We start from the raw sequence: 230,686 nt of genomic DNA, 5'->3' as shown, positions 1-230,686 counted from the left end.
GCGCAGAGCAACCCGTCGGTCAAGAGGGCGTCCTCCATCTGCAGGTGGCCCATGCGCCCGCCCCAGCGCGCCTGGCGCACCAGGTAGGGCGCCTGGCTCATGCTCTCCATGCCGCCGGCCACCACCACCGTCGCGTCGCCCGCCCGGATCAGGGCGTCGCCCAGGTTCACCGCCCGCAGGGCGGAGGCGCAGACCTTGTTGATGGTGTCCGCGGGCACGGTGACCGGCAGCCCGGCCTTGACCGCCGCCTGCCGCGCGGGGATCTGGCCCGCCCCCGCCTGCAGGACCATGCCCATCAGCACGTAGTCCACCTGCTCGGCGGCCACGCCCGCCCGCTCAAGGGCCGCCCGGATGGCCACGGCCCCCAGCTCGACGGCGGGCACGTCCTTGAGGGCGCCCCCGAACTTGCCGAAGGGGGTCCGCGCCCCGTCGACGATCACCGTCTCGCGCACACACCTCACCCCCGCACGGGCCGCCCCACCGAGGCCGGGCTGGACGAACCGGCCCCGCGCGCCGCCGGCGGGGCCGCGCCCTCCCCCGCAGGCCGCGGCCCTGCACACCCCGCGCCTGCGCGGGACGGACGCCGGCGCCGGCCGCAGGACTCGGGCCCCGGCGCCGCCCGTCCCGGTCACGCCGGCGCGCCGCCTGGGCCGGGCCACCGGACGAAGCGGGCGGCCTCCACCCCACTTCGCCGCCGCCGCGCGCCTTCCCTGTGCAGGGGGTGGCTCAGGCGCCGGGGGTTCCTGCGGGCGCCAGCACGTGGGCCCGCACGGCGCCCACCAGGTACAGGCTGCCGGTCACCAGCACCGGCTGCCCGGGCTCCGCCTCGCGCAACGCGCGGGCCAGGGCGCCCACCGGCTCCCTCTCCACCACCACCGGTACGCCCTGGGTCGCCAAGGCCCTCGCCAGTCGCTCCGCCGGCGCGGCCCGCGGGCTCGGCGGCTCGCTCACCACGGCCCGTCCCGTCACCGGGGCGATGGCACCCGCCGCCTGCTCGACGTCCTTGTCGTCCAGCATGCCGATCACCAGCAGCACCCGGCGGCCGGGCCAGAGGGTGGCCACCGTCCGGGCCAGGGCGGCCATGCCGGCGGGATTGTGGGCGCCGTCCAGCCAGACGTCCCGGCCCTGCCAGCGCAGGCGCTCCATGCGCCCGGGCCAGCGGGCGGCGGCCAGGCCGCGCTCCACCGCCGCGCGGCCCACCTGCAGGCCGCGGCCGGTGGCGGCCGCGGCCTGCAGCGCGGCCACGGCCACCGCCGCATTGGCGACCTGGTGGGGGCCGACGAGGGCCAGCGGCAGGTGGTCCCAGCGCACCGCTGCGCCGCGCGGCGACCCGGCCGGCCCCCGGTAGTCCCAGCGCGACCCCTCCGGACCGGTGGTCCGCAAGCGGTAGGTGGCCACCGCCACCGGCCCGGGTGGCTCGCCGGCCGGTTCGTCCCGCCCCGGCCCCACCGCGGGAGGGGGTGCGTCCGTCAGCGGACGCACCTCCCAGAGCGGCGCGCCCACCCGCGCCGTCTCCCGGCGCAGCACCCGCAGGGCCGCGGGGTCCAGGGCGCCCGTCACCAGGGGCACGCCGGGTCGCGCGATGCCCACCTTGTCGTAGGCGATCTCCTCCACCGTCCGGCCCAGCCGGTCGGTGTGATCCAGGGCGACGTTGGTGACCACCGAGACCGCCGGCCGGGGCACCACGTTGGTGGCGTCGTAGCGCCCGCCCAGGCCGACCTCCAGCACGACGGCGTCGGGCCGTCGCGCCTGCACCAGCAGGAAGAACACGGCGGTCGCCACCTCGAACTCGGTGGGTGCCTCGCCCGTCGCCGCCACGGCGTCGGCTGCGCTCCGCACCCGCTCGATGGCGGCCGCCAGCTCAAGGCCGGAGACGGGCCGGCCGTCGAAGGCGAACCGCTCCTCGTAGCGGACCAGGTGCGGGGAGGTGAAGAGGGCCGTCCGGCAGCCCGCCGCCCGGAGCACGGCCTCCAGGATGCACGCCGTAGAGCCCTTGCCGTTGGTCCCCGTCACGTGGTAGACGGGCGGCAGGTCCTCCTCCGGGTGGCCCAGCGCCGCCAGCAGGCGCCGGATCCGCTGGAGTCCCAGCCGCATGCCGAATCGACCGAGGCCCTGCAGGTAGGCGACGGCCGCCTGCGGGGCGGCGGGGCTGCCCGCACCCCCACCCCCCTCCCCGCCGCGACCGTCCCCCGGTGGCGCGGCGGGGGGCGATGCGCCGCGGACCGCCGCCCCCCAAAGGGCGTCGACCGCCCCTCCCGCCGCGGACGGCGACGCCCCTGGACCCGCCCCGGTCCCGTCGGGCCCGTGGGTCCTGGGGATCCCGTGGGTACGATCGCTGGCGGCCGGGGCGGGCCGGTCGCTCCCGTCCCCTCGCGCCCCCTGGATCCGCTCCTCGCGCTGGCGCAATGCGTCCCTCGGCACCTCCCCGGGCCGGCATGGGGCCCGGGCCGGGATGCGGCGAAGCCGTCCGGGCGCCCCGCCCGGCCGCCCGCAGCACGCCCCGCCCGGGCGCACGGACCGCGCCTCGTTCGGGCGGCCGCTCCGCGCCCCGCCCGGGCGCACGCACCGCGCCTCGTTGGGGCGGCCGCTCCGCGCCCGGTCGGGCGCACACGCACCGCGCCCCGTTGGGGAAGCCGCTCCGCGCCCGGTCGGGACCCCCGCCGCCGGCCCCGCCCTCACGCCCGGCCGAGCCAGTAGTTGGGCGGCTCCTTGGTCACCGTGACGTCGTGGGGATGGCTCTCCGCCAGGCTGGCGGCGGTGATGCGGACGAACCGCGCCGTCCGGCGCAGGGTCTCGATGTCCGGCGCGCCGGCGTAGCCCATGCCCGCCCGCAGGCCGCCCACCAGCTGGAAGACCGTCTCCGACAGCGGGCCGCGGTAGGGCACCCGCCCCTCGACCCCCTCCGGCACGAACTTGGCCTCGCCGTCCTGGAAGTATCGGTCGGCACCGCCCTGCTTCATGGCGCCCAGGGAGCCCATGCCGCGGTAGACTTTGAAGCTCCGGCCCTGATAGATCTCCAGCTCGCCCGGCGCCTCCTCGGTCCCGGCGAAGAGGCTGCCGATCATCACCGCGCTGGCGCCGGCGGCCAGGGCCTTGACGATGTCCCCGGAGTACTTGATGCCGCCGTCGGCGATGACGGGGACGTCGTACCGGTCCGCTTCCCGGCTACAGGCCAGGATGGCGCTCAGCTGCGGGAAGCCGGCCCCCGTCACCACCCGCGTGGTGCAGATGGAGCCGGGCCCCACGCCCACCTTGACGGCGTCGGCGCCCGCCTCGATCAGCGCCCGGGTACCCTCGGCGGTCACCACGTTGCCCGCGATCACCGGCACCTGCGGATGCCGCCGCTTCAGGGCCCGCACCGCCTCCAGGACGTTCCGCGAGTGGCCGTGGGCGCTGTCGACCACCAGCACGTCGACCCCGGCCTCGACCAGGGCGTCGGCCCGCTCCAGGCCCGCCGGCCCCACGCCCACCGCCGCCCCCACCAGCAACCGCCCCCGCTCGTCCTTGGCGGCGTTGGGGTAGCGGATCGCCTTCTCGATGTCCTTGATGGTGATCAGCCCGCGCAGGCGGCCGGCGGCGTCGACCAGCGGCAGCTTCTCGATCTTGTGCTGCCGCATGATCTCCTTGGCCCGGGCGAGGGTGGTGCCCTCGGGCGCCGTCACCAGGCCCTCGCGGGTCATCACCTCGGCGATGGGACGATCCAGGTTCTCCTCGAAGCGGACGTCACGGTTGGTGATGATCCCCACCAGGATGCCGCCCTGGTCCACGATGGGGACGCCGGAGATATGGTAGCGCGCCATCAGCTCCAGCGCATCGCGCACCCGGTGCTGCGGCGAGAGGTAGAACGGGTCGACGATCACCCCATGCTCGGAGCGCTTGACCTTGTCGACCTCCGCCGCCTGCTGTTCCGGGGGCATGTTCCTGTGGATGATGCCGATGCCGCCCTCCCGCGCCAGGGCGATGGCCAGGCGGGCCTCGGTGACCGTGTCCATGGCGGCGGAGACCAGGGGGATGCGGATGCGCAGCTGGCGCGTCAGGCGGGTGGAGACGTCGACGTCCCGGGGCAGGACGTCGGAAGCGGCGGGGACGATCAACACGTCATCGAAGGTCAGGGCCTCGCCCACGACCTTGCCGTCGCCGCGGGCCGCGGGATCGCCGGCCCAGGGGACGTGGGCGGCGCCGGGGTCGCCGGACACCCCGTCCGCGAGCCCGCCCCCATGGTCGGTACGGGACGCCCACGCCGGCTCCCGCGTCCAAGCCTCCGGGTGGACACGGCGCCCGCCGCTGCCCGGGCGCGCCGCCCACCCGTCGCCGCCTTCCTCCGCGGCGACCGGGACCGCCCGCCGGCCATTCCCGGCGCCGGGTGCCGTCGGCGCCCGGCCGGTTCGTCCGGCGGAACCGTCGCCGGCGCCGGCGGGTGCCTCGCGATCGGACCTCACGGTTCGCCCCTCCCACCGGACCCGGCCCGAGGCGCGGACCGACCACCCCGGGCCGGACCGGAGCGCCTCGGGCCACCCGGGTTATTGGTTCCATTGGTACCACGGCGGGATGGGACGTGCAACGGCTCCGGCGGCCGGGCCACGGCCCTGCTCAGGCGGGCGTCACCGCCTGGAGGCGCTGGGCCAGGTCGCGGGCCACGGTCCAGATGTCGCCGGCGCCCATGGTCAGCACCAGGTCGCCGGGCCGCACCGTGTGCAGCAGGTGCTCCACCAGCTCCTCCCGGCTGCGGATCAGCTCCACCGGCCGGCCTTCGCGCTCGGCGATGCGCTCGGCCAGCACGGCGCTGGAGACGCCCGGGATCGGCCGGTCGCCAGGCGGGGCGTAGATCTCCGTCAGGATCACCCGGTCGGCGTCGCCGAAGGCGCGGGCGAACTCGTCCATCAGGAGGTGGGTCCGCGTGTAGCGCTGGGGTTGGAAGACGGCGATCACCCGCCCGCCGGGTCCGCACCGCTGCCGGGCGGCGCGCAGGGTGGCGCGGATCTCCGTCGGGTGGTGGGCGTAGTCGTCGACGATCAGGATGCCGTCGCGGTCATAGAGCACCTGGAAGCGCCGCTTGGCGCCGTGGAAGCCGGCCAGCGCCGCGGCGGCGACGGGGAAGGGCACGCCGAGCTCCAGGCCCACCCCGAGCGCCGCCAGCGCGTTGAGCACGTTGTGCTGGCCCGGGATCGCCAGGCGGACCTCGCCCAGCGGCCGATCGCCCCGCCACACCGTGAACCGCGAGCCCTCGGGCCCCGCCTGCACGTCGCGGGCGCGCAGGTCGCCGTCGTCCGCCTCGATGCCGTAGCGCACCACCCGTACCGGGCCCCGCGGGTCGAGGCCGGCCAGCAGCTCCCGCACCACGGGATGGTCGGCGCAGGCCACCACCCGCCCACCCGGCCGGACGTTGCGGAGGAACCGGCCGAAGGCCGCCTGGAGCCGCCCGAAGTCGCCCCCGTAGTGGTCCAGGTGCTCGGGCTCGACGTTGGTGACCACGGCGATCTCCGGCCGGTAGCGGAGGAAGGTGCCGTCGCTCTCGCAGGCCTCGGCCACGACCCAGGGGCCGTTCCCCAGCCGGGCGGTGGCAGTGCCGAACTCCGGCACCTCCCCGCCGACCAGCACCGTGGGGTCGAACCCGCCGGCCACCAGCACGAGGCCCGTCATCGCCGTGGTGGTGGTCTTGCCATGGGTCCCGGTGACGGCCACGCCGCGCCGGTGGTTGAGGAGGTCGGCCAGCACCTGCGACCGGTGCCAGACGGGGATCTGCGCCTTGCGCGCCGCCACCAGCTCCACGTTGTCGGGGGGGACGTCGGTGTTGTAGACCACCAGGTCGGCACCGGCCACGTGCGCGGGATCGTGCCCGATGTGGACGCGGGCACCCTGCTCCGTCAGCCAGCGGGTGCGGTCGGAGGGACGGACGTCGGAGCCGCTGACCCGCGCCCCGCGGGCCAGGAGGACCCGCGCCAGGCCGCTCATGCCGTAGCCGCCGATGCCGATGAAGTGCACGCGCTTGCCCGCCCAGTCCACCGGGGGCGTGTTCGCCGGTTCCTCCATCGCCCGTTCCACCTTCCCTGCCATCCATGCCCCCAAGATTCGCAACGCACGGCCCGTTCCCTTGTCCCCGCCGGTGGCGGCGGGGCGGAGGCGCCAACCCGTCCGCGGCCCGCGGGCGCACTTCAGGATGTATGCGGCATCGGGGCCCGGTGCTACGGCGCCCCGGCGGCCGCCCGGCCCGCCCCCGTCGGGACCGCGGAAGCGACGCGAGTCCCCGGCGCGTCCGCACCCCATCCGTCCCGATGCCGCCCACCTGCATACCCGTAGGTTGGGGCCGGGCGCTGGAAAACATTCGCACCCATCGCCCCGACGCACCCTGCGCGTTCGGGCACCCCGGGGAGGGCCATTGCACCCCGACGGCGCGGGCGACGCCGTCCGGCGCCGGCGTCGCAGCGGATCCCGGAGCGGCCCGCCGGCACCCATCAGCCGCCGGGGCGGCGCAGGGGTCGGGCGGGGACGCCGCCCACCACGGCGCCCGGCGGCACGTCCCGGTTGACCAGGGAGTGGGCGGCGACCACCGCGCCGTCACCGATGACCACGCCGGGCAGGATCGTGCAGTTGGCCCCGATCATCACGTTGCGCCCGATGACCACGGGGCCCGTGCGGTACTCGTCGATCAGGAACTCGTGGGCCAGCAGCACCGTGTTGTAGCCGATGATGCTGTTGTCGCCCACCTCGATCAGCTCGGGCCAGAAGACGTCGACCATCGCCATGAGGCCGAAGGCCACGTCCCGCCCGACCTTCATGCCGAGCCGCCGATAGAGGAAGTTCTTGACCCCGAACCAGGGCAAGACGCGGCACAGCGAGATGACGAGGAAGTTCCACGCCACCCGGGGCAGGCTCTTGGCCTCCCGCCAGTAGTGGAGGGCATTGCGCCCGGGCGCCACCCGGCGCCGGGTCAGCCGCTGCTGGCGCGGGACCGCGGCCATGACCACCCCTCCCGCGCTACAGCCATTCGTCCAGCGGCGGATCGGGATCGACGTCCAGGTCGAGGCCGTCCCGGCGGCCGCGCCGCCACGCGGCGTGGCCGGCTGCGGCGATCATGGCGCCGTTGTCGGTGCACAGCACCGGGGGCGGGTAGGCGAGGTCGAGCCCCGCCGCGGCGGCGGCCGCCGCCAGGTCCCGCCGCAGCCGCCGGTTGGCCGCCACCCCGCCGGCCAGGTAGATCTGCCTTGCCCCCACCTGCCGGGCCGCCCGCACCGTCTTGGCCACCAGCACGTCCACCACCGCCTGCTGGAAGCCCGCCGCCAGGTCGGGCAGGTGCGCCTCCAGCTCCGCCCGGCGGTCCGGGTCCCGCCAGCCGCGTCGCTCCAGCTCGTAGATCACGGCGGTCTTCAAGCCGCTGAAGCTGAAGTCCAGCGAGTCGTCGTCCAGCATGGCGCGGGGGAACGGGAAGGCCTGGGGGTCGCCCCGGGCCGCCAGCCGGTCGATCACCGGCCCGCCGGGATAGCCCAACCCCAGCTCCCGGGCCACCTTGTCGAAGGCCTCGCCCGCGGCGTCGTCGCGGGTGCCGCCCAGCCACTCCAGGCCGCCGTCCGCCTGGAGGTGGAACAGGTCGGTGTGGCCGCCCGAGACCACTAGCGCCACGGCGGGCAGCCGGGGCGCGGGGGCCGGTTCCTCCCCCGGACCGGCCAGGAAGTTGGCGTGGATGTGTCCCGCCAGGTGGTGGACCCCGACCAGCGGCTTGTCCAGGGCCCACGCCAGCGCCTTGGCGAGGGCGACGCCCACCAGCAGGGCGCCCACCAGGCCGGGGCCGCGGGTGACGGCGATCAGGTCCAGGTCGTCGAGGCCGATGCCGGCCTCGGCCAGGGCTTCGTGGAGCAGCGGCACGGCATTGGTCAGGTGGCGCCGCGAGGCCAGTTCGGGCACCACCCCCCCGTAGCGCCGGTGCTCCCGGGTCTGACTGAGGATCACGTTGGCCAGGATGCGACGACCGTCGGCGACCACCGCGAAGCTGGTCTCGTCGCAGCTGGTCTCGATGCCCAGGGTGAGGTGGGGCCGCGTCACGGCGCCTCGCTCCCACCCGCCGCGCCGCCGGCGCCGGCCGCGGAGGCGGACGCGGCGTCGACGCCGCGCGGCGCCACCCCGTCGGTCGCCTCGAGGCCGTCCGCAGCCGCCGCACCGCGGGCGCCTTCGGCGCCCGGTTCCTCCGTCGCCACGGGGCCCGGCGGGTCCAGGCGGTCGCGCCACATGACGATGGCGTCCTCGCCGTTGTCGACGTAGTAGCCCCGCCGGATCCCGCAGGGGCGGAAGCCGTGGCGCCGGTAGAGGCGCTGGGCCACGTGGTTGCTGACCCGGACCTCCAGGGTCATGCGGCGGCATCCGTAGCGCAGCGCCCGCTGCTCCAGGGCGGTGAGCAGCCGGTCGCCCACGCCGCGGCCGCGGAACTCCGGGTCGACGGCGATGGTGGTCACGTGGGCCTCGTCGAGGATGCACCACATGCCGGCATAGCCCACCACGCGGTCGCCGTGGCGGGCGACGATGTAGTCGGCGTAGAGGTTGTCCCGCAGTTCGCTGACGAAGGCCCGCTCCGACCACGGCGTCGGGAAGGAGCGGCGCTCGATGGCCAGGACCCCGGGCAGATCGCCCGGCGTCATCGGCTCGATGCGGATCTCGGCGGGCTGGCTTCGCGCGTCGTCGGACGGCGCCACCCCGCTCACCTCCCGCGGCGGCAGATCCATCATACCATCTCCGTCGGCGGGGGCGGCCGCGGCCGGGGCGGCGCGGCCGGGGCGCCCGGACCGCGCGCTGGCGGCACCACGGGGCGGCGCCGGCCGGCGCGGTCCAGGGGCCGCCGCGCCCGTCGCCCCGTCGGGCGGGCGGCGACGCGGGACCGGCCGGCGCAGGCGCCCCGCCCTCCGCGCCGGGAGGTGGCCGCCGGGGAGGAGGCCCGGGCGGGGCGTCCGGGGACGGGCGATCCCTACCCCCGACCCGGCGCGGGCGATCCCTGAGCGGCACCCGGGTAGGGGCGGAAGGTGGAACCGGCGGGCAGGTACAGGGGGACCAGGGTGGCGGGATCGTCGCCGCCGGCCTCCAGGCGGCGCCGGGCCAGCCGCGCCACGGCGACGGGGACGGCGCCGGGGTCGGGCACCACCATGACGTCGGCGCGGCCGGCGCCGGTGGCGTCGACGGTGCCCCCCGTCGGCGCGGTCGGAGCGACGGCGGCCGCCAGGCCGAGGGCCGCCCCATCGGCCGGGTCGACCACCACGACCCAACCCGTGCCGGCGGCGCCGCGATCCAGCGCCCCGGGCGATGGGGGCTCCCCCACCCCCGCCGGCGGGACGCCGGACGATCGCCCCTCCGGGAGGTCGGCGGGTCGTCCCCCCGGGACGCCGGCTCCGACGGGGCCCGGCGGGCTCGCGGGATGGCCGCCCCGCGGCCCCAGGAACGCCGCCAGGGCGTCCGCCGCCACCACGTCGGGGCCCCAGAGGCGCCGGCCGGACGGGTCGAAGGCCGCCGCATAGAATTCGTCGCGCCGGGCCCGGCGGACCACCAGGCGGTGGCGCATCGCCCCGGTCCCGCCGTCGCCCCCTGCGGCGGCGGAGGCGACGGCCTCCAACGTCCCCACCCCGGCCAGGGGTCGACCCAGGGCCACCGCCAGGCCCTTGGCCGTCGCCAGGCCGATGCGCAGCCCCGTGAAGGATCCCGGCCCCAGGGCGACGGCGATGCCGTCCAGCCGGCGGGGGCCGATGCCCGCCCGGCGGCAGAGGCGGTCGATGGCGGGCATCAGGGCGCGGTTGGTGCCCGGGGCGGCCAGCTCCTCCACCCCCGCCACGCGCTCGCCCTGCAGGAGGGCCACGCCGCACCGCGGGCCCGAGGTGTCGATGCCGAGGATCCATGGGGTCATCGTCCGGCCTCGTCCCCTTCCCGTACGCCCCGGCGTGCCCGCATCCCCCGGCGTGGCCGGCGGCCGCCCGCCCGGAGGCCGCCCCGGGCGACGTCCCCCACGCCGCGGGACGGGTCCCGAGCCCCCGGGGATGGCGGCCCGGGCGGTGCCCACCCCCGTCCCGTCCGCGGAGACCGGCGGGACCTACCGGCCGCCCGGGCCATCCGCCGTCCCCCCTTCGGGGCCGCCCCGCGCCGCGTCGTCGCCGCCCCAGCCGCGCGCCAGGTGGTCCAGCAGCCGTCGGCCGCGGGGGCCGGCGGCGCGGGCCGCCACGCGCCGGTGGGGGCCGGGCGGCTGCAGGGCCAGCTCCAGCCACAGGGCGTCCGCCGGAACCCAACCCGGCGCGCGGTCGGCCCACTCCACCACCACGGCGCCCGTCGCCTCCATCTCGGCCGGGTCCACCACGTCCTGCAGCGCCGGCTCCCCCTCGAGGCGGTAGAGGTCCAGGTGGTGGAGGGGGATGCGGCCGCGATAGACGTGGACCAGGGTGAAGGTGGGACTCGCCACGCGACCGCGGAATCCGAGGCCGCGGGCCAGCCCCCGCACCAGGGTGGTCTTCCCCGCCCCCAGGGCGCCCGTCAGGGCGACCCAGTCCCCCACCTCCAGGGCACGGGCCAGGTGGGCGCCCAGCCGCTCCATGGCCTCGGCGGAGGGGATGACCGCCGACCAGCGGCCGGTCACGATGCGGCGCCCTCCCCGCCCGCCGGCCCGGGCGCCGGGCGGTCCCGGCCTCCTCGGCCCGCCGCGCGGGTCCCGGCGCCCCCTGCCGCCGCCGCGGCGTCCCCCGCCGCAGCCGTGCCCGCGCCGCCGGGGACCGGATCGAACAGGGTGAGCTGGGTGCCGGGTCCGGCGGCGCTGGCCCCCTCGGCCCCGTCGTCGCGGGCCGCCGACCCGGCGGCCCGCGACGACGCGGGCGGCTCCGCCGCGGCGGCCGCCTGCCGCAGCCCGCCGAACCCCTCCGGGCGGGCCGCCCCGCCCGGTGATCCCGGGCGGCCGGCCGGCGCGGCGTGCGCCCCCGGGCCCCCGGGCCGGGCGGGAGCCGGCGGGGCGCCACCCGCCGGCTCCCGCCCGGCGGCCGGTTCGTCCGCCGCCTCCGGCGGGTGGTGCGGCGCCACGTGGGCCGGATCCACCAGCTCCCGGTACTTGTCGATGACCTTTTTGAAGTCGTGCCAGCAGTCCCGCTTCAGGGCGGGGTTGCGCAGCAGCGCGGCGGGGTGGTAGGTCGGCATGTACCAGATGCCGTCGCGGTGGATCCACTGCCCGCGCCAGCGGGTGATGCGCGCCGCCGGGTCGATCAGCGCCTGCAGGGCGGTGGAGCCCAGCAGCACGACGATCGCCGGGTTCACCAGGCGCATCTGGGCGCGCAGGTTGGGCAGGCAGGCCGCCCGCTCGTCGGGCGTGGGGGTGCGGTTGCCGGGCGGCCGGCACTTGACCACGTTGGCGATGTAGACGTGGCGCCGGCGGTCGAACCCGCACGCGGCCAGGATGCGGTCCAGCAGCTGCCCCGCGCGGCCCACGAAGGGCCGGCCCAGCCGGTCCTCGTCGGCCCCCGGCCCCTCGCCGATCAGCATGATCCGTGCCGCCGGGTTGCCGTCGCCGAAGACGACGCCGCGGCAGCCTGCCCGCAGGCGGCAGGCGGTGCAGCCCTTCACCACCCGCTCCAGCGTGGCCATGTCGGCGATCCGCATCAGCTCGGCTTCCGGTCGCGCCACGAATCCCTCGCCTCCTCCCCGCCGCGGGGCCGGCGCCGGCGCCCCGTCCCCGGCGGGCTCGGCCCCGATCCCGACCGGGGTCACGGGACGACGCCCAGGCGCCCTGCCGGTCGGATCTCCCCCACCACCTCGCCGCGGGTGTTGGTCACCGGCACGCGATGCCACCGCGCCCTCACGGCCTCCGCCCCCGGGGGCAACAGGCCAAGGCGTTCCAGCAGCGCCACGACCGCCACGGGCCGCGCCCGCTCCTGCCCGTCGGCGACCTTCAGCGCCAGAGCGTGACCCGTGGACAGGGCCGCGGCGTAGACGCCCTCGGCCCCGACCTTGCCGATCCAGGCGCCGCCGGTGGCGCGGATCACCTCGGTGTCGAACTGGCCGTCCCCGCGGATCATCGCGGGATGCGCCACCAGCGCGCACCGGATGCGCTCCACCGCGGGCGCCACGTGGGTCAGCGCGGGCGGCAACCGGTCGGGCCGGCCGAGGAAGCGGAACATGCGGGCGACCTCCACCAGCGGCAGGGCGAAGGTGACCACCCCGCAGCCGTCCACCGCCTCGCGCCAGGCCGGTCCCCCCGGCCGCAGCCCCGTCAGGTCCGCCACCAGCTGGCGCACGGCCTGCTGGACGGGGTGGTCCGGCCGGTGGTACCCCTCCACGGGCCAGCCCCGGTGGCGCGCCAGGGCCAGCATGCCGGCGTGCTTGCCGGAGCAGTTGTTGTGCAGGCGGGAAGGCGCGGCGCCCGCCTGCACCAGGGCCGCCCGGGCAGCCGGGCTGGCCGGCGGCTGGGGCCCGCAGGCCAGCTGGTCCGGTCCCAACCCCAGCTTGGCCAACATCGAGGCGGCGCGGGCCACGTGGTGCGGCTCGCCGGCGTGGGAGCCGCACATCAGGGCCACCTCGGCGTCGTCGAAGCCGAAGGCGTCCGCGGCCCCAGAGGCCACCACCGCCAGGGCCTGGATCGGCTTGAGGGTCGAGCGCAGGAAGGTGACGTGGTCCGGATCGCCGAGGGCCGCCACCACGCGCCCCTGCTCGTCCACCACCACGGCGTGACCGCAATGGCGGCTCTCCACCCAGCCGCCGCGGGTCACCTCGACCAAGAGCTCGGGTTCCATGCCACGGTCTCCCATCGTCGGCCGCGCACCGTCGCGCCCCGCCCTCGCCCCTCGTCCCTGCGCGGCGTCCTCCGCCGGATCAGACCTCCCGCAGCCCCAGGCTGATGGCCAGCGCCACGTCGACCCGCCGCATCGCCCCGGCGTCCAGCCGCGCCACCCGCTCCAGGAGCCGCCGCTTGTCGATGGTCCGGATCTGCTCCAGCAGCACCACCGAGTCCTTCTCCAGGCCGTAGTGCCGGGCGGGCAGCTCCACGTGGGTCGGCAGCTTGGCCTTGTTGATCTGCGAGGTGATGGCCGCCACGATGGTCGTCGGGCTGTAGCGGTTCCCCACGTCGTTCTGGATCACCAGGACGGGACGGATGCCGCCCTGCTCGGACCCGATCACGGGGCTGAGGTCGGCGAAGAAGATGTCGCCGCGGCGGATCTCCACGTCAACCGCCCTCCCCACCCCATTCCCAGCGCCGGGGCTCCAGCTCCCCGGGGATCCACTCCTCGGCCAGGCGCTGGTTGAGGGGGCCCATCTCCTGATAGCCGCGGCGCAAGATCTCTTCCGTCGCCGGCCGGCCTGCGGCGCCCGCCTCCGGCCCCCCCGTCGGCGTGGCGGCGGCCGCGATCTGCGAAGGGAAGGATCCGTCCGGCACCGTCACCACCCCTCGTGCCCTCGTCCTCCCGCGGACGAACCGGCGTCGCCTCCGCGGGACGAACCGGCCCGCGGCCCACGCGTCCCGGGCCGGCCCGCCGCCGGAGTCGCCCCCCGTCCCGGGCTGGCTGGCGCCGGAGTCGCCCCCTCGCTGGCCGACCGCCGGCGTCGGCACCGCCGCCGCCCCGGTCGTCCACCCCCGCCACCGCCCGGGGGACGCAGGCGTCACAGCAGGTGGGACAGCGGCGCCTGCGCCACGGGACGGCCCCCCCGCAAGTAGATGCGGGGCACCCGCCGCCCGATGCCGGTGACCACCTCGTACCCGATGGTATCCATCCAGCCCGCCATCTCGTCGGCGGTGATCGCCTCGTCCTCCTGCCGCCCGATGAGCACGGCCTCGTCGCCCACCGCCACCGGCCCCGCGTCGGTCACGTCGACCATCACCTGATCCATGCACACCCGGCCGACGATGGGCACCCGTCGGCCGCCGACCAGCACCTGCCCGCGGTTGGAGAGGGCTCGCCTGAGCCCGTCGGCGTAGCCCACGGGCAGGACGGCGATGCGCGAGGGGCGGCGGGTGACGAAGGTCGCCCCGTAGCTGATGGGGGTGCCGGCGGGCACCTCCTTGACCAGGGCCACCCGCGTCTTCCAAGCCAGCGCCGGCCGGAGGTCGAAGGCGGCGACGGCGCCGCGGAACGGCTCCAGGCCGTAGAGGGCGATGCCCGGCCGGACCAGGTCGTAGCGGGCCCCCGGCAGCCGCAGTAGCGCCGCGCTGTTGGCGGCGTGCCGCAGGAGCGGGCGCAGGCCGCGTTCGTCCAGGGTCGCGACGATCCGGCCGAAGCGGGCCAACTGCTCCTCGGTGAGGGGGGCATCGGGGTCGTCCGCCGTCGCCAGGTGGGTGAAGACGCCCACCAGCTCCAGCCCGCCCAGCCCCGCGATCCGGGCCGCCACCTCCGCCAGCCGGGGGTGGTCCCAGCGCAGCCCGAGCCGCCCCATGCCGGTGTCCACCTTGAGGTGGACCCGCACCCTGCGGCCCTCCCGGCGGGCGGCCTCGGCCAGGGCCCGGGCCTCCTCCTCGCTGCTCACCGTCAGCTCGAGGTCGTAGCGGAGGGCGAGGCCGTACTGCCATGGCGGCGTCCAGCCCATCACCAGGATGGGGCACGCGATGGCCGACTGGCGCAGGTGGACGCCCTCCTCCACGACGGCCACGGCCAGGCGCCGGGCCCCGTGGGCCAGGGCGGTGCGGGCGACCATCACCGCCCCGTGGCCGTAGCCGTCGGCCTTGACCACCGCCATCAGCTGGGCGGGGGCGGCAAGCCGCTGCAGGGTCTCCACGTTGTGGGCGATGGCGTCCAGGTCCACCTCCACCCAGGTGGGGCGCATCGGGCGCACCCGGCCCGGCCCTTCCACGACGGACTCCTCCTCCGGTGGGTCCTCCTATCGGGTCGTCGGGTCGGTCTGCCAGGGCCACGACGCCGCCCACGGCCGGCGGCCGCCGTGGCACGGCGCCGCTCCCACCCCGGCCGCCGCGGGGGATTCAGCCCGGCGGGGGCCGCTGGTGTCGGGATGCTCCCCCGGATGCGGGGCCCGTGCCGCGGATGGCGGGACCTCGTCCCGCGCCGGGGCGCGGCGGCCACGGGCCCGGGACCGCGAGGCGCGAAGCGGCGCGAATCCCTAAGATGGCTTCGCTGGCAGGATCCCGGACCCTGTCGCGGGCTGCAGCGGGCTACGGCGGGTGGGATCCGGCCGGGCCTGGACCCTGTCCCCGGGCGGCGGCCGACGGCGCTGGGCGGGACCCGCCCCAGACGCCTTCACCGGCGGTCGCCCGCGGGGGCCGAGCAGGAGTCGGGGGGCCGTCCGGGCCGAGGCCCTGTCGCCTGGTGATCGCCCGCGGGAGTCGGGTAGGGGCCGGGGGAACCGCCGGTCGCAGGCCCCGCGCCCTGCAACGGCCGGCGGCCGCCGGTGGGATCCGGTCAGGCCCAGGCCTCCTGGGCCGGCGGTCGCTGGCGGGCGCCGACCGGCGCCGACGGGATGCAACGGCCAGGGCCGTCCACGGTCCGCCGCTGCGGCACGCACGCCGTGATCCGGGTGGCTCCCGGCCAGGGTGGTCGGCGTCCCGCCGGCGTGTGTCCCGCCGGGGTGTGCCGTGGGCCGACCCGTCCTGCGTCCCCCGCTAGCGTCCTGCGTCCCCCGCTAGCCGACGGGCGCGCCATCACCCTCGAGGGGCGGCCGCAACCATGCGACGCCGGGGATGCCGAGCGCCGCCGCGGATCCCGGCGACCCCCGGCGGATGCGGTCGAGGGCCTCCGGCAACCGCGTGATGAGCTGCGTCGCCTGCACGGGGATGCCCTCCGCGGGCGCCGCCAGCTCGCCCGCCAGAGCGTGGACGAACACGGCCACCAGGGCGGCCGCCAGCGGCTCGAGCCCCTGGGCCAGGAAGGCGCCCACGATGCCGGCCAGGGCATCGCCCATGCCGGCGCTGGCCATGCCGGGATGACCCCGCGTGCAGATGTAGAGCTCGCCGCCCGGGCCGGCGATCAGGGTCCCGGCCCCCTTGAGCACGGCGACGGCCCCCGCCCGGCGGGCCAGTTCCACGGCGGCCCGCGGCCGCTCGGCCTGGACCCGGGCCGTGGTCCAGCCCAGCAGCCGAGCGGCCTCCCCCGGGTGGGGCGTCAGCACGAGAGGGAAGGAACCCGGCCGCTCCCGCAGCCGATCGATGCCCAGGAGGGCCGCCAGGTTCAGCCCGTCGGCGTCGAGGACGGTAGGCCGGCAAACCGGCCCGGCCGCGGCCGAGCCGGCCGCCGCGGCGCCCTCGGGCGCGCGGGCGCCCGGCTCCCCGTCGGTCCCTGGGGCTCCATCGGCCGGGCGACCGTGGGGCGCATCGGCCGGGCGGTCGTCGTCCGACGCCCCCTCCGCCGGATCCCTCGCAGCCGGCCTGTCGAGGCCGAGCCATGCGACCAGGCAGGCGGCGGCGCCGGGGCTCTGCCCGAGGCCCGGCCCGATCACCCGCACCACCCGGCCCCGCCGCTCCCGTTCCCGCTGCGCCAGCGCGGTGACGGCCGCCGCGTCCCACTCGCCGCCGGCTGTGGCGGGCAGGGCCCAGGTCATGATCTCCGGGCGGTGGACCGCGGCCTCGGTCCGCACCGGCGCGGGCACGGCCAGGGTCACGGTGCCCGCCCCGGCCTGCAGGGCGGCCGTGCCCGCCAGCACCGCCGCTCCCACCTGCCCCGGCCGTCCGCCGGCTACGACGACGTGACCCGCCCAGCCCTTGTGGGCATCCCAGGGCCGCCGGGGAAGGAGGGCCGCCACGCCGGCCGCATCGAGGACGCGGGCGGAGGGGAAACCTCCGGTGCCGCCGCCGGGCGCGCCGGCTTCCGCCTCACCGCCCGTCCCGCCGACGCCGGTGCCGGTCTCCTGCGGCCAGCCGATGTCGACCACGAAGACCTGCCCGGCCCGTTCCGGGCCCTGGCCGAGCACGAGACCCCACTTGGCCGCGGCGAAGGTGGCGGTCCAGGTGGCGCGCGGCACCACCGGCGCCGCCTCCCCGGTGTCGGCGTCGAGGCCGGAGGGCAAATCCAGGGCGAAGACCGGCACCCCCGCGGCTCCCACCACCTGAAGGGCCCGGGCGGCCAGGGGACGCGGGGCGCCCCGCACCCCCACGCCCAGCAGGGCATCGACCACCACCCGGGCGCGGGCGACGGCAGCTTCCAAGTGATCGAGAAACGGGTCCACCGCCAGCCCCACCCCGGATCCCGCACCGGCCGCGGCCGGCGGACCGGCCGCGGCCGGCCGGTCCGCCGCGGGTTGCGGCCCGACCTCGGTGTGCGGACCCGCCGCGCCGGCCGAGCCCGCCGCGGGTTGGCGGGCCGCCCCGGGCTCCGGGAACTCGGCCGCCACCGGAGCCGCCCCGGCCCCCGTCCCGGGGTTCTGGCGAGATCCCTGCTGGGCGCCCGGGGCCGGTTCACCCGCCAGCGCGAACGCCGGTACGCCCGAACGGGCCAGCAGCGACCATTGCACCGCCGCCTCGCCCCGCAACCGGCCGGGCTCCGCCAGCAGGAAGACCTTCACCGCGGTAGGCCCCGCCCAGCGGGCCACCCAGCGGGCCAGCACCATCCCGTCGCCGCCGTTGTTCCCGCCGCCGGCCAGGACCACCACGGGCTCCCGGGCCGAGAAGGGGCCCGCCACCTTCCAGAGCAGGGTGGCCGCCGTGCGCCCCGCCGTCTCCATGAGCACCGGACCGCCCAGCCCGGCGTCCGCGGCCAGGCGGTCGCCCCGCCGCACCGCTGCCGCGGAGAGCACCCACACCCCTCTAGGCCCCGGATCCCCTTCCAGGGCGGCGCCGCTGGCTGGCGCGGTGCCGGTGGCGGGGGTCCCTGCCGGCCTCGCCGGCTCTCCAGAGGTCGCGGGTCCCCCTCGCGGGGCCCCGGATGCCCCGCCCGGCGTCGCGGGCACCCCGGCTCGAGGACCTGCAACCCCTCTCCCTGCGATGCCGGCCGGTTCTTCCGCCGTCAAGGCCGTCCCTCCCCGGGGCCGGTCCCTTCCAGGATGACCTGGGCCACCGCCCACTGGCCGTCGTGGGACAGACTGAGGTGGATGCGCTGGACGCCCGCCGCCCGGGCCAGCGCGGACGCCCGGCCCGCGACCTCCAGCCACGGCCGGCCCCCCTCGTCCTGGCGGACCCGGATGTCCCGCCAGCGCAGCCCCCGCAGGCCCGTGCCCAAGGCCTTGGCGAAGGCCTCCTTGGCCGCCCAGCGGGCCGCCAGGCGCCGGGCCCGGTGGGGCCCGGCGCCGGCGGCGGCCAGTTCGTCCGGAGAGAAGACCCGCTCCGCCCAGCGCCACCCCCGGCGGCGCAAGATGGCTTCGATGCGCTCCACCTGCACGATGTCGATCCCGGTCCCGACGATCACGCCCGTCGCTCTCCTCTCTCCTCTTTCTACCGCAGCGGGGGGCCCGGCAAAAGGTACCGGGAAGGGAAGGTCGAGGGGTTCGCGGTGAAGCGGCTCCGCCAGGGGGCGCCCTACCCCATCCGGCGAGCCGGCATCGTTGCAGGGTGGCTCCCGGGCAATGGACCGAGCGGCTCCGACAGTCGGTGCTCCTGTCATACGCCGAGCGCCCTCCCCGGCCGCTGCGGGAAGGGCGCTCGGCACCCGTGGTGATGAATGGCCCGGCTCACCCGTCGCGATCACCAGGCCCTCAGGCCGGGGGCGCTGAACGGCGACTGCAGCAGTCCCCACACCACGGGACCCCAGGCCAACAGGGTGAGGACCACGGTACCGACGACCCACGGGGTCAGCCGGTTGAGCCACACCGGCACCGGCATGCCGCCGTCCAGGGGCTCGGCAACGGGTACCGCCTGCCGCGCTGGAGCTTCCGCACCGCGCATCGTCACCACGACGACGCCCACGAACAGCAGCATGCTGACGAAAAGGAGCGCGCCGCCCGCGGCCGTCATCACGCCGCCGGCCTGGGCCTCGGCGATCTGGTACGCGGCCTGGGACCACCAGGTGCGACGGGGCACCCCCTCCAGCCCCATCGCCGCCATCCCACGGCCCATGATGGCCACGCCGAGGAACCACAGCCACACCTGGGCCAGCGCGACCCGCCGGCCGCGCAGCGCACGGCCGGTCAACTCGGGAATCAGCCAGTAGCTGATGCCCATGAAGGTGAGGGTGACGGCGCTGCCTACGGTCAGGTGGAAGTGCCCCACCACGAACAGCGTGTTGTGGACCAGCAGGTTCAGGACATAGGAGGCGTTGATCAGGCCCGACGCCCCGCCCACGGTGAAGAGCACCATGGCCAGCAACTGGGCCGCCACCGAGGGTTCCCGCCACGGCAGGGCGCGGATCCACCCCAGCCATCCCCGGCCCCCGCGCTGGCGTCCCGCGATCTCCAGGGAGGCCACCACCGTGAAGGCCGTGATCAAGCTCGGCAGGAAGACCACAAAGGTCAGAAAGCCGTGCAGCATCTTGCTGTGGGTGGCGACCCCGGGGTCGGTGTACATGTGGTGGACGCCGACGGGCAGGGAGAAGGGGATGAACAGCAGCAGGGCCAGCCGCGCCATGGATTCGCTGAACAGCTTGCCGCCCGCCTGGCGCGGCAGCATGAAGTACCACGACAGGTAGGCCGGGAGCAGCCACCAGTACACGATGGGATGGCCCGTCAGCCAGAACAGGCTGCGCGTCAGCAGCGGGTCGATGCCCTCCCGCAAGCCCAGCGACCACGGGATGAGGTAGATCACGAACTCCGTCGCCACGCCGCTGGTGGCGAGGGTCCACATGGTCAGCGTCACCAGGGTACCGAAGGCCAGTAGGGGCGTCTTCCGGCCCGGGTTGTCGCGCTTCCACGCTCGGTACGTCAAGAAGACGTTGGCCGCCAGCAACCACGTGCCGACGACGGCGAACAGGGCCACTCCGGTGTAGAAGGTCCAGTGCCCCTTCAGGGGCGCGTAGGCGGTGAACAGGACGGTGGCCCGGTTGGTCAGAATGGCGAACAGCGCCAGGGCAAGGCCGGCCCACATGATCCACAGGGTGGCCCGGCTCAGACGCCGGCTCTGCAAGGGGCGGCCGAAGCCCCGCACCGCGGTGAACGTCAGGAAGCCCACGTTGAAAAAGCTGGTCCAGATCAGGGCCAGCGCGACGCCGTGGAGGGTGAGCCCCTGATAGTAACTCTTGATCAAGGGTAGGTTCTGGTACAAATCGATGCGTGCCTTGTCGAGGGCCTGCAGCGGGCCCATCAACACGCCCAGCACCAGGCCGAAAAAGATGGCGGTGAGCAGGTGCTTGCGGGCGTCGGCATAATCCCCACGGAACTCCAGCGGAATGCCGCGAGATTCCATGGTCGTCACGTCCCCCTCGATGCCGCCGGCCTCATTCGACGACGATCCGGCCCGACATCACGTGATGCCCGATCCCGCAGTACTCGTGACAGAAGAACGTGTACTCGCCCGGCTCGTCGAAGGTATATTGCACGTGGGTCACCTGGCCCGGGATGATCATCGTGTTCACCGTGGTTCCTGGAATCATGAAACCGTGAATCACGTCCTTGCTCGTCACCACGAAGTCGACCGTCGCACCCCGGGGAATGCGGATCTCGTTGGGCTCGTATCCGAAGGCCTGCGCCGTCATGACGACCTCATACCGGTTGGGCCCTACGGCACGAACTCCCGGTGAGGTGAAGGGCGGATCATTCGCCGTCACGCGTGCCGGCGCCGCCGTCCGGTGGTCGACGCCGGCCGCGTGGGCGTCACCCGAACCGGGCAGGCGAATGCCCATGCCGAAGGTGGTGTACGCCAGCACCAGAACAAGCGCGAGCTGGAAGGCTGCGCTGACCCAGATCCACATCTTTTCGTAGCGGTCGACGTGCACGACCATCGCCTCCCGAAGCTGCTCCCAGAGGGGTCGTGCGAGGCAGCGGGGTCACGCACTGCGGAGCAACCTGAAGTACATGTAGCTCCACATGGCGGCGATGCCGAGCAAGTAGAGGAACACGACCAGCAGGGTCCCCTTGGGAGCCTGTTTCACGGACACTGACTTGATCGGGACGGGCTGGAAGGTACTGAGCCTATACAGCAACATCGCATGGGTTGGCGGTCAGCATCGCGTCGGTGAGGGGGCCCCGGTCGCTGCCCTTCTACGCCGGCGCCGCAGCAGTGCAACGAAAGGGTAAGGACGCGGATCTCTCCGTCACCCTTCGCCAGAGCTTCAGCAAGTTGTGGGTCAAGCAGAGCAGCTTCCACTCGCTGTCACACGCCGCCAGACCGCGACGCAGGAACCGGTCGGCGCCTCGCACGGCCTTGATCTGCCCAAACACCGGCTCCACGGTCTGGCTGCGCTTGGCGTAGATCGCCTGCCCTCGCCGGGTCCGCAGCTTGCGTTCCATCCGCTCCCGCAGGCTCAGCCCCTTGGGGATCCGGCCCCGCGGAGGGGGTGCATCCTTCACCGCCTGACGATGCTTCCACTCCTTGCTCGTCGCCAGGAACAGCTCCGGCCCTTCGGCCGGCGCCTGCTTCACGTTCGCCTCGCTCCAGTACCCCGCATCGGCCACCACGGCCCGGATGGGCTCGTCCACGCCCGCGGCCCGGAGGTTGGCTTGCGCCTGCTGGAGCATCGGGTGCAGTTGGCCCACGTCGTTGGCGTCCTGCGTCACCGCCGCGGCCACGATGAGTTGGTCTTCGCTCACCACCGCCTGGGCGTTGTACCCTTGCACAAAGCCCTGCCGGGTCTTCAGGATCCGGCTGTCCGGATCCGTGATGTTGGCCTTGGCTGCCGGATCCACCGAGGGATCCGGCGCCTTCGGCTTCCGCCCCCGCCGCTTCTTGCCGGTCGCCTGCTCCTGGGCCTTCCGTTCGTCGATGCGGGCCTGCTGCCGGGCGGCTTCCCGGGCCGCCTCTTCCTCCAGCCGCCGCTTGCATGCCTTTAGCCGCTCCAGCCGGCTCGCACGGTGGCGCAGCTCCTCCGGCAACTCGTCCCCACGACGCCCGGGGCCGTACCGCTCATCTTCTTCTCGGTCCGTGGCCTCCGCTTCCCGGAGCATCTTCTCCACTTCCTGGCGAATCGCATCGTAGGTTCGGTTGGCCGCCAGCGAGGCGTTGGCCTTCATCTTCGTCCCGTCAAGGGCGACCACGCCCACCTTCCCGAGCCCCGCCTCGCGGCACAGCCGCAGCACCTGCGTGAACAGCTCGGCCAGTTCCCGCGCATGGCGCTGGCGGAAGCGGGCGATGGTCACGTGATCCGGCTTCTGGTTGGCGGTGATCACCCGGAAGGCCACGTCCTCGAGGCACAACCGCTCGATCCGCCGGCTCGACCGCTCGCCGACGCAGTAGGCGTACAGCAGCAGCGTCACCATCATGGTCGGGTCGTAACTCTCTCCACCCCAGCCGTCGGCGCGGTACTTCTCGTAAAAGGCCCGCAGGTCCATCTGCTCCACCGCATCGATCAGGAACCAGGCCAGATGGTCCTCAGGCAGCCAGTCGCGAAGGCTCGGTGGAAGCAGGTACAGTTGGTCACGGTTCACCGGGCGGAAGTTGTAGGCCATAGGGACACCTCGGGCGACGGAGAATTCCAATCCATGGCCTCACTTAAACCCACGTGGGTGCAATCCTGCGGAAATACCTGGGTTCGTGAAACAGGCTCTTGGGTGCCTCTATATCCCGAACGCCCTTTTCCACGGGGGCGACCTGTTGCAACCCCTCCCGTTCCGCAACCCGCCGCCGGCTGGTGGCCATGGCCTGTCACCTCCCGGGTCTCTCGTTATGGAGGGCGACGCCGGCGGCGAAGTCCGATGCCGTCGGCCTTCGCCGCCGGTGGCCGGCCCGCGGTCGGCCGCGGGCTCGGCATCACCTTCACCGTCGGGCACCAACCTGAGGCCGACATGAGTGGAACCTGAGTAGAAGCTGAAGACTTGGGCTCCCGCATGGACCGGCCGGTCAGGCCGACGACAAAAAAGGGGAGGGAGGGCGCGCACGCGCGCCCTCCCTCCCCCTGAGGTGCGTTTCCGCGGTGACGCCGTCAGGCCGCACCCCGTCGGCCGTCCCCCGGCTCCCGGCTGAGCATCCTGCGGCAGCCCTCAATCATTGCTTGGCCGCAAGACCCTGTCTAAGGCATCGCGGGATCGTCGTCACACTCCTTGGCCGGGTCCAACGGCTCTTCGATCTGGAGTTCGGTCTTGATGTCGAGGCTGCGGTGCTGGTCGCTCTTGAGATACTCGGCTATGATCTTGGCCTCCCGGTCGTCGATGGGAGCCCCGTTGCCCCGCATCTTCTCCACAATGGCGTCCCACTGGTCACCCCGGGCGTTGTTGCGGATGATACGGCCCACGTCATGGCAGATCGTGCACTTCTGGAAGAACAACGCCTCGGCCTCCGAGCGGGGCTCCGGCATCACCAGCCTGGCGGCCTTGGCGATGACCTCCTTGGCCTGGTCCTTGTTCGCCTGCCACCGGGCGATGACGTCCGGGGGGACGTTGGACTTCAGCGCCATGCAGCCATGCCGTTGGGGTTGAGACCCACCGCCACGTCCTTGATGCGTTCCATCTTCTCCACATCGATGATGGAGATCGAGTTGGCGCCCCAGTTGGTGACGTAGGCGGTCTTCCCGTCCGGCGAGAAGTAGATCCAGTGCGGGTTCTGGACGACCGGGATCTCCTTGATGACCTCGAAGGTCGCGAAGTCCAGCACGCTGATGTGCTGGGCGCCGTTGTGGTTCACCCACACGTTGCCGTCGGGACCGTAGTAGGCGATGTTGGCCCCGCCGCCCGTCTTGACGGTCTTGATCAGCTGGCCCTTGTCCGCGTCGATGAAAGAGAAGGAGCCGTCGGCACGATTGCCGGTGGCGATGACGTGGGTCTTGCCAAGGAACTCCACGTTCACCGGCTTGGGCACGTTCCCGACCCGGTGGACAATCTGGTCCGTCGCCGTGTCGATGATGATCACTTCATCATCCAGGGTATTGGCGACGGCCACGTACTTGCCGTCGGCCGACATCCCCAGGCGCCACCCAGTCGCCGTAACGGATGGTCACCAGCACCCAGCGCTGGTCCTTGGTGATGTACGGGTGGTGCGGCACGCCGCCCTCGGTGCGGATGAACTGCACCGGCTCGCCCGTGGCCAGGTCGACCACGGTGACACCCTGGCTCACCTCGTCGGCGACGTAGGGCCAGCCGTTACCGTCCCACCGGGGATCGAGTTCGGGCCCGGCAGCGTTCTGGGACTCGTACCAGCGCACCTCGTAGTCGGGATCGAAGGTCGCCGCCGGGGTCATCACCCCGCCGCACGCAGCGAGGAAGAGCGATGCGGCCACCAGCCCGGCCACGCCGAGGCGGGTGGTCCCATGCAGCCCGGGACGTCCGCGAGCACGGAATGGCTCTGCGCCCGCGTGATGGTGCTCTCCCATGATGGACGGACCTCCTTCAAGGCACGACGCTGCCGCGGAGGACTCGCGCCTTGGACGAACAGGCCGTCGACGGTATCCTCGGCCCGCAGGCGACCGGCCACCGCGGCATCGGATGTCCACATCGATCAGATCCCCATGGGCCGACACGTCCTTCTTACCCGCCGAGGGCCTGGCGCCACATTTGCACGACGGATCCCCAGACCACCATGGCGACCATCCAGCGCAGCGCACCGGCCCGGACCCGTTTCGATAGGTACCCCCCCACCTGGGCGCCGGGGACCGAACCCAGCACCAGCGCCAGCGCCAGCGGCCAGTCGACCTGCCCCGTCGCCACCTTGCCCGCCATGCCGAAGGCGGCGGTGAAGAGGACGATGGCCAGGGTCGAGCCCAGGGTGACCCGCGTCGGGATCTTGAGCACGTACATCATGAGAGGCACGTAGATGAAGGCGCCCGGCGCCCCGACGAGCCCGCCCACCAACCCCACCGCCAGGGCGATGGCCACGGCCAGCGGCCGATGGAAGCGGACTTGGTCCGCCGTCGCGTCCGGATCTCCCTCCCGGCGGGGCAGGAACATCAGCACGCCCGCCAGCGTGGCGATGCTGGCGAAGAGAAGGAGCAACGCGCGGGCGTTCACCAGGTCGGACAGCAGGCCGCCCGCCAGGGCGCCAAGGGCGCTGGCTCCTCCCATGGTCAGGACCAGGTCCTTGTGGACGAACCGGTTGCGCCAGTGGACCACCATGCCGGACAGCGCCGCGAAGAACACCTGCACGATGGTGATGGCGGCCACCTGCTTCATGTCCAGGGCCGGGAAGCCGAACAGCGGCGGGACGAACAGGAGCAGCGGAACCATGAGGATCGCCCCGCCGAGTCCCAGCAATCCCGAGAAGAACCCGCCGGCCAGGCCGATCAGGAAGAGCAGGGCGCTCATCTGGGCCTTCCTCCCCCATGTCTTGTCTCACGTCCGCGGATGCCTCAAGCGCCCCGTTCCCGCACATGGCCGCGGGGTGCACCGGGCGCCCGGGTTCGGACCCGGGCGCCCGCTCCCAGCGCTCAAAAGGTGACGTTGACGTCGGCCTCGGCCGCGAAGGCCAGGAAGGTGGCCGCGCCACCAGGCTCGACCCCGTCCACCAGCTGGTCGAGGCCGATGCCCATGACATCCATGGTCATCTGGCAGCCGATCAGCTTGACGCCCGATTCCTTGGCAATCTCCAGCAGCTCAGGCACCGAAGGCACGTTGTGCTTCTTGAAGCCCTCCAGCGCCGGCTGCAGGTGCTCGGGCACCGGCAACTGCCGATTCGCTTCCTTATGGATGATCTTCAAGCCGTCGAAGGTGAAGAAAACCTGGACCTCCGCCCCCATGGCGGCGGCTGCCGTGGCGATGTTCAGCACCTTGTACGCGTCGTCGATGTTGCCGTGGCTGGCGATGATGGCGACGCGACGAGCGGACATGGAAGGCCCCTCCTTTGCGCTTTCGTCAAACCGTGCAGCCTTGCGGTGCTTGGGCTACCCGAGGTGCGGGGCGCTTTGCCAACCCAGACGTCAGGACGCTGTCGATGACGGGGCGTCCTCGGCGCGGCCGCGCTCGACCGGCCCCGACCAGGCGGACATGCCCGGCACCACGTTGACCACCTTCTCGAAGCCGGCCTGTTCCAGAATGCGGCAGGCGTAGGCGCTGCGGCGGCCGCTGCGGCAGACCACGGCGATCTCGGCAGTCCGGTCGAGCCGGTCGGTGAAGTCGACCAGCGACTCGATGGGTACGGAGAGGGCACCGGGGATGTGGCCGGCCTCGTACTCCTCGGGCTCCCGCACGTCCAGCACGATCGGCGCCTCGCCAGCCTCCAGGCGCCGGGCCAGTTCCTCGTTGCGGATCTCCCGGGGAAAGAGGGGACCCTTCTCCTTGGTCTCGGGCACCAGCTTCTTGACGTACAAGCGGAAGAAGCCCTCGTCCTCGACCACACCGAGGAACTTGTGCTCCGTCTGCTCGCACCAGCCGCGGAAATCGGCCGGCGCGCCCCGGTCGGTGGCCAGCACCTCGAGGACCTCCCCGACCTGCAGGGCGTCCATGGCCTTGCGCGCCCGGACGATGGGCAACGGACAGGACAGACCGCGCGCATCGATGGTGGCATTGGGCTTGAACGTGGTGCTCATCGGCGACCCCCCTGCTGTCTTCAGGCGGCTTGTTCGGCCAGGGCACACACGTTGCGCCCCAGCTCCAGCTCGGATGCCTCATCCTCGCTCGGACGCAGCAAACCGAGGTTGACCCGGGTGACGTCCTAAACTGTCTGTAAACGCGAAGCGGTCTGGGCTACCATCGGTGGCGTCGGAAAACTCGCCCCAGCTGGGGCACACCGAGGAGGACCCAGACCTATGTCCAGGATACCACCCAGCCAGCAGTTGGCGGAGCTGGCCCGGCAGCTGGCCGCGCAGGCCCGGGAGGGTACTGAGGTCGAGGACCTGACCCATGCCCTCGTCCGCCTGGGCGCCCGCAAGCTCATCCAGGAGCTGCTGGAGGCAGAGGTCACGGAGCTTTTGGGGCGCGGACGCTACGAGCGGCGCGAGCCTGGCCAGGAAGGCGCCCGCAACGGCTACAAGCCGCGGACGCTGCGTTGCGCCGAGGGGCGGCTCGAGATCGACGTCCCCCAGGTGCGGGGCATGGAGGGACTGTGCCAGCCCACGCTGTGGAGGGCCCTCAAGCGGCGGACGGACGTGCTGGAGCGCCTGGTGGTGGAGATGTACGCCCGGGGCCTCTCTAGCCGGGACATCGAGGATGCGCTGGCGGAGCTGGCGGGCAGCGAAGCGCCGCTTTTGAGCCGGTCCACCGTGAGCCGGATCACCGAGGCGCTCCACGAGGAGTTCGAGGCCTTTGCCCAGCGGGACCTGTCAGGCCTCGACGTGGTGTACCTGTTCGCCGACGCCATCTACGAGTCGCTGCGCCGGCAGGCGGGCTGCCGTGAGGGCATCCTGGTCACCTGGGCCATCTTGAGCGACGGCAGCAAGGTGCTGGTGCACCTGAGCCTGGGCAACAAGGAGCGCTACGAGGACTGGCTGGAGCACTTCCGGGATCTGGTGCGCCGGGGGCTGAAGACGCCGCTGACGGTGACGACGGACGGGGCGCCGGGGCTGATCCAGGCGGTGGAAGCCATGTGGCCGGAGGCGGAGCGCATCCGCTGCTGGGTGCACAAGATGCGGAACGTGCTGGACAAGGTGCCGGAGGAGGCGCGGCCCGTGCTCAAGCCCTACCTGGAGGCGATCCGGGACGCACCGGATATCGAGCAGGGCCGGCGGCTGGTGGCCGAGGTGGTGGAGCGGTTCGGGCGGGAGTATCCCTCGGCCATGCGGAGCCTGCAGGAGGACCTGGAAGCGAGCCTGGCGCACCTGCGGCTACCCGCCGCCCACCGCAAGCATGTCCGGACCACCAACCTGGTGGAGCGCAGCTTCGAGGAGGAGCGGCGGCGCGCCAAGGTGATCCCGCGGTTTCGGAGCGAGCGGGAGTGCCTGAAGCTAGTCTTCGCCGTGCTGTGGCGGGCGAGTGAGCGCTGGCGGCGGGTGCAGTTCAGCGAGCACGAACGAAAGCAGCTGGAGCGCTACATCGAGGAGCGGCAACGGCAAAGAGCGGCGCAGAAAGAGGTTTCACCCGCTGCCACCGTGGCATGACCCAGACCGCTTTTACAGACAGTTCGGGACTTGACCGTTGACCCGCTTGATGTCCACGTATTGCTGCGGGAATTCCGGCAAACGGGCCATGATGAAGTCGACGAAGGCGCGTTCGCCGGCCACCAGGGCCTGCAGTCCCTCGTTGGACCGCTTGAGGTCCCCGAGCCGAGCGGCGACGCGGCCGCGGGCGTCGGCCTCCTGCGGCCGGCTGAAGTGTCCGGGAAGAACCAGCGTGGAGTCGGGCAGTTCCATCAGCCGCAGGAGGGACCGGTAATACAGGGGCGTCCAGGTCTCGGCCCGGCCACCCAGGTCCGGGCGGGCGATGGACTCGACGAAGATGGTGTCACCGCTGAACAGGTAGCGACCGTCCAGCAGGTAGACCACCTGTCCCAGGGTGTGCCCGGGCACGTGGATTGCACGCAAGGTGGCACGGCCCACACGGAACTCCTGCCCGTCGTACACCGGCTGGTAGCGGAAGGTCGCGGGCAACACGTCCATGGGGTGAATGGCGTCGTAGGGGTGCAGGTGATAGGGCACGCCCAGTCGTTCTGCCAGTTCGGCGCCGCTGCTGATGTGGTCGGCGTGGGCGTGGGTGTCCAGGACCCGGGTGATGGTCATGCCGTGCCGGCGCACGAACTCCAGGTAGCGCTCGGCGTGGCGCAGCGGGTCGATGATCACCGCCTCCCCCTCCGAGGCCACCAGATAGCTCAGGCAGCCGCGGGCAGGGCGGTTGACCTGATAAACGGCAAGGCCCTCTTCCTCCACCACGGGGACGAATTCGCAATGGTCGCCCCAGGCGACCATGCCGCCGCGCAAGCTGACGGCATCATAGCCCAGCTCGCGGAGCCCCTGGGCCACATACCCGGAGGTGCCGCCGTGGGCGCACACGACCACGATCCGCCCTTCCCGGGGCAGGTCGTCCACCCAGTGCCGGCGCGCGTAGGCCTTGGCGGATGCGGTGAGATCGTCTTCCTCGGCCTCGGCCAGGATCTCGTAGTACGGCACGTGGATCACCTGCAGGGGCTGGCGGCCTTCGATCCGCCAGCGGCGAAACTCCTCGTCATTGCGGAGATCGATCACGAACGGGGTCTCGCCCCGGTCCAGCATCCGCTTGAGCTCACCGGCGTCGATCTCCCCAGGCGTCCGCGTCCTCGCGTCCACCGCTTGTCCCTCCCCTCACCGTCCCTGGCCGGAGCCGTATTCCACCGGACCCTTCCACCGTTGCATGCCGCCCGCCAGGTTGCGGACGTTGCGGAAGCCCTTCGCCTTCAGCCATTCCTGGGCGAGTCCGGAACGGTTGCCACTGCGGCAGACGAGGATGATCTCCTGGTCGGTCGGCAAGTCGCGGGACCGCGCGAGCACCTCGCCCAAGGGCAGGAGCCGTGCCCCTGGGATGTGCCCGCGGGCGTACTCGTCGGGCTCGCGGACGTCGATGATCAACGGGGCGTCACCGGCTTCAAGTCGCCGGCGTAGCTCGTCAGGGGTGACGACATCTGGAAACCCACTCCCCATCGGGATGGCGCCCCTCCTCGGCCGCGATCTGCCGCCGAGCCGGCGTCGCCCATCGATCCCGGACGGCACCGGCTCGGCAAGGACTGGCCGGAACAGTATTTAAGCAACTACTGAAAATCTGAGGGTAAGTATAGCGGGCGTCCTCTCATCGCGCAACCCCTGGGACGAAGCGCCAGGTGCCGGCGGAACCGCACGTGGTCCGGGCAGGCACCGGGGACCGACCCCGCAGGCGTGCACCGCCAAGCCGATTCACAGGATCCATGGGCTTGACACCGCTCCCCGGGGAGGACGATAGTTGAAGTGATTAAGAAAATAATTAGCGATGCTGGCTCGGGGAATGGGGAAGTGGTCGCCGATGACATCCGAATGGACGGACACGGAGAGGCAATTGCTGGAACTCCAGGCGCGCCTTTGCCACGTGCTGGCCAGCCCCAAACGGCTGGAGATCCTGTACACCCTGGCCCGTGGAGAGATGACCGCCGGTGAGCTGGCCCGCGCCGTGGACACCACCACGGCCAACCTGTCGCAGCACCTGGCCCTCATGCGCCAGTACGGCCTGGTCGCGTCCCGCAAGGAAGGGCTCAACGTGTATTACCGACTCGCGTCGCGCGAAATCCTGGAGGCGTGTCAGGCGGTGCGCCAAGTGCTGTTGGACCACCTCCGGCGCAACGCGAGGTTGGCCGCCGAGAGCGACGCCAATCCACCGCACGAGCGGCCGTGACGAGGCGAATCCTACGCAGACGGGGACGCGGGGGAGGGATCCTCGATGGCAGAGCTTGACTACACGGTGGCTACGGACAAGCCGGTGGACGAGGCCATCCAAGCGCTGCAATCCGCGCTGGCCGAGCGCAAGTTCAGCGCCCTCTGGCACCTGCACGTCAACGAGAAGCTGCGGGAGAAGGGCTTCCACCTGGAACCCGACTTCCACATCTTCGAGGTCTGCAACCCTGCCAAGGCCAAGCAGGCCCTGGAGACCGATCAGAAGGTCGGTTACCTGCTGCCTTGCAAGATCGTGGTGTACGCCGACCGCAACGACGGCAACCGCACGAAGATCGGCCTGCTGCGCCCGCAGACGTTGATCGGGCTGCTGGACGACGAGCGGCTTCGGGACCTGGCCAACGAGGTGGAACAGGAGCTGCGCGCGGCGGTGGATGCGGCGGCTCGCTGAGGCCGCCGCATCCTTTTCCGGGGCGGCCAGGCCGCGCCGGTGGGGACCGATGCGGGGCGAGCGGCCCAGCGTATCCGCCGCCCCGAGCCCACAGGAGATGGTGGACCATGTCCCGGAGAAAGCGCCTGGTGGTGGTCGGGGGCGTCGCGGCCGGCATGAGCGCCGCCTCCCGGGCGCGTCGCCTCGATCCTGACCTGGAGATCGAGGTGTTCGAGCGCAGCGGCTTCGTCTCGTACGGGTCTTGCGGCTTGCCCTACTTCGTCGGCGGCCTGATCCGCGAACCCGGCGAGCTGGTGGTCTACACGCCGGAGTTCTTCCGCCAGAAACGCAACATCGCCGTTCACGTCCAGCACGAGGTCACGGCCATTCATCCGGACGAACACTACCTGGAGGTACGCGACCTCGTGACCGGGCGCCAGCGGCAGGTGGAGTTCGACAGCTTGATCTTGGCCACGGGCGCCCGGCCCGTCGAGCCGCCCATCCCCGGCCTCGACCTGAAGGGTGTCCATTCCCTCCGGCTGGTCGAGGACGGCATCGCCGTCCGCGAGCACGCCCGGACCCTGGTGGCCCAGGGGCGACGCAAGGCGGTCGTCATCGGCGGCGGCTACATCGGGCTTGAAATGGCCGAGGCCCTGGTCACCGTCGGGATGGAGGTCGCCATCGTCGAGCGCCTCCCCCAGGTCATGCCCAACCTGGACCCGGAGATGGCCGAGCTGGTCCACGATGAATTGCGCCGCCACGGTGTGGCGCTGTATCTGGGCGAGGGGGCACGGGCCGTGCTGGGCGACGGTGACCGCGTGCGGGCGCTCGACACCGACGCCCGCACCCTGCCGGCCGATCTGGTCCTGGTGGCCGTGGGCGTGCGGCCCAATTCCGAGCTGGCCGAGGCGGCCGGCATCGAGCTGGGTGCCGGGCGGGCGATCAAGGTGGACGAGTTCATGCGCACGTCGCACCCGGCGGTCTATGCCGCCGGCGACTGCGCCGACACCATCCACCGCGTCAGCGGCCGGCGCGCCTACATTCCCCTCGGCACCACCGCCAACAAGCAGGGGCGCGTGGCCGGCGAGAACGCCGCCGGCGGCCACGCCCGCTTCCCCGGGGTACTGGGTACGGCCATCGTCAAGGTATTCGACCTGGGCGTCGCCCGGACGGGCCTGACCGCCCGCGAGGCCGCACTGGCGGGCCTGGACGCCGCGGCCACCACGATCCGCCACGGCTCCCGCGCCCACTACTACCCCGGTGCCGGCAAGCTGCACGTACGGCTGGTCCACGGGCCTGACGGCCGCCTGCTGGGCGCCCAGATGGCGGGACCGGTCGATGCCGTCTTGCGCATCGACACGCTGGTGGCGGCCCTACATGCAGGCATGACGGTGGACCAGCTCTACGAACTGGACCTGGCCTACGCGCCCCCCTTCGCGCCCGTGTGGGATCCGGTGCTGGTGGCCGCTCGCCAGGCCATGAACGCCATCCGGGGCGTGTCGGACTAGATGCGTCTCCGACGGCGCATGCAGCCGGTCGCCCCGGCAGGCGGGAACACTGTTCCCGAGAGAGCGCTGGTTTCACTGGTTTTGAAGGTTTCCGGTCGGGCGGTGGGTGTTCGGCGGCAACCGGCGGCCAGCGCGCCGCCCGGCCGGGGCTCCCGGGATCCGCAAAGAGAGGGATCCCTGAGAGGAGGTGACGAAAGGGATGAAGATCTCCGATCAGGACCGGCGGGAGATCCAGCGGCGCTTTGAGGCGATGGAATCACCGGTGGTCCTCAAGCTGTTCGTCCGCGCAGACAAAGACGAGTGCCCCTACTGCGAGGACACCCGCCAGCTGCTGGAAGCGGTGGCGGAGCTCGACGACCGCATCACCCTCGAGGTCCACGATGTCGACCTGGAACCCGAGCTGGCCGAGCGCCACGGCGTCGACATGGTCCCGGCCATCCTGTTCGCCCGGGCGGACGGCAGCGACACCGGGATGCGGTTTTACGGCATTCCGGCCGGTTACGAGTTCGGGACGCTGATCGACGACATCGTCGACGTCTCCCGCGGTGTCGCGGGGCTGTCCCCGGAAACCGAGGCATACCTGCGGTCGCTGGACACCGACGTCCACCTGCAGGTGTTCGTCACGCCGACGTGACCGTACTGTCCCCGGGCGGTCCGCCTGGCTCACAAGATGGCCCTCGCCAGCGACCGGGTGCGGGCTGACGCCATCGAGGCCATGGAGTTCCCCGATCTGGCCAACCGCTTCGCAGTCTTCGGCGTTCCCAAGACCGTGGTGAACGGGTCGGCCGCCATCGAAGGCGCGGCGCCAGAACCACACCTGCTGGCGTTGATCAAGGAGGCCCTTTCCTGACAGGGTTCCTCGGACGTGGCGACCCGCCGGTCTCCGGCGGAGGCCGGCGGGTCGTCGTATCCCCTGTTGGAGCCACCCCACCACCAGGCCGGCGGGCAAGGCACGGTCGGCACGAGCCGAGATCCCACGCCGCTCGAGCCGGCGCGGATCCCCGCCGGTCAAGCCGGCTCGACCAGGAGACTGCATCAAGCTTCGGTAGGTGGATCCCCCCGACCCATGTTCCGGTCACGCCACAGAAAGGCCGGCCAGATGCCGCAGCGCCTTCACCCACTCGCGGTCCGCATGGGGTCCGTAGAGCGCCGGGATCCGCACCCGCAGCCACTGGGCGACATCCTCCACGTCGCTCCGGCTCAGGCGCTGCCCGAACAGCCGGCCTTGCGGGGTCGGGGCCACCGGTGGCGCCTGGCGGCGCTGCCAGACCGGACGCGCGTAGCGATCGAGCTCCCCGTTCGCTCGAGCCGCCAACAGCCGGGCCAGGTGCCGAGCCCCTCGCTCGCTCCACGCGGCCCCGCGCCGCTTCATTCGCCGGGCCAGCACGTGGTAGTTCTCCGCCTCGATCGCACCGAGCCGCCGCGCGTTCGCGTCGGCCACGATGCCGTCCCAGTGGTTCTTCAAGTACTGCTTCAGTTCTTGGACGCGGTCGCGCGCTTCACCCCGCGCCCGCCGGCGAGCCGCATCCAGGATCGTCTCCACCTCGCGCCACGGCTTCCCCTCGGCCAGGGCCGCCGCCAGCTGCCGGTGGGCTTCCGCGTCGTGCTGCAGTCCCCGCCGCATGGCCCGTTTCAGGTGGAACGGATCGAGGCGATACGAAGCCTGTGGGAGGTACTCAAGGGCCTTGCGGATCCACGGCGCCCCGTCCCCACCCACCGTGCACTGTTCCACCCGGGCCCAGTCCCACTCCGCCGCAAAGGCCGCCAGCGCCTCCTCGATGGACGCCGTCCCTTCGCCCACGGCCACGTGCACCCGCCGGTTCTTCAGCACCGTCCGCCCCCGCGCGTCCGTCGCCTTGCCCTCATACGCCAGCGCATGCATCAGCGCAATCCGCTCTTTCTGCCCATCCGGCCCGCGCCGCCGGCCCCGCACCAACAGCTCGTCAAACTCCAAGTCGACGGCGGCCGCCGGCCGGCTCCCGGGCGGGATCTCGCCCCGCTCAAACACCGCCTCCCGCTGCGCCTTCGCCGCTTCGTCCGCTCGGGCCCCGGCCGCCTGCACATCCGCCCACAAGGCCATGGCGCTCAGCCGCACGGCCCCGCAGCTCACCCGCTCCAGCCAGTCCGCTGCCGCCGCAAACGGCACTTGGGTGCACAGCTGAATCCCGAACTCCTGCACCAGCGGCGAGTATCGCTGCCGCGGCGCCAGCCCGAGCACTTCATCCAGCAAGAACCGCCGTGCGCCGCTCGGCCGCTCCTGGTAATACCGTCGTTCCCACTGGATCTCACCCACCCACGTGATCAGGCTCCGCGGTTGCTGATTGACGCACTTCAGTTGCCGCCGGTCCCGCTGCTCCATCAGCTGCCGGTCCAGCGCCTCCAAAGCCGTGACCAACAGTTGCCGCGCGGCCTCCTGCGCCCCTCGGACCACGGCCACCTCCAGCGCTCGAAAGTCCGGAGCCTCCCACAGGGCCTTTTCCACAACCCGAGCAAGCTGCAGGGTGATCTCCCCGATGCGGCGAATCACGTCCTTCATGGAGAGGCCTCACCTCCATCCTTGGCCAGAAGGATCGGCTGTCCCGTTTGGGACAACCTGGTGAGGTCTCTCCTTCGCTTTTCCCCCACCAGCACCTACCGAAACTTTAGACAGTCGACCAGGATGGCGTACTGCTCCTGCTCCGGATAGTGCCTTCGGCCCAGGATCTTGAAACCCTCACCGGTCAACCATCCGGCCAGGTCCGCCTCGGCAATGCGCTCCGCCCGGGGTGGACCCACCTCACCGGCCCCCTCCGGATCGAACTCCGCCACCATGCGGGCGCCCGGCAACAGCCAGCGGTGAAGGCGACCCAGGACCGCCCGGGGATCCGGAATGTGATGGAGCACATGGGCCAGGACCACCTTGCGGGCGTGCTGGGGCGGGATGACCCCGGCCAGGTCGTCCTGGGCGATGTCCGCCTGGAAGGCGCGCACGTTGTCGAGGCTCTCCCCCTCCACCTGCCGGCGCAGAAAGCGCAGGGCCTCGGGCCAGTGGTCCACGGCGTACACGCGGCCGTGGGGCTGCACCCGGCGGGCGGCCAGCAGGCTGGTGAGCCCCGGCCCCGCACCCAGGTCCACCAGGTGATCTCCGGGCCGGAGGTCCAGCCACTCCAACCACTCCTCCACCAGGGCTTGACGCCGTTTCTGGTGCTCGAAGATCTCCGCCCAGGAGACCTGAGCCTCCCACGGCCCGTGGTGCGCAGCACCATGGCTCCTCCTCCCATGGTGCGCAGCCTGCGGCGCAGGCTGGTTCGCCGCGCCAGCGTGGTCTGCCGAGAACGGCGGGCATGCCATGCCCCCACCTCCTCCTCCATCCTGACCCGATTTTCTCATCGGCCAGCACAGGCCTGCACAACACCACGTCCCACCGGGAGGAACCAGCGCCTCCACGCCGCAATCCTTAGACCGGAAAGGAGCGACGACGGTGATCGATCCCCGCGTCCGCAAGATGGCCCAGGTGCTGGTCCGCTACTCCCTGGGGCTGGAGGCCGGCGACCACATCCTCATCCAGACGTCGGACCTGGCCACGCCGCTGGTCCAGGCGATCTACAGGGAAGCCCTGCGGGTGGGTGCCTTCCCCCAGGTGCTGGCCCAGCTGGAGGGGCTCAGCGAGATCTACCTCAAGGAGGCCTCCGAGGAGCAGCTGCGCGTCCTCACACCCTTGGACCGCCTGGCGTACGAGCAGTACCAGCATTCCCTCGTGATCCACGCGCCCCACAACGTGAAGGCGCTCAGCGGGGTGGACCCGCGGCGGCTGGCCATCGCCCAGGAGGCCCGGCGCCCGCTGACGGAGAGGCTGATGGCCCGCGTCGGCCAGGGCGGCAAGTACTGCGTCACCCTCTTCCCCACCCAGGCGCTGGCCCAGGAGGCCGGCATGTCCCTCGCCGACTACCAGGAGTTCGTCTTCGCGGCATGCCGCCTGGACGACGACGACCCCGTCGCCAGCTGGCAGGCGGTCAGCCGCCGGCAGCAGCGGCTGGTGGAGTTCCTGAACGGCGTTCGGGAGATCCGCGTGGTGGGCGACGGCACCGACCTGACCCTCTCGGTGACCGGCCGGACCTGGATCAACGCCGACGGGCACATCAACTTCCCCGACGGCGAGGTGTTCACCGGCCCGGTCGAAGACAGCGTCCGCGGCACCATTCGCTTCAGCTTCCCGGGGATCTTCCAGGGGCAGGAGATCGAGGACATCCGGTTGCGCTTCGAGGACGGCCGGGTGGTGCAGGCCGAAGCCGCCCGCGGCCAGGCGCTGCTGGACGCCCTGCTGGCGACCGACCCGGGCGCCCGCTACGTCGGCGAGTTCGCCATCGGCACCAACGAGCGGATCACGCGCTTCAGCCGCAACCTGCTCTTCGACGAGAAGATCGGCGGCACCGTGCACCTGGCCCTGGGGGCGAGCTACCCCATCACCGGCGGGCGGAACCGGTCCGCCATCCACTGGGACATGATCTGCGATCTGCGCCAAGGCGGCGAGATCTACGCCGACGGTCAGCCGATCTTCCGCGACGGCCGGTTCCTCCTCGAGGTGTAGGCCGGCCCGCGACGAGGTGGAGCCGGCCCTCCGTCCCGTGCGGCGGCCATCCGCTTCGCCGCGGCGGCATCGGCATCGCCGGTGGCTGAAGCCGGACCGGGTGCGCCTGGCCTTCGTCCCCGCCAAGCCCACGGGGCGACCCCGCTCTGGGACGAACCCGGCGTCGCGGTGGGGCCGCCTCCTGCGAGGCGCCCCCACGGCGCCTCCCTGCGGCGCCGCGGGCGCGTTCCTCCCGAGTCCGGGCGTGACGCGGCCGTTCCCCGCATCGAACGACACCACGACCCGCCGCACCTTGCCGCCGGCCTCCTCCCGGCGTGCCGCTTCTGCAGTCGGCCCAAGCCCTGGAACGAAGCGGTCCAGGGCCCCACGTCCTTACCGGCCTGCCACCTCCGATGCCGCCGCCCACCACCACCGCCCGTCCCGCACCTCCGCCCGCACGGCGCCCTCCCGCTCCAGGGTCGCCAGCACGCCCAAGAGGGCCGTGCGGTTCAGCACGTAGGCCACGGGCTCGCCCATGGCGGCCCCTCGCTGGGCTGCCAGCTCGGCCAGCAGGTCCTCGGTCCCCGCCGGTCCCCGCCGCAGCCGGTCCGCCGCCCAGTGCAGCAGACGCCGGACGGCGGCGGCGTTGGCATCCAGCACCGCAACCAGCTCGGGCCCCGCCTCCACCGCCGGCCCGTGGCCGGGGACGAACCAAGCCGCCTCCACGTGCCGCAACCGCTCCAGGGACTCCAGCGTCCGGCCGGCGTCCACCAGGTAGGGGATGGGATGCTTGGCCAGGGGCTCGAAGCCCATGAAGCTGTCGGCGGCAAACAGGACCCCGTCCACCAGATACCCCACCTGGCCCAGGCTGTGACCCGCCAGGTCGACCACCCGGATGCTCACCCCGCCCAGCTCCAGCACCTGGCCCGGTTGGACCTCGTGGTCCACCGGGGACGGCTCCGCCAGGAGGAACCGGTGACGCAGGGCCGCGATGGGCGCGGCCCCGCCGAAGAGATACACCGGCTCGTAGACGGGTTGACGGATCACCGCCGCCTCTACCGCCGGCGCGTAGACGGGGACGGTGCTCTTGCGCAGGATCTGCGCGTTTCCGCCGAAGTGGTCGGCGTGGGCGTGGGTGTTGAGGACCGCCCGCACCGGCGCCCCCAAGGCCGCGGCGGCGCGCAGGATCCTGTTGGCGGCCGTCCGGTCGAGGCCGGTGTCGATGACGAGCACGCCCTCGTCGGTGCGTACGAGCCCGCTGTTCACCGCCCCGGGGAGCAGCGTCACCCGGTCCGTCAGTCGGATGGTCTCCACGGTCCCGCCCCCGATCGACCGACGCAGACTTCCATCCGTCGCCGGTGCGCTCCTGCCTCGGCGCGGGGCGGCCCCAGGCCGCATCGGTCCTCGTCCCCGTGCGTCGGTCCCGCCCACGCGGGTGTGACCTCGGGGCTCGCCGCCCGGATCCAGGATCTCGGGCCCCCACGGTGAAAGGTCTCCACGCGCACGGTCCAGACGGCGGGGCGGCGATCGCCGCCCACGGCCGGCTGGGAGGGAGGACCGCTTCGTATGACGACCCAGGTCATCAAAGCCGATGACGTCTTCTTGCTGACCGACGAACGCGGCGACATCCCGGCCGGCGCTCCCGGCGGCCTCGGCCTCTTCACCCGTGACACGCGCTTCCTCAGCCGCTTCGAGCTGCGGCTCAACGGGTCGCCGCTCCTGGCCCTCACGGCGGAGGCGGAGCGCGGTGATACCGGCCGGGTGTTGTTGGTCAATGCGCCGGCCGCGACAGGAGGGCCCCAGGGTCTGGCCCGGGACTCGGTGGTCCTCGAGCGGTTGCGCATCGTCGCGGACGGGGTCCTCTACGAGCGACTGACCGTGACCAACCACCATCGCGCTCCCCAGGAGGTCGAGGTCGCGTACGAGGTCGACGCGGACTTCGCCGACGTCTTCCTCGTGCGCGGATACCCGGCCCGTCGCAGGGGCCTCATCACCGCCCGCCGGATCGACGCCAGGGGGCTGCGGGTACGCTACGACGGCGCCGACGGCATCCGGCGCGAGACGCGGATCCGGTTCAGCGAACCCGCCGCGACCTGGGACCAGCCGGGTCGCTTCCGGTTCCGCATGGCCCTCCAACCCGGAGAGCACCGGACGCTGACCCTGACCGTCGAGCCCGTGATCGGAGCCGACCGCGGCGACGTCGCAGGCGGGGGGAAGGCGAAGGGGCACCGCAACCGGTGCGGACCGGACGCCCCGGCCGCCGCAAGGCGGGAGCCGGTGCGCTCCCTCGAGCAGGCCTTGGCGGCTGCCGAGGACGCGTACCGGCGATGGCAGGAGGCGCTGCCCCGCGTCGAGTCGTCCCACCCCCTCTTCGACCGCCTCGTCCGGCGGGGCCTCGACGATCTCCGGATGCTCACCATCGACCTGGGCGACGGCCCGCTCCCGGTGGCCGGCATCCCATGGTTCGCGGCCCCCTTCGGTCGCGACAGCTTGATCGCCGCGCTCCAGGCGCTCCCCTTCCTGCCCGAGCTGGCCCGCGGCACGCTGCGCTCCCTGGCCCGCCTGCAGGGCCAGCGCGTCGATGTCGCTCGGTCGGAGGAACCCGGCAAGATCCCCCACGAGATCCGCTTCGGCGAGCTGGCCAACACCGGCCAGGTGCCCTTCGGCCGGTACTACGGCTCGGTGGACGCCACCCCGCTGTTCCTCATCGTGGCCGCCGAGTTCTACCGCTGGACGGGGGACCGCACCCTCGTGGAGGGCCTGTGGCCCCACGTCGATGCCGCGTTGCGGTGGATCGAGCATCATGGCGACGTCGACGGGGACGGCTTCGTGGAGTACCGGGGCGACGGCACCGGCCTGATCAACCAGGGATGGAAGGATTCCGGCGACGCCGTGGTCCACCGCGACGGCACCCTGGCGCGCGGTCCCATCGCCCTCTGCGAGGTCCAGGGCTACGTCTACGAAGCCCTACGCCAGTGGGGCCGGATCCTCCGGGAATGGGGCGAGGCGGAGCGGGCGGCGCAGCTCCAGACGGCGGCGCAGCGACTGAGGGAACGCTTCAACCAGGCCTTCTGGATGGACGACGAGGAGTTCGTCGCCCTGGCCCTGGACGGCGACAAACGGCAGGTGGCCGTGATCACGTCCAATGCAGGCCATCTGTTGATCACCGACCTCTTGGGGCACGAGCGGGCCGCTCGCGTGGCGCGCCGCCTCCTGGAACCGGACCTCTTCTCCGGCTACGGCATCCGCACCATGAGCAGCCGCGAGCGGGCCTACAACCCGGCCAGCTATCACAACGGCTCCGTCTGGCCCCACGACAACAGCCTGATCGCCTGGGGGATGGCGCGGCAGGGCTACGGGGAGGGCGTGCACAGGATCCTGGCCGGCCTCCTCGCCGTGGCCGAGCAAGCGACGTCGCACCGTCTGCCCGAGCTCTGGTGCGGGTTTTCGGCCGCTGCGGGCCCGTTCGTCCCCTACCCGGCGGCCTGTGCGCCCCAGGCCTGGGCAGCGGGAGCCCCCTTGCTGCTCGTGCGGGCGCTCCTGGGATTGGAACCGGACGCACCAGCCGGCGTCATCCGGCTGCAGCCGGTGCTCCCCCCGTGGCTGGCCGGCGTCCGGTTGCGCGGTCTGCGCGTCGGTGGCGGCCGGCTGTCGCTGGAGGTCCGGCGGAGGACGGCCGAGGATGGGAAAGCCGGGTCCGCGTCGGCCGAGCGAAGGGGCGTGGGTCCGGGACGGTCCGACGAGGAGCCCCTCGTTGCGATCCTGGAGAACGACACCGGACTCCGCGTCGTCGTCGATCGATGAGGGGGATGGGCAGCGGCAGGCGAGGCCGCCCGGCTGGCGAAGCCTCCGCACATGCGACCGGAATCCCCCGCGCCGCTGCTGGAAGTGGACGACCTCTGGAAGCGCTACCCGGGCGGCCCGCAGGCCTTGGCGGGCGTGGGTCTTCGCGTCTTGCCCGGGGAGCGGGTGATCCTCCTCGGCCGCAACGGCGCCGGCAAGACCACGCTGATCCGCTGCGTGCTGGGTCTGGTCGTGCCCGATGCCGGCCGGGTGCGGGTGGCCGGCGTGGACGTGGGACGGCACCCGGAGGCGGCCCGCCGGCTGGTGGGCGTGGTGTTCGAGGAAGCGGACAACAGCTATGCCTACCTGACCGTCCTGGAGAATGTATGCTACTTCGGCCTGCTCAACGGCTGGGCGGCGGCGCGCGCTCGCGGCGAGGCCCTGCGGCGGCTCGCCCAGGTGGGCTTGACGGACCGCGCCGCCGACCTGGCCCAGGCGCTCTCCCGGGGCCTCCGCCAGAAGCTCGCCCTGGCCGTGGCGCTGACCAAGGACGCACCCCTGCTGCTCCTCGACGAACCCACGCTGGGCCTGGACATCGAAGCCCAGCACGCCCTGCGCCGGTTCCTCAGGGACGACATGCCGGCCGACCGCGGGCTGCTCATCGCCACCCACGACGCGGCCTTCGCCTACGCCGTGGGCACGCGGTTCGTGATCCTGCACGGCGGGCGGATCGTCTGGGAGGGGACGCGGGACACCGTCCAGGGTCCGGCGGCATTGGAGTCGCGATTCCTCGACGCGGTCCGGCGGGCCGTCCCGGCGCCGCGCGACGTCGGCCGAACCCCCGTGCCCACCCGCGTACCCCGGGGAGCCCCCCCGTCCAGCCCACCGCACGGCGGCGGGCGACCCGGCCTGGCGGAGCCGCCGTGCCCGGCCGCGCCGCCCCCGCCGGCCCGGCCCACGACGCTCGCGACGGCGTCGCCGACCCCCGGTCTCGGCCACGTCCTGCGAGCGGCGCTCCTCAAGAAGACCGCCGAGTACCGTCGCTACTGGTTGGACTTCGCGGTCGGCCTGGCGATCAAGTGCATCTTCTTCCTGGGGGCGCTGTTCGCGGTCCCGGATGCGCCGCCCCGCGAGACGGCGCTCCGGGTCGTGGGCTTCGGCCTCTGGTACCTGTGGGCCCACGTCCTGGCCAAGCTGGGCAACCTGGTCCTGGAAGAGGCCTACCAGGGAACCGCCGAGCAGGTGCTGGTGACGCGCTCCCGACCCGTGCTCCTCCTGGCGGGGACGATCGCGGCCGAGGGCCTCTTCTCGGCGATCTGGGTGGCGTCGTTCCTGGTGGTGGCCGCCGCGTTGATCGGTCCAACCGACCTTGCCCGGGGCATGCAGGGCCTCCTCGGGCCGGCCCTCCTCCTGGTGCCGGCGGGCATGGCCGGCATGGTCGGCATGGGGTTGGCGGCGCTGGGGCTGTCCCTGCGCTTCAAACAGGTGGGGTCCCTCACCGAGGTGCTGCTGTACTACCTGCTGGTCTTCTCGGGCTTCTTCCTGCCCCCGGGCGCGATGCCGGCGGTGCTGGAGGGGCTCAACGGGCTCTCGCCCTTGGCCCGGGTGGTCGACGGCATCCGGGCCAGCTGGCATGGTGCCTCCCCCTGGCTCGCGGGAGCGGGGGCGTGGGCCGTGGCGGTGGCCTGGATCGTCGTCGGTGCCTGGGTGCTGCGGACCCAGTGGGCGTGGGCGCGCCGGGCGGGACGGGTGGGCAGCCCGGTCTGAGGTCTTCATTCGCGCCGCCTCCTCCCTTCGTCCGGCGTGGCCCGGTCGATTCCGACGCGCACGCTTGCACGGCGGTTCGATGCGTTGCCGGGTGCGCCGCACGAGGTGCACGAGGACGGAGGGACGGCGCAACGCCCTGCAGCGCGGAGCGTCACGCCATCCGTCACGCCATCATGCCATACAGGAGTCGACGCAGGGGGCACGGTAACCTTCCAGGTAGCAGGCAGCTGGCATGGGGGATCCCCCGTGTCAGCGATGGAGGCGATGCCGTTGTCCCGTCCCTTGGAGCGTCCTCCCGTCGGCGAGGTCGTCGCGGTGTTCCTGCGGCTCGGCGTCCTCGCCTTCGGCGGGCCTGCCGCCCACATCGCCATGATGCAGGACGAGCTGGTGCGCCGCCGGCGGTGGCTCGACGAGCGGCGCTTCCTGGACCTCTTGAGCATCACCCACCTGATCCCAGGGCCCAACTCCACCGAGCTCGCCATGCACCTGGGCATGGAGCGGGCCGGGTGGCGGGGGTGGCTGGCGGCGGGGGCGTGCTTCATCCTGCCCGCTGCCGCGATGGTCGGGGTGCTGGCACACCTCTACGTGGTCTACGGCAGGACGCCGGTGGCGACGCGCTTCCTGGAAGGCGTGCTGCCGGTGATCCTGGCCATCGTGGTCCACGCCCTCTGGGGGCTGGGACGGACGGTGTTCCGGTGGCCGGCACCAGGCACCACCCGCCGCCCCGGCATCGGCAGCCTCGCCGCCCGCGGCGCACTGGCGGCGATGGCCCTCGCCGGGTACCTGGCGGGGGTGCACGAACTCGTGCTGCTCCTGGCCGCCGCGGTGGTCTGGGGCGGCGGGGCTGCCCTCAGCCGCCGACCGCGCGGGCGGGGCCGCCCGCTGGGGCGCGGTCCCCTGGGCATGATGGCCGGCGCCGCAGGACTGGGCCCCGCCACCGGAAGCGGGGACCTCGCGGTGCTCGATCCCCACGGCCCGGCCCTCGGAGCTGCAGGGGGTGCCGCGGCCGCCGCCAGCGCCCAGGGCGGAGGCGGGCTGCCGGGCGGGACGGCCATGATCGGCGGGGCCGGGCAGGCAGGCGGGGCCGGCCCCGGGGGGAGGGCCGGCGCAGCGGGCGTGGCGGCCGCCGCCGCGCTGGCGGCCGCCACGCCCGCCGTGCCCTTCAGCCTGACGACCCTCTTCCTGACCTTCCTCAAGATCGGCTCCGTGCTCTACGGCAGCGGCTACGTGCTCCTCGCCTTCCTGCGGCGGGACTTCGTCGAGCGCCTGGGCTGGCTCACCGACCGCCAGCTGCTGGACGCCGTCGCCGCCGGCCAGTTCACGCCGGGGCCGGTGTTCACCACCGCCACGTTCGTGGGCTACCTCACCGGTGGGCTGGCTGGGGCCGCCGTCGCCACGGCCGGCATCTTCCTGCCGTCCTTCCTCTTCGTCGCCGCCATCCGGCCGCTGGCCGAGCGGCTGCGCCGCTCGCCGGTGCTCTCCGCCGCCCTCGACGGGCTCAACGTGGTCTCCCTGGCCCTGATGGCGGGCGTCACCTGGCAGCTGGCGCGCCAGGCGATGTCGGAACTGTGGACGGCGGGGCTCTTCGGCGTGGCGCTGATCACCCTCGGACGAACCCGGCTGAACTCGGCCTGGCTCATCGTCGCCGGCGCCGCCGTCGGCCTGCTGTTGCCCCGGTAGCCGACGGTCGCCGCATGTCCCCTCCCCTCCCCAGCGGCCCTGGTGGCGACCATCGCCGGGGCGGCGCCGCAGGCCAAGGGGCGACGGCGGTCTTTTGGTGGTGGGGCCGGGCGGCAGCTGGCCGCCCGGCCCCACCATCTGGACCCCACCACCGCGCGTCGTCGGCGACGAACAGGGGCGGCGCCCCGCAGGCCGCCGCCCCGGGCCCGGGCCGCTGGCCCCGTCGCCGGCCTTCGCGAACCGGCTACTCCACCGTGACGCTCTTCGCCAGGTTGCGCGGCTTGTCGACGTCGGTCCCCTTGGCCACGGCGGCGTAGTAGGCCAGCAACTGCAGCGGCACCGCCGCCACCACCGGCATCAGCATCGGGTGCACCACCGGCAGCTTGATGGTCTGGCGCGCATACCGGTCCACGCCCAGCAGGTCCTGGCGTACCACCGCGTAGACCGCGGCGCCCCGCGCCCGGACCTCTTCGATGTTGCTGATCATCTTCTCGCGCAGGGCGGGTTGGGTGACCAGGGCGACCACCGGCGTGTCCTGTTCGATCAGCGCCAGGGTGCCGTGCTTCAGCTCGCCGGCGGCGTACGCCTCGGCGTGGATGTACGAGATCTCCTTGAGCTTGAGCTGGCCTTCGAGGGCGGTGAAGTAGTCCAGGCCCCGGCCGATGAAGAAGGCGTCGCGCCAGCCGCCGGCCTGCTCCCCGATGCGCCGGACCGCCGCCTCCGTCTCCAGGGCGGCCTCCACCGCGCTCGGCAGCTGCCGCAGGCTCTCCAGCAGGTTCTTCCGTCCCAGGGGCCCGGTGAACCCGGTCAGCTCGGCCAGGTGGACGGCCAGCAGGGTCAGGGCCACCAGCTGGGTGGTGTACGCCTTGGTCGACGCCACCGCGATCTCCGGTCCCGCCCAGGTGTAGACCACGTCGTCCGCCTCGCGGGCCACCGAGCTGCCCACCACGTTGGTGATGGCCAAGACGCGGGCCCCACGCCGGCGAGCCTCCCGCAGGGCGGCCAGCGTGTCGGCCGTCTCCCCGGACTGGCTGATGGCGACGAACAGGGTCCGCTCGTCGACCAGCGGCTCCCGATACCGGAACTCCGACGCGATCTCCGTCCAAGCCGGGATGCCGGCCAGCCGCTCGATCAGCCGCCCGCCGACCAGGCCGGCATGGTAGGCGGTGCCGCAGGCCACCAGGTAGACGGCCCGCAGCTGGCGCACCCACTCCGGGTCGAACCGGACGGCGTCGAGCACCACACCCTCCCCCGAGCGGTGGATGCGCCCGGCCAGGGTGTCGCGAACGGCCCGCGGCTGCTCGTGGATCTCCTTCAGCATGAAGTGCGGGTAGCCGCCGCGCTCCGCCTGGCCGGGATCCCAGGTGACGGTCATCGGCTGGCGCGCCACCGGCGTGCCGTCGAGCCGCATCAGCTGCACCCCGTTGCGGGTCAGGACGGCCATCTCGCCCTCCTCGAGGGGGATCACGCGGCGGGTGTGGGGCAGGAGGGCGGGGATGTCCGACGCCAGGAAGTTCCCCCCCTCACCCAGGCCGACGATGAGCGGCGAGGCCTGCTTGACGGCGACGATCTTCCCCGGCTCGCGCCGGCTCATCACCGCCAGGGCATAGGCGCCCTCGAGCCGCGCCGCCGCCCGCTGGACCGTGCGCACCAGGTCGCCGTCGTACAGCTCCTCCAGCAGGTGCGCAACCACCTCGGTGTCCGTCTCCGAGGCGAACCGGTGGCCGCGGGCGGCCAGCTCGTCCCGGAGCTCCGCGTAGTTCTCGATGATCCCGTTGTGGACCACCACGAAGGCGCCGGTGCAGTCGGCATGGGGATGGGCGTTGGCATCGGACGGCCGCCCGTGGGTCGCCCAGCGGGTGTGGCCGATGCCGGTGGTGCCCCGCAGCGGCCGCTGGCTGACCAGCTCCTCCAGGCCGTCGATGCGGCCCACCCGCTTGCGCACGTCGACGGTTCCGTCGTACCCCACGGCGATGCCCGCCGAGTCGTAGCCGCGGTACTCCAGGGCGCGCAGGCCGCCGATCAAGATGGGCACGGCCTGCTTGGATCCGACGTAGCCGACGATCCCGCACACGGTTCCTTCCCCTCCCGAAAGTCCATGGGATCCCCAAGGTCCAAGGGAGCTCCCTCGGGCCCATGGAGGCTTGCCGCAGCCCACGGGCCCATCCGCGCCCCTGGCGAGCTGGCCCTGGCGGACCCGCGCCCGGCCGAGCCCCGCCGGCCGCGGGGGCCGGGCTCCGCCCCCGCAGCCGCGGGCCCGCCCCACGGGACGGCCAAGGGGGCCCGCACAATGGGGCGACCGAGCGGCCCGCCCCCCGGGGCAGCCCGGGGAGCAGCCAGGGGCGCGGGGCGCGACGCCCCACCTCGCCGTCCCCCGTGGCGCTCACCGACGCCCCGGTCGGGTCGCGGGCACGCCGATGCCCCCCGGCGCGCAGCGTCCTCTCGCGGGCGCCGGCCGCATCCAACCGTCGCCCGGCGCAGCGCATCGACCGCAAAGCGCCGTGCCGCCTGGCTCGCCGGCGCCCAGCCAGCCCTCCGGCGAGGGCCGCCAGCCACCGGCCGGGGCGACGGACGGGGTGCCCGGAGCGCCCATGGGTCGCGAACGCCCCCCGGGCGCCCATGGGTTGCGAACCCAATGGTTGGTGGAACGGATGCGTGTGGAACGGCTGCGAAACGGATGTCGGGGTCCACGGGTGGTGGGGCCGACGGGCCCCCTTGATGACGGGGGCGACGGACCCCTCGACGACCCCTGGAGGCACCGAGGTCGCGGCGGGACGCGTGGACGCGTGGCCCGCGGTCCCATCGGGGGATGCCGCGCGGGAGGTACCTTCCGCGGGAGGCTCACTCCCCGGAGCCCCTGGAGCTCGTCGCGTCGTCCCCAGGAGACCCGTGGCCCACCGCGGGAAGGGGAGGGGTTCAGGCCACCTGGCCCGTGTTGTCCCCGGGATCGCTCCCGGGATTTGCCGGGCCGCTCTCGGTCGTGGCCGACCGCCGGGCGATCCGCCGAACCCTCGATGCGCCCGGTCCTCGTCAACTCGCCGGCAGGGGCCGACGAGCCCTGGCGCTAGCAAGCCACTCGGCCGCTTTCCGTACCCTCGCTGAACCCGCTCCGTCCCGGCCACGAAGCCGCTCCTCGCGCAAGGCGCGGCTCGGGACCGCCTCCCTTCCCCGCTCGGTCGGCGGCGATGGATCGGCACCGCGCGCCGACCACCGTTCCCGCCGTCCCGCGTGCCCCGCTGCTCACCCCCTCCCGCCGGCTGGGGACGCCCAGAGCAACCCGTCCGGCACCGATCCGGCCCCGCTCGCGAGGCCACCGGTCCAGCCCCGCCCGGCTTCGCCGACCGGGGGTCGTGGCACCGGCCCCGCGGGGTCGCAGGCACCCCATTCTATGCCCCGGGGCCGGTCTCATGTCAATCGGTTCCGGATCCCAAGGCCCGGCGGATGGCACCGGCGACGGATTCTGCCAGCTCGCGCACCAGCGCCTCGTCGTCCCCCTCCACCATGACGCGGATCAGCGGCTCGGTGCCCGACGCCCGCACCAGGACGCGGCCGGCCTCGCCCAGTCGCTGCCGGGCGGCCGCGATGGCCGCCTGGATGGCGGGTTCGTCCTCCCAGCCCTCGCGGCGCTTCACGGGAACGTTGAGCAACACCTGGGGCACCGGCTGGACCACCGACGCCAGTTGCGAGAGGGGTTGGCCGGTGCGCACCATGACCGACGCCAGGACGAGGCCCGTCAGGATGCCGTCGCCCGTCACCGCATGGCGCCGCAGGATGATGTGACCCGACTGCTCGCCGCCCAGGGCGTAGCCGCCCTGCTCCATGGCCTCGAACACGTGGCGATCGCCCACCCGGGTGCGCACCAGGCGCAGCCCCGCCGCCTTGAGCGCCCGCTCGAGGCCCAGGTTGCTCATCACGGTCGCCACCACCGTGCGATCGGGCAGCTCGCCGCGGCGCGCCATGTCCAGGGCGAGCACCGCCAGGATGGCGTCGCCATCGACGACGCGGCCGCGTTCGTCCACAGCGATCACCCGGTCCGCGTCGCCGTCGAAGGCCAGCCCCAGGTCGGCGCCCTCCCGGCGCACCGCCTCGGCCAGGGCCTGGGGCGCCGTGGATCCGCAGCCGACGTTGATGTTGGTGCCGTCGGGGGCGGCGTGGATCACCGTCACCCGCGCGCCCACCGCCCGCCAGACGGCCGGGGCCCAGGGCGTCGCCGCCCCGTGGGCGCAGTCCAGCACCACGTGCAGGCCCTCGAGGCCCGGCCCGGCGGCGCGGCGCAGGTGCTCGAGGTAGCGCCGACCGGCATCGGGGGCCTCTTCCCGGCGCCCCACGGCTCCGCCCACCGGAGGGACGAACGCGGCCGCCCCGGCCTCGGCACCCGTGGCGCCGGCGGCATCGGCACCGCCGGCGGCCGGGCTGCCGAGCGCCCCCGACGGGCCGCCCTGGCCGCCCCGGAGCACCGCGGCCTCCACGGCCTCTTCCAGCTCGTCGGGGAGCTTCCGCCCCTGGGGGTCGAAGAACTTGATGCCGTTGTACTCCGGCGGGTTGTGGCTGGCCGAGATCACCGCCCCCCCGGTGGCCCCCAGCGCCGTCGTCAGGTACGAGACGCCGGGCGTGGTCATCACCCCCAGGGGGACGACGGTGGCGCCGGCGGACATCAAGCCGGCCGCCAGGGCGGCCTCCAGCATCTCGCCCGACGCGCGGGTGTCCCGGCCGACGACCACCCGCGGCCGCACCCCCCACCGACCGGCCAGGACCTGCCCAGCCGCCCGCCCCAGGGCGAGGGCCAGTTCTGCCGTCAGGTCCGCGTTGGCGACGCCCCGAACGCCGTCCGTACCGAACAGCCGTGTCATGCCGCCCCTCCCATCCGCGTGGTCTCGACACCCGCTGGCCCCGGGGCCGGGCCCCGGGTCACCGCCCTCGCCGCACGGCCGGTTCGTCCGGTGGGCTAGCCGGCCCCGCCACCTTCGCCCGCGCCCTCCATCGCACCGTCCCCGCCGTCGGGCCCGCCGGCCGCGCCGCCGACGTCCCGCACGGGCCGGATCTCGATGGTCACCCGCACCGTTCTCGGCCCGTCGTCCAGCACCACCCCCTCGGGCGGTGCCAGGGCCACCTCCCGGGTCACGGTGCGGCTCAGGCCGCCGATGTCGATGGCCTCGGTCTGCAGGAACTCCAGCCCCTCCAGGACCCGCCGGTCGCGAGCCCGCACCGCCAGCTCCGCGGGTTCGATGGTGATGTTGCCGATCTCGTACCCCGGGGCGGGCTCCCCCTCCAGCCGCGCCTGGACCGGCACCGTCTTGCGCGGCATGTACACCACCGGCACCGTCACCTGCACCGTGAGCGGCTCCAGCACCAGGGCCTGGGGGTAGGCGGGCTCGATGGGCTGGCCGGCGGCATCGACCGGCACCAGGGTGACGGAGTGGGCGATGGTGCTCTGGATGCCGCTCACCGGCACCGTCGCCACCACCCGCGCCACCCGGCGGACCAGGCTCCGGGCGCCGGCGACCGTCACCTGGTCGACGGAAAGCGCCGGGTTGTCGATCACATAGTCCGGCGCGGGCTCGCCGTTCAGCTGGAGCTCGACGGGCACCGTCTTCTCCATGCGCGGCTCGATGCGCACCGTGACCTGCTGGGGGCTCACCCGCACCACCCGCAGGCGCCCCCGCGACGGGATCACGGTCACCGGGCGCGTCGCCTCGCCCGGGCCGAGGCCGCCGAGGTCCACCGTCACCCGCGCATCCCGGGGGCCGAGATCCTCGAGGAACTCCGGCGGGCCGCTGAAGGTGACGTCGACCACGTGGGGCTCCAGGGAGAGGACCGCCAGCCCCGGGTCCAACCCCTCGGGGATCACCTCCACGTCGTACACCGTACGGGCCTGCTCCGGGTTCTGGCTGCTCATCACCCCGAACCAGAGGATCACCGCCAGGACCACCGACAGGATCTTCAACCGCGTCTCGCTCTCGAACAGCCGCTCCATCAGGACGACCCCCGCATCCACGGCAGCAGCGCCGGGGCCTCGTCGGCCGCCAGCAGCGACGTCAAGAGCTCCTTGAGGGTGGCGTCGTCCAGGTTGCGGATGAGCTTGCCGCCGTGGGCCAGCGAGACCCGTCCCGTCTCCTCGGACACCACCACGGCGACGGCATCGGAGTGCTCGCTGATCCCCAGCGCCGCCCGATGCCGGCTCCCCAGTTCCGGACCGGGCCCGGCCTCCTCGGTGAGGGGGAGGAAGGCGCCGGCGGCCATGACGCGATTGCCGCGGATGATGACGGCCCCGTCGTGCAGGGGCGTGTTGGGGATGAACACGTTGACCAGGAAGGGGGCCGAGACGATGCCGTCGATGATGATCCCCGTCTCGATGATCTCGTTGAGCCCCGTCTCCCGCTCGATGACGATGATCGCCCCGACCTTGTTGCGCGACAGCTGCTCGACGGCCCGGACGACCTCCTCGATCATGCGGGCCACGTCCTGCTGGGGCAGGGCGAAGAGCGGGCGGGCGAAGAAGCGGCCGCGACCCAGCTGTTCCAGGGCCCGGCGGAGCTCCGGCTGGAACACGATGGGCAGCGCCACGATCAGCGCCAGCTGGGCCTGGCGCAACAGCCAGTGGATGGTGTCCAGCCGCAGCCAGCCGCTCACGCTGGTGAAGACCACCAGCACCAGGATGCCGCTGAGGATGGGAACGGCCCGCGTGCCGCGGATCAAAAGGAAGAACCGGTAGAACAGGTACGCGACGAGGGCGATGTCCACCAGGGAGATCAGCCAGTCGACCCAGGTCATGGTGAAGAGGAACGCGGGCAGCGGCACCTCGGGCCTCCCTCCCGGGACTGCCGCCTGGGCGGCAGCAGGCTCGCACCCCGGCCGGATCCGCCGGCACCGGCTCGACGCCGTCCCGGCGTGGCTGGATCCGGCCGCCCCACGATCTGGCGCCCCCTGGCCCGGGCCGGGTCGCCGGCCGCCCGGCCGGGGCCCCTCAGCCGGTGGCCGGCTCCGGCCGGATGTAGTACGCCAGGCTCTGCAGCTCCAGCGTCAGGTCCACGTTCTGCACCACCACGCCGGGCGGCACCTGGAGGCTGACCGGGGCGAAGTTGAGGATCGCGGTCACCCCCGCCTCCACCAGCCGGCGCGCCACCTCCTGCGCCGCCGCGGCGGGCACCGCGATGACGGCCAGCTTGATCCCGGCCTCGCGGATCACCGCCTCCATGGCCTCGGCGGGCTGGATCACCAGCCCTTCGATCTCCTGGCCGATGCGACCCGGATCGCTGTCGAAGACGGCGACGATGCGCACGTCCCGGTGCCGCGTGCGGTTGTAGCGGACCAGGGCCGTGCCCAGGTGGCCCGCCCCCACCAGGGCGATGGGCACCTCGCGGTCCAGGCCCAGGATGTGCCGCAACCGGTCCACCAGGACGTCGCAGCGGTAGCCGACGCCCCGGGTGCCGAAGGCGCCGAAGTAGGCCAGATCCTTGCGGATCTGCTCGGACGAGTATCCCGTGCGGGCGGCCAGGTCGGCGGAGGAGACGATCTCGTGATCCTCGGCGCGCAGCTCTTCCAGGGCCCGGAGATAGACGGGTAACCGGCGGATGGCGACGTCGGGCACCCGTGCCGGCGCCGGTGCCGCGGCCACCCGGCTGTCGTCGTTCGCTTCGGAGGGGACCGCGGAGCCCGGCGCCCCATCCGGCTCGCCGTAGGGCCCCGGCTCGCCGCCGGGCCCGGGCGACCCGCCGGTCCGCTGCGGGTCCCCTGGATCCGGCACCCTCGCCGCCATGCTCGCCTCCCGTCGACCCCCATGGCCACCGGCCCGGGCGCCGACCCGGTCCCCGGCCTCCGGGCGCGGCGCCGGCCGCGGCCGCGACGGCGCGCCGTCCGTTGCCGTCAGCTGCTGCGCTCCAACACGAAGCGGCCCAGGGCCCGCAGGTAGGGCTCCATGGGGGCGCCGGCCAGTTCGTCCAGGGCCTCCAGCGCGCCGTGGACGAACTCCGCGGCCCGCCGGCGGGCGTAGGCGATGCCCCCGGTCGCCTCCACCCACTCCCGCACCCGCTCCACCGTGGCGTCATCCACCCGGCGGGCGGCCAGCCGTTCCAGCAGCCAGGGCTGCGGGTCCCGATCCAGGGCGAAGAGCACGGGCAGCGTCAACACGCCGCTGCGCAGGTCGGTTCCCCGCGGCTTGCCCAGCTGCTCGGGGTTGCCCGTCAGGTCCAGGATGTCGTCGATCACCTGGAACCCCATGCCGATCCCGTAGCCGTAGCGCCGCAGGGCCTCCACCTGGCGGTCGGTGGCACCGCCCATCAGCGCGCCCATCAGGCAGCAGTGGCTGATGAAGTGGGCCGTCTTCTTGTAGATCCGGCGGTAGTAGCCCTCTTCCCCGCTGGTGGGGTCGAACAGCTGCGCCTGCTGCTCGATCTCCCCGGTGGACATCTCGTAGACCGCCTCGGCCATCACCCGGACCACGCGGTTGTCGCCGTCGGCGGCGAGCAGGGAGAAGGCGCGCGCGAACAGGAAGTCGCCCGTCAGCACCGCGGTCCCCGTGCCCCAGCGCACGTTGACCGTCGGCAAGCCCCGGCGCTCGGTGGCCCCGTCGACGATGTCGTCGTGGACCAGGGTCGCCATGTGGATGAGCTCCACGGCCGCCGCCACGGGGAGCAGCCGCTCCCGGTCGTAGTGGAAGTTGCGCGCCGCCAGGAGCAAGAGGGCGGGCCGCAGCCGCTTGCCGCCGCCGCGTTGCAGGTAGGTGGCCAGCTCGACGATGTGGGGATCAGGACCGTCCAGGGCTCGCCGGATCGCCGCCTCGACCCCGGCCAGCTCGTCGCGGATGGGTTCGAAGACCGCCCCCGTCGAGACGGTCACCGACGTCTGTCCTTCGCCAGCCATGCACCTTCCCCCGGCGCACCCGCGGCGCCTGCGGCGCTCCCCGGGGCAACAGGATTCCGTGGACACGCGGGACATCCATCATTTTACCGCTCCGCGTACCGGGCCGCCAGCGCCTGCAGGCGCCGGATCCGGTGGCCCACGGCGGACTTGCTGAGGGGCGGCTCCAGCATCTGGCCGAGGTCGCGCAGGCTGGCCGCCGGGTGCTCGAGCCGGGCCCGCGCCACCGGCCGCAAGGAGGCCGGGAGGCCCTCCCACCCCACGGCGTCGACGAGCCGCCGGATCGCCTCCACCTGGCGGAGGCCGGCGTCCACCGCCTTGCGCAGATTGGCGGTCTCCGCGTTGACCAGGCGGTTCACCCGGTTGCGCACGCCCTTGACCACGCGGTGGTTCTCCAGGGCGAGCACCGCCTGATGGGCACCGAGCCGTCCCAACAGCTCCGCGATCTGCTCCGCCTCCTTGAGATAGAGCCCGACGCGCCCGCGCCGGCGGGCCCGGCCGGGGCGCAGGCCCCACCGCCGCAGCTCGGCGGCCACCCGGGACGCGACCGCCGCAGGGACGACCACCTCCGCGTGGTAGCCGTGTCCCGGACCCGTCAGGCTGCCCGCCCCGAGGAACAGGCCCCGCAGGAAGGCCTCGCGATCCTGACGCCGCCGGGGGCGCTGGCCGGCGCCGGGATCGGGCAGTCCGGGCAGCACCACGCCGCCCGCGGCTCCTGCCGCCCCCTGGCCGCGGCGGGCTGCCCGGCCGCCACGGCCCCCGGACGGCGCCGCCTCCGCCGCGCGGTCATCGGCTCCCTCCGCGGTCGGGAGGACGTCGAGCCACAGCTCGTACACGTTCCCCCGGCCCAGGCGCCCGCGCCGATCCACCACGAGCCGCGGCGCCACGCCGTACCGCGCCCGGACCAGCCGCACCAGGAGCCGCGCGGTGGCCGCGCTCTCCGTCCGCCACCGCCAGCCGCCGCCGGGCAGCGGGCTGCCGCACCCCAGGCAGAGGCCCGTCAGCTCCCACCCCAGCGCCCCCTGGTCGGCGGGCCACCGTCGCGCCAGCTCGTCCTTGACCCGACCGGAGAAGGTGTCCCGGATCAACGGCGACCCCCCAGCCCCCGCGGCCAGCCCCGGCCGCTCCCCCCAGCGCGCGGACGCCGCCCGCCCCGCCGCCCCCCGAGCGGGCGCGGCCCGGTCCATCGACCCCTCATCCCCCCGGTGCCACGTCGCGCGCCGCCTGGGCCGGTTCGTCCGACGCCGTCTCCTCGCGCCAGAGGCGCTCGCTCAGCAGGAAGAAGTCCAGCCGCCGGCGGGGATTGACCCTGGGCCGGGCGGCCAGCAGCACCCGCAGGAGCGCGCGGGCCAGGCGCTGGGGATCGTGGCGGATCAGGTCGTCCGCCGCCAGGAGCTGGGCCGTGTGCACCTGCAGCCCCAGCTGGCGCAGCCGCTCCCGGTCCAGGCGGACGGGCTCCTGGCCCTGCTCGCGGTAGCGCTGCAGCAGGGCCGGAGCGGGCTGCTGGACGTTGACCAGCACGTGGTGGAACAGCCCCGGCCCGACGGCCTCGATCAGCGCCCGCGCATGGTCGGCGGCGGTGAAGCCCGTGGTCTCCCCCGGCTGGGTCATGGCGTTGACCACCAGCACCTTGACCGCCCGCGACCGGCGCACCGCGTCGCGGATGCCCGGGATCAGCAGGTTGGGCAGGATGCTGGTGTACAGGCTGCCCGGCCCGAGGACGATCAGGTCCGCCGCCTCGATGGCCTCGACGGCCGCCGGCGGCGGCTCCACGCCGGGCGGGTCCAGCCAGATCCGGTCGATGGCCGCCGGGTCGCTGGCGATGGCGGTCTCGCCGCGCACCACCCGCCCGTCGGCCATGCGGGCCACCAGGGTGACCGGCGTCAAGGTCGACGGCAGCACCCGCCCCCGCACCGCCAGCACCTTGCTGGACTCGTAGACCGCCTGCTCGAAGTCGCCCAGCAGCTCCGCCAGGGCCCCGATGAACAGGTTGCCCAGGCTGTGGCCGGCCAGGGTCCCCTGGGTGAAGCGGTGCTGGAAGAGCCGGGCCATCAGCGGCTCGGCGTCGGCCAGGGCGACCAGGCAGTTGCGGATGTCCCCGGGGGGCAGGATGCCCAGCTCGCCCCGCAGCCGGCCGGAGCTGCCGCCGTCATCGGTCACGGTGACGATGGCGGTCACGTTGCCGGTGTACTCCTTGAGCCCGCGCAGCAACACCGACAGGCCCGTGCCCCCGCCGATGGCCACCACCCGCGGGCCGCGCTCCAGGCGCCGCCGCAGGACCAGCCGGTCCGTCGCGCCGCCGTTGGCACCGCCCGGCGGGGTCAGCAGCTCCGCCACCACCCGCAGCAGTCGATAGATGGCCGCCAGCGCCAGCCCGCCCCCCACCGTCATGACCGCCAACCCCGGCCACGGCTCGGGGACGAACCGGCCCGTCGCCGCCACCAGCTGGCGGCGCAACCACCCCTCGGCCGCCGCCCAGAGGTCGGCCCCCGCGGCCATGGCGCCCCCAAGGGCGACCAGGTACAGCCCGGCGGCGAAGACCAGTAGCCATCGCTTGATGCGCAGGCCCGGCAGGAGCCAGTACGCCAGCTTCATCCGTCATCCTCGTTTCCCGCGTCCCCGGTCCGCCAGGGAGCGCTCGACGTCGCGGTGCTCCACCAGCACCCGGTGGCCCTGGTTGCGCAGGTGCGCCGCCAGGGCCTCGGTGATCACCACCGACCGGTGCTGGCCGCCGGTGCAGCCCACCGCCACGGTCAGCTGGGTCTTCCCCTCGTTGATGTACTGGGGCAGCAGGAAGTCCAGAAGCTCCTGCAATTGCTGCAGCAGGCGCCGGGCGCTGGGCCAGCGCAGGACGTACTCCCGCACCCGGTCGTCGAGCCCGGTCAGCGGCTGCAGGTCCGGCACGTAGTGGGGATTGGGCAGGAACCGCACGTCGAAGACCAGGTCGGCATCGGCCGGCAGCCCGTACCGGAACCCGAAGCTCACCAGGTGGGCGATCAGGCGCGGCGTCTCGGGCCCGCTCCACAGCTGGGCGATGCGCTCCCGCAGCTGCTTGGGGGAGAGCTCGCTGGTGTCCAGGATCACGTGGGCGCGGCCGCGCAGGGCCCCGAGGCGCTGGCGCTCGGCGCGGATGCCCTCAAGGAGCCGGCCCTGCGGGGCCAGGGGGTGGCGCCGGCGCGTCTCCTTGAACCGCTTGACCAGCGTCTCGTCCGACGCCTCCAGGAAGACGATGCGGTAGAACACGCCCGCGCGGTCCAGCTCCTGCAGCGCCTCCACCGCCTGGTCGAACCAGTCGCCGCCGCGCACGTCCATGACCACGGCCACGCGGCGCACGGGGCTGTCCGCCTGGCGGCACAGCGCCGCGAAGGGGGCCAGCAGCGCGGGCGGCAGGTTGTCGACGCAGAAGAAGCCCAGGTCTTCGAGGGCATGGATCGCCTGGGTCTTGCCCGCTCCGGAGAGGCCCGTCACCACCACCAGCTCCAGGTCCCGATCCCCGGCGGGCCGCCCATCGCCGTCCGCTGAACCGCCCGGGTGGAGGGCGTCGGCCGGGCCACCCTGCTGGGCCGCGTCGGCCGGGCCGCCCGCCTGGACCGCGTCGGCCGGGCCGCCCGGCTGGCTCGCGCCGCAGGATGCCCCGGACGGGATCACGCCTTCCGTCCGCTCCATGCCCTCACCTCCCGCCCACGGAGCCGGCCGTCGCCGGCGCCCCCACGAGATCCGGCCCCGGCGCGCCGCCCGTCTCCGACCCCAATGTATCGCCCAGCCGTGCCGCCGGGAAAAGGTACGTTCCTCCTGCGCCGGCCGGCGCCCCGTCCCTCGACGCCGGGCGGGGCGGCCCCCCGACCCGACCGGACGGCGGCCCGGCGCGACCCGGCCGGCCGAAGGGCGACGGTTCGTCCGGGAACCGGGTCAACCGCCGGGGCTGGGGCCGCCGCCCTCCTGCCGCTGCCGGCCGGCTCGGTGCCAGCCGCGTTCCATCAGGACGCCGGCCATGTAGGAGAGCAGGATCGTCGGGATCAGCAACCCGGCTAGGTTCGTCCACACGATGCTGAGCGCCAGCAGCACGGCACACACCGCCAGCGCCGTGCGCATCTGGCCGCGCACGCCCCACGAGATGCCCAGGGCGATGGCGGCGATGCTGATCAGGACCCGGCCGATGAGAATCAGGACGTCGAGCACGCCGCCCATCGAAGGCCTCCTCCCCGCCGGACCCCCCGACCGTCGTCGCCTCCGTTGACCGTCGTGGCCTCTCTGCACTCTCTCTTCAACTATACAGGTCGTTCCCCTGGGCGCCGGGTCGTTCTCCCCGGGCGCCGCGCTCCGCTGCCACCGCCGGGCGGCCTCATCGCATCTCCGGCACCGGGTGGGGCGGGCGGCGCCCCTGGAGCACCGCGGCGCAGTTCTCCGCCGCCAGGCGCGCCATGCGCCACCGCGTCCGTTCCGTGGCACTCCCGATGTGGGGCAGGGCGACGACGTTGGGCGCCTGGAGAAGGGGGTGGTCGGGAGGGATCGGCTCCCGGCTGTACACGTCCAGTCCGGCCGCCCCCAGGTGCCCGCTGTGCAGCGCCTCCACCAGGGCCTGTTCGTCCACCACGTCGCCGCGGGCCGTGTTGATCAGGATGGCGCCGCGCTTCATGCGCGCCAGGCGATGGCGGTCCAGCAGGTGCCGGGTCTGGGCGGTCAGGGGGACGTGCAGGCTGACCACGTCCGCCTCGGCCAGCAGCTGGTCCAGCTCCCGGAAGGCCGCGCCCAGCTCCGCCTCGGCCGCGGGATCCCGCCGCCGGCTGAAGTAGACGATCCGCATGCCGAAGGCCCGGGCCCGGCGGGCCACGGCCCGGCCGATGCGGCCCAGGCCGACGATGCCCAGGGTGGCGCCGTCCAGCTCGAGGCCCAGCCACTGCAGCGGGTGCCACGTGGTCCAGCGGCCGGCCCGCAGGTCCGCCTCGGCCTGGGTCAGACGGCGGGCGCAGGCCAGGATCAGGGCCAAGGTCAGGTCGGCCGTCGCCGCGGTGAGGACGCCGGGCGTGTGGGTAACCACGATGCCGCGACGCCGGGCGGCGGCCACGTCCACGTTGTCGTAGCCGACGGCGCAGTTGCTCACCACCCGGAGCCGCGGCGCCGCCGCCAGCAGCCGATCGTCGATGCGGTCGGTGACCATGGTGATCACCCCGTCCACCGCGGCCAGGCGGCGGGCCAGTTCCTCCCGCGGCGGGGGGAGGAACTCCGGCCAGACCTCGACCTCCGCCCATCCCTCCAGCGGCGCCAGCGCACCCTCCGGAACCTGGCGGGTGACGAACACGCGCGGACGATCACCGGTCACGGGCATCCCTCCCCCATCGAACGGGGTGCACACCTCCGGCATCGAACGGGATGGGGCCTCCCCGGCCCACCCCGGTGCCCACCCCGCCTTCCACCCCCCGCGGGCCGCGGCTATAATGGGCAAGGCGTCGAGCCGGATGCCGATCCGACCACCGCCGCGCTGGCCCATCGGGACGAACGCGGCAACCCCGTCACCGCACCGCAGCGAGGGGGGATCCAGCCGTGCAGGCCGCCGAGCAGGCCCGCGACATCGCGACCATCCTCCAGGGCGAGGGCGAACGGGCGGCCCTCCAACGGCTGGTCCGGCTGCAGCCCTTCGACCGGGCGGAGGTGCTGGCGCGCCTCGAACCCGCGGAGCGCCTGCGCCTGGTCCGCGCCATGCCGACCCCCCTCGCCGCCGAGACCCTGGAGTACCTCGAGCCCGAGCTGCAATATCGCATTCTCGACCACCTGGACGAGCCCCTGGCGGCGGCGCTCCTCCAGGCGATGTCCAGCGACACGGTGGTCGACCTGCTGCTGGCCCTGCACCCCCTGCAGGCGGCGCGCCTCAAGGCGTGGCTGCCGCCGGCGTACCGGGAGCGGATCGACACGCTGATGACGTTCCCGGAGGACACCGCCGGCAGCCTGGCCACCATCGAGTACATCGCCGCCCGGGAGGGGTGGATGGTCCAGCAGGCCCTGGACCACGTGCGCAAGGTCGGCCACGACGCCGAGGTGGTCTCCTACGTGTACGTGGTCGACGCCCGGGGCCGGCTGGTGCGCGTGGCGTCCTTGCGCGAGCTGATCCTGGCCGACCCGCGGGCACCGCTGGCCGACGTGGGCCGGGCGGACGTCATCGCCGTGCGCGCCACCGCGGCGCGCGAGGAGGCGGCACGGCTGCTCACCCGGTACGACTTCGTCGCCCTGCCCGTGGTGGACGACCAGAACCGGCTCCTGGGCATCATCACCGTCGACGACATCATCGACGTGATCCACCGCGAGGCGACGGAGGACATCCAGCGCCTGGGCGGCAGCGTGCCCCTGGCGGAGTCGTACTTCAAGACGCCGGTGCCGGTGCTCTTCCGCAAGCGCGTGGGCTGGCTGCTGACGCTGTTCGTGGCCGGCGCCTACACCAGCACGGTGCTCCGTCACTTCGAGGACCTGCTGTCCCGGGTGGTGGGCCTGACCTTCTTCATCCCGCTGCTGATCGGCACGGGGGGCAACACGGGCAGCCAGACCGTCTCGACCCTGGTCCGCGCCCTGGCGGTGGGCGAGGTCGCCTTCCGCGATCTCGGGCGCGTGCTCGCTCGCGAGGTGGCGACGGGCGCCCTGCTGGGGGCCGCCATGGCCGTGGCCGCCTACATCCGCGCCCTCACCCTGGGGGTCGGCCCCCAGCTGGGCCCGGTGGTGGCGGTCACGGCCCTGTTCATCGTCGTCTGGGCGTCCATGGTCGCGGCCATCCTGCCCCTGCTCCTGCACCGCTTGCGGGTCGACCCGGCGGTGGTGTCCGGTCCCTTCATCAGCACCCTGGTGGACGGCACGGGCCTGTTCCTGTACTTCACCGTGGCGCGGGTGATGTTGCACCTGCCCTGAGCCGGGCTGCAACCGCCCCTTCTGAGCCGATCCGCCACCGCCGCCGCGGCGCCCGATGCGCAGGACCCCCCGGCAGGCGGGCCCCGGCGGCGGAGCGACCCCGACGGGGTGGGAACCTTGGCACCGGTCGCCGACGGCGGGACGAACCAGCCCGAAGGCCGCCGGGACCCCGCAGGGTGGGCCCTGGAGGCGAGGGTGCCCAGCGCCATCCTGCTGGGCGGGTACGTGGCGGGCGCCCTGCCCCTCTGGATGGCCCGGCAGGCCAACCGGCCGACGGAGGCGACGGTCAGCCCGCGTCCCGGCCCAGGGGTCGCCGGCGCGGTCGCGTCGCGGGAGAGGGGGGGCGGGCCGTCGCCTTCGACGCCGGTGGGCGGTACCGCCGGGGCGCCCCTGGGGATGGCCCTGGCCGTGGCCCTCCGCCCGCTGGGGCGAGGGCGATGGGCGACCCCGCCCCGCGATCCCTTGCGGCTCCACATCGCCCGCTCCCTGGAGGCCGCCGCGGCCACGGGGCGGCCCATCCCCCCGCTGGCCGCCGCCCAAGCCGCCGCCCTGGCGTGGGGCGCCTGGCCGCGGGCGGTGGCCATGGCCCTCGGCGGCCTGCGCTGGGCTGGTCCTCCCCTGGCGGACGCCCCCGCCGCGGCGCCCCGCGGGTCGCCCGTGGATGGGGGGGAGGGCATGCCCGGTGACGCCGCGCTGCGCGAAGGCGGATGGCCGACGCCCCAGAGCGCCTGGCGGGCCGCGGCCCTGGCCGCCGTGCCGTGGGATCGGGTGCGGCCGCTGGGGCGGCGGCTGCTCTTGGTCTGGCCCATCGCCGACGGGGGCCCGGCGGGCCCGGGGACGGGGGACGGGGTACCGGTGGCGGAGTGGCGCTGGGCCGCGCTCTGGATGGAATCCCGCAGCGGGGTGGTGCCCACCGCCGCGACGAGGCCCGAAGCCGGTGAGGCCGAAGCCTCCGGGACCTTGGCCGCGGTCCTCGCCCGGGAGTCGCAGTGGCTCGCCGGGTGGCGGCGACGGTTGCCGGCGGCCCTCCCCGTCGATCCTCGCCGGCCGCAGACTGCAGCCGGCGCGCCGGGGGACGAGGGGTCGACGTCGACGGCGTGGGTACGCCTCCTCGGCGAATCGGCCGCCCTGGCCCGGTCCCTCCGCGACTCGCCGCTGGTGCCCCCCGCGGTGGCACAGCACGGCCACCAATTGGAGGCGATCTTGGGCCGCCTGGGTTGGGAGCCGGGCCGTCCAGGGGGACCCCTGGTCTGGCCGGCGTGGCACTTGGCCGCGGCGGTGTGGGCCCTGGGGCTGCCGGAGGCCCCGGCGGCGAGCAGTCCCCGTCTCGAGGCGCTCGTCGCCGGGCTGACCCGCGCGGGGTGGGGCGTGTGCCGCCTCGTCCCGGTCCGCACCGGGGCGCGGCTGCGGCTCTCGCCGGTGGTGCCGGGGGACGACGGCGGGGGCGAGGGAGGCGACCGGGCGACGGATCCACGGCACGGAAAGGCGGGGAGGACGTGACCCACGATACGGAGGCACCCAACCTGGCGGTGGCCCGGGCTGCCCTGCGCCTGGCGACCTCGGCCAGCCGGGGGGACGAGGCCCGGATCAAGGAGGACCTCTTGCGCAAGGGGATCCGCGGCGTGGCCGTGGACTTCGGCGGTCCCTACACCGAGTCCATCGGCAGCATGGTGCAGCGGGCCATCGTGGCCGCACGACGGGAAGGGGTGATCGCCCCCATCCACCCCCACGAAGGGGCGGTAGCGGGAGCGGCCCGGGAGGCCCTGGCCCAGCTGGCCGGGCGGGCGCTGGGCTTCAACGTGGGGGGCAAGGTGGCCATCGCCCGGTTCGGAGAGCATCTCGCCTGCGCCGTCTTCGTCGGCGTCGGCCTGGTCCACCTGGACGACGTGGCCGTCGGGCTCGCCCACCGGGCGGTGCCCGACGTGGACGGGGCGGGCGGCGACTCCGCGCCGGCCCGCGGCTGAGCGCCGCGCGGGCCCGATGGGCGCCGCGGGTCCCCGCGGGTCCGCGCCCATCGCCCCGCGGAAGGGCGCGCAGCGGCTGACCGACGCCCATATCTTGCGGAATGGTCTTGCGGAATGTTTCAGGAACGGCTTGCCGCTGCGCCGGTCGCATTGTATATTCGCGAATAACAACCCGCACGTGGCCAGGCCGGGTCGGCCCTCCGGCGGGCCGGGGGCCGGTGCCCAGCCGGGCGGCACGCCGCCGGACGGACGGCAGGACGGTAGGTGGCGGCGGCCGGACGGGACGAGGGGACCGGCGTGGCGGTCCGCGTCACGGGGCCTGCCTGGAAGCCACGCGAAAACCATCGGCATCCGCTGCGTAGAACGGTAGGACGGTAGGGGCGGATTCCTCCCGCCACCGGCCGGTGGCGTTTTCCTTTCTACGCAGGGGGCCGGCAAGGAGGGAACCGAGGTGCGCGGGATCCGGGGTGCCGTCGTCGCCGAGGACAACAGTCCGGAGGCGATCCGCCGGGCGACCCGGGAGCTGTTGCAGGCCATGGTTGAACTGAATGAAGCGTCAGTCGATGATATTGTTGCCGTGTTCTTCACGGTGACCAGCGACCTGGATCGGGCCTTCCCGGCGTCGGCCGTGCGCGAGCTGGGCTGGACCCACGTCCCGCTGCTGGATGCCATGGCGCCGCCGGTGGCGGATGACCTGCCTCGGTGCATCCGCGCCCTGGTGCTGGTCAACACCGACCGGTCGCCGGCGGAGATCCGGCACGTGTACCTGGGAGCGGCCCGCTGCCTGCGTCCCGACCTGGCGGGCCGGGAGCCCGCGGGCACCGCGGCGGGCATGGCCGTCGCCCAGGCGCTGGCGGGAGGGAGCCGAGGGTGATCGTGATCATGCATCCCCACGCCACACCGGACGACATCGACCGCGTGCAGGAGCGCCTCCGCCAGGCCGGGCTGCGCCCCTACGTGGCGCGGGGCGACGAGCGGGTGGTGATCCACGGCCACGGCGACCCCCGGTCCCTGGATGGCCAGCAGGTGCAGACGCTGCGCGGCGTGGAACGGGTGGTCACCGTCAGCCGGCCGTACAAGCTGGCCAGCCGCGAGTTCCGCCCCGAGCCTACGGTGGTCTCCGCCGGCGGCGTGCCCTTCGGCGGCACCGCGGTGCCGATCATCGCTGGCCCGTGCTCCGTGGAGTCCGCGCCGGGGCTGCGGGAGATCGCCGGGTTCCTCCGGCGGGCGGGGGGCGCGGCCCTGCGGGGCGGTGCCTTCAAGCCCCGGACGTCCCCCTACAGCTTCCAGGGGCTCGGCGAAGAGGGGCTGCGGCTGCTGGCCCAGGCGCGCCAGGAGACCGGGCTGCCGGTGGTCACCGAGGTGATGGCGCCGGACCAGGTGGACCTGGTCGCCGCCTACGCCGACGTGCTGCAGATCGGCGCCCGCAACATGCAGAACTTCCCGCTACTCAAGGCCGTGGGGCGGACGCGCAAGCCGGTCCTGCTGAAGCGGGGGTTCATGGCCACGGTGGAGGAGTGGCTCCTGGCAGCGGAGTACATCCTGGCCGAGGGCAACCCCAACGTGATCCTGTGCGAGCGGGGCATCCGGACGTTCGAGACGTCGACGCGCAACACCCTCGACCTCAACGCCGTGGCCGTCGCCAAGGCGCTGACCCACCTGCCGGTGATCGTCGACCCGAGCCACGGCACCGGCCATCGGCGATACGTGATCCCCCTGGCCCGCGCCGCCATCGCCGCCGGGGCCGACGGCTTGATCGTCGAGGTCCACCCGCGACCGGAGCAGGCCGTGTCCGACGGCGCTCAGAGCCTCGACTTCGCCGAGTTCGAGCAGCTGGTGCGCGAGGTGGAGGCCGTCGCCCGGGCCGTCGGCCGCCGCCTGTACCGTCCGGCGGAGGAACGCGGCCACCGCGGCCCGGACGGCGCCGGGGAGGAACCCGCACCCGGCCGGCCGGACCCTCGTGCGACGGCCGCCGCCGGGGTGCGCACCGGCGCCGATGGACGGCGGGTCGCGGCCGGCGGAGGTCGCTGAGGCGGTGGCGGCCGGCGACCCCGCGGCGGCGACGGACCCCGCCGGTGGCAGCCCGCCGGTCCACGCCGCGCCCGGGGGACCGGGTGCGCGGGGCGCAGGCGGCGACGGGGAGCCCGGCGGTCTCGCCGCCTGGCGCCGGCGGACCCTGGCGGTGGTCGGCCTGGGGCAGATCGGCGGCTCGCTGGTGGCGGCCGTGCGGTCGCGGGTGCGGCGGGTGATCGGCATCGACCGGGACCCGGCGGCCGTGGAGCACGCCCTGCGGGCCGGCCACATCGACGCCGGTTCGTCCGGCGACCTCGGGCCGGTGGCCGAGGCCGACGCCGTGGTGATCGCCGTCCCCGTCGGCGCCATCCCGGACGTCCTGGCCGCCGCCCGGCCGCACCTGCGGCCGGGCGTGCTGCTGACCGACACCGGCAGCGTCAAGGCGCCGGTGATGCGCGCGGCGCAGCGCCTGGTGCCGCCCGACGTCCCCTTCGTCGGCGGGCACCCCATGGCGGGGACGGAGCGGTGGGGCCCCGCCGCCACCGACGCCGACCTCTTCCGCGGCCACACCTGGGTGCTGACGCCGGCGCCCCCCTGGGGTCCGGCGGCCGCCGCGGCGTGGGTGCCGCTGCTGGAGGCGGCGGGGGCCCGGGTGCTCTGCATGGATCCCCGCGAGCACGACCGGCACGTGGCCCTGACCAGCCACCTGCCGCTGGTGGTGGCCGCCGCCCTGGCCGCCACGGCCCGCCGCGGCGCCGGCGACCTCCCCCACCTCCGCCGGCTGGTGGCCGGCGGCTTCCGGGACACCACCCGGGTCGCCGCCGGCAACCCGGAGGTGGGGCGCGACATGCTCCGCGCCAACTGGGATCAGGTGGCGCCGTGGCTGGCCGCCCTGCGGGACGAGCTGGACCGCCTGGCCGATGCCGCCGCCCGCGGGGACGACGCGGCCCTCTACCGCTACCTGGACGACGCCCGCCGCTTCCGGGCGGCGGTGCTCGCCGATCCATCCCGGACCGGTTCCAGCGGTCGGTGAGATCGATGTCGGAGCCCATCTCGTCGTCCCTGCCCACCAGGGCGAGCGGCCCCGGCGGCGTCGCCGGCCCCGGCGGCGTCGCCCGGGTGCGGCCGGCCCGCGACCTGGCGGGCACCGTGCGGGTGCCGGGCGACAAGTCCATCTCCCATCGGGCGGCCATGCTGGCGGCGGCCGCGGGGGGCCGGGTGACCCTGGAGGGCTACGCGCCGGGGCGGGATGCCGCGTCCACCCTGGCGTGCCTGGCCGCCCTGGGCGTCGCCGTCACGCGGCCCGCGGCGGACCGGGTGGTGGTCGAGGGACCCGGCATCGACGGCTGGCAGGCCCCGGCGGCACCCCTGGACGCCGGCAACTCCGGCACCACCATGCGCCTCCTCCTGGGGCTGCTCGCCACCCGCCCCTTCGCCGCCACCCTGACGGGCGACGCGTCCCTCTGCCGTCGCCCCATGGGCCGGGTGGTGGAGCCCTTGCGCCGCATGGGGGCGCAGATCGAAGGGCGCGACGGCGGCCGGCGGGCGCCGCTGCGCGTCCGGGGCGGCGCCCTGCGCGGGATCCACCACGACAGCCCGGTGGCCAGCGCCCAGGTCAAGAGCGCCCTGCTGCTGGCCGGGCTGTTCGCCGAGGGACGAACCAGCGTGCGGGAGCCCGCCCTGTCCCGCGACCACACCGAGCGCATGCTGCCCCTGTTCGGCGTGCCCGTCCGGCGCGACGACCTGACGGTCGCGGTGGAGGGCGGCCGCCCGCTCCGTGCCCCGGCCCGGGTGTCGATCCCCGGCGACCCCTCGGCGGCGGCCTTCTACCTGGCGGCGGCGGTCCTCTGCCCGGGCAGCCGGGTGGTGGTGCCGGGGGTCGGCGTCAATCCCACGCGGATCGGATTCCTGGAGGTCCTCGAGGCCATGGGCGCCCGGATCCGGATGCGCATCCGCGATGAAGCGGCGTCGCCCGCGGGCGACGGCCCCACCGGACCGGTGGGCGAGCCGGTGGCCGACCTGATCGCCGAGGCGTCGGACCTGCGGGCCGTGGCCGTGGGCGGCGAGCTGATCCCGCGCCTGATCGACGAGATCCCCATCCTGGCCGTCCTGGCCACCCAGGCCCGCGGCACCACCCGCATCCGCGACGCCGCCGAGCTGCGGGTCAAGGAGACCGACCGCCTGCGGGCCCTGGCGGAGGAGCTGCGCCGCCTGGGGGCGCGGGTGGACGAGCACCCGGACGGCTTGGACGTCCACGGCCCCACCCCCCTGCGGGGCGCCGCCTGCGACGCCCGCGGCGACCATCGCATGGCCATGGCGCTGGCCGTGGCGGGGCTGGCGGCGGACGGGGAGACGGCGATCGTCGGCGCGGCGTGCGCCGCCGTCTCCGACCCGGACTTCTTCGTCAACCTGCGCCGCCTCGGCGCCGCGGTGGACGGGCCCGACGACGCCGCGGCGGACGCCGTCCGGGCCACGGGGACCGCGGCCGACGGCGCCATCCAGCCGGAGGGGAGCGCATCGCCATGACCGCCGACCGCAAGCCGACCGTCGCCCTCCCCGCTGCGGAGGCAGACGGCGGACCCGCCCCGGCCGCCCCGGCCGGCACCCTTCGCCGCCGGGTGGCCGTGATCGGCCATCCCGTGGGTCACAGCCTGTCGCCGGTGATGCACGCCGCGGCCTTCCGGGCGGTGGGCCTGCCCTGGTCCTACGAGCCGTGGGACGTGCCACCGGGCGGGCTGCCGGCCGCCCTGGACGCGCTGCGGGCCGACCCCCGCTGGGTCGGGGTCAACCTCACCATCCCCCACAAGGAGGCGGCCCTCCCGCTGCTGGACCGGGTCGACCCGGCGGCCCGGCGGGTGGGGGCCGTCAACACCGTGGTGCGGGAGGACGGCGGCGTGCTGGTCGGGTACAACACCGACGGCATCGGCTTCCTGCGCGATCTGGAGGAACACGGCCTGCCGGCCGACCGCCTGGCGGGCCGCCGCGCCCTGGTGCTGGGCGCCGGCGGCGCCGCCCGCGCGGTGGCCTCCGCCCTGCTCACGGCGGGCATGGCGGTGATCGTCGCCAACCGGACCCTGGGCCGGGCGCTGCAGCTGGTCGAAGACCTCGCCGCCGGCGACGGCGCGGGCGAACCCACCGCGGCCCCGGGCGACGACGCCGGGCACCGGCCGGACGGCTCCGGCGCGGCGGCGTCGGGCACCGGGGCGAGGGCCGGGGCCGGGGATGGGGACCGCGGCCCGAGCCCCGCCCTCCGGGCCGTGGCCCTGGACGACCCGAGCCTGCCGGACCTGGCGGCCGGGTGCCTGCTGGTGGTGAATGCCACCAGCGCGGGGATGCCTCCCCAGGCGGACGTCGATCCCCTGCCCCCCGCCTGCGCGCCCCGGCCCGGTCAGGTGTTCTACGACCTGGTGTACCGGCCCGCGGTGACGCCCTTCCTGGCCCGGGCAGCCGCCGCCGGCGCCCGGGCCATCGGCGGCATCGGCATGTTGCTCCACCAGGGAGCCGCCGCCTTCGAGCGGTGGACGAACCGGCCCGCGCCCCTGGAAGCCATGCGCGCCGCGCTGCGGGCGGCCCTGGCGGAGCCGGCCGGGCCGGCCCCGGCCGGCTCCGCCAGCGCCTGAACCCCGTCGGCGCCCCGTCGCCGCGGGGCCCGTGCCACGGAGGCACCGACCCGCGAGGAGCGTGAACGCCCTTGGCCCTGCGGTTGCTCACCGCCGGCGAGTCCCACGGCCCCGGTCTGGTGGCGGTGCTGGAGGGCATCCCCTACGGCCTGCCCCTGACCGCGGCCGACATCGACCGCGACCTGGCCCGACGCCAGCGCGGCTACGGCCGCGGCGGCCGGATGAAGATCGAGCGCGACCGGGTGCGGATCCTCGGCGGGGTGCGCCACGGTCGGACGCTGGGTAGCCCCATCGCCCTGTGGATCCCCAACCGGGACTGGGAGAACTGGCGCCTGGCGATGGCCGTCGACCCGCCGCAGGCGGCCCTCGTCGACCTCGCCGCGGCGGACCTCCCCCCGCTGCCGCCCGAGCCCGGCGCAGCCACCGGCGCCCCCCTGCCCGAGGCCGGCGACCCCCGCGACCGGCCGGAAGGCCCGCCCGGCGGCCCGTGGCCACCCACCGGCGCCGGCGCCCCGACCGGCGCCGCGCCGGATCCCTCGGCGGCGGACGGCGGGTCCCTGGAGCCCGGCCGTGCGGGGGGCCAACCTGGCCGCCCTCGTCCGCCCGCGGACGGGCGACTCGAGCCCGTCACCCGGCCCCGTCCCGGCCACGCCGACCTGGCCGGAGCCCTCAAGTACGGGGCGCGGGACATCCGCGACATCCTCGAGCGGGCCAGCGCCCGGGAGACGGCGGCGCGGGTGGCGGCCGGCGCGGTGGCCCGCAAGTTCCTCGGCCTCTTCGGCGTGCGGATCCAGAGTTACGTCCTGCGCATCGGCGAGGTGGCGATCCCCTCGCCCGTCCTGACCTACGGCGAGGGGGGCCGGCCGCCCGTGGACCCCGACCGGCTGGCGGCGGCCACCGAGGCCTCGCCCGTGCGCTGCCCCGACCCCGACGCCTCCCGGCGCATGGTGGAGGCCATCCGCGCCGCCGGCCAGGCGGGCGACACCCTGGGTGGCGTCTTCGAGGTGCTGGTCACCGGCGTCCCGGTGGGGCTCGGCAGCCACGTCACCGGCGACCGGCGGCTCGAAGGCCGCCTGGCCGGCGCCCTGATGGCCCTGAACGCCATCAAGGGCGTCGAGGTCGGTCTGGGCTTCGCCGCCGCCGCCCTACCCGGATCCCAGGTGCACGACCCCATCGGCTATCGCCCGCCGGACGCGGCCCCGCCGCCTCCGGGCATCCCCGCCGAGGCCGCGCAGGCGGGGGCCGATGGATGGCGCGGCCCGACGGCCGGGTTCTTCCGCCATCGCAACGGGGCAGGCGGGATCGAGGGCGGCATCAGCAACGGCGAGCCCCTGGTGCTGCGGGCGGCGATGAAGCCCATCGCCACCCTGCGCCGCCGCCTGCCCTCGGCCGACCTCCTGACGGGCGCGCCCTTCGCGGCCCACCACGAGCGCTCCGACGTCTGCGCGGTCCCCGCGGCCGCGGTGGTGGCGGAGGCGCTGGTGGCCCTGGAGCTGGCCGCCGCTTGGCTGGAGAAGTTCGGCGGCGACAGCATCGAGGACGTCCAGCGCAACTACGCCGCCTACTGCCGGCGCCTGGCCAACTGGGCGCGCCCCCGGGACGGGGTCCCCACCCCGGATGCGCCAGGACACGGCGGCCCAGGGAGGGGGTCCGCGTGACCGCCCCCCCTGCCCTGCGCGTCGTCCTGGTCGGCATGATGGGCGCCGGGAAGACCACGGTCGGCCGCGCCCTGGCGGCCCGGATGGGTTGGGCCTTCCTGGACCTGGACGACCTGATCGAACAGGAGACCGGGGAGACGGTGGCGGCGCTCTTCGCCCGGGAGGGCGAGCCGGGCTTCCGCGCCCGGGAGGAACGGGCCCTGGCCACGGCCCTCTCCCTGGAGCGGGTGGTGATCGCCGCCGGCGGCGGCGTGGTCCTGTCGCCACGGAACCGGGATCGCCTGGCCCGCGAACCCTGGGTGTTCTGGCTCGAGGCGCCGCCGGAGGAGCTCGCCCGGCGGCTGCGGGGTGCAGGCGCGGCGCGGCGGCCGCTCCTGGCCGCCGCGCCGCGGGAGGGCGGTGCCGTGCGGGGCGAGCGCGGCGCCGTGGGCCCGGCGGACGGTGCCGCGCGGGGTGAGAGCGCCGACGCGGGGCCGGCGGGCGGCGACGCGGGGTCGGCGGGCGCCGCGCGGGCCGAGGGCGGCGACCCGATGCCGGCGGGCGCCGCCGCAAGCCCGGCCCCGGCGGCCTCGTCCCCCCGCGGGCCGCGGGGGTCGCCGACCGACGACCTGGCCGCCCGGCTGGCCGCCCTCCTCGGCCAGCGGGCACCGCTGTACGCCGCCGTGGCCCGCCATCGCGTGCCGACCGCCGGCTGGGCGCCGGAGGCGGTGGCCTGCGCGATCCACCGGCGGTTGCCCGCCGTCCCCCGGTCGCCCGGCGCCCCTCGGCACCGCCCGACGCCGTCGGTGACCCCCGCGGCACCGGACCTGGTGGTCGAGGCCGGTGCGGCCCGCTACCCCGTCTGGGTGCGGCCCGGGACCGTGGGACCGGGAGGTGCCGCCGACCTGGTGCCGCTGGTGGCCGCCGTCGCCGGGACGGGGTCCGACGGGAGCCGGGATGCGTCGCCGGGATTGGCCGGTTCGTCCGATCCGCCGGTCGCCGCCGTCCCCGGTGCGGCTGCCCGCCCGGGGCGGGCCGGAAGCCGCCCACCGCAGGACGCGGCGCCCCTAGTCGCCTGCCGCGCGGACCCGGAGCCGCGACCCGGGTCGGCGGAGCGCCCGCCCGTCGCCCTGCTGGTCAGCGACCCCGTGGTGGCATCCCTGTACGGCCACGGCGTCGCCGCCGCCCTCGAGGCGGTGGGCTTCCGCGTGGCCCGGGCGGTGGTGCCCGCCGGCGAGGAGGCCAAGTCGCTGGCCTGGGCTTCCGCCCTCTACGACCGGCTGGTGGAGGCCGGCGCTGGGCGCGACGCATGGGTCTTCGCCCTGGGCGGCGGCGTGGTGGGCGACCTGGCCGGGTTCGTCGCGGCCACCTACATGCGCGGGATCGCCTTCGCCCAACTGCCCACCACGCTGCTGGCCCAGGTGGACGCCAGCGCCGGCGGCAAGGTGGCGGTCAACCACCCGCGCGCCAAGAACCTGATCGGCGCCTTCCACCAGCCGCGCCTGGTGGTGGCGGACCCGGCCACCCTGGCGACCCAGCCGTGGCCCGCCTACCGGGGCGGGCTGGCCGAGATGGTCAAGCACGCGCTGCTGGACGGCGACCCGCACCTGGCCGCGCTGGAGGCGGCGGTGCCGCAGCTGCTGGACCGGGATCCCCAGCAGCTGGCGCCGCTGATCGCGCGCTCCGTCGCCGTGAAGGCGCGGGTCGTCGCCCGCGACCCGGAGGAACGCGGCCCCCGCGCCGTCCTCAATCTGGGCCACACCGTGGCCCACGCCCTGGAGGCGGCGGCGGGCTATCGGGTCCCCCACGGCGACGCCGTGGCCGCCGGCCTCGCCGTGGAACTGGAGCTGGCCAGCCGGCTGGGCATGGCGCCGCCCGCCCTGGCCGACCGGGTGCGGAGCCTGCTGGGCCGGCTGGACCTGCCCCTCACCCTGGCCGAGGCCTGCCGGGCCTGGGAGGTGCCGCCGCCCGACCCCGAGGCCGTCCTGGCCCGCCTGCGGTACGACAAGAAGAACCGGCGCGGACGCGTACGGTTCGCCCTGCTGGCCGGCCCGGGCGAGGTGACGCTGCGCGACGACGTGCCCGCCGCCCTGGTTGAGGAGCTGGTGCGGCGTTCCCTGGCCGGCGCATCGCGGGTCTGATCGCGCCCGCGCCCCGGGTGCGGCCCGCCGCCCACGCCCGGGGCGCGGCGCCGGGTGGCGGGGCGGCGGCGGGCGACGCCGGCGCCGACGGCCAGCAGGGCGCGCAGGCCACCGGGCCACGACGTCAGGGTCCGGCTGACGCCCGGGACCCGGCAGCAAGGAGGAGGGTGCCATGGCATCGGCAGCATCTGGGGCATCGGGGGCCTCGGCCGGCGCGGGCCCCCGCCCGCCCCGCATCCTGGTCCTTCACGGTCCGAACCTGAACCTCCTGGGCCGGCGCGAACCCGAGGTGTACGGCACCACCTCGCTGGCGGCCATCGACGCCGCCCTGCGCCGGCGGGCCGCGACGTCCGGCGTAGAGGTCGACACCTTCCAGAGCAACCACGAGGGCGCGCTGATCGACCGGCTGCACGAGGCCCCGGGCCGCTACCGCGGCGTGATCCTCAACCCCGGCGGCTACGCCCACACCAGCGTCGCCCTGCGGGACGCCGTGGCGGCCGTGGTCGGGCTCGGCGTCCCCGTCATCGAGGTCCACCTGAGCAACGTCCACGCCCGCGAGCCCTTCCGTCACCGCCTGTTGACGGCGGGCGCCTGCCGCGGCGTGATCAGCGGCCTGGGGGTCTGGAGCTACCTGCTGGCGCTGGAGGCCCTGCTCGCAGCCGACGGGCCCGGCGGCCTCCCCGCGGAGGCCGCGGCGCCGGCGTCGTGACGGCGCAGGACCGAGGTGGCCGGCAGAACCGCGGCGCGCCTCCGGCGGTCCCGTCGCCGCGACCCCGTCCCGCGAGGCGCCTCCGGCGATCCCGCCGCCAACCCGTCCCCGGGGCCGCCCCGGCGTCCGTCGCCGTGGCGGCCGCTTCGCCATCCCCCGCCCCCGCGCCGCCTCGCGCCGCGGCGGGGCCGGACTCCCTCAGCGCTCCCCCCGGTCGACCCAAAGGCGCGAGGCCACCGTGCTGACCGCGCTGACCAGCAGCGAGCCCAGCAGGGCGGACACGAATCCGTCGACGTCGAATCCCGGCACCACCGCCGCCGCCAGCCAGAACATCAGGGCGTTGACCACGAAGGTGAAGAGCCCCAGGGTGAGGCACCCCAGGGGCATGGTCAGGAACAGCACCACGGGGCGGATCACGGCGTTGACGAGCCCCAGGGCCAGCGCGGCCACCAGGGCCGTCCCCGGCCCGCGGACGTCGATGCCCTCCAGGAGCCATGCCACCAGCAGGATCGCCCCGGCGTTGATCAACCAGCGGATCAGCAGGCTCATCCATCGCCCTCCCTCATGCGCCCCCTGGCTCCCGCCGCCGGGACCCGCGGCATCGTCACTCCCCCGTCCGCGGTGGGACCGCCCCGGGCAGGGGGTCGTCGCCCTCCAGGTGCAAGAGGGCGTCCACGGGCGCGTAGGCGTCCCGCAAGACCGGCACGTCGTCCACCCGCACGGGCCGGTCGTAGATCCAGGCGGCCGCCGCCCGCAGGGCCTCCAGCTCCGGGTGCCGTCCCGTCCATGTCGTGATGGCGCGGGCCAGCTCCGCCGCCGACAGGGGACCCGGGGCGTCCCGGTCGTCGCGGGCGACCAGGATCACGTTCTGCAGGGCCTCCGGTCCTTCGGGGAGGACCGGCAGCAGGTAGACCTCGCCGAACACCTCCCGGTAGGTGCGGTAGAACGCCCGCAGCAGCGCGCTGCGCGGCCCCTCCAGGGCGCCGATGACGTTGGCGACCACCACGCCGCCGGGTTCCAGGCGAGCCCGGACCTCCTCGAGGAATTCCCGGGTCGTCAGGTGGAAGGGGATCTCGTCGGCGTAGTAGGCATCGAGCAGCACCAGGTCGTAGCGGCCGGGTGCCCGCCGGACGAACCGGCGCCCGTCCTCGACGTATACCCGCAGCCGCGGGTCGGAGGGCAGGGCGAAGTAGCGGCGGGCCACGTCGACCACCACGGGGTCGAGCTCCACCACGTCCACCGTCACGTCCGGATAGGAGGCGAGGATGCGCTTCGGGATGGACCCGCCGCCCAGCCCCACCAGCAGCACCCGCCGCGCCCCGGGGTTCAGCGCCCAGCCCACGTGCATGACGTCGGTGTACGCGAAGCGGGCCCGGACGGGGTCGTCCAGGTACATCCCGCTCTGCCAGGAGTCGTCGAAGCGGAGGAACCGGCTGTCGCCGCGGTCTTCCACCCGCAGGTGGTGGTAGAGGGTGTTGCGCTGGAAGACGACCCGCGCCCCGTCGGGCGTCACCGCGGCGGGCGCGGGCGGCGGCACCACGGCCAGCCCCAGCAGCGCCGCCGCCGGCAGGGCGACCGCCAGGTGGCGCCGGCCGGCCAACAGCAGCCCCGTCGCGGCCAGGACGGCGGCCAGCGCCTTGAGGATGGTGCCCGTGGCCAGCCAGGGGATGAGCCAGAAGGCGGTGGCCAGGGTGCCGACGATGCTGCCGGCGGTGGAGACGGCGTAGAGGCGGCCGGCCACCCGCCCCACGCGCTGGGCGGAGGGCGCCGAAAGCCGCACCAGCCAGGGCGAGATGCCGCCCAACAGCAGCCCGGGCAGCAGGAACAAGGCCGCGGCCGCCGCCAGGGGGGCGAGCCGGGGTCCCGGGACCCGCTCCGCCAGGGCCGCCACCCACGCCTCGCCCCGGGCCGCCAGCACCAGGATCCACGCCGCCGCCCCGACCAGCACCAGCGCCGGCCCCGCCCGGGACGGCCAGCGGTCGGCCGCCGCGCCGCCCAGGGCGTAGCCGGCGCTCAGGGCGGCGAGGACCACGCCGATCAAGCTCCCCCACACGAAGATCGAGCTGCCCAGGGTGGGCGCCAGGATGCGACTGCCCAGCAGCTCCAGGGCCATCAGCACGGCACCGGCGAAGAAGGCGGTCAGGGCCACCATGGTCGGTCCGTCCTCCGTCCCGCCGTCCCGCCGGCGGGGTCCCGGGATACGGGAGTCTTCGCCACGGGGGTGGGCGACCCCCCCTTGGGGGAGGCTCCCCGACGCCGGGACGGCCGGGGGAGGTCAGCGCGGCACCGCGACGGGGCGCAGGCGGGCCGCCGGCACCCCGCCGCCCCAGCCCGGCTCGTCCCACTGGAGCCGCAGGGCCGGCGCCGCACGCCGGAAGAACTCGGCCACGTCGGCCGCGGGAGCGGCGCCGAGGGCACCGTTCCCGGGCCCCGCCGATGCCCCGTCGCGGTCGAGGCGGACCAGGATCTCCAGGTCGAGCCCCAGGGGCGCGATCCAGGGCAGGACGGCACCGGCACCCCACAGGCCCGCGGGCGTGGTCACCGCCCGGGCGGGCCGACCCGTCGCCCGCGCCGCCCCCCATGCCGCCGGGATCGCATAGCCGGCGATCCCCAGCCGCACCGGCAACAGCAGCGAGCGAGCGCCGGCGACGGGCAGGGCGGCGGCCTCGGCGACGCTCAGCGCCTCGGGCTCGGCGGCGGTCAGCCGCGGCTCCAGGGCGGACAGCCACCGGTGCCCCTCCGCCGCCGGTCCGTCCATCGCCTCGGCGCCGGCCCGCTCCTCGGCCAGCTCCTCCTGGAGGCGGGCCACCGCCTTGCGCCGCTGCTCGGGGCCGGTGGCCCCCAGGTAGACCTCGGGCCCCGCCGGCCGGGCCATCTCCGCCTCGACGCGGCGGACCAGGGCCGCCAGGGCCGGCGCCGCGTCCGCGGGCAGCGCCATCCAGACGGGGACGTTGCGGCCGAGGCGCTCCACATCCCGGTCCACCTGGATCACCCGGCCCTTGAGGTCCAGGTCGCCGTGCTCGGCGGGCGAGAGGGTGGTGCCGACCACCAGGACCACGTCGGCCTCCTCCAGCCAGCGGCGGGCCGGAGCGGCCGCCAGGCCGTTGATGGCCAGGGGGTGGTCGGCGGGCAAGAGCCCACGGCCGGCCAGGGTCAGGAACACCGGGGCGCCCAGGTCCTCGGCCAGCCGGCGCAGGCTCTCGCCGGCGCCCGCCGCGCCGCCGCCGGCGACGATGGCGGGCTGGCGGCAACGCACCAGGGCCGCGGCCACCTGGTCCAGCCAGCGGCGGTCGATGGCAGCCTCCTCGGACCGGCCGGCGTCGACCGTCGAGCCGGGGAAGGGGATCACCCGGCCGTTGGCCGTGGCACGTCCCGGCACGGCCGGCAGGGCCTCGTCGGCCAGCTCGATCAGCAGCGGCCGCGGCCGCCGCCGCGCCAGGTCGGTGAAGGCCGCCTCCAGCACGAGCTCGACGTCCTCGGGGCGATCGACGCGGGTGTTCCAGCCGGTGAAGGGCTCGGTCAGGCGCAGGGCGTCGGGCAGGGACCCGGCGCGCTCGCGCCCGGCCTCCAGGTCCGCGGCGGTCCCGCCCCGGACCAGCACGACGATGGGTACCGAATCGGCGTCCGCCATCACCAGCACGGGCAGCATCGCGTTGAGTTCGGCCCCGGAGCCCGCCACCAGCACCGCGGGGCGCCCCGTCGCCCGCGCCGCCCCGTCGGCCGCGGCCGCGGCCTGGGCCGCGGGCAGGGGCGCACCGGCGGCCAACACCACCGCGGGGCGGTAGCGGCTCACCAGCGACGCCGTCGCGCGCTGCCAGGAACGTTCCATGGCCATCGCCTTCCCGATGCTTCCCTCCTTGACCTCGACCTCGGCACCTCGGCACCGCGCGCCGTCATCCGCGCCGTCCTCCCGGCGGGCTCCCGCCCCGCCGGACCCCCGCCGTGGCCCGCCGGAACCGGCACCGGCGCCCGTGCCGGCCGCCGCTCCGGCCGCGGCCCGCCTCCCTGCCGTGGGCGGCGGGCCGTCCCGCCGGCCGCAGCAGGGGGCCGGGGTGGCGGCGAGCCCCGACGGCGCCCCGACGGCGCCTTGCCGTTCCCACCGGGCTGCCGTCGGCGCCGGAGGTCAGTCGTCGCGCCCCTCCGTCGCCGGCAGCCGGTGGAACGCCCGGTAGACGGCCTGCGCCGCGGCGCGGTTCATCCCCGGCACCGCGGCCAGCTCGTCCTCGCTGGCCCGGGCGATGGCCTCCAGCGAGCCGAAGGCCTCCAGCAGCGCCTTGCGCCGGCGCGGACCGATGCCCGGGATCTCCTCCAGCACCGAGTGCAGGCCGGCGCGCTGCCGCAGCTGGCGGTGGTAGGCCAGCGCGAAGCGATGCGCCTCGTCCCGGATGCGCTGGAGGAGGTGCAGGGCCGGGGAGTCCCGGGGGATGACGATGGGGTCCGGCCGGTCGGGGGCGAAGACCAGCTCGAACCGCTTGGCCAGGGCGAACACCGGGATGTCCACCAGCCCCAGTCGGTCCAGCACCTCCTGGGCCGCCGAGAGCTGACCCTTGCCGCCGTCGATCAGGATCAGATCCGGCAGGTCGCCGAAGCCGCGCAGGGCTTCGCGCCCCCCCTCCCCGTCGCCTTCCGGCACCACCCCGCCGCCGTCGTCGGCGGAGCCGGCCCCATCCGCCGCCTCAGCCGGGGACGCACCGCCTCCCAGGGCCACCTGGGGCGCGGGGGCGGCCGCCGGCCGCGTCCCGCCCAGCGGCTCGCCGAGTTGGGCCGCCCCGGTACCGGCGGCCCGGGCACGCGGACCCTCCTCCACCGGGATCCCCTGCGCCTCGAGGCCCCGGCGCAGCCGCCGGTAGAGGACCTCCTGCATGCTGGCGAAGTCGTTGGGCGCCTCCACCGTGCGGATGCGGAAGCGGCGGTACTCCGCCTTGGCGGGTTCGCCGTCGATCATCACCACCATCGAGCCGACGGGCTGGGCGCCCTGGAGGTTGGAGATGTCGTAGCACTCGATGCGCCGGGGCGGCTCGTCCAGCTCCAGGTAGCGGGCCAGTTCCTCCAAGGCCCGGCGGGCCCGGTCCTGGCGCACCCGCTGGTCGGTGGTGGCCTGGGCCAGCAGCAGCCGGGCGTTGTGCTGGGCCAGTTCGACCCAACGGCGCTTGGTGCCCCGCTGGGGCCGGTGGAGCCGCACCTGGACGCCCCGCCGCTGGCTGAGCCAGCGGGCGATCACCTCGGCCTCGCCGGGCGGAAGCTCCACGGGGAGCAGGATCTCCCGGGGCACGAAGGTCGCCCGCCCGTAGTACTGCGTGAGGAACGCGGCCAGCAGCTCGCCGTCCTCCAGGCCCTCGACGCCCGTCATGGCCAGCTGCTCGCGGCCGATGACGCGGCCCTCGCGGACGAAGAACACCTGGGCGTGGGCCCGGTCGCCCTCCCGGGCGATGCCGATGGCGTCCTCCTCGCCGCGCCGCGGGCTGGCCACCTGTTGCTGCTCGAGGACCTGGTGGAGCGCCCGCAGCTGGTCCCGCAACTCCGCGGCCCGTTCGAACTCCCACCGCTCCGCCGCCGCCTGCATCTCCGCCTCCACGCGCTCCAGCACCGCCCGCGACCGGCCCTCGAGGAACGCGATCAGGTCGCGGATCATGGCGTCGTACTGCTCGCGATCGCAGAGGCCGGCGCAGGGCGCCAGGCAGCGCCCGATGTAGTGATGCAGGCACGGCCGCCCGCCCCGACGCAGACGGTGGTCGGAGCAGCTGCGGTACGGGAAGACCCGCCGGATCAGGCGCAACGCCTCCTGCAGGGAGGCGGAGAAGGTGTACGGCCCGAAGTAGCGGGCGCCGTCGTCCTGGACCTGGCGCACGATGCTGACCCGCGGCCAGTCCTCGTGGACGTGCACCTTGAGGTACGGGTAGGTCTTGTCGTCCCGCAGCCGCACGTTGTACCGCGGCCGGTAGCGCTTGATCAGCGTGTTCTCGAGGACCAGGGCCTCCACCTCGTTGCGGGTGACGATGAACTCCAGGTCCGCCGCCCGCTGGACCATGCGCTGGATCCGGGCGGGCAGGTGGCGGGCCGCCTGGAAGTAGGACCGCACCCGCTGCCGCAAGGACCGCGCCTTGCCGACGTAGAGCACCTGGCCCTCGCGATCCTTGAACAGGTAGACGCCGGGTTGCTCGGGCAACTCCGCCGCCTTCTGCCGGAGGCCGGCGGCGGCCGGTTCGGCCGGTTCGTCCGTAGGCCCGGCCGCTGCCGTCGCCTCCTGCGCCGGGGAGCCGGCGTCAGGCGTCTCGGCCTCGGCGCCCGGGGCCCCGGGTGTGCCAGCGTGCACCCGCACGGCGGTCCGCTCCGCGTCACCGGCCCGGCCGGGACGGGGCGGGGCAGCGGCCACCGCCGCGGCGCCGGGGACGTCCGCGGAGGCCGGGCCGGGACGGCGGTCCGGAAGGGAGGGCGCCCTCCGGGACCGCCCGGCGACGGCCTCCACCGGGGAGCCGCTGTCGGGGTGGCGATCCGCCTGCCGGCCGCTGGCGCGCGGGCGCGTGCTGTCCCCCGGTCCAGGGGCGGCGCCCCGCCCCTGGCGGGCAGGGACGGCACGGTCCCCGCCGGACGTCGCCCGGTCCTGGCCCGGGCGGGACGTCTGGATGGCTTCGCCCGCGCCCTGGGATCGCTCGCCGGTGGTCACCGCCGTCGCCTCCCTCCGTCCCGTCCCTCCGGGACCGCCGCACGCGAGTGCCAGGGACCGGGGTCGGGGGCCGCGGCCCGCGGCCCCCGACCCCGTGCGGTCCCGCAACCCGCATCGATCATAGCACGCCGGCCAACGGCTTGACCGAACGGCCATTCCCCCCTACAATCCCGGTAGGGAACACGTGTTCGATACCGGGGGGTGAGCCCGTGCGTCCCCGCGCCCGGCGCATCCAGTACCGCTGGTTGCCCTGCAAGTCCCTGATCAATCGGGTTCCGGAGGGCATGCCCTTCCGCTGGAGCATCAACCCCTACCGCGGTTGCACCCACGGCTGCGTCTACTGCTATGCCCGGGCCACCCACCCGTACCTGGGCCTGGATGGCGGCGTCGACTTCGAGTCGGTGATCTTCGTCAAGGCCGGCGCCGTCGAGGCGCTGCGCCGCGATCTAGCGCGGCGCAGCTGGGCGCGGGAGCTGGTCGCCATCGGCACCGCCACCGATCCGTATCAGCCCATCGAGGGCAAGTACCGGTTGATGCGGGGCATTCTGCGCGCCTTGATCGACGCCGACACCCCCTTCTCCATCACCACCAAGAGCACCCTGGTCCTGCGGGACCTGGACCTGCTGATCGAGGCGACGCGGCGCGCCGGGTGCACGGTCAACCTCTCCATCCCCACCGTCGACCCGATCCTGTGGCGACGGCTCGAGCCCGGCACCCCCCATCCCCGCCAGCGGCTGCGGGCCCTGCGGCGGCTGCGCGAGGCCGGGATCCGGGCCGGCGTGTTCCTGGCCCCGATCCTCCCGGGCATCACGGACGATCGCGACCACCTCGAGGCCGTGGTGCGCGAGGCGGCCCGGCACGGCGCGGCGTTCCTCTGGCCCGGCGTGCTCCACCTGGGTCCCGGCGTCCGCGAGTGGGTGTTCCCCGCCCTGGCCCGCATCCGCCCCGATCTCATGCCGATGTACCGCGCCCTCTACCGCGGCCGGGACGCCGCCCCGTTCTACCGCGAGAGCGTCCTCCGCCGCGTCGAGGCGTTGAAGGTCCAGTGGGGATTGCCGCGCCAGGCTCCGGATCGGCCCCAGCCCGCCCGCCCGGCCGCGGCGGCGCGTGGCGGCGCGGGCCCGTCGACGGCTGCGGCGAGCATGGGCCCCACGGCGCCCGCCCCTTCCCAGGTCGACCGGTGGACGAACCGGCCCGCCGCCGGGCCGCCGGCCCCGGAGGGCGGACGGACCGCCGGCCTCCCGGTGGGCGATGCCCCGGGCCGCGATGGGGCGGCCCCCCAGCGGCGGGGCCGTCGCCGGGGAGCGGTGCCGGACAGCCAGCAGCTGGCGCTGCCCCTCCCCGGCGCATAGCGCCGGGGGACCGGGGCCCCGGGACCCCGGTCCCCCGGCCGCGGCCCGGGGCCGCGCACCGCGGTTGGGGGCCGTTAACAGCTTGCCGAAATATAGTCAGACATAGGCAAACATCTGTGCTACATTTCCAAGATGAAGCTCTCCGAGTGGGCCAAGCGTGAAGGAATCAGTTCCATCACCGCCTGGCGTTGGTGGAAGGCGGGGCGGTTGCCCGTTCCCGCCCGGCAGGCCCCATCCGGGACCATTCTCGTGGACCTTCCGGCTCCGGCGAAAGGGGAGACGGTGGTCTGCGCTTGCGTTTCCTCGCACGACCAGAAGAACGATCTCGACCGCCAAGTTGCCCGGGTCACGGCATGGGCAACGGAACACGGGTTTCCTGTGGACCAAGTGGTGACGGAAATCGGGTCCGGGCTGAATGGGAAACGGGCGAAGTTTCGCCGGCTTCTGGCCGACGCATCGGTTGCCACCATTGTGGTGGAACACCGCGATCGGTTGGCCCGCTTTGGGGTGGAGTACCTGGAAGCCGCTCTCGCGGCCCAGGGGCGGCGCATCGTCGTCGTGGATCCGAGCGAATCAACAGAGGACCTTGTGCGCGACATGATTGAAGTGCTGACCTCCTTCTGCGCTCGGCTGGATGGCCGACGGGGAGCGCGGAATCGGGCCCTGCGGGCCCTGGCTGCAGCCCGCCGGGGCGATGCCGAATGAAGGTTCTTCAAGCGTACCGCTTCGCCCTGGACCCCACACCCCGCCAGGAACGGGCGCTGGCCTCCCACGTGGGCGCCCGCCGCTTCGCCTTCAACTGGGGCTTGGCGCTGGTGAAGGAGCGCCTGGAAGCCCGTGCCCGGGGCGAGGACGTGGAGGTGCCATGGACCCTTCCCGCCCTGCGGCGGGAGTGGAACCGGCAAAAGCACCGCGTCGCCCCCTGGTGGCGGGAGAACTCGAAGGACGCCTACGCCTCCGGGCTGGACGGGCTGGCCCGGGCCCTACAGAACTGGTCCAAAAGCCGCAAAGGTGAACGTAAGGGACGCCGGGTGGGGTTCCCCCGGTTCCGGAAGAAGGGCCGCGGGCGGGAGTCGGTGCGGTTCACCACCGGCGCGATCCGGGTGGACGACAAGAGCCACGTCGTCCTGCCCCGGATCGGGCGGGTGAAGACCCACGAGCCGACCACGGCCCTGCTCCGACGCATCGAAGCGGGGACAGCCCGCATCCTGTCCGCCACGGTGTCACGGGAAGGGGGCCGGTGGTTCGTCAGCTTCACCTGCGAGGTGGAGCGGCAGACGGGCCAGCCCCGGTTCCCCGGGCGGGTGGTGGGCGTGGACGCGGGGGTGAAGCACCTGGCGGTCCTTTCGACGGGTGAGAAGTGGCCGAACCCCCGGTCCCTTGAAAAAGTGCTCCGGAAGATCGCCCGGTCCAGCCGCGCCCTGGCCCGGCGCCAGAGGGGCAGCCGGGGGTGGCACAAGGCCCGCCGCCGGCTGGCCCGGCTCCATGCGCGGGTCCGGAACCTCCGCCAGGATGCCCTTCACAAGCTCACACACCACCTCGCGAGCACCTACGGTGTGGTGGTGGTTGAGCAGCTGCACGTGGCGGGCATGATGAAGAACCGGCGGCTGGCCCGGGTGCTGGCCGATGCGGCCCTGGCGGAGATCCGCCGCCAGCTCCGCTACAAGTGTCCCTGGCACGGCGCGGTCCTGGTCGAAGCGCCGCCCTTCTATCCCAGCAGTAAGCGCTGCTCACGGTGCGGCGCGGTCAAGCCGTCGCTGCCGCTTTCGCAGCGCGTTTTCCGCTGTGAGGAATGCGGGCTCGTGCTTGACCGGGACGAAAACGCGGCCCGGAATCTCGCGGCCCTTGTGGCCGCCGTCGCCGGGAGTGGCCCGGAGACGGAAAACGCCCGTGGACGGGATGGAAGACCTGCCGCAAGGCAGGCGGTCCCGGAGGAAGCGGGAAGCCGGCACCGGCGCATCGCCGGGTAAGACCGGCACCGCTGATCCGCAAGGATCAGCTGCCTGAAACAGATGACGATGTTTCAGGTAACGGTTCCGGCCCGTTCCCCGTCATGTCCCGTCGGCCGTCATATCGGCAGCGTGCGGCGACCATACCGTCTTAGGGGTCGAGACCGGGTCGGGCCGGGGGCCGGGTCGAGCCGGTCTCCGTCGATCCGGACCGCAAGGATCGGTCGCCGCCGACCGCGGGTCCCGTCGGACCCGCCGGACTGGGCCCCGGAGCCGTCGGGGCCCCACCGGGGAGCCCGCGGCGCTCGGCCGACCGCAGGCGGCGCCCCGGGCCAGGCATGACGGCGGTCGCCTGGCCCCTGGCCCCGCGGCACGGCCCTGGAGGCAGGGGCGGCTCGCCAGGAGGGAACGGACCGGCCCGCCGTCGAAGATGGCCCGATGGCCTGGAGGCCCGGCCTGCCGGCCGATGCGGCCCGATGCCGCCCGCCGTGCCTGGGGACCGGCGTCCCCCCTGGAGGGATCGATGTGACCACCGATCCGTCGCCGCCATCGACGCAGCCGCCGAGCGAGGCGCGGGGTGGCCCCGGTGGCCCGGCGCCCCCGCCCGCCCCGGCCCCGACCTGGTCGGCCCTGGTGTCGCTGGCGACCGTGCTGGCCGCCGCCGGGGTGGCATGGCTCGTCTGGTGGGTCCTCTCCCACTTCGCCCGCACCTTGACCCTCCTGGGCCTGGCGGGGATCCTGGCCTTCCTCCTGGAACCGGCGGTCAGCTTCCTGGAGCGGGGCATGCGGAGCCGCGCCCTGGCGGCCCTGGTCCTGTACCTGGCCTTCGTCGCCCTGGTGGCCCTGGGCGTGGTCTACCTGGCGGGTCCCATCAAGGAACAGGCCCAGGAGCTCTTCTGGGCGGTGCCGCGGTATCGCGAGCAGGTCGAACAGGCGGTGCCGCTGCTGCAGTCCTACCTGGCCGCGTTGCGGGAGTACCTGGCCCGCTACGGTGTCAGCCTGGAACCCCACGAGCTGGCCGGCCAGTTCCTGGAGCGGGTGGCAGGCAACACGAACCGGATCCTCGCCGGCGTCACCGCGCTGATCACCGGGGTCGGCACCACGCTGGCCAACGCGCTGCTGGTCCTGGTGATCTCGATCTACCTGGTGGTCGACGGGTCGGGCCTCAACCGCCAGATGCTGGGCTACCTGCCCCGGCGCTACCGCGCCCCGGTGCGCCGGGCACAGGCCGTCGCCCTGCGGGTCTTCGGCGGGTACGTGCGGGGCCAGTTGCTGCTCGGCCTGATCATCGGCCTCGCCGTGGGCATCGGCATGAGCGTCCTGGGCATGCCGTACCCGGCCCTGCTGGGCGTCATCGCCGGCGTCATGGAGCTGCTGCCCATCATCGGCGCGGTGCTGGGCGCGATCCCGGCCATCCTGGTCGCCCTGTTCCAGCCCTGGCCCACGGTGCTCTACGTCACCCTGTTCTTCGTCGTGGTCCAGCAGCTGGAAGGCAACCTCCTGGTGCCGCGCATCACCGGCCAGGCGGTGGGCATGCACCCCCTGGCGACCCTGCTGGCGCTGATGGCGGGCTATGAGGTGGCGGGCATCGTGGGCGCGATCCTGGCCGTCCCCGTGGCGGCGGTAGCCCAGGCGCTGCTGCGCGAGTTCAGCCCGCCGGACCCCGACGCCCCCGGCGCCGGCGGCCCACCGGGCCGCCGGCGCCGGCCGGGGCCCGACCAGCCCTCCACGGGGGGCGACGGCTCCCGGCCCGGGCCTTCGGCCCGGCCCGCGCCTTCGGCCGGCCAGGCGCAGCCCACCGCGCAGCCGGAGTCGCCGCCGGCGGCTCCGGCTGCGCCCGCCGCCCCGCCGCAGGCTCGCCCTGGCGGCGATCCCCCCGCCGGACCGCCGGCCCGCACCACCGGCCTCGACCCCGCGGGCGGCACCGGCCCCGCCGGGGGCACCGCCTCCGCCGACAGCCAGACCTCCGCCGGCGCCAACCCCGCGCAGGGCGGGGCCGCTGCCTGTGGCGTCGCCGCCGGCGATGCCGGCGACCCTGCCGGCGGCCGCGGCCCCGCCGCCCACGGCGACGGCGCGGCCCGCGGTGCGGGCGGCGGCGGTCGCCCGCACCGCGGGCCGCGGATCACCATCACACGGCGGCCGGCTTGAGGTGGGAGCGGACCCGCGAGCGCTGGCGCTCCAGGTGCTGGCGCAGGAACCGGCCGGTGTAGGAGGCCGGTTCCTCCATGATGGCCTCCGGCGGGCCCTCGGCCACCACCCGCCCGCCCTCGTCGCCGCCCTCCGGACCCAGGTCGATGACCCAGTCCGCCACCTTGACCACGTCCAGGTTGTGCTCGATGACGATCACCGTGTCGCCGGCGTCCACCAGCCGCTGCAGCACGTCCACCAGGCGGTGGATGTCGGCGAAGTGCAGGCCGGTGGTGGGCTCGTCCAGGATGTACACCGTGCCGCCGTCGGACCGGCGCGAGAGCTCGGTGGCCAGCTTCACCCGCTGGGCCTCGCCGCCCGAGAGCTCGGTGGCAGGCTGCCCCAGGCGGATGTACCCCAACCCGACGTCATAGAGGGTCTGGAGCTTGCGCTGGATGCGCGGCACCGCCGCGAAGAACTCCAGGGCCTCTTCCACCGTCATGTCCAGCACGTCGGCGATGGACTTGCCCTTGTACTTGATCTCCAGCGTCTCCCGGTTGTACCGCTTGCCCTTGCACACCTCGCAGGGCACGTACACGTCGGGCAGGAAGTGCATCTCGATCTTGATGATCCCGTCGCCCTTGCAGGCCTCGCAGCGCCCGCCGCGCACGTTGAAGCTGAACCGGCCCTTGGTGTAGCCGCGCATCCGCGCCTCGGGCGTCGCGGCGAAGAGCTCGCGGATGAAGTCGAACACGCCGGTGTAGGTGGCCGGGTTGGAGCGCGGCGTACGGCCGATGGGCGACTGGTCGACGTTGACCACCTTGCGCACGTACTCCAGGCCCTCGATGCCGTCGTGCGCCCCCGGCCGCGTCTTCGTGCCGTAGACGTGCTGGGCCAGCCGCCGGTAGAGGATGTCGTTGACCAGGGTCGACTTGCCGCTGCCCGACACGCCGGTCACGCACACCAGGAGGTTGAGGGGGAAGCGCACGTCGATGTCCTTGAGGTTGTGCTCCCGCGCCCCTCGCACCACCAGCCAGCGGCCGTTGGGCTGCCGCCGCCGCTCGGGCACCGGGATCTCCCGCCGGCCGGAGAGGTACTGGCCGGTGACAGACTCCGGGCAGTTCACCACGTCGTCCAGCGTCCCGGCCACCACGACCCGGCCGCCGTGCTCGCCCGCCCCGGGCCCGATGTCGACGATGAAGTCGGCCGCCTCGATCATGTCCTGGTCGTGCTCGACCACCACCAGCGTGTTGCCCAGGTCGCGCAGTCGCTGCAGGGTGGCGATCAGCCGCGCGTTGTCCCGCTGGTGGAGGCCGATGCTGGGTTCGTCCAGGATGTAGAGCACGCCCACCAGGCCCGAGCCGATCTGGGTGGCGAGCCGGATCCGCTGCGCCTCGCCCCCCGAGAGCGTCCCCGCCGGCCGGTCCAGCGTCAGGTAGTCGAGGCCCACGTCCGCCAGGAAGCGCAGCCGCGCGCGGATCTCCTTGATCACCTCGCGGGCGATGGTGGCCTCGCGCTCCGTCAGCTCCAGATCGTCCAGGAAGCCCAGGAGCTGACGCACGGACATGGCGGTGATCTCGGCGATGTTCTTGCCACCCACGGTGACCGCCAGGGACTCCGGCCGCAGCCGGGCGCCCCGGCAGGCGGGGCAGGGGTGGGCGCTCATGTACTGCTCGATCTCTTCCCGCTGGGCGTCGGTGGTCGCCTCCCGGTAGCGGCGCTGCAGGTTGGCCACCACGCCCTCGAAGGTCACGTACCGCTCCCGGACCCGCCCGTACCGGTTCTCGTAGCGGAAGCGGATGGGCTCCGGCGTGCCGTAGAGCAACACCCGGATGAACTCCTCCCCCGCCTCCTCCAGGGGCGCCTCCCAGTCGACCCCGAAGTGGCGCGCCACCGCCATCAGGAGCTGCGGGTAGTAGTTCGAGGAGCCGCGGCTCCACGGCACCACCGCCCCGTCCGCCAGGGACTTGCGCCGGTCCGGGATCACCAGCTCGGGGTCGATCTCCAGTCGGCTGCCCAGACCCGAACAGACGGGGCAGGCCCCGTAGGGGCTGTTGAAGGAGAACATGCGCGGGCTCAGCTCTTCCAGGCTGGTCCCGCACTCGGGGCAGGCGAAGCGCTGGCTGAAGAGCATCGGCTCCCCGTCCAGCACGTCGATCAGCACCAGGCCGTCCGCCAGGCCCAGGGCCGTCTCGATGGAGTCGGCCAGCCGACCCCGGGCGCTGGGGCGCACCACGATGCGGTCGACCACCACCTCGATGGTGTGCTTCTTGTTCTTCTCCAGCTTGAAGCCCGGTGGCAGCTCCGCCAGCTCGCGCACCTGGCCGTCGATCCGGATCCGGACGAACCCGGCCCGCCGGGCCTCCTCGATGACCTTCTCGTGCTCGCCCTTGCGGCCCCGCACCAGCGGCGCCAGCACCTGCACCCGCGTCCCCTCGGGCAGCTCCAGCACCCGGTCGACCATCTGCTCCACCGTCTGCTGGCTGATGGGCCGGCCGCAGTCGGGGCAGTGGGGATGGCCGACGCGGGCGAAGAGCAGGCGCAGGTAGTCGTAGATCTCCGTCACCGTGCCCACGGTCGACCGCGGGTTGCGGGTCGTGGTCTTCTGGTCGATGGAGATGGCCGGCGACAGCCCCTCGATCAGGTCGACGTCCGGCTTGTCCATCTGCCCCAGGAACTGGCGGGCGTACGCCGACAGCGACTCCACGTAGCGCCGCTGGCCCTCGGCGTACAGCGTGTCGAAGGCCAGCGAGCTCTTGCCGCTGCCGCTGAGGCCCGTGATCACGATCAGCTTGTCCCGGGGCAGCTCCAGGTCGATGTTCTTCAGGTTGTGCTGCCGCGCCCCGCGGATGACGATCCGATCCTGTCCCATCGCGTCACCTGCCGGCCCGGCGGGACCGCTCCCGGCGCCGGGTGCCGGCTCCGTCGCGGGCTGCCGTCGCCGCGGCCCGCAGCTCCTCGCGGCCGACGGGCTGGCCCAGGCGCCGGGCCTCGAGCTCCAGGATCATGTCCCGGAGCAGCGCCGCCCGCTCGAACTCCAGATCCCGGGCCGCCTGCTCCATCTCCTTGCGGAGCCGCTTGACGATGTCCGGGATCTGGTGCCGCGGCAGATCCGAGAGCCGCTTCCCGGCCAGGTACTCGGGCGGCCGCTCGGCGGCATGGGTCGCCTCGATCACGTCCCGCACCGCCTTGCGCACCGTCTGCGGGGTGATGCCGTGGCGCCGGTTGTATTCTTCCTGGATCTTGCGCCGGCGGTACGTCTCCTCGATGGCCTGGCGCATGGAGTCGGTGATGGTGTCGGCGTACATGATCACCTTGCCTTCCGCGTTGCGGGCCGCCCGGCCGATGGTCTGGATCAGCGCCGTGGACGACCGCAGGTAGCCCTCCTTGTCCGCATCCAGGATGGCCACCAGCGAGACCTCGGGGATGTCCAGGCCCTCGCGCAACAGGTTGATCCCGACCAGCACGTCGAAGACGCCGAGCCGCAGGTCGCGGACGATCTCCATGCGCTCCAGCGTGTCGATCTCGGAGTGCAGGTAGCGGACCTTGATGCCCATCTCCCGCAGGTAGTCCGTCAGGTCCTCGGCCATGCGCTTGGTCAGCGTGGTGACCAGCACGCGGTGGCCGCGTGCGACCCGCTGGCGGATCTCCCCCAGCAGGTCCTCGATCTGCCCGCGGGTGGGCCGCACCTCGATCTCCGGATCCAGGAGCCCCGTGGGCCGGACGATCTGCTCGACGATGACGTCGGAGACCTCCCGCTCGAAGGGACCCGGCGTCGCGGAGACGAACAGCACCTGCCCGACCCTCTCCCAGAACTCCTCGAACTTCAGCGGCCGGTTGTCCCGGGCCGACGGCAGGCGGAAGCCGTACTCGATCAGCGAGTCCTTGCGCGACATCTCCCCCTCGTACATCGCCCGGAGCTGGGGGATCGTCACGTGGGACTCGTCGATGATGCAGAGGAACGGCCGCGGGAAGTAGTCCAGCAGCGTGTAGGGCGGCTCGCCCGGCGCCCGCCCCGTCAGATGCCGCGAGTAGTTCTCGATGCCGCTGCAGTACCCGACCTCCCGCAGCATCTCCAGGTCGTACCGCGTCCGCTGCTCCAGCCGCTGCGCCTCCAGGAGCTTGCCCTGGGCCCGCAGCTCGGCCAGCCGCTCCTCCAGCTCGCGCTCGATGGACTCGATGGCCCGCTTCAGCTTCCACTCGTGGGTGACGTAGTGGCTGGCCGGGTAGATGGCCACGTGATCGCGATACGCCAGCACCTCGCCGGTCAGCGCGTCGATCTCCGTCAGCCGGTCGATCTCGTCGCCGAACAGCTCCACCCGGATGGCCCGCTCGGCCATGGAGGCGGGGAAGATCTCGATCACGTCGCCCCGGACCCGGAAGCAGCCGCGCTGGAAGTCCACGTCGTTGCGGGTGTACTGGATGTCCACCAGCTTGCGCAGGATCTGCTCCCGCGGCATCTCGTTGCCCACCCGCAGCGACAGCACCAGGTCGCGGTAGTCCTCGGGCGCGCCCAGGCCGTAGATGCAGGACACGCTGGCGACGACGATGACGTCCTTGCGCTCGAAGAGGCTGCTGGTCGCCGAGTGGCGCAGCTTGTCGATCTCGTCGTTGATCAGCGCGTCCTTCTCGATGTAGGTGTCGGTCTGCGGCACGTAGGCCTCCGGCTGGTAGTAGTCGTAGTAGCTGACGAAGTACTCCACCGCGTTGTGGGGGAAGAACTCCTTGAACTCCGCGGCCAGCTGGCCTGCCAGGGTCTTGTTGTGGGCGATGACCAGGGTGGGCAGCTGCAGCTGTTCGATGACCCACGCCATGGTGGCCGTCTTCCCCGTGCCCGTGGCGCCCAACAAGGTCACCACCCGGGCGCCCTCGCGGAAGGCCCGGGTGATCTCCGCGATGGCCTTCGGTTGGTCGCCCTTGGGCTCGAACTCCGAGACCACCTTGAACGCAGGCACGCGCCCCACCTCCCGGTCCCGCGCGCCTCCAGTGTACTGCGGGCGTCAAGTCCCAAACAAGCGTTTGCCGCCCAGGTCGATCACCGGCTGGGCCGGTTCGTCCGGCGGGGGCACCAGCAGCAGGCCCAGCGGCGCCGCGGGGTCGAACCGGTTGGTCTCCAGGGTCAGGGACCGCGAACCTCTGCGCACCTCCAAGCGGAGGTAGTGGGCATACGGACCGCTGGCGTCGCGCAGGTCAGCCGGCCGCCGCACCGGCTGCCCGTTGACCGTGAGGATCACGTCGCCGGGCTCCAGGCCCAGCCGGGCGGCCTGGGAGCGGGGCCCGACCCAGAGCACCCGCAGGCCGTCGGCGGCCGGCCCGAAGGCGGGACGTCCCCACCGCTCCCGGGCCAGACCGGCGAAGATCATCGCCTCGTGGAGCAGGGGAGAGGCCAGGACGGCGGGCCAAGCCCAGAGGGCGTGCCGCTCCGCCAGCACCGCCATGGCCATCAGGGCCGCCCCGTAGCCCACCAGCCCCAGGGCCATGCGGCGGGAGCGGACGCCGGGGGGCGCCGTCAGGGCGACGTCGGTGTACCCGAGGGCGGCCAGCAGGGGCAGGGCCGCCACCGCCACCGCCGCGGGGTCCGCCGCCTGCAGCGGCGCCGGCCGCACCAGGGGCCACCAGTCGGGCATCGCGATGCCCTGACCGGGTGCCGGCATGTGGAGCAGCACCAGGATGGCGGCGGGAACCGGCCAGAAGCGCTGCATCAGGTAGCCCCCGACCACCTCGCCCCGCCCGTTCCGGGCCAGCACCGGCGTCGCGCCCTCGGCGCCGTCGATGTACACCAGGATCGCCTCGGCCAGGTGCAGCGCGCCGACCAACGCCACCAGCCCGGGCACGTGGACGTCGGGCCATCCCACGAGGAGCGCGCTGACGCCGATCACCCCGGTGGCGTACGCGAAGCACATGAAGCGGGGGCGGATGAAGGCCAGGGCCAGGGCCACCGGCCACAGCGGGAGCGCATCGCGGGGCTCCAGCACCACCCCGGTCGCCATCATCACCATCGCGCCGACGAACCCGCCCACCAGCCCCGCGGCCAGCGCCGTCAGCACCCGGTGCCAGGTGGGCACCAGCGGCTGCCCGTAGAGCCCGGCCTCCATTCGCGCGATGCGGGCGTACTGCAGCGCCACCAACCCGAGCACCAGGAGGAACAGGGGCGTGTAGGACGGGTAGATCACGGCCGCCGGCAGCGTGTCCTGGAGCCACTGGCGCGCCAGCTCGAGCAAGGGAAGCCCCCACGGTCCGCTCATGTCCGTCCCGCCACCATCTGCCGCACGCGCTCGTAGCCCGCCTGGAGCTGGGGATCGCGGCCCAGGTCCCCCATCGCGCTGAGATCCTCGAGCTCGAAGGGTACCTTGACGTCGGGTTCGATGCCCTTGCCCATGACGATGGGGCGCTCCTTCGGCGTCAAGTAGCGGGCGACGGTGAGCTTCACGCCGGCCCCCGCCGCTTCGCCGCCCAGGCTCCTCCAGCTCCGGCCCTCCAGGGGCCAGACAGTCTGCACCGTGCCCTTGCCGAAGGTGTGCTCGCCCACCAGCACGCCGACGCCGTAGTCCTGGATCGCGCCGGCCAGGATCTCCGAGGCGCTGGCACTGCCCTGGTTGATCAGCACCACCAGGGGCAACCCCAGCGCCTGGGCGTCGGACGAGTGGGTCTCCCGGCCCCGGTTGCGGTATTCGATGTGGACGATGGGTCCCCGCGGCAGCAAGCGGTCGGCCACCTGGACCACCGCCTGCAGCTCGCCGCCGGGGTTGTTGCGCAGGTCCAGGATCAGGCCGCGCATCCCCTGGGACCGCAGCTCCTCCAGCGCCGCCTCGAAGTCGCGGGGCGTGTCGGGGAGGAACTGGGTCAGGTGGATGTAGCCGATGCCGCCCTCCAGCATGTGGGCCTGCACCGAGGGCACGTCGATCTGACGCCGGGTCAACACGAACCGCAGCGGCCGGTCGTGCCCGCGGCGCATGACCTCCACCGTCACCTGGGTGCCCTCGGGGCCGCGGATCATGCGCGCCACCGCCTCCACCGACTCGCCCGTCACGTCCTTGCCGTCGACGGCGACGATCACGTCCCCGGGCCGCAGGCCCACGGGATCGCCGGGCTTGGCCCCCTCGAAGGGCGTGGTGGCACCGGGCGAGCCCTCGAACAGCGACTGGACCACCACGCCCCCGTCCTCCGCCTGGGACACGGTGACGCCGATGCCCGTGTAGTGGCCGGAGACGTCCATGCGGAACTCGCGGAACTCCTCGGGGTCGAAGTAGGCCGAGAACGGGTCTCCGGTCGCCGCCACCACGCCCCGGGCCGCCCCTTCGAGCAGCTGATCCAGGGGCAGCGGATCCACGTACTGGGTGCGCACCAGCTGGATCACGCGGAGGAACCGGTCGAACTCGGGGGATCGCACCAGCTCGTCCAGCAATTGCTGCTTCTCGGCGTCGCTCAGCGCCACGCTGCGGGGAAACAGGCGCAGCCAGAGGCCTTCCACCCGGTCGGCGACGGCCAGGGTCGCGACGGCCGTCAGCAGGATCAGCACCAGTGCCCCGGCGACGGCCTGGCGCAATGTCAAGACCGGGCGGTCACCCTCCCGCCCGGCTGGCCCCGAGGGGAACGAGGGTCCGAAGGTCGTCATGGTGATCTCGATCCTCCCAGCCGGAGCGAGGCCGAAGCCCCCACCAGCCTATGCCCCCGGTCCCGGGAGCCGAACCGAGGGACGGCGCGGGCGGGGCGGGCGCGGCGCGGGCGGCGGCGGACAGGGTGCGCGCCGCCGCCGGGTCCTCCAGCGCCGCCGACGGGTCCCTCCCGATGGGACGACCACCACGGGCGACGGCGGCGTAGACTTGCGACCGCGCGGGTCCGCCGCCGCGCGGGCCGATGACCGCGCGTCGTGGGATCTCCATTCAGGATAGCACAACGTCCCGAGCGCCCCGGTGCGCCCCGGGCGCCCGGTGCGCTCCGGGTGTGCTCCGGGTGCACCCGGTGCGCTTCGGGCACGCCCGGTCCGCTCCGGGTGCGCTTCGGGCGTGCCGGGTGCCCTTCGGACACGCCCGATACGCTCCGGGTGCCCTTCGGGCGCGCCGGGTGCGCCGGGTGCGCCGGGTGCGCCGGGCGCGCCGGCTGTGCCACTGAACGCGGGCCGGGCCCTGGGCAGGGCCCGGCCCGCGTTCAGTGGGGCGAGGCGGAGGCGACGCGGCGCCCGGCCCGTCGAGACGGGCCGGGCGCCGCGAGGCCGACCAGCGAGGCCTACCGCAGATACGGCATCGGGTCCACCGGCTGACCGTTGACCCGTACCTCAAAGTGTAAATGGGTTCCGGTCGACGCACCCGTCGACCCCACGAGGCCAATGACCTGCCCGCGCCGCACCACGTCACCCTCATTGACGTAGCGGCGGCTCAAGTGGCCGTACAAGGTTGACAATGTGTCGTCATGGGCGATGACGATGGCGTTGCCGTATCCTGCCATGCACCGGGACGCGATGACGATGCCATCAGCAACGGCCACCACATTGTCCCACGTCGATGGCGGATCATCCCTGCCCGCCGACGAGCCGCATGGCCACTGCGGATCTTCGAACGGCCCCTCGGCGTCGATGTCCACCCCGGTGTGCATCCGCACGGAGCCGTAGATCGGGTGATTGCGATAGCCGAATCCCGAGGAGATGTAGTACTCACCAGGCACCGGCCAGGCGAAGCGGCCACCCCCTCCGCCGCCACCGCCGCCGCCTCCGGCCACGGGGCCGCCCCCGCCCTGCCGCGGCCCGCGGCTGCGGTTGCGCTGCAGCGCCTCGAGGCGCCGCTTCAAGTCCGCCTGCAGGTTCTTGAGCATGCGCTCGACCGCCTGGGAGTCCGCCTCGAGCGCCGCCAGGTGCCGCTGGATCTGGCGGCGCTGCTCGGCCAGCTTCGCCAGCTCGTCGCGGTGGCTGGCCACGGTGGCGTTCAGGCGCTGATGCTGGCGCTCCACCTCGGCCTTGAGGGCCGCGAGACGGCGCCGTTCGGCCTCGAGCTGGCGCTTCTCGGCCAGCAGGCGCTCCCGCTCGGCCTTGACCTCGGCCATGACCTCCACGTCATGGCGCAGGATCCGGCTGAGAAGGTCCAATCGCGTCAGGAAGTCGGCGAAGCTGTTCGCCTCGAACAGGACCTCCAACACCCCGACGGTCCCGTTCTCGTGGATGGCACGCAGCCGGCGGGCCACGTAGTCTTCGCGTTGCTCCAGCCGGCGCGTCGCCTCGTCGATCTCCCTCTGCTTGGCCTCGACGCGGGCCTCGGCCTCCCGCACCTGTTCCGTCAGCTCGGCCAGGCGGACCCGCGTGGCGCGGATCTGCTCCTCCCGGATGCGGACCCGCTCGGCGATGGCCGCCTCGTCCTGCTTGAGCGCCTGCAGCCGCCGCTGCGCCTCGGCCTGCTCCTGCTCCAGCTGGCGCAAGGTCGCGTTGGCATCGTCGATCTGCTGACGCAACTCACCGATCGAGCTGGCCGCCCGCGCGGGCGCCGGCAACGGCCCCACCGCGCCCGCCACCAGGCCGGCGACCAGGACGAACCCGGCCGCCGCGGCCGCCGCCCGCCGATACCCGCGCCACCGGGGCCGGCTGCCGGCGCCCGGCGAAGGCCCGGCGCCGCCTGCGTCCCGTGGCACACGCCCGCCGACGCCGTCGTCCGACCCATCACCTCGGCCATCCGCGGTCGAAGGGGTCTGCGCCGCCTGATCGGAACCCTCCCCGGCGGACCGGGGCTCGTCCCACCCCGGCCCCCCCGCATCACGCCATGCCATACCAAGACGCCCTCCCCGGCATCGTCCTTCCGTCCTGTGGCATGTCGCGCTCCCATAGACGGCCATGCCGCCGGCCTGGGATGCCTCCCGACCGCCGCGGAACCCCGCGCGCCGGCCCGGGTGCCCACCCCGCCCCGGCGCGCGCGACGGCCGGTTCGTCCCTTGGCAACCGCCTTCAACCCTTCACACCCGCAGGTGACGACGCACCGACATGGAGCTGCCCAAGGCGCCCAGCAGGGTCCCCCCCACCAGCAGCGCCTGGGCGACCTCGCCCAGCAGCGGCTCCTTGGGCACCAGCGGCACGAAGGGGATGGCCTCGGTGACCTCCAGCATCAGCCGGTCATACCCCCACCAGGCCAGGGCCGCCGCGGCGCCCGCCCCCACCAGGCCGAGCAGGATGCCCTCGATGATCAGCGGCCAGCGGATGAACCAGTCGGTGGCGCCCACCAGCTTCATGATCTGGATCTCGCGCCGCCGCGCGTACACTGTCAGCCGGATCGTGTTCGAGATGAGGAACAGGGTGGCCACCGCCAGCAGGCCGACCAACACCGCCGAACCGAGCCGGATCGCATCCCCGATGCGGCGGATCCGGTCCGCCAGATCCCGCCGGAACTTGACGTCTTCGACGCCCGGCCCCTGGCGCAGGGCGGTCACCACCTGCTCGCCGTAGCGCGGATCCGCCAGCCGGACCTCGATGGCGTCGCGCAGGGGGTTCTCCTTCTCGACCCCCTCGAGCAGATCGGCCCGATCGCCGAGCAACGCCTTGAGGTCACGCAGGGCCTCTTCCTTGGTGACGAACCGGGTCTCGGCCACGCCGTCCATGGCGGCGATCCGCCGTTCCAACGCCCGGCCCTCCTCGCGGGAGGCGTCCGGCGACAGGAAGGCCACCACCGCCACCTGCGACTCCACATAGCCCGCCAGGTGCCGGATGTTGGCCGCCACCACCAGCAGCAGACTGAGCACCACCAGGGACACGAACACGGTGGACGCCGAGGCGAAGCTCATGAACCCGTTGCGCCGGATCCCCGTGATCGCCTCGCGCAGGAAGTAGCCGAGCGTATCAAATCGCACGCTCGTACACCCCCTGGGCGTGGTCGGCGGCGATCCGGCCCCCTTCGAGCCGGACCACGCGGCGCTTGAGGGCGTTCACGATGGTCTGGGCATGGGTCGCCACCAGCACGGTGGTCCCCCGGCGGTTGATCTCCACCAGCAGCTCCATGATGCCCCAGGCCGTCTCGGGATCCAGGTTGCCGGTGGGCTCGTCGGCCAGCAGGATCTTCGGGTGGTTGACCACGGCCCGGGCCACCGCCACCCGCTGCTGCTCCCCCCCGGAGAGCTCCGAGGGCAGCGCGCCGGCCTTGTCCCGGAGGCCCACCAGCTCCAGCACCTCGGGCACGCGCCGGCGGATCTGGCGCGGCGTGTGCCCGGTGACGAACATGGCGAAGGCGACGTTCTCGTACGCCGTGCGGTTGGGCAGCAGCTTGAAGTCCTGGAACACGACGCCCATCTGGCGGCGCAGGAAGGGCACGTCCCGTCGCCGCAGGCGCCCGACGTTGAGCCCGTCCACCATGACGACGCCCTGTGTGGGCGTCTCCTCGCGGTAGATCAGCCGCACCAGCGTGGACTTGCCCGCCCCGGACGGCCCCACCAGGAAGACGAACTCGCCGCGCTCCACGTGCAGACTGACGTCTTCCAGCGCCGTAACCCCGTTGGGGTAGACCTTGCTCACGTTGATGAACTCGATCACGGGGGGTGCCACCTCTCGACAATTCCCGCGCCCGGCGTACTTCGACGGCCCGGGGACAAACCCTGCCCCCGTGCGGTGGAAATGGCTCCAGGCGGGGGCACGGCGAGGGGAGGCCGGACGGCACCTCCCGTACAGTGATCGATGGGACGGTTCGGGAGTTGACCGGCAAGCCCTTCCGACGCCGGACCCCGTCGGCAGGCGCCGCACCAGGCGGCCGCGGGGGAGCGGGCCCGGCCGGCCCTCAGCGCCCGCTCCGGCCCGCTCCCTCGGACGAACCGGCCCGCGCCTTGCCTGCGACGCCGGCCCGCCCGTCGCGCCCGCCGTCGGCGGCGCCGTCCCCGGCAGCGCCCGCCCCTGGGGACGGCGGGATCGCCCCGGCGGCCTGGTCACCCGCGGCGACCCCCTTGTCGCGGCCGTCGCCGGCGCTGCCGCCGCGGCCCAGCTTGCCCGTGCGGGCGGCCTCCCAGCGGAGGTAGGCGTTGATGAAGGGGTCCAGGTGGCCGTCCATGACGGCCTGCACGTTGCCCACCTCGACCCCGGTCCGGTGGTCCTTGACCAGGGTGTAGGGTTGGAAGACGTAGGAGCGGATCTGGTTGCCCCAGGCGATCTCGCCCACCTCGCCGCGCAGGGCGGCGATCTCCTTCAGCCGCTGCTCCTCGTAGTAGCGGGCCAGGCGCGCCTTCAAGATCTTCATCGCCGTCTCCCGATTGGCGTGCTGGGACCGCTCGTTCTGGCAGGTGGCGACGATGCCCGTGGGCAGGTGCACGATCCGCACCGCCGACTCCGTCTTGTTGACGTGCTGGCCGCCGTGGCCACCGGCCCGGAAGACGTCGATGCGCAGGTCCTCCGGCCGGATCTCGATCTCCGGGCTGTCGCCCAGGTCCGGCAGCACGTCCACCGAGGCGAAGGACGTGTGGCGCCGGCCGGCGGCGTCGAAGGGCGAGATGCGGACCAGCCGGTGGACGCCGTGCTCGCTGCGCAGGTAGCCGTAGGCGTTGGGCCCACGGACGGCGAAGGTGACGCTCTTGATGCCCGCCTCCTCGCCCTCCAGCAGGTCCAGCACCTCGACCTGGTAGCCGTGGTCCTCCGCCCAGCGGGTGTACATGCGCCAGAGCATCTGGGCCCAGTCCTGGGACTCCGTCCCCCCGGCGCCAGGGTGGAGGGAGACGATGGCGTCGTAGCCGTCATAGGGCCCGGTGAGCAACAGGTCCAGCTCCAGCTGGCGGAGCCCCGCTTCGGCCTTGGCGATGCCCTCCTCGATCTCCGGGACGACCGACATGTCCGCCTCCTCGGCGGCGAGCTCGGCCAGCACCTGCAGGTCGTCCAGCTGGCGCTCCAGCTCCTCGTAGCGCTCCACCGGCCCCTTGAGCAGCTTCAGCTGGCGCACCTGCTGCTGGGCACGGGCCGGATCGTCCCAGAACGAGGGATCCGTCATCGCGGTCTCGATGCGCTGGATCTCCCGCCGCTTGCCGGCGAGGTCAAAGATCATCCCTCAATTCTTCCAGCCGCGGACGCAGGGCGCGAATGCGGCGCAGCAGTTCGTCCCACATGCCGATGCGTCCCTCCTCCCGCTTCCTGCCAGGGCCGGCGGCCCCGCGGGCCCTGGACGGGCCGCGGCCCTCCGGGCGCTCACGCCGTGCGACCACAGCATTTCTTATACTTCTTCCCGCTGCCGCATGGGCAAGGGTCGTTACGCCCCACCTTGTGGACGCGGACGGGCTCGCGCCGCGCGGCGGCTGGGGCCGCTCCCGCCCCGGCCCCGACGGCGCGCCCACGGCCCGCGACGGCGGCGGCAGGCCCGGCGGCCCCACCGGCCGCTTCGCCGGCGTCCGCGCCCTCCGCGCCGCCGCCCGTCGCGGCCAGCGCGAAGACGGGCACCCGGCCGGCCTCCTCCCGGGCCCCCACGGCGACGCGCCGCCGCTGGGGCTCGGCCTGCCCCGGCCGCACCTCCAGGTGCATGAGAATCCGCACCACGTCCTCCTTGATGCTCTGGATCATCTGCTGGAACATCTCGTAGGCCTCGAACTTGTACTCCAGCAGCGGGTCGCGCTGACCGTAGGCGCGCAGCCCGATGCCGTCGCGCAGATCGTCCATCGCCGCCAGGTGGTCGACCCACTTCTGGTCCACCACCCGCAGCAGCACGACCCGCTCCAGCTCGCGCATCGTCGCGCTGCCGACGGCCTTCTCCTTCTCCTCGTAGAGGCGGAGGAACGCGGCCTTGATCTGCTCGGCCAGGGCGTCGCGGCCCATGTCGGTCAGTTCGTCCGCGCGGAGGGTGCCGGCGGGGAGGAAGTTGCCCTCGAGATACTCCACCAGCCCCTCCAGGTTCCACTCCTCCGGGTGGGCGTGTTCGTTGCAGTAGTTGTCCAGGGCCGCCCGGATGATGTCGTCGATCATGCCGAGGATGTGTTCGTGCACGTCCTCGCCGTTGAGCACCCGCCGCCGCTCGGCGTAGATCACCTCGCGCTGCTTGTTCATCACGTCGTCGTACTCGAGGACCTGCTTCCGCAGGGTGAAGTTGCGGTGCTCCACCTTGCGCTGGGCGTTCTCGATGGCGCGCGTGATCAGCGGGTGCTCGATGGGCTCATCCTCTTCCACGCCGAGCCGGTCCATGATGCCGCGGATGCTGTCGGAGCCGAACAGGCGCAGCAGATCGTCCTCCAGCGACAGGTAGAACCGGGACGAACCGGGATCCCCCTGGCGGCCGGCGCGGCCGCGCAGCTGGTTGTCGATGCGCCGCGACTCGTGGCGCTCGGTGCCGATGATGTGCAGACCGCCGAGTTCGACCACCCGACGGTGCTCGGCCTCGGTCTCCCGCTTGGCCTCTTCCAGGAGGCGCAGGTAGTCGCGGCGCGCCTGGGCCAGCTCGGGGTCATCGGGGTCGAGCTGACCCGAGACGGCGCTGATGACCTCGGGCGGGTATCCCAGCTTGCGCATGCGCTGCCGCGCCAGGAACTCCGGGTTGCCGCCCAGCAGGATGTCCGTGCCGCGGCCCGCCATGTTGGTGGCGATGGTCACCGCGCCGACGCGGCCGGCCTGGGCGATGATCTCGGCCTCCCGCTCGTGGTACTTCGCATTCAGCACCTGGTGCGGGATCCCCCGCCGCTTGAGCATCTCGCTCAGCCGCTCGGACTTCTCGATGGAGACCGTGCCCACCAGCACGGGCTGGCCGCGCCGGTGGCACTCCACGATCTCCTCCACCACGGCACGGAACTTGGCGGCCTCGGTCTTGTAGATGACATCGGGGTAGTCGCGCCGGATCATCGGCTTGTTCGTCGGGATCACCACGACGTCGAGGCCGTAGATCTTGGAGAACTCTTCCTCCTCGGTGGCGGCCGTGCCGGTCATGCCCGCCAGCTTCTCGTACATGCGGAAGTAGTTCTGGAACGTGATGGTGGCGAGCGTCTGGGTCTCGCGCTCGATCTTCAGGCCTTCCTTGGCCTCGATCGCCTGGTGGAGGCCGTCGGAGTAGCGCCGGCCGAACATCAGGCGGCCGGTGAACTCGTCGACGATGATCACCTGGCCGTCCTTGACGACGTAGTCGACGTCGCGCTTCATCAGCTCCTTGGCCTTGAGCGCGTTGATCAGGTAATGGGCGTAGTCCACCGGGTTGTCGGGGGCGTAGAGGTTCTCGACCCCCAGCATCTGCTCCACCCGGTGGACGCCCCCCTCGGTCGGCGCCACCGTGCGCGCCTTCTCGTCCACCGTGTAGTCCCGGTCGCGTTCGAGCTTGCGCGCGATCTCGGCGAACCTGTAGTAGAGCTCGGTGGGCTTGTCGGCCATGCCGCTGATGATCAGCGGCGTCCGCGCCTCGTCGATCAGGATGCTGTCGACCTCGTCGACGATGGCGTAGTGCAGCTCGCGCTGGACCACCTGCTCGGGATACAGCGCCATGTTGTCGCGCAGGTAGTCGAACCCGAACTCGTTGTTCGTCCCGTAGGTGATGTCCGCGGCATAGGCGCGCCGCCGCTCTTCGAAGGTCAGGCCGTGGACGATCACGCCCACGCTCAGGCCGAGGAACCGGTAGACCCGGCCCATCCACTCGGCGTCGCGCTTGGCCAGGTAGTCGTTGACGGTGACGATGTGGACGCCGCGCCCCGTCAGGGCGTTCAGGTAGGCGGGCAGCGTGGCGACCAGGGTCTTGCCCTCGCCGGTCTTCATCTCGGCGACCTTGCCCTCGTGGAGCACGATGCCGCCCATCAGCTGGACGTCGAAGGGCCGCATGCCGAGCACGCGCCTGGCGGCCTCCCGCACGACGGCGAAGGCCTCATGGAGGAGGTTGTCCAGGGTCTCTCCGTCGGCCAGGCGCCGGCGAAACTCGTCGGTCTTGGCGCGCAACTCGGCGTCGGTCAAGCGCACCATCTCGGGTTCGAGGGCGTTGATCCGCTCGACCTCCCGGGACAGCCGGCGGATCTCCCGCTCGTTGTAGTTGAAGAGGTTGCGGAGCAACCCGAGCATCGCTCTCATCTCCTGAAGAAAAAACCGGCGTCGCGCTCGCGCCGGGGAATGCTCGGCACCTGGGCCCGCCACCGGGGCGCCGGGAGACGCCCCGGGTCGACCGCGTCCGGGCATGGGAACACGGGCACGGCCGATCGGCCAGCGACCGACCGGCCGCGCGTCCTCCTTATTCTAGCATGGTCATGGGGGGCATTCCACGCGGGCAGGGGGGCATTCCACGCAGGCGGCGACATCGGCCCACCCGGGCGGCGACGTCGGCGCGTCGCGTCGGACACCCATCACCCCAGACGCCGCGGGCATCCATCACCCCGTCCGCCGCGGGCCGCCCGGGCCCCTTCCCGCCGCACGACCCGGTCGGACCGCTGGACCGCTTCCCGCTTCCCGCCGCTCGCTCCTCGCTGTCCCCGTCCATCCGGCGCGCGCTCCGCCGCCCTGCGGCCCCTTCCGCCCGCGCAGCCGGACGGGGGCGGGCTCCCTGCGCAGCGGCTGCCTGCGCGACGGAACGGGGATGGACGGCATCCCTGGCATCACCGCCTGCCCCTGCCGGTCCCGCCGACAGGCGCCACGGGTTGCCCCGCCGGGTGCCTCGTCCCCATCGCCGCGATCACGAGCCACATCAGTCCCACGGCGATGAGCACGTCCCCGACACTGGCCACCGAGGGGAAGGGAAACGGCCGGGGCAGGGGGATGATGTCCGCGAGCCACGGCAGCCGCGTCTCCGGCCCCAGCAGTTCATGGGTCAGGCTGTCGCCCCCGGCCAGCCTGGCGACGGCGGCGGCCCGCTCGAGGTCGTGGGCCGCCACGTGGATCGCCCATTCGCTGACCGGCATGCGCCCGCCGTTGGCGGTGATGACCAGCGCGTTGGCGAGGCTGCCGCCGATGAGATAGCCGGAGCCCGGTAGGTGGCGGTTCACCATCGCCAACACGACGAGCAAGGCATAGGCGACGAACTGGAGGATCTCGGCCCCTTGCACCACCCACGGGAGGTGAACGGACGATGGGTGTTGCAACATCGAACGCAGGACGAGCGGGACCGGCAGGAGGCCCACCCACCGCAGGGGCAGCCGCCCGATCCGCTTCACCGAACCGCCCCGGATCCACCCGATGGCCACGGCCAGCAAGAGACTCGCCAGGAACACCCTCCAACGCCTCCGCCCGACGCCCTCGCTCCGGGACGCCGCCCATCGAGGGGGCTCCCCAACTAGACTACCCCGGCGGATCCACCGGTTCCTCCGCGCCCGCAACCTCCTCGACCACCAGCGGCCGCTCCCGCCAGCCCGGGACGGGGGGCCTCAGTCCGTAGAGCGACGCGAGCCGCTCCACGAACCGGACTTCTGGAGGCCGCGTCAGCTCCGCCACCCGCTGGGGACTGGACATCAGGTCCAGGACCACCCGGACGATCCGCGGATCGAAATGGGTCCCCGAACACCGCTTGAGCTCTTCGATCACCTCGGGCAGCGGCCGCCCGGCCTTGTACGGCCGGTCGTAGAGCATCGCGTCGAAGGCGTCGGCCACGGCGAGGATCCTCGAACCCAGGGGGATGTCCTCTCCCCGCAGTCCGTCGGGATAGCCCGTGCCATCGAAGCGCTCGTGATGGTGCCGGATCCAGAGCGAGACCACGTCCAGCGACTCGATGCCGCTGACGATGCGCGCCCCGATGACGGGGTGCCGCTTCATCTCCTCGTATTCATCCGGCGTATACCGCCCCGGTTTGTTGAGGATCTCGTCCCGGACGCCGATCTTCCCGATGTCGTGCAGGATCCCCGCGTACTCCAGCTGCTCCAGCTCGTCGTCACTGAGGTTCAGGGCCTTGCCGATCTCGACCGAAAGCCTCGCCACCCGATCGGCGTGACCATACGTGTAGCGATCCCGAGCCTCCAGGGCCAGGGCCAGGGCGCGGATCGTCCCCAGGAACATGTGACGCACGTCGAGATACCGCTTGAAGGAGAAGCGAGCCACGACAAGGGGGAGCAGGAAGAGGACCATCCCGATGGGGCCGACCCAGCGATGGATCGCCGAGATGAGGTAGGCCAAGGGCATGAGGGCTACATAGTTGACCATACCCATGGTCTTCAAATGATGGACGACGCCGGCGAGACGAACCCCTTTGAATCGACATACATATGAGCCTGTTTCACGAACCCAGGTATTTCCGCAGGATTGCACCCACGTGGGTTTAAGTGAGGCCATGGATTGGAATTCTCCGTCGCCCGAGGTGTCCCTATGGCCTACAACTTCCGCCCGGTGAACCGTGACCAACTGTACCTGCTTCCACCGAGCCTTCGCGACTGGCTGCCTGAGGACCATCTGGCCTGGTTCCTGATCGATGCGGTGGAGCAGATGGACCTGCGGGCCTTTTACGAGAAGTACCGCGCCGACGGCTGGGGTGGAGAGAGTTACGACCCGACCATGATGGTGACGCTGCTGCTGTACGCCTACTGCGTCGGCGAGCGGTCGAGCCGGCGGATCGAGCGGTTGTGCCTCGAGGACGTGGCCTTCCGGGTGATCACCGCCAACCAGAAGCCGGATCACGTGACCATCGCCCGCTTCCGCCAGCGCCATGCGCGGGAACTGGCCGAGCTGTTCACGCAGGTGCTGCGGCTGTGCCGCGAGGCGGGGCTCGGGAAGGTGGGCGTGGTCGCCCTTGACGGGACGAAGATGAAGGCCAACGCCTCGCTGGCGGCCAACCGAACCTACGATGCGATTCGCCAGGAAGTGGAGAAGATGCTCCGGGAAGCGGAGGCCACGGACCGAGAAGAAGATGAGCGGTACGGCCCCGGGCGTCGTGGGGACGAGTTGCCGGAGGAGCTGCGCCACCGTGCGAGCCGGCTGGAGCGGCTAAAGGCATGCAAGCGGCGGCTGGAGGACGAGGCGGCCCGGGAAGCCGCCCGGCAGCAGGCCCGCATCGACGAACGGAAGGCCCAGGAGCAGGCGACCGGCAAGAAGCGGCGGGGGCGGAAGCCGAAGGCGCCGGATCCCTCGGTGGATCCGGCAGCCAAGGCCAACATCACGGATCCGGACAGCCGGATCCTGAAGACCCGGCAGGGCTTTGTGCAAGGGTACAACGCCCAGGCGGTGGTGAGCGAAGACCAACTCATCGTGGCCGCGGCGGTGACGCAGGACGCCAACGACGTGGGCCAACTGCACCCGATGCTCCAGCAGGCGCAAGCCAACCTCCGGGCCGCGGGCGTGGACGAGCCCATCCGGGCCGTGGTGGCCGATGCGGGGTACTGGAGCGAGGCGAACGTGAAGCAGGCGCCGGCCGAAGGGCCGGAGCTGTTCCTGGCGACGAGCAAGGAGTGGAAGCATCGTCAGGCGGTGAAGGATGCACCCCCTCCGCGGGGCCGGATCCCCAAGGGGCTGAGCCTGCGGGAGCGGATGGAACGCAAGCTGCGGACCCGGCGAGGGCAGGCGATCTACGCCAAGCGCAGCCAGACCGTGGAGCCGGTGTTTGGGCAGATCAAGGCCGTGCGAGGCGCCGACCGGTTCCTGCGTCGCGGTCTGGCGGCGTGTGACAGCGAGTGGAAGCTGCTCTGCTTGACCCACAACTTGCTGAAGCTCTGGCGAAGGGTGACGGAGAGATCCGCGTCCTTACCCTTTCGTTGCACTGCTGCGGCGCCGGCGTAGAAGGGCAGCGACCGGGGCCCCCTCACCGACGCGATGCTGACCGCCAACCCATGCGATGTTGCTGTATAGGCTCAGTACCTTCCAGCCCGTCCCGATCAAGTCAGTGTCCGTGAAACAGGCTCATATGCGCTAAACATTCCGACGTTTACAATGAAGTAGACCAGAGCCGCCAGAAGGAAACCAGCAATGGATTGCCGGCTTGTTATGTCGGCTCCATTTGCAAGCGCATGGTACACGTGACCAGCAATGAAAGCGGATAGGCCCAACTGGAATCGGTTATATAGGATGCCACGGAGTGGAATGCGGCCATCAAAATCGATTGGGCGGATGGTGCCCAATGCTGCGATCAGCGTTCCCCATAACGGCCCTTCGGACAAGATCGCAGCAAATATGGCGACGAAACCGAGCGATATGGATCCCTTGAGCGGCGGAACCGGAATGGGGAATGCTTCGGCGGCTACCGCAAAGAAGTAAAAGGACAATACATCAGACAGGTCCGCAGGCGCGATCGCCCGTTCCAGAGCCACCACAATGGCGGCCGTGATGACGATGTATGCGAAATAGCCCGGACGCCACCGCAGCTGCGGAACGACCATCGTCTGACCTCGCTTCACCGAGCAAAGAAAGGAGGTTACTGTGACCGGTGAGGCGGTCAGAAGCTGACCTGGTAGTTCGACCCAGCCGCCAGAACCAGGGTCGCCAACAGCAGCAGAACCTTGATCGCACGGGCCATGATCAGATCGCTCCACCGAATCTGCCCCGCGGCGATCGCTCGATCGCCCGGTGGCAGCCTCCGCTCATGGCCACGCTGCTTGGATCCCGGTCACAGTAACCGAAACCTTTGAGAACCCTTTTGTTGGCCGTCACCACCGTCCGCGGAGGGGTCGCGGCTGGGGTCGGAGCCCGAAGCCCGAACGGACCGTGCCTCGACGCCCATCCCTTTGTGAAGGGTTCACCGACCCGGCAATCCATGCCAATTGCGTGCTTTCTAGACATTCGTGCTCTGTCCGCCAGTTCCTTCTGGTGCCATCTGGCCTGCCAGGGCGAAGAACCGGTTGACCCCATCCAGCACCGCCCGGCAGGTGGCCTCCGTCTCATCGAGCTTGATCAGCACCGCGCCTACGTACTCCTGCGGCGACAGGATGCCCCCGCCGGCGGTGATGCCGACCAGCGCGACGCTCCGGTGCCCCAGACGCACCCGCTGCACCGAGAAGACCTCGACCTCCACCATGCGGTAGAGGGCGGCCACCACCGCCCGGGCGGTCGCCACCGCCGCCATCCGCAGCAAGGCCGTGGGCGACCGGTTCCCGCGGGCCTCCCCCCGGAAGACCTGGTCCCCGTTGCCGAGTTCGACCACCACGCCGACCTGCGTCCCCTCGGACTCCAGCCGGTGACGCAGCAGCCGCAGGCGCGATTGCCCGTATTCGTCGCCGCCGCCCACCCGCGTGACCTGGACGATCCCGCGCTCCACCTCCTGGCCAAAGCTGATGGCCATGAGCGACTGGACGTCGCGAAGCAGCTGGTGCTCGGCGCGACCCGGTCCCGCCAACAGGTGGATCGCTTGCACGCGGCCCTCGGCGTCGACCTCCACGTGGGACGAGAGGACGCCGGGTAGCCCCAGCAGCGCCGACTCCATGGCCTTGGCGGTGTTGTCGAACCACGACGAGGGCTGCGACACCTGCAACATCCTCCCGTTGGCCGCAAGGACGGCCCGCATGTCAGGAAAAGTCGGTTCTTCCTTTCCTCACCTTAACCTGCTCCTGCGCCAACGGCCCAGTCCCATTTTCCATGGCCGAGTGGCGTCGCCCTCGTCCGTTCGCGGCCTTGCGGCCCGACACCGTTCGACACGGGATGGCGGGGGTCGGCTGGGCAAGGGATCCCAGGGTCGCTGGAGGGGGCTTGTCCCGACGGCGGGCCGGTCCTCGGACCGGCCCGCCGACCGCAGGGCGATGACGCCGCCAGGGCCCCGCTAGGCTTCCGGCTCGATCAGGCCGTACTGCCCGTCGCGACGCCGGTAGACCACGTTGACATCGCCCGTGGCCGCATTCGCGAACACGAAGAAGTCGTGTCCCAGCAGATCCATCTGCAGGATCGCCTCGTCGACGGTCATGGGCTTGAGGGGGAACCGCTTGGTCCGGACGACCCGTCCCTCCTCCTCGGCGTCGGCCGGGGCCGGTTCGTCCAGCGAGGTCTCGGATTCGGGCAGGGCTTGGCCCGTGGTCGCGTCCAGCCGACGGGCCTTGCGATTGAGGCGGGTCTTCAACTTGCGGATCTGGCGTTCCAGTTTGTCCACCACCAGGTCGATGGAGGCGTACATGTCCTCGGAGTCTTCCTCCGCGCGGATGAGGAGGCCGTTGTTGGGGAGAGGGATGGTCACTTCGACGATGTGGCGGTCGCGCTCGATGCTCAGGGTGACCTGCGCCTGCAGGGGGGTATCGTTGAAGTACCGGGCCACCTTGCCGACCTTCCTGCGGGCGTACTCCTTGAGGGCGTCGGTGACGTCGAGGTTCTTGCCATAGATGGCAATGTTCAACGGCCCTCACTCCTTCCCCTGAACGTATAGAAGAGTTCCGCGTGGGATCGGTCTCTTCCTACCGTTGCCTGCCCGTGGGTCGCCGCCGCCTCCCGGCCCGCCGGCCGGGCGCCGGCTCGCCGCGCAGGGCCCGTTGCACCACGACGGCTGCGACGACGTCGTCCAGGGGATGGAAGCGATCGCAGGAAGGGACCTGCGCCGGTGTGGATAGTGTACCCGTCACGGCATGTGGACAATGTGGATGACCTGTTGATAACCGCGCCTTCTCCTGCGCCATGACGGCCCGTGGTGGACTCTCGCAGTGTTCATAGGGTTGGGGATAACCAATCATCCTGCCCCTTCCATCCCGTCGCCGCTCCCATCCAACCTTCGCGATCGCCAGGGCGCCGGGCGCCATGGGTGCCGAGAACATTCGAGCACCACGAGACGGCGAGGGGGTCCCGCGTGACCGGGCCCCCTCGAATCGAACCTGTCGAATCGAACCTGGTCGGACGAACCGGCTCCCCGCCCCGCGCCGGCTGTCGATGGAGGGGTGTGCCGCCGGCACCGTGCCTCCGTGCCCCCGCCGCCTGCCTGCCGCCGCGGCCGGACGCCGTCCGGCACGGGGCTCGAGGCCGCAGGCTCCCCGCGGTGCCGCGGGGCCGCGGAGGCCCGACGCGGGGGCTCCACCCCGCAGGTCCGACGCGGTGGGCGCGGCGCCGGTGGCCAGGTCGGCTCACGCCCCCGCGACGGCGTCGACGAAGCGAAGGCCGTCGGCCAGCAGGGCTTCCACGGCCTCCGGCGACTCCGCCTCGGCGTAGACCCGCACCACCGGCTCGGTGCCCGATGCGCGGAAGAGGATCCAGCGGCTGGGTCCGAAGATCAACTTGTAGCCGTCCAACGGGTCCACCCGCTCCACCGGCCACCCTGCCAGGCGAGACGGCGGGTCTTCCGCGAGGCGCCGGAGCAGCCGGTCCTTCCCCTCCGCCGACAGGCGCAGGTCCCTGCGCTGGAAGTGGTGCGGTCCGATCTCGGCCATCAGGGCGCGCACCTGTTCGGCCAGGGTCCGGCCGCGGGTGGCCATGATCTCCGCCAACAGCAGGTTGCAGAGCAACCCATCCCGCTCCGGCATGTGGTTCTTGATGCCGATGCCGCCGCTCTCCTCGCCGCCGATGAGCACGTCTTCCTTGAGGGCGTGCTCGCAGACGTGCTTGAAGCCGATGGGCGTCTCGCGGAAGGGGAGGCCGTAGCGAGCAGCCAGCTTGTCGACCATGCGGGTGCCGGCGAAGGTCTTGATCACCGCCCCGCGCCAGCCTCGCACCTCCACCAGGTGCTGGAGCAGCAGGGCGAAGATCCGCTGGGCGTCGACGACCTCGCCCGTGGCATCCACCGCCCCCACGCGGTCCCCGTCGCCGTCGGTGACCAGCACGGCCTGGGCTTGAAGGCGTTGCACCGCCTCGATGGCCGGTCCCAGGTTGCGGGCGATGGGCTCGGGCGCCAGCCCCCCGAAGCCCGGGTTCCACTCGCCGCGGATCTCGGTGACCTCGAGGCCGGCCTCCCGCAACAGCTGCGCCAGGATGCCGCGGGCGGCCCCGTGCATCGGGTCCACCACCACCCGCAGGCGGGCGGAGCGCAACCGCTCCCAGTCCACCAAGCGGCGCAGCTGTTCCACATAGGGTCCGATCAGGTCGGCCTCTTCGACGCGGCCGAGGCGGCGGGCCTCGTCGAGGTCCATCCCCCGCGGGGGCTCCTGACCCGGTCGGCGGGCCGCCTCCTGGCGGGCGAGAATGCTCTCCAGCTGCTGCGTCTCCTCCGGCAGGGCGGGGCCGCCGAACCATCCCTTGAGCTTGAAGCCGTTGTATTCCGGGGGATTGTGGCTGGCGGTGATCATCACGCCCGCCCCCAGGCGCCGCGAGACCACCGCCCAGCTCAGCGCCGGGGTCGGGCAGGCCGTGGGAGAGAGGATCACGGGGATGTCCGCCGCGGCTAGCACCGAGGCCACGGCGGCGGCGAACCGGTCGGAGAGGAACCGGCAGTCGTAGCCGACGGCGACGCCCTGTCGGGCCCGGCCGCTGGCCTGGAGGTGCTCGGCCAGCGCCCAGGCCACCCGACGCACGTTGGCAAAGGTGAAGTCCTCCGCGATGACGGCTCGCCAGCCGTCGGTCCCGAAGCGGATCGACACGTCGCTCACCCGGCGCTCACCTCGGTGGAACCTTCGCAACCGGCGCGGGGGTTCCTCCCCGGCCGAGGCGGCGAGCCGCCGGGCCCTGAGCCGGCCGCGCGTCGGACCGGGGCCGGGGCACGGAGCGGGCGGCCGCCCTCCGCAGCGAGCCGCCGCGCCGTAGGCCGGCCGTCCGTTGGCCGGCTGTCAGCGGAGGAAGTCCATCAGGGTGGGCTGGACGATGCGGGCGCCGGCCATCAGGGCGGCCCGGTAGGCGGCCTCCGACACCGCCAGGCGCATGGCGGTCTCGGCGATGTCCGCGTCCTCCACGTCGCTCAGGAGCCGCTCGGTGTCGATGCGCACCTCGTCGAGCCGGTTCAACCCCAGCTCGATGCGGTTCGCCTTGGCCCCCACCGCGGCCCGCCAGCGCAGCAGGCCGTCGAGGGCATCGTCGAGGGCAGCGACGGCCGCGCCCCCCACCGTGTCCAGGTCGCGGGCCGCCAGGGCCGTCGCCAGCTGGGCAAGGGCCGCGAAGGCCGGGTCGAAGGCCGCATCGCCGGGGACGTTGACCGCCAACGTCACCCCCGGGGCGATCTCCCGCTCGATGGCGCCGCCATCGCCGTTGTAGGCCACCCCGGTCGGGCTTGCGGGGTCCACGGCATAGGGGGGCTGGTTCGTCCGGTAGCCGCCGAAGAGATAGACGCCGCCCAGGGTGCTGTTCGCCACCTCCAGCAAGTGGTCGCGCAGCTGCTGGACCTCGGCGGCGATGGCGTCGAGGGAGCTGTCGGGCAGCGTGCCCGATGCCGCCCGGATCGCCAGCTCCCGCGCCCGCTGCACGATCTGGCCCGCCCGGTCCAGGGCGCCGTCCGTCATCTCCAGCCAGTCCCGGGCGTCCTGGGCGTTGGCCCGCAGCCGCTCCACCTCCGCCAGGCGAGCGCGAAGCCGCAGGCTGTCCACCGTGGCGACGGGGTCGTCGGAGGGACGCTGCACCCGCTTGCCCGAGGCCAGCCGGTTCTGGTACGTGCTCAGCCGCTGCTGGGCCCGGCGCAGGTCGGCCAGCAGGGTGGTGATCATCATGCCGCCGGTGATGCGCACCGGGTTCGCCTCCCCGTCCCTCGCTCGTTGTCGCTCGTTGGCGGGATCCCCTAGCGGCCGACCACGCCCGTGCGCTCGATCAGGATGCCGAGCATGGCGTCGACCGCCGTGACCAGACGGGCCGCGGCCGCGTAGGCGTGCTGGTACCGGATGAGCTGCGTCATCTCCTCGTCCAGGGAGACGCCGCGGACGCTCTCCCGCTGCACCGTCACCTGGTCGAGCAGCAGCTCGGTGGTGCGCTGGCCCTCCTGCGCCTGCCGACCGGCGATGCCCAGCTCGGCCACCACGCTCTCCAGGTAGTCCTGGGCCGTGGCGTTGCCCAGCTGCGCGAGGGGCTGGTTCCGCAGCTGGGCGAGCTGCAGCGCGATCCGCCCGTCGCCGGGGGCGCCCGGCTCGGCCGCCGCCGCGAAGTTGGCCGGATCGTCCAGCGCGGGGTTCACCACCACCGCGTGCAGGTCGTCGCCGGCCCCGAGGAGGAACACGTCCCGGCCCGCTCCGCCACCGGCTCCCGCCGAGTCGTTCAGCCCGTAGCCCTGCCGGTGGATGGCGTTGACGGCCTCGGCCAGGCCGAAGAACAGGGCCTTGAGATCCTCCCGCAGGCCGGCCACCAGCCCGTCCCGCGCCTCCAGCAGCCCGTCGATCTCGCCGCCCTCCAGCAGGGTCGCGTCGAGGGGCTGGCGCGTCGTGGGATCCTGCGCCCCACCGCCCGAGCCGCCGCTCCCGGGCGCCGGCTCCCAGTACAGGCGCACCGCCGTGCCGTTGCCGGCCGGTTCTTCCTCCGCGACCAGCCGGTGGGCCACCGGGCCGTCCACCAGGACGAGCCCCGCGACGTCGACCCGCACGCTGCCGTCCGCCCGCTCGGTGACGGCCACCGGGAGCAGGCCGGCCAGTTCCTCCACCAGCCGGTCGCGCTCGTCCAGCAGGTCGTTGGGCTGCTGCCCCGCGCCCGTGGCTACCCGGATCCCGTGGTTCAGGTCGGCCAGCTGGGCGAGGATCTGGTTGACCCGGTCGGTTCGGGCCACAAGGCTCGCATCCAGGTTGGCCTGCAAGTCGGCCAGCTGCCGATCCGCGGTCTGGAAGCGCTCCAGCAGCGTGTGCGCCTGCTGGACGGCCGCCGTGCGGGCCGGCAGGCTGTCGGGCCGGTTGGCCACGACGGCCAGCGCCTCCCAGAAGTCGCCCAGGCCCCGGGCCAGCCCCGCGTCCGAGGGCTCGCCGACGATGGTCTCCAGCTCGGCCAGCGTCCGCGACCGCACCGACCACCGCCCCAACTGCCCCTGGAGGTCGCGCACCTGCCGGTCCAGGAAGAGGTCGCGCACCCGCACGATCGCCTCCACCTGCACGCCGGTCCCCACCTGCCCGGTTTCCACCGGCAGGGTCCGCGACGGCGGCGGGTAGGGCGGGGTGGGCGTCAGGCGGGCCACCTGTCGCGAGTACCCCGGCGTGTTGGCGTTGGCGATGTTGTGCCCGGTGACATCCAGGGCCCGCTGCTGCGCCCACATGCCCAGCCGGGCGAGTTCGAGGCCGAAGAACGTGCTCCGCATGATCGCCATCCCTCGCTGGATCGCGGCGGGCCGCGGCCCGGGCCCGGCCCCGGGAGCCCGCGGCGTGCCGGTTCATCGCCTGCTTTCTTCGACGGGGCGGCTTGCGCGATGGATCGCGCGGGGGCCGGAGCCGGCCGGCAGCGTCAGTAGGCGCGGTCGATCAGCGCCGGCGGGCGCCACGGGCGCTGTCCGTCCCGGCCGTAGGCCGGGGCGGTGTGGGCCGACGCCCCGGCCACGCCTTGCAGGACGAACCGGCTCCACGCCAAGCCCTGCTGGGCCAGGGCGCGGTTCCGGCGGTTCTCCGCCTCGACCCCTTCGATTCGCGCCCGCAGGGCATCCCGCACCCGCCGAAGCTCCGCCCCGAGTTCCGGACGGCGCCGGGCCAGCGCCTCCCACGTCAGGGCGGAGGGGGCCAGGCCCCAGGCCGAGGCCAGTTCCTCCTGGAGCCGGTAGCGCCGTCGCTCCAGCCGGTCGATCACCCCCAGCCAACGCTCCTGCTCGACCACGGCCGCCTCGATGGCCGCCGGGTCGCCGGCCACCAGCGCCTCGCCCAGGGACCGGGCCGCCTCCAGGAGGCGTGACCAGGGCTCCAGCTGTGCCGCCGTCCGGGCGACCAGCTCCCGGCACAGCGCGTCCGCCCGCGACAGCATCGGCTCGCGCCCGTCCATGGCCTCCGCCCCGGTGGTCCCCGACGCCTCCCCCGCCGAAGGCGATCGGGGTCCCCCCGCCATGACGGGCCGCGACACGGCGGCTGGATCCCGCGAAGACCCGGTCGTCGACCCACCGGGCTCCGCCGGGGACGACGCGGGGCTGGCCCCGCGGGCCGCGGGCAAGGCGCTGCGCCCCTCGGCGGCCACGACTACCGCCCCTCCTGGGCGCGGTCCACCAGCAGCCGGCGCAACATGCGCTCGGCCACCTGCTCCGGCGGCACCTGGTACGCACCCCGGGCGATCCGCTGGCGCAACGCCTCGACCCGCTCCTGGCGCACGTCGGGCAACGCCCGGGCCTCGGCCACCAGCCGCTGGACCGTGGCGGCGGCGGGCGAGAGATCGACGCGATCCCGTGGCGGCCGACCCGGCCCCTGGGAGCCGCCGACGGCCGCCGCGCCGGACGACCCGGCGGGGCCGTGGACGGAAGGCGTCGGCGCCCCCGCGGACGCGTCCCTGCGGCGGAGCGACGAAACCGACGACTCGTCCTTCCCGCCGCCTTCGCTGCCGCCAACGCCCCGCACCGGCGCCTCGGCGTTCGGCCCGCCCGCCGCCGGGGGTCGGACGCTGCCGTTGGGCGCCACGGGAGCAGGGCCACCCGCCCCGGGCGTGGCCGGTGGCTGCATCGCGTACGCCTTCAGCGCGCTCAGCACCTGTTGCCGCGAGATGATCATCGCCCCGCCCTCCTCCACCTCAGGCCCGCCGCAGGCCATCCACGGCGCAGCGTCGTCCGGTCGGTCCGCACCCCGAGCCGCACCGTCTGGCGGGCTGCGCCCTCCTCGCACCCGGGAGCCGGGTACCCGCGCTCCCGAAGCCGGGCGGGCCTGCGTCGCGAGGGGTACACCCGTGTTTTCGGGCAAACCCCCGATGCCATTCATAGCGGATGACGCGCATCAGGAGTGGTGCCGGCCCGGCGCGAGGGGCGTCACCGCCGCCGTCAACCCGTATACGGGCCCGGCCCCCGCCGCCCGCAGGGCGGCGCAGACCGCAGCCAGGGTTCGGCCGGTGGTCAGCACGTCGTCGACCACGAGCACGGGGCGGCCCGCCAGCCCCCGGCGGCGGGCGCCGCGGGCCGGGGCGAAGGCGCCGGCCACGTTGGCCCGCCGGCCGGCGGCGCCCAGGGCCGCCTGGGCGCCGCCGGCCTCGGCCCGCACCAGCAGCCCCTCTGCCAGCGGCCGGCTGCTCGCCCGCGCCACCGCGCGGGCGAGCAGCGCGGCCTGGTTGTACCCCCTCTGCCGCAGCCGCTCCGGGTGCATGGGCACGGGCACGACCACCAGGTCCCGGGGCCAATCGTCCGCCCGCGCCGCCATCCTCCGGCCCAGCAGCTCGGCGACGTAGGGCTCGTCCCCGTACTTCATGCGCAGGATCAATCGCCGCATCAGACCCTCGTAGGTCGCCACCGCCCGGACCGCCACCCACGGCGGCCCCAGGTTGCGACACTGGCTGCACGGCCCCTCGGCATCGGCCAGCCAGGCGGGACGGTCGCAGGTCGGGCACCGGCCTCCGGGTCCGTGGGCGAGCCGGACGCCGCAGGCGTCGCAGAGGGCCGGTTCGTCCCGCAGCCCATGGGGCAGGGCGACGCCACAGCCTAGGCAGTAGGGCGGCCAAGGGAAGAGCCAGGTCAGGAGCTCCTCGCGAAGGAACGCCCAGAGCCGGTGAGCCCCTCGCCACCCCGCGGCAGCGGCCGGTTGCCAGAGCCCGCCCCCCACCGGTCTCGCCTCCTCCACCCGTCGGCGGGTGCGGACACGTCCCGCCGCACCCGCGGCCGTCCACCTCCCTCAGCCGTCGACGCGAACCGGAACGCTCCAACCACCGGCAACGGCGCTGCCCGTCGCCGTCACCTGTTTCCAACATTATACACTCGCCGGCGCTCGAAATCCAGATATTGGATCATAAGTACGGCCAGCAGCCGCCGGGAGTTCCCCGCCCAGCAGCCGGTGTGGTCAACGACGAAGGGGACCGCAGGCCCGCCCCGAGCGGCCCGCCCCCGCCCAGCAGCGGTCACCGGAACGTCGAAGGGCAGCCCACCCCACCTGCGGACAGCCGCGGGGAGCCCACGCCCGGCAACGGGCGCCGCAAAACCGCAGGGCGCTAGACGCCCCCGCGGCCGGCCACCCCCCGCCCCCGCCCGCCAGCCGTCACCGGACGCCGAAGGGCAGCCCACGCCCTCGCGGGCAGCCGCCCCCGCCCACAACCGGCCCGGCAACGACGAAGGGGACCGCGAGTCCGCCCCGAGCGGCCGGCCCCCGTCCAGCAGCCGTCACCGGGCCCACGGGCCCCCGCGGGCAACCGCACGCCCGCCGCCCCCTCGTCAGGCGTGCTCCCGACGGTCCCGCTCCCGGTGGTGCCGCTTCTCGCGGTACATGTTGCGATCCGCGGCGGCGATCAGGTCGTGCTCCGAGGGGCCGTCGAAGGGGTAGACCGCCAAGCCCAGGCTGAAGCGCAGGGTGAAGACGATCTGGCCGGTGACACCGGTGAAGGGGTGCCGCAGGACGGCCTCGCGGATGCGGGCCGCCACCGCCTCGGCCTCCTCCCGCCCGGCGCCGGGGAGGATGGCGACGAACTCGTCGCCGGCGTACCGCGCCACCAGATCCTGCTGCCGAACGGCGCTGCGCAGCACCGCGGCGAACTGGCGCAGGACCTCGTCGCCGGTCGGGTGGCCGAACTGGTTGTTGATCTCCGAGAAGTTGTCCAGGTCGATGAGCAACAGCGACAGCGGCTGGCCGGCGGCGCCGGCCCGGCGCAGCGCCTCCCGCAGGCGCATGCTGAAGTAGCGGTAGTTGTAGAGGCCGGTCATCGGATCGGTGTGGGCCAGGGTCTGGGTGCGGCCGTAGACCAGGCCGTTCTGGATGGCCAGCGCCATGGGCGAGGCCAGGATCGACAGCAGGCGCCGCTCGCGGTCGCCGAAGGCGCGATCCCGCCGGGCCAGGCAAAGGCACCCCATCAGCCGTTCGTCCGTGGCCAGGGGCACGGCCAGGACGCGGGTGGGTCGAAACCCGGCGGTGTGCAGGGTGGGCTCGCCCTCTTCTTCGACCACCTGGCGGGTGGCGGCCGCCCGGCGCACCGCGCCATCGCCGGCCACCCGGCCCAGGATGGCGGCCGCGTCGGGGTGGCTGGCGTGCTGGAGGCGCAGGACCTCGTCGTCCTCCGCCAGGTACACCGCGAAGGCATCGGAGGGCGCCAGCTGCCCGACCGCCCGGGCGATCCAGCAGTAGGCATCGTCCAGCTCCAGCACCCCCGCCAGCCCCTTGGTGATCTCGTACAGGGACTGCAGGTCGTGGTGGGCCTCGACCAGGCGCATGTGCAACCGCAGCAGGTAGTTGACCATCAGGAACAGGGTCAGCCCGACGGCCATGCCCATCACGCCGTAGACCTGATAGGCGATCATCACCACCGTGTGGGCGGCCACCGCGATGGCCGTGCTCAGCGCGTCGACGGGAAGCCAGCGCAAGAAGAGCCGCAGGAACTCCCGCGGCGGATGGGCCTGGTGGTAGTAGAGGGCCATCCCCACCAGGGCGTTGTTGATCACCCAGTAGACCGCCACGAAGACGAACACCAGGTGGAGCGGCGGGACGGTGATGCCGGTGGGTGCGGGCCAGGGATGGAGGCCCAGCGCCGTGGCCACGGCGCCGGCCGTCAGGATCGCCAGGGCGAACTGGCCGGCGTTGAACAGGGTGCGCTCCCACGGCCGCCGGTTGAGCAGGCCGTAGCCGATGAGGTTGCCGAGGACGTTGACGACGACGGCGGGTAGCGTCCCGTAGAGGAGCTGGGCGGTCAGGGTCACGCCGAAGGTCAGGGACATGGCACCGCCGCCGGGCATGGGGAGGGGGAAGGCGTCCATGAGGATCGCGGCCCCGAGCATCATCAAGAGCGGAAGGGCGGGAACCGGCTCCCACCGTCGCAGCGCCAGGACCAGCGCCACCATCCCGCTCACGCCGACGAGGAGGATGTACAGGCGCTGCGGGTTACACCACGACCTCACGGGCCATCGCGCCCCCCACCCCGTATCGCGTCGCTGTATGATTCTCAGCCTGTCATGCTTTTCCTGCCGGATGCCGCCGCGTCCAGCAGCCGGAGGAGGGGGGATCGCAAATCCTGCCACCGGAAGAGGCCGGGATTCGTCAGGTCCAGGGTCACGGCCAGCGGCGCGCCCGTCACGAACAGCGCCGCCTCCAGCGGGCTGGGCCCCCCGCCGCGGTCGGCGGGCCAGCACAGCACCTGCAGCGTCGGCACGCGCTGGCGCATGCGCTGCACGATGCACGGCGTCTCGTCGGTGGAGCCGCAGTCGACCACCACGATGGGCGAACCCGGCGCCAGGGCCGCCAGCTCGTCGACGATCCCCTCGATGAAGGCAGCGGCGTCGCGCACGAGGACCACCAGCGGCCAGGGCTCGCCCTCCCCGTCGCCCGACGGGCGCTGCGGGCGCCGGCTCCAGGGTGCACGCCCGGGCCGGACCCCGCCGACGACCCCGGCGAGCCCCGCCGCCAGCCCCAGCGCCAGCAACCACCAGACCGCCCCGTCCCCCATGGGCCTCGACACCCCCGCGGAGGCGGGAGCCGAACCCCGCGCAACCCGCGCTTCCTACGCCCCACCCGCGCTTTCCATCGGTATGCGGCATCCGCGCCCGCGGTCACCGGTCGTCGCCCGCCGCCACCGGTCGTCACCCGCGGCCGCCGGTCGTCGCCCGCCGCCACCAGCGCGGCCACGAGCCGTCGCCCGCGGTCCCCGTCGGTGCGCCGCCCCCGGCCGCCCCGCAGGGCTTCGAACCCCCACGAAAGCGAGCGCCCGGGCGGGTTCGTCCCACCCGGGCCGTGGTCGATCTCCCAGACGGTCCCGCCGGGCTAGAGCGTCACCGCCACCTCCGCCAGCGGGGCGGCGGGCATCGGGCCAAGCCCCGCCGCCTCCCGCAACTCGGCGGCGCGGTCGATCCGCTCCCACGGCAGGTCCAGCTCGGGCCGCCCGAAGTGGCCGTAGGCCGCCACCTGCCGGTAGATGGGCCGGCGCAGGTCCAGCGTGTGGATGATGGCCCCCGGTCGGAGGTCGAAGTGCCGCCGCACCAGCTCCTCGATCTCCTCGTCGGGGATCACGCCGGTGCCGAAGGTGTCCACGCGGATCGACACCGGCTGGGCCACGCCGATGGCGTAGGCGACCTGGATCTCGCATCGCTCCGCCAGGCCCGCCGCGACGATGTTCTTCGCCACCCAGCGGGCGGCGTAGGCGCCCGAGCGGTCGACCTTGGTGGGGTCCTTCCCGGAGAAGGCGCCGCCGCCGTGCCGGGCGTAGCCCCCGTAGGTGTCGACGATGACCTTCCGCCCGGTCAGCCCCGCGTCGCCCTGCGGCCCGCCGATCACGAACCGCCCCGTCGGGTTGATGAAGATCCGCGTCCGCTCGTCCAGCATGGGGGAGGGGACGACGGCTTCGATGACGTGGCGCCGGATGTCCTCTTCCAGCTGGGCGCGGCTGACGTCCTCCCGGTGCTGGGTCGAGACGACCAGGGCGTCGACCCGAACCGGCCGCGTCCCCTCGTATTCGATGGTCACCTGGGCCTTGCCGTCGGGGCGCAGGTAGGGCAGCAGACCCGACTTGCGCACCTCCGCCAGCCGCCGCGTCAACCGGTGGGCCAGGGTGATGGGCAGCGGCATCAGCTCCCGGGTCTCCCGGCAGGCGAAGCCGAACATCATGCCCTGGTCGCCCGCCCCGATGCGGCTGAACTCGTCGGACGGCGCCTGTCCGTGGCGGACCTCCCAGGCGTCCAGCACGCCCTGGGCGATGTCGGGCGACTGCTCGTCGATGGCGGTCAGCACCGAGCAGGTGTCGGCGTCGAAGCCGTACTTGGCCCGGGTGTAGCCGATCTCCCGCAGCACGTCGCGGACCAGGGCGGGGATGTGGACGTAGCACGTCGTGGAGATCTCGCCCATCACCAGCACCATGCCCGTGGTCACCGCCGTCTCGCAGGCGACCCGGGCCTGGGGGTCCTGCTCCAGGATGGCGTCCAGCACCGCGTCGGAGATCTGGTCCGCGATCTTGTCGGGATGCCCCTCCGTCACCGACTCGGAGGTGAACAGGTGGCGGCCCTTGGCTCGCGTCACGCGGGGTTCCCCCTTTCCGCGAGATACAAAGAACCCCTTCTCCCGCGGTGAAGGAGCCTCCATCCCTGCGGCTGCGGCCCCGGCGGAGCCGCGGCGGGCGGACCCGCCGGCCCGCCGGTTCTTCCACCCGGACGAACCGGCCCGCGCCGGGCAAGCCACCGCCGGCGCTCCCGGGCGGGCGTCGACCGGCGGCGGGGCCATCCTGGGATCAACCCGACACGGACCGCGACGGTTCGACCCTCCGTTGTCACCGGTCGGACGTCCGCCGCATCCGCCGACCGGCGAACCGACCCGGAAAACCGGCGGGAACGTGAACCCTGTGCAAACCTAGGTTAGTCTAGCAACCGCCGAACGGCGGTGTCAATTGGCGTCGCGCGGGATGCGGGATGGACGAGGGTCCGTGGATGGCGGGGGTACGTGTCGCGCGTAGGCGGCCACGGCGCGGCGCGCCTGTTCGAGGAAGCGGGCCCGCTCCCCCAGGGCCTCGTGACGGACGGCCAGGGCCAGGCGAAGCTGCCGATCGGCCTCAAGGGCCTGGCGGAGGTGCTCCTCGAGCTGGGCCAGCCACTGCCGCGCGGCGGGGCTGCCGGGCAGCCTGTGCCCCTCCGCTCCGACCCCGGCCTGCAACCGCTGAAGCCGAGCGCTGACCTGTTCCTGGAGGAACCGGCGCGCCTCCAGTTCCGCGCGGGCGGCGTCCCAGTCGCCGCGGCCGGCGGCCGCCTGGGCCCGCCGGCCGCGTTCGATCCACCGGTCCAGGTCCTTGCGGGTCTCGAGGATCAGCTCCCAGAGGTCGGACTCGCTCACGGCCGGACCCCCCAGCGGGCATCGGCGATGCCGCCGTGGGCGGGCGACCGCCGGGGCGGTCGCGGGGGCTCGGGTTCGGGTGCCGGCGAGGGCGACGGCGCGGGCGCCGCGGGCGGCGCGTGCGCTGCGGGCGCTGCGGATGCTGCGGGCGCGGTGATGCCCGCCGGCGCGCCGAGGGCCTCCGCCTCCTTCGGGGGCGGTGTCGCGGGCGGCGTCGTGGGCGAGGTCATGGGCGGTGTCGTGGGCCGTGTCGGAGCCGGTACGCCGGCATGTCGGCCTGGCGACGGGGGCGGCGCCTGCAGGGGCTGCAGGGGCTCCGTGGGATCCGGGGTCGTCGACCGGCTGCGGCCGGTCGGCGCGACGCCGCGGTCGTTGCGGTCGTTCAGGGCGGACGCGGGAGCGGCCCGATCCGGGCCACCTGCGGGCTCACGGGAGCCGGTTCGTCCGGAGCAGAGGGCCGCCCAGGCCTCGCGGATGGGGACCAGCACCCGCACGGCGTCAGCCGCCAGGCGGGCATCGCCCTTGACGTTGGCCTCGATGAGCCGCTCCTGACAGAACAGGTAGAGGGCGCTCAACCGGGCGGCCAGCTCGCCGCCGCGCTCGTGGTCGAGGGCCAGCATGAGCTCCCGCAGGAAGTCCTGGGCGCGGGTCAGGGCCCGGTGGAGGCGTTCGCGACCGCCCCGCGCCTTGACGTCCACCTGGAGCGCCCGCGCCACCTCCCGCAGCACCCCGTCCATGAGCATCAAGACCAGCACCTGGGGCGGCGCGGTCAGGACCCGGGTCGCCACGTAGGAGCGGGCGGGGTGCGCCACCGCCCGCCGTGGCATGCCCAACGGCTGGGAGCGGGGAGCCAGGGCAGCCGACGGACCCGGGACGGCAGCCCCCGCGACGGCCGGCGACGCCGCCAGCCGCCCGGGGCGGACGGTCGCGCCGTCGACCGGCCCGGTGCCGGATGGCCGTGGATGGGAGGAGAGGTTGGGTGTCCGCACCGGCTCGGTCCCCGCGGTCGACGCCGCCCCCGCGGGTCCCGCCGTCCTCCCGTTCGGCCGCGTCTTCGGGTTCTGGTGGTCTTCATCGGGTCGCATGGGGCTCTCCCGCCCTCCTCGGTGGCAGCGAGGTCGTCACTGCCGTCACTTCCTGGGTCGCAACGACGTGAGCTGGTTGATCTGCTGGATCAACCACTGCTCCTGGGACTGCAGCGTGGCGATGAGGCTCTCCAGCGCCTCGAACTGGCGCATCAGGTTCTGCTCGCGGAGCTGGAGGCGGTACTCCATCCGCTCCATCTGCTCGGCGTAGTCGCGCACGCGGTCGTCCAGGGCGTCGATGCGCCGGTCCAGGAGCCCGGTGTTGGTCTCGAGCCACCGGTCGACGGCCTTGCGCAGGCGGACGAACACGCCGTCGTCGCTGGAGCCGGCGGCGTCGGGATCGCCGGCCAGCAGGCGCTGGACCGCGGCCCGGTCGGCCGCCAGCGCCTCCCTGAGCTTGGCCTCGTCCAGCTGGAGGGTGCCGGACTTGTCCTGGGTGGTGATGCCCACCGCCGCCAGCCGGTCCAGGTCGGAGCCCGACAGCGCCTCCACGGGATCCGCCACCAGGCGGCGCAGCTCGCCGCGCAGCATCGTGAGCAGGACGTCGCCGCCCAGCTTCCCTCCCCCTGCGGCCTGGTAGTCCTGCTGCTGGTTCATGAAGGAGAGGGTGCTGTTGTACTGCTCGACGAACTTCTTGACGGCATCGACCACGGCGTCGTCATCCCAGCCGACGGTGATGGTGACGGTTTGGCCGGGGCCGGCCTGGTGGAGCTCCAGGGTGACGCCCTGGATCACGTCGCTCACCGTGTTGGACGAACGGGTGAACCCCACACCGTTGACCTTGAACGCCGCATCCTTCCCCTCGGTAACAATTCGCTCGGCGCCGTTTTGGTTGAGCAACTGCAGTGCCCCGGCTGCCGACCCTGAGACCTCAATGGTGCTCGCCCCCGTCTCGGTGCGGCTGATCACGAGGTGTCCCCCGATGATCTCCGCGCGCACGGCGTAGGGCTTCAGATTCGGGTCGGCGGCGACGGCTGCGTCGACGGCGGCGTTGATCTTGTCACGGATGGCGTAGAGCGAGTCGGCGGGGTCGATCATGACATGGAAGGATGCCATGGTATGCCCGTCCACCGTCGTGACGGCCAGGGTGAGGTCGCCGTCCACGTTTCGAGCAACCGATGGATCAACCTCGACGTAGGTCGCGATGGCGTGAGCGGTGGCCAGCTGCTGAACCTCGACCGAGTAGGTGCCGGGGACCGCGGCGCTGCCCGCCTGGGCGGTGACCCGGGCGGCGTCGCTGCTGGTGGCCTCGACCCTCTGGAAGAGATCCGCAGCCAGGACCGCGGCGATGCGATCCCGCAGGTTGCTGACCCGCGTGCGGATGTCACTCCAGGCGTTCTTCTCGGTCTCGATCTCCAGCTTGCGGCGCTCGAGCAGGAGCAGCGGCCGCCGCTCGATCTGCATCAGCTGGTCGACGAGCTGCTCCCAGTCCAGGTTGCTGGCCAGGCCGCTGATGCGCATGGGGTCGCCTCCTCCGCCGGGTTCCGCCACCCCTGGCGTTGCACCTGCGCTCGGGGGACGTCGCCGAGCCGCGGTCTGAGCCGCGGTCTGCCGAGCGACTGCGGCCAGGGTCACCACCGGTGATCCAACAGCCTACCCATCAGGCACTCTAGGTACATGGCGATCCGCAGCACGTGTTCCGGAGGAACCTGCCGCACCGTCTCGCCCGTCTCCCGGTCCACCACCTGCGCCACCAGGCGGCCGGTGGCGTCGTCCACGTGGAATTCCAGGCGGTAGGCGAAGGCTTGACTGGGCAGGTCCTGCAGGGGCGGCATCCAGGGGTCGATCCCGGCTGGCCGGGCCGCCGGGGTGGGGCCCAGCTCGGCGGGGGCTCCACCGCTCCCACTGGCCCGGTTGCCCCCACCGGCTCCCCCCGGCAGCCGCAACGCATTTCCCGGTATCGTTGCCATGAGCCCCGGGCCCGAGCCCGGGAGACCGCCTCCGGTCACCGGATCCTGGGGTCGGATGGTCAAGGTGCTCACGTCTCCCGCCCATTCGTTCTGGTTCGTTGTTGGTCGGGGATGTCTCGCGGCGCACCGGCGCAGGGATCCCTCCGTGTGCTGGCCCTGGCCAGGGCCCGCACCGCACGGAGTCGTCGCTCCCCCGTCGCGGTCGCCCCGCCTCGTCGCCGGTGGAGCACTCTGTCCGTCATATCGGATGAGGACCGGGCGTCGTTAACCGGACCCGGGTCCCAACTGCCCGGGTCGGTTGGTGGTTTCGGCAACCTGGACAACGACGCAGGCCCAGTGCTGCACAGGCGGTTCGGCTGCCGTCAGCGGCACCGGGTGTCGATGGGAAACCTCGGTGATCAAGCACGCAAAGCATGGGCGGGCCGGCTGTCGTCGTGACAGCCGGCCCGCCGCGGGCTTTCCGGCCGGTCCGGTGAGGGGGAGAGCACCCTGGACCTGCGGTTTGGGGTAGCGCACCCGTGGGGGAAGTGGGTTACTCAAGCGGAGACCCTGTACTCGGTCCCGGAGATCAGCTGCCCAGGAGCTGCAGCACTGCTTGCGGCATGGCGTTGGCCTGGGCCAGCATGGCCGTGCCGGACTGCAGCAGGATCTGGTTCCGCGTGAAGTTAGCCATCTCTAAGGCCATGTCGACGTCGCGGATGCGGGATTCCGCAGCCTGCAGGTTTTCGACGGCAACGCCGAGGTTGGCAATAGTGTGCTCGAGGCGATTCTGGACCGCGCCGAGCCGGGCCCTCTGGACCGATACCGTGTTAATAGCATTATCGATGGCACTGATGGCGTTGGACGCGCCGGACCGGGTCGAGACGTCTACGGTCTTGACTCCCAGCGCCTGCGAGCGCATGTCGTCAATCGCAACACTGAGACTCTGCCCAGTGTTGGCACCAATCTGGAATGTTAGTGCACCGTTAGTGCCCACCGTGATTGTGGGATCGTCTAAGTCGCTGCCGTCAGCGTACGTCCCGCTCGCGTCGACCGTGAACGACAGCCCCTTGGCCGGACCCGAAAGGATCGTGATCCGGTTCCCAACGGCTTCGTAATTGACGGGAGAGCCGTTTACCCCAGCACTGCCTAACTCGGCATCAGTACCGGTGTCGGTCGCCAAGTTAGTATCATTTCCCGGGTCAGTGCCGTTTGTTGACAAGTTAAAGACATCGCTGGTCTCGTTGATTGTTACGGACACCTGGTGGGCGCTCCCAACGTCCGTGGTACGGAAGCGAATCGCATTGGCATTAAAGTCCGCCTCTACGCCGGTTAACGCAGAGTCTTCGTTGACCGTGTCGATGACATCCTGGACCTTTGTGCCGGCGGCGAAGAAATACCTGCGCCCATTAACGGTAATATCTAGATCGTTCGCCAGGGTGTCATTTACGTCGCTAAATGTGCTCCACGTGCCGGCACCTGCTTCCGCCAGCCAGACCTCACCACGGGTTGCAGAATTCTTGATGTCGATCGTATAGGAACCAGCCTGCGTGTCTCCTGTTGCAGACACGTTTAGAGCCTTCCCGCTGGTAACTGCGGTACTTACACCGGCGCTGCCGTCGAGGAGCTTCTTAGTGTTGAACTCCGTCGTGTTGCCGATACGATCGAGCTCGGCGATGAGCTGTTCAACCTCCTTCTGGAGGTTGGCTCGATCTGCATCCGTCATGGAGTCGTTGGCCGCCTGAACCGCCAGCTCGCGCATGCGTTGCAGGATGCTGTGGACCTCGTTCAGCGCGCCCTCCGCCGTCTGGATCAGCGAGATGGCGTCCTGGGCGTTGCGCTGGGCCGTCTGCAGGCCGGCGATCTGGGCCCGCATCTTCTCCGAGATGGCCAGGCCCGCCGCGTCGTCGGCCGCCCGGTTGATCCGCAGGCCCGACGACAGCCGCTCCAGGCTCTTGTTGAGCAGGCTGTTCGTCTGACTGAGATTCCGCCACGCGTTGAGCGCGGCCACGTTGTGGTTGATCCGCATGAACTGCAGCCCTCCCTTGCCGGTTCTTCCCCCGCCGGCGACATCGCGCGCCTGCCGCCGCCGGGGGCCAGGGATGCCCCCGTCTCCGCCGGAACGGCTGGACCGACTCACCGCAGGTCCTCGACTCCGCTCAAAGGTCCCGGGCTTGGCTCGGCCGGCCCAACCGGCCCGCGGGCTGGGGTGGTCTCCCTGCCGTTGCCTGCGGCTATCCGGAATATCGAAGGGAGGGGGCTTCCTCGTTAGGCCTGGGATGGGTCCCAAAAACGGGGCGCGCCCCGGCCCGGCGTCTCAGCGCCCGACCTCGGCGCCCCCGCCCACGCCGCCGCCGACTCCCCCCAGCAGCTCCTCCAGCACCACCGCCACCCCGTCCTCGTCGTTGCTGACGGTGACGCGGCGGGCAGCGGCCCGGGCGGCGGGGGAGCCGTTGGCCATGGCCACGCCCAGGCCGGCGAACTGCAGCATCTCGATGTCGTTGTCCCAGTCGCCCATGGCGACGACGCGCTCGACGGGGATCGCGAGGTGGGCGGCCAGGCGCTCCAGGGCCCAGCCCTTGCACACGGGTGCGTCGGAGACCTCGACGGCGTAGATGTCCGGTTCCAGGTCCGGTCCGGTCAGGACGCGGACGGCGTCGCCCCACCGCGCCTTGATCCACTGGTGGAAGGCTTCGGCCCCCTCGTACCGGTCCCGCACCAGGATCCGGACGGCGCCCACTTGGAGCCACGCCAGGAGGTCGGGCACCTCCTGGGTCAGCCGGCCCGCCTCGAAGAACCAGGACGCCCTGGGCAGCCGGGCGCCGGGTTCGTAGAGCATGCGGTCGCCGTGGGGGTGTTCGAGATCGTGGACGAACAGGGACACCCCGAGCTCCCGCGCCTTGAGGATGGCCTGGCGGACGAACTCGGTGGGCAGCGGCTGCTTCCAGACCGGCTGGTCCGTGAGGGGGTCGACGGCCACCGCGCCGTTGTGGACGATGCACGGGGCCCGCAGCCCGAGGTCCCGGGCGAAGGGTCGCGTCGCCACCCAGCGGCGGCCGGTGGCCAGCACCACGTGATGCCCCGCCGCCACGGCCGCCCGGACGGCGTCGCGCACCCGGGGTCGCAGCGTGCCGCGGCTGTCCAGCAGGGTCCCGTCAACGTCGAGGGCGATCAGATACGGGAGCAAGGGGCATCCTCCTCCGGATCGAACCGTCCCTATTATAGGCGCTGGGGACCGCCGATGGCCGAAGGGCGCTGGGGACCCGGTGGCCGAAGGGGGCCGCATGCCGGCGGCGGCCCAGGAGCGCAGAGGGGCGCCGCCGGCCCGTGATGCAGCCTTGTCGCACGGGCCTGCGACGCCCCGAACCGCCTTCGTTCAGCTTGGTGCGACCTTCCGAGCGCGACCTCCGCGTGCAACCTTCCGATGCTGGACGGCGTCAAGCCCCGGGGCCTCGCGGCCTCGACGCCCGCAGGATGCACAGGCCCACCCGGAGCGCCGGCCCGCACTGCCTGACCGGCTTCCTAGGCCGAGGCACCGGTCCCCGCAGCCAGTCGTCTTCCGGCGGCCTCCACCACCTGGAGCGACCGATCGGCTCCCTCAAGGACCTGGGCGAGGACCGCGGCGACCCGAGCGGCACCATGCGCCTCGACCAGTCGGTCCAGCTCCTCCCGCGCAGCGGGGGAGACCTCCCCGACATGCCGGTGGAGCAGCTCCAGCAGGCCGGCGGCATCGATGCCGGTGGCCGCCGCGGCGGCGTGCGGCATGGCGTGCGGCACGGCTCCCGACGCGCCGGCCGCGGGGGCACCCGGGACGGCCTCTCTGACCCCGTCGTGGCCGGTTCGTCCGGAGGATCCCACCTGGCCCGTTCCCGCCGCGGTCCCCCGGCGCGGTGGCTCGGACCACGACTCCACGACCGGGCGGCCGTGGGCGGGCCGTCGGCCGGGGGGCCGGTTCGTCCGCGGGGGAGCCGTCGGCGCCCCCCAGGGCGTTCCGTGCGCCTCCGGCCCGTCCCCCAGCCTACCGGCACCGGCCCCCCGAGGGGCCGGGCGCCGGCCGCGGCCCCGGGTCCACGGGGAGGTGGGGGATCCGCCCACGCCGTGCCGATGGAGCTCGAGCAGGCGGTCGGCGTATCGGTTGGCCAGGGGCTGCTTGCCGCCGAGCCGCCGGGTGGAGAAGGCGTACTTGCCGCTGGCGGGGTCGAAGTGCACCACCTCGACCTGGACCCGTTCGCCCTTGTAGAAGTAGTCCTCCGCCCGCTCCACGTACCAGTCGGCGATCTCGGAGATGTGGATCAGCCCGCGGCGGCCGTCGTCCGTCACCACGAAGGCGCCGTAGTCGACGATGCCGGTGATGGTGCCGTGGACGCGGGTCCCGGGCGCCAGGGGCACGAGCCCCGCGCGATCCCGGACCTGGCCGGTCGCGGCCGGCGAGCCGACGGCGCCGCGGCCCGCCCCAGGGCGGGCGGCCGGCGCATCGCTGCGGCGGTTGGCCGCCACGCCAGCACTTTGCCGCGCCCGGGCGGGCCCGGCACCCCCGCCGTCGGCACGATCGATGCCCCCGCCGCTGGCACGACCGGCACCCCCAACGCCGGCACGACCGGTTCCCCCGACGCCCGTCGGCCCGGCACGCCGGCGAGCGTCGGCGCCGGGGGTGGCCGGCGCCCGCCCCCCGGCCCTGGCCGCCCCCCCATCCGCCGTGGGGCTCGCCGCCCCGCCGCTTGCAGCGGGCACGCCCGCCATCCCCCCGGGCCGGGCATCCGCCGCCTCAGCGGGACGAACCGGCTGCGGCTGCCGGATCGGGGGCGTCGCCTCCCCGTCCGGTCGCAGCGCCTCCATCGAAGCATCCGCCATGCCGAAAGACGCCTCCTCCGTGCAGGGTCGCCCGGCCCAGGGGTGTCCGGCGCCCGCAGCCGGACACGCCATGTACCCGTTGCATCCTGCATGTAGGTTATGGAATGGGCATCCGCGTTATCCAAAGTCCGCACAATCCGCAGCCCGGCCCCCCGGTCGCAAGGCCAGCTCGCAGGGTCGACCCCTCCGGTCGCCGGGGGTTCGGACCCGCCTGCCCGGGGACGGCGACGGCACGCCGGGTTGGTGGGCGCGTCGGCCCCCGGACGGGACGCCCGCGGGCCGGAGGCTGCGGCGACGGGCGATCCCAGCGGCGGAGGTCCCCCGGGACGTCACCCGTGGCAGCGGGCGACGGTCGATCGAAGCCGAGCGATCGCGAACGGCTTCACGCCGGTCGCAGGGCGAAGCTCAGCTCCGCCTCCGCCGCCAGTTGGCCGTCGACGGTCGCGCGGGCGCGCCCCTTGCCCACGGGTCCGCGCACGGCGACGATCTCCACCTCGATCTCCAGGCAGTCCCCGGGGACCACGGGCCGGCGCCAGCGGACGCGGTCGGCGCCGGCGAACAGGGCCAGGCGGCCGCGGTTCTCCGGCAGCGAGAGGACGGCGCACGCCCCCACCTGGGCCATGGCCTCGAGGATCAGCACCCCCGGCATGATGGGGCGGCCCGGGAAGTGTCCCTGGAAGAAGGGCTCGTTGGCGCTGACGCACTTGCGCCCGACCGCCCGGCGACCGGGCTCCAGGGCCAGGATGCGATCGACCAGGAGGAAGGGATAGCGGTGGGGGAGCACCTGGAGGATCTCGTCGATGGCCATGGCCCCGGGGCGGTCCGTGGCCCCCTGAGGGCGGTCCTGCTCGGTCACGGGCGGTCCATCCTCCCCGTCGCCATGAAGGTCGCGCAGCTCGATGCGCCCGAGGCATGCAGTCGCCACGGGCGCCACGGGCGGGCCGGCTCGTCCCGCGGCTCGTGCGCCCAGAAGCCGCCAGCCGTACCCGCCCCCGATCCGCCGACGGTCCCCCCTCGCCCCCGCACCCGGGATGGGAGCCGCGAGGAATCCCCCCGGCGTCCGCGAGGGGACCGGCGGTGCGACCCCTACAGATTCGCCGTGGGACCGTGCCCGCCCTGCCAACCCACCTTTTGGCGCCTCCGGTGGCCGGCGCCGGCGGCGCCCCTCGTCCCGCGTCGCCCATCGGGCTGCCCAAGGCGCCAAGGGCTCGCCCCGCAAGCCCCAAGGCGGTAAAAAAGGGGGAGCCGGAGGAACCGGCTCCCCACTGCGCCCATTCCCATGCCGCAATTCCGCGGGCCGAGCGGCGCACGATCCGCACGCTTCCCGGCAGGCGCTTCCGGCCCGGCCCGGCCGGCCAGGCACCGGGGCGCGCCGGCAGCCGACGCGTCGACGCCTTCCCGCCGCCTGCCGGATCAGCCGCGGGCCTTCTCGTAGCGCCGGGCGACCTCGTCCCAGTTGACCACGTTCCACCACGCGGCGACGTAGTCAGGCCGCCGGTTCTGGTACTTCAGGTAGTAGGCGTGCTCCCACACGTCCAGGCCCAGGATCGGCGTGTGGCCCTTCATGTAGGGGCTGTCCTGGTTCGGCAGGCTGTACACCTGCAGGTCGCCCTTCTCGTCCACCACGAGCCACGCCCAGCCGCTGCCGAAGTGGGTCGTGGCGGTCTTGGTGAACTGCTCCTTGAAGGATTCGAAGCTGCCGAAGGCCTTGTTGATCGCCTCGGCCAGGGCACCCGAGGGCTGGCTGCCGCCGCGCGGGCTCATGATCTCCCAGAACAGCGAGTGGTTGGCGTGGCCGCCGCCGTTGTTCCGCACGGCGGTGCGGATGTCCTCGGGAACCTGGTCGATCTGGCGCAGGAGCTCCTCGATGGGCTTGTTCTGGAGCGCGGGATACTTCTCCAGGGCCGCGTTGACGTTGTTCACGTAGGTGGCGTGGTGCCGGTCGTGGTGGATGCGCATGGTCTGCTCGTCGATGTGCGGCTCGAGGGCGTTGTAGTCGTACGGCAGGGGCGGCAGTTGGTAAGCCACCGACGATCCCTCCTCGGTTGGGCAGATCGGGCGGGGCCGTCGCCACCGGCAGAAGCACGGAGCGTCCCTGGCCAGGCCGACCGTCCCGGCCGCCGACGGGGCCGGTGGCCCAGGCTGTCCCGCGCCCGAATACGAGTATATACCAACGTCCGGAAGCTTTCATGCGACGCCCCGTGACGGCCCCGCGACGGCCCCGGCGACGGCCCGGCGCCGGACGAACCGGCAACGCGCCCGGGGCGGGCGGCAGACCGCCGCCCGCCCCGGGCGCATCAGGGGGGAGGCCCATGCGGGCCTTGGGGGGAAGAGGACAAACCAAAGGTCACGGGTTCCCGCGGTTGATGGCCGTCCTCGCGTCTCACGGCCGCAGGCGGTTGATGGCGCCCATCATCTCGTCGGCGGTCAGCACCGCCCGGGCATTGAGCTGGTAGGCCCGCTGCGCCGCCAAGAGGCGCGTCATCTCCGCGGCCAGGTCGACGTTGGACTGCTCCAGCATGCCCTGGCGCACCCGACCGGCCCCGCCCTGCCCCGGCGGCAGGGCGATCAGCGGCTCGGGTCCCGGTGCGAACAGGCCCTCGCCCCGGCTCTCCAGGGCGTCGGGTGCCGCCGGCACCACCACGGCCAGTCGTCCCGCCGGGACCTCGTCGCCGTCGGCCAACACGGCCCGGATCTCGCCCTCGGGCGAGACGATCCACGTGCGGCTTCCCGGCGGCAACACCACCGGCTGCCCGTCGTCCCGCAGCAGGGGCCGCCCGGCGCCGTCGGTGACCACCAGCCCCTCCCCTCCGTCGGGCCCGCCGGCCGCCGGCGGGCCCCCGGGCCAGGGGCTGAGGGTGAAGGCGCCGCCCCGCGTCAGCAAGACCTCCCCCGTGGCGGGTTCGACCACCTGGAGGAAGCCGGCCCCCTCCAGGGCCAGGTCCCACGGCGAGCCGGTCTCGCGGAGCGGCCCCTGGTGCCAGAGGCGGGGCGTGGCGGCGAGGCGTACACCGTGCCCCACCTGCACGCCGCCGGTCGCCGCGGCGAGGGGCGCCACCGGCGCCTGCACGGCGGCGTAGGCCAGGTCGGCGAAGTCCGCCCGCGACGCCTTGAAGCCGGCGGTGTTGACGTTGGCCAGGTTGTTGGCGGTGACGTCGACCTGACGGGCGGCGGCGGCCATGCCCGCGGCCGACGACCACAGGGCCCGCTGGATCACGTCACCCGCCCCACTTCCTGGATGGCCAGACCCAGGGTCTGGTCATGGGCCGCCAGCACCCGCTGGGCGGCCTCGAAGGCGCGGAAGTTGGCCAGCATGGCCACCACCGTCTTCACCGGGTCGACATTGGACTGTTCCAAAACGCCCTGGCGCACCGGCGTGTCCACGGGCACCGCCGCGCCCGCATCGCCCAGGTTGACCAGCAGGTTGTCGCCGGCCCTGCGCAAGGCGGCGGGGTTGGCGAAGTTCACCCGGGCGATGGTGCCCACGGCGAAGCCGCCCACCTCCACCTGACCGTCCGGCGTCACGGTGAAGTCGGCGGTGCCCACCCACAGGGGCTCCCCGTCGATGCCGAGCACGGGCCAGCCGTCGGGCGTCTGCAGGTAGCCCTCGGGTCCGACGGTGAAGTTGCCCGCCCGGGTGTAGGCGGGCCCATCCGGTCCCAGCACCACGAAGAAGCCCTCGCCCGCCAGGGCCAGATCCTGGGGGCGACCGGTCTCCACCCACGGACCGGGGCGGACGTCGAGACCGGCCTCGGCCACCACCACCCCGTTGCCCACCGGGCCGACCGGCGCCGCACCACGGCCCTCCAGCCGGGAGACGAGGAGCTCCGGGAAGGCCTCGGTGACGTTCCAGCTAGCCCGATAGCCGGGGGTCTCGACGTTGGCCAGGTCCGTGGCCAGGCGCTGCTGCACCACGACCCGGGCCATCATGCCGCTGGCGGCGGTGTAGAGTCCTCGCAACAAGGCCCGTCTCCCTCCACTGACCGGCGAGCCACGGCCGCCCGGGACCCCCTGGGGCCCATGGCCCCGCGATGCGAGGCCGGTGCGCGCCTGCCGCCGGCAGCGAACCGGGCGCGAACCGGAGCAGCGAACCGGGGTCCATCAAGGGCACCAAATGAAAACCCCCGGCGGCTGCCGGGGGACGAGAGCCCAACCTATCCCTCCGCCCGCTGCCACCGTGGCGAGGCACCGGGACCGGGCCCGCGGCCCGGAGAACCGTCCTACGGTGGGTCGGGCGGTACGGGATGCTCCACCCGTTCGGCAGCCCGGCCGTCGTGGCCGGCGGACGGCGCCCCCGGGCCCCAAGCCCGCTCCCCTCCCCCTTCGGAGGGGGGATCCTCGTCGGCCCTCGGTCGCCCCCGCCGCGCGGTAGACCCGTGGCTTTGCGCCCCCGCCTTTCGGCGGGTTTGCCCTTTCGCGGCGTGTCGAACCTCGACGGGAACCTCGTTTTGGAAGGCATGTTCGGCGCCGGTCGCGCCATTCCTGCTGGGAGCTCGGATCGTCTTCGCGGCGGGTCGCGCGCAGCGTCCGGCGGCCTGCCATCGAACCGCCCAATGGCCGCCCTCCCCGGCCCGCACCGGGCGGCGGTCGCCTGTCGCGTCGGCTTCGGGCCGGCCCTGGGCCGCAGCCGGGTGCAGCTCGTCGAGACCGCAGACATCCTCCGCCCCGCGGGCCGGTGCGCCCCGGCCCGCGGCCTCGCCCCCCATCCTTCGTGATCCGGCCCTCGGCCGGTCCGGGGCCACGGCCGCCCGAGCGCGGACGCGAGGGCACCGAGGTCGGTTCCGGCGTGGACGGTGGGGCCCAAGGCCGGTGTCACCCGGCGACGACGACCCCCGCCAGGCGATCGAGCATGCCCAGGGCCGCCCCGGTCCCCAGGGCCACCGTCAGCAGCGGCTCCTCCGGCTGCACCACGGGCAGACCGGTGGCCTCGGCGATGCGCCGGTCCAGGCCCCGCAGCAGCGACCCGCCGCCGGTGAGCACCATCCCGCCCACCACCAGGTCGGCCGCGAGCTCCGGAGGAACCCGCTCCAGGGCGGCACGCAGGCCGGCCAGCAGGGTGCCGATGGGCTCTTCCAGCGCCTCGTGGATCTCGGCGGCGGTCAGGTGCAGGGTCCGGGGCAGGCCGGTGACCAGGTCGCGGCCCCGCACCTCGAAGCGCTCGTCCGCGTCGGGAGGCACGGCCGTGCCGATGGCGATCTTGGCCTGCTCCGCCGTGCGCTCGCCGATCAGCACGTTGTACCGCCGCTTGACATGGCGGACAATGGCCTCGTCGAAGGCGTCGCCGCCGACCCGCACCGAGGCGCCCACCACCACGCCCCCCAGGGAGAGCACAGCGATGTCCGTGGTGCCCCCGCCCACGTCGACCACCAGGTGGCCGCCGGGCCGGTGGATGTCGAGCCCCGCCCCCAGGGCGGCGGCGACCGGTTCCTCCACCAGGTAGACCTTGCGGGCCCCCGCCTCGTAGCCCGCCTCGATGACGGCCCGCCGCTCCACGGTGGTGACGCCGGCGGGGACGCACACCACCATGCGGGGCCGCAAGCCCAGCCGGTGGGGCATGGCCCGTTGCAGCAACGCCTTGAGCAGGGTGGCGGTGGCCGTGAAGTCAGCGATGACGCCACCGCGCAGCGGGCGCGCGGCCACGATGTGGCCCGGCGTCCGCCCCAACATCCGATGGGCCTCGGCGCCCACGGCCACGACGCGCCCCGTCTGCCGGTCGACGGCGACCACCGAGGGCTCGTTGAGCACGATGCCGCGGCCCTCCACGTAGACCAGGGTGTTGGCGGTGCCCAGGTCGACCCCCAGGTCCCGCACGAACCCGACCATGTCCCCTCCTCCCTCCTGCCCGTGGGACGGCCGCCACCGCGGCCGACGGCCGTCGGTCGGCGGGCGTGGAGGCGGTGTCGACGCCAGGGCGGATTTCTTTGCCATCGGGTCGGGTTCCTCTTGACGCACAAGATGGCGGGCCGGGAGGGGATGGCCTCGGACCCCCGCTCGTCGCCGCTGGGAATGGGTTGTCCATCGAATGGGTTGTCCGCCGCGCGTCCAGGCGGGTGCCGCTCGCCGCCGCTGGGAATGGGTTGTCCGCCGCGCGCCCAGGCGGGTGCGATGCGGACCGACGCCGGGGAGGGGTCGTCCGGGGCAGGGGAAGGAAGGGGGCCGGGCTGCAGGCCGCTGACACCGGGTCGCGCCCGGGGGCCGCCGCCACGGCCGCGTTCGTCCGGGGGCCAGGGCCGGTGCCGGCAGGGACAGCGTTCAGGCCCCGACGGAGGGCTCCGAGGGGGGTTGCTTGCGCACCGGGCCCCGCTGCTCCTGCAGGTACTTGAGGCGGGTGGCCTCACCACCCCGCAGGTGGCGCTCCGCCTTGTTGGTCGCCAGGACCTGCTGGACCTTCGCCGCCAGCTGGCTGTCGATCTTGGGCAGGCGCTCGGTTACGTCCTTGTGGACGGTGCTTTTCGAGACACCGAACACCTTGGCTGCCTCGCGCACGGTGGAGCGGGTGCGAGCGATGTACGTGCTCACCTCCACCACGCGCTTCCAGATGTAGTCCTTCACCGACCTGCCCCCTTCGCCCTGGTCTGTTACCATCTATATGAGGGCGTTAGGCAAACATACCTTGACCGCAGGGCCGCGCACGGCCGCGCACGGGCGGACAGGCCATCGGGCTGGTCGACGGGGTCCCACCCGGGGGACGAACCGGCTTCGCCGGAGGGCCGTGGGACGGGGATGGGCGCGGTGCCTGGGGCGAGGGGAGCGGTGCACGGGGTTCGGGGGCGAGGCGCGCCCGCCGCCGGTTGGGCGGGAGGGGCCACGATGGGGGACGCGGCCCGCGTCGCGGCCCGATGCCATCGGGCCGCGACGCGGGCCGGTGCGCATGGCGGGGGCGGCTTGGGCGGTGCGGACGCCGTGGATCCGCGTCGGACGCAGGTGAGCCGATGCGTCGGACGCAGGTGAGCCGATGCGCCCGGGGGGATTGCTGCGGACGCGACCCCGGACGGCGATGGCCGCTGCGGGGAAGCGCGGGCCGGGGCGGCCCGCGCTTCCCTGGCCGACGGGCCACCGGACCACGCCCGGGGGAGGGCCCGCCGGCTGGTTCGGCATGGCGAACGGCCGGGTCGGCGAACCCTGCCGGGCGCACCGGGAGCGACCTTGGCCTGGGCCGGGCGGCTCGCAAGGGGGGCGGACGCGGGAGGGCCGCACCGCCCGTCGGCGGTGCGGCCCTCCCGGGCGCAAGGGGCGCTCGTCACCCCTGTCAGGTCCGGCCGGTCCGCGGCGGGCCGGCTGCCGAGGTCCGGCCCGGGGCCGGGGTTTGCCGAGGACAGCGAACGGTGCGGCTGTCCGCGGCTATCCGATGACCGTGTTGGGATCGACGGCCTCGTCCCCCCGCCAGATCTCGAAGTGGACGTGGACGCCGGCGGCCGACTCCACCCGCGCCGACGAACCGGCCTTGCCGATGGCCTGGCCGCGACGCACCTGCTGCCCCGCCTCCACCGAGGCCTCCGCCAGGCTGGCGTAGACGGTCCGGTAGCCGCCGTCGTGCTCGATGGTGACGGTTAGCCCGCGCTCGGCGTCGCGCTCGACCCCGACCACGCGGCCGTCTGCGGCGGCCAGGACGTCCGTGCCCTCCGGGACCGCCAGGTCGACGCCCGGATGCCAGCGCCAGTCGCCCATGGTCTCCGAGTACTGCCAGCCGAAGCCCATGGCCGTGCGGCCGTTGGTCACGGGCCAGGCCAAGGCGGGCGTCGTCTCGCCCGCCACCTCGCGGGTGGGCACGTCGTCCCGCGGCTCGGACCGCGTGCCGGTCTCGGCACCGGCGGCGGCCCCGGCCTGGCTGGGAACGGGCTGCGGCGTCGCCGCGCTGGGGGCCGACCCCTGGTCCGCGCCCGCCGGGGTCGTCGGCTCCTCCACGGCGGACGGCTCGGGGCCGGAGAGGCCCGGCCAGCCCTGGAAGTAGAGATAAGACCCGACGAAGACGGCCACCAGCACGATGAAGCCCAGCAGCGGCCGCAGTGCCGGCCAGCCGCGGAGTTTGGCCATCCAGTTGGCCAGGCGGCCGGGTATGCGGCTCTGCCCGCTCTGCGGGTTCTCCTGCATGTGGCACCACCTCTGGCCGGTAGTGTTGCCAGGGCTGGTGCTTTTATGCAGGAGCGCGCGTGCAGGAGCGCGCCGCGGCCTCGTGCCGCCGCCGTCATTCCGCGAAGATGGGCCGCAGCGTGGTCCCCGGGTAGTAGTGGCGGAGGATCGCCTCGTAGGTGTGTCCCTGGCGAGCCATACCCTCGGCGCCGTACTGGGACATGCCGACCCCGTGGCCCCATCCGCGGATCGCGAAGACCACGCGGTCACCCTGTCGCTGGCAGCTCCACCACGTGGACGGCAGCTCCAGCCGCTGGCGGAGCTCGGGGCCGGTGAACGTCCTGTCGCCCACCGTGGCCCGGCCCACGCGGCCGCCGGGCGACGGCTCGATGCGGGCGAAGCACTGCCCCTGGGGCAGCTGGCGCACCACCTTGGCGTCGACCTGCAGGCGGCGGGCGAAGTCCGCCAGCGACATCGCCTTCGTGCTGCGCCAGTGGGGTGAGGCGGTCTCCCAGGGCGACTCCACGGGCCGCAGGTAGGGGACGTCGTTGCCCCACACGGCGGCGGCCGCCTCGGTGCGGCCGCCCGACGTGGAGTGGTAGACCGCGTCGATGGGCGCGCCTTGGTACACCAGGATCAGCCCGGCCGTCTCCCGGACCGCGTCCTGGATCTTGCGGGTGAAGCGCCAGCCGTCGAGCAGGCCCCACTCGCGTCGCCGCGCCGCCAGGGGCTGCCACGCCTGGCCCGTCTGGGGGTCGCCGCAGACGTCGGCGTCGGGGTGCTCCCGGCAGCCCGGCCCGCCGAAGACCCGCATCTGGCGCACCGCAAAGGTGCGGGCGGCCACCGCCTGCGCCTTGAGGGCCTCGGGGTGGAAGGTGGCGGGCATCTCGGCCGCCACCACCCCGGTGAGGTAGACCTCCAGGGGCAGGGTCTCCACGGCCTGGGTGCCGGGCACCCACACGCGCACGGGCAGCTCGCCCGGGTCGAGGGGCACCAGCGGGCTCTCGGGCCCCTCGATGCGCAGGCCCCGGCTGATCACCACGAGGAACGGCAGCAAGACCGTCAGCGCCAGGACCAGGAGGAACCAGCCGGCCACCGGACGGCGCCATGCCGGCCGCAGGGCCACGGGCCACCCCTCCCCGCCGCGCGGCCGTGGCCGCACTGTCAGCCACGGCCAAGTCTCGGCGCGGCCTCCGCCGGGTTGTCCGCCCGCGGCTCCCGCGGTCCCGATCCCCGGGAGGATGCGCGGGCGGACCCGACCCACGTGAGGATGTCTATGTGGGGACGACCGGGGACATGCCTTGAGCCCCAAGCCCCCGGGGCCGGGCGGGGCCACCCGGCCCCGCCCGGCCCCGCCCGGCCCCGTGAGCACCCCGGGGGCTCGCGCGATGGCGCCCGTGCGCCATCGCGCGAGCCCCCGGGCATGCACCTCGCAGTGTGCCATCTGCATGGGGCACCGGCGGTCCGCCGCCTGCGGAGGGCACCGGAGGTGTCCGGCCCGCCATGGGCCCGGCCCACGCTGGGCAGCCCGTCAGCGCCGCCCGTCAGCGGGCCAGCAGTTCGGCGACCACCGGGTCGTCCTCCGTGCTCAGGCGCTCCACGTCGGCTCCCAGCCCCCGCAGCTTCTGCTCGATGGCCACGTAGCCCCGGTCGATGTGGTGGACGCCGCTGACCTCGGTGATCCCCTCGGCACCCAGGCCCGCCAGCACCAGGGCGGCCCCTGAGCGCAGGTCCGTGGCCGTCACGGGAGCCCCCTGCAGCCGCTCGACGCCGGTGACGATGGCGGTCTGGCCCTGGATCTGGATGTGGGCGCCCATCCGGCGCAGCTCCGGCACGTGGGTGAAGCGGTTCTCGAACAGGGTCTCGGTCACCGTCGCCGTGCCCTCGGCGGTCGCCAGCGCGGCCATGGTGGGCGCCTGCAGGTCGGTGGGGAAGCCCGGGTACGGCAGGGTCTTGATGTCGACGGCCCGCGGCCGCCCGTCCATGGCCACCGTCAGCTGGTCCCCGTCCACCACCACCTCGGCGCCCATCTCCCGCAGCTTGGCCAGCAGGGACTTGAGGTGCTCCGGCACCACGCCGGTGGCGGTCACCTGGCCGCCGGCGATGACGGGCGCCAGCAGGAAGGTGCCGGCCTCGATGCGGTCGGGGATCACCGCGTAGGTGCCCCCGCCCAGCGCCGGGACGCCGCGGATCTGGATCACCTTCGTCCCCGCGCCGCGCACGTCGGCACCCAGCGTGTTGAGGAAGTTGGCCAGATCGACGACCTCCGGTTCCTCCGCCGCGTTCTCGATGGTGGTGGTGCCCTCGGCCAGCACCGCGGCCATCATGATGTTCTCCGTGGCCCCGACGCTGGGCACGTCGAGGTAGATCGACGTGCCGCGCAGGCCGTGGGGCGCACGCACCTCCACCTGGCCTCCGCTGACCTCGACCTCGGCACCCAGGGCGGCGAAGCCCTTGAGGTGCAAGTCGATGGGCCGCTGGCCGATGGCACAACCCCCGGGCATGGCCGCCCGGGCCCGGCCCAGGCGGGCCAGCAGCGGACCCAGCACCAGGATGGAGGCCCGCATGCGCCGCACCAGCTGGTACGGCGCGGCGTAGGCCAGTTCGTCGGCCGGCTGGACCGCCAGGCCGCCGTCGGCGGCCGGCCCCACCACGACGCCCAGCGCCCGCAGGAGACGGATCATGGTGTCGACGTCGTCCAGCGCCGGGATGTCGTGGAGGAAGCACGGTTCCTCCGCCAGCAGGGTGGCCGCCAGGATTGGCAAGGCCGCGTTCTTGGCACCGCTGATCCTCACCTGACCCTTGAGGGGGCGCCCGCCGCGAACCACGATCCGTTCCACCGTCTCAACCCCCTCCAGGGCCACGCCCGGCCGGCGGGTGGCCGCCAGGACCGCGGCGGCGTGCCGCCGCGACGCCGCCGCGGAATCGCAACCCGTCCGCCCGGGCGCGCCGCCGATATGGGATTCGCACACCGCGGCCCGCTTGTGCCCGGACCCGCGGGCACCGCCCCGCCGGCCGTCGCGTGCATCCCCATGTATGTTATCGCCTCCGGCCCCCGCGGGGTTCCAGGCGACTCCCGGCGGCCACCCCCGGCACGACCCCGGCCCGGCGCGTCGGCCATCGCCGGACCGGTTCCGCCGTCCGGCGCCGTCAGACCAGGTCGCCGGTGTCCGCCCCCGCGGCGCGCAGGCGGTTGAGGGCGCGGTGCAAGGCGGCGCGGGCGCGCTCGAAGTCCCAGTTGGCGTCCCGCTCGGCCAGCCGGCGCCGGGCCCGCTCCGCGGCCGCCCGCGCCCGCGCCACGTCGATCTCTTCCGCGCGTTCGGCGGCGTCGGAGAGGACCACCGCGTGGTTGTCCGCCACCTCGAAGAACCCGCCGGCCACGGCCACGCGCCGCCGCTCGCCGCCCTTGCGGTAGCTCAGGATGCCGATCTTCAGGGTCGCCACCATGGGCGCGTGGTCGGGCAGCACGCCCAGCAGGCCCTCGGACCCGGGCACGATCAGCGAGTCGACCTCCTCGCGGAAGACGACCCGCTCGGGCGTGATGACCTCCAGCGTGATGGCGCGCTCCGCCATGGTGTCGCCCCTCTCAGACCAGGGTCTTGGCCTTCTCCACGGCCTCGTCGATGGTGCCCACCATGTAGAAGGCGGCCTCGGGCAGGTCGTCGTGCTTGCCCTCGAGGATCTCCTTGAAGCCGCGCACCGTCTCCTCGCGGCTGACGTACTTGCCGGGCGTGCCGGTGAAGACCTCGGCCACGAAGAAGGGCTGGGACAGGAAGCGCTCCAGCTTGCGCGCCCGCTGGACGATCAGCTTGTCCTCCTCGGTGAGCTCGTCCATCCCCAGGATGGCGATGATGTCCTGCAGGTCCTTGTACCGCTGCAGGACCTGCTGGACGCCGCGCGCCACCTCGTAGTGTTCCTGGCCCACGATGTTGGGGTCCAGGATCCGGGAGGTGGAGGCCAGCGGGTCGACGGCCGGGTAGATGCCGCGCTCGGCGATGGCGCGCTCCAGGCGCACCGTGGAGTCCAGGTGCGCGAAGGTGGTCACCGGCGCCGGGTCGGTGTAGTCGTCGGCGGGGACGTACACCGCCTGCACCGAGGTGATGGATCCCTTCCGCGTCGTGGTGATGCGCTCCTGCAGGTTGCCCATCTCCGTGGCCAGGGTGGGCTGGTAGCCCACGGCGCTGGGCATGCGGCCGAGCAGCGCCGACACCTCGGACCCGGCCTGGGTGAAGCGGAAGATGTTGTCGATGAACAGCAGCAGGTCCTGGCCCTCTTCGTCCCGGAAGTACTCGGCCATGGCCAGGCCCGTCAGGCCCACCCGCAGACGGGCGCCTGGCGGCTCGTTCATCTGACCGAAGACCAGGGCCGTCTTGTCGAGGACCCCGGACTCCTTGAGCTCGTGGTACAGGTCGTTGCCCTCGCGGGTGCGCTCGCCCACGCCGGCGAAGACGGAGAAGCCGCCGTGCTTGTAGGCGATGTTGTGGATCAGCTCCATGATGATCACGGTCTTGCCCACGCCGGCGCCGCCGAACAGGCCGACCTTCCCGCCGCGGGCGAAGGGGCAGATCAGGTCGATGACCTTGATGCCCGTCTCCAGGATCTCCGTGGCGGGGTTCACGTCGGCCACGTCGGGCGCCGGCCGGTGGATGGGATAGCGCTTCTTCGTCTTGGGCGGCTCCTTGCCGTCGATGGGCTCGCCCAGCACGTTGAACATCCGCCCCAGCACCTCGCGGCCCACGGGCACGGTGATCGGGCCGCCGGTGTCGACGGCGGGCATGCCCCGCTGCAGCCCGTCGGTGGAGGCCATGGCGACGCACCGGACCACGTTGTTGCCCAGGTGCTGCGCCGCCTCCACCGTTAGGTCGATCTCCACCTGCTCGGTCTTGGCCTGGATCTTGATGGCGTTGTAGATGTCCGGCAGCTTGCCCTCGGGGAACTCGATGTCGACCACCGGGCCGATCACCTGGACGACCCGGCCCACGTTCTGCTCGGCCATGGCAGTCTCCCTCCGGTCCGCGGCGCCTCGGGACGGGCATCGCCGCCGTCCCACCGCGCCTGCCCCCGGCTTGCTCCGCCGCTCCTCCGCCCGCCGCCGGGCCGGCGGTCCCGGGGTGGAACCGCTTCCGCCCCCGGCGGCTCGGGATGGCGCATCGGACGAACCGGCGCCCGCGCCGGCCGCGGGCCGGCGACGCTCCCGTCGGCCCCGGCCCGCCGAAGCCCGCAGCGGGCCGCGGGGGACGGCGGCGCGGGATCAGCCCTTGAGGGCCTCGGCGCCGCTGACGATCTCCGCCAGCTCCTTGGTGATGGCCGCCTGGCGGGCGCGGTTGTACGCCAGGGTCAGCGTCTCGATCAGCTCGGCCGCGTTGTCCGTCGCGTTCTTCATCGCCGTCATCCGCGCCCCGTGCTCGCTGGCCTTGGCCTCCTGCAGGGCCCGGAAGACCAGGATCTGCACGTACTTGGGCAGCAGGGCCTCCAGCACCGCCCGCTCCGACGGCTCGTAGATGTACTCGCGCACACCCTGGGGACCGCTGCCCGCCGGGCGCTCGGCTGCGACCTGCGGACCGCCGGCCAGCGCGCCGCTCGCCGCCGCGCGCCCGGACGCCCCGCCCGGCGCCGCACCCCGGTCCGCCGCCGGGCCCGCGGCCGCGCCGCCGGCCGGTTCGTCCAGCCCGGCGACGGGCAGGAGGCGGGTCACCACCGGCCGCTGGCTGATGGCCGACCGGTACTCGGTGTAGACCAGGCGCACCTCGTCGACGTCGCCGGACAGATAGCGGTCCACCAGCCACCGCGCCAGGTCCCGGGCGGTGGCGAAGTCCACGTCCTCGCCCAGGCCGGTGAGCTCCCGGGCGAAGGCGTGGCCGCGGCGGCGGAAGTGGTCGCGTCCCTTCCGCCCCACCGCCACCAGGACCGGCTCCACGTCCGGCGGCAGCTGGCGCAGCTCCTGCTCGGCCCGCCGGATCACGTTGGCGTTGTAGCTGCCCGCCAGGCCGCGGTCGCCGGTGACGATCACCAAGCCCACGCGGCGGACGGGTCGCGGCGCCACCAGCGGATGCTGGCGCGCCTGCTCGGATCCGGCCAGGCGGGCCAGCATGGCCCGCAGGGCGTTGGCGTACGGCCGGCCGGAGCGGGCGGCCTCCTCGGCCCGCTTGAGCTTCGCGGCGGCGACCATGTACATCGCGCGGGTGATCTGTTGGGTGTTCCGCACCGCGCGGATGCGACGCCGGATGTCCCGCATCGAGGCCATGGCGAATCACCCTTCCCGGCGTCCGTCACGACGCCCGCTGCACCTGCCGGGCGGGCTCGGCCGCGCCGGAAGCCCCCTCCTGCCCCTCGCCCAGGAAGCCGGCCTTGAACTGCTGGATGGCGGCCTGCAGCCGCTGCTCGTTCTCCTGGGTGATCTCCTTCTCGGTCCGGATCGACTCCAGCACCTCCGGGTGGAACCGCTTGAGGTACTGGAGGAACTCGCGCTCGAACGCCCGCACGCGCTCGACGGGCACGTCGTCGAGGTAGCCGTTGACGCCGCAGTAGATGGCGACCACCTGTTCCTCCACCGGCATCGGCTCGTGCTCGCCCTGCTTGAGGATCTCCGTCACCCGCTGACCCCGGGCCAGGCGGGCCTGGGTCGCCTTGTCGAGGTCCGAGCCGAACTGGGCGAAGGCGGCCAGCTCGCGGTACTGCGCCAGGTCGAGGCGCAACCGGCCGGCCACCTGCTTCATCGCCTTGATCTGGGCCGCGGAGCCGACGCGGGACACGGAGCGGCCGACGTCGATGGCGGGACGGATACCGGAGTAGAACAGGTCCGACTCCAGGAAGATCTGGCCGTCGGTGATGGAGATCACGTTGGTCGGGATGTAGGCCGAGATGTCGCCGGCCTGGGTCTCGATGATCGGCAGCGCGGTCAGCGAGCCCCCGCCGATCTCGTCGCTGAGGCGGGCCGCCCGCTCCAGGAGCCGCGAGTGCAGGTAGAACACGTCCCCGGGGTACGCCTCCCGTCCCGGCGGCCGCCGCAGGAGCAGGGACAGCTCGCGGTAGGCCCACGCCTGCTTGGTCAGGTCGTCGTAGATCACCAGGACGTCGCGGTGCTCCTCGTACATGAAGTACTCGCCCATGGCGCAGCCGGCGTACGGGGCGATGTAGAGCAGCGGCGCCGGCTGCGAGGCGGTCGCGGAGACCACGATGGTGTAGTCCATGGCGCCGTACTTCTTGAGGGTCTCCACCACGCCGGCCACCGTCGACGCCTTCTGGCCGATGGCCACGTAGACGCAGATCACGTCCTGGTCCTTCTGGTTGATGATGGTGTCCACCGCCAGCGCGGTCTTGCCGGTCTGGCGGTCGCCGATGATCAGCTCGCGCTGCCCGCGCCCGATGGGGATCATGGAGTCGATGGCCTTCCAGCCCGTCTGCAGCGGCTGGTTCACCGACTGCCGCATGATCACGCCGGGCGCCGGCGACTCGATGGGGCGCGTGCGCTTGGCGTCGATGGCGGGACCCCCGTCGATGGGCTGCCCCAGGGGGTTGACGACCCGGCCCAGCAGCTCGGGCCCGACGGGGACCTCGATGATGCGGCCGGTGCGCCGCACCTCGTCGCCTTCCTTGATGTCGGTGTACGGCCCGAGGACCACGACGCCGACGGAGTCCTCCGTCAAGTTCAGGGCCATGCCGTAGACCCCGCTCTTGGGGAACTCCACCAGCTCGCTGGCCATGACCTTCTCGAGCCCGTACACGGTGGCGACGCCGTCGGCGATCTGGATGACGGTGCCGACGTCCTCCAGCTCGGCGCGCCCCTCGAAGTTCTCGATCTGCTGCCGGATGATGGCGGTGATCTCCTCCGGACGAATGCTCACCGGCCCGTCCCTCCTACGCACCGCCGCCGGTGGCCAGCTGCCGATGCAGCTGCAGCAGCCGCCGGCGCAGGCTGGCATCCAGGCGACGATCGCCGACCTTCACCACCAGTCCGCCCAAGAGCTCCGGACGAACCCGCACCGCCAGGCGCACCCGGCGGGCTCCCAGGGTGCGGGCCAGCTCCTCCTCCAGGCGCTGGCGGGTGGCGGCATCCAGCTCTGCCGCCGCCTCCACCTCGGCCTCCACCACGCCCGCCTCCCGGTCGCGCAGGGCAGTGAACTCGGCCACGATGTCCGGCAACAGGGCCTCCCGCCGGCGGCGGACCAGCAGGCGCAGCAGGTTGCCCACCCAGCGGTGGACCCGGTCCCCGAAGACCGAGGCGATCAGCTCGAACTTCTCGCGCGCCGGGACGGCCAGGCTGACGAAGCGCTGGCGCAGCTCCGGGTGCTCGTCGAAGACGTCCAGCACCCGGTCCAGGTCGGCGGCCAGGCGGTCGAGTTCACTGCTCTCGCGGCCGAGGTCGTAGAGCACCCGGGCGTAGCGCTGGGCCAGGGGACGACGCCTCATCGCAGGTTCGCCACCTCTTCCACGGCCTCGGCCACCAGGCGCCGTTGATCTTCGGCGTCCAGGGCCCGGCCCAGCACCCGCTCCGTGGCGAGCAGCGTGAGGTCGGCCACCTCGCGCCGCAGGGCGGCGATGGCCTGCTCCTTCTCCCGTTCGATGGTCGCCCGCGCCCGCTCCAGCAGCTGCTCCGCCTCGCGGCGCGCGGCCTCGAGCCGCTGCTGGCGCTCCTCCTCGGCCAACTGGGTGGCCCGCTCCAGGATGCTCTGGGCCTCGCGCTGGGCCGCCGCCAGGCGCTGCCGGTACTCGGCCTCGCTGCGGGCCGCCTCTTCGCGGGCCCGTTCGGCCGCCGCCAGGTTGGCCTCGATCTCCTCGCGGCGCCGATCCAGCAGCTCCATCACCGGCCGCCAGAAGAACTTGCCCAACACGGCGACGAAAAAGAAGAAGTTGATGAACGACCAGATCAACTCCGGAGAAACGTGCACGGGTTCTCCCTCCAGCCCCGGGCGGCGCCGGCATCGCCCGGCGCGCCCGCCCTTCGCCGGGGGCTCGCCATCCGCCCCAGGACGCCATGGGGGGGCGGTCCGACGCGGCAGACCCTGACGGGCGGCCGGCCGCCCCCCGCCACCCCATCCGCCTCGCCGCCGGCAGGGGCCGTCCCTCCGTGCCCCTGCCGGCGTCCCATCAGCCGGCCACCCGGCCGGCGAACAGGAAGGCGAGGGCGAAGGTGAACAGGGTCAGCGACTCGAGGAAGGCCAGCGACAGGATGAGCACCGTCTGGATCCGGCCGGCCGCCTCGGGCTGGCGCCAGATGGCATCCAACGCCGCGGCCGCAGCCCGGGCCTGTCCGGTGGCCGAGCCGATCGCCGCGATGGCCAGACCGATGACGGCCAACGCGGAGAAGAAAGCAATGCCGGTGATCCCTTCCACCGCGTCTCCCCCTCCTTTCCCAAACCTCACCCGACGGGCCGCCGAAGCCGCCCGCGGGTCAAGTCAAAGGCGTAAAGGCTGCAAACCCAGGTCAAGACCGCAAAACCCTTGAGCACCCCGAAACCCTGAGCCGCGCGGCGGCGTATGGGCTCCCTCCCTGGTCGGCGGCCGGTGCGACCCTCGGCCCCTCGTCCCCGTCCGCGACCGCTTCTGCCGTCCGGGCGCCACACCGGACCGCGTCGCCGTCGGCGCACCGCAGCCGCCGCGCCGCGCCGGCCCGCAGGCGGCCCGTGGCGGATCCGCGCTGGAGGGGATCCCTTGCAGCGCCCCCGCGCGGACCGCTCAGTGCTCGTGGTGGAACTCGGCCGTGGCCGCCTCGATGTACAGGGCGGACAGCATGGTGAAGATCAGGGCCTGGACGAAGCCGGCGATGACCTCGATGAACATGACGCCGGCCGGCACGAGCCACGGCATGGCCGCCAGGAGACCGGACAACACCGCCTCGCCGCCGAAGATGTTGGCGAAGAGACGCAAGGACAGGGAGAAGGGCTTGATCAGCTCCTCGATCACCGCCAGCGGCACGGTCAGCGGCCACAGGAACACCGGCCCCTCGAGGAAGCGACGGAAGTAGCCCAGGCCGTGGTGCGCCAGACCATAGGCCTGCACCGCGACGAAGGTGAAGATGGCCAGGCCGCCCGTCACCCCCCAGCGGCTGGTCGGCGGCTGGAACCAGCTCTCATGGGGCAACACCGGCAGGAGGCCGGTATAGTTGCTGAGGAGGATGAGCAGGAAGAAGGAGCCCAGGAGCGGCGTGAAGCGCCGGGCTCGCTCCCGTCCCATGATGTCGGCGACGAACCCGTACAGCGCGTCGACCGCCCACTCCACCGCCGTCTGGAAGCGGTTGCGGGGCACCTGGTGGAGGCTGCGGGCGGCGAGAACGCCGAAGAGGATGAGGACGCCCATCACGATCCACATGGTGACGATGGACTCGTGCACGGGCAGGCCAAACAGATGGAAGACCACGTGGGCGCCTTCCTCGGCCCCGTCGGCGCCCCCCGCCGCCTCGCCGCCGGCGGCGGCCAGCTGCAGCCATGGGCTCAAGCCCGCTCCCTCCTCGCTCGCGTCGAGAGGAAAAGGGGGACGTCACCGGCGACGAGCAGACCGGCCAGGGCCGAAAGGATGGCCACCGGCCGGCCGGTGACCCAAAACACCATCAAGAGTGAAGCAAAACTCAGGACCATGCGCAACAAGTAGCGCCCCAGCACGCGCTGTTGAAGTGTGGCAATCTCCGCTCGATCCACCGTGGATGCCATGCGCCGGACCGGCCCGGCCACCAGTCCATAGTTCACGGCTCCGCAGAGGAGCCCCCACAACCCGGCGGCCGCGCCCAGCGCCACATCCGGCCAATTTGTGAACTCGTTCACGAAGGAGGGCCGCCCTTTCCGCCCGATCCCTGTCGTGGGGCTGGGTCGTCCTCGACCTGGCGCTGCAACGTCCGCCAAAGCACGCGAAAGGCGGCGACGACGCCCAGCAACAGGCCGAGCAGCTGCAGCCACGGATCGGTCCCGAGCCCCCGGTCGAGCCAGCGACCGCCGTAGTAACCCACGGCCATGCCCGCCAGGAGGGTCCCGGCAAAGGTGAAGGCCAGTTCGAAGAGCGTGCCGACCCCGCGGACGTCACGCCCCGACCGCCGCGGCCGGTCGGCCCCGCCGCGCCCACCCGTCCCGCCGGGTGCGGGGGGACGAGGATCCGGTCCCACCGCTGGCGCCACCTCCCCCCAGGCGCGGCTCCGCCGCGGTGCGATAGCCCCCCTCCGGCGGCAGCCGGGGTCCCCTCGCCCGGGGTGCACGGCCGAGGTCGACCGCAATCGGGGCCGCCCTGGCCGTCGCGGGCGGCCCCGCATGGGAGCATACCAGCCGTAGCTTAACAAAGGGGCGCGGGACGGGCAACCGGATGCAGGCCCGACGCGCATCGGGTCCCCGCGCGATCCGCCTCCCCCCGGGGTTCAACCCTCGGGATTCCACGGCTCGGGCGGGGTGGGTCGCAGGCCGAAGGCGTATTCGATGGCGTCCGCCGTCCGGCGGGCGGCACGCCCATCCCCGAAGGGATTGCGGGCCCGGGCGACGCGCCGGTAGGCCTCGGGGTCGCGAAGCAGCCGCTCGGCCTCGCGCAGGATGGGCTCCTCATGGGGTCCGACCTGGAGCACCGTGCCGGCCGCGATGGCCTCGGGGCGCTCCGTCTTGTCCCGCAACAGCAGCACGGGCAGCCCCAGCGCGGGCGCCTCCTCCTGCAGGCCGCCGGAGTCGGTCAGCAGGAGCGTGGCTCGCGCCATCAGGTTCGCCCAGTCCGCGTACTCGGGAGGATCCAGCAAGGCGACGCGCTCGACGCCCTCCAGATGCCGGCGGATGGTGTCGGCCACCACCGGGTTGGGGTGCACCGAGTAGACCAGCTCGACGTCGGGGTTGCGCTCCACCAGCCGGCGCAAGGCGCGGGCCACCTCCTCCAGGGGCGCCCCCCAGTTCTCCCGGCGGTGCGCCTCGCAGAGGACCAGGCGCCGACCCGGGCTGGGGAAGCGGGCCAGTTCGTCCCGTCGGAAGCGGTAGTCCCGCTGGACCACCGCCAGCAGGGCATCGATGGCGGTGTTGCCCGTGACGAAGATGCCCGCCGGATCGATGCCCTCGCGCAGGAGGTTCGCGCGCGCCGTCGGCGTCGGCGCGAAGTGGAGGTCGCACAGGGCGTCGGTGAGGCGGCGGTTGATCTCCTCGGGAAAGGGCTGATACTTGTCGTAGGTCCGCAGGCCGGCCTCCACGTGGCCGATGGGCACCTGGCGGTAGAACGCGGCCAGCGCCCCCGCCAGGGTCGTGGTGGTGTCGCCGTGGACCAGCACCAGGTCGGGCCGAGCCTGGGCCAGCACCGCCTCCAAGCCCCGCAGGGCGCGGGTGGTGATGTCGGTCAGGGTCTGCTGCGGCCGCATGATGTCCAGGTCGAAGTCGGGCCGGATGCCGAAGAGGTCCAGCACCTGGTCCAAGAGCTCCCGGTGCTGCGCCGTCACCGCGACCTGCACCCGGACGCCGGGGCGCCGGCCCAGCTCCTGGATCACCGGCGCCATCTTGGTGGCCTCGGGGCGGGTGCCGAAGACGGCGAGGACGGTCAGCGGGTCGCCCGGCCGCCGGGTGCCGGCCAGGCGGGAGCGCAGCCTCTCCCGTGCGGACCGGCGGTCGTCCTCCCGGGAGGCGCCGGCCCCTTCCCCGCCGGCCGCCGGGCGAGGGGCACGATGGGTGGACTCCATGGGATCGGGAAGCACTCCTTCAACTTCCGAGACGCCGCGGGCGCTGCCGGTTCCACTCCAGCAGCTTGCGCGCCACCAGGTGCACGGACGCCGCCAACGTGACGACGATGAGCAGGCCCTGCAGCAGGTTGCCCTCGGCGACCGCCACGGCCCCCAGGGCCAGCCAGGCGGTGATCAGGTACATCACCAGCACCGCATCGCGGTGGCTGAAGCCCATGCGGATCAGCCGGTGGTGCAGGTGGTCGCGGTCCGCCGCCATGACCGGCCGCCCGGCCTGCAGGCGCCGCAGGATCGCCAGGGCGGTGTCGGCGATGGGCAGGGCCAGCACCATGATGGGGACCGCCAGCGCCACGGCCGCCGCGCTCTTGAGGAGGCCCACCACCGAGACGGTGGCCAGCGTGTAGCCGATGAACAGGGCCCCCGTGTCGCCCATGAAGATCTTGGCGGGGTTGAAGTTGTAGGGCAAGAAGCCCAGCGTGCTGCCGGCCAGCGCGGCCATCAGCAGCACCACTTCCATGGGCTGGCCGGTCTGCAGCGCCGCCACCAGCACCGTCAGGGCCGCGATGGAGGCGATGCCGGCGGCCAGCCCGTCGAGCCCGTCGATCAGGTTGATGACGTTGCTGACGGCCACGATCCAGAGCACCGTCAGGGGGACGCCCCAGGCGCCCAGCACCAGGAGGTCGTCGGCTCCCGAGGCGGTGAACAGGCCCAGCGGATTGGTCAACACCTCGATGCGGACGCCCGCCGCCACCGCGGTCAGCGCCGCCGCCACCTGCCCGGCCAGCTTGACCAAGGGCGGCAGGTCCCACAGATCGTCGGCCAAGCCGACGGCCAGCATGACCACGCCGCCGAGCAGCACCGCCACGACGTCGCGGTCTTCCCAGCCCAGGCTCACGGCCACGGCCGCGACGAACCCCGCGAAGATGGCCAGGCCCCCCACGTGGGGCACCGGCACCCGGTGCATGCTCCGCGCCGTCGGCCGGGCGACGACGCCCAACCGCACCGCCAGCGCCCGCACCACCGGCGTGGCCGAAAGCGCCACCAGGGTCGCCACGGCCAGGACGAACCAGTGCGACTGGGGATGGAGCCACGACGGCATGACGGCCCTTCCTCCCGTCCTCTCCCGCAAGGCGGGCAGGACGCCTCTCCCCCGACGCCGCCCGCACGGATCCGGCGGGCCGGACGGCCCGCCGTCCCCCAGGATTGTAGAGCCCGCCGCCGACCGCCGTCAAAGGAACGGACCAGGCGCGCTGCGATCCTTTGCCAGCCGGCGTCGGCCCGTCATCCCTCGCGCGCTGGGCTGCCGGGCGTCGCCTGCGGATGCGCGCCGGCGCCCGCGGCGCCCGTGAAGCCCTCCCCTTGCAGGAATTCACGCTCCATCGTCGCGATCTTGTCGAGGCGGCGCTGGTGGCGCCCGCCCGCGAAGGGCGTCTCCAGCCAGGTGGCCACGATCTCCCGGGCCATGCCGGGGCCCACCACCCGCGCGCCCAGCGTGAGGACGTTGCTGTCGTTGTCCTGCCGGGTGAGCCGCGCGGAGTACGGTTCGGTGCAGCACGCCGCCCGGATGCCCGGCACCTTGTTGGCGGCGATGGCCATCCCGATGCCGGTGCCGCAGATCAACACGGCGCGGTCCGCCTCGCCCGCGATCACCTTGGCGCAGGCCGCGCGGGCGTAATCCGGGTAGTCGCAGGAGGCGCGATCGTGGGTGCCGACGTCGATCACCTCGATGCCGCGTTCCTCCAGGAAGGCGATGAGCTCGCGCTTGAGGTCGAACCCGGCATGGTCGCTGCCGATGGCGACCCGCAGCGGCCGCCCGCCGACCGCCGGGGCCGGGATCGGCTGCGGGATGGCCTGCGCCTCCTCGGAGGACGCCGATCGGCCCTCCGCGGCGTCCAGCGCGGCCCGGGGACCCTCCCCCTCGCTCCCGGTCCCCCGCCCGCCCGTGGCCGCCGCGGCGATCCGGCGGGCCAGCATCGCCGCTTCGCGCCGCAGCTGGCGGGCCAGGATCTGGTAGTCGGCCAGCCCCTGGCCGATGGGATCGGGGACGTCCGCGTCGGCCAGCGGCGAGCCGGCCGCCCATTCGCGCCAGAGGGCCACCCGCTCCGCCACCGCCGGGAAGCGGCGGCGCAGTTCGTCGGCCTGGGCGCGGGTCATCGCCAGGATCAGGTCGGCTGCGGCCACGGCCGCCTCGTCCAGGGGACGGCTGCGATGCTCCGCCAGGGACAGCCCGTCCCGCGCCACCGCCTCCTGGGCCTCGGCCGCGGCGGGCAGGCCGGGCACGGCATGCAGCCCCGCCGACTCCACGCGCACGCCCGGGGCGCCCGCCTCGGCCAGGGCCTGCCGCAGATAGGCCGCCGCCATGGGACTGCGACAGGTGTTGCCGCTACAGACCACCAGCACCGTGTCGATCCCCACCGCCAGGCACCTCCCCTCCTGCCGCCGCCTTGCGCAGGCGGTTCATGACGGCGCGGCCCAGCCCCACCTCGGGGACCGCCAGGGCGAGGACGCGCGTCGCCCCGACGGCGTCGGCCGCGCGCAGCGCCCGGAACAGGCGGCGGGCCTGCTCCTCGGGGCGGCGGCGCGGCCCCAGGTCCAGGGCGACGACCTCGCCCTGCGGCGGTCGGGTCGCGGCCGTCGTCTCGCCTGGACCGCCGGTCGCGCCGTCCGATCCCGTCGCCCCGCCGGCGTGACGCCCGGAGCCCCCCTCCGTCGCCCCGGCACCGCGAACCCGCCGAGCCGCGGCGGCCTCGCGGCCCGCCCCGCCGGCGGGCGCCGGTTCCTCCCACGGATCGAGCACCGCCGCCGCCACCCGCGCCTCCGCCAGCAGCGCCTCCAGGTCCTCGCGGCAGCCGATCACCGCCACCCGCTCCCCCTGCCCCAGCCAGCGGCGCAGGGTCGACACGGCCGCCCCGGGCCCCTCCGCCAGCACCAGCGGGGCCTCGGGTGCGTAGTGGCGGTACTTCATGCCCGGCGCCGGCGCCGCGGCGCCGGCGGCCAGCGCCGGGGGCGGGGCGAGCCCGACCCCGAGGACCTCCTCGATCGCCTCCACCGGCAGCCCGCCGGGGCGCAGGAGGCGGGGCGGCCAGACGGTGACGTCGACCACCGTGCTCTCCACGCCCACGGGCACCGGTCCCGCATCCAGCAGCATGTCCAGGTGCGGCCCCAGGTCGGCCCACACGTCGTCGGCCCGGGTGGGGCTGGGCCGCCCCGAGCGGTTGGCGCTGGGCGCCGCCACGGGGGTGCCCGCCGCCGCGATCAACGCCCGGGCGACGGGGTGGCTCGGGCACCGCACCGCCACGGTGGGCAGCCCCGCCCGCACCGCCGCGGGGACCGCCGGCCCCGCGGGCAGCACCAGGGTGAGCGGACCCGGCCAGAACCGCACCACCAGGCGGCGGGCGGCCTCGGGCCACCGGGCGACCACGGGGGGGCCCGCCTGTTCCGGTCCCGTCACGTGCACGATCAACGGGTTGTCCGGCGGCCGGCCCTTGGCGGCGAAGATCCGCGCCACCGCCTGGGGGTTGAGGGCGTCCGCCCCGAGGCCGTAGACCGTCTCCGTGGGGAAGGCGACCAGGCCGCCCGCGCGCAGGAGCGCCCCGGCCCGCCGGATGATGGCCGCGTCGGCCTCCGCGTCGGCGCCGAGCCGCACCCAGGCCGCCGGCCTGCCGCTCATCCCGGCCATCGGGCCGCCACCACCCGCGGGATCCCGGCCAGGTCGGGCCACTGGCGGACGCACCGGCCGCCCGCCGCACCCAGCAGCTCCTGCACGGCGGGCGCCTGCCCGGCACCCACCTCGAGGAAGATCCAGCCCCCCGGCGCCAGCAGCCGGACGGCCCCCGGGATCAGCCGCTGGTAGGCCTCTAGGCCCGTGGTCCCGGGGGTCAGGGCCAGGTGCGGCTCGTACCGACGCACCTCCGCCTGCAGCCGCGGGAGCTCCGCGGCCGCCACGTAGGGCGGGTTGCTGACGACCGCCGCCAGCTTGCCCGCCCAGCCCGCCGCCAGCAGGGGTTGCGCCCAGTCGCCCAGGTAGAGGCGGACGCGGTCGGCCACGCCGTGGTGCGCGGCATTCTCCCGCGCCACCTTGAGGGCGGCGGGGGCGCAGTCCGTCGCCAGCACCGTCCAGGCGGGCCGCTCCGCCGCCAGGGTCACCGCGATGACGCCGGTCCCCGTCCCCAGATCCGCCACCACCGCCGGCTCGGCCGGCAGCGTGCGCAGCACCGCCTCGACCAACACCTCGGTCTCGGGACGCGGGATCAGGGTCGCCGGCGTCACCCGGAAGGTCCGGCCGTAGAACTCGCTGCGCTGCAGGATGTAGGCCACGGGTTCGCGCCGCGCCCGGCGCAGGACGTACTGGACGAACCGGCACCACGCGGCCGGCGGCAGGAACCGCTCGGGCTCCGCCAGCACCCGGGCGCCGGGGAGGGCCAGCGCCGCACCCAGGAGGACCCGGGCCGAGGCCCGGGCCTCGTCGGCGTCGAGCCCGGCGTGCACGAGGAAGCCCCGGGCCCACGCCAGGGCCTCGCCCACCCGCTGCGGGCGGGCCGGCGGCAGCCCCGGCGCCGGGGGACCCTCCCCCGAGGCACCGACGGGGCTGGCCCCTCCCGCCGGCCGCCCACCGGCAAGGCCGCCGTCGCCCTCGGACCGCGGCGCCGGCCTGGGCGGCGCCGCGGGTGCCGCGCCCGCGGGCGCCGCGCCCCGCCGCCCGGGGCCAGGGGACGCCGGTTCGTCCGGGTTCGCCGGCATGTCAGCTCACCGCCTCGCCCAGGCGCACCTGCTCGTCGTGGGCGGCCAGGGCGTCCAAAAGCTCGTCCAGGTCGCCGTCCATGATCTCCTGCAGCCGGTAGAGGGTCAGGCCGATGCGGTGGTCGGTCACGCGGTTCTCGCGGAAGTTGTACGTGCGGATCTTCTCGCTGCGCTCGCCCGTCCCCACCTGGGACCGCCGCTGCTGGGAGAGCTCCTCCTGCTGGCGGCGCGTGTAGTGGTCCAGCAGCCGGGCGCGCAGGATCTTCATCGCCCGCGCCCGGTTCTTGTGCTGGGAGCGCTCGTCCTGGCAGGTGACCACGATGCCCGTGGGCTTGTGGGTGATGCGCACCGCCGACTCGGTCTTGTTGACGTGCTGCCCCCCGGGGCCGCTGGCCGCGAAGGTGTCGATCTCCAGGTCGTCGGGGTCGATCTGCACCTCGACCTCCTCGGCCTCGGGCAGCACCGCCACCGTCGCCGTGGAGGTGTGGATGCGACCCCCCGCCTCCGTCACCGGCACGCGCTGGACCCGGTGGACGCCGCTCTCGTACTTGAGACGGCTGAAGGCGCCGCGCCCGCTGACGGCGAAGATGACCTCCTTGAACCCGCCCAGGTCGCTCTCGGTGGCGGCCATGACCTCGGTGCGCCACCCCTGCCGCTCGGCGTAGCGCTGGTACATGCGGAAGAGATCGCCGGCGAAGAGGGCGGCCTCCTCGCCGCCGGCGCCCGCCCGGATCTCCATGATCACGTCCCGCCCATCCCGCGGGTCCCGGGGCAGCAGCAGGCGGCGCAGGGTGCGCTCCAGCTCCTGGCGTTCCGCCTCGAGGCGCTCCACCTCACCGCTCAGGTAGGCGTGCTCCTCGGGGTCGTCGGTCTCCCGGAGGAGGGCCCGCGCCGCCTCCAGATCGGCGTGCACCGCCTGCCAGCGCCGGTAGGCCTCGACCAGCGGCTCCAGCTCCCCCCGCTCCTGGGCCAGCGGCTGCCACCGGCGCGGGTCGGCCGCCACCTCCGGGTCGGCCAGGTCCCGCTCCAGCCGGTCGAACCGGTCCAGACGCGCGATCAGCGCCTGCCGCAGAGCGCCGGGCAGGTCCGGCAGCGGCCGTCCCTCCCGCTCGGCGGCGGCGCCATCGGCGCGATCGGGCCGGGACCGTTCGCGAGCCGCGTCGGCGTCCATGGCGACTCACCTCGGGGCAGCGCCCGTCGAGACCGCCGATGCTCCGCCCGGTGCGGCGGCGCCGGCGGCAGCCGGCACCGCCGCCGGGACGTGGGCCGCGGCGGGCAGGCACGCCTTCAGGGCCGCCAGCGCCACCTCCAGCTGGTCCAGGCTGGGTTCCGCGGTGGTCAGCCGCTGGAGCCAGAGGCCGGGGGCAGCCATCCACCGCGCCCAGGCGCGGTCGCTCCGGGCCGCCCATAGGATCCCCTCGTAGGCGAGCCCCGCCACCACCGGCACCGACGCCAGGCGCAGCAGGGTCCGCTCCCAGAACCCCGGCCAGCCGAAGAGGGTGTGGACCAGCACGGCCACCACGGCCACGAAGAGCAGGAAGGCCGTGCCGCAGCGGGGATGGAAACGCGAAAAGCCCTGGGCGACGGCGGGCTCCAGCGGGGCGCCCGCCTCCAGGGCGTGGATCGCCTTGTGCTCGGCCCCGTGGTACTGGTAGACGCGCCGGATGTCGGGGATGCGGCCGATGGCCACGAGGTAGCCCACCAGCAAGGCCAGCCGGACGATCCCCTCCACCACGTTGCGGGCCACCTCGCCCGTGGCCAGCCGCGCCGCGACCCCCGTGGGCAGCACGACGAACAGGCCCAGGCCCGCCGCCACGGCCAACCCGTTGACGGCCGTCACCCACCACGGGTCGCCGACCGCCCTGCCCCGGCTCGCGCCCGCCGCGGTCGCGGCCGCGACGGCTGGGCCGCCCGCGGAATGGCACCCGCCCTGCCCCGGGGCGGAGGCGGCGGAGGCGGGATCCCCCTCGCGCGCCGTCGCGGCGGAGGAACCGGCCCCTGCGGGGGCCGGTTCCTCCGCCAGCCGGGCCGACTCGTTGAGGGCCTGGATGCCGATCACCAGCGCCTCCGCCAGCGCGGCGGCGCCCCGGATCACCGGCCACCCCAGCCAGCGCCGGCGCGCCGCGTAGGCCGTATGGGAGCGCACCGTGACGTGGATGGATCCGTCGGATCGCCGCACGGCCAGGGCGATCCGCCCGGCCCCCCGCATCATGACGCCTTCGATCACGGCCTGGCCGCCGAAGCGCTCGCGCAGCTCCATGCGTCTCAGCGCCGACCGGCGCCGGCACCGGCCCGCTCCTGGGCCTGGTAGCGCTCGTACTTGCGGCGGAACCGCTCCACGCGACCCCCGGTCTCGACGATGCGCTGCGTGCCGGTGTAGAAGGGGTGGCACTGGGCGCAGACGTCGACCCGCAGGTTCTCGCGCGTGGAGCCCACCTCGTACACGGCTCCGCAGGCGCAGGTGATGGTGGTCCGCTTGTACTCCGGATGGATGCCCGGCTTCATCGACGTCACCCCATTGCCCCGGGTCGGGTCGCCCCGTTGCCCCGGGATCCGAGCCCGTGGGACGGCGGCGCCGCGGCGTTCCCCCTGGCGGCGCACCGGGGACACACCAGCAGATTATAGCACCAAGGCCGCCGGCCCACCACCGCACCTTGCACGGGCCGCGCAGGGTTTCACGCGCCGGGCAGGTCTCCTCTCCCCGAGGTGTCCGCCCTCCGGGTGCACCCGCCGGTTCCCCCGCCGCACCCGCCAGCCGGCATCGCGCTCGGGCGCGGGCACGGGCGAATCGCAGGCGTCCCCGGGTGGCGTCCCCGGGTCGGGTGCCCTCCGTCGACCCTCAGCAGGTGCACCGTCCGGTGCACGTCCAGCGGGCGTCCCAGCGGATCCCCTCACGGGGCGCGTCCCAGCAGGTCCCCTGACGGGATGCACCGGCCATGCCGCGAGGCCGAGGGGGCCGCTGAGCCCCTCGGGTCCACCCTCGGGTGCGCCATCCCGCGGACCCGATGGGACCAGCCGCCGATCGCCCGCCTACGGGATCAGGCGTCTACCGCCCGCCTGCCACGGCGCCGTCGCCCCGCGCCGCGCCGGGACGCCCGTTGCCGCCCGCCGCGGCCGGCGCCCCTCGGTACCAGGACGGGTCCAGCCACGCCAGCGGGTCGTGGAAGCCTCCCGGGACGCGGACCTCCAGGTGGAGGTGGGGTCCGGTGGCGTTGCCCGTCGCCCCGACGCGCCCGATCCGTTGGCCGCGGTCCACCCGCTGGCCGGGTTCCACCGTCACCGCCGCCAGGTGCCCGTAGAGGGTGCTCCATCCCCCCGGGTGCACCACCTCCACGGCCAGCCCGTAGGCGCCGCGCCAGCCCGCCTGGACGACCACGCCCCGCCAGACGCTCCGCACCGGCGTCCCCTCGGGGACCGCCAGGTCGACGCCGTGGTGCCAGCGGCCGTCCCGGGGGCCGAACCGGGAGGTCAAGGTGGCCACCGCCTCCAGCGGCGGCGCCCAGCGGGAGGGCGGGGGGATGGCGGCGCGGGACGAACCGGCCCCGCGGCCCTCGCCGGCCGCGTCGGCCGCCGGGGGTCGGCCGGCGGCCGACGCGGGCGCCACCGGCGGCGACGGGGGCGACCTCCGCCGGGCGTGGAGAGCAACCTCCTCCCCGGCGGCAGCCGGCCACCGGGCGACCACCATGCCGAGCCACGCGGCCAGGAGCACCGCGTTGATGCGACGCAACCAGCACTGGGCCGCTGCCAAGGCCACCACCTCGTGGGCCAGGACACGAGGGGGAGTTTGGCTGACGGCGTCCGTGCCTATGCGCCCTGGCCTATGCGCCCTGGTCAGGCCCGGTGGTGTTCCTTGATCTGGGCGATGAACTCCGCGTTGGAACGGGTCTTGCGCAAGCGCTCGATGAGCTTCTCGAGGATCTCCGCCGGGTCGCGGTCGCCCATGGAGCGCCGCAGCGCCCACATGATCTCCTGCTCGTCCTTGCTGAGCAGCAGCTCCTCGCGTCGCGTCCCCGACCGCTTGATGTCGATGGCGGGGAAGATCCGCCGCTCCGCCAGCCGGCGGTCCAGGTGCAGCTCCATGTTGCCCGTGCCCTTGAACTCCTCGTAGATGACGTCGTCCATCTTGCTGCCCGTGTCGATCAGGGCCGTGGCGATGATGGTCAGGCTGCCGCCCTCCTCGATGTTGCGCGCCGCGCCGAAGAAGCGCTTGGGCTTGTAGAACGCGGCGGGATCGAGGCCGCCGGAGAGGGTGCGACCGCTGGGCGGCGTCACCAGGTTGTGGGCCCGGGTCAGTCGCGTCAGGCTGTCCAGCAGGATCACCACGTCGCGCCCGTGCTCGACCAGCCGCTTCGCCCGCTCCAGCACCATGTCGGCCAGCTTGACGTGGTTCTCCGGCGTCTGGTCGAAGGTGGAGCTCAGCACCTCGCCCCGCACCGAGCGCTCCATGTCCGTGACCTCTTCCGGCCGCTCGTCGATGAGCACGACCATGAGGACCACGTCGGGGTAGTTGTGGGCGATGCCGTTGGCGATCTGCTTGAGCAGCACGGTCTTGCCCGCCTTGGGCGGGGCCACGATCAGGCCGCGCTGGCCCTTGCCGATGGGCGCCACCAGGTCGATCAGCCGCTGCGCGATGCTGCCGCCCGGCGTCTCCAGGGTCAGGCGCTCGTTGGGGAAGATGGGCGTCAGACCCTCGAAGTGCAGCCGGTCGCGGGCCAGCTCGGCGTCCATGCCGTTGACGGCCTCGACCCGGAGCAGGGCGAAGTACCGCTCGTTGTCCTTCGGCGGGCGCGCCTGGCCGGAGACCATGTCGCCGGGTCGCAGGTCGAACCGGCGGATCTGGGACGGGGAGACGTAGATGTCTTCCTTGCTGGGCAGGTAGTTGATGGGCCGCAGGAACCCGAACCCCTCGGGCATGATGTCCAGCAGGCCCTCGGCCCACAGGAGCCCGTCCTTCTCCGTGCGGGCCTTGGCGATCTCGAAGATCAGCTCCTGCTTGCGCATGGAGCTGTAGTAGGGGATGTCCAGCTCGCGCGCCAGGGCGTACAGCTCCTTCAAGGTCATCTGCTCCATCTCGCGGATGTCGAGGCGGCCGTTCCCCTGCCGACCGCGGGCGGATGCGACCTGTCCGCGCGCACCCCGGACCGCCGCCTCGCCGTCGGCATCGGCCGCGGTCGCCGGCCCCGGCCCCGTCGTCCCGAGCGATTCCGCGCCCGCGGCACCGTCCACGCGCTCCCCCGCGCTGGCGGGCGTCGGGGGCGCCGCCTCGACGGCCGTCGCGCCGACACCCCTGGGCTCGCCGGCGCCGGCATCCCCCTCGCCGGAAGCGGCCGGCTCCAGGGCGCCTCTTGACGGTGGCGACACCTCCACCCCTCCTTCGCGCGCCTCGCGCACCACCCGCCGGTCCGCCGCGGCGTCACCGGTCCCCTCGGCGCGGCGACGCCCCCGGGCGACGGCGCCGGCGGTCCCGCCCACGCCGCCCGATCCCTCGGACACCGCCTGGGCCGCGCCCGCCTGGAGGCTGCCGCTCTCCGTAGACGCCGCGGTTCCCCGCCGCCAGGACCGGGCCCGCGGCGAAACGGCGCCCGTCGCCCGGCTCCGCCGCCCCGCGTCCGGCCCCTCCGCGCCGCGCTGCAGCGTCCCCTGGGCGCGCTGCGGAGCCCCCGCGGCCGCGGTCGCACCCTCCCTCTGGCCGAAGGGCCGCGTCGCCTGGGCTGCCGCGGCGTCGCGCACCGCCGAGGGGGAGGGGGAAGGGGCAGGCCCAGAACCCAGCCGCTGGTGGTCCCCCGGCACGGTCCGGGCGTCGGATGCCATCGCCGCCCCGGGCACCGGGCCCGTCTCCACCGCCGGGATCGGCTGCGCCGCCTCCGGCGCTCCCGCCGCCTCCAGCCCCTCCGACGGCGGCAGCGGTCCGGTCCCGGATCCGGCGACGGCCAGGTCGTCCTGGGATGCTGCGGTGGCCGCGCTGGGCCGGTCCGAGGCGGCGGCCGACGGCGCCGGCGGTTGCGGGTGGGCCGGAGGTTCCGTCCCCCCGGCGGCATCGGGCCGGTCTCCGCCGGGTATCGCCGCCGGGCCCGTCGGTCCCGGGGCCGCCTCGTCCGGCCCGCCTGCCGATGGTGCCTCCTCCGCCGGGGTCGGGCTGGCGGCCGTCGTCCCCGCGGCCGGCGCCGGCGACGCCTCGGCGGCCACCTCTCCGGCAGCCGACGGCGCGGGGGCGGTCGTCTCGGCGGCGGCCGACGCCCCCCGGCTGCGCCGGCCGCGGCGGGTAGCGGTGCTGGCCGCGCGGCGCCGCCCCCCGGTGCGCCGGGTCGCCGGCTCCGGTCCGGCGGCGGTGTCGGCCGCGTCCCCCGTCGCGGCGGTCTCGGGGGCGGCGGACGCAGCCCCTTCGGTCCGGTCCGCGGCGACCCGCCCCGCCTCCGCCGGCGCCCCCGGCGTCGCGGCCGCGGCGTCGGGCGCCCCTGAGGGCGGCTCGCCCTCGCCGGACGAACCGGCTCCACCGGCCGGTTCGTCCCGCCGGTCGACGGCTCCGTCGCCGGTCGCCGCGTCGGGCTGCGCCGCGGCCGGGGTGCCCACCGCCTCGCCCGCGGCGGTGCGCGTGCGGGATCTACGCGTACGGGTTGAGCGAGAACGCGTCGTCGAACGGGATTCGGCTGTGTCCGACAAAGAGGTCACCTTCCCTTAGGCGGGCATGGACCCTGGCTGGTGAATCTTGGGCTGCGTCTGGGGGAGGAGGAGGCCAACCATAAGGATTGCGTCGGCGGTGACGGCCTATGCGCCGCTCCTGGCGCCCACGCTGCACCCCGCATGGCGCCTTCACCGCTAGCATGCGCCAAGAGTATAGCAGCGACGCCGCTCGCCGTCAAGGCGACCAAGCCGCCGCCCGGGCCCTTCGCCGCCCCGCGGGGCGGCGAAGGGCCCCGATCTGCCACCCTCTTCGGCCCGGGGCCGGCACCGGCGGCACCCCGCGGGGCCGCTCGGCCGCGGCCGCCTGCACCCCTTCCGCGGCGCGCCGCCGCCAGCCGGCGCCATCGCCATCCCGGCGCCGCCCGCCCCCCGCTCACCGGCGCGCGGCCGCCGCCTCGGTCTCGCCCTTGCGCGCCGCCTCCCAGTCCGCCAGGAAGCGGGCCAGGCCCGCGTCGGTCAGCGGGTGGCGCATCAGTTGCTCCAGCACCGCCATGGGCATGGTGGCGATGTCGGCGCCGACCCGGGCCGCAGCGATGACGTGACGCGGATGGCGGATGCTGGCCGCCAGCACCCGCGTGCTCAGCCGCTGGGCCCGGAAGATGGCGACGATCTCCTCCACCAGGCCGATCCCGTCCTCGCCGACGTCATCCAGCCGTCCCACGAAGGGACTGACGAAGGTCGCCCCGGCCCGCGCGGCGAGCAGCGCCTGCCCGGGCTGGAAGACCAGGGTGACGTTGACGCGGATGCCCTCGCGGGCGAGCCGGTGCGTCGCCTCCAGCCCCGCCGGCGTCATCGGCACCTTGACGACGATGTTGTCGGCCAGCGACGCCAGATGGCGTCCCTCCCGCACCATCCCCTCGGCGTCGGTGGCGATCACCTCGGCGCTGACCGGACCGGGGACCAGCTGGGCGATGGTCTTGAGCACCGTCTCCGGGTCGCCCCCGGCGCGGGCCATCAGCGTCGGGTTGGTCGTGACGCCCGTCACCACGCCCCACGCCGTGGCCCGCCGGATCTCGTCGACCTGCGCGGTGTCGAGGAAGATCTCCATCGGTGATCCGCTCCTTCGCGCTGATGCTTCGGGCTCGCTCCCCGGCTTCCTGCCGACGCGGCGCCTCTCCCCGACCGTCGGCCCGGCGGAGACGCCGCCCCCGGCGGCGGGAGGCGGCCCGGCAGGTCCAGGTGCTGCACGCTCTCCTCCTGCGCTCCCAGCACGCGCACCGTCAGGGTGCCGGCGCGGCCGTCCCACGGCACCGTCACATGGCCTCCCGCCGTGGTGTACAGGCGACCGTCGACGACGAGGCTGGCGTCACGCCACCTCCCATCGGTGCGGTCGCGCACCACCAGCGTGATGCCACCGCCCTCCCCGCCGCCCGGGGGCGGTGACACCGCCGTCACCACCAGGCGGGGCGGGCCGCGGCGCACGTGGACGGGCAGCGAGCCGGCGATGCCGCCCCCTTCGTCCAGCAACACCAGGTAGCCGGTGGGCTCGCGGCTGCCTGGCGGCACGTCGACGCTGGCGACGAGGCGCGTCGCCTCGCCCGCCGCCAGGTCCACGGAACCCGCCGGGACCCGCAAGGACCCGTCGGCGGTGAATCGCCGCACCACCAGGGGGATCGCCATGGGCTCCGCGCTGGCGCCCACACCCTCCGCCTCCTCGCCAGGCGGCGCGACGCCCGCCGCCTCCAGCTCCACCACGGCATAGTACCGTCCCGGAGCCGGTTCGACCACCGTCACGGCGGTCCCGCCGCCGTCGCCCACCGGCTCCGCCGCCCCGCCGTCCAGCCGGTAGAGATAGAGGCGGGGGCGCCACCCCGACCGCGGCGGCGGCCCGACCTCCACCGCCAGCAGCGCCGTGCCCTCCGCCACCTGGAGCCGATGGGGCTCGGGCTCGCCAGCCTGCACGGTCACCCGCGCCCGCTCCTCGACAGGCGGCACCGCGGCGGCTGCGGCGGGGTCCGCAGGATCCGCAGGCCCCGGCGAGGCGGTCGCCCATCCCAGGCCGGCCACCCGTCCCCGCACCGCGCGGCCCAGGGCCTCGACGACCACCGGCTGCCACAGCCGTCCCCCACCGGCCGATGCCGCCAGCTCGAGGGCGGCCGGGTGCCAGCGGACCCCCTCGGCCGTCACCGTGACCCGAAAGCCCATGGGATCCCCTGCCGCCGCGGCGGGCGAGAGGGTGGAGAAGGACAGGTCCACCTCCCAGACCCCCGGTGCAGGCGACGGGACGGACACGGTCCACGCCGGCAGCTGGCGCCCCCCGATGAGGCGGCCCACATCGCCGGCGCTGTCCCGCACCCGGGCGCCCCCCGGCGCGAAGACCCACGCGTTCAGGCTGCCGGCCTCCTGGGCCACCCCTTCGGGTCCGGGGCCGTCGACCGCGGTGGAGGCGGCGCCTTCGCCGACCCCCTCGACGCGGAACGCGAGCCGGGTGATCCCGGGCGGCACCTCGACGAAGACGCGCTCCACCTGGCCCGGGGCGACGGCGCCCTCGACCTCGAGGTGGCCGCCCTCCAGCCGGTGGGGGCGGACGAAGGCCTGGAGCACGCCCAGGGGCGGTCCCTCCCCGCCGTGGAGCCGGGCCAGCGCGTCGTACAGGCCGGGGCGGTCGGGCAACCGGTAGGCGACGGGCAGATACAGCCCTTGGCCGCCGGGATAGGGCATGGGGCCGGGGAACGAGGCCCACGGGGGGACGCCGGCCCAGCGCCCCTCGATGGGGCGGGCCCCCTGGTGGCGGACGACCAGGTGCAGGACCCCCGGCGGGACGCCGTCCCAGAAGATGCCGCGGTACGGCCTGCCGCGATGGACCCACTGCACCGACCAGCCGGACGAACCGGCCCCCGCCGTGGCCAGCATCGCCGCGGCGCGAAGGCCGTCGGGCCGCCCGAAGCCCTGGACCGTGGCCGGTACGCCGGCCAGCGGGCGGGCCGTGGCCTGGAGGATGGGCCCGAGGCGGGCAGCCGTCAGACCGGGCACCTCGCGACGGCCCCCCTCCAAGAGCAGCGCAGCCAGGCCGGCCACGTAGGGCACGGCGACGCTGGTCCCCTCGTCGGGCGCCAGGCCTGCAGGCCAGCGGTGCGCCTCGCCGGAGGGAACCAGGGCATACGTGACCCCCGGGCCGACCAGCGAAGGCGCCGGCGTCCCGTCGGCCGCCGGGCCCGCGGCGCTGTAGGGCAGCGGCCGCTGCCCCGCCGCGTCGCCCAGCAACGCCGCGGCGGCCTCCGGCAGGTAGGCCCCGACCACCAGGCCGGCGTCCGCCGGCAGCGGCAGGGCGGTGTGCAGCCCCGGCCCGCCGTTGCCGGCCGCCAGCACGGGCAGCACCCCGCGTGCCATCGCCTGCCGCAGCAGGCGTTCGGTCACCGGCAGTTGCTCGACGGGGGCGGTGCTCTCCGCGCTCAGGCTGATGACGTCGGCCCCGTGGGCGATCGCATGGTCCACGGCGGCCAGGATCTGGCTCCAGTCACCCTGGCCGCGGCCGTCCAGGGCCTTGAGCACCAGCAGGCGGACGTCGGGCGCCACGCCCTGGTAGGCGGCGCCGCGGGCCGCCAGGATGGACGCCATGCGCGTCCCGTGGCCGTGGGCGTCGAAGCCGAAGTTCACCAGCCGCCCCTGCGGATCGACGGCCGTGACCACCAAGGCCGCCCCCCGGGCGCCGCCGGCCGCGGCGGACGAACCGGCCGACGCCGGGCGGTTCCCATCGGCCGCGGGCGGGGCAAGCCGCGCTACGCCGCCGCCCTGGGTCAATGGCCGCAACACCGGCTCCTCCGCCAGGTCCAGGTCGCCGTCGGCGTCCACCACCACGGCCAGGGTGGCGGCCTCCGCCGACGTCGGCGAGGCATCGCCCGCGCGGCGGTCGGTGATCCCGGGTCCATCCACCGTCCCGGCCCCGGTCGCAGGGTCGCGCGCCGGCGCGACGCCGTCGGCCGTGCCGGCCACGGCCGACGTGGTGCTGGGCAGCGACGCGATCGAGTCGCGCGCCGGCGCGACGGCGACGGCCGTGCCGGCCGCCCCGGCCCGAGGCGGAGCCGCAGCGGTGTCGGGGCGCCCGGTCGCCGGGTCGGTGCCCGGGCGGGCAAGGCTGGACTCCCGGTGGATGCCGTCCTCGGCCCGGCGGCTGGCCTCTTGCCCGACCGCCCCGGCCGCCATGGCGGCCGGGGCGGCGCCGGAGCCGCCCTGCCCGGCCGCCTTTCCCGCGCCGCCGGACGGCGGCGCGGGAAAGGCGGCGACCAGCCAGCGCTCCGTGGCCGTGCCACTGCCGTCGAGATCCGCGCCCGCGGGGCCGGCCTGCGCCTCGTCGAGCCAGCCCAGGTGAACCGGGTGGCCGGCGGCCGCCGCGGGCAGCCACACCTCCAGGCCATCCCAGCGCAGCCGAACCGCCGTGGCCCCGTCGCTTCGCATCTCCGCGCCGCCGGCTCGCCCCGCGGCACGCAGGAAGACGTCCCCCTCCGCGGCCCATGCCGGCCGCCGGCCGCCCTCCACCGCCGCCCCCGCGGCCTCCGCCGCCCCCGCCGCCCGCTGGGCGAAGGGGACCGGCGAGGTGAGGTCGACGTAGTCGACGATCTTCCCCCGTGGCCCGCCCACGGGTTGCAGCGCCGCCAGACCGGGGTCGACGCCGGTGTCGATCACCGCCACGGTCACGCCACGCCCCGTGAGGCCTCGGGCGGTGCGGAGGGCGGTGGCACCCAGGGCGTCCTGGTTCGCGCGGTGCAGGGCGAGCTCGAAGGGGAGGGGGCGGTCGCCTGGATCGACCGCGGCAGGCGGCGTGCTCGGGACGGCCACTGCCGCGGGCCCGTCGGCCTGGATCGCGGCGACCCAGGGCAGGAGGATGGGGACCGCCGTCGCCGGCACCGAGGCCACCAGCGCCTCGCTGGCCCCACCCGCCCACACGACCCGGCCGCCGTGCCGCCGCACGCCCTCGACCAGCTCCTGCGCCCTCCCGGGGCGCGGCCAGAGGATCAGCCGCAGCTCCCTCCCCTGCTCCAGCGCCTCGAGCCACCGCGCCCGCAGGCCGTCGCTCCAGCCCGCGGGCTGGGCGGCGGCCGTCTCACCGGCCGCGGCACCGCCCCATGGATCCCCCGGCCCCCGCGCCCTGAGGCCGCCCCCTGGGGCGGTCCCGCCGACGCCCTCGCGGGGCGGCAGCCCGGCGCCGACGGCCGTGGCCGTGACGGCAACCGCCAGCATCACCGCCAGCACCGCATGGCCGACGCGCCGCCCCCACCCGCTCAGGCCGGGGAGGTACGCGCACCGCCGGGTTCGAAGCCTACGGCTGCTCCGCACCTGGTGCACCCGCCCCCGCCTGCCCACGTCCCTGGATCTCCCGCAGCGCCGGGTCGACGGCAGCCGGGACCCCCGCGTCGCCCGGCGCGGCGGCTGCGGCGGTCCCCTGACCCCACGCCTCCACGTATCCAGCCACACCCGGCCGCCGCTGGCCGAGCGCTACGGCGTCACCGGGCCGGAGGTCGGCGAGCCGGCTCGGCCGACCATCCCGCAGGACCGCCGCGGCCGCGTCCACCGCCCACACCGTCGCGCCATGGGCCGTGCGCACCGCGATCACGCCGTGGAGGACGTCGACCCCTTCCACGATTCCCATCGCGGCGGCCCGCGTCGCCTGGAGGCGCCGCACCGCCCCCGTGGCGCGCCGGAGGTGGAGCACGACCCGGTCGCCTGGGCGCAGGGCGGCCAACCCCGCCGGCCGCGCGTTGAGGACCACCGGCGCATCGCCCTCCACCCGCAGCGTGACGGCCCCCGGCAGCCCACCGCCTGCGCCCCTTCTCCCCGGGCCAGACGGCGGTGACGGCGCCCAGGGGCTGGGCGGCCGGGTCAGCCCACCGGAGTCGGCGCGGGACAAGTCTGCATTCGAGGCCTGCTGCGGCCTTTGGCGTACCGCGGCGCCGGCCGCCCCGGCGGAAGGGGCGGTGGCGCCAGAGCCCGGCACCGCCCCTTCCGCCAGGGCGACGGCCACCGTGCGCGTCTCCCAGTCGACCCCTGTCATCGTCCCCGCCAGCACCCAGCGAAAGGCCTCGAGGTAGGACACCGAGACCATGGGCGCTGCCCCGCCGCCGCCGGGCTTGCCATCGACACCCGGGCGGCGGGGTAGCTCCGTCGGCGCCGCGCGCCAGCGGACCTCGTCGCCCGGCGTCAGGGCCCTCAAGAGGCTCGCCTCCCCGTTGCGGTAGACCGGTGTGCCGCGCGGCACCTCCAGCACCCACCGCAACGCGCCCGCATCCACCCACACGCGGCCGGCCTGCCGGTCGACCGCGGTCACGACCCCCTCGCCGTCGAACAGGCGTCCCGCACGCTCCAGCAGTTGGAGGTACCAGGTCATGGCCTCGCCGAGGGTCACGGCCTCCATGGCCTCGGCGGCACCGTCGCCGCCGGCACCTGCCGCGAGTCCCTCGGCGCCCGGCGCCCGTCGGCCGGCCGGCTCCGCCGACGCGCCATGCCCCGCGCCCTGGGCGGCGGTCCCCGTCGGCCGGGGGAACGGCGCCAGCACCGCCGCGGCGACGGCGTGCAGGTCGGCCCACGTCACGGCCTGGTCGGCGTTCACGGCGGTCCCCGCCGCGCCCCGGCCGGCGGGGACCGCCCAGGCCGGCGGGAGCCAGCCCATCCCCGCCGCCATCGCCAGGGCGATGGAGTCCGTCAACGGCTCGGGGGCGGGGCGCAGCAGCCCGCGGACCAGCCATCGCGCCAGCTCGCCGCGACGCACCGCCCGGTCGCGGGCACCGGCGGGCACCTCCCAGCCGCAGGCCCGCCACAAGGCGCGCGCCGCCAGCCACCGCCGGTCGTTGGCCGGCGACGGCGGAACCGGCGAGGGGGCGGCAGCGGGGGCATGCCCCACCGCCCGCTCCCCGCCACCGCCGCGGCCCGCCGGGTGCACGGCGGCCGCGACCGTGACCGGCGGTCCTGGGGGGCGCGGCAGCGCCGGCGCCTCTTGGTGCCGCGGGATGGCCGGCGAGGAGGGGCCCTGACCGGCGACGACGAGGGCGGCCGCCAGCACCACGAGGGCGGCGCCGATCGCGACGACCCGGGCCCGGCTCGCTCTCGCGCGTGAACACCGGTGGGTGACGCTCCGCCATCCCTGGGCCATCGCCCCCTGCCGTTCCGGCCGACGGGTACCGCGCACCGTCACCGTCCCTCTGGCGTCCTCCTTCGGGTCGTTGCTTCCTCCTGCGGACGGGTCGCCGGCAACCGCGTCACCTCCAAGGCGTTGTGCAAGGCGTTGCGCAAGGCGTTGCGCTGGCGTGCCGGCGACCCCCACTGCGCCGACGACTGGGGGGTGCGCCCGCCCCGCGACCTCGGGTGGCGTGACCGGCCGCCGCGGCCTGGTGGTCCCGCCGTCCTCTGCGCAGGCCGTCCCGCGCCGCGCTCGCGCGGGGTGCGGGCTGCGTCGCCCTGGGTCCCGTTTGGTCCGCCCCCGGGACGGGTGGCGCCGCCGCATCAAGACCGAGCCGTCGCGCCGCGGCGCCCGCCCCTGCGGCGCCGCTTGCGCCGTTGCCCGGCCCCGCCCGCGGGTGCGACCAAATGGTCGGACACCACGCGGCCGTCCCGGTCGGCAGCGGCCGGCGCAGGCCCGCCGCCGGCTGAGGCGGTCACACGGCCGCCGGGCGGCTGGTCGAGGGCGGCGCGGATGCGGGCCAGCAGCACGTCCAGGGCGACGCGGTTGAAGCCGCCCTCGGGGATGATCAGGTCGGCGTACCGCTTGCTGGGTTCGACGAACTGCTCGTGCATGGGCTTGACGGTCTCGAGGTACTGTCGGATCACCGAGTCCAGGGTGCGGCCGCGCCGTTCGATGTCCCGCACCAGCCGGCGCAGGATGCGCACGTCCGCGTCGGTGTCCACGAAGATCTTGATGTCCAGCAACCGGCGCAACGCCTCCTCCGCCAGCACCAGGATGCCCTCGACAACGATGACGTCGCGCGGTTCGACCCGCACGGTGTGCCGGGCGCGGAGGTGCTGGGTGAAGTCGTACACCGGGCGGTGGACCGCCTTGCCCTGTTTCAGGCTCCGCAGATGACGGACCAGCAAGGGGGTGTCGAAGGCCATGGGATGGTCGTAGTTGAGGCGCGCGCGCTCTTCGAAGGGCAGATCGCGGCGGTCCAGGTAGTAGGCGTCCTGCGGGAGGACGGCGACCCGCCCGGGGAGGTGCTGTACGATCTGTCGGACCAGCGTGCTCTTTCCCGACCCGGTCCCCCCGGCGATGCCGATGACCACGGGCGGCATGCCTCGGTCCCTCCGATCCCCTCGATGATAAAACAAAAAGCGGCCCCGCGCGCTCCGGCGCGGGGCCAAAAAGGCGTTCCGGCGGCGACCTACTCTCCCGGGCGGTGGCCCGCCCAGTACCATCGGCGCTGGAGGGCTTAACGGCCGTGTTCGGGATGGGAACGGGTGGGTCCCCTCCGCCATGGCCACCGGAACGGGGTGGGGGTTTTGCCCCTTGAGAACGGCACAGGGATGGGGTGGTGGGGGTGCGGGGCTGCGCTTGGCGATGGGCGGGGGGTGGGTTGGCGGGTGAAGGCCTCGACCGATTAGGACCGGGTCGCTGAAGACCTTGCGGTCCTTACACGCCCGGCCTATCGACCTGGTGGTCTACCAGGGGTCTTACTCCCTTGGCGGGATGGGAGACCTCATCTTGGGGTCGGCTTCGCGCTTAGATGCTTTCAGCGCTTATCCGGTCCCGACATGGCGTTCCAGCCGTGCCCCGGGCGGGACAACTGGGATACCAGCGGTCGGTCCTTCCCGGTCCTCTCGTACTAGGGAAGGCTCCCCTCAAGTCTCCTGCGCCCGCAGTGGATAGGGACCGAACTGTCTCACGACGTTCTGAACCCAGCTCACGTACCGCTTTAATGGGCGAACAGCCCAACCCTTGGGACCGGCTGCGGCCCCAGGATGCGATGAGCCGACATCGAGGTGCCAAACCTCCCCGTCGATGTGGACTCTTGGGGGAGATCAGCCTGTTATCCCCGGGGTAGCTTTTATCCGTTGAGTCACGGCCCTTCCACCCAGGACCGTAAGATCACTAAGCCCGGCTTTCGCCCCTGCTCGACCCGTCGGTCTCGCAGTCAAGCACCCTTGTGCCTTTGCACTCCGCGCACGATTTCCAACCGTGCTGAGGGTACCTTTGGGCGCCTCCGTTACCTTTTAGGAGGCGACCGCCCCAGTCAAACTGCCCACCTGCCACGGTCCCGGACCCGGCTGACGGGCCGCGGTTAGAACGCCCGCCGTCCAAGGGTGGTATTCCACCGTCGGCTCCCCCGAACCTGGCGGCCCGGGTTCGCAGCCTCCCACCTATCCTATACATGGCCGGCCGACGTTCAATGACAGGTTGCAGTCAAGCTCCACGGGGTCTTTCCGTCCAGCTGCGGGTCGCCCGCGTCTTCACGGGCCGCTCAATTTCACCGGGCCCCTCGCCGAGACAGTGCCCAGGTCGTTACGCCTTTCGTGCGGGTCGGAACTTACCCGACAAGGAATTTCGCTACCTTAGGACCGTTATAGTTACGGCCGCCGTTTACTGGGGCTTCGGTTCGGAGCTCGGGCTTGCGCCCTCACCCCTCCCCTTAACCTTCCAGCACCGGGCAGGCGTCAGCCCCTATACTGCGCCTTTCGGCTTCGCAGGGACCTGTGTTTTTGATAAACAGTCGCCTGGGCCTGCTCTCTGCGACCCCCCAAAGCTCCGGCCGCGTGGGCCTTCACCTCAGGGGGCACCCCTTCTCCCGAAGTTACGGGGTCAATTTGCCGAGTTCCTTAGCGAGGGTTTTCCCGCGCGCCTGAGGCTTCTCGCCTCGCCCACCTGTGTCGGTTTCGGGTACGGGCACCGGAAGCCTGGCTAGGGGCTTTTCTTGGCAGTGTGGGATCGGCCCCTTCGCCCCCGAGGGGGCTCGGCGTCGCGTCTCGGGACTCCCCGGGGGATTTGCCTCCCGGGGCTCCCTACCCGCTTGCACCGGCCCTCTCCAGCGGCCGGCGGTACCTACCCTCCTGCGTCCCCCCATCGCTCATAGCGGCTTCGCGGTGGTACCGGAATATGAACCGGTTGCCCATCGCCTACGCCTTGCGGCCTCGGCTTAGGTCCCGACTAACCCTGAGCGGACGAGCCTTGCTCAGGAACCCTTGGGCTTTCGGCGGGCCGGATTCTCACCGGCCTTTTCGCTACTCATGCCGGCATTCTCACTTGCCTGCGCTCCAGCCGACCTCACGGCCGACCTTCGCCGCCCAGGCAACGCTCCCCTACCACGGGCCTGCGCCCGTCCACAGCTTCGGCGCCGTGCTTCAGCCCCGGGTCATTTTCGGCGCAGGGTCGCTCGACCAGTGAGCTATTACGCACTCTTTCAATGATGGCTGCTTCTAAGCCAACATCCTGGTTGTCTTCGCGACCCCACATCCTTTCCCACTGAGCACGGACTTGGGGGCCTTAGCTGGTGGTCTGGGCTGTTCCCCTCTCGAGCACGAAGTTTATCCCTCGTGCTCTAACTCCCCCGGTGCACCGCGCGGTATTCGGAGTTTGCCTGAGTTCGGTAACCCGGGAAGGCCCCTAGCCCAAGCAGTGCTCTACCCCCGCGCGTCAGCCCGGAAGGCCCACCCTCAAGTGGTTTCGGGGAGAACCAGCTATCTCCGGGTTCGCTTGGCATTTCACCCCTACCCACAGCTCATCCGATGGTTTTTCAACACCAACCTGGTTCGGGCCTCCACGCGGTCTTACCCGCGCTTCACCCTGGCCATGGGTAGATCACCCGGTTTCGGGTCGACCGCCTGCAACTCGCGCCCTCTTCGGACTCGGTTTCCCTCCGGCTCCGGACCTGCGGCCCTTAACCTCGCTGCAGACGGTCACTCGCCGGCTCATTCTTCAATAGGCACGCCGTCAGGGCCTCCGCCCCTCCGACTGCCTGTAGGCACACGGTTTCAGGTTCTCTTTCACTCCCCTCCCGGGGTGCTTTTCACCTTTCCCTCACGGTACTCGTGCGCTATCGGTCGCTCGGGTATTTAGCCTTGGAGGGTGGTCCCCCCAGCTTCCCACGGGGTTCCACGTGCCCCGTGGTACTCGGGCACGCACCAACGGAGACCGCGAACTTTCGCCTACGGGGCTCTTACCCTCTCCGGCCGGCCCTTCCAGGCCCGTTCGGCTAGCCCGCGGTTTGCTCACTCCGCCGGGGCCCTGCCAAGCCCCGCTCGTGCGCCCCACAACCCCCGGACGGCAACGGTGGCAGCCTTTCCCACCGCCCGGGTTTGGGCTCCTCCCCTTTCGCTCGCCGCTACTCGGGGAATCTCGGTTGATTTCTTTTCCTCGCGGTACTAAGATGTTTCAGTTCCCGCGGTTCCCCTCCCGGACCTATGGATTCAGCCCGGGATGACGGGGCATTCCCCCCGCCGGGTTCCCCCATTCGGGCATCCCCGGATCGACGCCTGCTTGCGGCTCCCCGAGGCTTTTCGCAGCTTACCACGCCCTTCATCGGCCCTTCGCGCCGAGGCATCCACCGTGTGCCCTTCCTACCTTCATCCCGCGCGCCACCCGCCCGCCGCAGCGCCAACCGCCGCCCCGCGAGCAGGCACGCCTCCCCATCTTTCACACGCCCCTTCCCTATGCCGTTGTCAAGGTGCAAAACCCCCTGGCCTTTGCCCAAAGAACCGCCCCACCATGGGGGCGGTCTTGGTCCCATGTGGAGACGAGCGGATTCGAACCGCCGACCTCCGGCTTGCAAAGCCGGCGCTCTCCCAACTAAGCTACGTCCCCACAGGAAGGCCGAGGAAAAGGGACGGTGGGGATAGGTAGATTCGAACTACCGACCTCACCCTTATCAGGGGTGCGCTCTGACCAACTGAGCTATATCCCCACGCCCTTGACCGGGTTTCTATTATAGCACCGGTCGCCCCGCCGGCCAACCCGGCGCCGTGGGGCGCCCTGGTCCTTGAGAAGGGAGCGGCGCGTTTCCTCGAGGCAGGATCGACCTGGAGGGGACCGGGGCGGGCCCCGGTCCGGCACTCCTTAGAAAGGAGGTGATCCAGCCCCACGTTCCCGTAGGGCTACCTTGTTACGACTTCACCCCAGTCACCGGCCCCACCTTCGACGGCTCCCTCCCCACCGGAAGGGCTGGGACTTCGCGCTCCCGCCAAGCCCCACCCCTTCCGGCGGGGTTGGGCCACCGGCTTCGGGTGTTGCCGGCTCCCGTGGTGTGACGGGCGGTGTGTACAAGGCCCGGGAACGTATTCACCGCGGCATGCTGATCCGCGATTACTAGCGATTCCGGCTTCACGCAGGCGAGTTGCAGCCTGCGATCCGAACTGGGACCGGCTTTTAGGGATTGGCTCCCCCTCGCGGGTTCGCAACCCGTTGTACCGGCCATTGTAGCACGTGTGTAGCCCTGGGCATAAGGGCCATGATGATTTGACGTCATCCCCACCTTCCTCCGGTTTGTCACCGGCAGTCCCCTGTGAGTGCCCGGCCGAACCGCTGGCAACACAGGGCGGGGGTTGCGCTCGTTGCGGGACTTAACCCAACATCTCACGACACGAGCTGACGACAACCATGCAGCACCTGTCACCGCGCTCCCCAAAGGGGCACCCCAGCCTTTCGGCCAGGTTCGCGGTGATGTCAAGCCCAGGTAAGGTTCTTCGCGTAGCTTCGAATTAAACCACATGCTCCACCGCTTGTGCGGGCCCCCGTCAATTCCTTTGAGTTTCAGCCTTGCGGCCGTACTCCCCAGGCGGGGTGCTTAGTGCGTTAGCTCCGGCACGGAAGGGGTCGATACCTCCCACACCTAGCACCCATCGTTTACGGCGTGGACTACCGGGGTATCTAATCCCGTTCGCTCCCCACGCTGTCGCGCCTCAGCGTCAGGGCCAGGCCAGGCAGCCGCCTTCGCCACTGGTGTTCCTCCCGATCTCTACGCATTTCACCGCTCCACCGGGAATTCCGCTGCCCTCTCCTGCCCTCAAGCCCGGCAGTTTCGAATGCACCTCCCCGGTTGAGCCGGGGCCTTTCACATCCGACTTGCCAGGCCGCCTACGAGCCCTTTACGCCCAGTGATTCCGGACAACGCTCGCCCCCTACGTCTTACCGCGGCTGCTGGCACGTAGTTAGCCGGGGCTTCCTCTTCCGGTACCGTCAGCCGAGGGCTCCTCACCCCCGACCTTCGTCCCGGACGACAGGGGTTTACACCCCGAAGGGCTTCCTCCCCCACGCGGCGTCGCTGCGTCAGGCTTTCGCCCATTGCGCAAGATTCCCGACTGCTGCCTCCCGTAGGAGTCGGGGCCGTGTCTCAGTCCCCGTGTGGCCGACCACCCTCTCAGGCCGGCTACCCGTCGTCGCCTTGGTGGGCCGTTACCCCACCAACCAGCTGATGGGCCGCGGGCCCCTCCGGCAGCGACCGCCTCTCCAGCGGCCTTTCCTCCACACCCCATGCGGAGCGCGGACCGTATGCGGTATTAGCCCCAGTTTCCCAGGGTTATCCCCCACTGCCGGGCAGGTTACCCACGTGTTACTCACCCGTCCGCCGCTAGGAGACCGGAGAGCAAGCTCCCCAATCTCCCCGCTCGACTTGCATGTCTTAGGCACGCCGCCAGCGTTCGTCCTGAGCCAGGATCAAACTCTCCTCCGGAATGCTCACCCATCCCGCAGAAGAGCCTCCGGCTCCCCGCGTCGTCCGCGCCTCACCCCACCAAGACCCAGGCGCTCCCCGCACCCAGGCCCCGCAGAGTGAGACCTCCGGCTCGCAAGGCCTGCCTCTCCACACGCCACTCCCTTTTCAAGGACCAGGTGCGCCCGCTTGGGCGTCGCCGGTGTCGTACCGGCAGGTTTGATATTTAGCAGCTCCTCCGGGCCTCGTCAAGGCCCCGCCGCCCGCTTGGGCGGCACCGGTTCGGCGGCGCCTCGCCACCGCCGCGCCCCAGCCGGCCCGAACCGGCGGGGTCGCGCGCCTCGGCCACGCCCTCGGCGCCCGCGATGGCGCTCCGCCGACCGGCATCGGTGAGTATAGCGCCCGCCCCGCGGAGCGTCAAGCGGACTGGGGCCGAGGCGGACACCCGACGTACCCTGCAGGCGCCGCGGGACGTCCCGGGGCCATCGCCGCGGCAGCAGCTGCCCGGCGAAGCCGAACGCCGCCGGCCGATTCGACCGCCTTCAGTCCCGGGGGCGCATCAATGGGAAGAGGATCACATCCCGGATGGACGGGCTGTCGGTCAGCAGCATCACCAGCCGATCGATCCCGATGCCCAGGCCGCCCGTGGCGGGAAGGCCGATCTCCAGCGCGTGGATGTAGTCCTCGTCCATCTGGTGGGCCTCGTCGTCGCCGCGGGCGCGCGCCGCCAGCTGCTCCTCGAAGCGCCGGCGCTGGTCGTCCGGGTCGTTGAGCTCGCTGAAGGCGTTGGCGATCTCCATCCCTGCCACCAGCGCCTCGAACCGGTAGGCCAGGTGGGGGCGGTCCGGGATCCGGCGAGCCAGGGGCGAGAGCACCACCGGGTAGTCGTAGAGGAAGGTGGGCTGGATCAACCGCGGCTGCACGTAGACGTCCACCAGCTCGTCCAGCACCGCCGCCGGCGTCGGCGCCTTGGTCAGCTCCAGGGCGCGCTCCCGCGCCACGCGCTGCGCGCCCTCGTCCGTCAGCACGTCGTCCAGGCGCACGCCGGCCATGGTCTCCAAGGCCTCGGCGAAAGACAGCCGCCGCCACGGCGGCGCGAAGTCGATCTCCTGTCCCTGGTAGCGGACCACCGTGGTGCCGTGGACGGCGCGCGCCACGTGGCTGACCAGCTGCTCGGTCAGCTCCATCATGCCCTCGTAGTCGCTGAAGGCCTGGTAGAGCTCGAGCATGGTGAACTCCGGATTGTGCCGCGTGGAGATGCCCTCGTTCCGGAAGACCCGGCCGATCTCGTACACCCGCTCCATGCCGCCCACGATCAGACGCTTGAGGTGCAGCTCCAGCGCGATGCGCAGGTAGAGGTCCAGGTCCAGCGCGTTGTGGTGGGTGACGAACGGCCGGGCCGCCGCGCCGCCGTAGATCAGGTGCAGGACGGGCGTCTCCACCTCGTAGAACCCGCGCCGGTCCAGGAAGTTGCGGATCTCGCGGATCACCTGGGCGCGGATCTTGAAGGTCTCCAGCACCCGCGGGTTGACGATCAGGTCCACGTAGCGCTGGCGGTAGCGCAGGTCGACGTTCTGCAGGCCGTGCCACTTCTCCGGGAGCGGGTAGAGGGACTTGCCCAGCAGTACGAAGTCCGTCACCTCGACGCTGATCTCCCCGCGCCGGGTGCGGATCACCGTGCCCTCGGCGCCGACCCAGTCGCCCCGGTCCAGCTCGAGGAAGGCCCGGTAGTCCTCCTCCGGCAACGGGCCGACGCGCGCCAGCAGCTGGATGCGCCCGGTCACGTCCTGCAGGTCGGCGAAGGCCGCGCGCCCATGGCGCCGCAGCGCCATGAGCCGGCCGGCCACCCGGACCGCCTGCCCCTCCAGCTGCGGGAAGCCCTCCAGCACGTCGCGCGCATGGTGGGTGACGTCGTACCGCCGGCCGAAGGGATCGACCCCCCGCCGCCGCCAGAACTCCAGCTTGGCGCGGCGGGCCTTCAAGACCTCCTGGAGCCGGGCCCCCTCGGCCTCTGGAGCGACGGCCTCCCGGCCCGTCCCGGCCGCGTGCGCGTCGACGGACGCCGGCGCGACGGGCGCGCCGTCCCCCTCCGTGGCACGCTGCCCCGGATCGCGGCCCGGACGCGGGTGCGCCAGCTCCTCCATGCCACCCCGGCCCGTCCCGCCGTTCTCGCCCACGGGCACGTCCCTCCTGACGGCAAAGGAATGGCGCCGGCCCCTCCGGACCGGCGCGAGGCCAGCGGCGGGAAGCGCATCGGGCGGGCTGCGTTCCTCCGGGACGAACCGGCGCCCCTCCTGACGAACCGGCCGCCGCGCCGCCCACGGGGGCGCCGCGGCGCGCTCCAGTGGGCCCTGCCCCCCGCCGCCCGACCCCCGCGACGGATCGCCGTGCGAGGGCCCGTCCGGACGGGCCGCCGGTCCCCTCAGGCAGGGGGGATCCGGGCCACCTGCGGCCGCGGGCAGGCGGCCCGCCTCCGACCGCAAGCGACCGTTCCGCCCGACCCGCAGAGCGTCCCACGGGGCCTCCCCGCCCGGAGAGCGCCATGGTCACGGCCCCCGGCCGCCCCGGCGACGGATCGCAACCTCGGCCTCTCCGCCCCCGGGCCCTGGCCCGGGGACCGGGCGCGATCCCGCCCTCAGCCCGCCCGCTCGATGCGCACGATCTCGTAGCGCAGGGTTCCCGCCGGCACCTTGACCTCGACGACCTCGCCCACGGATCGGCCGAAGAGCGCCTTGCCCACCGGCGACTGGTAGGAGATGCGCAGGGCGGCGGGATCGGCCTCGTTGGACCCGACGATGGTGTACTGGACCTCCTCGCCGGTGTCCACGTCCTTGAGGTAGACCGTGGACCCGATGTTCACCTTGGTCGGGTCGATCTCGTCATCGTTGACGATGCGCGCGTTCCGCAGCATCTTCTCCAGCTCGATGATGCGTCCTTCCACGAAGGCCTGCTCGTTCTTGGCCTCTTCGTACTCCGAATTCTCGGAAATATCCCCGAACTCGCGGGCCTGCTTGATGCGCTGCGCCACCTCGCGGCGCTTGACCGACTTGAGGTACTGGAGCTCCTCCTCCAGCTTGCGCAGGCCTTCCGCCGAAAGCAGCAGCTCCTTGTCCGTCATCCCCATTCGCTCCTTCCAAGCCGGCCCTCGAAAGGCAATCGCCCCCCGGCGGGTGGGACCGCTGGGAAGCGGTCCCACCCGCCGGGCGAGCGGTGTTGAATTATATGAGGCCGCCTCGCCCCTGTCAAACCGTGCCTGCCGTCCCGGCGCCCCCAGGATGCCCTCCGGCCGCCGGAGCCGTCGGCAGCCGCCCTGGCTGCGGGCTCCTCCTTCCTGGGGAGGAGCCCCGCGCCCTCCCCAGGGCCCGCCGCCGAGGGGCGGTCGCCAGACCCCACGGACGCCTGGTGGAGACCCGAGCGCTCGAGGCCCGGGCCCCGGGGACGGGGGCGCCGCGCCCCGCACGACCGAAGTCCGAGCGCCGGCGGCCGGTGGGACACCCCCCGGGTCCGCGGGTTCGCCACCGCCGGCGCGCGCCGGGCGGGGACCAGACCTGGGTCCCCGCCCGGCGCGCACACCGGGAACCAGGGTTCCCCGCGGCGCCATCCCCCTTGCACGGCCCCGGCTCGTGGCCTCCCCTCGTCTAGCGACCCGGGCTGGGTCCTGACGACCGCGCCGCGGCAGCGCCGGCCGCCGCGTCCAGCCGCTCGATGCGCGGGCGGAAGCCCACGGCATCGAGCAGGCGCTCGTAGTCCGCCGGGCCGAGTTCGTCCGGTCGGCGGCCCGACAGGGCCACCAGCACCGCCTCCATCACGTTGGTGGCGAAGGATCGCCCCCCCAGCTCGGGCGTGGTGGTGATGAGCATCCGCGCGCCGCGCCGGCGCAGCAGCTCGACGTCCTCGGCGGTGACCGTGTTGGTGAGGATGACCTTCCCCCCCAGGGAGGGGGGCAAGTGCCGCCGGATGTAGTGCCAGTCCCCGGCGATGACGTCCGCCCAGGCGAAGAACCGGCCGTGCTTCGGCACGATCTGCTCCTGCCGCTCCCCGGTGGGGTACAGCACGCTGAGGGGCAGGCGCACCGCGATGGGCGCGATGATCCGCGCCAGCCGCTCCAGGGTGGCCAGGCTGCGGAGCGGGATGGGGATGCCCAGGGCGAAGATCAGATCGCCCAGGATCAGCTCGCACCCCGTCTCCGCCAGGGCCTCGGCCATGCCGAACCGATCGACCGCCACGGTCACCAGCACCCGGCTGCGGGCGAAGTCGACGACCCCTTCCCGCGCCAGCTGGCGAACCACCCGCCGCTCCAGGGTGTTCTTCAGCCCGCTCCCATCGACGATGGGCGTCTTCCGCGCCGCCCGGGCCATGGGGAGGGCGGCCCGCAGGACGTAGCGGCGCCGGCCTGCCACCAGGTACAGGTCGGTACCGCCCATCCCGAAGGCGTCCACCTGGCCGTCCAGCTCGCGGATTAGCTGGACCGCCCTGCGGACGTCGCCATCCGTGCCGATGCGCTGGATCTCCACCGTCTCGCCCAGGAGCTCCAGCCGCACCGTGTGATCGCGCCGGGACGAACCCAGGCTCACGCTGACGACGCGCTTCAACCTGCGTTGCCTCCCGTGCCCGGCCCCCGACCGGCGACGGCCGCCGGCACCCGGCCGCTCGGGGCGCGGCCGTCGCCGGGCCGCGCACCCCCGGCACCCCCGCTGCCCCGCCCGGGGCGCCGCCCCCGGATCCCGGCGGTGCGCACCGGGCCGGGACGGCTCCTCGTCACTCCTCGGAGGAGTCGCCGGAGAGGATGTCGCTGCGGACGGCCGCCATCTCCAGGACCGGTTCGGCGACGTAGATCGGCGCGTCGGCCCGCAGGGCGATGGCGATGGCGTCGCTGGGGCGGGCGTCGATCTCCATGATCCCGTGCTCCGTCTGGATGTCGATCTGCCCGATGAAGGTCTCGTCCCGCAGGTCGTGGACCACGACCCGGACGATCTCGCCCTGCATGCGCCGGACCAGATTGACCAGCAGATCGTGGGTCAGGGGCCGGGGGGGCTGCAGACCCTGCAGCTGCAACGCGATGGCGCTGGCCTCGGCCAGACCCACGGCGATCACCAGCAGGCGATCCCCATCGGCCTCCTTCAGCACCACCACGTTACCGTCGGAACCCTGGACCATCCCCACACTGAGGACCTTCATCTCGACCAAGGCCCGTTCCCCCTCTCGGCCGGCCAACGCGGCCGGCACCCGGTTGCGCGCCCTCGCGGCGCGAAACCGGACCGCGACGCCGCCTGGCGGCATCGCGCGCATCGGCAGCCATTCCCTTTCGCGTGTACCGACACCCATTCGCCTCGTGGCAAGCGAATCCTTTAGCCAAATTATGCGCGACCTGGTCGCCCCCTGTCGCGGGCCGTCTCGCCCGGTGCGGGCCCGGATGCCGACGCGGCCGAGCCCGCCAGGCGCTGGTGGATCCACCGCAACCCCTTCAGGGTCAGGTGGGGGTCGACGTGCTCGATGCGCCGCGACTCCGGGGCGATCAGCGGGGCGAGACCGCCGGTCGCCACCACCGGCGCCGGTTGACCGAGCTCGTCCTGGATGCGGTCGACGACGGCGTCGATCTGCCCGGCGAAGCCGTACAGCACGCCGGCCCGCAGGGCCTCCACCGTGCTCCGCCCGATGGCCCTGTGCGGCCGGGCCAGCTCGATCCGCGAGAGGCGCGCCGCCCGGCGGACCAGGGCATCCAGGGAGATGGCGACGCCGGGGGCGATGGCCCCACCCAGGTAGACCCCGTCGGGGGAGACCACCTCCCACTTGGTCGCCGTGCCCAGGTCGACGACGATCACCGGGGCGCCGTACTCGGCCCGCGCCGCCACGGCATTGGCGATGCGGTCGGCCCCCAGTTCGCGCGGGTTCTCGTAGGCCACCGGCATGCCGGTGTCGGTCTCGGGCCCGACGACCAGGGGCTCCAGGCCGAGATCCCGCCGCACCATGGTCACCACCGGCACCAGCGCCGGCGGCACCACCGAGCAGATGGCGACGGCGGTGACCTGTCCGAGGTCCAGGCCCCGGCCCCGCATCAGCGCCGCCAGGGTGACGGCGAACTCGTCCGCGGTCCGCTCCCCGTTGGTGGACAGCCGCCAGCCCGCCACGTGACGGCTGCCGTCGTAGAGGCTCAGCTTGGTATGGGTGTTGCCGATGTCGATGGCCAGCAGCACCTCGGCCCCCGCTCCTCTCCCCGGCGCGCCTCCGGCGCGAACCCCGGGCACCGGCGCCGTGGCGTGCCCGCGGCCGCGCCCCCGGACCCCGGTCCGGCGCGACGGCGTCCCCTCCGCCACCGATGACGGCGCCGGGTTCTCGGCCGGCCCTCACGCCGGCCCCATCCCCGGACCGCGGCCCGCGGCGACGGCGGCGATGCCGCCGAGGGGCTCGGCGCGGAGGACGGCGCGCAGGGCGGCGGCGGCCGTCACCTGGGCTGCCGCCGCGGCCAACGCCATGCGGTCGTCCAGGGTCGGGACGCCGCCCCGCCGGCCCGTGGCCAGCGCGAAGACCGTGTCGCCGTCCACCCACGTGTGGACCGGGTCGACGACGCGGGCGAGGCCGCTCTGGGCCACCTGGGCGATGCGGTGGAGGTCGTCCCGCGGCAGCGCGGCGTCGGTGGCCACCACCGCCAGGGTGGTGTGCCGCCCCACCCCCGGGGAGCCCCCGCCCACGCCGTGGCCGCCCGGCCCACGCCCGGGGCCCCGACCCTCGCCCGCGTCGGCGCCGGCTGGATCCGCCGATGGGCGCCCGTCGGCCTTGGTCCCCGTCCGCCGCGGGCGACGCCCAGGCTCGGCGCCGGGCCAGCCAGGGGCCGTCGGTTCCGGCGGCGGGCCCACCAACCAGCGCCCCGTCTCCGGGTCCCGCACGCCTCCGTAACAATTTAGCACCACCAGGGCTGCCACCGTCCAACCATTGGGGAGGAACCGGCCCGCCGACCCGACGCCGCCCTTGCGCAGGCCGGCGGGCCCCATCACGGCCCCGACCACCGCGCCCGTCCCCGCTCCCACGCTGCCCTCGACCACCGGTTCCCGCGAGGCCGCCTCGCAGGCGGCGTACCCCATGGCCGCGTCGGGGCGCGCCCGCGGGTCGCCGACCGCCAGGTCGAAGAGGATCGCCGCGGGCACGATGGGCACCCGGGCGACCCCGGTGTCGAAGCCGTAGCCGCGTTCCTCCAGCCAGGTCATGACGCCCTGGGCCGCCGCGAGGCCGAAGGCGCTGCCGCCGGCCAGGCACACGGCGTGCACCTGCTGGACCAGCCGGCCGGGGCCCAGGAGGTCCGTCTCCCGGGTGCCCGGCGCCCCACCCCGCACGTCGACGGCACAGGTCGCCCCCTCGGGACAGAGCACGACGGTGCACCCCGTCAGGCCCTGCCGATCGGTGGCGTGGCCCACCAGGATGCCCTCCACCTGGGTGAGGGAGCCGGCCGTCCCTCCGCCGTCCCCGCGGCCCGCTGCCGTCTCCGTCGACACCGCACCCACCTCCCGGACCGGCACCGGCGTCCCCCCGGAATGCCGTGGACCGGCGTGGCCGGCGGGCCCCGCAGGGCAGGATGCCGGCGGCCCGCATCGGTCCCGCCTAGCCGCCCGCTCCCGGCGCCCCCGGGGAGGGCCGCTTCGGTTCCTGCCACCAACCGGGCGACGCCTCCTCCAGCCAGACGCCCGACCGGTCGATGGCCTCGGCCAACCGCCCCACGGGGCCGTGGCCGGGGATGACGGTGTCCGGCGCCAGCTCCGCCCACGGCACCAGCACGAAGGCCCGCTCCGCGGCGCGCGGATGGGGCACCACCAGCTGCGGGGGCCGGCGGATGACGAGGCCCGCGTACCAGAGCAGGTCCAGGTCCAGCGTGCGCGGCCCCCACCGGCGCAGCCGCACCCGGCCCGCCTGCCGCTCCAGCTCCAGGAGCCGCTCCAGCAGCCGGTCGGCCGGGAGCACCGTGTCCAGGGCCACCACCGAGTTCAGGAAGTCCGGCTGGTCGACGACGCCCACGGGGCGGGAGCCGTAGAGGGAGGCGACGCCCACCACCCTCACCCCGGCCTGGCGGTCCAGGGCGGCCACCGCCCACCGCAGCTGGGCGCGCCGATCGCCCAGGTTGGCCCCGAGCCCCACGTAGGCCCGCACCGGGGTCGGGGACGCGGGCTCCCGCTCCGGACCGGGCACCCTGCCCCGCGCGGCGCCGTCAACCGGTCCCGACGCGTCCTGCACGGGATCGCCACACCTCCACCGCCGCGCCCTCCGCCGGGCCGGGCAGGGGCGCCGCGGGCTTGGCGACCCGCACCCGCACCCAGTCCACGGGGAAGGCGTGCAGTAGCTCGGCGGCCAGCTGGTGGGCCAGGGTCTCGATCAGTCGCCGATGCGGCCCCTCGACGACGCGGGCCACCCGTCGATGGACCTCCGCGTAGTCCACGGTCAGAGCGAGGTCGTCCGCCGCGGCGGCCGCCGCCGTATCCAGGCCCAGGTCGACGTCCACGAGGAAGGGCTGCGGGTTCCGGTGCTCCTCGGGCAGCACGCCGTGGCGCGCCTCGAAGCGCAGGGCCCGGAGCTGGATCACGCTGCGGGCGGGCGGCGCCGGCGTCGGGTCCAGACGGCCCGTGGGTCGGGGGACGTCCGGGTCCGCCCCGGCTCCCGCCGCGGCCGGATCCGGTCGAGCCGCGTCCCGCACGGGGGCCGGTTCGTCCCCCTCGCGCCAGCGGGGGTGGCGGACCACGGCGTCCGCCATGCGCACTAGCCGCACCATGGGCGCCACGTCGTGGACCCGCACCACGTCCACGCCGCGGGCGACGGCCAGGACGACGGTGGCCGCCGTGCCCTCCAGGCGCTGGTCCACCGGCAGGTCCAGCACCCGGCCGATGGTGCTCTTGCGCGAGGTGCCCAGCAGCACCGGCGCCCCCAGCGTCCGCAGGCGCGGCAGCTGCCGGATGAGGTCCAGGTTCTGCTCCGGGGTCTTGCCGAAGCCGAAGCCCGGGTCGACGATGACCATCTCCCGCGGCAGGCCCGCGGCCTCGGCGCGCTCGATGGCGGCCCGCAGGAACCCCAGGATCTCGCCCCAGAAGTCGGCGTACGCCGTGTCCCCGTGGGGACGCGCGTGCATCGCCACCACCGGCACCCGGTGGGCGGCGGCGACCGCGGCCATGGCCGGGTCGCGCCGCAGCCCGCCCACGTCGTTGATCAGGGCCGCCCCCTCCTCCAGGGCGACGCGGGCCACCTGGGCCTTGTAGGTGTCGACGGAGATGGGCACGTCGAGCTTGGGCGCCAGTCGCCGCAGGACCGGCAGGAGCCGCCGCAGCTCCTCCTCGGCCGGCACCGGGGTCGCCCCGGGGCGGGTGGACTCGGCGCCCACGTCGATGATGTCCGCACCCGCCTCGGCCATGGCCAAGGCGTGCTCCTCCGCCGCGGCGGGGTCGAGGTAGCGGCCGCCGTCGGAGAAGGAGTCCGGCGTGACGTTGAGGATGCCCATCACGTAGGTCCGGCTTCCCCAGACGAACCGGCGGTCGCCCCACGCGAGGCCGCCGGGGATCACCCTCCAGGTGCGGCTCACGAGGCATCGCCCCCCGCGCCGTCGGGCGCCGAGCGGAGGTGCTCCGCGTCGGACTCCCAGCCGGCGCGTCCCTCGTCACCCGGTCCGCGTTCCCTGGCGGGCTCGGGCTCCGAGCCGACGCGCCCCGCGTCGAGTCCCGAACCGATGCGCTCCCCCGCGCCGCCGGGCCACCCCGCGTCCGGCACCGCGGTGAGCGCATCGGGGAGCCCCACGGCTTGGGGCAGGGGCAGGGGAATGCGGCGGCGCTCCAGCAGCCCGGCCAACCGGGCGATGTCGGGCGCCAGCTCGCGGTCGTCCCCCAGGGGCGGCACTGCGGCCCGCACGGCGCGGTAGACGGTCGCCGTGGCCGGCGAGAGCCCCTCGGGCCCTACCAGGTCCAGCGCCTGGGCCGCGCAGAGCAGCTCGATGGCCAGCACGTGGCGGACGTGCTCGACCACCCGAGCCAGCTTCAGGGCCGCGATCATCCCCATGGAGACGTGGTCCTCCTGGTTCGCCGAGGAGGGGATGGAGTCGACGCTGGCGGGCACCGCCAGGGTCTTGTTCTCGGCCACCAGGGCGGCCGCCGTGTACTGGGCCAGCATCAGCCCGGAGTGGAGCCCGCCGCGGCGGGTGAGGAAGGCCGGCAGGCCGCTGAGCTGGGGGTTGACCAGCCGCTCGATGCGGCGCTCGGCGATGTTGGCCAGCTCGGCCAGGGCGATGGCGGCGTAGTCCAACACCAGGGCCACGGGCTCGCCGTGGAAGTTGCCGCCCGAGAGCACGTCGCCGCCGACCCCTCCCCACCCGTCCCCGGCCTGCGGGACGGACGCCTCCGCCAGGCCCGCCAGGGCAGGGCCGGGGTCGAGTTCCCCCGCGCCGCCATCCGCCCGCGATCCGCCACATCCGACCATCCCCCGGCCGCCGGCGGACCCGTCGGGCCCTCGGGCGGCGTCGTCCCCTCCCCGGGCGGCCCCGGCGCCTGCGCCGGCGGCCGCGGGATCACCCTCCCGCCGAGCGCCCTCGGCCGCAGCCTCGGGGTCGGGGTCTGGGTCGGGGAAGATCAGGGGGTTGTCGGTGACGCTGTTGGCCTCGACGGCCAGCACCCGTGCGGCGTGGGCCAGCGCGTCCCGCACGGCACCGTGGACCTGGGGCATGCAGCGCAGGCTGTAGGCGTCCTGGACGCGCACCTGTCCCGGTTCGGTGACCAGCCTGCTGCCGGCCAGCAGCGCCCGCAGGTGGGCGGCGGCCGCCTGCTGGCCGGGGTGGGGCCGCAGGGCGTGGATGCGCGGGTCGAAGGCGGCGGGGATGCCGCGCAGCGCCTGCAGCGTCAAGGCCCCGGCCACGTCGGCCACCGCCGCCAGGTAGAGCCCCTCCTCCACGGCGAGCGCGCCCAGGGCGGTCATGGCCTGGGTGCCGTTGATCAGCGCCAGGCCCTCCTTGGGCTCGAGGGTGAGGGGCTCGAGATCCCGCTGGGCCAGGGCCCGGTCACCCGGCAGCACGCGCCCGTCCACCTCGGCCCACCCCCGGCCGATGAGCACCAGGGCCAGGTGGGCGAGAGGGGCCAAGTCGCCGCTGGCCCCCAGCGATCCGCGGGACGGCACCACGGGGTGGATGCCGCGGTTGAGCAGCTCCAGCAGTCGCTCGACCACCTCCGGCCGCACGCCGGAGTAGCCCCTGGCCAGGGCGTTGGCCCGGAGCAGCATCATCGCCCGCACCACGGGCACGGGCAACGGCTCCCCCACCCCGGCCGCGTGGCTGCGCAGCAGGTTCTCCTGGAGCCTGCGGGCCTGCGCCGGGGGGATCGCCACGTCGGCGAGCTTCCCGAAGCCGGTGGTGATCCCGTAGAGGATCTCCCCGCGGGCCAGGGCGGCCGCCACGCGCCCGCGGCTGGCTGCCATGCGCCAGCGCGCCCGCGGCGCGAGGACCACGGGACGCGCGGACCGCGCCACCTGGGCAATCGCCTGCAGGGTCAGGCCCTGGCCGTCGATCACCAGCGGGGGCATCCCGGACGCCGCCGGGGCGGCGGCGTCGGCGGCAGCCCCGCGGGGCGGCTGGCGGTCGGTCACCGGCCCTCCGCCCCCCGACCGCCGGCGACGGAGCGGCCCGGGTCCGGGACGTCGGCCGCGGATCGCGACGCCGATGGCCCCGCCGGCTCCGGGGGCTCCGGCCCCGGCGCCAGCCAGCGGCGGTAGCGGGTCAAGCTGACGGCGCCGTCGTCGGTGATCAACAGGTCGTCTTCGATGCGGACGCCGCCGATGCCCGGCAGGTAGATGCCGGGTTCGACGGTGAACACCATGCCCGGCTCGAGGACGGTGTCGTCGCCGGGGGCGATGTCGGGCGCCTCGTGGACGTCCAGGCCCAGCCCGTGACCGGTGCGGTGGGTGAAGTAGGGCCCGAAGCCCGCCTGGGCGATCCGCTGGCGGGCCGCCGCGTCCACGTCGCGGGCGCGCACCCCCGGCCGGGCGGCGGCGCGCGCCGCCGCCTGGGCCTGGTAGCACACCCGGTAGATCTCCGCCTTGCGGGCCGCCGCGGTGGGATCGCCGCCGGGTAGGAGGAAGGTACGGGTGATGTCGGCGGCGTAGCCGTCGACCTCGGCCCCCACGTCGATCCACACCAGGTCGCCCGGCTGCAGCATCCGGTCGCTGGTCTCGGCGTGGGGGACGGCGGAGCGGGGACCCGACGCCACGTGGATGCCGAAGGGGCTGCGGGTGCCCAGCTCCCGCAGGGCCTTCTCGATCTCCCGGGCGATCTGGCTCTCCCGGTACCCGGGCTGGACGGAGGCGCTGCCGTGGCCCAGGGCGGTCTCCACCAGCTCCGCCGCCCGCCGGATGGCGGCCACCTCCGCCGGGTCCTTGCGGGCCCGCAGGGCGGCCAGCAGCGGCTCGGCGGCCTGCCAGGCGACGCCTGGCAGGCCGCCGCGGGCCGCGTGCCACTCGAAGAGGCGCGCCACCCGCTCCTCCATGGCGGCCACCCGCGGCGGCCCGCCCAGCCCCGCCGTTGCCAGGGCCGCGGCCCTGGCAACGGCGGGGGCGGGATCGTCGCCGTCGGCGTACGTGCACACCCGCTCGGGCGCCAGGCCCAGCGCCGTGGCCAGCGGCGACCGGGCCACCCGCTCCGCCTCCAGCCGCGGCACCACCCATGCCGGCTCGCCTTGCCGCGGGACGAAGAAGAGCGCCAGCCGGCTGGCCAGCAGCCCGACCCCGGTCAGATACCACCAGCTGGTGCCCGGTGTCAGGACCACCAGGTCGACGCCGGCCGCCGCCATCCGCTGCTGCAGCGCCGCCAACCGGGCGCCGTGGCGCCCGGTGCCCTCGGGCTCCGCCGCCTGCCGGTTCGTCCGCCCGTCCACGGCCTCGACCTCCTACCCGCTCCGACGCTGCGTCCGGCACAGCCGCCGGGCGCCTCCGGCGCCGCCCGGCGCGGGAACCCGGCCCGCGCACCCCCGCCGCCGCGCCGGCGCCCACCCGCGCCGGCCGGGGCCCACCGCCCCCGGCGTGGGCGCCCGCTGTCGACGGACCCGCGCTGCCGACGGCACCGCCCCCGGCGTGCTGGCCCGCCCCCGACCCGGCCCCGCGGGACACCGCCCACCGCCCCCCAGCGTTGCTCGCCCGCCGCCGACCTGGCCCCCGGGCCGCGGGCCACCGCCCGCCGCCGACCGGCGCGCTCGCCCACCGCAACCCACCCGCGCCGGCCGCTAGCCACCGCCCGCCGTCGTGCTCGCCCGCCGCTGGCCTGCCGCCTGGGCCTCCGCCTCCTCGCGCAAGGCGGCCGCCCGCTCCATCAGCCAGTCGCGGCGGTTGCGGCTGGGGTCGTCCAGCACCTCCTCCAACAGCTGGCGGAGGATCCAGCCGATGGCCGGACCTGGGCCGAGGCCCGTGGCGGCCATGACGTCGTGGCCGTCGACGGCCAGGTCGTGGAGGCTGAAGGCGGCGTCCTGCTCGAGGATCCTCTCCATGCGGGTCAGCAGCCGCAGGGCGCCGCGGGAGATGGGGGCCCGCTTGGTGCCCGAGGCCGCGCGGTCCGCCACCCGCAGGATGATCAGGTCCTCCAGGTAGTCGAAGCCGATGCGCTGGATCAGCCGGCGGATGGCCGCGTCGGTCATGCCGGGGTAGTGGTGCAGCGCCAGGTGATGGCGCACCAGGTGGGCCACGTGCCGCACGGTGTCGTTGTCGTACCGCAGGCGCCGCAGCATGCCGCGGGCCATGTCGGCGCCCACCACCTCATGGTGGTAGAAGTGGCGCTGGCCCCGCTCGTCGACGGACACGGTGCGCGGCTTGGCCACGTCGTGCAGCAGGCCCGCCAGGCGCAGGCGCAGCACGGGCGGGGTGTACTGGCACGCCAGGAGGTTGTGTTCCCACACGGTGTAGGCGTGGTGGACGTTCTGGGGCACGCCGACGCCTTCCAAAAGCTCGGGCCAGATGGGCTCCAGCAGCCCGCTGGTCCGCAGCAGCTCCAGGCCCCACGCCGGCCGCGGGCTGACCAGCAGGCCGGACATCTCCTCGCGGATGCGCTCCCACGAGACGTGGCGGATCAAGGGGGCGCAGCGGGCCAGGGCCGCCTCGGTGCGCCGCTCCACCCGGTACCCGAAGCGGGCGGCGAAGCGCACCACGCGCAGCAGCCGCAGGGCGTCCTCCCGGAAGCGCGCCTCGGGGTCGCCGACGGCGCGCACCACGCCCTCCTCGAGGTCGGCGAGACCGCCCAGGGGGTCGTGGAGCCGGCCCTGGGCGTCGACGGCCATGGCGTTGATGGTGAGATCGCGGCGCTCCAGGTCGGCCCGCAGGTCATCGGTGAACTCGACGCGGTCGGGGTGCCGGTGGTCGCTGTAGCCGGCCTCCCGGCGGAAGGTGGTCACCTCGACGCTGAGGCCGCGGCTGCGCACGGTCACGGTGCCGTGCTCGATGCCCGTCGGGATGGTGCGGGGGAAGATCCGGCGCACCTCCTCGGGCCGCGCCGAGGTGGCGACGTCCCAGTCCTTGGGCGGCCGCGCCATCAGCAGGTCGCGCACGCAGCCGCCCACCAGGAAGGCGGCGTGGCCGCGCTCGTGGAGCCGCGCCAGCACCTCGCGCACGGCGGCCGGCACCAGGCGGTCGAACCGGCGCGCCAGCTCGGCGGGCCGCTCCGCCACCGGCACGGCCGCCAGGGTGCGGAAGGCCGCGGCCGCGGCGCCGTCCGGCGCCCGGCCCGCGGCCCCGTCCGGGGCGAAGCGGGATTCCTGGGACCAGAGGTCCGTCAGCGCCCGGGCGAACTCCTCGCCGGTGCGGCAGCGGCGGGCGATGGCCAGGAGCCGCCCCAGCGTCCGGCGCGTCGCCTCCAGCCGCTGGCGCTCCCGCTGCCGGCGGCGCAGCTTCTCCTCGCGTTGGGGCGTGGCGCGCCCCTGCTCCATGGCCGACCCTCCCGCCGCCCATGCCGGACCGCGTCCTCGCTCGACCGCGGCGGCCGCGGCTCGACCGCGCCCACGGCCCCGGTGCCCGCGGCCCGGGCTCGCGGCAATCCCCATTGTGCCGCACCGCCCGCAGCCTGTGAAGGCTGCGGGCGGTGTCGGGGCCACGGGCGGCGCGTGGCCCGCTGGGTGGGCCGCGTCGCGGGCGGCGCCACCCCGCCCGCGTCGCGGGCGGCGCCACCCCACTCGCGTCGTGGCCGGCGCCCACCCGGGACCGCATCGGGAGCGGTGGCGGCCGCCCGAGCCAGGTCGCGGGCGGTGGAACCGCGTGCGGCCGACCCCCTCCGACGCCCTGGCAGACGGCCGCCGGCAGGACCGGGCCGCGTCGGGGCAATGGCAGCCGCCGCCGGGCCCCCGCGCAGCGCGGCTCGGTCCCATGGGGCCGGCGGGCGTCACGGCGATGATCGGGGCGGGCGGACGACCCCGCGCTGCGCGGCTCAGTGCCATCGCCGGCGGGGGCCTACTGGGCCGTGGTGGCCAAGGTGCCGCCGCGGGGCGGGGCGGCGGCCGGTACCCCGCCGGCCGGTTCCCCGCCTCCTGAGCGGTGCCGGCGCCCCGCGCGGGCACCGCTCAGGAGGCCTTCTCGCCCGCGGCCGCGGCCGGTTCGTCCGCCTCGTCGCGCAGCAAGTCGTCCAGCTCCTCGGCCTGGATGGTCTCCTTCTCCAGCAGGGTCTGGGCGATCCGCTCCAGCTTGTCGCGGTGCTCGCGCAGCAGCCGCAGCGCCCGCTCGTAGCAGTCGTTGATGATCTCGCTGATGCCGCGGTCGATGGCCGCCGCCACTTCCTCGCTGTAGTTGCGCTCGCGGATCAGGTCGCGGCCGAGGAAGGGGGCGTCCATCTTGTGGCCGAAGGTCATCGGCCCCAGCTCGTCACTCATGCCGAACTCGGTGATCATCCGGCGCACCATCTTCGTGGACTTCTCCAGGTCGTCCTGGGCGCCGGTGCTCACCTCGCCGAAGACCAGCTCCTCGGCCGCCCGCCCCGCCAGCGCCATGGTCACCCGGTCCAGGATCTCCTGGCGGGTGATCAGGTAGCGGTCCTCCGTGGGCAGCTGCATCACGTAGCCGAGGGCCGCCCCGCGCGGGATGATGGAGATCTTGTGCACCGGGTCGGTGTTGGGCAACAGCTTGGCCACCAGGGCGTGACCGGCCTCGTGGTAGGCGACCCGCTGCTTCTCCTTCTCGCTCATGACCCGCGTCCTGCGCTCCGGCCCGCCGCCGACGATGCGGTCGATGGCGTCCTCGAAGTCCTGCATGTCGATCTGCTTCTTCCGCCGCCGCGCGGCCAGCAGCGCCGCCTCGTTGACCAGGTTCTCCAGGTCGGCCCCGGTGAAGCCCGGCGTGCGCCGCGCCAGCAGGGCCAGGTCCACGTCCGGCGCCAGGGGCTTGGACCGCGTGTGGACCTTGAGGATCGCCTCCCGCGCCACCAGGTCGGGCCGGTCGATCACGATCTGGCGGTCGAACCGGCCCGGCCGCAGCAGGGCCGGGTCCAGGACATCGGGCCGGTTCGTGGCGGCCATGACGATGATGCCCTCGTTGGTGCCGAAGCCGTCCATCTCGACCAGGAGCTGGTTCAGCGTCTGCTCGCGCTCGTCGTGGCCGCCGCCGTAGCCCGCGCCGCGCTGCCGCCCCACGGCGTCGATCTCGTCGATGAAGACGATGGCCGGCGCGTTGCGCTTCGCCTGCTCGAACAGGTCCCGCACCCGCGAGGCGCCGACGCCGACGAACATCTCGACGAAGTCCGAGCCGCTGATGTAGTAGAAGGGCACGCCCGCCTCGCCCGCCACCGCCCGCGCCATGTGGGTCTTGCCCGTGCCCGGCGGGCCGTACAGCAACACGCCCTTGGGGATCCGCGCACCCAGCTCGATGTAGCGGCGCGGGTTCTTCAGGTAGTCGACGATCTCCTTGAGCTCTTCCTTGACCTCTTCGTAGCCCGCCACGTCGTCGAAGGTGATGCGGCGCTTCTCGTCGGGCTGGTGCAGGCGGGCGCGGCTCTTGCCGAACTGCATCACGCGGCTGCCCGTGCCCTGGGTCTGCTGCAGGATGAACAGGAGGACGGCCACCACCAGGACCATCGGCAGGAGGTTGGTCAGGAGGGTGGTCCACCAGGGGGTCTCCTCGACGGGGCGGGTGTCGACCTCCACGCCCTTGGCGCGCCACTCGCGGATGGTCTCCAGGTTCAGCTCGGGCACGTTGGCGCGGAACCGGGTCCCGTCCTGCAGCTGACCGGTCACCACCCGGCGGTTCTCGTCGTAGACGAGGCGCTCGACCTGTCCCTGATCGATCTTCTCCAACAGATCGCCGGTGGGGATGTGCTGGACTTCGGGGGTCACCGGGCTCAGGCGCTGGACGATGGCGATGACGAAGAAGAACAAGATGACGTAGAACAGCACGTTCTTCAGGATGCGGTTCGGCTTCATCGTGGCCCTCCTTGCGGCCGCTCGGGGCGCGGCCCGCAGGCCTGCCCCCGGCCGGCGCCGGGTCAGGCCGGACCTCTCCGGCGTCTCCTCACGCTTTCACGCCTCCTGCTTGCCCGCAAAGGCGCCCTCATTATAACACGGTGGGTTTGGCGCCGCCATTCCGCGCCAGGCCTCGTCCCGCGCCGTCGGGCGCGCCCGCCCGTCCCCGGCCGACCCGGTCGGGTCGGGGTGACGCGGCCCGTCCGCTTCCCGGGGCAGCCGGGCCGTCACCTCGAGGCTCAACAGGCGCTCGGCATCGGGACGAACGCGGCCCGCCTCCGCGACCCGCACCCCCACCAGCCACAGGATCGTCCCCTGCGGGCTCCCGTCCCCCGCCCCGGCTCGCCCCCGCCCCTGGGGCTCGGGCCCGCCGTCCTCCCCGTCGTCCCGTCCCGTCGCCCCCGGGTCGCCGACCACCACGAGCCACGGCGGCAGGATCGCCCCCGTGCCCCGCTGGGGATCGATCACGTACAGATCCCCCCGGCGGACGGCGGTCCGGTAGAGCCGCTCCACCGGTCGGCGCCCCCGGGCGCCCAGGGGCTGCAGGGTCTCGCCGGGGCGCGGAGGGCGCACCAGCAGCACCGGGCGCACCGCCTCGCCGGCCCTCCGGTCGCCGCCGTCCTCGGGGGCCGCGGCAGCCCCTGCCGCCCCCGAAGCCGCGCGCGGTCCGCCGTCGGGCGCCTCGGCGACGGGCCACCCCATCAGGGCGCGAAAGGCGAAGCGGGCCCCCGCCCGGTCGCCCCGCCGGGCATCCGCCGCCTCCGCCGCGGCGAGGACCGCGTCGCGCGCCGCCCTCGCCGCCTCGCCCTCCAGCCACCGCGCCCGCAGCCACAGGCCGCAGCCCAGGGGCACGGCCCCCGGCACGGGCAGGCGCATCGCCGCCATCGCGGCCGGCTCCGTCGCCGGTGCCTCCGCGGGTGCCGTCGCCCCGGCAGGACCCGGCCCCCGGTCGACGCCCGCCCGCCCCGCCGACCGGCGGTCCGCCGCCTCCGGCCCCGTCCCGTCTCCGCCGGCCGTCGGCCCGGGCGTCCCCGCCACCGGCGCTTGGTGACTTGGGCGACCCCCCGGGTCCCCCGATCCGGTGGCGGCCGCAGCCGGCCCGCCAGCGAGCCCGGCACCGGCAGCATGACGCGGCACCGGCTCGAGCCACAACCACGTGCCGTCGCAGCGGGCCTGCCACCCCCCGGGCAGGTGGACGGGACCCTCGTCCCCGCCCCCCGCCGCGGCCCGTTGCGCAAGCTCCCGCACGGCCTCGCAGTGGACCCAGGGCAGGGGACGGCCCGTCCGCCGATGGTAGGCGGCCTGCAGCAGCCGCCGCTGGTCCGCCGGCGCCAGGCGCCCCAGGTCGCCCACGCGACACGCCCAGCCGCGCCCGGTCTCGACGCCCAGGCGAACCTCCAGGGCCCGGGTCCGGCGGGCGAGCCGATCCGCCTCGGCCGCCAGCGCCGATGCCACCCGGGCCAGGGTGGGGATCACCCGGGGATTGAACTCCGCCTCCAGCAGGGGCAGCAGCCGGTGGCGGACGCGGTTGCGGCGGATGGCCAGGTCGCGGTTCGTCGGGTCGTCGCGCCAGGACAGCCCGCGGGCGGCGGCATAGGCGGCCAGCCGGTCCGGGGTCACCGCCAGCAGCGGCCGGACGAACCGCCCGCGCCGGGGACGCATGCCGGCCAGGCCGTGCAGGCCCGCTCCCGCCAGCAGCCGGAGGAGCACGGTCTCCGCCTGGTCGCCCGCGTGATGGGCCAGCGCCACCCGGTGGGCGCCGAATTCCGCGGCCATGTCGACCAGGGCCCGATAGCGCGCCGCCCGCGCCGCCTCTTCCAGCGACCAGCGCCCGCGGGCGATGCGCACCCGGCGCAGCAAGAAGGGGAGGCCGCGGCCCGCGGCCTGCTCCGCCACCCAGCGGGCGTCGGCCGCGGACTCGGGGCGCAGGCCGTGGTCGACGTGGGCGACGCCCAGGGCGTCCAGGGCCAGGGACGCCCGCAGGCGCCACAGGCAATCCAGCAGCACCATGGAGTCGCGCCCGCCGGAGACGGCCACCAGGACGCGCTGGCCCGGCTCCAGCAGGCGGTGGCGGCGGATGGCGGCGAGGACGTCGGCGAGGAGGTCGTCGGCACCCCCTTGGTCGGCGGCCCCGGACGACGGCGCCCCGGGGTCCGTCCCGGGCGGGGTGGAGCGGGCCGGCGACGCCGTCCCGCCATCGCCCGCTGCCCCGGGGGCCGCCTTGGCGGCCTCCCCGGGCATCGACGCGGGCCCTGCCATGGGATGGCGTGGGAACCGGGGGGAGGTGTCCATCGCCACGGCTGCCTCCTTTCCCCCGGGTCCGCAAGGCCGGGTTCGTCCGGCGTCACGGGTCGCACGGGCCGGCCTGCTGGGGGATGCAGGGGGCCGGGCACGAGATGCCGTCGCCCCTGCCCGTAGCGTAGCGCATCGCCCAGGGCGCCGTCCGCCGCGAGGCGCCGCGCCTCCCCGGACTGCGGTCCACAGGCTGCACCGGGCCCAGGCCGCCAAGGCGAGCGCGGCCTGCCGCCGCCATGGGCGCGAGGCCGCGCTGGGGGAGGGGCGGTGCCGACGCGGCACCGCCACGGGGAGAGAGGGTGGGTTGTGGCTACCGCAGGCCGCCGGCGCCCAGGCGGATGCCCGCCGCGGCCGCCTGCGCCCGCGGCAAGAGTTTGCCGGTGACCACGGTGATGTCATCGGGGGCGCGGTCGCCCGAGCGCCGCAGGGCCTCCTTGACGATGCGGGCGGCCACCCGGCGCGGGTCGTCGTCCTCCACCCCGGCCAGGAAGCCGCGGATCCAGGCCGTGCCCGCCTCCACGTCGCCGAAGGCGGCCAGGACCCCGTCGGAGATCAGCACCACCAGGTCACCGGGTTCGAGGACGCCGACGACCGATGGCACCTCGCCGACCTCCACGGACCCGGCGGGCGGCGCGGCCTGGGCGACCACCTGGACGTCCCGCGCCCGGCGGACGAAGCTGGGCGCGGCGCCGACCTTCACGAACTCGATCCGCCCGCGGTCGAGATCCAGGGTCGCCAGGTCCACCGTCGTGTAGCTCTCGCGGTCGCGCAGGGCCAGGGCGGTGTCCAGCAGGCGGACCGCCGGGGCGGCGTCGAGGCCCGCGTCCAGCATGCGCTCCAAGAGCTGCAGGACGCGCCGCGACTCCTGGGCCGCCGTCCGTCCCGACCCCATGCCGTCGCTGATGGCCAGCACCATCCGCCCCCCGTCGGCGAAGGCGCGGCAGAGGTAGCCGTCGCCGGAGACCCAGCGGCCGTCCTTGGGCGTGCGCGCCACGCCGACCCGCATCCCGTAGCGCCACCCGGGACGACGCGGGGCGGCGGGGCGACCCGCCCCGCGGGCCACCAGCTCGGCCACCTCCCGCAGCTGCCGCGCCATCAGCCGCTGGTGCCGATCCAGGCGCCGCCGCCACCGCATCTCGACCCGCAGGACTGCGAGGCCCTCGGCCAGCGCCTGGGCGATGGCGGGCAACCGCGGACAACGGTTCCGCAGCGGCACCGGCACCACGTCCGGACGGAACCCCTCCCCGCGCTCGTGGGCGGCCAGGAGGTCGAAGAAGGCCTGGTAGGTGATGGGGAACTCGTCCCGCCAACAGGTGCGGGCCATGGGACACCGCTGGCACCGCTGGCGGGCCACGTCGTTGATCAGCTCCGCCACCTGCTCCCGCGGATCCCACGCGCTGGGGTCGGGCTCGACGAGACGCGCCAGCTCGCTCAACACGGCGGCCCAGGGAGGTGCGCCGGCCGTCTCGGCGGTCGGGGCGACCGGCCCGGCCCATCCGCCATCGCCCCCGGGGGACGCCCATCCCGCGGGCACCGCCCCGCCCGGGGCATCCGGGATGGCCGCCGGCCCGAAGCCGCCCTGGGCGACGGCATGGCCGTGGGGATCGGCCGGGGCCGCCGGCCCCCCGCCCGTCCCCCCACCGGGGGCGGCGTGCCGCCGGGGGCCGGTGTCGGCGGCCGGGGGCGCCGCCCCGGGCGCGGCGCCGACGCCGATGGGTGGCGCCGGGCCGCTGGCAGCAGCGCTAGCGGGCCCGGGCCACGTCGCCGCAAGCCGCCGGGCCAGCCGGGCCGGCCAGCCCGCGGCGCTGGCCGCCGCATACAGGGCGAGGGCGGCCAGGCTCCCGGCCACCAGCTGCGCCGCGGCGGCGGGGGTCGGCAGGGCGCCGCACACCACCGCCGTGGCCAGGACGAACCCGCCGATGGCCGCGCCCTGCCCATACCGCTGCAGCAGGCCCGCGGCCGTGCCGGCCATGGCCAGCCAGGCCAGCCCCGCCAGGGATCCCTGCCCACCCAGCAGCCCCAGCACGCCAGCCGCGGTCCCCACCAGGGCGCCGGCGGGGGCTCCGCCCACGTGGGCGGCCACCAGCACCGCCATGCCGCGCAGGGCCGCGGCCGCGTCGACCCCCAGCAGCCGGACCCCATCCAGCCCGCCGGTGGCCAGCACGGCCAGCAACGCCAGGGCCCGCCGGCCCTGCCGGGCGCTGACCACGGGCGGCCCCGCCGCGAGGGGGTCCAAGGCCACCGGCAGCCGCGGCAGCAACGGGATCCCCACGGCCACGGCCTGGCGCATCCAGGGCAAGGCGACGAGCACCAGCACGGCCGTCACCGCCAGGCCGGCCAGCCGGTCCAGCTCCCACCCGAGGGCCGTGCGGGGCCAGGCCCAGAGGGCGCCCGACAGCAGGACCGCGCCGGCTGCGGCACCGTCCAGGAGGCGCCAGGACGCGGCGGGCAGCGGCGAAGGCGGGGTCCCCATCGCCTCAGCCCCCTCCACCGGGGCGCGGTGGGTCGATCCGGCCGCCCGGGAAAGCCCACGCTGCACGCCCCGCACCAACAGGGCCGTGGTGCCCAGCACCGCCGCCCCGTAGACGGCCCCGGCCCCCACCGCGCCGGCCATCCCCACCGCCACCGTCCACCACCCCAGGCGCGGCGCCATGGTCAGGACGGCCAGCGCCAGGGGGAGGACCAACGGCGACGGCAGCCCGCCGGGCTGCACGCGGCCGGCCAGCCAGACCAGCAGGGCGGCCCCCGCCCAAGGGGGAAGCCCGGCCATCCAGGACCGGAGCCGGGCGAATCCCACCGCCAGGCGGGTCATCGCCGCCGCCCCCACGCTCCCCTCGCCCGCGCGCCGGGGAACTCCGGGCTCCGGGCCGGGTTGCGGACCTCCGTCCGGGCCCCGGAGCGTGCGGCGGCCCGGCGCGGCGCGCACCCCCGCCCTTCGGTATTGACGTTCCGCTTGACGTTCCGCGAGCATCACCCGGTCACCCCGCTCCCACCGGCGGCGCGCCTCCCGGGGCCCGGTGGACGTCGGGCGCCTGGTGGACGCCGGCCGGTGCTTCCAGTCCCAGGGCCCGTCCCGCGGGGGACAAGCCGTGGCCCGATTGTACAGGGGGTGCGGGTGGGAGCTTTGTCACAATGAGGGGGCGGCGGGAGGAAAAATTGCGACAAGGCTTGCCACAGCGCCCGGGTCGAGGCGACACGGCCCCCGCCCCGCGGCCTGCCGCGGCGCGGCTGCGGGGCGAGGGCCGGCGGACGCCGCGATGCCCCCATCCGTCCGCCCGAGGCCAGGACGGCCGGGGGCGGGTCGACGGGCGGTGCCGGGCTCCCCCTCAAGGGGAGCCGCCCTGGGGATCGCTGGGTTCGTCCCCAGGGGGCACGGGGGAGGCCTCCCCCGCGTCCGCCGAGGGGTCGCCGGACGCGGGCGTCCCGCGGCCAGGTGCGCTCGCGGGAGACCCGCTCCCCGGCTGGGCGTTGCGCCCACGGTCGGCGGCCCCTTCCCCCCGGTCCCCGGGCACCACCCGCCGCGCCGTGATCAGGAAGCCGGTGTGGGCCACCATGCGGTGCTCCGGGCGCACGCTGGCGGCGGTGACGTGCCAGGGACGCAACAGCAGCTCGATGGTCTCGATCAGGTCCCAGGCGGGGTGGCGGCGGAGCGAGGTCACCAGCTGCTGGACCTGGTTGGTGGTCGGCAGCCAACACAGCAACACGCCGCCCGGCCGCAACGCCCGGGCGGCGGCCTCCACGCAGTGGACGGGTTCCGGCACGTCGAGCACCACCGCGTCCAGGTCCCGTTCCTCGATCCCGGCATACACGTCGCGGATCTCCAGGCGCCACCAGGCCGGGCGACCGCCGAAGAACCGCTCCACGTTCTCCCGGGCCAGGCGGGCGAACTCCGGCCGGCGCTCGTAGGAGATGACCCGGCCGGACGGGCCGACGGCCCGCAGCAGCGCCAGCGTCGTCGCCCCCGAACCCACGCCGGCCTCGAGCACCCGGTCGCCCGGCCCCAGGTTCGACCGCACCACGATTTGCCCCAGGTCCTTGGGATAGATCACCTGGGTCCGCCGCGGCATCAGCAGGATGTAGTCCTCGAGGGTCGGCCGCAGCACCCGCAGGACGCCACCGGTGCTGGTGGTGACGGCGCCGCCCTCCGGCATCCCCACCACCGCTTCGTGGCGCACGACACCGCCCCCCGGCGCCTGGAAGACCCGACCGGGTCCCAGCCGCTGGAGGCGCCGCCGCTGCTTGTGGTCCACGAAGACCACCAGATCGCCCATGGCCAGCGGGCCCCGCTCCGTCCCCAGGGACGGCGGGACGTCCCCGCTGCCATCGGACGGACGAACCAGCCCTGGTTGGGTCCCTTCGTTGCGTTCCACCGTCTCCGTCTCACCCCGCACTCATGGGGACGCCGACGGTCCCGGATGGCCGGGTTCGCCGCCCGCGGCCGCGCGGCCGTCCATCACGGCGATCATCGGCTCCAGCCGCCGGTAGAGCTCCGCCGTCGCCCGCGCATCGGCCAGGCAGTAGCGGGCGATGTCGTCGATCCGGCCCTCTCGGTAGGCTGCGCCCACCGCCGAGCCGTCCATCGCCTGCTTGGGCGAGGCGATGCCGAACTGGTGGCACCAAAATAGGAAGGAGTTGCGCTGCCGCACACCGTAGAACGAGAGGACCTCGGCCAGGTCGCAGTGGTCCTGGAAGCTGTACCTGTAGGGAACCAGGTTGCGGGTGGGGGTCACGCCCAGGATCGCCGACCGGATCATCAGGAACGGGCCGTCGAAGGAGCGCCCGTTGAAGGTGACGAGGGTCCCGGCGTGCTGGCTCACGTACCGCCAGAACTCGGCCAGGATCTCCCGCTCGCTACCCCGGAAGATCTGCGCGTCGCCGTCGACGCCGGCGAAGGGTGTCCACCGGGGCTCCCGGACCGAGGGATCCGCCACCAGCACGCCGCCCCGGTCCTCGTAGGGGCGCCACAGGGCGATGGCGACCACCCGTCCCGTCCCCGGGTGGAGGGCCAGCTGGTCCTTGACCCGCTGCCGCTCGTCGTCATCCCGGGCGCGTCGCAGCAGGTAGTCCTGCACCTCGGGGTGCAGCTCGTCCCACTCGATGCCCACGGTCTCGATGTCGACGGCCAGCGGCGAAGGTTGCGCCATGATGCCTCCTCCCGGTGCCCTGGCCGCCGTGGCCTCCGCGGGGCCGCGGACCCGGGCCGCCGTCGCCGGCACGGCCAAGCTGCGGCGCCGGCCAGCGACCGCGGAGGCAAATCTCCCGGCAGGGCACCAGGAGACCATTCGCGGGACGAACAGGCCTTCCTCCTAGCGCCGCCGCCCGCCCATCCGCCCGGCCAACGACTCGAGTCCCTGGGGATCGGCGATGCCCTCCTCCTCCACCGTCCGCGCGAAGGCGCGGGCGCCGTCCAGGCACTCCGGCGGGAAGGAGAACAGGTGGACCACCCGGCCCGTGTCGACGATCACCAGGTGCTCCTCCACCTCGTCGCCGTCCCCGTCCCGAGCGCGGCCTCGCCGCCCGTCGCCGGAGACGACCGCATCCCGCCGCCGAGCCCTCAGGGTGCCCGGCCGCCGGACCACCGCCCGCACGGCGACCCAGGCGCGCTCGGCGCCTGCCTTGCCATAGGTCTCCACGCGATACCAACCGTTGGACAGCGGGAGGATGCGGGCATCGACCCCCAGCCTGCGCGCCTCGGCCGCGATGGTCTCTGCGAGGCGCCGGCCCGGCACGTCGACCCAGCCAAATTCTGCCAGGTCCCGCATCGCTGCCGAGATCCCGTCACCCACCACCGGATCGCCCGCCCTTTGGCCTCTCGGGCCCCCCGCGGGCCCGCTCGCGGCGAACTTGCGTCGCCTTTAGTGAATCCTACCACGCCTTCTAAGCGAAGGAAATACGCCGACGGCGTATCCGAGACCCCGCCGTTCCGTCGTCCCCTCCGCCCGGGGCGGACCGGCGTCCGTCCCGGTCGGCCCCGAAGGGGCCAAGGCCCCTCGCCTTCCCCCGCGGCCGCGGCGTGCGGCGCGGCGGCCGAACCGCTGGCCGCCTCGGCGTCGCATCCTGTGGGGACGTCGCCCAGGGCGAACCCGCCCGGCTTTATCGCCGCTTCCGGCGGTGCTAATGTTCTTCACGCCATGCAGTCCGATCCCGCAGCCGTCGGCAACCGCATCCGGCTCGCCCGCCAATCGGCCGGCCTCTCGATCAAGGAGCTGGCGCGGCGGGCCCACATCTCGCCGTCCCATCTCAGCGACGTGGAACGGGGTGTCAAGTACCCGTCGCTGCCCGTCGCCGCGACCCTGGCGCGGTTGCTGGGACGCAGCCTGGATTGGCTGGTGACCGGCTACGACGGGGCGCCGGGCCCCCTGGATCTACGGGTGCTGCTCCGCGACCCGGGCCGCACCGTGCACTACCAGGGCGTCCCCTTGACCGACACCGCCCGCGAATACCTGGTGGACCTGCTCGATGCCGCCTGGAACCTGGCCTGGCTGACCGGTGCCGTGGCGGTGCGGGTGGCCGGTTCGTCCCCCTTCGCGGCGGCGCAGCCGCCGCCTCCTGGCCGCGGGAGCACGCCGTCGCTGCCCCCACCCCTGAGATCGGGTCTGCAGGCGCCGCTTCCAGCCCCCTACCCCGACGATCCCGTGGCCCGCGAGTGGGTGCGACAGGTGGTGGCCGATGCCCTGGGCCGCTACCTGGGCGGCGGGCCCGTCGCCACGGGGCCTCAGTCGGCCTCGCCGCCCGGCGACGGCAACGGCGGCCCGACGGGCATCACGCAGCCGGGGTCGTCGTGACGCGGCGAGTTCACCCGCGGGGAGACGGGGTAGGCGACCATCGCCGACGCCGGGTACGGCTCCCACGCGGCCGCCAGTTCCTCCGGCGGGATGTCGGCGTCCAGCCATGCCGCCTCCCACTCCGGCCGCAGGATGACCGGCATGCGGTCGTGGACCTGACCGACCAGCGGGTTGGGCCGCGTGGTCAGCACGCAGCAGGTCCACACCGGACCGTCGGAGCCCTCCCAGCGCTCGTAGATCCCCGCCAGCGCGAAGGGGCTGCCGTCCCGCAGCCGAAAGAGCACGGGCAGGCGCGCCTTGCCGCGGCGCATCCACTCGTAGAAGCCGTCGGCGGGGATCAGGCATCGCCGACGGCGCATGGCCTGGCGGAACATGGGGCGCCGGGCGGCCGTCTCCGCCCGCGCGTTGATGGGACCCGGGCGCGGATCGTCGCTCCACGGAGGGATCAGGCCCCACCGCAGCCGCGCCGGTCGCCGCGCTCCCCCGGCCGCCACCACGGCGAGCACCTCTTGGCCGGGCGCCACGTTGTAGCGCGGCACGTGCCGGCCCTGGAGGTCGACCAGAAAGCGACGCTCCAGTTCCACGGCGGGCGTGGTCAGGGTGAACCGACCGCACATCGGGCTGCGCTCCCGCCTCCGTCATCGTCGTCGGCCGCTCCGTCGCGGACGCCAGCACCGAGTATACCAGATGCACCCAGATGGCATCCCCCGCCGGCGTCAGGACACCGGCCGTGCGACCGCGTGCCTGCCGTGGCCCCCGCAGGAGCCATGTCGCAGCAGGGGCCGACGTGACCGCACCGGGGACCCATGGGGCCGTCGGGCGGGTTCACGGCGCCTTCAGCGGTCCTCGCCCCCGAGGTGGCGCCAGGCGTGGATCAACCGGCCCAGCGCCAGGGCATGGGAGACGGTGGCCAGCAGGACCAGGGCAGCCAGCGGGGCACCGGCGAGCCCCGCCAGGAAGACCAGGAAGTAACGCCCGTCGCGGTTTCCCGGCACCCAGCGCAGCCAGGGCGGATCGTCGCGCAGGGGGTCGAACCGCCTCCCGGTGGCCTCGCGTAGGAGTTGCAACCGGTCCTTCATCAGCGCCGAGAGCGGCAACCCGGCCATGGCGGCCAGCGCCGCGGCCGCCGTCGTCGGCCAGCCGGCGCCTGCCCCCAGCGCGCCGGCCGCCAGACCCGCCACGACGACGGCGTCGGCATAGCGGTCCAGGACCGTGTCGAGGAACGCGCCGCGCGGCTGGGCCTCCAGACGAAGCCGGGCCAGCTCGCCGTCGCAGCCGTCCAGCACGGAACCCAGTTGGCAGAGGATCCCGCCGAGGACCGGTGCGCCGGCGGCGAAGGCCGCAGCTCCCGCCAGGACGGACGCGAAGGCCATCAGCGTGGCACCGTTGGGTCCCACCCCCGCCTGGGCGAGGAGCGCGGACAGGCGCCGCGAGAGACGACGGTTCAACCAGCGGGCGATGGGGCCGTCGCCCCCCGAGGCGGCGGCGTGGGCCAGCAGCCGCTGCCGAGCATGGTCCAGGGCGGCGGCATCGTCCACGTCGACCCACCACCCGTCGGTCACCCGCACGGCGCCCAGCCGCCCCTTCTCCGCCAGGCGACGAGCTCCCGCCGTCAGGGTCACCGGTTCGACGCCGGTCCCCTCGCCCGCGGCCGCCTGGGCGGCCGCGGCGTCCGCCAGGGCGGCCAGTTCGTCCAGGAGACCGGGCGAGCCGATGAAGACGCCCGTGTCCACGGCGTCGAAGGCGTCCAGGTCCTTGCCGATGGCCTCGATCCGCGTCCCGCCCGCGCTCGTGCGCACCTTGGTGGCCTCCGGCAGGTCGAAGACCTGCTCGAGCCGGGGATCCACCAAGAGCAGGGCGCCGCCTGCGGCCAGTTCGTCCCGCCGGGCCTCGGCGGCGGCCACGGCCTGGCGGGCCAGCTGCGGGTCCATCACGTGGTCGGCCATCAGCAGGAGGAAGGGGCCGTCCACCCGGCCCCGTACGGCGAGCAGCGAGGCGCCGTTGCCCCACGCCCAGTGATCGGCGCGAACCACCTCGACCCACGGACGACCGCTCGCCCGGATCGCCCGTTCGACCTCCTCCGCCTGCCAGCCGGTCACTACCCACACCCGTCGGCAGCCGGCCTGGCGCGCGATGCGCAGGGCCCGTTCCACCAGGCTGATGCCGAAGAGCCGGTGCAGCGGCTTGGGACAGGAAGCGGCCGTGCGCCGGAACCGCGTTCCGGCGCCGGCCGCCAGGACCACCGCGTCCACCGGTCAGTCGCCCGCCTGGGTCCGCGCCGCCACGGGCTCGCCCCGGATGAAGGCCTCCACCAGGCGGCGCGCCTCGTCATCGGTGTACTGCACCGGCGGCGACTTCATGAAGTAGGCGGAGACGGGCTCGATGGGACCGGCCAGGCCGCGATCCAGCGCCAGCTTGGTGCAACGGATGGCGTCGATCATCACGCCGGCGCTGTTGGGCGAGTCCTGCACCGAGAGGCGCAGCTCCAGCTCGATGGGCTGGTCGCCGAAGCCGACGCCCTCCATGCGGATCATGCAGATCTTGTTGTCGTTGAGCCAGGGCACGTAGTCGCTGGGACCGATGTGAAGGTCCTCGCCCGGCAGCGGCTCGCCCAGCTGGGACTGGACCGCCTGGGTCTTGGACTGCTTCTTGCTCTTGAGCCGGCTGTGGTTGAGCATGTTGAGGAAGTCGGTGTTGCCACCGAAGTTCAGCTGGTAGGTGCGGCGCAGCCGGACGCCCCGGTCCTCGAACAGCCGGGTCAGCACCCGGTGCACGATGGTGGCGCCCACCTGGCTCTTGATGTCGTCACCGACCACCGGCAGGCCCTTGCGGCGGAACCGCTCCGCCCACCGCGGCGACGAGGCGATGAACACCGGGATCGCGTTGACGAAGGCCACGCCGGCCTCCAGCGCCGCCTCGGCGTAGTAGCGGGTCGCCTGTTCCGAGCCCACCGGCAGGTAGTTGACCAGGATGTCCGCCCGCGTCTCCCGCAGCACACGGGCCACGTCCACCGGCGGCTCGTCGGCGAGGACGAAGGTCCGGTCCTCCGGGTAGTCGGCCATGTGCTCGCTGACGCCGTCCAGCACCGGACCCATCTGCACGGTGACGGGGATGTCCGGCAGGTCCGGGCAGAACACCGGCGTGCAGTTGGGCTTGGCGAAGAGCGCCTCCCGGAGCGGCTTGCCCACCTTCCTCCGGTCGACGTCGAAGGCAGCGACGATCTCGATATCCGCCGGCCTGTAGCCGCCGATCTCCGGGTGCATGAGGCCCGTGCCCTGGCGAAGCCGCTCGGGATCGGCGTAGTAGTAGATCCCCTGCACCAGCGAGCTGGCGCAGTTGCCGACGCCCGCAATGGCCACACGGATCTTCCCCATCGCAGCTGCCCTCCTCTCCCAATGCCAACCCGACGCCCCTCGGGAAATCGGGCGGAAGCGAGGATGCCCCTCCACCGCGTCTCCCCGCCGGTCTCCGCGCCAGCGGCTCCCGCGCAGCGGCCACCGTCCGCGGACGAACCGGCTCCGCTCCCACCACCGCAGTCACCGCGTTCCTCCACCACGCCACCGCGTGGATGCGCCCCCGGGATGCCCCTGCCCGCGGGGTCGCCCATCCGCCGCGCCGCGGCCGGCAGCCTCGTGGGCGACGCGCGGCACCCCCTGGGACACCGCCTCCGCCGCCGGCGGAGGCAGCCGCGCCGCGTCGGGGAGGAGGCCGGCCCACGCTCCCGCGGCCTCGCCCTGACCGGGGCCGACCCCGCGCGGGCTCGAGGGATCGTCGTGGGCGACGGATCGGCGCGCCGACGGGTCGGCGCGGCGGGCCGCCCGGGATCGGCCCTGCCCCTGGTCGACGGGCCCGCTCGACGCCGAACCGCAGCCGACGACGTGGTCCCTCGGACGGTGGGGTCTCCCCCGATGCACCGGTGTCGCCGGGAGGTCATGCGGTCACACGACCAGGACGCCGGCGAGACCGGGGATGCACGGGCGGCTCGGGACCCCGGTTCGTCGATCGGGTACAGCGACCCAGGCCCCCGGACCGTCGACCGGGCACGGGGCGCACCGCGGGCGCCGGGAACCGCAAACCCGCGCCGCCCGGCGATCCCTGGGTCCACCCTGGGACCATGGTGGACGCGCGATCCGCCCGTCCCCAGGACGCCTCGACGCCTGGCACCCCGCGGCCTTGCCGCACCCCGTCCCGCGGGGGTTTCAGATCCGGGCACGGGGCGAGCCACACCGGGGCGTGACGGCGGGCGGGCGAGAGCCCTTCGCCCCCGCGCCCGGCGGCGCAGGAACGCCTGGGCCGTGGCCGCGACCATGGTCGAGCGGGGATCGCACCACCCGGACGGGCCGATACCCCGACCCCTGCCACCCCCGGCGTCGGCACGGGGATGCCGCATCACAAGCCGCGCCTGCGCGGCCCATCGTCTTCATGAGTTGGCGGCATGGAACCGTCCGGCATCCCGCCGCTGAGGCGGTACCGGAGTAGCCTACCGGTGTACCATGGATGGACATCGGGCGGGGCCATTCCGCCGGCGCGACCGGCCATGGCCCACACCGCGAACGGGACGTGAGTGAGATTCGAGACGAATGGATCCCTTTCGGCCGGCCGAAACCGTGGGGAACGCTGCGCTCCCCGCGATCACCACACGACGAACTGGGAGGACGCGGTGGATGGTGGATTCATCCTGATCAGTCTATTAGCACTCATCATGGGCGGCTGTCAACAGGGCTTCCTTGGCCGACTCGCCCCTACGGGCCCACCACCGTCGTCGCCGGGCCCCGCAGGCCGGGTTCCTGCCCGGCCGCGGCGTCCCCTGCAGTCGTGCCCGCAGCCCGCGGACCGTGCGGGTCCGGGAGGTCGTGCCGATGGGCAAAGGCCTCCGCCAGATGGCAGAGGAGGCGGCGGTCATCCCAGGTGCGGGGCGCGAGCCCCGCCTCACCTGCCCGGGCGGCCAGGTGGAACGGTCCCACGCCGCACACCGGGCAGTACAGGAGCCACTCCGTCTCGTAGCCGCCCCGGGCCAGAACGTACTGCAGGCCGAGCACCGGGCGCACCTCACGGAACTGCTGGTGCGCCCACGCGCGCACGGCAGCGCGGAAGCCGGCCTCGTCCCAAACGGCCCGGGATCGGGCCGCCGGCTCCAGGACCGCGGCGACCACATCGGCCCGATCCATCACGAAGGCCGCACATTGGCGCGCGGCGTCACCAAAGCGGCCCAGTAGCACCCATCGCACGGAAGGCCCCCCTTGCGGCTCGTGACGACGGCATCGCAACGGCCCGACGGCATGCCCCCCGTTGCATCGAGGGGGTTCCCAGCGATCACGCCGCCCTGCCGCCCGGGCCGGGTGCGGTCTCGTGGAACGCAGACCCCCAACGGCTGGGATCGGGCTGCGCGGGGACCCGGCTGGGGCATGGACCGGGGCTGGACCGGGCGGGCCGCCGCGGTGAATCGAGTAAGCCACGGTGCGCTGCGAGGTGACCGCCCATCTGCGAACCCGGACGACAGGCCTCGCCGGCGCGACGGCGCAGTGACCAGCCGGGGTCGCGAAAGAGGCCATCCTCGGATGGACCCAGGATCGCATGGACCGCCCAAATCCCGGGAAGGGGTCTTTTTCCGAGTATTTTTCGGTTGCGCAGTCGGTTCCCTGCGCCAAGGGGAAGGGAATGGGCACCTTCGCCTGGGCCCGCAGCCGCAGGTCTCTGCGGATCGGCCGGCTGGTGTGCGGCGCGCCACCGGCGGGTGGAGGCAACGAGAAGAGCGGTTGCGGGCGCGACGGGACGACCGGTCGAACCCCGGGCACCCTAGGCCCTCGCGCTGGGACGACCGGTGATCCCCCGGCACTCCCGCGCGGCGCGGTCGGCCGCGCGTCGACGTGGCCCCCACCGGCGGTCGGAGGCCATGGGGCAGGCGGCAACGACGCCCTGGGGCCGCTTGCGCACCAGCGGCGGGAGTCCATATAATAGCGCTTGCGGACGCGGGGTCCCACGGTCGCGCAGAGGATCGACGTGGATCCGCGCCGGTGTGCCGGGCTTGCAGGGTTAAGGCGGCGTAGCTCAGTTGGTCAGAGCATGCGGTTCATACCCGCACGGTCGGTGGTTCGAGTCCACCCGCCGCCACCAGGGGAGCCGGTCGCGCCGTGAGGCGGTACGATCGGCGCCGTACGCCGGCGCGCGACGCAGCCGGGGCGGGCCGGGCGGCAGCGCAGGCGGTGCGGCGGCTGGTCGCACAAGCTGGGTCGCGACGGGCCAAGGCCGCCCCGGGGGCCCAGGCGAGCCGGTTCTTCCATGGCGACACGGCCGTGGAGGCCTGCGAACTCCCCTAGCGGGGCGGGCCATAGGATGTTATAATACGGCTGTGTCGCAGCTCGTTCGGGTGAGTGTTGGTCTGCGGTTCCCTGCGGTTCGAGGGTTGATAAGTCCGCTGTTGGGATGATCTCATCGTAGGCCGTTAGCTCAACTGGTAGAGCACCTGACTCTTAATCAGGGTGTTGTGGGTTCGAGTCCCACACGGCCTACAAGAAACCCGCGCGTATGCGCGGGTTTCTTGCTTGTTTGCATATCCCCGTAGCGTACCCCCCTGTCCCCCCACCGATTCGGACGCGGCTGCTGCAGGCCCCGGCCTTTGGCTGCAGTCCCGCGCGCCGGGCGGGGTGGTGGGGCAGGAATGGTGCCAACGGAAGCGAATCCCAGGGTTGTCGAATGTCGTCGAAGGAGAGGCGAGGGAATGCGAGGAGGCGCATCGGCGTGGGGCGACGGCGGCGAGCGGTGACGGCGGGGATCGCGGTCTTCGCGACCAGCCTGTGCGTCATCTTGGCGATCAGCCTGTATGGCTGGACGGCCCCGGCCGGCGCGGCGGCCAGGCCGGTCTACTACGCCAACCAGGTGGCGGTCCTGCTCTACCACGGCTTCGAACGCCCGCCGGATGGGCCCATCACCGTGACCCGCCGGCAGTTCGACGAACACATCCGCACGTTGAAGGCGGCCGGATTCCAGTTCGTCTCCGCCGAGCAGTTCCGCCGCTGGAAACGGGGCCAGGGGTCGATCCCGCCCAACGCGGTCCTGCTGACCATCGACGACGGCATGAAGGAGATCCACTCCGTGGCGCTGCCCATCTTGAAGCAGCACAAGGTGCCCGCCGTCGCCTTCGTGGTGTACTACCGCATCGACCGGGATCCCAACACCGTCAGCGGCCGGGCCGTGCGCGAGCTGGTGGCCGGCGGCGTCGAGGTGCAGTCCCACACGTACGACATGCACCGCCGCGTCATCCGCCAGCGCGACGGCGCCGACGTGGCGATGGTATGGGTGATGGACGAGGCAGAGATCCGCGCCGACATGGCCCGGGCGCGCCAGCGTCACCGGGAGCTCTTGGGGGACGAACCGGACATGCTCGCCTACCCCTACGGCGCCTACACCCCGGCCTTCGTCCGCGCGGCCCGGGCCGAGGGCATCCGCTTCGCCTTCACGACGAAGCCCGGTCTCGTCTCCCGCGCCACCCCCGACATGGAGCTGCCCCGGTTCAACACGGGCGTCCGCGGCATGACGGGCAAGCAGGTGGTCGACCTGCTGCGCCGCTACGCGCCGGCCGCCCCGGCACCGAAGCCGACCAAGCCCAGCGGATACTACGTCGGGGGAGATCTCTACCGGTCGAAGGCGGAGGCCCAGAAGGCCGCGCAGCGATTCACCCGCCTCACCGGCTACCGGATGTACGTCGCTCCCCACCCCAAGTACAAGCCGCACTACTGGGTGCAGACGGGACGCGTCGCCTCCAAGGCGCGCGCGGCGGAGCTGGCCCGGCGGTGGGCGCGTCTGGGGATCCGCTACGTCGTCGCCGCCTCCGGTTGAGGTGGTGTCGCCTGTCCTCGTCGCCTCCGTGCCGTCGTGGCCGTCTGCGATTGAGCCGACCCGGCCCGGCGGCCCGGTGGTGGACCGTGCCGCCGATGGAGGGGCCGGGGCCTCGTTGCCCCGGTCCCTCCTCGCCCGACCCAGCAGTCCCGGTCGCGGCCCCGGCCTCGCTTTCGCGGCGGCAGGTCCCCGGCCCCGTCGCGCCCCCCCTCGCCCCGCCCCACCGGAGTGCGCCCCGGCCCGCGGCGGTCGGGATGGGGTTCAGCCCCCCTCGTCGGGACCCGCAGCGGGGCCGCGCCAGCCCTCCCGCCCCCACGGAGCGTCGGCCACCCCTGCGCGGTGGTTCACCCAGCGCGCCAGCACGAACAGCAGGTCCGAGAGGCGGTTGAGGTACTGGAGGACGACGGGATTGACCGGCTCCTGGGCGGCCAGGGCCGCAACCCGCCGCTCCGCCCGGCGCGCCACGGTGCGCGCCACGTGCAGCAGGGCCGCGGGGACCGTCCCGCCGGGCAGGATGAACTGCCGGAGCGGCGGGAGCTGGGCGTCGTAGCGGTCGATGTGCGCCTCCAGCTCCGCCACCCGCTGTGCAGGCACCTGGGGCAGGCCGACGCCGCGTCGCCGGGCATCTCCCGGCGGCGTCGCCAGGTCCGCCCCCAGGAGGAAGCAGTCCCGCTGCAGCTCCTGCAAGAGCGGCGCCGGCTCCGCACCGCCCAGGTGGGCCGCGACGAGCCCGAGCAGGGCGTTGAGCTCGTCCACCGCCCCGTACGCCTCCACCCGGGGATGCGCCTTCGGCACGCGCACCCCGCCGAGGAGGCCGGTCTCGCCCCCATCACCCGTGCGCGTATAGATCCTCACGCCCACCCCTCCCCTTCCGTCGCCGGATCCCGTTCCGAGGCGCCCGTCCACTCCCACCCCGCTCCATCCCCCGGCCTGGGGCGGTCGCCGGGGCGCGCCTCGCAAGCCTTCAAAAGGGAGCCCCATCGCGGCGGTCCATCGCCCGGTCTAGGCCGGTCACCGGTGCGCATAGGGGTACAGGGGGTGTCCGCCATGAGCCACCGCCAGGCCGACCCGCGCTCCCCGCAGACGAACCGACCGCTCGCCCGCGGCCCGCGCTCGGAGCGCCCCGGCGACACCTGCTCGGCTCGCCCGCCATCGCCCATCGACGCCCAAGGCCCGTCCGCAGGCCCTGCCCCGGCCCACTCCCCTCGGGCTCCCGTGCCGGGCCCCGCCAGGAGCGAGCCGACGCCGCGCCCCGGCGAGCCAGGGGAGGGCGCCGGTGGTGCGGCCCGCCGGCCCGCGGCCGTTCCCGGCCGCGGGCCGGCGGCGTCCCTGGCGGCCACGCCGGGCGCCGGCCGCCACCGGGCGGCCGGCGCCCGGCCGGACCGATCCGCCCTGGCGTGGGCTGCCCTCGCCCTGCTGGCGTTGCTGGCCGGCCTCCCCTGGATGCTGGCCACGGCGCGCCTGGGGCTGCCGCCCGGCGCTCCCGTCGCCGTGCCCGCCCAAACGGGGCTGGGCATCGCCCTGGAGGGGGACACCGCCCCGGCCGTGTACGAAGAGGGCGGCCCGCCCGTCGCCGTGGGGTCGGCCGCCGACGCGCGGGTCTTCCTGCGCCAGTTCGCGCCGGAGCTGGCCCGCGCGGGCACGACGATCCTCGCCCAGCGGGCCCGCCGCGCGGGCTGGCCGGGCCGGCGCGTCACCCTGACCCAGCTGGTCCTCTTGCGGCAGGGACAGGTGGTCGCCCGCTACGACGTCTGGGACGGCACGGCCACCCGACCGGCCTGGATCCGCTACGCCCGCCTGGCGGGGCGGTGGCATCCGGTGGAGGTGGTGATCGGCGCCCCCGGTGAAACCCTGCCCCGCTCCCGTTGAGGCCGCGCGCCCCGGTCGGCGGCCCCGCGGGCCCCATGCGGGCGTGGCGTGGGAGGGCCGCCTTCATCGCTCATCCCGGCGGCGGCCGGGGCGAAGGGCGCCAGGGGCTGCCTCGCGCCCGACCCCGTCGGGTCCCCACCGGGTCGCGCCCCGGCGCCCGGCCCCGGACGCCCCGGGACCCCCGGCCGGATCCGCCTGCCCGATCCCCCGCGTCGCCGCCGGTTCGTCCCTAGCGCTGGCCCAACAGGATGGCGCGCTTGACCTCCTGGATCGCCCGCGTGACCTCGATGCCGCGCGGGCACGCCTCGGTGCAGTTGAAGATGGTCCGGCAGCGCCACACCCCGTCCCGCGAGTTCAGGATGCGCAGCCGTTCGTCCGCGGCCTGGTCGCGGCTGTCGAAGATGAAGCGGTGGGCGTTGACGATGGCCGCGGGCCCGACGTAGTCCGGGTTCGCCCAGAAGGAGGGGCAGGAGGTGGTGCAGCAGCCGCACAGGATGCACTTGGTCGTGTCGTCGAATCGCTCGCGGTCCTCGGGGGACTGGAGTCGCTCCCGCTCGGGCTCCGGGTCGTCGTTGATCAGGTACGGCTTGATGGCGCGGTAGGCCGCGAAGAAACCAGTGAAGTCGACGATCAGGTCCTTCTTCACGCGGAAGCCGCGCATCGGCTCGACGGTGATGGGCTGGGACAGCTCCTTGACCAGCGTCTTGCACGCCAGCCGCGCCTTGCCGTTGATGATCATCGCGTCGGAGCCGCACACGCCATGGGCACAGGAGCGTCGGTAGGCCAGGGTCCCGTCGATCTCCCACTTGACCCGGTTGAGCAGATCGAGCACCCGGTCCGTGGGATCGGCCTGCAGCCGGTACTCCTCCCAGTGGGGCTCGCGATCCCGCTCCGGGTTGTAGCGCCGGATCCGCAGCGTCACCTGCAAGGTCCTCACTCCCCGTGCGCCGCTGACATGAACCCGCTCGACCGGCCGGGCGCCGGCCCCTTCGCCGCCGCCCGCGCCATCGGCCGGGTCAGTACTTCCGCTCCTGGGGCTGGAAGCGGGTGATCACCACGGGCTTGTAGTCGATGCGGATCCGCCCGTCCTTCTCCCTGTAGAGCAGCGTGTGCTTCAGCCAGTTGGCGTCGTCCCGCTTGGGGTAGTCCTCCCGCGCGTGGCCGCCCCGGCTCTCCTTGCGGTTGCGAGCGGCCACCACCGTGGCCCGGGCGCACTCCAGGAGGTTGCCCAGCTCCAGGGCCTCCAGCAGGTCGGTGTTGTACATGGTGCCCCGGTCGTCGATGGCCGCCTCCTGGTACTGGGCGTCGAGCTCGTCCAGGATGGACTCCATCGCCGCCAGCCCCTCTTCCGTCCGGAAGACCCCGGCCTTGTCCATCATCTCCTCCTGCAGCCGGGCGCGGATGGCCGCGATGCGCTCGCCCTTCTCCCGCGTGCGGAAGCGCTCGATCTGCTGGCGCGCCCAGTCGGTGGCGTCGGCGGGCAGCGCCGGCCAGTCCGCCTCGCGGGCGTACCGGGCCATGTGGCGCCCCGCCCGCCGGCCGAAGACCACCAGGTCCAGCAGGGAGTTGGTGCCCAGGCGGTTGGCGCCGTGGACCGAGACGCAGGCGCACTCACCGGCGGCGTAGAAGCCCTCCACCGGCGTGTTCTTCGCGTCCCAGATCACCCGGCCGTCGACGTCGGTGGGGATGCCGCCCATCTCGTAGTGGGCGGTGGGCTGGATGGGGATGGGCTCCTCCACCGGGTCGATGCCCAGGTAGGTGCGGACGAAGTCGGTGATGTCGGGCAGCCGGGTCTCGATGACCTCCCGGCCCAGGTGGGTCAGGTCGAGGTGCACGTAGTCCTTGCCGTCGATGCCCCGCCCTTCGCGGATCTCCAGGTAGATGGCCCGTGACACCATGTCCCTGGGCGCCAGGTCCTTGATGGTGGGGGCGTACCGCTCCATGAACCGCTCGCCGTGGCGGTTGCGCAGGACGCCGCCCTCGCCCCGGGCGCCCTCGGTGATCAGGATGCCCAGGCGGTAGATGCCCGTCGGATGGAACTGGAAGAACTCCATGTCCTCCAGGGGGATGCCGTGACGGAAGGCGATGGCCAGCCCGTCGCCCGTCAGGGCCAGGGCGTTGCTGGTCACCTTGTACATGCGGCCGGCGCCGCCGGTGGCGAACAGCGTCGCCTTGGCGTGGAACACGTGCAGGTCGCCGGTGGCCAATTCGACGGCCACCACGCCGGCCACCCGCCGCCCGTCCATCACCAGGTCGACCACGTGGAACTCGTCGAAGAAGCGGACGCCGTGCTTGATGGACTGCTGGTAGAGGGTCTGGAGGATCATGTGACCGGTGCGGTCGGCGGCGAAGCAGGAGCGATGGACGGGCGCCTTGCCGAACTCCTTGGTGTGGCCGCCGAAGCGCCGCTGGTTGATGCGCCCGTCCGCGGTGCGGCTGAAGGGCAACCCCATGTGCTCCAGCTCGTACACGGCCTCGGGCGCTTCCTTGCACATGATCTCGATGGCGTCCTGGTCGCCCAGGTAGTCGCTGCCCTTGACCGTGTCGAACATGTGCCACTCCCAGTGGTCTTCCTCGATGTTGCCGAGGGCCGCGCCGATGCCGCCCTGGGCGGCCCCGGTGTGGGAGCGGGAGGGATAGAGCTTGCTGACGACGGCCACCTTGAGGTCGGGGTACTTGGCCAGCTCCACCGCCGCCCGCAAGCCGGCACCGCCCGCCCCGACGATCACGGCGTCGAATCGATGCGTGTGGATCCGAATCGCAGACACCCCCGATCAGGCCGGGAACGGGAAGGTCACCAGGACCACGGTGCCCAGCACCAGGAGGACGAAGGTCACCACGTAGAGCAGGGACAGCCAGAAGGTGCGCCACCCCGGCCGGTGGGCGTAGTCGTCGACGATGACCCGGATCCCGTTGGCCCCGTGGAACAGCGCCAGGACCAGCATCACCCAGTCGTAGGCGCGCCACCCGATGTTGGCCCAGCGCCGGGCCACGAAGTCGTAGTCGATGATCTCCACGCTGTTGAGGATGTGCATGATGTAGAGGTGTCCCAGGACGAGGAACACGAGGAGCAGGCCGGAGATGCGCATGAAGAACCAGGACCACAGCTCGAACCCGCCGGCCGGGCGCGGGCTCCCCTCACCGTAAGCCACCCCGCCACCCCCCTAGCCGAAGAGGCGGCCCAACATGATCACCGCCGCCGGGATGAAGAGCACGAGGAAGACGATGACCTCCGCCACCAGCAAGGGTTTGTGCCACCGCAGCGCGTTGGGCCAGAAGTCGATCAGGATCACCCGCAGGCCGTTGACGGCGTGGTAGACCACGCCGGCCACCAGCACCACCTCGAGCACCATGAATACCGGCGCCCGGTACAGGGCCATGACGTGGTCGTAGACCTGCGGCCCGAAGCCGGCCAGAAAGGTGTCGACGATGTGCATCATGAGGAACAGCATGATGCCCACGCCGCTCAGCCGGTGGAGCATCCACGCCCACTGGCCCTGGCTGCCGCGGTAGCCGCGGTAGAGGCCCATCCCCACCCTCCTCTCAGCCCCGCGGGCGGCACCCGATGCCGCGGCCGCCGGACGCCGCCCGCGGTTCGCCCCCGCCCGATGCACGGACCGATGCGCAGACCGTCACCGATCGGCCAGCAGTCCGTCACCGACAAGGAAAAAGTACGAACAGCGGCACGACGAAGTCAACGTGCGCCACCGGTACCGCGCCTCAGCCGCGGCGGAGGCCCTCCACCGTCGCCGCATCCAGCCGGTGCACCAACGCCACCAGCAGCCGCACCGTGTTCTCCACGTCGCCGAGGTGGACGATGGCACCGTGACTGTGGACGTAACGCGCCGGCGGACCGATGACCACCGCCGGCACTCCCCGCCCGTGGACGTGGAAGAACCCGGCATCCGTCGCCCCGCCCGGCATCATGTCGAACTGGTAGGGGATGCCCTCGGCCTCGGCGGTATCCGCCACCAGGTCCCGCAGGCGGCGATGGGGCACCATGCTGCTGTCGTACAGCAGCACCGTCGGACCACGGCCCAGACGGCTCTGGGCCTCGTCGGGCGTCACACCGGGCATGTCGCCGGCGATCCCCACGTCCACCGCCACGGCCACGTCGGGGTCCACGGCGAAGGCGGCGGTGCGGGCGCCGCCCCCGGTGCGGGCCACCTCCTCGTGCACCGTGGCCACCCCGTAGACGGTGTTGGGGTGCCGGGTCCCGGCCAGTTCCTCCAGCACCCGGACGACCACGGCACAGCCGACCCGGTCGTCCAGGGCCTTGGCCAGCACCAGGTCCGGGTCGTGCAGCCGGGTGAAGGGGCCGTGGGGCACCACCGGATCGCCGGGCCGCACCCCCCAGGCCTCGGCCTGCTGGCGACTGGAGGCCCCGATGTCGATGAACATGTCCTTGAGCTCGACGGGCTTCTTGCGCTCCTCAGGGGGCAGCAGGTGGGGCGGCTTGGAGCCGATGACGCCCAGGATGGGGCCGCGGCGGGTGTGGACCACCACCCGCTGGGCCAGCAGCACCTGGCCCCACCATCCCCCCAGGGGCTGGAACTTGAGGAAGCCTTCCTCGGTGATGCGTCGCACCATGAAGCCGACCTCGTCCATGTGGGCGGCCAGCAGGACCCGCGGCCGGTCGGCGTCCCCGCGGCGGCGGGCGATCAGGCTGCCCAGGTGATCCTGCTCGAGATCGGCCACGGGGGCCAGGTGCCGGCGCATCACCTGGCGGACGGCGTCCTCGGCCCCGGGGACGCCCGGAGCCTCCGCCAGCTCCGCCAGCAACTCCGCGGTGTCACGACGCGACGTCAAGGGCGGACATCCTCTCCCGGTTCGACCGCCGGGGTCCCACGCCCATCGGGCGCCGCCACGCTCCCCCGGCCCGCGGCGGGGGCGATGGCCGCGGGCCTCGCCGCCCCCGCCACCGACGGGTCGGGGCCACGTCACGGCCCCGCCCCGCGCGGGAAGGGGCGGATGCCGCGCGGCCTCGCGGGGCGGATGGCCCCGCCCCCTCGCGCCGCGCCGTCCCGCGGCCGATCGCTGCCCCGCGACGGTGCCGGCCCGGTGCCGCCCGACTGTCTAAAGTTTCGGTAGGTGCTGGTGGGGGAAAAGCGAAGGAGAGACCTCACCAGGTTGTCCCAAACGGGACAGCCGATCCTTCTGGCCAAGGATGGAGGTGAGGCCTCTCCATGAAGGACGTGATTCGCCGCATCGGGGAGATCACCCTGCAGCTTGCTCGGGTTGTGGAAAAGGCCCTGTGGGAGGCTCCGGACTTTCGAGCGCTGGAGGTGGCCGTGGTCCGAGGGGCGCAGGAGGCCGCGCGGCAACTGTTGGTCACGGCTTTGGAGGCGCTGGACCGGCAGCTGATGGAGCAGCGGGACCGGCGGCAACTGAAGTGCGTCAATCAGCAACCGCGGAGCCTGATCACGTGGGTGGGTGAGATCCAGTGGGAACGACGGTATTACCAGGAGCGGCCGAGCGGCGCACGGCGGTTCTTGCTGGATGAAGTGCTCGGGCTGGCGCCGCGGCAGCGATACTCGCCGCTGGTGCAGGAGTTCGGGATTCAGCTGTGCACCCAAGTGCCGTTTGCGGCGGCAGCGGACTGGCTGGAGCGGGTGAGCTGCGGGGCCGTGCGGCTGAGCGCCATGGCCTTGTGGGCGGATGTGCAGGCGGCCGGGGCCCGAGCGGACGAAGCGGCGAAGGCGCAGCGGGAGGCGGTGTTTGAGCGGGGCGAGATCCCGCCCGGGAGCCGGCCGGCGGCCGCCGTCGACTTGGAGTTTGACGAGCTGTTGGTGCGGGGCCGGCGGCGCGGGCCGGATGGGCAGAAAGAGCGGATTGCGCTGATGCATGCGCTGGCGTATGAGGGCAAGGCGACGGACGCGCGGGGGCGGACGGTGCTGAAGAACCGGCGGGTGCACGTGGCCGTGGGCGAAGGGACGGCGTCCATCGAGGAGGCGCTGGCGGCCTTTGCGGCGGAGTGGGACTGGGCCCGGGTGGAACAGTGCACGGTGGGTGGGGACGGGGCGCCGTGGATCCGCAAGGCCCTTGAGTACCTCCCACAGGCTTCGTATCGCCTCGATCCGTTCCACCTGAAACGGGCCATGCGGCGGGGACTGCAGCACGACGCGGAAGCCCACCGGCAGCTGGCGGCGGCCCTGGCCGAGGGGAAGCCGTGGCGCGAGGTGGAGACGATCCTGGATGCGGCTCGCCGGCGGGCGCGGGGTGAAGCGCGCGACCGCGTCCAAGAACTGAAGCAGTACTTGAAGAACCACTGGGACGGCATCGTGGCCGACGCGAACGCGCGGCGGCTCGGTGCGATCGAGGCGGAGAACTACCACGTGCTGGCCCGGCGAATGAAGCGGCGCGGGGCCGCGTGGAGCGAGCGAGGGGCTCGGCACCTGGCCCGGCTGTTGGCGGCTCGAGCGAACGGGGAGCTCGATCGCTACGCGCGTCCGGTCTGGCAGCGCCGCCAGGCGCCACCGGTGGCCCCGACCCCGCAAGGCCGGCTGTTCGGGCAGCGCCTGAGCCGGAGCGACGTGGAGGATGTCGCCCAGTGGCTGCGGGTGCGGATCCCGGCGCTCTACGGACCCCATGCGGACCGCGAGTGGGTGAAGGCGCTGCGGCATCTGGCCGGCCTTTCTGTGGCGTGACCGGAACATGGGTCGGGGGGATCCACCTACCGAAGCTTGATGCAGTCTGCCGCCCGGTGCGGGTTTGCCAGCCCCGGCATTTAAAAGTATTATAAATTGAGAACCGGCCATCAAAAGCCCCGGCCGCCGCCGCCCCAGGCGGCGGCGATTCGTGCCGGCTGACAAGGAGGGCACGCCGATGGCGTCGACGCTGGAGATCCGGGATCTCCGCTGCAACGTGGAGGACAAGGAGATCCTCAAGGGCGTGAACCTGACCGTGCGCCAGGGCGAGGTCCACGCCATCATGGGCCCCAACGGCTCGGGCAAGAGCACCCTGGCCTACACCCTGATGGGCCACCCGCGCTACGAGGTGACGGGCGGCGAGGTGCTGCTGGACGGCGAGAACCTGCTGGAGCTGCCGCCGGACGAGCGGGCGAAGCGGGGCCTGTTCCTCGCCTTCCAGTATCCCCAGGAGGTGCCCGGCGTCAGCGTCGCCAACTTCCTGCGCACCGCGGTCAACGCCCTGCGGGGCGAGGAGCCGACCGGCCCCGCGGGCTCGGGCAAGAACCTGGCGGCGCTGACGGCGCTGCAGAAGGAGATCGAGGCGGCCCTGGAGCAACTGCGGTGGGATTCGTCCTTCACCCGCCGGTACCTCAACGAGGGCTTCTCGGGCGGCGAGAAGAAGAAGGGCGAGATGCTCCAGATGGCGGTGCTCAAGCCCAAGTTCGCCATCATGGACGAGACCGACTCGGGCCTGGACATCGACGCCCTCAAGGACGTGGCCCGGGTGTTCAACAACCTGCGAGGCCCCGAGCTGGGCGCCATCGTGATCACCCACTACCAGCGCATCCTCAAGTACATCGAGCCCGACTTCGTCCACATCATGGTCGACGGGCGCATCGTCCGCTCCGGCGGCCGCGAGCTGGCCGAGGAAGTCGAGGCCAAGGGGTACGACTGGATCAAGGCCCAGGTCGGCTGAGTCGGCTGCGGCCGGAGAGGCGGGAGGGAAGGCCGATGGCGAAGTCCGTGGACAACCTGGACACGCTGGCGCAGGCGCAGGGGTTCACCGCCGAGCTGGTGGACCGCATCGCCCGCGCCCACGACGAGCCCGACTGGCTGGTGGAGCGGCGGCGGGAGGCGCTGCGCGTCTTCAAGGAATTGCCCCTGCCGTCCTGGCGCCACACCAAGGTCGACGACCTGAACCTCGACGCCCTGCGCCCCGTGGCTCCGGCGTCGGCGCTGCCCTCGTGGGCCGAGGCGTCGCTGCCGCCCGCGGCGGAGGCGGCGGCCGTCGCCGTGCAGGTCGACGGCCGGGTGGAGGTGCGGCACCTGGATCCCGCCCTGGCCGAGCGCGGCCTGGTGGTGACCGACCTGCACACCGCCGCCCGCACCCACGCCGACCTGGTGGAGAGGTACTACATGCGGAGCGGCCTCGACCCGCGGTCCGACCGCTTCGCGGCCCTGCACGCCGCCTTCTGGACCGGGGGCTTCTTCGTCTACGTGCCGCGCGGCCTGGTGGTGGAGAAGCCCATCTACCTGATCACGCTGATCACCGGCAAGGCGGCGGGCGCCTCGGTGTCCGGCCACGGGCTGGTGGTGGTGGACGAACAGGCCCAGGCGACGCTGTTCGACGAGAGCGACGCCCACGACCTGGCCGAGGCCGCCCTCTACACCGGCCAGGTGGAGATCCACGTGCAGCCGGCGGCGCGGCTGGACTACATCAGCGTGCAGAACTGGCGGGCCCCGGTGCGGGAGTTCTCGCAGAAGGCGGGCGTGGTGCGGCGCGACGCAACCCTGGTGGCCACCACCGGCTTCTTCGGCGGCAGCCAGACGCGGAACGTCTTCACCCTGGAGATGGTCGAGCCGGGGGCGACCATGGAGAACATCCTCGCCTACGCCGCCTCCGCGCGCCAGCACTTCGACCTCTTCACCCGCAGCCGGCACGCCTCCCAGAGCACCTTCGGCAACATGACGGCGCGCGGGGTGCTGACGGGGGCCTCGCGCCTGGTCTACCAGGGTCTGATCCGCATCGAGCGGGGCGCCCACAAGAGCGAGGACTACCTGAGCAGCAACACGCTGATCCTCTCCCCGGAGGCCAAGGTGCTGGACGACATCCCGAGCCTGGAGATCGAGGCCGACGACGTCAAGGCGAGCCATGGCGCCACCGTGGGCCAGATCGACCAGGAGCAGCTCTTCTACCTGCGCAGCCGTGGGCTCAACGAGCAGCAGGCGCGGCGGCTGCTGGTCAGCGGCTTCTTCGAGCCGCTCTTGGGCAGGATCCCCAACGACGCCGCCCGGGAGCGGATCAGCGAGCTGGTGCTGGAAAAGGTGGGCTGAAGCGGGCCGAGGGCGAGGGCGCGGGCCCGGCGGGCCCGAGCCCTCGCCCGTGCCGGGGGAAGTCGCCCTGCCCCCACGTGGCATCGCACCAAGGAGGCGTCGGGACATGTCGCCCTCTCCTCGACCGCCGCTGGATCCCGGGATCCCATCCCCGCCGGGGCCGGATCCCTCGCCCGCGCCATCGCCGACCCGCGCCCTGGACCCCGCCGTCCTCCGCCGCGACTTCCCCATCCTCCAGCGCCCGGTCCGCGGCCGGCGGCTGGTCTACTTGGACAGCGCCGCCACCTCTCAGAAGCCGGCGGCGGTGATCGAGGCGCTGGCGGCGTTCTACCAGCGGTCCAATGCCAACGTCCACCGGGGCATCCACACCCTGGCGGAAGAGGCCACGGCCGCCTACGAGGGTGCCCGCGCCCGCGTCGCCGCCTTCCTCGGCGCCCGGGACGACGAGATCGTCTTCACCCGCGGCACCACGGAGGCGCTGAACCTGGTGGCCTGGGGCTGGGCGGGCCACCGGCTGCGGCCCGGCGACACGATCCTGGTCACGCTGATGGAGCACCACAGCAACCTGGTGCCCTGGCAGCAGGTGGCCGCCCGCGGCGGCTTCCACCTGCGGGCGGTGCCGCTGACGGCCGACGGTCGGCTGGACCGGGACGCCTTCTCCCGCCTGCTCGCGGACCATCGGCCGCGCGTGGTCGCCCTGGCCCACATGTCCAACGTGCTGGGCACCATCAACCCCGTCGCGGAACTGGCCCGACAGGCACGGGAGGCCGGGGCGGTGGTGGTGGTCGACGGCGCCCAGAGCGTCCCCCACCTGCCCGTCGACGTCCGTCGCCTGGGGGTGGACTTCCTCGCCTTCTCGGCCCACAAGATGCTGGGGCCCACCGGCCTCGGGGTGCTGTACGGACGCCGCGAGCGGCTGGAGGAGATGGAGCCGCTGCTCACCGGGGGCGGCATGATCCGTCACGTGGAGCTCCAGCGCTCCACGTGGGCCGACCCGCCCCACCGCTTCGAGGCGGGGACGCCGCCGATCGCCGAGGCGGCGGCCTTCGCCTGCGCGCTGGACTACCTGGCCCGGCTGGGGATGGACGCCGTGGCGGCCCACGAGCGCGACCTGGTCCGCTACGCCTGGGAGCGGCTGCGGCAGGTGAAGGGCCTCACGCTCTACGGGCCTGAGCCGGAGCACCGCGGCGGCGTGATCAGCTTCACCGTCGCGGGCGTGCACCCCCACGACCTGGCCCAGGTGCTGGACGGCGAGGGCGTGGCCATCCGCGCGGGTCACCACTGCACCCAGCCGCTGCACCGCCACCTGGGCGTGGTGGCGACCGCCCGCGCCAGCTTCTATGTCTACAACGACCGGGACGACGTGGACCGGCTGGTGGAGGGCATCGAGCGCGCCCGGCGCCTGCTGGCCGACGCCTGATGCTTGGCGCCGGATCGGTGATGCTCGGGCCCCAGGGAGGCGTGGATCCGTGGACAGCGACCTCTACCGGGAGAACATCCTCGACCACTACCGCAACCCGCGCAACCGCGGTACGCTGGCGGGCGCCCAGATCCGGCACCAGGACGTGAACCCGCTGTGCGGCGACGAGGTGCGGTTCGAGGTGCGGCTGGACGAGCGCGGCCGCGTCGAAGCGGCTGCCTTCGACGGTCGCGGTTGCGCCATCAGCCAGGCGTCGGCATCCATGCTCACCGAGGCGGTCCGCGGCAAGTCGCTGGACGCGATCAAGGCCATGGGCAGGGACGACGTGCTCGCCCTCCTGGGCATCCCCCTCAGCCCGGTGCGGCTCAAGTGCGCCCTGTTGGCGCTGAAGGTCCTGCAGGCGGGCATCCATCGCTACGAGGCCGAGCGGGCCGAGCGGGCGGGTGCCGCAGGGAGCGGGTCCGCCGCCGCGGGGGACGCCGCCGGCGCCGGCGGCGATGCCCCGGCCGGCGGGGCATGAGCCCACGGCAGCCGAGTTCGAGCGCTCGCCAGCTGGCGCTGAGCCGGCGATGCACCGAGCGCGCGGTGCCGACGGTCGGCCCGACCGGGCTGCCGTGCCCGCCGCCGGCTGCCGCACCCGCCGGCTGCCGTCGCGCCGCGGGCCTGCGCGCGCCGGCGGCGTCGGCATGCGCAGGGGCCCCTCGCCACGGTGCCCCCCTCAGGGATCGCCTGGTGATGGGCGCCCGCAGCGGTCGTCCGCGCGGGCGGACCGGCGGAGGCCGCTCCCGGGGCCGCGCCCGCCGCCCGCGTCAGCTCGGCCCGGGCCGGTGCCGCCGTCCCCGCCGCCACCCTGGTCCGCCCCGATCCCGTCGTCCCGACCGCGGCCGTGGTCCGCATCGAACCCGCCCGCGCCAGCCCCACCGCCCCCGCCCCCGGCGGGCTCCCCGACCACGCGCTGCACCGTCTCGACGAAGATGGCTTCCCCCAGCGTCAGGGCGTACACGTGGGCCAGCTGGGCGAAGAGCTGGTCCGGGGTGAAGTCGCAGAGCTCGATCAGCCGCCGGACGTCGTCCCAGGTGTAGGGAGCGTCGGCGGGTGGGAGCGTCCCGCGCGCCATGGCCTCCTGGATGCGCCGGTAGAGGGCGTCGGACCGCTGGGGATCGCGCCGCACCGCCTCCGGCACCCACCAGCCGGCCTCCAGGTACTGGCGCGGCTGCTGCAGGCCCAGCGCCTGCAACAGCCCCACCAGGCGGTCGAACGTCCACCCTCGGCGGGCGTCCTCGGGCAGCCTCCCCAGAAGCTCCTGGGCGCGCTGGGCCTTGGTCCACGCCAGGAAGGAATCGCGGCCGCCCCACGACGCGGTCCCGGCGCCCATGGGTGGGGTGCCGCCTTCGTCCATCGGCCGGTGCCTCCTCGGCGCCATGGGAGCGATCAACGCAGGGACGGGGTCGTGGTCGGCGAGGCCAGGCGGGCGTACCGGCCGCCGAAGAACAGCAGCGGATCGCCGCCGTAGACCTCGGCGTGCTCGACCTCGGCGAGGAAGATGGTGTGATCGCCGCCGGGCAACCGCTCCACCACCCGGCAGTCCAGGTAGGCCAGGGCGCCTTCCAGGCGCGGGGCCTTCGGCGGCTGCTGCACGAAGCGATAGGCGGGCTCCTGATCGGTCTGCCGGGCGAAGAAGCGCGCCACGGGTTCCTGCTCTGCCGCCAGCACGTTGATCGCGTAGCGGCCCGCCCGCTCCAGCACGCCGTGCATGGCCCGCTGGCGCCCCACGCACACCAGCACCAGGGGCGGCTCCAGGGAGACGGAGGTGACGGCGTTGGCGGTCATGGCGTGCACGGCGCCGTCCACCGCGGCGGTGATCACGGTGACGCCGGTGGCGAACTGCCCCATCGCCTGGCGCAACAGCTGGGGAGCGATCGGCATCTGGCGCCCTCCTTCCGCGGGCCCGAGCCCGGGGCGGTCGCGGCCGGCGGCAGGACGGCCGGGCCGCCCCGGCCGCGTCGGGCCATCCGGCCCCTGCCCGCCGGCATCCCGATGGGCTGCGGCCCGCTTTCCATCATATCCGAGGGTCGACGCCAGGGGCAAAAAGCAGCCCCGGGCGGCCCCCCCACGCCAACGGCCTCCCGTCGGCGGATCCGCGGGCGCCGCGCCCCTGCGGGCGCAGCCGCGGTCGTCGCCGCTCCTGGTAGAATGGCGAAGGGAAAGGCAGGTGAGACGCGATGCCCTCCCAACGGGTGGTCATCGTCGGATCCGGCCCCGCCGGCCTGACGGCGGCGATCTACGCCGCCCGCGCCAACCTGGATACCACCGTGGTGGCGGGATGGGAGGCCGGCGGCCAGCTGATGCTGACCACGGAGGTCGAGAACTTCCCCGGCTTCCCGGACGGCATCCTCGGTCCCGACCTGATGGCGCGCATGCGCCAGCAGGCCGAGCGGGCGGGAGCCCGGTTCGTCGATGGGGACGTGACCGCCGTCGACTTCCGGCGCCGGCCCTTCAAGCTCAAGGTCGGCACCAAGGAACTGGAGGCGGACGCGGTGATCATCGCCACGGGCGCCTCGGCCAAGTGGCTGGGCGTTCCCGGCGAGAAGAAGCTGATGGGCCGCGGCGTCTCCAGCTGCGCCACCTGTGACGGCGCCTTCTTCCGCGACCAGGACGTGGTGGTGGTCGGCGGTGGTGACACCGCCATGGAGGAGGCGCTCTACCTGGCGCGCATCTGCCGCTCGGTGACGGTGGTCCACCGGCGCGACCGGCTGCGCGCCAGCAAGATCATGCAACAGCGCGCCATGGCCAACGAGAAGATCCGGTTCGTCTGGGACACGGTGGTCGAGGACATCCTCGGCGAGGAGAAGGTCGAGGCCGTGCGCGTCCGCAACGTGAAGACCGGCGAAACGCGCGAGATCCCGTGCGCCGCCGTCTTCGTCGCCATCGGCCACAAGCCCAACACCGACTTCCTGCGCGGCCACCTGGATCTGGACGAACGCGGCTACGTGATCGCCGACGGGCCGCGCACCCGCATCCCCGGCGTCTTCGTCGCGGGCGACGTGCGCGACCACCGGTACCGGCAGGCCGTGACGGCGGCGGCCGAGGGGTGCAAGGCGGCGATGGAGGCCGCCTGGTTCCTGGAGGGCACCGCCGACGGGGCGCCGCAGGCGCAGCCGGCTGCCGGCGCGGTCGCGGCGCAGGGCGCACCCGCCGAGGGCTCCTGACTGCCAGCGCGGTCGCGCCCGGCCGCTTGGCGAGGGCCGGGGTCCAGGCCGAGCCCCTACGCCGCGCCCGGCTGCACCAGCAGCCGGGCGCGGCGCCGCTTCCGGTCGGCGCGCCACCGGCGACACGGATTCCCAGCGAGGCTCAGGCTCCGGGCGTACACGCTACCCCAGGGGTGGTCCCATGCGCTTGGCGATGCGCACCCGGGCCAAGACCCGCATCCCCAACTGGGTGATCTCGGCCGTCGGCGCCGCCGCGGCGATGCTGATCGCCAGGCTGATCCGGCGGTAGCTCGCCGGTCGCACGGCGGACGGGCCGCCAGGCCGATGGCCGGATCATCGGCAAGCCGAGGGCCGGTTGCGCGTGCAACCGGCCCTCGGCTTGCCCACTCGTGCTGGCGTGGCGGGCCCGATGTGCGTTGCACTGGACGGGCACCCTGGAGCCGGCGGTGCGGCGTGGGCCGGTGCCATGCGCACCAGGCAACGGCGCGACGTTGCGATGGGAACGTCTGCGGTCCCATAAACTGCAATGGGCGGCGTGCCGCCCCCCATAGACTGCGGGGGTGGCGTCCAGGCCTGCGGGGGTGCGTCGGCGCGCCTGTGCGGACCGGCCCGCCGCGCGGGCCCGCCGCGTGCGCGCCGCCCGTGGCCGGGACCGCGGGGCGAGCCAGTCGCCCCGCGGTCCCGGCGACACAGCGGCCACTCTTCCCGGTCGGCGGACCGACGGCCACCACCGAAGGACTGCCGGCGGTCCCGGGCGGACCGTCCCGGGTGGACCCCCTCGCCGCGCGGCGGCGGCCCGAGCCGGTGATCCGCGGGCCGCGCCAACGGGGTCCGCGCAAGGAGGTCGTCCCCAGGGTGACGGCCGTGGCTGGCGTCCCCGTGTTCCCCGTCGCCGCGAACCTGGCAGGGCTCGCCGCGGGCCTGGCCCTGACCACGTGGGGTCTCCGCCGGGCCGCGGGCGATCGGCTGCACCAGGCGGTGGAGCGGCTCCAGGACGCCGGCCCCTATCACGGCCTGGTGGCGGGGCTGGTGCTGACCGCGATCGTCCAGTCGTCCAGCACCTTCGGGCTGCTGCTCCTGGCGGCGGCCAGCGCCGGGTGGGTCCGCCGGCCCGCGGCCCGCGCCGCCCTGGTCGGCGCCAACCTGGGGACGACGTTGACGGCGCACCTGACGGCCGCCCCCAACCTGGGCCTGGCAGCCATCCTGGCCACCGGCGGCCTGGCCCTGGCGGCCATCGCCTGGCATCGCCCGCGCCTGCGCGCCGCGGGCCTCGCAGCCTTCGGCTTCGCGGCGGCCTTGACGGCCCTGGACGGCCTGGCCGGCGCCCTGGAGCCGCTGGGCGCCGGCTCGGCTGCCGCCCACCCGTGGGCCGAGTGGGTGCGCCGGCCTTGGGCGGGCTTCGCCGCAGGGCTCGTCCTCTCCGCGGCAGCCCTCTCCAGCAGCGCGGTACTGGCCCTGGTGCAGCGGGCCGTGGCGGCCGGGTTCCTCCGACCCGGCGAGGCCCTGCCCGTGGTCTATGGCGCCAACGTCGGCACCACCAGCGACGTGCTCCTGGCCGGCCTCCTCTTGCGCGGCGCCGCCTGGGAGCTGGCGCTCTTCCACTTGGCGATAAACGCGGCCACCGCCGTGGTGGCCGCGCCCCTGGGTCCGGCGTTGGCGGCCGTTGCCGCTGCGCTGGCGACGGATCCGGCGCGGCAGGTGGCGTGGGCCCACACCCTCTTCAACGCCCTGGGGGCGGTGCTGGTCTGGCCGTGGGTGGTGGGACGACCACGCGACCCGTTCCCGCCGTCCGTCGTCGGCAGCGTCGCGAAGGGCGGAGGAGACGCACGGATGGCGGCACGGCCGGAGCCACCGGTCGGAGAGGGAACGCGGCGGGGGCGTCGCGGTCCATCCGACCCGCGCCCATGATCCTGGGTACCAGGTCGCGACCGAACCGTGCACCAGGCCGCGCAGCGGCCGCCGCGCCCCCGGCGCGAGCGAACCAGCATGCACCTGGACCGGCGCGGCACCCCATGGACGCCGCCCTCCGCGGGCCGCAAGAGGCGGCAAGAAGCGGCAAGAGGCAGCAAGAGGCGGGCTACGGCCCGCCTCTTGATCGTCAACCGGCCGCCCAGGGCACCCCGTGCCCACCACACCTCCTAGGGCCGGCAGTTTGCGATCGCTGGTGATGACCACCGGGCTCCAGGAGCCCACCACGCCCGCGGGCGGCCCCCGGCGTCCCGCTGCCACGGCTCCGCGGCCCGGACCGGGCGGATCCGTCGTGGGTCATCCTCGGCCCCTTGCCCGCGACGCCCGACGCCGCCGGTCGACGGTTCGGACGACGCTGCGGGTCGCGGGTCATCCTCGGCGCGTCCCCGCGACGCCGCCAGCGATCCTGCGCCCCGCACCCGTCGATTCGCGCGTCACTCGGCCATGGCGGCCAGGATCTTCGTGACCAGATCGGGCTCGCCGAAGATCGTCACCAGGGCCAGACCGACGATGAAGACCACGGTGGCCACCACGCGGTTGGGCACCCGCAGGCTGCTCAGGGATCCCTGGATGAGGCCGGCCAATCCGACGAGCGTCAGCCCTCCGCCCACCAAACCGAGCACCAGCTTGGTCAGCAGCGTCCCCAGCTCACCGTCCACCTTCTCCACCTCCCACCGTCCCGATGGTAGCAGCCCGGTGGGCAGGCGGCCAGCCAGCCCTTGGCGCGACGGGTCCGGGCACCCGCTGCTGGTCGTCGGTGCGCCGGTGGGATCCCAACCAGACACCAAAACCGGCGTGTAGCCTCCGGCGGCCCATGCCCCCGGGGGTGAGGGCCGGCTTTCCTTTGCGCCATGCGGCTTTCTTCGGTGCCGGGGGTGGGCCTCGAACCCACACGGGCTACGCCCAGCGGATTTTAAGTCCGCCTCGTCTGCCGATTCCGACACCCCGGCATGCGGCCGCCCTGGCGACCCCGCGGCCCCGATGCGGTCCCGGGGTCAAGCCGGCGTCGCACCTGCACCGGCGGGACGGCGCCGGCGGGCGTCCGACGCCGCCCTCGGCTGCGGGCCGTCGCCAGGCTTCGGACGTGCCCCCTGCCGCGGACCCGCGCACCACGGCCTGGCCCGCCCCGCCATCGCCGACGCGCTCACACCCACACCGTCGACGCCATTGTAGCACGGCGGGGCGGGGCCGCAGAGCATCGGGTGGGCGGCGGGGCTCACGCCGTCGCGTCGGCGAGCCGGCGACGCCGCCCCGTCCTGAGGCGCTGGGTTCGCGAGGGTTCCCCCCTCGGAGCCCTCAACGCACCGCAGACGTCGGCGCCTCCCTTGCTTCCTCCTGGGCGGAACCCTCCGGCGCCACCAGCTGGACCACCGTCTCCCCCGGCTTGACCAGGCCGAGCCGCCGTCGCGCCGTCTCGTCCACGTAGGCCGGGTCGTCCACGCGGCGCACCGCCTCCTGGAGCTCCCGGTGGCGGGCGCGCAGGGCGGCCAGCTGCTGATCCAGCGCCCGCAGATCCTGCCGCGCCTGCCACAAGGCCCACTGCTGCAGGACGAATCCCGCCAACAGGTAGAGCGCGACCCCCGCGGCGACCAGCCGTCCCCAGCGCACCCGCAGGCGCCGCCGCACCGTCGCGGGCGACGGCGCCCCACCGGCATCAGGCCGCCCTGGGTCCCCTCCGGCCAAGGCGCGGAGGGGAGCCATGCGCAGCCCCGCGCGCAGCCCCGCGGTCGCCCCCCCGTCCCACAGGCGATCGCGCTTTCGCGCCGCGCCCTCCCTGCCGCCGCCGGATCGGCCGAGGTCCACCGCCTCGAGGACCGGTGCCGCTCGGCGACCGCCACGCCGTCCCGGTGCCACGCTGCGGGCCCGCATGCCGGCGACCGCGGCGGCCACGCCGCCGTTCCTCGAGGACGGGCCGCCCTCCTCGGAGAGCGGACCGCCCTCGGCGGGCGCGAAGGGCGGGCGCCAAGAACCGACCGCGGACAGCGGGCGCCGGGGGGTGGACGCCACCCCCTTGGTGAGCCGGTTCGTCACGCTGCGACCTCCCCCACCGACCACCGCAGAACGGGGATGTCTAGACCCCTGCCGCGGCGTCGGGATCCCCGCCGACGGGTCCGCCGGTGCTCCCCTCGCCCTCCTCGTCACCGTCGCCGCCGTCGCCAAACAGGCGCAGCGGATCCCCGTCGATGACGATGACCACCTCGTAGCCCTTGCTGCGCGCCCGGTTGTAGAGCGTGGCCACCGTCCCGGGAGCCAGGCCCAGGCGGCGGGCGATGGCCTCGGTGCTGTATCCCGTCTCCTTGAGCACGACCACCTGGCGCTCCCGGAAGCTCAGGCGCTCTGCGCCGCGGATCTCGATGCGCATGGACGACGGGAACCTCCGGCGGGGACCCGGCGGTTATCCACAGACTGCCCACAACCTGTGGACAAATCTTGTACAAGGCTTGTACACCCGACCGGTACCGGATGCGGTTCGCTGGAGGGGCGGGGGATTCCTGCCCGAGGCGAGCGATTCGCGGCCGCCCGCGGACGGCGGTCCTTCGACGCGAAGGGGGAAAGGGGCCCTCGCGCCGGCGCCGTCGGGGCGGCGGCGCGAGGACTCGCGCCCGGTCAGGACCGGGGCGGGGGCGGCTCCCCCTTGCCAGGCCCCAGCCAGGCCGCCATCGCGGCCCGCCACCGACGCCAGGCCGCGGCGATCCGCCGCCGGGACGGGACCCCGCGCCGCCATGGGTCCAGGACGAACCGGCGCAGCCGCGCCGCCACGGGCGCGATCAGCGCCCGATGGACGGGCGCCAGCAGCGGGGCGAGGAGCCACCGGAGGGGGCGCGTCACCGGCATCAGCAACCAGCCCACCAGCGTCCGCAGGCCCGCCATGCCGCGACGCACGGCGCGCGCCAGGGCGCCGGCGGCCCGCCGCGTCCCCCGCCCCAGCCGGATCACCCCCCCGCCGACGGACCGGTACGTCGCGGTCAGGGCCGGCAGGAGGACGGGGGATCCGAGGCCCGCGTACAGGCCTAGGCCAAGCGCCAGCCCGAGCAGGGTGAAGGCGCGCACCTGGCCCCAGTTGCCCAGGCCCCAGGCCAGCACGACCAGGGGGAGAGCGATCGCCCAGAAGGCGGCGTCCAGCAGCGCATCGAGCCAGGGCCGCCGGGTCGGGCCCCCGTCCAGGACCCGTCGCAGGGCCCGAAAGATGTCGAACAGGAAGCCGAGGATGATCCCCAGGGCCACGTCGACGGCCATCATGTAGGTCTGCACGGTCAGGGAGAACATGCCGGGCCTGACCCCGCTTCCCCCTGGCGCCCGACGGGGGGACGCCTCACTGGAAGAGCCGCTCCAGCAGGTGGCGGCGGTCGCGCCGGCGCGGGGTGGAGTCGTCGTACGCCAGCTGCGCCACCCGGCCCGTCATGCGCAGCCGGCCCTCCTCCAGGTTGAGCTCGTGGATGTGCAGGCCCTCGCCGCGGACGGTGAGCCGACCCATCACGGTATCGAGCACCACCGTGCGGTCGTCGAAGTTCTCCACCCGTTGCACGCCGTCCAGCTCCAGCCGTTCCCGGCCAACCAGCGTCAGGTTGTGGCGTCCCCGGTTGCCCGGCGCAGCCTGGCCCTCGGCCACGGCCCGGACCCCCTTCCTGCGGCCCCGGCGCCGGGCCCCCGCCGGCCGGGCCGAACCGGGGCCACCCCGTGGTTCGCCGGGACGGCCTCGAGGCGGCGGGGACCCCGCGGGATGGATCCACGGCGGTCTCGATCATGGATATGCCTGGACGGGGAGGCTATGTGCCGGGCCCCTGGCCGCACCGACCAGGGGCCCGGCCCGTGGACGCGGAGGCCCGGTTCGGGGCCCGGGGACGCCACGGCTACGGACCGCGTCCCGGGAGACGGCGGTCGCGTGCCCGACCCGAGGGTGCGGCGATGCGCGATGGCCCTCGGCCCTCCGGTGCGCCGCGCTTGGCGTGCGTGCGGCGACGCGAGGTCGCCTTCGGCCTCTCCGGTTGGGCGACGCGGGGTGGTCCTTGGCCTCGCCGGTGCGGCGACGCGGGGTCGTCCATTGGCCTCTCCGACTGGGCGACGCGGGCGACCACGGGCGGCAGACAGGACGAGCGCCGGCACCGGTCCCGCAGGGACCGGTGCCGGCGCTCGCGTGCCCCATGCCGCTGGCGCGGGTCGGCCGCCCCCTTGCTCCGCTCACGGCTTCGGGCAGCGGCCTCCGGCGCCCAGGGAGCCGACGCCCTACTTCACCATCTCCCGCAGCTGCTTGCCGGGCTTGAAGGCCGGGACCTTGGCCGCGGGGATGGTCAGCGTCTGCCCCGTCCGTGGGTTGCGCCCGGTCCGCGCCTGGCGCGTGCGCACCTCGAAGGTGCCGAAGCCCACCAGCGAGACCTTCTCACCCTTGGCCAGCGCCTCGCTGACGGACTCCACGAAGGCGTTCACCGCCCGCTCGCTGTCCTTCTTGTTCAAGCCGGTCTTCTCCGCGATGGCGTTCACCAGCTCGGGCTTGTTCACCCACGCTTCCCTCCCCTCGCGTCGGGTCGAATTCCGCTTGTGTGTTCTGCGGACGAGGCCTGAATCCTCCCGCGCTCCTGGGCCTTGGCGGCCTCCCACAGCCGGTCGAGCTCGGCCGGCGACAGCTCCGCCAGCGTTCGCCCCTGGCGACGGGCGTGCTCCTCCATGCAGCGGACGCGGCGGCGGAACTTGCGCACCGCCCCCAGCAGGGCCGTCTCGGCGTACACCCCCCAGTGGCGGCCCGCGTTGACCAGGAGGAACAGGACGTCGCCCAGCTCCTCCTCGATCCGCCGGCTGTCGCCCGTCGCCACCGCCGCGTCCAGCTCCGCCAGCTCCTCGTTCAGCTTGGCGCGCACCCCGCGGGCGTCGGGCCAGTCCAAGCCGATCCGGGCCGCCCGCTCCTGCACCCGATAGGCCTCCACCAGGGCCGCGGGGGCCCCTCGGGCGACGTCCGGCGAGGCGTCCTCGAGGTCGCGCCCCGGCGCGGCCGCCGCCTCGGCTGGGCCGGCCTCGGCCTGCGCCGCCTCGGCCTGCTTGATCGCCGTCCACAGCCGTTGGACCTCGGCCGGGCTCCGGGCCTCGGCGTCACCGAACACGTGGGGATGGCGGCGGATCAGCTTGTCCGCCAACGCATGGCAGACGTCGGCGATGGTGAAGGCCCCCGCTTCCGCGGCGATCTGGGCATGCAGGAGGACTTGGAGCAGGAGGTCACCCAGCTCGTCGGCCAGGTGGCGGGCATCCCCGGCGTCGATGGCCTCGACCAGCTCGTACGCCTCTTCCAGCGCGAAGCGCCGCAGCGACCGGTGCGTCTGGGCGCGATCCCAGGGACAGCCGCCCGGGGCCCGCAACCGCCGGACCAGTTCCACCACCCGGGCGAATCCGTACGGGTCGTTGGCGTCCCCGGCGGCGGGCGTGCCACCGGTTCCCGCGGCGCCGGGCCCTTCGCGACCTTGGCCTTCCCTCACGGCAACCCCCCCGGGCGGGGGTTGGACGCGCGCACCCGTCAATCCTCCATCTGCTTGCGCAGTACGGCGGCGGCCGTCTCGGCCAGCTTCAGCTCCAGCTCGCCCATCTGCACGGCGGGATCCTTGGAGGCCAGGATGACGGCGCCGATCACGTCCCCCGTGGCCAGGATGGGCGCGATCACGTACGCGGAGAATCGCTCGTCGGTCTCGTCGTCGGCCAGGAGGGTGCCCCCTTCGGGGTGCTGGGCCGGGCGGTTGCGCAGCACGGGCTGCCGCTGGGCCATGGCCGCCTCCACGGCGCCGCCGATGCGCTTCTCCATGAACTCCTTGCGCGGTGCGCCGGCCACGGCGATGATGGCATCGCGGTCCGCCACCAGGGCGATGTGGTTGACGGCCTCGTGCAGCGAGTCCGCCAGTTCCTTGGCGAAGTCGCCCAGCTCCCCGATGGGCGAGTACTTCTTCAGGATGACCTCGCCGTCGCGGTCCACGAAGATCTCCAGGGGGTCACCCTCGCGGATGCGCAGCGTGCGTCGGATCTCCTTGGGGATCACGACCCGGCCCAGGTCGTCGATGCGGCGCACGATGCCCGTCGCCTTCATCGTCACCCCTCCTCGCCTGGTTCGTCCGGTGGTCCGCGCGGTCGTCGTCCGGTGCCTCGTTCCGGCGTCGGGCCTGCGCAACCAGGCGCCGGGCCCGGGCCGGGCGCGGGGGGCCCGGTTCCGCGCCGGGGCGGTCAACGCTCTCCGGGATAGGTTCTTCGCACGCAGGCGTCCCTTCTCGAGGGACGATCATCGCGAAGACAGTGTGCCGCCAAGAAATTTCCGCTATTCTGCCACGCTGCCACCCGGTGGCCCCCCGCGGCCGCTCGCTGCCTCGCACCCCGCCGTGCTGGACCCACGGACTCAGGGAGGAGGGCTCCCGCGGACGGCTGCTCCGGCCGGGGTCCCGGCGGCCGGTTCGTCCCCCGGTCGGGAACGCCCGCCCGTGTCCCGGCCCTGCTCCTCACCCCCGGGACGGTCGGGACGCCCCCGCCGCCGTCGGTTGCGCCTCCCCGGCCTGCGGCCCGGCCGCCCCCGCGGACGCCGCGGCCCCCTCGCCGCCGCCCGGGGTGTGACGCCACAGCTCCCGCAGGATGCGCCGCAGCGCCGTCAGGACCTCGCGTTCCCCCAGTCCATCGGTGCGGAAGAACGCGGCCGGCCGGCCCCGCACCGGCTGGAGCCGCCGGCCCAGTTGGGGCCGCAGTGCCTCGCAGGTGCGCGCCAGCGCCTCCGCCTGCGGCGGCACCGCCTCCAGGTCGATGCGCGTCCCCTGCTGCTCGATGCGGAAGACGCCACAGCGCGAGGCCAGCTGCCGGATCTCGGCCAGCGCCAGGAGGTTGCGCACGGGCTCGGGCGGCGGGCCGTAGCGGTCCTGCAGGGCTTCGCGCACCTCGGCCAGCTCGGCCGGCGTCTCCGCCAGGTTGACGCGCTTGTAGAACTCGATCTTCTGGCGGGCGTCGCGGATGTAGCCGTCGGGGATGTGGGCGTCGACCACCAGGTCGACCACCGGCTTCAGCCGCGCCGGCCGCCGGCGGCCGCGCAGCTCGGCCACGGCCTCCTCCAGCAGCTGGGCGTACAGGTCGAAGCCGACGGACAGCATGAACCCGTGCTGCTCGGGTCCCAAGAGGTTGCCGGCGCCGC

At 74.0% G+C, this 230,686-nt stretch carries 181 protein-coding genes, 5 tRNA genes, 3 rRNA genes, 2 pseudogenes and 1 riboswitch (2 of these 192 cut by a window edge); of the genes and pseudogenes, 38 read left to right on the top strand and 153 right to left on the bottom strand.

From position 1 onward, the window contains the following. The 25 genes from E1B22_RS04975 to E1B22_RS04855 form a co-directional block, all read right to left on the bottom strand. Window positions 1-452 carry the 5' end (the start) of an acetyl-CoA C-acetyltransferase gene (locus E1B22_RS04975; RefSeq protein WP_135224799.1) on the bottom strand. 733 nt of this gene lie to the left of the window's left edge, so only the first 452 of its 1,185 coding nucleotides appear in the window; the start codon lies at window positions 450-452; its stop codon lies beyond the left edge, outside the window. 274 nt (window positions 453-726) lie between these two features. Then, complete coding sequence (locus tag E1B22_RS04970; RefSeq protein ID WP_243123751.1) at window positions 727-2,406, bottom strand: folylpolyglutamate synthase/dihydrofolate synthase family protein; 1,680 nt, start codon at window positions 2,404-2,406, stop codon at window positions 727-729. A 269-nt stretch (window positions 2,407-2,675) separates the two neighbouring features. Beyond that, on the bottom strand, window positions 2,676-4,124 hold the full coding sequence (gene guaB / locus E1B22_RS04965; protein WP_135225960.1) for an IMP dehydrogenase: 1,449 nt from the start codon (window positions 4,122-4,124) through the stop codon (window positions 2,676-2,678). Between the two features lie 466 nt (window positions 4,125-4,590). After that, window positions 4,591-6,030, bottom strand: coding sequence for a UDP-N-acetylmuramate--L-alanine ligase (gene murC, locus E1B22_RS04960; RefSeq protein ID WP_135224798.1), 1,440 nt, complete (start codon window positions 6,028-6,030; stop codon window positions 4,591-4,593). Between the two features lie 422 nt (window positions 6,031-6,452). Beyond that, complete coding sequence (locus E1B22_RS04955) at window positions 6,453-6,959, bottom strand: DapH/DapD/GlmU-related protein (protein WP_135224797.1); 507 nt, start codon at window positions 6,957-6,959, stop codon at window positions 6,453-6,455. A 16-nt stretch (window positions 6,960-6,975) separates the two neighbouring features. Further along, complete coding sequence (gene tsaD, locus E1B22_RS04950; RefSeq protein WP_135224796.1) at window positions 6,976-8,037, bottom strand: tRNA (adenosine(37)-N6)-threonylcarbamoyltransferase complex transferase subunit TsaD; 1,062 nt, start codon at window positions 8,035-8,037, stop codon at window positions 6,976-6,978. Further along, window positions 8,034-8,681, bottom strand: coding sequence for a ribosomal protein S18-alanine N-acetyltransferase (gene rimI / locus E1B22_RS13150; protein WP_371413485.1), 648 nt, complete (start codon window positions 8,679-8,681; stop codon window positions 8,034-8,036). Before rimI ends, tsaD begins: the two co-directional genes overlap by 4 nt. A 269-nt stretch (window positions 8,682-8,950) precedes the next feature. Continuing rightward, window positions 8,951-9,877 carry a tRNA (adenosine(37)-N6)-threonylcarbamoyltransferase complex dimerization subunit type 1 TsaB gene (gene tsaB / locus E1B22_RS04940; RefSeq protein ID WP_135224794.1) on the bottom strand — a complete coding sequence of 309 codons (927 nt, stop codon included), beginning with the start codon at window positions 9,875-9,877 and terminating at the stop codon, window positions 8,951-8,953. Between the two features lie 183 nt (window positions 9,878-10,060). Beyond that, window positions 10,061-10,597 carry a tRNA (adenosine(37)-N6)-threonylcarbamoyltransferase complex ATPase subunit type 1 TsaE gene (gene tsaE, locus E1B22_RS04935; RefSeq protein WP_243123750.1) on the bottom strand — a complete coding sequence of 179 codons (537 nt, stop codon included), beginning with the start codon at window positions 10,595-10,597 and terminating at the stop codon, window positions 10,061-10,063. Next, window positions 10,594-11,628 carry a uracil-DNA glycosylase gene (locus E1B22_RS13145; RefSeq protein WP_243123749.1) on the bottom strand — a complete coding sequence of 345 codons (1,035 nt, stop codon included), beginning with the start codon at window positions 11,626-11,628 and terminating at the stop codon, window positions 10,594-10,596. Before E1B22_RS13145 ends, tsaE begins: the two co-directional genes overlap by 4 nt. Before the next feature lie 80 nt (window positions 11,629-11,708). After that, window positions 11,709-12,734, bottom strand: coding sequence for an asparaginase (locus E1B22_RS04925; protein WP_135224793.1), 1,026 nt, complete (start codon window positions 12,732-12,734; stop codon window positions 11,709-11,711). Between the two features lie 79 nt (window positions 12,735-12,813). Beyond that, a complete protein-coding gene (locus tag E1B22_RS04920; RefSeq protein ID WP_135224792.1) occupies window positions 12,814-13,164 on the bottom strand; it encodes a type II toxin-antitoxin system PemK/MazF family toxin in 351 nt (116 codons plus the stop codon). A 1-nt stretch (window position 13,165) separates the two neighbouring features. Next, window positions 13,166-13,381, bottom strand: a complete 216-nt coding sequence (locus tag E1B22_RS04915) for a DEAD/DEAH box helicase (RefSeq protein ID WP_243123748.1) — start codon at window positions 13,379-13,381, stop codon at window positions 13,166-13,168. 218 nt (window positions 13,382-13,599) lie between these two features. Continuing rightward, window positions 13,600-14,784, bottom strand: a complete 1,185-nt coding sequence (gene alr / locus E1B22_RS04910; protein WP_135224791.1) for an alanine racemase — start codon at window positions 14,782-14,784, stop codon at window positions 13,600-13,602. A 783-nt stretch (window positions 14,785-15,567) separates the two neighbouring features. Beyond that, window positions 15,568-17,673 carry a bifunctional ADP-dependent NAD(P)H-hydrate dehydratase/NAD(P)H-hydrate epimerase gene (locus E1B22_RS04905; protein WP_243123747.1) on the bottom strand — a complete coding sequence of 702 codons (2,106 nt, stop codon included), beginning with the start codon at window positions 17,671-17,673 and terminating at the stop codon, window positions 15,568-15,570. Between the two features lie 209 nt (window positions 17,674-17,882). After that, window positions 17,883-18,281, bottom strand: a complete 399-nt coding sequence (locus E1B22_RS04900) for a holo-ACP synthase (RefSeq protein WP_135224789.1) — start codon at window positions 18,279-18,281, stop codon at window positions 17,883-17,885. Window positions 18,282-18,556: 275 nt separating this feature from the next. After that, window positions 18,557-20,209 carry a cbb3-type cytochrome c oxidase subunit I gene (locus E1B22_RS04895; RefSeq protein WP_135224788.1) on the bottom strand — a complete coding sequence of 551 codons (1,653 nt, stop codon included), beginning with the start codon at window positions 20,207-20,209 and terminating at the stop codon, window positions 18,557-18,559. A 31-nt stretch (window positions 20,210-20,240) separates the two neighbouring features. Further along, on the bottom strand, window positions 20,241-20,744 hold the full coding sequence (locus tag E1B22_RS04890; RefSeq protein WP_243123746.1) for a cytochrome c oxidase subunit II: 504 nt from the start codon (window positions 20,742-20,744) through the stop codon (window positions 20,241-20,243). A gap of 259 nt (window positions 20,745-21,003) precedes the next feature. Continuing rightward, the gene (locus tag E1B22_RS04885) at window positions 21,004-22,407 is read right to left on the bottom strand and encodes an IS1182 family transposase (RefSeq protein WP_135224107.1); all 1,404 of its coding nucleotides are present in this window, start codon (window positions 22,405-22,407) and stop codon (window positions 21,004-21,006) included. Between the two features lie 560 nt (window positions 22,408-22,967). Beyond that, window positions 22,968-23,351, bottom strand: a complete 384-nt coding sequence (locus tag E1B22_RS04880; RefSeq protein ID WP_135224787.1) for a cytochrome c — start codon at window positions 23,349-23,351, stop codon at window positions 22,968-22,970. Next, window positions 23,342-23,854, bottom strand: a complete 513-nt coding sequence (locus tag E1B22_RS04875; protein WP_135224786.1) for a YncE family protein — start codon at window positions 23,852-23,854, stop codon at window positions 23,342-23,344. The genes E1B22_RS04880 and E1B22_RS04875 overlap by 10 nt, the downstream gene beginning before the upstream one ends. Further along, a complete protein-coding gene (locus tag E1B22_RS04870; protein WP_135224785.1) occupies window positions 23,808-24,170 on the bottom strand; it encodes a hypothetical protein in 363 nt (120 codons plus the stop codon). Before E1B22_RS04870 ends, E1B22_RS04875 begins: the two co-directional genes overlap by 47 nt. A gap of 247 nt (window positions 24,171-24,417) precedes the next feature. After that, window positions 24,418-25,191 (bottom strand): sulfite exporter TauE/SafE family protein, encoded by a 774-nt coding sequence (locus E1B22_RS04865; protein WP_135224784.1) that lies wholly within the window; start codon window positions 25,189-25,191, stop codon window positions 24,418-24,420. Between the two features lie 122 nt (window positions 25,192-25,313). Beyond that, on the bottom strand, window positions 25,314-25,712 hold the full coding sequence (locus E1B22_RS04860) for a DsrE/DsrF/DrsH-like family protein (RefSeq protein ID WP_135224783.1): 399 nt from the start codon (window positions 25,710-25,712) through the stop codon (window positions 25,314-25,316). Between the two features lie 90 nt (window positions 25,713-25,802). After that, window positions 25,803-26,411 carry a sulfurtransferase TusA family protein gene (locus tag E1B22_RS04855; protein WP_135224782.1) on the bottom strand — a complete coding sequence of 203 codons (609 nt, stop codon included), beginning with the start codon at window positions 26,409-26,411 and terminating at the stop codon, window positions 25,803-25,805. A gap of 219 nt (window positions 26,412-26,630) precedes the next feature. Between E1B22_RS04855 and E1B22_RS04850 the strand changes: the two genes are divergently transcribed. Beyond that, window positions 26,631-27,917 (top strand): IS256 family transposase, encoded by a 1,287-nt coding sequence (locus tag E1B22_RS04850; protein WP_135224086.1) that lies wholly within the window; start codon window positions 26,631-26,633, stop codon window positions 27,915-27,917. Between the two features lie 12 nt (window positions 27,918-27,929). On the opposite strand, the gene E1B22_RS04845 is transcribed toward E1B22_RS04850, so the two are convergent. Continuing rightward, window positions 27,930-29,078 (bottom strand): MBL fold metallo-hydrolase, encoded by a 1,149-nt coding sequence (locus E1B22_RS04845; protein WP_243123745.1) that lies wholly within the window; start codon window positions 29,076-29,078, stop codon window positions 27,930-27,932. A 15-nt stretch (window positions 29,079-29,093) separates the two neighbouring features. Beyond that, window positions 29,094-29,429 carry a rhodanese-like domain-containing protein gene (locus E1B22_RS04840; RefSeq protein WP_135224781.1) on the bottom strand — a complete coding sequence of 112 codons (336 nt, stop codon included), beginning with the start codon at window positions 29,427-29,429 and terminating at the stop codon, window positions 29,094-29,096. Between the two features lie 355 nt (window positions 29,430-29,784). On the opposite strand from E1B22_RS04840, the gene E1B22_RS04835 reads away from it, so the two are divergent. From E1B22_RS04835 to E1B22_RS04820, 4 genes are all read left to right on the top strand, one after another. Then, window positions 29,785-30,150 (top strand): helix-turn-helix transcriptional regulator, encoded by a 366-nt coding sequence (locus tag E1B22_RS04835; RefSeq protein WP_135224780.1) that lies wholly within the window; start codon window positions 29,785-29,787, stop codon window positions 30,148-30,150. Window positions 30,151-30,195: 45 nt separating this feature from the next. Beyond that, on the top strand, window positions 30,196-30,597 hold the full coding sequence (locus E1B22_RS04830; protein ID WP_135224779.1) for a DUF302 domain-containing protein: 402 nt from the start codon (window positions 30,196-30,198) through the stop codon (window positions 30,595-30,597). 107 nt (window positions 30,598-30,704) lie between these two features. Continuing rightward, window positions 30,705-32,084 (top strand): FAD-dependent oxidoreductase, encoded by a 1,380-nt coding sequence (locus E1B22_RS04825; protein ID WP_135224778.1) that lies wholly within the window; start codon window positions 30,705-30,707, stop codon window positions 32,082-32,084. A 199-nt stretch (window positions 32,085-32,283) separates the two neighbouring features. Then, the gene (locus E1B22_RS04820; RefSeq protein WP_135224777.1) at window positions 32,284-32,934 is read left to right on the top strand and encodes a thioredoxin family protein; all 651 of its coding nucleotides are present in this window, start codon (window positions 32,284-32,286) and stop codon (window positions 32,932-32,934) included. Between the two features lie 225 nt (window positions 32,935-33,159). Here E1B22_RS04820 and E1B22_RS04815 read toward each other — a convergent pair whose 3' ends face one another. Together E1B22_RS04815 and E1B22_RS04810 are read right to left on the bottom strand one after the other, a co-directional pair. Next, window positions 33,160-34,620 carry an ISLre2 family transposase gene (locus E1B22_RS04815; protein ID WP_135224670.1) on the bottom strand — a complete coding sequence of 487 codons (1,461 nt, stop codon included), beginning with the start codon at window positions 34,618-34,620 and terminating at the stop codon, window positions 33,160-33,162. A 95-nt stretch (window positions 34,621-34,715) separates the two neighbouring features. Next, window positions 34,716-35,414: a class I SAM-dependent methyltransferase gene (locus E1B22_RS04810; protein ID WP_135224776.1), complete on the bottom strand. Its 699-nt coding sequence runs from the start codon at window positions 35,412-35,414 to the stop codon at window positions 34,716-34,718. Window positions 35,415-35,544: 130 nt separating this feature from the next. Between E1B22_RS04810 and E1B22_RS04805 the strand changes: the two genes are divergently transcribed. Continuing rightward, a complete protein-coding gene (locus tag E1B22_RS04805) occupies window positions 35,545-36,651 on the top strand; it encodes an aminopeptidase (RefSeq protein ID WP_135224775.1) in 1,107 nt (368 codons plus the stop codon). A 372-nt stretch (window positions 36,652-37,023) separates the two neighbouring features. Here E1B22_RS04805 and E1B22_RS04800 read toward each other — a convergent pair whose 3' ends face one another. Continuing rightward, window positions 37,024-37,944, bottom strand: coding sequence for an MBL fold metallo-hydrolase (locus E1B22_RS04800; protein WP_135224774.1), 921 nt, complete (start codon window positions 37,942-37,944; stop codon window positions 37,024-37,026). A gap of 252 nt (window positions 37,945-38,196) precedes the next feature. On the opposite strand from E1B22_RS04800, the gene E1B22_RS04795 reads away from it, so the two are divergent. The 3 genes from E1B22_RS04795 (at window position 38,197) to E1B22_RS04785 (ending at window position 43,860) form a co-directional block, all read left to right on the top strand. Then, the gene (locus tag E1B22_RS04795; RefSeq protein WP_135224773.1) at window positions 38,197-40,434 is read left to right on the top strand and encodes a glycogen debranching N-terminal domain-containing protein; all 2,238 of its coding nucleotides are present in this window, start codon (window positions 38,197-38,199) and stop codon (window positions 40,432-40,434) included. A 51-nt stretch (window positions 40,435-40,485) separates the two neighbouring features. Continuing rightward, a complete protein-coding gene (locus tag E1B22_RS04790) occupies window positions 40,486-42,180 on the top strand; it encodes an ABC transporter ATP-binding protein/permease (protein WP_135224772.1) in 1,695 nt (564 codons plus the stop codon). A gap of 270 nt (window positions 42,181-42,450) precedes the next feature. Next, window positions 42,451-43,860, top strand: coding sequence for a chromate transporter (locus E1B22_RS04785; RefSeq protein WP_243123744.1), 1,410 nt, complete (start codon window positions 42,451-42,453; stop codon window positions 43,858-43,860). 244 nt (window positions 43,861-44,104) lie between these two features. Here the strand turns inward: E1B22_RS04785 and glmS are convergent, their stop codons facing one another. The 11 genes from glmS to E1B22_RS04730 all read right to left on the bottom strand — a co-directional run bounded on the left by glmS (window position 44,105) and on the right by E1B22_RS04730 (window position 58,036). Then, the gene (glmS, locus tag E1B22_RS04780; RefSeq protein ID WP_135224771.1) at window positions 44,105-45,934 is read right to left on the bottom strand and encodes a glutamine--fructose-6-phosphate transaminase (isomerizing); all 1,830 of its coding nucleotides are present in this window, start codon (window positions 45,932-45,934) and stop codon (window positions 44,105-44,107) included. A 1,336-nt stretch (window positions 45,935-47,270) separates the two neighbouring features. Continuing rightward, window positions 47,271-48,710 carry a phosphoglucosamine mutase gene (locus E1B22_RS04775; protein WP_135224770.1) on the bottom strand — a complete coding sequence of 480 codons (1,440 nt, stop codon included), beginning with the start codon at window positions 48,708-48,710 and terminating at the stop codon, window positions 47,271-47,273. 95 nt (window positions 48,711-48,805) lie between these two features. After that, window positions 48,806-49,834, bottom strand: a complete 1,029-nt coding sequence (locus tag E1B22_RS04770) for a YbbR-like domain-containing protein (RefSeq protein ID WP_135224769.1) — start codon at window positions 49,832-49,834, stop codon at window positions 48,806-48,808. After that, window positions 49,834-50,658, bottom strand: coding sequence for a diadenylate cyclase CdaA (cdaA, locus tag E1B22_RS04765; RefSeq protein WP_135224768.1), 825 nt, complete (start codon window positions 50,656-50,658; stop codon window positions 49,834-49,836). Before cdaA ends, E1B22_RS04770 begins: the two co-directional genes overlap by 1 nt. A 166-nt stretch (window positions 50,659-50,824) precedes the next feature. Then, complete coding sequence (locus E1B22_RS04760) at window positions 50,825-51,616, bottom strand: redox-sensing transcriptional repressor Rex (RefSeq protein ID WP_135224767.1); 792 nt, start codon at window positions 51,614-51,616, stop codon at window positions 50,825-50,827. Between the two features lie 107 nt (window positions 51,617-51,723). After that, entirely contained in the window at window positions 51,724-52,719 is a 996-nt protein-coding gene (locus E1B22_RS04755) for a polyprenyl synthetase family protein (protein ID WP_135224766.1), read from the bottom strand. An 83-nt stretch (window positions 52,720-52,802) separates the two neighbouring features. Beyond that, a complete protein-coding gene (gene whiA, locus E1B22_RS04750) occupies window positions 52,803-53,903 on the bottom strand; it encodes a DNA-binding protein WhiA (RefSeq protein ID WP_243123743.1) in 1,101 nt (366 codons plus the stop codon). A gap of 7 nt (window positions 53,904-53,910) precedes the next feature. Further along, entirely contained in the window at window positions 53,911-55,311 is a 1,401-nt protein-coding gene (yvcK, locus tag E1B22_RS04745) for a YvcK family protein (protein WP_135224765.1), read from the bottom strand. 3 nt (window positions 55,312-55,314) lie between these two features. Beyond that, window positions 55,315-56,382 carry an RNase adapter RapZ gene (gene rapZ / locus E1B22_RS04740; RefSeq protein WP_135224764.1) on the bottom strand — a complete coding sequence of 356 codons (1,068 nt, stop codon included), beginning with the start codon at window positions 56,380-56,382 and terminating at the stop codon, window positions 55,315-55,317. A 243-nt stretch (window positions 56,383-56,625) separates the two neighbouring features. Next, on the bottom strand, window positions 56,626-56,904 hold the full coding sequence (locus tag E1B22_RS04735) for a hypothetical protein (RefSeq protein WP_135224763.1): 279 nt from the start codon (window positions 56,902-56,904) through the stop codon (window positions 56,626-56,628). Window positions 56,905-57,058: 154 nt separating this feature from the next. Then, on the bottom strand, window positions 57,059-58,036 hold the full coding sequence (locus E1B22_RS04730) for a D-glycerate dehydrogenase (RefSeq protein ID WP_243123742.1): 978 nt from the start codon (window positions 58,034-58,036) through the stop codon (window positions 57,059-57,061). 221 nt (window positions 58,037-58,257) lie between these two features. Here E1B22_RS04730 and mgtE point away from each other — a divergent pair, with 221 nt between their 5' ends. The 11 genes from mgtE (at window position 58,258) to aroQ (ending at window position 71,691) form a co-directional block, all read left to right on the top strand. Further along, window positions 58,258-59,607, top strand: a complete 1,350-nt coding sequence (gene mgtE, locus E1B22_RS04725) for a magnesium transporter (RefSeq protein WP_135224761.1) — start codon at window positions 58,258-58,260, stop codon at window positions 59,605-59,607. 117 nt (window positions 59,608-59,724) lie between these two features. Continuing rightward, on the top strand, window positions 59,725-61,107 hold the full coding sequence (locus E1B22_RS04720; protein ID WP_135224760.1) for a hypothetical protein: 1,383 nt from the start codon (window positions 59,725-59,727) through the stop codon (window positions 61,105-61,107). Continuing rightward, window positions 61,104-61,571 carry a HutP family protein gene (locus E1B22_RS04715; protein WP_135224759.1) on the top strand — a complete coding sequence of 156 codons (468 nt, stop codon included), beginning with the start codon at window positions 61,104-61,106 and terminating at the stop codon, window positions 61,569-61,571. Before E1B22_RS04720 ends, E1B22_RS04715 begins: the two co-directional genes overlap by 4 nt. A gap of 451 nt (window positions 61,572-62,022) precedes the next feature. Beyond that, a complete protein-coding gene (aroH, locus tag E1B22_RS04710) occupies window positions 62,023-62,445 on the top strand; it encodes a chorismate mutase (RefSeq protein WP_135224758.1) in 423 nt (140 codons plus the stop codon). Beyond that, window positions 62,442-63,602 carry a 3-deoxy-7-phosphoheptulonate synthase gene (gene aroF / locus E1B22_RS04705; RefSeq protein WP_243123741.1) on the top strand — a complete coding sequence of 387 codons (1,161 nt, stop codon included), beginning with the start codon at window positions 62,442-62,444 and terminating at the stop codon, window positions 63,600-63,602. The genes aroH and aroF overlap by 4 nt, the downstream gene beginning before the upstream one ends. Before the next feature lie 4 nt (window positions 63,603-63,606). Further along, a complete protein-coding gene (locus E1B22_RS04700; RefSeq protein WP_167758847.1) occupies window positions 63,607-64,617 on the top strand; it encodes a prephenate dehydrogenase in 1,011 nt (336 codons plus the stop codon). Between the two features lie 5 nt (window positions 64,618-64,622). Next, the gene (gene aroA, locus E1B22_RS04695; protein WP_135224756.1) at window positions 64,623-66,110 is read left to right on the top strand and encodes a 3-phosphoshikimate 1-carboxyvinyltransferase; all 1,488 of its coding nucleotides are present in this window, start codon (window positions 64,623-64,625) and stop codon (window positions 66,108-66,110) included. Further along, window positions 66,107-67,204 carry a shikimate dehydrogenase gene (locus tag E1B22_RS04690; RefSeq protein WP_135224755.1) on the top strand — a complete coding sequence of 366 codons (1,098 nt, stop codon included), beginning with the start codon at window positions 66,107-66,109 and terminating at the stop codon, window positions 67,202-67,204. The genes aroA and E1B22_RS04690 overlap by 4 nt, the downstream gene beginning before the upstream one ends. A gap of 71 nt (window positions 67,205-67,275) precedes the next feature. Continuing rightward, complete coding sequence (locus tag E1B22_RS04685; RefSeq protein ID WP_305791213.1) at window positions 67,276-68,862, top strand: chorismate synthase; 1,587 nt, start codon at window positions 67,276-67,278, stop codon at window positions 68,860-68,862. Further along, a complete protein-coding gene (gene aroB / locus E1B22_RS04680; RefSeq protein WP_243123740.1) occupies window positions 68,859-70,982 on the top strand; it encodes a 3-dehydroquinate synthase in 2,124 nt (707 codons plus the stop codon). The genes E1B22_RS04685 and aroB overlap by 4 nt, the downstream gene beginning before the upstream one ends. A 172-nt stretch (window positions 70,983-71,154) precedes the next feature. After that, a complete protein-coding gene (aroQ, locus tag E1B22_RS04675) occupies window positions 71,155-71,691 on the top strand; it encodes a type II 3-dehydroquinate dehydratase (protein ID WP_135224754.1) in 537 nt (178 codons plus the stop codon). 198 nt (window positions 71,692-71,889) lie between these two features. Here aroQ and E1B22_RS04670 read toward each other — a convergent pair whose 3' ends face one another. The 4 genes from E1B22_RS04670 to uvrC form a co-directional block, all read right to left on the bottom strand. Beyond that, on the bottom strand, window positions 71,890-72,240 hold the full coding sequence (locus E1B22_RS04670; protein WP_135224753.1) for a phage holin family protein: 351 nt from the start codon (window positions 72,238-72,240) through the stop codon (window positions 71,890-71,892). 55 nt (window positions 72,241-72,295) lie between these two features. Beyond that, on the bottom strand, window positions 72,296-73,843 hold the full coding sequence (locus E1B22_RS04665; RefSeq protein ID WP_135224752.1) for a fused MFS/spermidine synthase: 1,548 nt from the start codon (window positions 73,841-73,843) through the stop codon (window positions 72,296-72,298). A 123-nt stretch (window positions 73,844-73,966) separates the two neighbouring features. Next, on the bottom strand, window positions 73,967-75,520 hold the full coding sequence (locus tag E1B22_RS04660) for a thiamine pyrophosphate-binding protein (RefSeq protein ID WP_243123739.1): 1,554 nt from the start codon (window positions 75,518-75,520) through the stop codon (window positions 73,967-73,969). A 294-nt stretch (window positions 75,521-75,814) separates the two neighbouring features. Continuing rightward, window positions 75,815-78,010 carry an excinuclease ABC subunit UvrC gene (gene uvrC, locus E1B22_RS04655; RefSeq protein WP_243123735.1) on the bottom strand — a complete coding sequence of 732 codons (2,196 nt, stop codon included), beginning with the start codon at window positions 78,008-78,010 and terminating at the stop codon, window positions 75,815-75,817. Window positions 78,011-78,564: 554 nt separating this feature from the next. On the opposite strand from uvrC, the gene E1B22_RS04650 reads away from it, so the two are divergent. From E1B22_RS04650 to E1B22_RS04635, 4 genes are all read left to right on the top strand, one after another. Further along, window positions 78,565-79,707, top strand: a complete 1,143-nt coding sequence (locus E1B22_RS04650) for a radical SAM protein (RefSeq protein ID WP_243123733.1) — start codon at window positions 78,565-78,567, stop codon at window positions 79,705-79,707. 132 nt (window positions 79,708-79,839) lie between these two features. Further along, on the top strand, window positions 79,840-80,412 hold the full coding sequence (locus tag E1B22_RS04645; RefSeq protein WP_135224750.1) for an IS607 family transposase: 573 nt from the start codon (window positions 79,840-79,842) through the stop codon (window positions 80,410-80,412). Then, window positions 80,409-81,677: an IS607 family element RNA-guided endonuclease TnpB gene (tnpB, locus tag E1B22_RS04640; protein ID WP_135224749.1), complete on the top strand. Its 1,269-nt coding sequence runs from the start codon at window positions 80,409-80,411 to the stop codon at window positions 81,675-81,677. The genes E1B22_RS04645 and tnpB overlap by 4 nt, the downstream gene beginning before the upstream one ends. A 504-nt stretch (window positions 81,678-82,181) precedes the next feature. Then, entirely contained in the window at window positions 82,182-83,804 is a 1,623-nt protein-coding gene (locus tag E1B22_RS04635) for an AI-2E family transporter (protein ID WP_243123731.1), read from the top strand. On the opposite strand, the gene uvrA is transcribed toward E1B22_RS04635, so the two are convergent. The 11 genes and pseudogenes from uvrA to E1B22_RS04575 all read right to left on the bottom strand — a co-directional run bounded on the left by uvrA (window position 83,785) and on the right by E1B22_RS04575 (window position 101,805). After that, on the bottom strand, window positions 83,785-86,655 hold the full coding sequence (uvrA, locus tag E1B22_RS04625) for an excinuclease ABC subunit UvrA (protein WP_135224748.1): 2,871 nt from the start codon (window positions 86,653-86,655) through the stop codon (window positions 83,785-83,787). The genes E1B22_RS04635 and uvrA overlap by 20 nt on opposite strands. 4 nt (window positions 86,656-86,659) lie before the next feature. Continuing rightward, on the bottom strand, window positions 86,660-88,738 hold the full coding sequence (gene uvrB, locus E1B22_RS04620; protein WP_135224747.1) for an excinuclease ABC subunit UvrB: 2,079 nt from the start codon (window positions 88,736-88,738) through the stop codon (window positions 86,660-86,662). A gap of 45 nt (window positions 88,739-88,783) precedes the next feature. After that, entirely contained in the window at window positions 88,784-90,028 is a 1,245-nt protein-coding gene (locus E1B22_RS04615) for a PDZ domain-containing protein (protein WP_135224746.1), read from the bottom strand. Continuing rightward, window positions 90,025-91,398: a S41 family peptidase gene (locus tag E1B22_RS04610; protein ID WP_135224745.1), complete on the bottom strand. Its 1,374-nt coding sequence runs from the start codon at window positions 91,396-91,398 to the stop codon at window positions 90,025-90,027. The genes E1B22_RS04615 and E1B22_RS04610 overlap by 4 nt, the downstream gene beginning before the upstream one ends. A gap of 611 nt (window positions 91,399-92,009) precedes the next feature. After that, window positions 92,010-93,398: a murein hydrolase activator EnvC gene (locus tag E1B22_RS04605; RefSeq protein WP_243123729.1), complete on the bottom strand. Its 1,389-nt coding sequence runs from the start codon at window positions 93,396-93,398 to the stop codon at window positions 92,010-92,012. Window positions 93,399-93,716: 318 nt separating this feature from the next. Next, window positions 93,717-94,604: a permease-like cell division protein FtsX gene (gene ftsX / locus E1B22_RS04600; protein ID WP_135224743.1), complete on the bottom strand. Its 888-nt coding sequence runs from the start codon at window positions 94,602-94,604 to the stop codon at window positions 93,717-93,719. Then, window positions 94,594-95,280: a cell division ATP-binding protein FtsE gene (ftsE, locus tag E1B22_RS04595; protein WP_135224742.1), complete on the bottom strand. Its 687-nt coding sequence runs from the start codon at window positions 95,278-95,280 to the stop codon at window positions 94,594-94,596. Before ftsE ends, ftsX begins: the two co-directional genes overlap by 11 nt. Before the next feature lie 457 nt (window positions 95,281-95,737). Continuing rightward, window positions 95,738-96,830: pseudogene (gene prfB / locus E1B22_RS04590) on the bottom strand (peptide chain release factor 2); the annotation flags it as partial. A 79-nt stretch (window positions 96,831-96,909) separates the two neighbouring features. Then, the gene (gene secA / locus E1B22_RS04585) at window positions 96,910-99,738 is read right to left on the bottom strand and encodes a preprotein translocase subunit SecA (RefSeq protein WP_135224741.1); all 2,829 of its coding nucleotides are present in this window, start codon (window positions 99,736-99,738) and stop codon (window positions 96,910-96,912) included. Between the two features lie 527 nt (window positions 99,739-100,265). Continuing rightward, window positions 100,266-100,877, bottom strand: a complete 612-nt coding sequence (locus E1B22_RS04580; protein ID WP_135224740.1) for a DUF5317 domain-containing protein — start codon at window positions 100,875-100,877, stop codon at window positions 100,266-100,268. 67 nt (window positions 100,878-100,944) lie between these two features. Further along, a complete protein-coding gene (locus E1B22_RS04575; protein ID WP_243123830.1) occupies window positions 100,945-101,805 on the bottom strand; it encodes an HD-GYP domain-containing protein in 861 nt (286 codons plus the stop codon). A gap of 156 nt (window positions 101,806-101,961) precedes the next feature. Here E1B22_RS04575 and E1B22_RS04570 point away from each other — a divergent pair, with 156 nt between their 5' ends. Then, entirely contained in the window at window positions 101,962-103,365 is a 1,404-nt protein-coding gene (locus E1B22_RS04570) for a transposase (RefSeq protein ID WP_135224739.1), read from the top strand. Window positions 103,366-103,460: 95 nt separating this feature from the next. Here E1B22_RS04570 and E1B22_RS04565 read toward each other — a convergent pair whose 3' ends face one another. The 74 genes and pseudogenes from E1B22_RS04565 to E1B22_RS04195 all read right to left on the bottom strand — a co-directional run bounded on the left by E1B22_RS04565 (window position 103,461) and on the right by E1B22_RS04195 (window position 197,284). Continuing rightward, window positions 103,461-103,961 (bottom strand): hypothetical protein, encoded by a 501-nt coding sequence (locus tag E1B22_RS04565; RefSeq protein WP_135224738.1) that lies wholly within the window; start codon window positions 103,959-103,961, stop codon window positions 103,461-103,463. A gap of 392 nt (window positions 103,962-104,353) precedes the next feature. Next, window positions 104,354-105,052, bottom strand: coding sequence for a hypothetical protein (locus E1B22_RS04560; RefSeq protein WP_243123728.1), 699 nt, complete (start codon window positions 105,050-105,052; stop codon window positions 104,354-104,356). Between the two features lie 282 nt (window positions 105,053-105,334). Continuing rightward, the gene (gene hpf / locus E1B22_RS04555) at window positions 105,335-105,898 is read right to left on the bottom strand and encodes a ribosome hibernation-promoting factor, HPF/YfiA family (protein ID WP_135224737.1); all 564 of its coding nucleotides are present in this window, start codon (window positions 105,896-105,898) and stop codon (window positions 105,335-105,337) included. A gap of 715 nt (window positions 105,899-106,613) precedes the next feature. Next, window positions 106,614-108,068 carry a phosphoglucomutase/phosphomannomutase family protein gene (locus E1B22_RS04550; protein ID WP_243123727.1) on the bottom strand — a complete coding sequence of 485 codons (1,455 nt, stop codon included), beginning with the start codon at window positions 108,066-108,068 and terminating at the stop codon, window positions 106,614-106,616. 177 nt (window positions 108,069-108,245) lie between these two features. Continuing rightward, window positions 108,246-109,133 carry a flagellar hook-associated protein FlgL gene (flgL, locus tag E1B22_RS04545; RefSeq protein WP_135224735.1) on the bottom strand — a complete coding sequence of 296 codons (888 nt, stop codon included), beginning with the start codon at window positions 109,131-109,133 and terminating at the stop codon, window positions 108,246-108,248. Window positions 109,134-109,183: 50 nt separating this feature from the next. Then, the gene (flgK, locus tag E1B22_RS04540; protein ID WP_135224734.1) at window positions 109,184-110,674 is read right to left on the bottom strand and encodes a flagellar hook-associated protein FlgK; all 1,491 of its coding nucleotides are present in this window, start codon (window positions 110,672-110,674) and stop codon (window positions 109,184-109,186) included. Between the two features lie 143 nt (window positions 110,675-110,817). Further along, window positions 110,818-111,420, bottom strand: coding sequence for a flagellar protein FlgN (locus E1B22_RS04535; RefSeq protein WP_243123726.1), 603 nt, complete (start codon window positions 111,418-111,420; stop codon window positions 110,818-110,820). Between the two features lie 113 nt (window positions 111,421-111,533). Further along, window positions 111,534-112,055 carry a flagellar biosynthesis anti-sigma factor FlgM gene (gene flgM / locus E1B22_RS04530; RefSeq protein ID WP_167758846.1) on the bottom strand — a complete coding sequence of 174 codons (522 nt, stop codon included), beginning with the start codon at window positions 112,053-112,055 and terminating at the stop codon, window positions 111,534-111,536. 219 nt (window positions 112,056-112,274) lie between these two features. Next, on the bottom strand, window positions 112,275-113,090 hold the full coding sequence (locus tag E1B22_RS04520; protein WP_243123723.1) for a ComF family protein: 816 nt from the start codon (window positions 113,088-113,090) through the stop codon (window positions 112,275-112,277). Between the two features lie 602 nt (window positions 113,091-113,692). Next, complete coding sequence (locus E1B22_RS04515; protein ID WP_135224732.1) at window positions 113,693-115,363, bottom strand: diguanylate cyclase; 1,671 nt, start codon at window positions 115,361-115,363, stop codon at window positions 113,693-113,695. A 44-nt stretch (window positions 115,364-115,407) separates the two neighbouring features. Beyond that, window positions 115,408-115,908 (bottom strand): hypothetical protein, encoded by a 501-nt coding sequence (locus E1B22_RS04510; protein WP_135224731.1) that lies wholly within the window; start codon window positions 115,906-115,908, stop codon window positions 115,408-115,410. Between the two features lie 314 nt (window positions 115,909-116,222). Next, window positions 116,223-117,470 (bottom strand): methionine adenosyltransferase, encoded by a 1,248-nt coding sequence (gene metK / locus E1B22_RS04505; protein ID WP_135224730.1) that lies wholly within the window; start codon window positions 117,468-117,470, stop codon window positions 116,223-116,225. A gap of 360 nt (window positions 117,471-117,830) precedes the next feature. Further along, window positions 117,831-118,274, bottom strand: coding sequence for a hypothetical protein (locus E1B22_RS04500; RefSeq protein ID WP_135224729.1), 444 nt, complete (start codon window positions 118,272-118,274; stop codon window positions 117,831-117,833). Beyond that, entirely contained in the window at window positions 118,271-119,359 is a 1,089-nt protein-coding gene (gene fliS, locus E1B22_RS04495; RefSeq protein WP_135224728.1) for a flagellar export chaperone FliS, read from the bottom strand. The genes E1B22_RS04500 and fliS overlap by 4 nt, the downstream gene beginning before the upstream one ends. A gap of 45 nt (window positions 119,360-119,404) precedes the next feature. After that, window positions 119,405-120,820 (bottom strand): flagellar filament capping protein FliD, encoded by a 1,416-nt coding sequence (fliD, locus tag E1B22_RS04490; protein WP_135224727.1) that lies wholly within the window; start codon window positions 120,818-120,820, stop codon window positions 119,405-119,407. Window positions 120,821-120,930: 110 nt separating this feature from the next. Beyond that, window positions 120,931-121,269, bottom strand: a complete 339-nt coding sequence (locus E1B22_RS04485) for a flagellar protein FlaG (protein WP_135224726.1) — start codon at window positions 121,267-121,269, stop codon at window positions 120,931-120,933. 568 nt (window positions 121,270-121,837) lie between these two features. After that, window positions 121,838-123,277, bottom strand: a complete 1,440-nt coding sequence (locus E1B22_RS13840; RefSeq protein WP_135224725.1) for a flagellin — start codon at window positions 123,275-123,277, stop codon at window positions 121,838-121,840. 288 nt (window positions 123,278-123,565) lie between these two features. Then, entirely contained in the window at window positions 123,566-124,435 is an 870-nt protein-coding gene (locus E1B22_RS04475; RefSeq protein WP_135224724.1) for an HAD family hydrolase, read from the bottom strand. Window positions 124,436-124,770: 335 nt separating this feature from the next. After that, window positions 124,771-126,099, bottom strand: coding sequence for a S1 RNA-binding domain-containing protein (locus tag E1B22_RS04470; protein ID WP_135224723.1), 1,329 nt, complete (start codon window positions 126,097-126,099; stop codon window positions 124,771-124,773). Window positions 126,100-126,481: 382 nt separating this feature from the next. Further along, complete coding sequence (gene fabZ / locus E1B22_RS04465) at window positions 126,482-126,907, bottom strand: 3-hydroxyacyl-ACP dehydratase FabZ (protein WP_135225949.1); 426 nt, start codon at window positions 126,905-126,907, stop codon at window positions 126,482-126,484. A 605-nt stretch (window positions 126,908-127,512) separates the two neighbouring features. Then, window positions 127,513-128,127 (bottom strand): superoxide dismutase, encoded by a 615-nt coding sequence (locus E1B22_RS04460; protein WP_135224722.1) that lies wholly within the window; start codon window positions 128,125-128,127, stop codon window positions 127,513-127,515. Window positions 128,128-128,482: 355 nt separating this feature from the next. After that, window positions 128,483-129,316: a flagellar hook-basal body protein gene (locus E1B22_RS04455; RefSeq protein WP_135224721.1), complete on the bottom strand. Its 834-nt coding sequence runs from the start codon at window positions 129,314-129,316 to the stop codon at window positions 128,483-128,485. Beyond that, complete coding sequence (locus tag E1B22_RS04450) at window positions 129,313-130,062, bottom strand: flagellar hook-basal body protein (RefSeq protein ID WP_135224720.1); 750 nt, start codon at window positions 130,060-130,062, stop codon at window positions 129,313-129,315. The genes E1B22_RS04455 and E1B22_RS04450 overlap by 4 nt, the downstream gene beginning before the upstream one ends. A gap of 401 nt (window positions 130,063-130,463) precedes the next feature. Next, window positions 130,464-130,520: riboswitch (cyclic di-GMP riboswitch) on the bottom strand. A 391-nt stretch (window positions 130,521-130,911) separates the two neighbouring features. Then, entirely contained in the window at window positions 130,912-131,922 is a 1,011-nt protein-coding gene (locus E1B22_RS04445) for a rod shape-determining protein (protein ID WP_135224719.1), read from the bottom strand. 429 nt (window positions 131,923-132,351) lie between these two features. Then, on the bottom strand, window positions 132,352-132,651 hold the full coding sequence (gene spoIIID, locus E1B22_RS04440; RefSeq protein WP_135224718.1) for a sporulation transcriptional regulator SpoIIID: 300 nt from the start codon (window positions 132,649-132,651) through the stop codon (window positions 132,352-132,354). Window positions 132,652-133,440: 789 nt separating this feature from the next. Next, window positions 133,441-134,190 carry a M23 family metallopeptidase gene (locus tag E1B22_RS04435; protein ID WP_135224717.1) on the bottom strand — a complete coding sequence of 250 codons (750 nt, stop codon included), beginning with the start codon at window positions 134,188-134,190 and terminating at the stop codon, window positions 133,441-133,443. Between the two features lie 94 nt (window positions 134,191-134,284). After that, window positions 134,285-135,295 carry a stage II sporulation protein D gene (gene spoIID, locus E1B22_RS04430; RefSeq protein ID WP_135224716.1) on the bottom strand — a complete coding sequence of 337 codons (1,011 nt, stop codon included), beginning with the start codon at window positions 135,293-135,295 and terminating at the stop codon, window positions 134,285-134,287. Between the two features lie 418 nt (window positions 135,296-135,713). Beyond that, complete coding sequence (gene murA, locus E1B22_RS04425) at window positions 135,714-137,009, bottom strand: UDP-N-acetylglucosamine 1-carboxyvinyltransferase (RefSeq protein WP_135224715.1); 1,296 nt, start codon at window positions 137,007-137,009, stop codon at window positions 135,714-135,716. A 310-nt stretch (window positions 137,010-137,319) separates the two neighbouring features. Further along, window positions 137,320-137,742 (bottom strand): F0F1 ATP synthase subunit epsilon, encoded by a 423-nt coding sequence (locus E1B22_RS04420; RefSeq protein WP_135224714.1) that lies wholly within the window; start codon window positions 137,740-137,742, stop codon window positions 137,320-137,322. A gap of 13 nt (window positions 137,743-137,755) precedes the next feature. Further along, on the bottom strand, window positions 137,756-139,165 hold the full coding sequence (atpD, locus tag E1B22_RS04415) for a F0F1 ATP synthase subunit beta (protein WP_135224713.1): 1,410 nt from the start codon (window positions 139,163-139,165) through the stop codon (window positions 137,756-137,758). 255 nt (window positions 139,166-139,420) lie between these two features. After that, window positions 139,421-140,413, bottom strand: a complete 993-nt coding sequence (gene atpG, locus E1B22_RS04410) for an ATP synthase F1 subunit gamma (RefSeq protein ID WP_167758845.1) — start codon at window positions 140,411-140,413, stop codon at window positions 139,421-139,423. 25 nt (window positions 140,414-140,438) lie between these two features. Continuing rightward, a complete protein-coding gene (gene atpA / locus E1B22_RS04405; RefSeq protein WP_135224712.1) occupies window positions 140,439-142,013 on the bottom strand; it encodes a F0F1 ATP synthase subunit alpha in 1,575 nt (524 codons plus the stop codon). 13 nt (window positions 142,014-142,026) lie between these two features. Then, a complete protein-coding gene (atpH, locus tag E1B22_RS04400; protein ID WP_135224711.1) occupies window positions 142,027-142,578 on the bottom strand; it encodes an ATP synthase F1 subunit delta in 552 nt (183 codons plus the stop codon). Further along, the gene (gene atpF / locus E1B22_RS04395; protein WP_135224710.1) at window positions 142,575-143,057 is read right to left on the bottom strand and encodes a F0F1 ATP synthase subunit B; all 483 of its coding nucleotides are present in this window, start codon (window positions 143,055-143,057) and stop codon (window positions 142,575-142,577) included. The genes atpH and atpF overlap by 4 nt, the downstream gene beginning before the upstream one ends. Before the next feature lie 199 nt (window positions 143,058-143,256). Next, window positions 143,257-143,502 carry an ATP synthase F0 subunit C gene (locus E1B22_RS04390; protein ID WP_135224709.1) on the bottom strand — a complete coding sequence of 82 codons (246 nt, stop codon included), beginning with the start codon at window positions 143,500-143,502 and terminating at the stop codon, window positions 143,257-143,259. A gap of 342 nt (window positions 143,503-143,844) precedes the next feature. Further along, window positions 143,845-144,603, bottom strand: coding sequence for a F0F1 ATP synthase subunit A (gene atpB, locus E1B22_RS04385; RefSeq protein ID WP_135224708.1), 759 nt, complete (start codon window positions 144,601-144,603; stop codon window positions 143,845-143,847). Beyond that, on the bottom strand, window positions 144,600-144,926 hold the full coding sequence (locus tag E1B22_RS04380; RefSeq protein ID WP_135224707.1) for a hypothetical protein: 327 nt from the start codon (window positions 144,924-144,926) through the stop codon (window positions 144,600-144,602). The genes atpB and E1B22_RS04380 overlap by 4 nt, the downstream gene beginning before the upstream one ends. Further along, on the bottom strand, window positions 144,923-145,261 hold the full coding sequence (locus E1B22_RS04375) for an AtpZ/AtpI family protein (RefSeq protein WP_135224706.1): 339 nt from the start codon (window positions 145,259-145,261) through the stop codon (window positions 144,923-144,925). The genes E1B22_RS04380 and E1B22_RS04375 overlap by 4 nt, the downstream gene beginning before the upstream one ends. 246 nt (window positions 145,262-145,507) lie before the next feature. After that, window positions 145,508-146,806 carry a non-hydrolyzing UDP-N-acetylglucosamine 2-epimerase gene (wecB, locus tag E1B22_RS04370; protein WP_256369297.1) on the bottom strand — a complete coding sequence of 433 codons (1,299 nt, stop codon included), beginning with the start codon at window positions 146,804-146,806 and terminating at the stop codon, window positions 145,508-145,510. Between the two features lie 4 nt (window positions 146,807-146,810). After that, window positions 146,811-147,890, bottom strand: a complete 1,080-nt coding sequence (locus E1B22_RS04365) for a glycosyltransferase family 4 protein (RefSeq protein ID WP_135224705.1) — start codon at window positions 147,888-147,890, stop codon at window positions 146,811-146,813. A 182-nt stretch (window positions 147,891-148,072) separates the two neighbouring features. Then, window positions 148,073-149,206, bottom strand: a complete 1,134-nt coding sequence (gene rpiB / locus E1B22_RS13835) for a ribose 5-phosphate isomerase B (protein ID WP_135224704.1) — start codon at window positions 149,204-149,206, stop codon at window positions 148,073-148,075. Beyond that, on the bottom strand, window positions 149,175-150,470 hold the full coding sequence (locus E1B22_RS04355; protein WP_135224703.1) for an L-threonylcarbamoyladenylate synthase: 1,296 nt from the start codon (window positions 150,468-150,470) through the stop codon (window positions 149,175-149,177). Before E1B22_RS04355 ends, rpiB begins: the two co-directional genes overlap by 32 nt. Further along, the gene (gene prmC, locus E1B22_RS04350) at window positions 150,458-151,531 is read right to left on the bottom strand and encodes a peptide chain release factor N(5)-glutamine methyltransferase (protein ID WP_135224702.1); all 1,074 of its coding nucleotides are present in this window, start codon (window positions 151,529-151,531) and stop codon (window positions 150,458-150,460) included. Before prmC ends, E1B22_RS04355 begins: the two co-directional genes overlap by 13 nt. Before the next feature lies 1 nt (window position 151,532). After that, on the bottom strand, window positions 151,533-152,603 hold the full coding sequence (prfA, locus tag E1B22_RS04345) for a peptide chain release factor 1 (RefSeq protein WP_371413493.1): 1,071 nt from the start codon (window positions 152,601-152,603) through the stop codon (window positions 151,533-151,535). Between the two features lie 105 nt (window positions 152,604-152,708). Then, window positions 152,709-153,791, bottom strand: coding sequence for a DUF1385 domain-containing protein (locus E1B22_RS04340; protein WP_135224700.1), 1,083 nt, complete (start codon window positions 153,789-153,791; stop codon window positions 152,709-152,711). A 5-nt stretch (window positions 153,792-153,796) separates the two neighbouring features. Continuing rightward, window positions 153,797-154,036 (bottom strand): 50S ribosomal protein L31, encoded by a 240-nt coding sequence (gene rpmE / locus E1B22_RS04335; RefSeq protein WP_135224699.1) that lies wholly within the window; start codon window positions 154,034-154,036, stop codon window positions 153,797-153,799. 541 nt (window positions 154,037-154,577) lie between these two features. Continuing rightward, complete coding sequence (locus E1B22_RS04330; protein WP_207669921.1) at window positions 154,578-155,279, bottom strand: M23 family metallopeptidase; 702 nt, start codon at window positions 155,277-155,279, stop codon at window positions 154,578-154,580. 83 nt (window positions 155,280-155,362) lie between these two features. Next, window positions 155,363-156,601 carry a transcription termination factor Rho gene (gene rho / locus E1B22_RS13120; protein ID WP_243123828.1) on the bottom strand — a complete coding sequence of 413 codons (1,239 nt, stop codon included), beginning with the start codon at window positions 156,599-156,601 and terminating at the stop codon, window positions 155,363-155,365. Between the two features lie 1,984 nt (window positions 156,602-158,585). Continuing rightward, window positions 158,586-159,260: a fructose-6-phosphate aldolase gene (gene fsa / locus E1B22_RS04320; protein WP_135224698.1), complete on the bottom strand. Its 675-nt coding sequence runs from the start codon at window positions 159,258-159,260 to the stop codon at window positions 158,586-158,588. After that, window positions 159,194-163,513 carry a S8 family serine peptidase gene (locus E1B22_RS04315; RefSeq protein WP_135224697.1) on the bottom strand — a complete coding sequence of 1,440 codons (4,320 nt, stop codon included), beginning with the start codon at window positions 163,511-163,513 and terminating at the stop codon, window positions 159,194-159,196. The genes fsa and E1B22_RS04315 overlap by 67 nt, the downstream gene beginning before the upstream one ends. Beyond that, a complete protein-coding gene (locus tag E1B22_RS04310; RefSeq protein ID WP_135224696.1) occupies window positions 163,470-165,338 on the bottom strand; it encodes a hypothetical protein in 1,869 nt (622 codons plus the stop codon). The genes E1B22_RS04315 and E1B22_RS04310 overlap by 44 nt, the downstream gene beginning before the upstream one ends. 479 nt (window positions 165,339-165,817) lie before the next feature. Further along, a pseudogene (udk, locus tag E1B22_RS04305) lies at window positions 165,818-166,429 on the bottom strand (uridine kinase); the annotation flags it as partial. 76 nt (window positions 166,430-166,505) lie between these two features. Then, window positions 166,506-166,622: ribosomal RNA gene (gene rrf / locus E1B22_RS04300) — 5S ribosomal RNA — on the bottom strand. Window positions 166,623-166,714: 92 nt separating this feature from the next. Then, window positions 166,715-169,698 (bottom strand): 23S ribosomal RNA (locus E1B22_RS04295). A gap of 160 nt (window positions 169,699-169,858) precedes the next feature. Next, window positions 169,859-169,931, bottom strand: a tRNA-Ala gene (locus tag E1B22_RS04290). 26 nt (window positions 169,932-169,957) lie between these two features. Then, window positions 169,958-170,031 (bottom strand) — tRNA-Ile (locus tag E1B22_RS04285). A gap of 156 nt (window positions 170,032-170,187) precedes the next feature. Beyond that, window positions 170,188-171,795: ribosomal RNA gene (locus E1B22_RS04280) — 16S ribosomal RNA — on the bottom strand. The 16S, 23S and 5S rRNA genes sit together here with 2 tRNA genes alongside, the layout of an rRNA operon. Window positions 171,796-172,316: 521 nt before the next feature. Then, window positions 172,317-173,951, bottom strand: coding sequence for a lysine--tRNA ligase (gene lysS, locus E1B22_RS04275; RefSeq protein ID WP_243123721.1), 1,635 nt, complete (start codon window positions 173,949-173,951; stop codon window positions 172,317-172,319). 458 nt (window positions 173,952-174,409) lie between these two features. Further along, window positions 174,410-174,892 carry a transcription elongation factor GreA gene (gene greA, locus E1B22_RS04270; RefSeq protein ID WP_135224695.1) on the bottom strand — a complete coding sequence of 161 codons (483 nt, stop codon included), beginning with the start codon at window positions 174,890-174,892 and terminating at the stop codon, window positions 174,410-174,412. Window positions 174,893-175,412: 520 nt separating this feature from the next. Continuing rightward, a complete protein-coding gene (locus E1B22_RS04265; protein WP_135224694.1) occupies window positions 175,413-176,366 on the bottom strand; it encodes a quinate 5-dehydrogenase in 954 nt (317 codons plus the stop codon). A 166-nt stretch (window positions 176,367-176,532) separates the two neighbouring features. After that, entirely contained in the window at window positions 176,533-176,952 is a 420-nt protein-coding gene (locus tag E1B22_RS04260) for a bifunctional nuclease family protein (protein WP_242822472.1), read from the bottom strand. A 179-nt stretch (window positions 176,953-177,131) separates the two neighbouring features. Next, window positions 177,132-177,968 carry a type III pantothenate kinase gene (locus tag E1B22_RS04255; protein ID WP_243123719.1) on the bottom strand — a complete coding sequence of 279 codons (837 nt, stop codon included), beginning with the start codon at window positions 177,966-177,968 and terminating at the stop codon, window positions 177,132-177,134. Window positions 177,969-178,118: 150 nt separating this feature from the next. Further along, a complete protein-coding gene (locus E1B22_RS04250; protein ID WP_243123717.1) occupies window positions 178,119-179,261 on the bottom strand; it encodes a P1 family peptidase in 1,143 nt (380 codons plus the stop codon). A gap of 106 nt (window positions 179,262-179,367) precedes the next feature. Further along, window positions 179,368-179,994: a 2-amino-4-hydroxy-6-hydroxymethyldihydropteridine diphosphokinase gene (gene folK / locus E1B22_RS04245; protein ID WP_243123716.1), complete on the bottom strand. Its 627-nt coding sequence runs from the start codon at window positions 179,992-179,994 to the stop codon at window positions 179,368-179,370. After that, window positions 179,969-181,327 (bottom strand): dihydropteroate synthase, encoded by a 1,359-nt coding sequence (gene folP / locus E1B22_RS04240; protein WP_135224691.1) that lies wholly within the window; start codon window positions 181,325-181,327, stop codon window positions 179,969-179,971. Before folP ends, folK begins: the two co-directional genes overlap by 26 nt. Then, window positions 181,324-183,369 carry a histidine ammonia-lyase gene (gene hutH / locus E1B22_RS04235; RefSeq protein ID WP_243123715.1) on the bottom strand — a complete coding sequence of 682 codons (2,046 nt, stop codon included), beginning with the start codon at window positions 183,367-183,369 and terminating at the stop codon, window positions 181,324-181,326. Before hutH ends, folP begins: the two co-directional genes overlap by 4 nt. Further along, window positions 183,366-184,652, bottom strand: coding sequence for a Xaa-Pro peptidase family protein (locus E1B22_RS04230; RefSeq protein ID WP_135224690.1), 1,287 nt, complete (start codon window positions 184,650-184,652; stop codon window positions 183,366-183,368). The genes hutH and E1B22_RS04230 overlap by 4 nt, the downstream gene beginning before the upstream one ends. 345 nt (window positions 184,653-184,997) lie before the next feature. After that, a complete protein-coding gene (locus tag E1B22_RS04225) occupies window positions 184,998-186,686 on the bottom strand; it encodes a CCA tRNA nucleotidyltransferase (protein WP_135224689.1) in 1,689 nt (562 codons plus the stop codon). Window positions 186,687-187,313: 627 nt separating this feature from the next. Then, complete coding sequence (ftsH, locus tag E1B22_RS04220) at window positions 187,314-189,161, bottom strand: ATP-dependent zinc metalloprotease FtsH (RefSeq protein WP_135224688.1); 1,848 nt, start codon at window positions 189,159-189,161, stop codon at window positions 187,314-187,316. A gap of 96 nt (window positions 189,162-189,257) precedes the next feature. Continuing rightward, the gene (tilS, locus tag E1B22_RS04215) at window positions 189,258-191,492 is read right to left on the bottom strand and encodes a tRNA lysidine(34) synthetase TilS (protein WP_135224687.1); all 2,235 of its coding nucleotides are present in this window, start codon (window positions 191,490-191,492) and stop codon (window positions 189,258-189,260) included. A gap of 313 nt (window positions 191,493-191,805) precedes the next feature. Beyond that, window positions 191,806-194,307: a SpoIIE family protein phosphatase gene (locus tag E1B22_RS04210; protein ID WP_243123713.1), complete on the bottom strand. Its 2,502-nt coding sequence runs from the start codon at window positions 194,305-194,307 to the stop codon at window positions 191,806-191,808. Between the two features lie 514 nt (window positions 194,308-194,821). Further along, on the bottom strand, window positions 194,822-195,865 hold the full coding sequence (locus tag E1B22_RS04205; protein ID WP_243123712.1) for a tRNA (adenine-N1)-methyltransferase: 1,044 nt from the start codon (window positions 195,863-195,865) through the stop codon (window positions 194,822-194,824). A gap of 21 nt (window positions 195,866-195,886) precedes the next feature. Beyond that, on the bottom strand, window positions 195,887-196,639 hold the full coding sequence (locus E1B22_RS13115) for a ribonuclease H-like domain-containing protein (protein WP_135224685.1): 753 nt from the start codon (window positions 196,637-196,639) through the stop codon (window positions 195,887-195,889). A gap of 162 nt (window positions 196,640-196,801) precedes the next feature. Further along, window positions 196,802-197,284: a hypothetical protein gene (locus E1B22_RS04195; RefSeq protein WP_135224684.1), complete on the bottom strand. Its 483-nt coding sequence runs from the start codon at window positions 197,282-197,284 to the stop codon at window positions 196,802-196,804. A gap of 342 nt (window positions 197,285-197,626) precedes the next feature. Here E1B22_RS04195 and E1B22_RS04190 point away from each other — a divergent pair, with 342 nt between their 5' ends. Continuing rightward, the gene (locus E1B22_RS04190) at window positions 197,627-198,280 is read left to right on the top strand and encodes a helix-turn-helix domain-containing protein (protein WP_135224683.1); all 654 of its coding nucleotides are present in this window, start codon (window positions 197,627-197,629) and stop codon (window positions 198,278-198,280) included. Here E1B22_RS04190 and E1B22_RS04185 read toward each other — a convergent pair. The 4 genes from E1B22_RS04185 to E1B22_RS04170 form a co-directional block, all read right to left on the bottom strand. Beyond that, window positions 198,211-198,897 (bottom strand): SOS response-associated peptidase, encoded by a 687-nt coding sequence (locus tag E1B22_RS04185; RefSeq protein WP_135224682.1) that lies wholly within the window; start codon window positions 198,895-198,897, stop codon window positions 198,211-198,213. The genes E1B22_RS04190 and E1B22_RS04185 overlap by 70 nt on opposite strands. A 219-nt stretch (window positions 198,898-199,116) precedes the next feature. Further along, window positions 199,117-200,532 carry an NTP transferase domain-containing protein gene (locus E1B22_RS04180; RefSeq protein ID WP_135224681.1) on the bottom strand — a complete coding sequence of 472 codons (1,416 nt, stop codon included), beginning with the start codon at window positions 200,530-200,532 and terminating at the stop codon, window positions 199,117-199,119. A gap of 3 nt (window positions 200,533-200,535) precedes the next feature. After that, window positions 200,536-201,654, bottom strand: coding sequence for an inositol-3-phosphate synthase (locus tag E1B22_RS04175; RefSeq protein ID WP_135224680.1), 1,119 nt, complete (start codon window positions 201,652-201,654; stop codon window positions 200,536-200,538). A gap of 1,368 nt (window positions 201,655-203,022) precedes the next feature. Next, entirely contained in the window at window positions 203,023-203,508 is a 486-nt protein-coding gene (locus tag E1B22_RS04170; protein WP_135224679.1) for a hypothetical protein, read from the bottom strand. An 809-nt stretch (window positions 203,509-204,317) separates the two neighbouring features. Between E1B22_RS04170 and E1B22_RS04165 the strand changes: the two genes are divergently transcribed. The 4 genes from E1B22_RS04165 to E1B22_RS04150 all read left to right on the top strand — a co-directional run bounded on the left by E1B22_RS04165 (window position 204,318) and on the right by E1B22_RS04150 (window position 206,116). Beyond that, window positions 204,318-204,394, top strand: a tRNA-Met gene (locus tag E1B22_RS04165). 17 nt (window positions 204,395-204,411) lie between these two features. Then, entirely contained in the window at window positions 204,412-204,597 is a 186-nt protein-coding gene (locus tag E1B22_RS04160; RefSeq protein WP_135224678.1) for a hypothetical protein, read from the top strand. A 119-nt stretch (window positions 204,598-204,716) separates the two neighbouring features. Then, window positions 204,717-204,789, top strand: a tRNA-Lys gene (locus E1B22_RS04155). A 229-nt stretch (window positions 204,790-205,018) separates the two neighbouring features. Continuing rightward, the gene (locus E1B22_RS04150) at window positions 205,019-206,116 is read left to right on the top strand and encodes a polysaccharide deacetylase family protein (protein ID WP_167758844.1); all 1,098 of its coding nucleotides are present in this window, start codon (window positions 205,019-205,021) and stop codon (window positions 206,114-206,116) included. A gap of 261 nt (window positions 206,117-206,377) precedes the next feature. Here E1B22_RS04150 and E1B22_RS04145 read toward each other — a convergent pair whose 3' ends face one another. Next, the gene (locus tag E1B22_RS04145) at window positions 206,378-206,971 is read right to left on the bottom strand and encodes a cob(I)yrinic acid a,c-diamide adenosyltransferase (protein ID WP_135224676.1); all 594 of its coding nucleotides are present in this window, start codon (window positions 206,969-206,971) and stop codon (window positions 206,378-206,380) included. A gap of 192 nt (window positions 206,972-207,163) precedes the next feature. Between E1B22_RS04145 and E1B22_RS04140 the strand changes: the two genes are divergently transcribed. After that, complete coding sequence (locus E1B22_RS04140; protein ID WP_135224675.1) at window positions 207,164-207,985, top strand: hypothetical protein; 822 nt, start codon at window positions 207,164-207,166, stop codon at window positions 207,983-207,985. A gap of 229 nt (window positions 207,986-208,214) precedes the next feature. Here E1B22_RS04140 and E1B22_RS04135 read toward each other — a convergent pair whose 3' ends face one another. From E1B22_RS04135 to E1B22_RS04115, 5 genes are all read right to left on the bottom strand, one after another. After that, entirely contained in the window at window positions 208,215-208,907 is a 693-nt protein-coding gene (locus tag E1B22_RS04135; protein WP_243123711.1) for a succinate dehydrogenase iron-sulfur subunit, read from the bottom strand. 94 nt (window positions 208,908-209,001) lie between these two features. Next, entirely contained in the window at window positions 209,002-210,738 is a 1,737-nt protein-coding gene (gene sdhA / locus E1B22_RS04130; protein WP_135225940.1) for a succinate dehydrogenase flavoprotein subunit, read from the bottom strand. Window positions 210,739-210,759: 21 nt separating this feature from the next. Then, window positions 210,760-211,137, bottom strand: a complete 378-nt coding sequence (locus tag E1B22_RS04125; RefSeq protein ID WP_135224673.1) for a succinate dehydrogenase — start codon at window positions 211,135-211,137, stop codon at window positions 210,760-210,762. 12 nt (window positions 211,138-211,149) lie between these two features. Further along, entirely contained in the window at window positions 211,150-211,515 is a 366-nt protein-coding gene (sdhC, locus tag E1B22_RS04120; RefSeq protein WP_135224672.1) for a succinate dehydrogenase, cytochrome b556 subunit, read from the bottom strand. A 190-nt stretch (window positions 211,516-211,705) separates the two neighbouring features. Beyond that, window positions 211,706-212,794: a M42 family metallopeptidase gene (locus E1B22_RS04115; RefSeq protein WP_135224671.1), complete on the bottom strand. Its 1,089-nt coding sequence runs from the start codon at window positions 212,792-212,794 to the stop codon at window positions 211,706-211,708. Window positions 212,795-213,171: 377 nt separating this feature from the next. On the opposite strand from E1B22_RS04115, the gene E1B22_RS04110 reads away from it, so the two are divergent. The 5 genes from E1B22_RS04110 (at window position 213,172) to sufU (ending at window position 218,888) form a co-directional block, all read left to right on the top strand. Next, complete coding sequence (locus E1B22_RS04110) at window positions 213,172-214,632, top strand: ISLre2 family transposase (protein ID WP_135224670.1); 1,461 nt, start codon at window positions 213,172-213,174, stop codon at window positions 214,630-214,632. 178 nt (window positions 214,633-214,810) lie between these two features. After that, complete coding sequence (gene sufC / locus E1B22_RS04105) at window positions 214,811-215,590, top strand: Fe-S cluster assembly ATPase SufC (RefSeq protein WP_135224669.1); 780 nt, start codon at window positions 214,811-214,813, stop codon at window positions 215,588-215,590. Between the two features lie 35 nt (window positions 215,591-215,625). After that, the gene (sufD, locus tag E1B22_RS04100) at window positions 215,626-216,948 is read left to right on the top strand and encodes a Fe-S cluster assembly protein SufD (RefSeq protein ID WP_135224668.1); all 1,323 of its coding nucleotides are present in this window, start codon (window positions 215,626-215,628) and stop codon (window positions 216,946-216,948) included. Window positions 216,949-217,054: 106 nt separating this feature from the next. Next, window positions 217,055-218,368 carry an aminotransferase class V-fold PLP-dependent enzyme gene (locus E1B22_RS04095; RefSeq protein WP_207669920.1) on the top strand — a complete coding sequence of 438 codons (1,314 nt, stop codon included), beginning with the start codon at window positions 217,055-217,057 and terminating at the stop codon, window positions 218,366-218,368. Window positions 218,369-218,417: 49 nt separating this feature from the next. Then, entirely contained in the window at window positions 218,418-218,888 is a 471-nt protein-coding gene (gene sufU / locus E1B22_RS04090) for a Fe-S cluster assembly sulfur transfer protein SufU (protein WP_207669919.1), read from the top strand. 198 nt (window positions 218,889-219,086) lie between these two features. Here the strand turns inward: sufU and E1B22_RS04085 are convergent, their stop codons facing one another. Both E1B22_RS04085 and E1B22_RS04080 read right to left on the bottom strand, forming a co-directional pair. Beyond that, complete coding sequence (locus tag E1B22_RS04085; protein WP_135224666.1) at window positions 219,087-219,767, bottom strand: hypothetical protein; 681 nt, start codon at window positions 219,765-219,767, stop codon at window positions 219,087-219,089. 32 nt (window positions 219,768-219,799) lie between these two features. Next, complete coding sequence (locus E1B22_RS04080) at window positions 219,800-220,294, bottom strand: flavin reductase family protein (RefSeq protein WP_135224665.1); 495 nt, start codon at window positions 220,292-220,294, stop codon at window positions 219,800-219,802. A 296-nt stretch (window positions 220,295-220,590) separates the two neighbouring features. Between E1B22_RS04080 and trxB the strand changes: the two genes are divergently transcribed. Continuing rightward, complete coding sequence (gene trxB / locus E1B22_RS04075; RefSeq protein WP_135224664.1) at window positions 220,591-221,577, top strand: thioredoxin-disulfide reductase; 987 nt, start codon at window positions 220,591-220,593, stop codon at window positions 221,575-221,577. A gap of 162 nt (window positions 221,578-221,739) precedes the next feature. On the opposite strand, the gene E1B22_RS12655 is transcribed toward trxB, so the two are convergent. Next, window positions 221,740-221,880: a hypothetical protein gene (locus E1B22_RS12655; protein WP_167758790.1), complete on the bottom strand. Its 141-nt coding sequence runs from the start codon at window positions 221,878-221,880 to the stop codon at window positions 221,740-221,742. Window positions 221,881-222,432: 552 nt separating this feature from the next. Between E1B22_RS12655 and E1B22_RS04070 the strand changes: the two genes are divergently transcribed. Next, window positions 222,433-223,485 carry a Na/Pi symporter gene (locus E1B22_RS04070; RefSeq protein ID WP_243123708.1) on the top strand — a complete coding sequence of 351 codons (1,053 nt, stop codon included), beginning with the start codon at window positions 222,433-222,435 and terminating at the stop codon, window positions 223,483-223,485. Window positions 223,486-223,979: 494 nt separating this feature from the next. Here E1B22_RS04070 and E1B22_RS04065 read toward each other — a convergent pair whose 3' ends face one another. The 10 genes from E1B22_RS04065 to mfd all read right to left on the bottom strand — a co-directional run. Beyond that, on the bottom strand, window positions 223,980-224,204 hold the full coding sequence (locus tag E1B22_RS04065) for an ABC transporter permease (protein WP_135224663.1): 225 nt from the start codon (window positions 224,202-224,204) through the stop codon (window positions 223,980-223,982). A 208-nt stretch (window positions 224,205-224,412) separates the two neighbouring features. Continuing rightward, window positions 224,413-224,495: transfer RNA gene (locus E1B22_RS04060), tRNA-Leu, on the bottom strand. Window positions 224,496-224,841: 346 nt separating this feature from the next. Beyond that, complete coding sequence (locus tag E1B22_RS04055; RefSeq protein WP_135224662.1) at window positions 224,842-225,576, bottom strand: septum formation initiator family protein; 735 nt, start codon at window positions 225,574-225,576, stop codon at window positions 224,842-224,844. Window positions 225,577-225,616: 40 nt separating this feature from the next. Continuing rightward, a complete protein-coding gene (locus E1B22_RS04050; protein ID WP_135224661.1) occupies window positions 225,617-225,907 on the bottom strand; it encodes a sigma factor-like helix-turn-helix DNA-binding protein in 291 nt (96 codons plus the stop codon). A 245-nt stretch (window positions 225,908-226,152) separates the two neighbouring features. Then, window positions 226,153-226,812 (bottom strand): spore cortex biosynthesis protein YabQ, encoded by a 660-nt coding sequence (yabQ, locus tag E1B22_RS04045; RefSeq protein ID WP_135224660.1) that lies wholly within the window; start codon window positions 226,810-226,812, stop codon window positions 226,153-226,155. 46 nt (window positions 226,813-226,858) lie between these two features. Next, window positions 226,859-227,155 (bottom strand): sporulation protein YabP, encoded by a 297-nt coding sequence (gene yabP / locus E1B22_RS04040; RefSeq protein WP_135224659.1) that lies wholly within the window; start codon window positions 227,153-227,155, stop codon window positions 226,859-226,861. 614 nt (window positions 227,156-227,769) lie between these two features. Further along, window positions 227,770-228,042, bottom strand: coding sequence for an HU family DNA-binding protein (locus tag E1B22_RS04035; RefSeq protein WP_135224658.1), 273 nt, complete (start codon window positions 228,040-228,042; stop codon window positions 227,770-227,772). Further along, entirely contained in the window at window positions 228,039-229,007 is a 969-nt protein-coding gene (gene mazG, locus E1B22_RS04030) for a nucleoside triphosphate pyrophosphohydrolase (protein WP_135224657.1), read from the bottom strand. Before mazG ends, E1B22_RS04035 begins: the two co-directional genes overlap by 4 nt. A gap of 38 nt (window positions 229,008-229,045) precedes the next feature. Beyond that, a complete protein-coding gene (spoVT, locus tag E1B22_RS04025) occupies window positions 229,046-229,606 on the bottom strand; it encodes a stage V sporulation protein T (protein ID WP_135224656.1) in 561 nt (186 codons plus the stop codon). Between the two features lie 403 nt (window positions 229,607-230,009). Next, on the bottom strand, window positions 230,010-230,686 hold the 3' end of the coding sequence (gene mfd, locus E1B22_RS04020; RefSeq protein WP_243123704.1) for a transcription-repair coupling factor. Its footprint extends 2,977 nt past the window's final position; the window shows 677 of its 3,654 coding nt (coding positions 2,978-3,654); the start codon falls outside the window, past its right edge; it ends in the stop codon at window positions 230,010-230,012.

This window comes from Thermaerobacter sp. FW80, assembly GCF_004634385.1.
Taxonomy (GTDB): Bacteria; Bacillota; Sulfobacillia; order Thermaerobacterales; family Thermaerobacteraceae; genus Thermaerobacter; species Thermaerobacter composti.
Note: the sequence above shows the minus strand (reverse complement) of the source record. Positions and strands in the feature narration are given on the sequence as shown.

Excerpts from the sequence above, each read along its gene's own strand:
- aroA (WP_135224756.1), top strand. The coding sequence starts at position 64,623 with ATGTCGGAGCCCATCTCGTCGTCCCTGCCCACCAGGGCGAGCGGCCCC.
- E1B22_RS04660 (WP_243123739.1), bottom strand. The coding sequence starts at position 75,520 with ATGGAACGTTCCTGGCAGCGCGCGACGGCGTCGCTGGTGAGCCGCTAC.
- E1B22_RS04865 (WP_135224784.1), bottom strand. The coding sequence starts at position 25,191 with ATGAGCGCCCTGCTCTTCCTGATCGGCCTGGCCGGCGGGTTCTTCTCG.
- E1B22_RS04085 (WP_135224666.1), bottom strand. The coding sequence starts at position 219,767 with ATGGACGAAGGCGGCACCCCACCCATGGGCGCCGGGACCGCGTCGTGG.
- E1B22_RS04185 (WP_135224682.1), bottom strand. The coding sequence starts at position 198,897 with ATGTGCGGTCGGTTCACCCTGACCACGCCCGCCGTGGAACTGGAGCGT.
- ftsH (WP_135224688.1), bottom strand. The coding sequence starts at position 189,161 with ATGAAGCCGAACCGCATCCTGAAGAACGTGCTGTTCTACGTCATCTTG.
- E1B22_RS04825 (WP_135224778.1), top strand. The coding sequence starts at position 30,705 with ATGTCCCGGAGAAAGCGCCTGGTGGTGGTCGGGGGCGTCGCGGCCGGC.
- E1B22_RS13115 (WP_135224685.1), bottom strand. The coding sequence starts at position 196,639 with ATGGCGCAACCTTCGCCGCTGGCCGTCGACATCGAGACCGTGGGCATC.
- E1B22_RS04840 (WP_135224781.1), bottom strand. The coding sequence starts at position 29,429 with ATGGGGAGTGGGTTTCCAGATGTCGTCACCCCTGACGAGCTACGCCGG.
- E1B22_RS04510 (WP_135224731.1), bottom strand. The coding sequence starts at position 115,908 with ATGGGGGACGGGGCGGTCTGGTGGTTGCTGGCGCTGGGGCTGGCGGCG.
- E1B22_RS04080 (WP_135224665.1), bottom strand. The coding sequence starts at position 220,294 with ATGCCGATCGCTCCCCAGCTGTTGCGCCAGGCGATGGGGCAGTTCGCC.
- E1B22_RS04810 (WP_135224776.1), bottom strand. The coding sequence starts at position 35,414 with ATGGCATGCCCGCCGTTCTCGGCAGACCACGCTGGCGCGGCGAACCAG.
- E1B22_RS04885 (WP_135224107.1), bottom strand. The coding sequence starts at position 22,407 with ATGGCCTACAACTTCCGCCCGGTGAACCGTGACCAACTGTACCTGCTT.
- atpD (WP_135224713.1), bottom strand. The coding sequence starts at position 139,165 with ATGGCCGAGCAGAACGTGGGCCGGGTCGTCCAGGTGATCGGCCCGGTG.
- atpH (WP_135224711.1), bottom strand. The coding sequence starts at position 142,578 with ATGAGGCGTCGTCCCCTGGCCCAGCGCTACGCCCGGGTGCTCTACGAC.
- E1B22_RS04610 (WP_135224745.1), bottom strand. The coding sequence starts at position 91,398 with ATGACGACCTTCGGACCCTCGTTCCCCTCGGGGCCAGCCGGGCGGGAG.
- E1B22_RS13840 (WP_135224725.1), bottom strand. The coding sequence starts at position 123,277 with ATGCGGATCAACCACAACGTGGCCGCGCTCAACGCGTGGCGGAATCTC.
- E1B22_RS04435 (WP_135224717.1), bottom strand. The coding sequence starts at position 134,190 with ATGCAGGAGAACCCGCAGAGCGGGCAGAGCCGCATACCCGGCCGCCTG.
- atpG (WP_167758845.1), bottom strand. The coding sequence starts at position 140,413 with ATGGCCTCGATGCGGGACATCCGGCGTCGCATCCGCGCGGTGCGGAAC.
- E1B22_RS04795 (WP_135224773.1), top strand. The coding sequence starts at position 38,197 with ATGACGACCCAGGTCATCAAAGCCGATGACGTCTTCTTGCTGACCGAC.
- rho (WP_243123828.1), bottom strand. The coding sequence starts at position 156,601 with ATGGAGCAGATGACCTTGAAGGAGCTGTACGCCCTGGCGCGCGAGCTG.
- E1B22_RS04560 (WP_243123728.1), bottom strand. The coding sequence starts at position 105,052 with ATGTTGCAGGTGTCGCAGCCCTCGTCGTGGTTCGACAACACCGCCAAG.
- rpmE (WP_135224699.1), bottom strand. The coding sequence starts at position 154,036 with ATGAAGCCGGGCATCCATCCGGAGTACAAGCGGACCACCATCACCTGC.
- E1B22_RS04670 (WP_135224753.1), bottom strand. The coding sequence starts at position 72,240 with ATGAGCCTGCTGATCCGCTGGTTGATCAACGCCGGGGCGATCCTGCTG.
- E1B22_RS04880 (WP_135224787.1), bottom strand. The coding sequence starts at position 23,351 with ATGGCGCTGAAGTCCAACGTCCCCCCGGACGTCATCGCCCGGTGGCAG.
- E1B22_RS04755 (WP_135224766.1), bottom strand. The coding sequence starts at position 52,719 with ATGGCTGGCGAAGGACAGACGTCGGTGACCGTCTCGACGGGGGCGGTC.
- E1B22_RS04050 (WP_135224661.1), bottom strand. The coding sequence starts at position 225,907 with ATGCGCATCGAGATCCGCGGCGCAGAGCGCCTGAGCTTCCGGGAGCGC.
- E1B22_RS04860 (WP_135224783.1), bottom strand. The coding sequence starts at position 25,712 with ATGTCCGCTCGTCGCGTCGCCATCATCGCCAGCCACGGCAACATCGAC.
- E1B22_RS04570 (WP_135224739.1), top strand. The coding sequence starts at position 101,962 with ATGGCCTACAACTTCCGCCCGGTGAACCGTGACCAACTGTACCTGCTT.
- E1B22_RS04210 (WP_243123713.1), bottom strand. The coding sequence starts at position 194,307 with ATGACCCGCCTGGCGGTGGGATTCGCCCGGCTCCGGTCCTGGATGGCC.
- fsa (WP_135224698.1), bottom strand. The coding sequence starts at position 159,260 with ATGGAGATCTTCCTCGACACCGCGCAGGTCGACGAGATCCGGCGGGCC.
- E1B22_RS04565 (WP_135224738.1), bottom strand. The coding sequence starts at position 103,961 with ATGGTCGTTCCGCAGCTGCGGTGGCGTCCGGGCTATTTCGCATACATC.
- E1B22_RS04875 (WP_135224786.1), bottom strand. The coding sequence starts at position 23,854 with ATGTCGGCCGACGGCAAGTACGTGGCCGTCGCCAATACCCTGGATGAT.
- E1B22_RS04110 (WP_135224670.1), top strand. The coding sequence starts at position 213,172 with ATGAAGGACGTGATTCGCCGCATCGGGGAGATCACCCTGCAGCTTGCT.
- sufD (WP_135224668.1), top strand. The coding sequence starts at position 215,626 with ATGGCGAAGTCCGTGGACAACCTGGACACGCTGGCGCAGGCGCAGGGG.
- E1B22_RS04615 (WP_135224746.1), bottom strand. The coding sequence starts at position 90,028 with ATGAGCGGACCGTGGGGGCTTCCCTTGCTCGAGCTGGCGCGCCAGTGG.
- E1B22_RS04955 (WP_135224797.1), bottom strand. The coding sequence starts at position 6,959 with ATGGCCGCGGTCCCGCGCCAGCAGCGGCTGACCCGGCGCCGGGTGGCG.
- yabQ (WP_135224660.1), bottom strand. The coding sequence starts at position 226,812 with ATGTTCTCCCTGACCGTGCAGACCTACATGATGGCCGTCGACGTGGCC.
- E1B22_RS04760 (WP_135224767.1), bottom strand. The coding sequence starts at position 51,616 with ATGGCGGCGAGGGTGCCGGATCCAGGGGACCCGCAGCGGACCGGCGGG.
- E1B22_RS04790 (WP_135224772.1), top strand. The coding sequence starts at position 40,486 with ATGCGACCGGAATCCCCCGCGCCGCTGCTGGAAGTGGACGACCTCTGG.
- E1B22_RS04830 (WP_135224779.1), top strand. The coding sequence starts at position 30,196 with ATGGCAGAGCTTGACTACACGGTGGCTACGGACAAGCCGGTGGACGAG.
- E1B22_RS04140 (WP_135224675.1), top strand. The coding sequence starts at position 207,164 with ATGAGCCACCGCCAGGCCGACCCGCGCTCCCCGCAGACGAACCGACCG.
- E1B22_RS04260 (WP_242822472.1), bottom strand. The coding sequence starts at position 176,952 with ATGAAGGTCCTCAGTGTGGGGATGGTCCAGGGTTCCGACGGTAACGTG.
- sufC (WP_135224669.1), top strand. The coding sequence starts at position 214,811 with ATGGCGTCGACGCTGGAGATCCGGGATCTCCGCTGCAACGTGGAGGAC.
- E1B22_RS04365 (WP_135224705.1), bottom strand. The coding sequence starts at position 147,890 with ATGCCGTCGTGGCTCCATCCCCAGTCGCACTGGTTCGTCCTGGCCGTG.
- whiA (WP_243123743.1), bottom strand. The coding sequence starts at position 53,903 with ATGGACCGGGCCGCGCCCGCTCGGGGGGCGGCGGGGCGGGCGGCGTCC.
- E1B22_RS04355 (WP_135224703.1), bottom strand. The coding sequence starts at position 150,470 with ATGGCCGGGATGAGCGGCAGGCCGGCGGCCTGGGTGCGGCTCGGCGCC.
- fliS (WP_135224728.1), bottom strand. The coding sequence starts at position 119,359 with ATGCGACCCGATGAAGACCACCAGAACCCGAAGACGCGGCCGAACGGG.
- greA (WP_135224695.1), bottom strand. The coding sequence starts at position 174,892 with ATGACGGACAAGGAGCTGCTGCTTTCGGCGGAAGGCCTGCGCAAGCTG.
- prmC (WP_135224702.1), bottom strand. The coding sequence starts at position 151,531 with ATGCCGGCGAACCCGGACGAACCGGCGTCCCCTGGCCCCGGGCGGCGG.
- fliD (WP_135224727.1), bottom strand. The coding sequence starts at position 120,820 with ATGCGCATCAGCGGCCTGGCCAGCAACCTGGACTGGGAGCAGCTCGTC.
- E1B22_RS04690 (WP_135224755.1), top strand. The coding sequence starts at position 66,107 with ATGACCGCCGACCGCAAGCCGACCGTCGCCCTCCCCGCTGCGGAGGCA.
- E1B22_RS04190 (WP_135224683.1), top strand. The coding sequence starts at position 197,627 with ATGCAGTCCGATCCCGCAGCCGTCGGCAACCGCATCCGGCTCGCCCGC.
- E1B22_RS04835 (WP_135224780.1), top strand. The coding sequence starts at position 29,785 with ATGACATCCGAATGGACGGACACGGAGAGGCAATTGCTGGAACTCCAG.
- E1B22_RS04485 (WP_135224726.1), bottom strand. The coding sequence starts at position 121,269 with ATGGCAACGATACCGGGAAATGCGTTGCGGCTGCCGGGGGGAGCCGGT.
- yvcK (WP_135224765.1), bottom strand. The coding sequence starts at position 55,311 with ATGAAGCTGGCGTACTGGCTCCTGCCGGGCCTGCGCATCAAGCGATGG.
- aroQ (WP_135224754.1), top strand. The coding sequence starts at position 71,155 with ATGGCATCGGCAGCATCTGGGGCATCGGGGGCCTCGGCCGGCGCGGGC.
- uvrA (WP_135224748.1), bottom strand. The coding sequence starts at position 86,655 with ATGGGACAGGATCGGATCGTCATCCGCGGGGCGCGGCAGCACAACCTG.
- E1B22_RS04175 (WP_135224680.1), bottom strand. The coding sequence starts at position 201,654 with ATGGGGAAGATCCGTGTGGCCATTGCGGGCGTCGGCAACTGCGCCAGC.
- tsaB (WP_135224794.1), bottom strand. The coding sequence starts at position 9,877 with ATGACCCCATGGATCCTCGGCATCGACACCTCGGGCCCGCGGTGCGGC.
- E1B22_RS04445 (WP_135224719.1), bottom strand. The coding sequence starts at position 131,922 with ATGGTCGGGTTCGTGCGGGACCTGGGGGTCGACCTGGGCACCGCCAAC.
- E1B22_RS04095 (WP_207669920.1), top strand. The coding sequence starts at position 217,055 with ATGTCGCCCTCTCCTCGACCGCCGCTGGATCCCGGGATCCCATCCCCG.
- E1B22_RS04770 (WP_135224769.1), bottom strand. The coding sequence starts at position 49,834 with ATGGAGCGGCTGTTCGAGAGCGAGACGCGGTTGAAGATCCTGTCGGTG.
- E1B22_RS04665 (WP_135224752.1), bottom strand. The coding sequence starts at position 73,843 with ATGGTGGCCCTGACCGCCTTCTTCGCCGGTGCCGTGCTGATGGCCCTG.
- E1B22_RS04420 (WP_135224714.1), bottom strand. The coding sequence starts at position 137,742 with ATGGCGGAGCGCGCCATCACGCTGGAGGTCATCACGCCCGAGCGGGTC.
- E1B22_RS04850 (WP_135224086.1), top strand. The coding sequence starts at position 26,631 with ATGTCCAGGATACCACCCAGCCAGCAGTTGGCGGAGCTGGCCCGGCAG.
- E1B22_RS04775 (WP_135224770.1), bottom strand. The coding sequence starts at position 48,710 with ATGACACGGCTGTTCGGTACGGACGGCGTTCGGGGCGTCGCCAACGCG.
- E1B22_RS04735 (WP_135224763.1), bottom strand. The coding sequence starts at position 56,904 with ATGGGCGGCGTGCTCGACGTCCTGATTCTCATCGGCCGGGTCCTGATC.
- rapZ (WP_135224764.1), bottom strand. The coding sequence starts at position 56,382 with ATGGAGCGGACGGAAGGCGTGATCCCGTCCGGGGCATCCTGCGGCGCG.
- E1B22_RS04815 (WP_135224670.1), bottom strand. The coding sequence starts at position 34,620 with ATGAAGGACGTGATTCGCCGCATCGGGGAGATCACCCTGCAGCTTGCT.
- secA (WP_135224741.1), bottom strand. The coding sequence starts at position 99,738 with ATGCTCGGGTTGCTCCGCAACCTCTTCAACTACAACGAGCGGGAGATC.
- fabZ (WP_135225949.1), bottom strand. The coding sequence starts at position 126,907 with ATGGCCATCGACGAGATCCTCCAGGTGCTCCCCCACCGCTATCCCTTC.
- E1B22_RS04340 (WP_135224700.1), bottom strand. The coding sequence starts at position 153,791 with ATGGAGCTGCGCGAGCGCTTCGGCGGCCAGGCCGTGATCGAAGGCGTC.
- E1B22_RS04470 (WP_135224723.1), bottom strand. The coding sequence starts at position 126,099 with ATGGCGGATGCTTCGATGGAGGCGCTGCGACCGGACGGGGAGGCGACG.
- tilS (WP_135224687.1), bottom strand. The coding sequence starts at position 191,492 with ATGGACACCTCCCCCCGGTTCCCACGCCATCCCATGGCAGGGCCCGCG.
- flgM (WP_167758846.1), bottom strand. The coding sequence starts at position 112,055 with ATGATCATCTCGCGGCAACAGGTGCTGAGCGCGCTGAAGGCGTACGCG.
- E1B22_RS04895 (WP_135224788.1), bottom strand. The coding sequence starts at position 20,209 with ATGGAATCTCGCGGCATTCCGCTGGAGTTCCGTGGGGATTATGCCGAC.
- E1B22_RS04890 (WP_243123746.1), bottom strand. The coding sequence starts at position 20,744 with ATGGTCGTGCACGTCGACCGCTACGAAAAGATGTGGATCTGGGTCAGC.
- tnpB (WP_135224749.1), top strand. The coding sequence starts at position 80,409 with ATGAAGGTTCTTCAAGCGTACCGCTTCGCCCTGGACCCCACACCCCGC.
- murC (WP_135224798.1), bottom strand. The coding sequence starts at position 6,030 with ATGGAGGAACCGGCGAACACGCCCCCGGTGGACTGGGCGGGCAAGCGC.
- flgK (WP_135224734.1), bottom strand. The coding sequence starts at position 110,674 with ATGCGGAGCACGTTCTTCGGCCTCGAACTCGCCCGGCTGGGCATGTGG.
- trxB (WP_135224664.1), top strand. The coding sequence starts at position 220,591 with ATGCCCTCCCAACGGGTGGTCATCGTCGGATCCGGCCCCGCCGGCCTG.
- sdhC (WP_135224672.1), bottom strand. The coding sequence starts at position 211,515 with ATGGGCCTCTACCGCGGCTACCGCGGCAGCCAGGGCCAGTGGGCGTGG.
- E1B22_RS04225 (WP_135224689.1), bottom strand. The coding sequence starts at position 186,686 with ATGGAGCAGGGGCGCGCCACGCCCCAACGCGAGGAGAAGCTGCGCCGC.
- E1B22_RS04575 (WP_243123830.1), bottom strand. The coding sequence starts at position 101,805 with ATGGGTATGGTCAACTATGTAGCCCTCATGCCCTTGGCCTACCTCATC.
- E1B22_RS04645 (WP_135224750.1), top strand. The coding sequence starts at position 79,840 with ATGAAGCTCTCCGAGTGGGCCAAGCGTGAAGGAATCAGTTCCATCACC.
- E1B22_RS04925 (WP_135224793.1), bottom strand. The coding sequence starts at position 12,734 with ATGGAACCCGAGCTCTTGGTCGAGGTGACCCGCGGCGGCTGGGTGGAG.
- spoVT (WP_135224656.1), bottom strand. The coding sequence starts at position 229,606 with ATGAAGGCGACGGGCATCGTGCGCCGCATCGACGACCTGGGCCGGGTC.
- E1B22_RS04855 (WP_135224782.1), bottom strand. The coding sequence starts at position 26,411 with ATGAGCACCACGTTCAAGCCCAATGCCACCATCGATGCGCGCGGTCTG.